This is a genomic window from Flavitalea plasmicola (genome assembly GCF_030546645.1).
In the GTDB taxonomy this organism is placed as follows: Bacteria; Bacteroidota; Bacteroidia; order Chitinophagales; family Chitinophagaceae; genus Puia.
Window position 1 is genome coordinate 346,029 of sequence record NZ_JAUOTO010000002.1, and the last position, 230,686, is coordinate 576,714.

The following is a 230,686-nucleotide window of genomic DNA, read 5'->3' on the forward strand; positions in this document are numbered from 1 at the left end:
AGTTCCTGGTTGTTGAAAAGTACTTTTTGGGTAATGCCTTTCTTGTTATTCAAAAGATAAGGGCCAAAGTTTATCCGGCCAAGATTTTCAACCAGAATGTCAAGCGTTACGCTTCCCTGGGGCATTTCCACATTTATACTGCTGTCACCCAACCGCCTGTCTAAAATACCTGCACGACGGCCATTGATGAACACCAGCGCATAATCGCGCAGGCCCATTACTGCAAGCTTCCCCTTTGCGCCTCCATTGAGTTTTGTTCTGTACAACACGAAACCATATGCCTGGTGAAGGTCTTCAAAAGTTAAAAGCCGTTGGTTTATTTTCGGAGATGAAAGGATGTTAAATATGCCGGTAGTTTCCCTGAACTGAATATCATCGATGGATATGGCGGGTTTGGCGGCGGGCACATCGGGCAACGTCTGCCCCGGGGGCAGATGCTTTTGAATGACAGACCGGAAAGCCATAAATTTTGGCGTTGCGTTGCCCGCTTCGTCCAAAGGCGCATCGTAATCATAACTACTTATCTGCGGCTCATAAGGGCTTTTATCATTGTAATTGGCCCCATTCATAAACCCCCTGGTTGTCCCGCCATGAAACATATACATATTCACAGAAATACCGGCAGACAACATGCTATCCAATTGAGCGGTATATTTTTCCGGGGGAACAACATGATGCGGCGAGCCCCACCAGTCAAACCAGGCAGGATACCATTCAGCGACATAATAAGGGCCTTTGCCATTATTGTATCTTCTAACCAGCTGCCTTATTCTTTGCGGGTTGTCAATGCCGTTTAACGCGGGAAGCGACCCTGGCAAAAAGCCTCTTGCGACGTCATTTGCCTGGTCGGCGGTGAAGAGCAGGCCATCAAAGCCAGCCTTCTGAAATATTTTCCGATTTATTTCAAGATATTCCCTGTTGTCGCCGTAAGAGCCATATTCGTTCTCCACCTGGATCATCAAAATATTACCTCCATGGTTTACCTGGAGAGGCGCGAGCTGTTTACCCAATGCCATCAGGTACTGCTTATATTCGTTCAGGTATTTCTGTTCCTTACTGCGAACGACAAGGCCATTTTCGTTTTGGAGCCAGTAAGGATAGCCGCCAAATTCCCATTCGGCGCAAACATATGGTGAGGGTCTCAGCACCACCCATAAACTTTCCTCCTGCGCGGTTCTCACAAATGCGGCGATGTCGTTGTTCCCCGAAAAGTCAAATTTGCCTTTTTCCGGCTCCTGTATATTCCAGAATACATAAGTGCCGATGGTATTTAAGCCCATCGCCTTTGCCATTTTCATGCGTTGACGCCATGCCTCGCGTGGAATACGAGCGTAATGCATCTCGCCGCAAATCATCTGGAAAGGTCTGTTATCAAGTAAAAAAACAGAATCCCCCAAAGCAAAGCTATGTCGCGGCTGTGCGTAGCCAGGGATGCTGCATGCCATGAAAAAAACAACTATGATGGCACAAATATTTCTCATAATCAGTTCATTTACATAACGCCGCCCGATGGGAAAAAATTAAGGCTCCCTGTAAAAATCAGCGAGCCTTAATTGTATTTGTTTGCCTGATCAGTAAGATGGATTTTGAATAAGTTTCAGGTTCTTATTCATTTCATCATAGGCAATTGGCAGGAAATAATATTTGGGGTTCCATGCTCTGCCACCGGAATAATCCAAATTGGCATAGTTCCCTGCTCCGCTGACGTCAGCCACCGGCGTGTAGACGGGCGTACCTGAACCATAGTTCGGAGAACCATTGTATGGGTAAAATATATGAATGCTCCACACATTACTGAAGCCGGCTTTCTGTCCGTATACAGCGGGGTCGCATATCATCCAGCGGCGAATATCAAAATAGCGTAATTCTTCAAACGCCAATTCAATTTTCCGCTCATGCTGCAGGCTGGCCATAGTAGCGGAGGCGATATTGGGCATGCCAGCTCTCGTCCTTATCTGGTTGATATAGGTTGTCGCAGTTGCTGCGTCGCCCAAGCCAAGGCAGGCTTCGGCATAGTTGAGCAAAACTTCCGTATAACGCATATAGCGCCAGGGCGTCGACTGCAATACCTTTAGCGGGTCGATGGTAGGGTCGCTCCATTTTCTCAGATAATAGCCAGTGGGAGACCAATTCCAGATATTCGCACCGGTGGGGGGATTATGCGTATCAAAGCCGCCTACTTCATACTGAATATCATCGGTAGTTGGATGGGCAGCCGAGGTGTTTTGATAACCGGTCTGAAGTTTACCCGTTGCTTCATGTGGCAAAATGTCAGATGTCCTTTGCCTCCAACTAGCACCATCATACAACACCGTTCCATAAAAACGGGGGTCCCTGTTTTTATAGGGAGCTGCAGCATGGGTCGGATTGCTCCAGCTGAATGTACTGCCGTCATTCATCTCATACTCATCGACGAACTGCTGCGTGGGAGCATCTACACCCCATCCCCAAAAACCATTGGGATTATGAAACAGTCCCGGGCCATACGTTTTTCCGTAGTCATTCCAGTTGGCAACCGTATTCGTAGAAAAATATTTTACAAATATATCTTCCGGGGTGGTCATTTGAATAAACAGATTGCCGTAATTGGCGGCTGCGTCACTTTGCGACGCCGGGTTTGGCATGTACAATGAATACTGACCTAAGTTTATTACAGCCAACGCCGCATCTTTTGCTTTTTGCCAACGGCTTTGCCTGTCTCCTCCCGAAAAAGAGGTATATCTTACCAGTTCAGGGTGTGCGAAACTTGCAAATGGATCCGGCACGGTACCGTTGCCACCGTTGTACAAATCGCTGGCTGCAAACAACAACACCCTTGATTTCAAGGCAAGCGCCGCACCTTTGGTGGCCCTGCCTACCTGCGTTTGCTCTAAAGGAAGATACTGGGCAGCGCTGTCGCATTGGTCTGAAATAAATTGAATACACTCGGCGTACGTGTTCCTGGGAACACTAAAGCTATCCGTCAATGCGTATGCTTTTGTAATAATGGGCACGCCACCATAAAAAGACACCAGATTATGGTACAGATATGCCCGCAGGAAAAATACCTCTCCCATCAGCCCATGCTTGGCTGCCGTATCGATGGGCGAAGCATCTATCCTTGAAAAGAACAAATTGGCGGCCCGGACATATGCATATTCATTTGCCCAGGTGAAATGCTGCAATTCGGGGCAGTTGGTATTTGTAAAAGGTCCTAAATTGTCGGGCGTTAGCTGGCTTAACATGGCCGTTTGCTGACCCGCCCAAGTGCATGCCTGCGTAAGCGCTTCATCGGTGAGGGAAGCCAGCATCGTCCAGTCAAAGCCATGGGGCAACCCCTGGTAAATGTTATTAACATACGCCGTAAGTAACCCGGGGTCCTTCGAATTGAAAACAGCATCATCGGAAACTGCGCCCACGGGCGTTTGATCCAATGTTTTCTTACTGCATGAGATCCCGGCACCTGTTAAGATAGTCGCCAGTAAGATTATGCAAACAATATTTTTTTTCATGTTCATTGTTTTAATTAAAATGTCACAGTTAATCCCATTGAAACTACGCGTGACAATGGATAATTACCACCGGAGATACCTGGTATAGCATTTTTCAGATCGCCGGGAGCGGTGTTTGCTCCTAATTCCGGATCAAAGTCTTTCAGACCTGGGCACCAGGTGAGCAGATTCTGTCCGCTCACAAACACGCGTATGAACTTAATACCTGTCTTTTCAAGGCTTTTGGAATCGAGGGTATAGCCGAACTGAAGTGTTTTCAGGCGGATATAATCTGTCTTATGAAGGAAGAAGGTATTGCCTGTGTTATCCCAGTAATAGTTGCCGCGATTGGGTGTTCTCGGAATATTTCCAGTCGGATTGGTAGGGGACCAGCGGCCATCCAACAGGCTCTTGCGGAAATTGGTGAACGTCCCTCCATCTGAATTGACATACACAACGGCCCCTGCCGCCCCCTGGAATAAAAGCGTCAGATCGAAATGCTTATAGCTCAGATCGATATAGCTGCCAAAAGTAAATGTGGGAATGCTGCTTTTGTAGATCCTTGTCTGCTGGCGGGAATTCATTGAATCATTGTTAGCGATATCCACATACCTGATGTCGCCGGGCGCCGGCGTCGTGCTAAGGCCCCAGGATTTGAACCTGCTCACATAATCAAGGGAATCTTTTGAGTTATGAATCAATCCATCGGCTACATAATATAACCCTGAACCCATGGGATGCCCGGTCGTTTGCTGCCATGTGGGAACGCCGGGCGCCTCGCCCCATTGCAATACTTTGTTCTGTGCGTAGCCTCCATTCACCGATACGGTGTAGTTGAATTTTCTCCTGGTCGTATTGCTATAGGAAATGGAAAAATCGAAACCGTGGTTCTGCACTCTGCCATAGTTTACGCTGGGCAGGGACAAACCCGCCGAAGAAGGCACCGTGGCATTCTGGGGCCACAGGATATTACTTCTCTTATAATAGAAATAATCGCCTTCGACCGTCAGTTTGTTATCCAGGAAATTAGCATTAAACCCGATGTTGCTCTGGTTCGCAACTTCCCATGTGATATTTGGGTTTGCAATTACGCTTTCATACACCGTCTGCAGTTCGCTGAGGGCACTTGCGGCATCCACCACAAAAGGATAATACTGTCCAGACGAATTATAATAACGGCTGCCAAACAGGTAGGAGGTCAGGTATTGAAAGTCGGCTACCCTGTCATTCCCTGTTCGTCCCCAGGACCCCCTCAGTTTAAAATAGTTGATGAATTTAATGTTGTCCTTCCAGAAATTCTCTTCCGAAACAACCCAGCCCGCCGAAACGCCGGGGAAGAAGCCAAACCTGTGATTGGGGGCGAAGATGTACGAACCGTCATACCTGCCGACAAACTCGACCAGGTATTTATTGGCATAGCTATAATTGACCCTTCCGAAATAGCTCAATCTCGAGTTTACGGAGCCAGACCCGCCAGTGGCCTGATTGGCCGTTGCGCCGGCGAACATTTCCTGGACGGCGGTGGAAGCGAACAGATCCCTGTATGCATTAAAGCTTTCGGTATTACCTTTCGAAACCTGAGAGCCAACCATTAATTTCAGGCTATGGTTCTCGCCAATGGTCGTTTGATAATTCAACAACCCAAAAGCCAGCTTGGAATAATCGCTTTTGAAAGATTCGTATAAGGTAGGCGAGTTGTTGGTACCGGCACCAAAGACATTGGAAGTAAGCACGGGCTTTCCATTGGGATCGACGGTCGCTCCATCCCAGGAATATAAACGCCATGGCTTCGTGAAATTCTTATTGAAATCAAAGCCCTGATCGAAAGATAGATTTCCTGTGAAGGACAAACCCTTTATCCAGGGTACGTTGATATCCAGTCTTAAATTCGAGTTTAAAGCATAATATTTGTCGTTGTTCGTACCGGTGGCGCCTGTGGAAATGACAACAGGGTTTTCGCCGTGCTCCCGTGCAGGCCCAGGTAGTCCGCCGGGCCACCAGGCAACAGAGGTTGGATAGGCCGATACCAGGTCGTTAAAAATGGTCCCTGCCGACTTTTGAGGATAATGTTTATCCTCCAGGCGTCCGCTGACATCTACCGCCACACGAATGTCTTTGGTTAATTTACCATCGACATTGGAAGTAAACCCATATTGGTTGTAGTACGTGGCGCTGTTCCTATATTGGCCGTCCTGGTGTTTCATGTCCAGCGAAACAAAATATCTCATCGTCTCGGTCCCGGCGGAAACGGAAATGTTTGCATTGTTTTGCATCGACCTGGGCTTCAAAACTGTTTTAAACCAGTCGGTATTGGGGTAACGCAAGGGGTCCGAGCCATCTTTGAACTTCTGGATCTGTGCATCCGTATACGTCTGGTTCAATCCGCCGGTGGGATTGTTGTAATACGCTATTTCATTCAATGCGGTAGCGTACAGCGGGGCGTCCGCCATTTTAGGCACTTTCGTAGGTTGGTTGTAGCCATAATTACCATTGAAAGTAATTTCGGGTTTCCCTGTTTTTCCACGTTTGGTTGTAACTAAAATAACGCCATTGGCAGCCCTTGAGCCATAAATAGCTGCAGAAGCATCTTTCAATACCGTTATGCTTTCGACGCTATAGGGGTTAATCCTGTCCAGGCTTCTGTCCGGCACGCCGTCAATGACCACCAGCACGCTGTTGTCGTTGAAGGTGTTGCTGCCGCGAATGCGTAAGGTAGTGCCATCGGCGCCTGGCTCACTGCTGCTGGTGACGGCAACCAGGCCGGGCAACCTTCCGGCCAATCCATTGGACACATTGGTCACCGGCGCCTCTGTAACCTCTTTGGCCTTGATCGAACTGACGGACCCTGTTAAGGTTGCTTTTTTGGCAGTCCCATAACCCACTACCACCACATCGTTCAATTGTTTGTCTCCCGCTTTGAGCCGGGCCACGACATTGTCTTCCAGTGGGGTAATTTCAATGGTCGCGAAACCAACGCTGGAAATGGATAAAACGACTTTTGACAGGTTGGCCGGGATCTGGATCCTGAAAGCCCCTTTTTCGTCGGTGGAAGATCCGACCTTTGAATTGAGGAGTTTAATGGTGGCTCCCGGAATGGGTTCGCCGGTCCTGGCATCCAGGACCGACCCTGTGATAGTCCTGGTTTGGGCTGATACGGCAATGTTTAATAGTACCAGTAAGCATACTACAAACAGTAACTTGATTTTTTTCATACAGCGTTTAATAAGATGTTAAAAAGACAATTAGTTTGGCGTTTCGAACGGTGGGAACAATGGAGCTAGGTTCTGTACATACGGCATTCATTTAATGTTAAATAAATGCAAATATGTTGTCTAACAGGCTGTTAGATAGGGGGACAAAATGATAAAATAGGGGGGTAAATCTGAAATAGTACGTTTTTTTTTAATTTTTGGAAGGAATCAGCGCATCGACCGCCACCGGCCCGGATCCACGATGTACGATCCTGATCACATGATTGCCCCGGGTCAGCCCCTTTGCCTTGTACACCAGCTGCTGAGGCTTCCGGGTTCCCTTGACAGACAAGTCAACGGTCGCATGGGTTTGCCCGTCAATCAAAATTTCGATCTTTCCGGCACCTGCTTCCTTTGGTGCAATAACTGCAACACTATTGCCTGTGAATGAAGTGCTCCAGACGTCACCCGGGGTATCGCTGATGGTAAGATCATTGTTGTAGTCGCCATTACCGGGGCTACAGCGGCGCGACCATCCGGCGGCAACAGTACCGGGATCATCGTCATTTACCCAGCCTTTGTCGTGGGTGATGCGTAAAACGCGGAAGCCGGACGCTAATCCCTGGTGGGAAATGCCGGGCAAAGGCAGAACCTCCTGGCCTGGTGTAACTGTAAGTCCCTTTTCGTCCTGTACAAAGCTCATCGTGATATCTGAGCCAAGCAGCGCCACTTCAGACACTTTTCCCAGCGTACTTCCGCCGGCATGCAGGGCTTTCAATGTAATCGCACTATCCTTCCAATCCGAAATGACGGCATAGACATAGCCATTATTCCGTGTGTAGTACGCACTGTCTCCTCCGTAGATCTCAAACGGACGTGATCCGTATACAGCCTCTCCATTGATCTTTAGCCAGGCACCCATGTCTTTGCAGGTGCTGACCACCTCCGGGTCAAGGTTCCCGCGTCCATGCTGCGTAAGATTGAGTAACATCGTGCCGTTGCGGGAAACGTTCTCCATGAGGAGCCGGACCACTTTTTGAGCGTCCATATACTCCATTCCCTTTTTATAATGCCATTCGGCGATGCTGGTCTCGGTCTGGAACGGGTAAGCCATGATCTCAGGCTCGATGTACATTTCGGTGCTTTTGACCAGGGCACGGTCAACGAAGGGAAGCAATCCGGGATCATTTTGAAAGCTATTCCAACGCCCCCCTACCCCTTTGAGGTTAACCACCACTTCCATTTTATTATTATTCCACTTCAGTGACTGGTTGTAGTAATTCGCGATCAGCTGCGGGGCAAGGAATCCCAAGCCCATATGAACACCCAGGTCCATTTGCGAATTACCGGCATGTTCATCAAAATAGATGACATCCGGATGATATTTGCCGATGGCGTCGTCGACACGCCACATGAACTGGTTGGCAAAAGGGGCCTTTAACGGGTCATCCTCGCGCGTGTGAACGGGTCCATACAGGTCGACCGGGTCTTTTCCTTCCCACCATTTCCCTTTACCGTCTGCAATTGTTTGAAGCGCGTCATAGGGTATGCCTTGCTTCGGGCCACGCTTGTCGCTGGTGTACCTCACCGGCATAAACTGGCCCCAGGTGCGGGGCGGCGTATTGTGAAAGCCTATCCCAAAGCGGAGCCCATGCTTTCTGGCGACCTTTTCCCAGGCGCCTACGATGTCCACGCGGGGGCCAACATTTACCGAATTCCACGGCTGGTATTTTGAGTCCCAGCAATCAAAATTATCATGATGGACACCCATCGCCATGAAGTACCGGGCACCCATTTCCACATACAGATCCATTAACGCTTCGGGATCCCACCGGTCAATTACCCAGTTGTGGGCAATATCCTTATAACCGTATGCTGAAGGATGACCAAAAGTGCCGGCGTGAAAGGTGTAAACAGGATTGCGCTCCATGTACATATTCCGTGCGTACCAATCGCCCTGCTCGGGCATGGATTGCGGATCCCAATGCGCCCAGGCCCCCAACTTCGCATCGCGCCACCATTCAGGCGCCGTGTACCTTTCACCCAAAACTTTCCAGTCGGCGGGAAAAGGACCGAGGGCCACAGGCAGCGCAGGGAGGTTCCAGATGTCTGGCGGCATACCCAAATCCCCTTCACCGATGATTATCTGATCTATGTTCAGGGTGATGTCCCTGGAGACGAGACTGAGAGATAACCGGGCATCGGCAGGGATCTTGATGCCAATGATGGAATGCAAAAAGGAACCTGTGAGGTTCCCAGATGAATGGACATTGACCTGTCGTACCGGAGCATCGTTGACTTGTACATTTACCAAACCAACCCCCAAAGATGAATAGCGGATCGCCAGTTTCCCGGCGGCCGGGAGGTGATTGAAAACGATGCCATCGCCCGGTCTGGTTAAGCTCATCAGATATCCGCCAGATGCCGAGTCAGCGGCCACTTTGGATGTCCCTTTTACGGGCTTGGCAGCTTCCGCCTCGAATATGCGCCTTTCATCGATGTTCGAAGCGCCAAAAGATGCGGCCATGATAAAAGCGGGCGCTAATATACTAATGAACCCTATTTTTTTCATCATTGCATTGGTGCTGTGATCACGTCTATCTCGGCGTACCCTGCATCATCATTGCCCTCTGTGTTATGGATGGCGCGCAGGTTGATATACCGGGCATTCACCGGCGGGAATTTCTTCACCTGCCACAAGGGGTTGTTGTTGATATTCGAAAATTCTCCTTCATCCGCCTTCTTCCATTCCTGTCCGTCCTGTGACACCAGCAGCTGATAATGGGTGATGATGCCGGCATGCCGGCCCTGGTCGGGCAGGTAGCGGAACCCGGTGAGGTTCACTTTTTCTCCCATGTCGATGATGAGATCCGCAGGCATATTTTTCCCCTTGGGCTGATGCCAGGCCGAATGCGGATCGCCGTCGATGACAGCAGCAGCTTTTATGTCATCTGTCCCCACTATTTTCCAGGACGTGTGGGGCATATCGAATTGTTCCTGGCTCACGGGGCTGCTCCTCCCCGTCGAGGGGTCGACCGCAACGGCCTGGACTTCCACTTTTCCGTCCGTCGTGACAGGCCCGGTGTATTTGGTGGATTGGCTGGTTGGGACGTTCCCGTTCAGCGTGTAATATACCACCGACTGGCTGTCGGCCGAGGCAATGGTTATTTTCCCTTCTTTATTGCGGATGATGGCAGGGGCCGTTAGAACAGGGGGGACATTGAAGACCCCGATGTTGGCAATCACGGGACAGGCTTTGGCGTCCGTGATGGTAAATTTGAGCTGCGCTGCACTTACCGCGGGAAACCGCAGGATGCGCCTGTACCCGATGGTCGTCGCCCTGGCCAGCTCTTTCCAGCTGCCGTCCACCATCGCCGACACGGTGAAAGCACGCACCCGCTGGCCCAGGCGGATGTATTCCTGCGCCATAAAGCAATTGAAAGTTACCGGCTTGCCGAAATCCAGGGTCATCGATGCGGCAGTCACCCCATCATCCGTAGCCCAGTAGGTGTCCTTTTTTCCGTCAGTCGCTCTGTCACCCACGAACGCTTTTGCTTTACCACGGATATTGCTGGCGCTGACTTTGGCTTTTTCCGCAAGATTCACGGCAAACGCCTCTTTTACTGCATCCGCCAGCTGCACCGCCGCCTTTTCATCATTGGCATGTATGAGCCCGTGCCTGTCTATGGGGAAATTGAGCAGCAGGGTACCATTACGACCGAACGAGCTGTAATAAATATCCAGCAGGTGCGGTAAGGTCTTTACTTTGGTATCTTCATACTGGTGATAGAACCATCCCGGACGAATGGACGTATTGACTTCGCCGGGCACCCAGGCATTGCCGTTCTCGAGACCATAGTGCAGCATATTCCAGGGGACATCACCTGTGTCGTTCAACAGGCTCCAGTTCGTTTCGCCAACGTTACCGGCTTCCGTCCCCACCCAGCGAAGGTCGCCTCTCTCTCCCCCGTCGTTCCAGATCACGATCTTAGGTTGCAGACTGCGTATGAGTTGGTATGTATTCTTCCAGTCGTAATAGGTCGTCCGATCGATGGTGCGGGTCTCGTTCGCACCGCCGTAATAACCCGAACCGCCATTGGCCCCGTCGAACCATATTTCGAAGATGTCCCCATATTGGGTCAGCAGCTCCCGGAGCTGGTTCCTGAAATAGGTGATGTACCGGGGATTTCCGTAGTCTGCGTAATTCCTATCCCAGGGTGAAAGATAGATACCCAGTTTCAGGCCATACTCTTTGCAGGCGTTGGATAATTCCCGCACGATGTCGCCTTTACCATTTTTCCAGGGGGCATTTTTGACGGAATACTCCGTATATTTCGACGGCCAGAGGCAGAACCCGGAATGGTGCTTGGCCGTCAGGATGATCCCTTTCATTCCGGCCTCCTTGCAGACACGCGCCCACTGCCGGCAGTCCAGGCTGTCGGGATTGAAAAGCTTCGCGTCATCTCCCCCGGAGCCCCACTCCTGATCGGTGAAAGTATTGATGGAAAAATGGAGGAAGGCGTAGTACTCCATTTCCTGCCACCGTACCTGGTTCTCTGTTGGAATGGGGCCAAAAGGTTTTGGCGCATTCGGTTGGGCGCTGCAAATACCTGTAAGAAAAAAGTAAAATGCGGCTGCCCCGAAGAAAGACTTTCTGATCATAGAAGTGACAATTAGCGTATTTTCAATTCAATCTTTTGTTTCAATGGTTTCTGATCGCGAAGAACAATGATCTCCGTCGCCGGGCCGGAGACCGACTGCCGCGCCTCCAGCAGGTCCTTCAGGTTATCGATCTGCCTGCTGTTGAATGACAGGATCACGTCGTTGGGCCGCAGCACACCGGTGGCAGCAGCGCCGGGGGCCACATTCACCACCAGCACACCCCTCGTATCGTCCATCCCCGTGGCCGACCTTTCACCAAGGGTCTTTAGATCCTTTACCCGCGCGCCCATAAAATCGATGACCTTGACCTCTCCGGACTCGGTGATCACGCCGACCTCCGGGAATGCCGGCCGACGTGCTATCGCTTTCAGCTTTGGCGAAACGACGCCAAAACTGTCCATGCTAAAATTCCTGAAACCAACGGAGAAGGCGGACGAACCGTCCTTCAGCCGGAAGTCACCCTTCGCGGGGTCTGCAAATTCCAGGGGTCCGCAAACGGAATGCCTGTCCGTCCCCCTGGCCCATGCTTCTTTCAGCGAGGCGCTATCGGGAAATAGGTTGTAATCTACTTCTTTCCCCCATACCGGGATGCCGATGGGCTTATAGCCGGCGGAAACGACGTTGTGCCGGAATATGTCCCCGCTGTTCTTAAACCAAACGTGCGGATGAAAAGTGTTATTGACCATGATATTATTCTCCACGACCCGGTGAACGCCTTCCCGCAGCTTGATACCGCCATTGAGGCAAAGGTTATTGTAAATTTCGTAATTGCCGGAGCCGTCGTCCAGGTCGATATCCCATCCATGGTCGCAACGCATGCGGTTGTTGCGCAGGACGATGGGCTTCACCACGTCGAGCAGGGCAAGGTCGAAATGATCCGCCACGATGGAATCGAGCTTCTGCTTGTCGGGATGCCAGTAGCGGTCACGTCCCCAGGAATTGAAGGAGCCATGATCGCCGCTTTCCTTCACCGTATTGAATACGTCGTTGTATTCGATGAGGTGGCCTCCCCAGGTACCTTCGCTGACGTTGATCCCCGCCCGGGGAACGTCATAAATGGAATTGTGGCTTACCGTGATATTCCGGCACATGGACAGCTCTACTCCGGCCGATTGTTTTTCCACCTGTCCCAGGACGAACAAAAGGCAATCGTACACCCTGCAGTCTGCGGGGTAATTGTTCGACTTTGGTCCGGGCGTACGATCGATCCTGTCCAGCGGTGTGAATTCGTTGTATTCGAAGCTGGGGCTGCGGACTGCGCCGGGGTCTCCGACAAAGCAAATGGCGCTGGCGCCGATGGCTGAGATCTGGCAGTGGGCAACGGAGCAATCCCGGTTGAACTTGTCGAAGAAGACGCCATTGCCGCCCAGGTCGTGGAGGCGGCAACCGGTGAGGTGACAATTGACGGCACCGCTGAAGACAACGGCTCCTCCCCGGTATATCGTCCAGTCGCTGCGGAGCAATGGCTCCCTGTTTTGCATGAACGAGCGCACGGCGCCTGTCAGCGTTACGCCGGAGATCGTAATGTTCTTTACCGGGTCTTCTTCCGTACCGCTGAGCTCGAACAGGTGAGCCGGCTGCGGCGTTCCGAATTTCGCGGTCGTAGGATCGAGGCCGGAAGGGGGGTAATAATATAGTGTCTTACTGGTCTTATCATAGAACCATTCATTGGCGGTGTCCAGCTCTTCGAAGATATTCTCTACGTACCGGTATCGCTCGTGCATGCCCATGCGGCGGTTGTTTTGCCAGCCGCCCTGCAGGATGAGGCCGCCTGTATCGTTGATCCCGGTAATGACATAATGAAAGTCCCCCCATTCACTGCGGTGGAGGGCATGTACGTAGCCGCCTTCCGGCGAATGCCACCTGGCCGCCCGCTGAGCGCTGATGGCATCGGCGGCGGTGCCGCCCAGGAACCGGGCGGAGGGATCGAAGTTGGGATACCGGGCCATTCGCTGGAGCTGACCGTTGACGATGAGCTCATCGAAAACAAGATCCTGGCTGACGTGGGCTTGCCAGATGCCATTCTTGTATTTTGACCAATGGAGGTTGCCGAGGGGTGCTGCTCCACTGATGATCACTTCGCCGTCCCCGGCGCCTGTCAGTGTCAATGGTTCGCCGGCTTTCCTGGAATCGGCGGAAGTAAACACGACAGGGTGGCTTACATAATAAGTGCCCGCAAAAAGTTTGATAGTCACCGGTCCGGAGATCTTACGCGCTGCCGACAGGGCCGTGCCGATGGACGCAAATGGGCTCGTACTGGTACCCGGGTTCGCATCGCTGCCTTTCGGGGAAACATACAGGTTTGTTTGAGAAGAGACCGTGAGCATGATCTCCGCACCTTTCAGCCCTGCGGAAGCGGCTGACAGCCGGATCTCGCCATCTGCTTTGTCCGACTGCACCAGCACCTGGCAGTATCCATTGAAGGCCGTCCTTTGCATTGCTTTATCCGGCTCGTGACTGCTGGGGTTGCCGTTGCCCGTCCCGATGATCCTTCCTGGACCTTCTATGGAGAAGGTAACGAGATTTCCGGCAGTGGGCGCCACTCTCCCCATGGCGTCTTTGATGGCGACGTTTACAACGGCCACGTCGCTGCCATCGGCCTTCAGCTTTGTACAATCACCGGACAGCGACACCCGCGCAGGGGCGGTAGTCGTCTCCACCAGCTGTCTGGCGACCACTTTACCGCTTTTGTAGCCCCGGGCCTCCAGTTTCCCCGGCTGGTAAATCACTTCCCATTCCAGGTATTCAAAGGGTGCTGCCCTTTTTTTTCCTATACGCTTGCCATTGACCAGGAGCTCGACTTCTTCGCAATTGGTATATCCCCGCATTTTGATCTTTTGCCCTTCTCTGCCGGGCCAGCTCCAGTGCGGGAAAACGTGCACCACCGGGGTATTGGTCCAGGCTGCCTTGTAAGCATAATACCCGTCCTTGGGAAAACCGCACAGGTCCATGATACCGAAATGCGAGGAGACGCAGGGCCATTGATAGGGCGTGGGCTCCCCCCTGTAATCGAAACCTGTCCAAACGAAGGTGCCGCCCAGGAAAGGGTACTGAACGATATGTTTCCAGTCCTGCCCCGGCTGTAAGCCCCAGCCGACGCCCAGGCCGAAGTTGGAAACATAGCCTTTCTCCTTATTGTCCTCATACTCACCCCGGGTGGAGACATAGCTGGTGGATTCGGTTACGAACATCCTGCGGCGCGGGTATTTTTCATGGTCTTTTACGTACTGCATTCCTCTTTGCCCGTAATTATAGCCGACGACGTCCAGGACGTCGCTGTATCCGCCATCGTTCCATCCATGGTTCATCGCAGCGGTTGCGGGGCGGGTAGGATCCAGCCGATGGGTCGCCTTCACCAGGGTTTCAAGGATCCTGGCGCCCATGGGTGCGCCTTCCAACGACTCCTCGTTCTCCATGCTCCACATAAACACAGAAGGGTGGTTGCGGTCCCGGCGGATCAGGGTGGCCAGGTCCTTCATCCCGTCCTCACCGGAAGATAACAGCCTGTTCTCGTCCAGCACCAGCATGCCCATGCGGTCGCAGGCATCCAGCAGCTCGGGAGTCGGAGGGTTGTGCGCGCAACGATACCCGTTGCATCCCATCTCTTTTAGCAGCTGAATCTTATATTCATTCAATTTATCCGGCAGGGCCACGCCTACGCCGGCAAAATCCTGGTGGTTCGCCGTGCCTTTTACGGGGTATAATTTACCGTTGAGAAAAAAACCTTCGTTGGTGATGGCCACCGTCCGCACGCCGAAAGAGGTTGAATAATCGTCGATCGTGCTTCCATCAGCCGTCACCCATGTGACCATTTTGTACAGGTCCGGCGTTTCCGGCGACCAGAGCAGGGGCTCCCGGACGACGCCTTCCTGCACCACTTCCGGCTGATCGCCGGGGGGGATGGTCAGCTCCGAGCTCCTGGAATCCACCACCCTTCCCTTCTTGTCGACGATCTTCGACACGAGCGTGATATGCCTGGCCACGGTGTCCTCATTTTGCAGGATGGTCCTGATGCTGACGACGGCGCTGTCTTTCGAAACCAGGGGTGTAGTAATGAATGTGCCATACCGGGCCACGTGCAGCCTGGCCGTCGTGTTCAGCCACACATGCCTGTAGATACCGCACCCTTCATACCACCATCCTTCCGCATCGGAGGCGTCGACCTTCACCAGGATGACATTCCTGCCTTCCCCGCCGTAACGAAGGACATCCGAAAGATCGTAATCGGAGGGCGTATATCCGCTCGCATGGTTACCCATGAGATGGCCATTCACCCAGACGGTGCTGTTCCGGAAGATCCCGTCGAACGTCATCGTGATGATCTTTCCCTTGTCCGACTCCGGCACGTCGAACTCTTTCCTGTAAAACCCTATGCCGGTGGGCAGGTAGCCGTTGCCGGCGGGCTGGCTTCCGAGGGTGTTGTCATGCACGAACGTGCCTTCCACGCACCAGTCGTGCGGCAGGCTGACATCCCGCCAGTCGGCGGGCTTGTATCCTGCGACCTTGTTCTTATCGGTGTAGGCGATGACGGCTTCCTCGCCAGTGATCACTTTTACGTTTGCGTCAGACAGGCCACCTTGCTGGCCGGCCTTCACGGCCCGTTTGATGGCAATGTCCCCTTTATGGAACTGCCAGCCATCGTCAAAACACGCCCTGTCCCTTCCCGCTGCAGCCGTGCTTTGGGCTGCAACGGAAAGAGAAAAAATGGATACGAAGAAAAAAATAATGGGAAGTTTCATGTCTGTAAATTACTTACCAGCCCGGGTTTTGCTTGAGGTTGCCCATAGGGGCAAATAAATGAACAGGCTTCAGCATAAAAGACGGCAAAAAAGGTCTATGTCTTATTCCCTTCCAGGGAATAGATCCTGTCCATCACGATCCACTTCTCTCCTTCGCCCGCCCAGGGCAACGGCTGCTGGAACTTCCACATCAGCTGCTCCCATTCCATTACTTTCGGATCGACGGCGTCCAGCGCGGCTTTTTGTTCAAAGCTGAACGAGTCATCCGTCTCGATGATCATGAAAAGCCTGTTTCCCGTGCGATAGATCTCCATGCTTGCAATACCTGACCTGGTAATGCTTTCTTTGATCTCGGGCCACCCTTTGCCGGCGGCATGCCATTGCTGGTATTCGGCGATCAATGCCGGGTCGTCTACCAGATCGAGTGCTAAACAATATCGTTTCATTCTTATAATTGACCTTGGATCGGGTGTGGACCCTACTGCCGGGGCAACGAGGCTGTATTATACATTTTTCGGCGTGGCGAGAAATGCAAGCAAATCATTTTCCCTTTCTGTTAACGGAACAACCGGTAACTCCCTATCTTTATCAAGGATTTATCGGTGTTTCATGACGTTGTCGGGAACAAAGCTAGTCGAGCTGACTGCGTTTTCCGCTATATGAAGCAGAGTTTCTATTATACAAATCCGAGGTCTAGGATCCTCGGTCAATTAATATCTATGAGTAAGAGACTACTGGGGCATACTTTTTCGCTGCTGCATGTGGACCGGGTCGAGCTGAACGAGAAGTGGAACTACTCTAATGTACTCAGTCCTTATTTCAGGGTATATTATATCGATGAAGGAGAGGGTTTCGTGCGTACTGCAAAGGAAGAAGTACGTCTTGAAAAAGGATTTTTATACCTTATTCCCAGCTTTACGCTCTGCCACCTGCGCTGCGATAATTTTCAAAGACAATACTTTCTTCATTTCTTCGAAGAGTCAGCGGCAGGCATTTCGATCTTCGAATACAACCGCAGGACCATAAAAATTCCCGCCGGGCCTACGGACATTGCCAATTTCGACCGGCTGCTAGAGATCAACCCGAACAGGGGCATCAACCGGAGCGACAATCCGAAAGTTTACGAAAAGAACGTGTTTTACCGGCACTACCAGGAGCTTAACGAAATGGTGAGCGACGCCAGTTACCTGGAGACCCAGGGTATTATTATGCAATTCGTAGCCCGGTTTCTCAGCTCATGTGAATTCGTGTCCCAGAACCCCGAACCTATTCCTCTCAAGATCCTGGACGCCATTCACTATATCCAGATCAACCTCAAGGTCGACCTGACCGTCAGCGCGCTTGCGAAAAGGGCCAACCTGCACCAGGACTATTTCTCCAGCCTGTTCCTGCAGGCCACGGGAGAACGGCCGCTGGCCTATGTACAGATCAAAAGGATCGAGCGGGCGCAGTATCTTCTGGCGACTACCCCGCTCACCTACGAGGCGGTGGCCGAAGAAACGGGTTTTGAGAACCTGCCGTATTTTTTCCGGATCTTCAAGAAGATCACCTGTCTCACGCCGGGCGAGTACAAAAAAAGGAACGGCCTGGTCATTTCCGCAAGGTGAAGATGCTCCTACCGAATGTCCAATGTCTTCACGTGTAAAGTATTTTCCGTCAATCCTGGTGAACTGACCGTCAATTTAATTTCGCCGGCAGTGTGGGTACTTCTGATGACGACCATTGCCCGGCCGTGCCATGCCTTACGGTTGTCCGCTGCATACTTGTCTGTGTCTTTCATGTCGCCGTTATCTACGCCGGCGATCGTACCGGGCCCATCAATTTTAAACTGCAGCCGGTTGTTGCCATTGGGCTGGAATATTCCATCCTTATCTGTTAGCTCGACTGTCACATAGATCAAGTCCTGGCCATTCGCTGCCATCTCCTTCCTATCAGCAGTTAGCTTTATAGTTGCGGCATCGCCGGATGTCCGCAGGATAGCCGATCCAACTTCCTTTTCGTTGTCCAGGCCTATGGCTTTTAAAACGCCTTTCGAATAAGGAACGGTGAATGTCGCCTTATATCCCTGCTCTTCGGTGGTTGGCTTTTCACCAATGAGGCTTTCATTCAGGAGAAGCCTGACCTTAGGATATTTTGAATACACTTCCACCTGGACATTTCTGCCTTCAAGGCCGGGCCATGTCCAACTTTCCCAGGTCGGCCATACCGACCACCAAGTCTCCTTGATCTCAAGGGGTTCCGGTTCCGGCTCACGAACGGCCATATAGAGTTTCTCCGTATTGTTATAAAGGAGGCTTCTGTAATGGGAAATGGGTTTTCGCCAACCGATCAGGTCGATGTCGCCGCAATAGGCACCATGCCAGGGGAAAAACTCGTGCTCCCAATGTTCACCAGGTACGTCACCTGAATAGTACCACCGTCCTATCCCTGATTCGCCTAAATAATCCATTGCCGTCCAAACGCAGTCCCCGATGATATAATTATTTTCCTGCACCAGTTTCCAATTGGCAAAAGCATCTTTGGGATAGGACTCCGTCTGAAGGATCATACGTCCCGGCACCCGCTGATGGTCGGATGGCGCGCTGTTCAAATGATAATTATAGCCGGCAACATCGTGTGCAGCCAACAGCGAGTCCATAACAGACCAATCTTTACCATTTTCCACGACAGCCGACGTGACAGGGCGGGTACTATCTATTTTCTTTATCGCGCCTGCCAGCATCTTTGCCGTCTTTACCGACCCGGGGGTCCCCCTTTCCACTATTTCATTGCCTATGCTCCACATTATAATGGAGGGGTGGTTCCTGTCCCGAAGGATCATCGTTTCCAGGTCACGTTGCCACCATTGATCAAAGTATACAGCGTAATCCTCTTTGTTCTTCCCTGCCCTCCAGCAGTCGAATGCTTCATCGATCACCAGCAGCCCTAAACTGTCGCAGGCAGCCAGGAATGCTTCGGAAGGCGGGTTGTGGGAGGTGCGGACTGCGTTGAACCCGGCTGATTTAAGTAATTCGATCCTCCGCTGTTCTGCCCGATCGAATGCTGAAGCCCCTAAACACCCGTTGTCGTGGTGTACGCAGCCGCCGTTGAGCTTTACCATTTTACCATTCAACAGGAAACCATTTCCGGCGGAGAATTGTATGGAGCGGATACCAAAACGGGTGTATGTTTCGTCGATGATCTTATTGCCTTTTAGCAGCTGTACCTGTGCAATGTACAGAGCAGGCGTTTCCGGGGTCCAAAGCAAGGGATCTGGCACTGTCAAGGACTGCACCATTTCTTTTTCACTATGGGGAGGCACATTGACGCTGACCTGGTGGTCTGTGACGTTCCCGGCGTTTGCAGCGCGTATTTTGGTTCTAAGGACAATATTCCGGGAAGCGCCTGTTTCGTTCTTTACCCATGTCTTTATCCGGACGGTCGCTTTCTTCGAAGACACATCAGGGGTAGTGATCTCTACTCCCCCATCCGCCACATGCACCGGGTCCGTCACCATCATCCAAACGTGGCGATAGATACCCGAACCGCTGTACCACCGGCTATTGAGGTGTTTTGAATTATCCACCCGTACTGCTATGACGTTCTCACGGCCAGCGTCCAGATAAGGGGAAAGGTCATAACTAAATGAAGAATAGCCATAGGGACGGATGCCGAGGGATCTTCCATTGATAAAGACCTCGGCGTTCATGTAGACGCCTTCAAAATAAATAGAAATTTTGTTGTTCTTCCATTCACCGGGGACCTTGAAGGTTTTCCGATACCAGCCTATCCCTGCAGGAAAGTATCCTCCCGCACCTTTAGTCGGGTTTTTAGGACTTACCTTTCCTTCAATGCTCCAATCGTGCGGGAGATCGAGGTTACGCCAGGTCCCGTCATCGAAATCTTTTGATCCGGCAGCAGCAGTGTCGCCCAAAAAAAACTTCCAATTATCGTCGAATAATTGCTTTCGTGCAATATTCCCGCGGTGTTCCTGCGCAAGGATTGCCTGTGCATGGAATAAAAACAGCAACTGGATGGTGAAGAATTTCCGCATAATTATTTAACTACGATTTTCAATGTCCGGGAAATATTGCCTGAGGAGTTGCCCAATTGCAGGATAAAATCCCCCATCTCAACATTCCAATCTTTCTTCGATTCATCATAGAAAGCGAGATCGGCGACTTTCACATGCAACGTTACCGTCTTTGTCTCTCCGGGTTGGAGAAATACTTTTTCAAAGGCTTTGAGTTCCTTTGCAGGGCGCAATACGGTGGCAACCGGATCGCTAACGTACAACTGGGCCACTTCTGCGCCATATCGTGGACCTGTGTTCTTTACGGTAATCTTCACGTGAACCACTTCATCCTTTCCATAAACAGCCTTGTCTGTCGAAAGTGCACCAAACTCAAAACTGGTGTAGGAAAGCCCATATCCGAAGGGGAACTGCGGAGTGATCTTCTTCGTGTCGAACCAGCGGTACCCTACGAGAATATCTTCCTCATAGTTTACTTTCAAGTTTCTACCGGGGAAGTTACCTAAAGCATGTGCGGGTGACTGTTCCAACGAAACGGGTAGCGTGAACGGCATTTTCCCGGAAGGGTCAACTTTTCCGCTGAGCACATCGGCTACAGCATTTCCGGCTTCCATTCCACCGAACCATGACCACAATATAGCAGGCACCCGATGAACAATACCTGACAACTTTACCGGTGAACCGGCTATGATGACTACGACCGTATTGGGATTTGCTTTGGCGACCTCGCTGATCAAAACATCCTGACCATAAGGCAGATCCATATTTTTCTTGTCGGAAGATTCTGTATCAAAATCATGATTTAATCCTCCGAAAATGATGACCACTTCCGATTCTTTTGCAACTTCAACGGCCTCATCGATCAATTTCCAGTCCACTTTATCGGAGCTTGCCTGACCAGCGTTGCTCCCCTCTTTGAAGGTGGATTGCTTGTCATAGCCCTGTGCAAAATTTATTTTTACAGTAGCGCCAAATTTTTTCCGAATAGCCTCCAACGGCGTTATTTCATATAAGGTTTTTATTTCTGAGCTAAGCCCGCCGCCGCAATGCTTTCGGGTCGCATTATCGCCAATAATTGCAATTGATCTTATCTTATTGAAATTCAGCGGAAGCAGGTCTCCCTTGTTTTGCAATAAAACCGCTGCTTCGGCGGCATCGTTGTAAGCAGCGCGCTGATGCTCCGGCGTATTCATCTTTCCTTTTTCCCGGCTGCGCTCATCCAACATTTTTGTTCTCATCATGACCCGTAGCACATTCGCCACTTTTTCATCCACCACAGACACCGGGACTTTCCCTGCTTCTACAGCATCGATCAGTGGATTGGCAAAATACCATTCCTGGTAATCCTTCTTATCAGTCCCCATTTCCAGATCAAGTCCTGCCAAAGCAGCTTTTTCAGTTGAATGGGCAGCAGACCAGTCGGTCATTAATACACCCTTAAAACCAAGTTCTTTGCGAAGAATCTTCCTATCGAGGTATTCATTTTCAGAACACCAATCGCCTCTGAACTTATTGTATGCTGCCATTACCGTGTAGGCGCCGCCTTCAGTTACGGAGGCTTTAAATCCGGGCAAATAAATTTCACGCAATGCCCTTTCGCTCATATACACATCGATGGAATCCCGATGCTCTTCCTGGTTATTAGCCAGCCAGTGTTTTACGCTTGCAGCCACATCTTTCGATTGCAATGCCCTGATATAAGCAACCGACATTTTCGAAATAAGGAGCGGATCTTCGCTCATGTACTCGAAATTCCTTCCGCAAAGCGGCGAGCGGATAATATTGATGCCGGGCCCAAGCAAAATGTCTTTTTTTCGAAAGCGGGCCTCTTCCCCCAATACAATTCCGCGCTCGTAAGCAAGCTTAGGGTTCCAGGTGGCGGCAAGCGCCGTACCCGGCGGAAAGCAAGTCGCAGAATCATTCGTCCATCCCGCATAGGCCCAGTTATCACGGTTTATTTCCGCCCGTACTCCGTGAGGGCCGTCGCTTAATGCCCATTCCGGAATGCCCAATCTTTTTATTCCCGATACGTAAAATTTTGAGTTTGCATGTAGCAGACTGACTTTTTCCTGCAGGGTCATCTGGCTGATCAATGAGCGGATGGTTTCCTCCTGCTTATCGTCGTTAGGCGCATGCTGGGCATTCGCCACGCATGTCATCATTATGCATACAAAACCGATTGCGGATCGTCTTACTGTTATTTTCATCTATTTTTATTTCAATTCAAAAGCATCCATTATTCCCTCCAGACCAACACGCCCGCAGGCTTTACATTTTTTTCACCGATTATAATTTTCGCATCCGCCGGCACATTCATCACATACGTTGCAGAAGAATAATTCACGGCAATATAGAAGCCATCGCGCCAGTAGACATATACTCCGGGGGGATAATCTTCGGCGCCGGCCCCGGCATCTGCATAGGCATCCCGCAATAAACTTTTTTCAAGGTCCGATCCGTCGGTGTCTGCTCCGATGTAGGTTACCGTCCCTTTGCCGACCTTCCGTCGTACAACCGCGGCAGTTCCTTTATAAAACTGGTTGTCATAGGTTGCCAGTACTTCCGTGTTCTTATCCGGAACGAGCAGGTCGGCCCAGTTATTCCAGGCGTAATGGGACGATCGCATGAGTATATCTCCTTTGCCAGATGCCGGGAGCATGTCGGTCGCCTGCACGTGCGCTCCGATGAGGCCCGATATAGGCGCGGCCCATCCCGCCTCCCAAAAGTGGCCCCGGCGGTCTTTGGTGGCTGTCCGGCAGGTGATGATGAGGTGACCACCGTTGGCGGCGTAATCGGTCCATTTTTTTACCAATGGGGAATCTACCATTTCATACGCGGGAATGATCAGGAATCTATATTTTGAAAGATCGGCAGTTGGCGGGATAACATCAACCGGTGCGCCTAATTGCTTTGCAAGCTCCATGAATTTCACCGGATAATTCCAGGCATCCCATTGGTATGTCTGCTTTTGCCTGTCTATGCTCCAATAGTTTTCCAGGTCCCAGAGGACGGCAGTGGAACGGGCCGCCAACTTTTCGGGCATCTTCGAACCGGGCTTATACAGCTGCCTCAATGCTGCGACCTCTTTCATAAATTGCGTATACTCTTCTCCGCCCTGTGAAGGCGTGACACCATCTGTTTTAATCACGCCCGCATGATATTGTTCAGCGCTGTAGTTGATCTGGCGGAACCGGTAGGAGCATGCCAGTCTTCCTCCCGCTGCAAAAGTGTGGTACAGCCACATGCGCACCGTGCCAGGAAGGAGCAGCGGGTTGTAGCTGCCCCAGTTCACCGGACCGGGCTGGATCTCCATGACGCCGGACACGCCGCCCACCGACTTGAAATATTCAGAAGCAAAGAGAATGACCTTGCTATTCCCCAGCCGGAAGCCCAGATCGCCGAGATTGTCGGCGCCGCCATTGGGATAGGCCGTATAGGTAGCAAAATCCAGCTTTTCCGTGCGCCTGGGGTCGGACCCGGTGGAGACTGCGGTGTAGTTGGTGGTTACAAACTGGTCCGGGGAAATGAGCTTCCGCAAAATGCCAGCTTCAAAATCCAGGAATTCAGCCTGAGCGTCTGCGGAATACCGTTTGAAATCCATCAGCGCATGAGGGTTATTGCCCCACCAGCCGACCAGGGCGGTATTGGGGATGATGACCTGGTCGAAATCATTATACCACTGGCTCCAGAAGGCGGCGCCCCAGGCCGTATTCAAGGCGTCGATGGTTTTGTATTTGTTCTTTAACCATTGCCTGAACGCATCCTGGGAGGAAGGGCTGTAATCCGGCTTGGCATCGGGCTCGTTATCCAGCTGCCACCCCATGATGTTTTTATCCCGGCCATAGCGTTTCGCCATTTCGGCAACGATCTTTTCAACAAGCTGTCGATATAAGGGGTTGACGATGGACCCTAATCCCCGGGTACCATGCTCGCCCCGGATGTAATGTCCATCCATCAAGAACGTCTCGGGATGATCCGACCGCATCCATGCCGGCGTGGTAGCGGAGGGCGTACACATCAGCACCTTTAGGTGGTATTTCGTACAGAGGGTCATCACTTTGTCCAGCCAGGCGAAGTCGAACTTTCCTTCTACCGGTTCCATTTTAAACCAGGCGAACTCAGCCAGGTGGACAAACGAGAAACCCATATCCGCGATCCTGGCAATATCGCGTTCCCATTGGTTTTCGTTCCAATGTTCGGGATAGTAATAGATGCCTGTCGTCACCAGGTCCTTTTCGGGAAAGAAACGATCGATCTGCTGTGCGCGGGCCGTTGTTGCCAACATCACGGATGCCAATATGAGGTACAGTGCGTATTTTTTCATCTGCGACAGTGTTTTCCGGGTTTGATCAATGCGTTCCGGCCATAATAGCGTTGACGGTGCGGGCATCTTTTACGGTGTCGGCGGCCCTGTCCACCATTCCGCCTGTTTCCCAAAAAAATGGCTTCATGCCATGGGCAATCGCCTGTCTGGTGTTCCAGGTGATCCAGTAGTCCACTGCATCATTGTGGGTTACCAGGTCCTTGGGGGTGGTGCGGCGGTAAGCTCCATATTCACCCATGAGGAAAGGTATTCCTTTATCTACGAATTTCGCCTTCATATTGTCGAAATAAGTCGTTAGATAATCCTCTTCTCCCCAGGTGGGATTACGATCGGGTTCGATGGTGGAATGGTGACCGGCGCCCCAATAGTAAACCATTTTTCCCCAGGAGGCATCCGCATCCAAAATTGTAAACTGGGAAGGCGTGTAATCATGTTCTTCAAAAGCAATCCGGGCCGGCGTAGGGTCGATGGGAAAATCGGTGATCAGGTCGGACGGCGCCTGCACTATCAGCACCCTGTAAGTATTATGTCCACCTGTGGAACGCACTGCATTTACAAAAGACTGGTGGTATGACAGCAATACTTTCATCTGAGCGGCATTGGAAGGATCCGGTTCGTTGGCGCTGGCGAACATCAGGTGTTCGTCGAAATCGCGCATTTTGGTAGCTATCTGCTCCCAGAATGCTTTTTGTTTGGCGTTGACACTGTCCGCCCGGGCGCCCGTAGCCTTACAATCCAGCCAGCCGCCATCCCAGTGGATATTCAGCATTACATACATATCGTTGCTTATGCAATACTGCACCACCTCATGCACCCTGTTCAGCCAAACGGGGTCGATGTGGGCAGTGGCCTTATTGTCCACATGGAAGTCCCAGGCGCAGGGGATCCGGACGGCGTTGAAGCCCAGGCTTTTCATATACGTTACGTAGGACGCGGTGATCAGGGGAGCGCCCCACCCCGTCTCCCCTCCCGGGGCTTCCATTGTATTACCGATGTTCCATCCCACGGTGATATTGTTGGCCAGCTGTGTGGCCGTGCTGGTCATCCCGGCGGAGTCCGGCGCCAATGGCGAGACATTGTAGGATGGATAGATCGTGCTGACCTGAGAAACAGTGATGCGCCTGGCCTGGCCGTTGTCCGCGGTGATGACCACCACCCCGCTGCGCGTAGCGCCGGAGGTATTCGGATTGGACGTTAGCTTCACCGTGGCCGTGCCGCTGGCGCCTGACGACTGACTTACCTTTAACCAGGTGGAAACACGGTTGTCGATCGTCCAGGGGGAATTGCACGTGATGGTGACCGTGGAGTCGGCGCCCTGGTCAGGGAAATCAATCCTGGATGCTGAAACGTTCAATTGGGGTGTGGTGTCCGAATTCTTTTTGCATCCGAAAGAAAAGGCGACTGCCATCAGCATCGCCAGTAAGGTGTGGTGAAATCTAGTCTTCATAAGTCCTAATTTTTAAAGTTTGATGAGGTTCAGCAAAAAAACATCGTTCTCCCTGATCTCCCAGTCTTTCGAAAATGGGACACCATCCTTAATTTCCACGATCTCCTTCAGGACGGGCGCCCCATCGTTGAGGTTCTTAATCGCTTCCACCTCCTGGCTGCTGAGCTGTGCCGGCTTGCCCAGTGACAGATAGGTAGTATAGGCGTCATTGCACTTATAGCCCACCTTATACAATTCCAGCGCATACCTTCCGGCTGGCACGTTATCAACCCGGACCTTCAGCCTGCCTTTGGGTTTGGCCGGCAAGTCCTTTATATAGTAATCCTGGTTGTGAACCGAATCTCCGGGGTGCGTATTGGTGAAATCCCAGACCAGCGCCTGGATATTGCCCATGGAATCCCTGCATAGCCAGGAAGAGGAATCGCTATTCTTCAATTCCAGGTTGCCCAATTGATTCATGAACTTGTAGGCGTAGAATACGGGTTTATTGATCCCCTGGGTAGTCAACATCCCAAACCCGCCGTGAAAAGGCGTGAAACGAGGGCCCGGCTCTTCAAAAATATCCGTGAAGACCCAGTACGACATGGAATTGGCGGCTTTACCCACCTGCTTGAGCTTTTGCAACACATAGGAAGCCTCATGATAGCTGTCATGAAGGGGATCGGCAGGCGTATACGAAGAGCTCCATTCGGTGTAATGCAGTTCCAGTCCCGGCATCGGCGAATGTGCGATCTCCTTGCGGGATTGAAGCACATCTCCGCTGACGCTCATGGGATTTTTATCGAGTACCGTACCGGAATTGCCGAATTCGTCCAGGTATCCCTGCTTTACGCCGTAGGCGTGCGTGCTTATGAAGTCCAGGGGCACCTTGTTCTTATAGCAGTATTCGATCATCTCGGGCTCCCACGCGGCGCCGGCGGTACCGGGTCCCCCCACCCGATAGGCAGGGTTCACGCTCTTGATGGCTTTGGCACTGTAGGTATACAGCTTAAAGTAATCCTGTTGGGAGCCGGCCCAGAAGCCGTCCAGGTTGGGCTCATTCCAAACTTCAAAATACCAGGTCTTTACTTCGTCGGCGCCGTAACGTTCTGTAAAATGGCGGGCGAGGGCTTGCATCAACCCAGCCCATTTTTCGTAATCCCTCGGGGGCGTCACGTTGCCCCGCCACCAGAAGATGGTCTTGCTGCCGCTGGCAAGCCCTGACGGCATGAAGCCCAGCTCCACAAATGGCTTCATGCCGATGCTGTGTAAAAAATCGAATAAAACATCGATGTACATGAAATTATAAATCGGTTTTCCATTCTTATCTTCCGAATAGACTGCCATATCATCCGACAGCAGCCCGTGCATGCGGATGTATTTGAACCCGCATTCTTTTCTTACGTAGGCAAGCTGCTGCTGCCAGTCGGCCCGGAGCCCTTCATTAGCCCGGCCTGCGCCGACGCATTCATTGAACATGGTATCGAGCCGTCCCTCCATCTTTGTGAAGTCAACGTTTATCGAACGTTGCTTTTGGGCGATTGTGTTGACTGAAAAGTAAAAAACCAGGACCGCTAAGCAAATAACAATTCTTTTCATCTTATTTTATCTTTCTTATTTGATCTTTACCACCCTGAAATTATCGATGGCGACATTCAATCCCGTGGCAGCAGGGCCCGGTCCATCGTTGATGACATATGCGTTGATGCTGCCGTTGCCCGAGCTACCGACTAAAGTAGTCAGATCCGGCGCCATGATCCCCGTACCGTCCTTTCCATTAGTTGGCTTGGTAAGAAATTGCGTGAGGGGCAGCGTCACCGTCCGCCATCCGTTGGTCTTAAAGGGAGCTGTCGCGTTGTCGGAAACTTTCCATGGTTCGTACCGTGCAATGTATTTCCAATTGCCATCTTTTGCTAAAAAGATGGAAGTCCCGTTCCAGGCGCTGGGGACACTGACCTCGAATTTCAGGGCCCAGTTAGCCAGCGGGTCATTTAGATTCGCCACCGGCACCCATTGCGCACCATTGCAGTTGATGCTCCGTCCCCCGTTCCACCAGCCGCCGTCCGTATTGCTTAAAGGGCCGTTGGTGTTCAGGATCGCATAAGTGCCGTTGTTGCCGGGAAATTTGGCGCTGCTGTTATCAAGTCCCGCGCTCCACCATTGGTAAGTGAATACATTATCAAAATTGCACAGCACGCCATTGGTAAAATCCTCCACATTAAATGGCGTAGCAGTCGTTCCGGATTTGGTTGTGATAGACAGCGGTCCGCCCGTGCTGAACTGTGGCACGACAAATGCGAGAGAGGTACCATCGCTGGATACATTATAGGACCCAACGCTTGCACCGGCGAAGGTAATATCGCTGATGAGAAAGAAGTTCGCGCCGCTGATCCATACAGAATCGCCTGGGTTGGCCATTTCGTCCGAAATGTTGGTGATCGTGGCCGGCGGGACCACAATGCTGAAGCTAAGCGTGGCAGAACCGCCGGTGGTGACATATTTTATTGTATTAAGATCGCCGGCTGCCACCGAGTTGAAAGGGATCACGGTGGGGATCTGAACCACCGCGCTGGTGTCAGAAAAAAGCGTCCTATTGAAAGTCGCCGGAACGCCGTCGAACAATATCTGTACGGCATCCTTCAAATTATGCCCTTCCAGTACCACCCATTGGCCAGAAGGCGTAAGACTGGCCATGGCAGTATCATTGGGCGAGGGCGCATAATAGCGTACGCCTGTCAGCACAGGACCCGATGACCCTGTTTTTTTACAGGACGCAAACAGTAACAGGGCTGCTACGCAGGCGAGCAACAACCTTTGGCAACGGCTATATGATATATTGTACATACTAGTTGTATTTAATTTATGCATTAATAATAAGGGACCGGCGGTTGGGCCAGCTTCGGATCGACCGTTAGCTCGGATGAGGGAATTTGTATGGTAAACGAGCTGATGGTTGCAGGGACGACAGGTGAACCGCCCGTATCCGGCTTGGCAATACGGGTGGAAGGCTCATAGGTAAATGTAACCCGCTGTTGACTATTCAACATACTCACCGCTTTTTGCGGATTATAGTAAGACAGCCGTACCAGGTCCATCCAATATTGCCCTTCAAAAGCAAACTCGATCCTTCTTTCCCGAAGGAGGGTGTCAATGTCCAGCAGAGGAGCGGGGTCCACGCCGGCCCTTGTCCGCACTTTGTTGAAATACAGCAGGGCGTCGGCATCGGAGGTGGTGGCATTATTGCCTAAGATAGATTCGGCATATACCAGGTATACATCGGCCAGCCTGAGGATGGCATTGTGCTCGACAGAAGACCATATATCCATTGTCGGCGCATTGTTGTCTTTTTCGTTGCCGATGATGTGCTTTTTCATTACCGTCCCCGTCGCTGTATAGCCGCCGCCGGCAGCATTCAACTCGGGATAAAAATCCCCATTTAGCATAAAAGTGGCCAGGCGCCTTACTGAATCCTGGGATGTATAGTTCAGGTATAAGTCGTAGGTGGGCGCTAAAGGCGTCCATGCACCTGTCTTCAGCGGATTGATATCGTTGCTGGGCGAGTAGGTCAGCCAATCGTTGCCATTGCCATAACCCACCCCTGCCGTCCATTGAAGCGAAAACAGTGATTCGGGGTTATCGTTGTATTGGGCCCTGAAAAGGTTATAATAGTTGGGAAGCAACGATAATCCGCTGTTCTTACACACATTGCCGGCATATTTTTTGGCACTGTCCAGCAAGGCCTGGTCGCGCATGCCGCCGCTCTGACCCAGGCCGGCCTGCGTCAAATACACTTTACCCAGCATCCCCTGCGCCGACCAGGTAGTCGCCCGGCCCGGCACATCCGTATTGGGAAGGTTTTGAGCTGCGAATGTGAGGTCATTGGCAACGAATTTATAGACATCCGAAACGATGTTCCTGTTAACCAAGGGCTGTTTCACCAGCTTGGTATTATCTTCAATGATGGGCACATCGCCCCACAAAACAGCCAAATGATAGTAGGCTACCGCGCGAATGAACCTGGCTTCGGCTATGGCGGCATTCTTATCGGTGGCGGGAATGGACGAAGCAGCTTGCTGCTCTATGCCCAAAATAGCCGTATTACATTGCGCGATGACATTGTACAGTCCTGTCCAGCCATTGGCGACGATGCCATTCTGTCCTGTGATCGTCCTTGTATACAGCTGCACCAGGTCGCCCCAGTATCCGAAATAGGCATTGCCGCTCAATACGTCACCGAGGGGCAGCAAACCGCCGTTATGCCATTGCCACCACGGGGAACCGCCATACAGGCTTGCGGTAGCAAGCCGCAGATCGGCGGTGGTCTTGTAAAAATTATTGGAACTTATCTGTGAGCTGGAAGGACGTTCCAGAAAGCTCTTTTTGCATCCTGCCATTGCTACAGCAAATAGCAGAACGATTATTATTTTATTGATCGATCTCATAATGATGCGTTTGATGGGTGATTGCTTTATTTAGCGAAGGCGATGTTTGCGCCAATCGTATATATCCTTGGTTGCGGGTAATATCCGTTGTCCCAGCCGGCCTGAAGGGGATTCCATGAGCCGATCTCGGGATCCATGCCTGAATATTTGCTAATTATAAAAGCATTGGACACGGTGGCGAAAACGCGGAAAGACTGCAGGTGCACCCTTGACAGGACCTTTTCTGGCAATCTATACCCTACGGTGATATTCTTGCAACGCAGGAACGAACCATCTTCAATAAACAGGTTGGAGGGGCGGTTGTTGCCATTGGTATTATCGTTCCTCAATCCTGCAACGTGCGTATTGGGGTTGGAAACATATACGTTGTTGATATCGGAGGCGGAGCCGCTGGGATCCACCAGCGCTAATTTGGCATAATTCAATACCGATGCAAAATAGTTGGTATTATTCTGCGAGTTGGTTTGCGCCACGGCCAGCTCGTTGAATACCTTGTTGCCGACGCTGCCACTGAGGAAAATATTCAGGTCGAAATTCTTGTAGACAAAGGTGTTGTTGATCCCAAACTGGAATTTGGGGATCGGAGACCCCAGAAAAGTCTGGTCTTTTGTGTCGATGATACCGTCGCCATTCAGGTCTTTGAACATCCTGTCGCCGTACCAGATGCCCCCGCCTGCTGCGGAGATGGGATAAGGGTTCCCGCTTTGGTCAGCAGGCAAGGCATGCTTTTGGAAATCTGTCGGATGTGCAAATATCCCATCGAACAGGTAGCCATAGAATTCCCCAATGGGCTGGCCCACCACCGTCTTTTCGATGATATCGTTGATCACATAGGACTTCTGGCTTAAGTTGGCCTGGTTGCCGGAGCCTAAATTGAGTACTTTATTCACGTTGCGGGAAACGGTAACATCTGTTTTCCAGGTGAAATCCCTGAAATTGATGTTGGTAGAGCTGACCCTGAAGTCAAATCCTTTATTGCTGACAGCGCCGACATTGACATAGGGCGCCTGCATGCTACCCGGTGAATACCCGGTGGTCGTACCGGAGTAGATCGGGAGCGGGATCTTCAATAAAAGTCCGTCTGTTTTACGGTAGTAAGCATCCAGGTTAAAGCTTATCCGACCATTCAGGAACGTTGCATCAAGACCTGCGTTATAATAATCTGTTTTTTCCCATGATACGTTGGGGTTTGCCAGGTTGCTCTGGAACTGGGCTATGCCCGACAGGCCATTGGCTACCGTCGAAAGCTGGGTGGCGAAGGTATTACCCGGTATGCCCTGGTTGTTGGTGAGGCCATAACCAAGCCTCAGCTTCAATTCATTTATAGCTGGCAGGCTTTTCATGAAGATTTCATTGCTGATCTTCCAGGCAATTGCTCCCGACCAGGTGGTAACCCAACGGTTGTTGGCGGGAAAGTTGGAGGAGCCATCGTTCCTTACATTCCCTGTGACGAGGTATTTATCCTTCCAGGAAAAATTGATACGGCCAAAATAGGATTCCTGTGAGGAGCCCAGCCCATTATCGCCTGAATTTTTGGCCGTGGTAGCATCGCCGGCATTCAGGGCCTGTACATTGTTGGAAGGAAAATTCGAGCGACTGCCGCCGGAATTCTCGTAAGAGGACGACTGCGCTTCATGCCCTACTAATGCATTGAGGTTAAAAGTACTGAAATAATGATTGTACGTGAGGTAATTGCGTAATACCGTATAAAAGTTTTGGTTCATGGACGTGGAGCCACTGTTGGTGCCATTGACCGTTTTGCCAAAAGTATAGGTCGGCGTAAAGACATCCTGGGTACTGAAATCGAAATTACCGGACACTTCATTTCGCAGAGAGAGATCTTTGGTAATCTGTATTTCGGCATATGCGTTGCCAAAAAGCTGGTTTCTCTTTCTTTGGTTTTTGACCAGCTGTGCTATCGCGACCGGGTTGACAACGCCGGGCACCCAGCCGCTGGTGTTGGTAACGCCGCCCCAGGAACCATCGAGGTTCTGCACGGGAATGTCGGGTGTAAGATTGAGCGCGGAGCCAATGATGCTGGAGGTGGTTGTATTCACATTTTCAAAGACATGGGCCATTTGCAGGCTGGTGCCTACTTTCAGCCAGGAGGTGGTCTTATTATCCAGGTTGAGCCTTACAGAATATCTTTGAAAATCCGAGCCGAGCGCCATTCCTTTCTGCTTAAAGTAAGAGCCCGACAGGAGGTATTGGGTCCTGTTATCGCCGCCGCTGACGGTAAGGGTATGGCTCATCTCCGGGGCTTTCCGGAATAATTCTTTTTGCCAGTCGGTGCCGGGACCCAGGTATTTGGGGTTTGCAAATTCGGGCCTGACGTCGAAGCCCCAGACCTGTCCCCGGGCATTTATATAGGTGGCCAGCTGCTGGAGGTTCATGGTAGGGAGACGCTTGGGTATCTCCTGGTACCCGGCATAGCCGTCATAGGATACCTGGGGAGCGGCTACCCGGCCTCTTTTTGTTGTGATCACAACGACGCCATTGGTAGCCTGCGAGCCGTAAATGGCCGTGGCGGAAGCATCTTTCAGGACATCTATCGATTCTATTTCAGCGGGATTGATGGTGTTCAACGGATTGGAGCCGCTGCCGGGGTCGCCGACGGGGGGAATGATAATACCGTCTATTACATATAATGGCGAGTTGGTGCCACTGATCGAAGACACCCCCCTTATCTGAATGGATACACCGCCGCCGGGTTGTCCCGACACCTGCTGTACCACGACGCCGGCGACTTTTCCCTGAAGGGCCTGGTCGAAAGTCGTCGGCTGGGTTTTCATGAGCTCTGCGCCGGAGATAGAAGAAATGGAACCGGTGACGTCCGGGCGGCGCACTTTTCCATACCCGATGACAACGACGTCATTCAGCCTGCTTTTATCCTCCACTTCCATGCGGATGTTGAGCGCCTGGCGGGCACCCACTTTAACTTCGCGGGGAGAGAAGCCTATAAAGCTGATGATCAATACATCACCTTCTCCGGCGTTCAGGCTGAACAGGCCGTCTTTGTCCGTCTGGGTGCCCGTGGTGCGTCCCTTTATCATGACACTGGCGCCCTGGAGGGGTTTATCGCCCGGGCTGATCACTACTTTTCCGGTGATTTTTTTAGTGCCGGGCGGGTTTTGTGCATGGCCGCCGGCTGAGAAGAGAAGGAGATTGAGCGCTACCCAGAACAGGCAGACCGCCGCTCTTTTTAGTCTTTGCTTTTTCATATGCAATCGTCTTGGTTTTAATTTTAACGTGGCAGCTAAGGACAAAATCGTTGTGGAATTGCTATTAACCGCCCACATCGATACAAAAATAATTTTATACGTGGATGGATGGGATCATCAGCTTGCAAATGAAGGGGTTGAATTGTTCGCAGCAGGGGTATAATTCCGTTATTTTTAGGGTAAGAACGGTTTACCTTTAAAAAACATTCCGGAAGCGTTATACCCGATGGGGCATTTTCTTCCGGGAATGTTCCTATGTACCTTCCAAGGCTTATCGCGTTACTTCAATTTAACCACTTTGAACGTCTTTGTACCGGTTGTTGTGCGTACTTTAACTATATACATTCCGGGTTTCAGGGAAGCGCCCGCGGTTGTCCGGGTTGCCGCCAGCGGCTGCCCGATGACCTCTACCAGGTGGCCTGCCAGGTCGGATATCCTGATGGATCCCACTTTTGCGGGGTCGTCCACTACAATGGTAAAGGTGGATTGGAAGGGATTGGGAGATATCCTGATCGCGCCGTCCGGCGTCCCGGACGAACTATCCGTGAACGTAGCGCTCTGGCCGGTTCTCACCGTGCTCTGGGTCATTGCGGTCGTCAAACCAGTGGTGTTCAATGTCCATTGTTGGGCATCGCTATTACTGTAGCTCCATTGTCCCAGGTCCGAGCCGTTGGAATACCGATATATGCCGTCCAGGTATTGGCCCGTGGCCTTATTCCTGAGCCTGATATAGTTTCCGGCAGGCTCGATCGACCATTGCTGGTTATCGCTGCTGCTGTTGCTCCACTGGCCGACGGCATTGCCATTTGTATGGTCGCCCAGGCCGTCGAGGTATAATCCGGTGGCTTTGTTCTTTAGCTTGACATAGCTACCCACCGTCTCCATCAGCCATTTCTGGGCATCGCTGCCGCTGTTGCTCCATTGTCCGGCAGCAGCTCCATTGGTGGACCTGTACATCCCATCGATGAGCAGGCCGCTGGCATGGTTGACCAACGACACGTAGGCTGAGTTCCATCCTTGGTTCATTGCATTGACGAGATCCCGGTCCAGAACGGCGCCCGTACTACGATCGAACATTTGCCCAGGGATATCCCAGACGATGGGGATCAGTCCCTTGCTCTTCGCCGAACTTACCAGGTATCTGTAAAAATACCGGCGGGAGGCAAGGTGCAGCTGCTGGTCCGAAGGCGCCGTGAGGTTGTGCTTGATCGACGCAAATTCCCCGATGATCACCGGGATACCCTTGTCGACAAACTTGGATTTCATCAGCATAAAGTTGGAATCCAGATAAGACTCTTCTCCCCAGGTGGCATTCCGGCTGACATCGGTGGTGGAATGGTATCCTTTACCCCAGTAATAGAACATTTTCCCCCAGTTGGCGTCCTGGTCCATGAGGCAGAACTGGTAAGGCTCGTAAAAATGCACCTCGACCATCATCCTGCCTGCAATTTGATCCGTCGGCAGCGTATTCATCAGCGAATTGGTCAATCCCATATTCGTCTGCGGTCCCTGCACGATGAGCGTTCGCGAACTGTTGTTCCCGCCCGTGGCCCGGACGGCATTGACAAAGGTCTGATGATAAGATAATAACACCGACATGCCCGTCGCATCGCTGGCATTGGGCTCGTTGGCGCTGGCAAAAAGGAGGTGTTCGTTGTAGCTTTTAAAATAATTCGCGATCTGTGTCCAATAGTTATTTTGTTTGGCGTTGACGGATGACTGTGCGCTCTGTGTAACATTGTTCTCCAGCCAGCCGCCATCCCAGTGGATATTCAGGACCACATACAAGTTATCATTTATGCAATAATCCACTATCTGTTTCACACGGGCGATCCACGCAGCGTCAATAACGCCATTGCTGGTGTGGCAATCCCAGGCGCAAGGGAGCCGGATGGTGTTGAAGCCGGCAGCCTTGACGGAATCGATCAACCGCTGGGTGGTAACGGCGGCTCCCCAGGCCGTCTCGCTGCAAATGGCTTCCAGCGTATTGCCAAGGTTCCACGCAAGCTTCATCGAGCCGGCTATGGTTTGAGCCGTAGGCAGTTGGGCCCAGGCGTTGGTAGAAATAGAAAAAACCAGCACGCCGGCAAACAGGCGGACCAGGACCTTTCGGATAAGTTTGTTTTTCATATGCAATCGTTTTTTGTTAGATCCAAAAATAGCCGACGATATAAAAAAGCGGGGTAGTCCAACCTGCAAATAAAGGGGGTTAAATGTTGATCACGGGGATAAATTCCGGTATTTCAGGGGCAACAACGGTTTAGCAAGCGCATCATCCTTTTTTTCGCTTCTCGGCCTGGTAGGCGCTGGGAAGCTTGCCGTAAACTTCCTTAAAATACCTGGCGAAATACTTCGGGTTGTTGAACCCAACCATATATGCGACTTCCGCCACATTATGGCGGGTCTTTTCGAGTAATTGCGCTGCGCGCTTCATCCGGAAGCTGCGGATGAACCCGATGGGGGTGCTGCCGGTGGCGGAGAGTAACCTTTTATATAAAGTAGTCCTGCTAAGGCCCAGCTCGCGGGACCATTCATCCACTGAGAAATCCGGGTTGGCAATATTTTTCTCCAGGACCTCCGCAGCCTGGCGAATAAAGTCCTCTTCCGTCTCTTCCGGCCCTACTACTACCTCCCCTGGCTGTATATGAACCCTTTTTTTAGCCGTCTCCTCGACAGTGCCTCTGTATTCCAGCAGATTCCGGATACGCGAGACAAGGATCTCCACATTGAAAGGTTTGGAAATATAGTCATTGACACCCATTCCCAATGCGCGCAGCTGGTCCTGTTCGCTTGAAAGAGCCGTCAGCAGGATCACGGGGATATGATGTACCCTTTCGTCGCCCTTGATTTTCCTGGAAAGCTCCAAGCCATCCATCAACGGCATGTTGACATCGCTGACCACCAGGTCCGGCTGTGCGGCAAGCGTCTTCTGCCAACCATCCTTGCCATTCGCGGCTTCCAGTATGATGAATAAGGCAGAAAGATTATCCTTCAGGTAGAACCTGAAGTCGTCGTCGTCCTCCACCAGCAGGACCTTGAAACGTCTCTCTCCGTTGGCGGAAAGGGGCATTGGATTTTCCATCGGCTCCCCTGTTTTGGCAACATTCTCCCCATCTTCCCGGCCATCCGATGGCAGGAGCTCCAAAGACGATCCGGCAAGAACAGTCACCTGCAAGAGCACCGTAAAGCAGCTGCCCTTGTCGGGAGCGCTCTCTACCCGGATGGTGCCACCATGCATTTCCACAAATTCCCGGGTGATGGCGAGTCCAATACCCGTACCCTGGTTTCGTATATGACCGGGAGCATCTCCCTGGAAAAAGGATTCAAAGATCTTACTCCTGAGCTCGGGCTGGATCCCGATACCGGTATCTCTTACGTTGAGCTCCAGCAGTGCCGTTCTTTCATCCCTCTCCACTGTGGCCAGCTCTACTACTACGGAGCCGCCTGTCGAAGTGAACTTGAAGGCGTTGGACAAAAGGTTGAAGAGAATCCGCTCCACCTTATCCTTGTCGAACAGTGCCGGCAGATGATCCAGTTTTGTCTCATAGCGAAGACCGATCCCTTTTCCTTCCGCCAGGTCGGTGAAGGATTCCACGGAAGTCTTTATAAAGGCTGCCAGATCGCCCTTGCGCATGTTCAGCTTCAGCTCGTTTACTTCCATCTTTCTAAGGTCCAGCAGTTGGTTCACCAGGTGCAACAACCTTTTTGCATTCCGCTCGATCGTCATTGCCAGCTGTCTTCGCACCGGATCCTCTATACTCCGGATCAGTTTGTCCACGGGCGACAGGATCAGCGTAAGGGGCGTACGGAATTCATGGCTGAGATTGGTAAAAAATTTGATCTTCATCCTGTCCAGCTCATGGATCCGCAATGCCTCGCGGCGCTCTTCGGCCAGCGCAAACCTGGCCCTGGCCCGCCGGATGATACGGACACGCCCTGTATACAGTATGGCCGCGATGATCAGGACATACAAAACATAAGCGAAGCCTGTCTTCCAGAAAGGAGGCTTTACGATTACCTTGATGGTGAATCCTTTCTCATTCCAGATTCCGTCGCTATTGGAAGCCTTTACCTGGAATACATACTCGCCCGGATCGATATTCGTATAGGTCACTCTTCTGTTCCTGCCGTCGGTGAGCATCCAGTCCTTATCGAAACCCTTCAGCCTGTACCTGTATTGGTTCTTGCGCACGTTGATATAGCTGAGTGCGGCAAACTGCAGCGTAAAATTATTCTCGTCGTAGGAAAGAACGAGCGCACTATCCTTCAGGAGCGATGCCGGCAATGGAACGTCTTTATTATATAATTGTAAACCCGTCAGCACGACAGGCGGAACATGTTCATCCCTGCCGATGGATCCCGGCCTGAAAAGATTGAACCCATTGGGACCTCCGAAGAGCAGCGCGCCATCTCTTGTGCGTAGCGCCGCATTCGTATTGAAGTCCCGGCCCTGGAGTCCGTCGTATTCGTCAAAATTCAGGCATTTGATCCTGAAACGCCCTCCCTCTTTTGTGACGGCGATCTTCGAAAGACCTCCGGATGTGCTCACCCATAAAAAATGATCCGGGTCCTCCAGGACATTCAGGACTATATTAGATGGAAGCCCGTCCTTCACGTGGAATACCTGGAAAGAATCCTTACCCGGCGCGATGACGCTTAGCCCCTGCCTTGTCGCAGCCCACATATTCCCCTCGTGATCGCACCACAGGCCAAACACAATATTGTCGCTGAGCCGGCTGTTGTCGTTGGTAAAATACATGTACTTGCCGGTACTCCGGCTCAATACGTTGATGCCGTAGGCAGTACCGATCCACAGATTGGATGCCGAGTCCTCTGCCAGTGAAGAGATATAGTTCGAATGGATGGAATAGGGCATTGTCACATTGTTGTGATAAAATTTTCCGGCGGCCCTATCGAACCTGTCCAATCCACCCATCATGGTGCCGATCCAAAGTACGCCATCCCTGTCTTCCCTGAGGGAATAGATCCTGTCATCGGACAGGCTTGCCGGATCGGTATCCAGGTGCTTGTGATGAATGAATTTTTTACCGTCATAACAATCCAGACCTCCCTGGTAGGTGCCGATCCAAAGCTTTCCATCATGTCCGGCTGCAAGCGCGACCACGACATCGCTGGAAAGGCTGTTAGGATCTTTTTTATTATGGCTGAACCGGGTAAATGTTTTCCTGGTCCTGTCGAAATAAATAAGACCTCCCCCATCCGTGCCGATCCAGATATTTCCTTTCCCATCTTCGGCAAAGCAGTTGGCGTCATCGTACGGCAGGCTCCCCTGCTGCCCGGGCTGGCGCCTGTATAACGGGAATCGCAACATGTTTTGCTGGTAATGGCCGATGCCTTTTTTAAGCATTCCCGCCCAGATGGCACCCATATTGTCCTTGTACAGGATCACTATCGCATTCTCGGGTATGCTTCTCTCCTCGTCGGAATATTGCAGATTCCTGACGGTGAGCTTCTCCCTATCCAACAGGTCTAGTCCGCCCTGGTCGGGAGCAATCCATAACAATCCCTTGTCGTCCTCGGTAATACTGTTTATGATGTTGGCGCTTAGCCGGACATTGCCTGAGTCCTTATCAAAATGCGTGAGTTTGCTCGTGTTATGATCCAATTCCCATAGACCCCGCAGCGTGCCCGGCGCGAAAAGCCAAAGCTTATCCCTGCTGTCGATGAATAACTTATATCCGTATGGAACAGGCGCTTTTTTATCGAGGACGTCTGAATAAAAGGTTACCCTATTGCTTCCCGGGTCGATCCGCTGCAGTCTTCCCTTCCCATAAGACAGCCAGAGACCGCCGGACGAATCGAAGGCCGCATCGGCGATACCGGACGGTATTTCATAAGGATCCCGGGCCTTCGGCTGCACCGGTATGGCACCTTTGCCTGCATCGAAGCGGTAGACCCCGGAATCGCCGTAAATAAAGTAAAATTGACCTTTCCTCTCCTGAACAATGCAGGTCAGCCCAAATCGCAACAGATGACGTGCCTTCAGATAGGCGTCCGCATCCGGAACGAAATGCTCCGTGGACGGATCATAGATATTCAGGCCGCCCGTAGCCGTCGATACATACAATTTATCTTCAGGGCCCTGAAAAATACGACCCACATGATCGTCCGTCAGAGAGGAAGGATCAGCTTCATCGTGCCTGAATATCCTGAAAGAATAGCCGTCATACCTGTTCAATCCGGAATTCGTCCCAAACCAAAGATAGCCCCGGCTGTCTTTAAAGATATCGTTCACATGGTTGTTCGACAAGCCATCCCTGATGTCCAACCTTGAAAAGGGATAGTCGTTGACCTGGCAGTAGCCTATGCATTCAACCAGTAGAAAACCAATAAGAATTAAGCAGCTTTTGATCATGTCAAACAGCAATGGAATTCACCCCAAATATACACATATTACATTTATTCCATCTATCACGCGGCGCAGGCCGGAGGGCAAAAACAAAGGCCGGGTGAAAGCATTCACCCGGCCCCGTCTTTTATTTCGCATTAGTTCCATCCATTGGTCACATCTTTGGCCACATTCGGGTTGTAGTTCTTCTCGACGTCTGGAATGGGGAACAGCACATTTTTATCCTGGAAGGGCTGATTGCCTTGTCCGGGTTCGATAGCTCTTTCAGCGTTGATCGTTTGTTTGGCGATGCCCCACCGGATGAGATCAAAATACCTGCTTTGCTCGCCGCAAAGCTCCAGCCGCCGTTCCCGCATGAGGATGGCCATGGCGGCCGTCTGATCGGCGCCCAGGCTGAGATAGGACACTGCCCCAGCTCTTTGCCTGACACGATTGATCAAACCCAGGGGAACGCTTCCGATGTCACCCTGCTGGATATGCGCTTCGACCAGCATCAGCAGCACGTCGGCGAAACGGATCAACTGCATGTTGATGGGGCTTTGGGGACCTCCATAAGAAGGAACGAGATCATAATATTCGTATTTACGCCAGCTGTAGTCACCCTGGGGGTCCGACGCATTGAATGGGTAGGATATCTTCCCGGTGGAACAGTGTTCGCAGTATACGGTATCGCCCCCGCTGGGCTTGTCCCCATAAAACGTGGAGTAGGCACGTGGATCTATATAAGGCGCTCCTCCCACGGGGTTGGGATAATGGAACGCATTGACGGCTCCGGTCGTAACATAACAGTTGAACCAGTCTTTGAACCCATACTCCTGGGCCCTGTCGGAATGGGTGGCCTTGCCGCCCCAGGTCTCCTGACCGCCGAAGACATAGTATTGGTTGCCTATTGACCAATCCGTCCACGTTCCATTCATCACCTGGAAGATGTTCTCCACGCTGAGCTGGTTGGTCGTGCTAAAAACATGATCGAAAGACGGGTCCAGATCGTATGTATAGGGAGCTTGCAGCAGTTGCTCGAAAGTGGCCTGCGCCTGGGCCCATTTCTTTTCATACAGGTAGGTCTTGCCCAGCAGCGCGACTGCGGCGCCCCGCGTGGCCCGCCCCAGGTTGGTGGCAGTGTCATAGGAAAGGGGCAGGTCAGGTATCGCCGCCGACAGATCGCTCTCGATGAAGCTCCAGATGGCCGAGGTGGGGCTACGGGGGAAGTATTTGTTTTTCAGAACGCTGTCATAGGAAGTGATCAGCGGTGCGGCGCCCCAGCAATTGACGATCCTGAAATATGCATAGCTGCGAAGGAACCGGGCCTCTGCTATGTATTGTTTGGCATGCTGCTTGTCGGCAGTAGCAGACGGGTTCCATGCAGTGGCGCGGTCGATCACGACATTGGCGCGGAATGCCATGCGGTAGAGCGAATTCCAAAGCGTCGCGATCGATGAAACATTGGATCCGAAGGTATAGTCCCCCAGCTGTTGGTTATCACCTTGCATATTGGTCGTCCTTTTTGCCTCGTCACCGAGCAGATCGAAGGTGAAATAGTCCTGGCATAGCCCGTTGTGGAGGAGTACGGCATAAGTGGCGATCACGGCCTGATTCATGGCGGCATCGGAAGCGAAATAAGTGCTGTAATCATAGCCGCTCTGACTCTTCAGGTCCAGCAGCGATTTTTTGCAGGCGGTGGAGCCGGCCAATATGGAGATGACCAGCGTATAAATAACTATCTTCTTCATAAAATCATTTTAAAGTGATGAATCGTTCTATCAAAAACCCAGCTGCACACCGGCCAGCAGGGTCCTTGGCTGAGGCAACGAACCCTGGTCGATGCCACGTGCGAATAAGAACTGAGAATTACCAATTTCCGGGTCATATCCGCTGTATTTTGTCACGGTCAACAGGTTCTGCGCAGCGAGATACACCCGGATTCGCGTGAATGTATGGCCGCCGGCAATGCGGCTGACTATATCCTTGGGCAGGGAATACCCTACCGTAATATTTCTCAGCCGGAGATACGAGCCGTCTTGTGTCCACCAGTCGGATGGCCGGGAGTTGTTGGAATAATTTTGTCCTGCCCTGGGCAATGCAGCCACATCGCCGGGTTTGCGCCAGCGGTTCAAAATGTCGGTAGTAGCATTGTGGCCATAGGATTCCATGGAAGTGAGGTTCTTGATGCCGTTGACCGTTGTCACGCCGGCAATCCCGGATAACACCAGGTTCAGGTCGAAATCACCATAGGTCACCCCCGCATTGAACCCATAAATGAATTTGGGTATCGGGCTGCCCAATATGACCTGATCGCTATCGGTGACGACGCCGTTGCCATTGAGATCTTTGTAGATGAAATCGCCGGGCAGAAGGCCATTCTGGTAAGTTCCACCGGGCGCTTTTGCATTCAGCGCATCGATCTCAGCCTGGTCTTTCGCCACATGATCTACCTTGTAACCATAGAATGCGCCGACAGGGCTGCCCGCGGCAGTGTAGGTGATGGCCGTTCCCGCAACAGGTCCATCCTTGATAGGCGCCGTGAACTGGCTACCCAGCGAAAGTACCTTGTTCTTATTGTAGGAGAAATTGGCGCTGACATTATAAGACAGATCTTTTCCGACGCCGCCCCTGTAGCCTACCATCACCTCGATACCTCTGTTGTAAGCGCTGGCAGCATTGGCGTATTCCACCGGCTGTCCGTTGCTCAGCGAAGCGCCCGTGCTGCCGGGGACCGGCACCTGGACCAGCAGGCCAGTGCTTTTGCGGTTGTACCAGTCGAGGGTCATGTACAATTTATTGTTCAGGAATGACAGGTCCATACCGACGTCGGTCTGACTGGTGGCTTCCCATTTGATGTCGGGGTTTGCCAGCGTATTGATGGTTGTTCCTACATTAAAGGCTTCGTTGGAACCCAATGAATAAACCAGGTTACCGGCGGGGCTGCCGCTAAAGGTCAGCACGGATGTGATGCCGGTAGTGGGGATACTGTTATTACCCGTTTTGCCCCACCCTACGCGTAATTTGCCCTCCGAGAGGAATGTGAGGCTTTTCATGAAATCCTCATCACTGAAGCGCCAGGCGGCCCCGGCGCCAGGAAAGTTACCAAACCGGTTGTTCGGCCCGAAATTCGATGCCCCATCCCTGCGGAAGGATCCGGTGAGGATGTATTTCCCGTCAAAAGTATAGCTGAGACGGCCGTAGTAAGATATGACTGACGCACGTGCATAACCGTAGTAAGAGGAAGTTACGGTCTGCGATGGCGCTACGCTGAAATTTTGAATATTGTCATTGGGAATATTCGAGCCCGTCCCGGTGATCCCGGAGTTATTACCCGGGTCGATATAGCTATTACCCGCAACGGCGGAAATAGCATGTTTGCCATAGGTCCTGTCGAAAGAGAGATAGTTCTCCAGGATATAATAGGAATAGCTGCCATATCCCAACTGAGCCTGACGGGGAGACGTAAGGTAATTGGAGAGGGTGTATGGATACTGATAGTTGGTGAAACGGTTGCCCCCTATCTCGCCGGAGATCTGGCTTCGGAAACGAAGACCTTTCAGCAAACTGACTTCTCCAAATGCCTGGGGAAAGAAAATATAATCGGTGGTCAGGGGATGCTGCAGGTTCAGGGCCTGCAGGGGATTTATGGCGTTACTGAAATCTTCGATATTGGATTCTATAGAATATCCCCCGGGTATATTCGGATCCAGAATGGGTTTATAGGGTGCATAGGCAATGGCATCGGTGACATTGGCCATTATCCCTTTTGTCCTGGTGTACCGGATGGCGAGGCTTTGCCCGAAATGGAAACGGCCCAGGTTCTCATCCAGCGCAAAGCGAGTGTTCAGCCTGTTGTTCGTCAGGTTCTGTACGGTGGACTGCTGGGTGATGTATCCAAGGGAAAGCGTGTACGTTGTTTTTTCGCTGCCGCCGCTGATGTTGATATCGTTCTCGGAGACCAGGGCCTGCCGGAAGATGTTCTTTTGCCAGTCATTGCTGTCGACCAGCACGGCAGGCGTATTGAATTTTGCAGGGAGGGCCGTGCCGCCGGTGGCCGCGAAATCTTTCAGCAGATCGACATACTGGGCAGCTTTCAATAACTTCAGCTGCTTCCATGCTTTTGCCATCCCCCATTGGGATGTAACAGTGATCCTGGGCGCACCTGCCTTACCTTTTTTCGTCGTAATGATCACTACTCCATTTGCGGCGGCCGATCCGTAGATAGCGGTGGACGAAGCGTCTTTCAGGACGGTGATATTGTCGATGTCCTGTGTGCTCAGGGCATTAAAGAGCGTTTTGTCGCCCTGTATGCCGTCGATGACATAAAGAGGATCTACGCCAGTGAAGGAGCCTGTGCCCCGGACGATGATCTGGGCATCCGCGCCGGGAGCGCCGCTGGACTGGACTACCTGCACCCCTGCGGACTTGCCGATCAGGAGCTGCGAAGGATTGGTAGAGGCAGTAGCTCCAGCATCTTTGGCTGCCACTATGTCCAGCGCACCCACGACATTCCTTTTCCTGGCAGTACCATAGCCTATGACCACCACCTCATCCATTTTTGAATAGTCCTTCTCCAGGACAGCATTAAAAGCCGAGCCTTTATCTATGCGGATCTCCTGAGAGGCATAACCAACAAGGGAGATCAATAAGGTCGCACCGGAACGTATTTGAATCGAAAAATTGCCTGAGCTGTCAGTGATCGCCGAAGCCCCACCCTTTCGGGAGGTAATGGTCGCGCCCTGCAGCGGCTCGCCAGTGGCCTTGTCGGTGACTTTGCCGGAGATCCTGCGATCGCCTTCCTGTGCGTAGGTGACGCTGCCATGCATGAGCAGGCAGCAGAAAGCAAAGGAGGCCCCTATCAGGAAACTCCATTTCTGTAGCATGTTGATCAATCTCATATGAAGCTGATTTTGGTAACTGATTTACTGAACCATCTTTATGGTTATATTTTTTCCATCGTACACAACCTCTTTGTCACCCCTTGCGTCGAGGTCGCACCCCATTGCTTTACCGGTTGTGATGAAGTTGACGCGAAACGTTCTTTTTTGCAGCATTCCGTTGAATGACCCTTTACGATCGCCAATGGTAACCGTTCTTGTTGCTTCGGTGTATTTTATTGGTATGAGGGCGAATGCGCCTTTTTCATAATTGTAGTTGGTCCCTTCATCTTCATACAGGCCGAAATAAGCATCCGCACCGGCATAAACGTTCAGTGTGATGGTATCGGCAGGCTTTTCCGAGGTATATTGCAACGCCGGTCCGAAAGGAATGATGGAGCCTGCTTTCACAAACACAGGCATGCGTTCATATCCGGCTGCTGCATTAATCCTTTGACCGCCTGCATACCACTTTCCCGAATAGAGATCATACCATCCTGCGCATTTGGGTAAATACAGCTCACGGTCGCGCTGCTTATAGGTATAAACAGGGTTCACTAGCAAAGATGGGCCGAACATGTACTGGTCACCAATATTTAAAACCGCGGTGTCCTGGGCAAAATCCATTACCAGCCCCCGCATGATAGTGGAGTTCTCATGATAGGCCGCACCTGCCAACGAATAGGTATACGGCAGCAGGCGATAGCGCAGCTTATCATAGTAAAGGATACTTTTGTAGGCTGCATGATCGTCGGGAGCAATATTGAATATCTCGCGGTAAGGGAACTGGCCATGCGCGCGGAACAAAGGAACAAATGCGCCAAACTGGTACCAGCGCGTATTCAGCTCTCTCCATTCTTCCAGGTTTTCCGCATCGGGTTTTTCAAATTTTTCCGGCACTACAAAACCACCGATGTCCATCGTCCAGTAAGGGACTCCCGACATGGAGAAATTGACACCCGCAGCAATCTGGTTTTTCATATCCCGCCAGGTGGAGCCGATGTCGCCGCTCCATATGGCTGCGGCATAACGTTGAGAGCCGGCAAACCCGGATCGTGTAAGAAGGAATACCCTTTTGCCAGGATCGTAAGCACGCTGCCCTTCATAAATACCTTTAGCATTTTGCAACGGATAGGCGTTGAGATATTCGGCGGCACTCCCCAAAGCAGTGGGCGTCATCTGCAGCTTTCTTTTTTCAGGGCTTACATTGGAAAGTATATCGGGTTCGCTTGCATCCATCCACCAGGCGTCGATCCCCTTGCTGTAAATTTTATTACAGATCAAATTCCAGAACCCTTTCCTGGCGTCTGCGTTGAATGCATCGTAAAAAGTAGAAACATATCCTTTCCCGATCCAATCCCTTTGCCTGTCTGCTATATTCCTTTTGTAAAGCCATCCTTTTTTATCAAATTCATTGTAGGCAGCTATGCCCTCATAAAATTTGGGCCACACCGAGATCATAAGGTGAGTGTTGTACTTTTTGTGCAATACATCGATCATGCTGTCGGGAGAAGGAAAACGGGCTTCGTCAAACTCCTGACTGCCCCATCCGGCTTCTTTCCAATAGCTCCAGTCCAGCACAATGTTGTCGATGGGAATTTCTCTTTTACGGAACTCATCGATCGTGGTAAGCATTTCGGCTTGTGTTTTGTATCTCTCCCTGCTTTGCCAAAAACCTAATGCCCATTTGGGGACAATTGGCGCCTTGCCGGTGAGATCCCGATAGCCGGCGATCACGTCATCCATGTTGTTGCCGTAGATGAAATAATAGTCTATCTGCCGCCCGGCTTCCGAGGAAAAACCAAAGCTGTTCTGCTCCGCCGGAGTCAGCGGTTCCTGCCATTTGAATGAAAGATAGGATTCGCCACCTTCAGGGACCCATTCAATTTTGACATGAATTTTTTCGCCCTTTTTAAAATGGATGGGGATGGTGGCAGGCGCCGGGTTCCATGCTTTTCGCCAGTGATCCAGCACAAGCTTTTCATTCAGCCAGACTTTTATTGAGCCGCCAAAGGTTAACCGGAACTGATGAAGGCCGGAGAGATAGCTGGCAATGCTGCCTTCCCAGGTGACGGAGCCTGTTGAAGGCGAAAAGCTTGGGGGAAGCTGGAGCTTTGAATCGCCCAGGAACGGCATATCGATGCTCCCTTCGGCTCTTTCGATAGTTACTTCCTGTGGTTTTAGCTTATTGTTCGCATAGGAAGCCGTAAGCCAACCTGCTTCTCCCTGCTTTGAAAAAAGCTGTAACGCGGAAAGCTCGTGCAGCGGCCTGGTGTCGCCCGCGGTCGTAAGCGAATAATTGTCCCAAAGGATGCCGTAATTCCTGCAGGAGACTAAAAAAGGAATGGCCACCTCCGTGTTGTTTTGAAAAAGGCTGACTTGCTGACCTCTATAATTATATATCCCGTCCTGGTGCTGGCCCAGTCCATACCATGCATCCCCGGGGGAAGTTTGAAATGTCTGGACCAATTTATAATAGCGTTCCCCTTCAAATACCGAAGGCTGGAAACTTCTTCCCAAGGGCTGTTTTTCACTAAGGATCTTTTCGCCCTTCCCATCCCGGAAAGTAACAGCGCCTGTTCTCAGGTCCACGACCGCTGTGATCTTTTTTGTTTTTAGCATCACGGTACCTTTCGAAGGGATGACCTCCCAGAAAATGTCAGGCCTTTTCTTATAAACGGTAATCAGACTTTGAGCAGGCATGATCTCTTTTGAGGGGGCCGCAATCACTCTTATAATATTGTCTGCAATGACTTCCAGCCTGACAGCATTGGTAGTACCTGTAACCAGGGAATCGGTGAAAATTATCAGGCCGTCGGGGGTTGTTTTGTAGCTGGGAGGAGCCGCCAGGATGGCATTAAGGACTGTGATCTGGATTAAGCTAAATAGCAGGATGCGTAATTTCATATAAAGCCGTGCAATAATTAGAGGGTGTAAAACTACGGCTGAACCGCCTAAGGCAGGGGGGACAATTGTTGCAATCTATAGTGAAGAATGTTGCAATAAAATGATCCTCAGGGGATTTTAAAATATCACCTCTGAATAATTACTGGGGAGCGTAGGATCACTGAGGGCGGATGTCATGAAATGACAGATTGACAGACCTATAAAGAGTTACCCTTTTTGTTGGCGACATATTGCGAGGGTGTAACTTTAAATTCTTCCTTAAAAAATTTAGTAAAGAGCCTGGGATCGTTGAACCCCACTTCATAGGCGATCTCAGCCACTGATTTTCCACTTTTTTCCAGCAATTGAACAGCCCTTTTCAAACGGATGGAACGGATAAATTCAATAGGCGTTTTGCCCGTGAGAGAAAGGATCTTCCGGTAAAGGGTAACACGGTTCATATGCATTTCCTGGCTAAGGTCCTCTACTGAAAATCCAGGACTATCGATATGATCCTCAACGATTTTCAATGCCTGTTGCAGGAACTTTTCGTCGACGGACGTTATGGTTACCTCGGCCGGGTTGACCTCTATCTGTTTCTGAAATCTTTTCTGCAATAACTTTTGCTGGGTCAGCAGGTTCCTGATCCTGGAAGCGAGTATTTCAAATGTGAAAGGTTTCGTAATGTAATCATTTACGCCCACCTTCAATCCCTCCAACTGCTGATCCTCACTTCCCATAGCTGTAAGCAGGATGATGGGGATGTGGGCAGTGAGGGTTTCGGTTTTAATTTTCCTGGCTAATTCAACTCCATCCATTAGCGGCATCATGATATCGCTGACAACAAGATCCGGATTCAGGAGCTTTACTTTTTCCCAACCTTCTTTCCCGTTGACGGCCTCTTCAATATGATACTGGCTTTTCAGGTTGTCTTTCAAATAGAACCGCAGGTCTTCATTATCTTCTACTATTATTATTGTTTTCCTCTTTCCACTGTTCCGGCCTTTTTCCAATATTATCTGTTCATCATCATCTGGTTGCACCGGGAGGACGGCGGCCCGGGCAGAGGGTTCATAGATCCTTTTTGCGGGCAAATGAACGGTGAAGCAAGTGCCCTTCTCCGGGGCGCTTTGTACGGTGATGACCCCATTGTGCAATTTTACAAACTCTTTGGTAATCGCCAGACCAATTCCAGTGCCCTGGTTCACCATGCTGTCCGGTACATCCGTTTGAAAAAACCTTTCGAAGATCTTTTCATGCATATCCGGAGGGATCCCAATACCCGTATCTTTTACTTCGATGGCAAGCGTTCCATCGCCTTCATCATTTAAAGGAGGTTTATATATAAGGTTCACGCTCACGATGCCCTTGTCGTGTGTATATTTATAGGCATTGGAGATCAGGTTGAATAAAATTTTTTCGACCTTATCCCTGTCAAAATAAATTTCGAGACTGTCAATATTGGACGAGAAGGAAAATTGAATACTCTTCTTTTCTGCGATATCAATAAAAGAGTGGCTGATATCTTTGCTGAACGTGACAATGTCGCCTATTGAAGGATGCAATTTTATTTCCTGCACCTCCATCTTCCTGAAATCAAGCAGTTGATTTACCAGGTTCAATAGTCGTTTTGCATTTCTTTGAACGAGATTCAACTGCTTTTTCTGCTCCTCATTGGCCGCCTGTTCGATGATCTTGTTCAACGGAGCCATGATCAGGCTCAGCGGCGTACGGAACTCATGGCTTACATTGGTAAAGAACTTTGTCTTCATCTGTTCCAGGGCGTGCGCTCTTTCAGCTTCCCTGCGTTGTTGCTGTAGTTCAAAGCGCATGCGTATCCTGTCCAGTGTAATGCGCCGTACCAGCAGCAATATTCCTGCGGCTATCAAAACATAGATAATAAAGGCTGCCGGTGTTCGCCAGAATGGCGGCTCGATATTGATGTTTAGCGTTTTTACGTCACTCCATAAACCGTCCCTGTTTAAAACTTTTACTTTAAAAACATAATTGCCAGGGCCTAGATTTGTATAAGTGGCCCTTCTCTGGCTGCCATCGGCATACAGCCAATCCGGATTGAATCCCTCCATCATGTATGCATATTTATCCCGGGCGCCGCGGCCATAATCGGGCGATGCAAACTCGATAGAGAAAACATTCTCTTTATACTTGAGGTCGATGCTTTGAACCTTTGATATGGACTGTTGCAGCAGGATACGGTTGTTCACCATCTCCCCTGGCTGGACATTCTTATTCAACAGCTGCAATCCTGTAAAGAGGATCTTAGGACGATTGACAGGCGGCGGAATTACTGAAGGGTCAATAATATTAAAACCGGAAGGCCCGCCGAAGATAAGTTCCCCGGCTCGTGTTTTGAGCGCCGCGTTGTCGTTAAATTCACGGTTTTGAAGGTTGTTGATCTCGTCATAATTAATAACAGATGCAAAACCGCTGTCATTTTGCCGGGGAATAGCATTACACAACCCATTAGGCGTAGATATCCAAAGCGTCTGATGATTATCCTCCAGGATGTTGAGTATCATATTATCCGGAAGGCCATCCGACGTGGTGAATACCTGAAAAGTCTTTGTTTGCCTGTCGAACAGATCCAGACCATCCCTGGTCCCCACCCAAATTCTCCCCTTGCTGTCTTCCAGGAAGCAGATGATATTATTGTCGCCTAAACTGTGCCTATCAGTGGTGTTCCTGTAAAAAACAGGTATATTCTTATTTTTTTCAAGAACGACGATCCCCGATAGCGTACCTATCCAGATATTCCCTTTATTATCCTGCAAAAAGGTGGAAATAACATTGGAAAGTGGCTGGCTTTGCCGGTTGTCTTTATACTGATAATGATCAAACCGGCCTGTTTTCCTGTCGAGGAGATCGACACCGCTGCCCAGGGTGCCAATCCATAATCGTTGTTCCCTGTCTTCGAATATTTCCCATACATTGTCATTTGCCAAACTTAAAGGATCATCATCATTATGCCTGTAGTGTGTGAATTTCTTTCCATCAAAACTACTGAGCCCGCCCAAAAAGGTTCCGATCCAGAGTATGTCCTTATGATCGATCCATAAGGCTACGATTACGTTGCTGCTGGGACTGTTGGTGTTGTTCGGATCATGCACGTATTGCCTGAATGTATTCCTTTTCCTGTCGAAACAGATCAATCCTCCGCCATTGGTCCCGATCCAGATATTCCCCAGTTTGTCTTCCACAAAACGGTTTACATCATCGTATTGAAGGCTTTTGCTGTTCGATCCCTGATGATGATAATATGGGAATTGTACGATACTGCCATTGAAATAATTAACACCCTTTTTGTAAGTCCCAGCCCATATTATGCCCTCGTCATCCTTATACAGCGCAGGAATGCTGTTATCGCTGATACTCTGAGGATCGTTGGGATCGTTCGACAAGTAACTTGTCCTTAAGTTCTTCTTTTTATCAATCAGCGTAATCCCGCCATGGTCCGTTGCGACCCAGATCAAACCTTTATTGTCCTGGACGACCTGGTAAGCCTGGTTCGAGCTCAACCTGGATGGAAATGAGCTTTCATTAAACCGCCTGACCGAGTTGTTTGGCGGATGAAAAAGCAAAACTCCGTAGCTGTATTGCCATAGCCAAACATCTCCGTCGCTGTCTATAAAAATATAATAGGCGGTATTTTTTTTATTTAGCTCCTGTACGGCGGTGCTGGAGAAAATACTACTGTCTTCCTTTATATCATACTCCTGCAAAACTCCATTTTGATACACCAGCCAAAGCTTTCCGTCCTTCGTTTCTGCAAGCGAACTGATCTTTTCAGAAGGCTTGAAATGCCGCCTGAATGGTTTTGCGGTCTTTTCAGTACCTGAATAGAGATATAGATCGAGGCTGTCATAAAGGAACCAGTATCTTCCGTTGTTCCCTTTTACAACACTATTAACTGTGCCGGAAGGCAAACCAAGCGTATGCAAGTAGCGGTTGGCACCGGAATCGAATTTTTCAGTCAGCGAATTATAAATACAAGGACCTTCCCTGGTCTTTACCCACATCTTTCCGTCGGGCAATTCATACAGGGACAGAATGAAATTATCGTACAATGACGAGCTGTCATTATATTTTTTATTAAATATCTTAAAGGAATGGCCATCATAACGATCGAGTCCCGACTGGGTGCCAAACCACAAAAAACCATCGGTATCTTTTAGTATGGTATTGACCTGGTTCTGCGAAAGGCCGGAAAAGATATCAAGCCTGGAAAAACTATGACGCCCGTCCTGAGCAAAAACAGTGAGCGATGATGACAACAAAACAACACAGGCAAAAAAACGCATCACAATAGGTTTAACTTAAGGGCACTCTGTTAAACTCAAATATAGATATAGTTTTTCAAATACCTGTCTGCCCTAGTCTTTGAACAACAAAGGAGCCAATTCATGCAGGCTGCGTCGCCAGGTCTGGAATTCGTGCCGTGTATTTTCAGAAACATAGGACACTGCATTGAAACCGGCCGCTTTCAGGGCGGCGGCAGCATTTTTCACGCCATCGGGGCGTTCGAAGCTACCGCAGCTCAGGAAGATCAGTTTGACCTTCGACTTATCTTTAATATCGTCTGGGGCGTATAAGCCGCCGCTGAGGAGGGCATAATGCGAGAACACGTCCGGCCGGGCAAGCGTGATGGTTTTGGTTTCCATGCCGCCCATGGAGAGACCTCCCATTGCACGGTGGGGCTGATCGGCGATGGTACGGAAATTTGCATCTATGTAGGGGATCAGCTCATCGATCAGGACCGTTTGAAACGGTGTAATGCTGAAATTTCTCAGGCCTCCGAACTTAATTTCGTTGGTCATGCCGTAGGTCATCACGATGATGAAAGGCTTGCACTTGCCTTCGGCGATCAGGTTGTCCATGATCAGATTTGCGTGGCCCTGGTTGCTCCAGGCCGTCTCATCCTCGCCCCAGCCATGCTGCAGGTAGAATACCGGATAGCGTTTAGCCAGATCCTTGTCGTATCCCGGAGGTGTATAGACAAAGGCCCGGCGGGAAGTGTTGGTGCTCTTCGAGGGGAAAAGGACCTGCTGAACATTGCCATGCTGAACGTTCTTCAGGGCATAGAATTCCTGGTCGTGGGCGGGGATCTCAATGCCGCTCTCCCAACGGGTGGAGCCATAGAAGTTCGAGGTACCCGGATCGTTGAATACCCCTCCATCAATGGTCACATGATAATAATGGAAGCCTTCTTCCATCGGTCCGGCTGTTGTACCCATCCACAGGCTGTCTGTAACTTTTGCCAGCGGCGTTCCGCCCCTGGTGCCCCCCAGTCCGAGGCTTACCACTACTTTTTGAGCATCGGGGGCCAGGATCCGGAAGCGTGCATACCCTTGTGAATTGACCTGGGGGTATTCCTGGCCCGGCTGATTCAGGGTGGAAGGTTTAAAGTCTTCCAGCGGGGCCGTTTGAGCGTGCGCGGAGATCCCGCCTAACAAAGCGGCGGCCAGGACAATCGTTGAGCATTTCAGATTCATTTGATCATAATTTTAGATTAGAAGGATATGGGTGATAAGGTCCTATTTAAGTTCCAGTACGACAACGGAGAATGGGGGCATTTTAACAGAAAGGCTGTTCCCATTCAAACTGGCGCCGGAAAATGCAGATGGCTTTACTTTCTGCGGGTCGTCAAATGTATTGTGGTCCTGCAATTTATCGGATCGAAGGATGCGACCGGTGACCGTGCTTTCCGACAAGCCCTGCAAATCTATCTTTACCTCCTGTTCATTGCGGGCATCGATGTTCACCAATGAAATATGTACTGCCCCACTTTTGTCTTTCGATGCGGAAACCGATACCGCATCCAGCATGTCTTTATCAAGGATATATTTATTGCTTGCCACCGTCACCGGAAGCATTAAAGCATCCTGGTGAACGTTGTACATTTCCATTACGTGATAGGTAGGGGTAACGATCATTTTTTCTCCATCGGTCAGTATCACCGCCTGCAGGACGTTGATGATCTGGGCAAGGTTGGCCATCTTTACCCGGTCGCAATGGTTATTGAAGATATTGAGGGTGCAACCGGCGATCATTGCGTCCCGCATCGTATTTTGCTGAAACAGGAAGGCGCCGTTGGTTCCCTGTACTACGTCATACCAGCCGCCCCACTCATCCACCGCCAAAGATTTTCTTTTTTTCGGATCATACTTATCCATAATGGCGCTGTGCTTCGATATCAATTCTTCCATAAACAGCGCTCTTTGCATGGTGGTGAAGTACTCTCTTTCTGAAAAATCGGTGGAGGAGCTTTTTTTATTCCAGTCGATCACCGAATAGTGATGCAGCCCCAAAGCGTTAAACAAGTTGGCCGGAAGGTTTTTCATCAGTACCTCCGTCCAGTTGTAATCGTCATCCGATGCGCCGGACGCGATGCGGTAGATCCCATCACCATTGGTCATAAATGTGGCGTATTGACGATATACATCAGCGTAATGGCTCGCTGTCATGTTGCCCCCACAACCCCATGCTTCATTTCCCAGTCCCCAATATTTCACTTTCCATGGGTCAGGCCTGCCGTATCTGGCTCTCAGCTCCGGCATCGGGCTGCTGCCGTTGGGATGGGTCGTATATTTCACCCAATCGGACAATTCCTGGGGTGTGCCGCTTCCCACATTGCCGCTCAAATAAGGTTCTGCGCCCAGCACTTCACACATATTCAGGAATTCATTGGTCCCAAAGCTATTGTCCTCTTTCACATTCCCCCACCATACGTTGAGCATGGATGGGCGTTCACTCCGGGGACCAATTCCGTCCTTCCAATGGTACGTATCGGCAAAACATCCGCCCGGCCAGCGAAGGACCGGTATTTTTAATTTTTTCAGCGCTTCGATCACATCCAGCCTGATCCCATTTTTATTGGGTATTTTCTTGTTATTATCCCCCACATAGAACCCACCATAAATACAATGCCCCAGGTGTTCGGCAAAATGGCCATAGATATTCTTATTAATAGTGTCTTTTGCCTGGGAAGCATCCAGCATAACGCGATTTTGAGCCGGCAGCGTTCCGCAAAATAAAATAGCGATAATAAAGAGGAAGGAATTTATTCTCATTTTCATGTTTATTGGAGTGCGCCCACGGCAGTGGACAAAAGAATATAATTTGCACAAATACCCACTGTCACCTCATTCTCGCCCCAGAAGAACGGCCAGTCTTCCTTATTCTCGGGGAAGTCGGGCTTCAGGATCAGGATCCCCGGGACAACGCCGCCTGCGATATAGCTGAAGTCAGCCCGGTTGTTGCCATACGTGATCTTCTTCGAGCGGGTTCCCACGGAGGAGACAAAGGATATATTGGAGTAAGGGTGGCAGCCGAAGAGATAGTTGAGACCGCGATAGACATATGCTGAACCCATGATATCCGGAAAGAGTTGATGAGCGTAATAGCAGGTGATCGCCCAGTTGACGATGCCCCCATTGCCGCCCCAGCCGCCGGCGGCCATCGGCACGCCATAGGGGTTTTGCCGGGTGTAGCCGTCACTCATCTCTTTGAACCGGGTCACATAGGTGCGTAGCTTGTTCCGGTAATCTTCATCCATGACGCTGCAGGCCTGCAGGGCGGTGAGCATGCCGAACTGCACGCTCCGGTCCAGCGCCTGCCAGATGCCATCCCTGAACTCCTTTGCGAAAGCTTCTTCTTTTGTCGTCATGTACAGCTGCAGCGCCGCCGACGACTTCAGGTTTCGTCTGAACATGACGGAAAAACGGGACGTATCCCGCCGGCTGAGGCTGTCATCTTCGTTCCAGAGTTTCCGTGCATAGTACAGGCTCTGGGCTGCCAGGGTATCATCGAAGCCCTTCAGCGCGCGGCTGGCGGCGGCCAATGCGGCGGCGGTGTAATAATCCAGGAACACCGTCCTTTCCGTGAAGGCCCACCTGTCATCCATGGTGCCGCTGGACTTACCATCCGACTGAAATGGTTTGAGGCGAGGATTATAGGGCAGATTGTCCGTCTCGGTGGATGCATCGCCCAAATGATGATATTGATGCAGGTTGGGAACGACGATCCCTCTCACCGGGTGGCCGATGTTCTTCACCTGGGCGACCATGTTCAGCACGCCGTGCCTGATCTGCTGCAATATATCGGGCTTCCCGTCCGGCCGATGAATATCGACGTACCGGGTGGGGTAATCGACGAACGTTTCGTCACGGCCAGGCTTGAACTTTTCCCAGGCGTCTACCAGCGCCAGGACGGCATCGCAGTGAGATCCCGTCTGGATGTCGAAATCGCCGGCGTCGAACCAGCCGCCGACGGCCATGCCGGGTATGCGCTGCAGGGGCTTGTACTTCGTCTGCGTGGAAGGGCCCATGCTGTAGCCGTCGAAATGCTGATGATCCACCGGCGCCTGCAGGGCGTCATCCAGGAAGGGCGCGCCGTGCCAGACCCGGTAAGCTTCGTTGACCTGCATGTGATCCATCTGCACCGGGAACCAAATGTCCAGTGTGGGATGCCAGATATCGGCATATACGTCGGGGTTGATACGAAAGGCGTTCGTCTTTTCGCTGCCGTATTGTAAAAAATAGACACCCGGGTCTTTAACAGCGCTGAAATCGAAGATCTGGTAGTTGTATCGCAGATACCTGCCCCAGGACTGGAGGGGCCCTCTTAATTTCTCTATTTGACTGCCGTCTTCCATGACCTGGTACAGCACTGCTTCTTTCAGCGGAGCATCATCCTTATCCAGCTCGATCACTGCCGACTTGTCCTGCTCCGGCCTGTAGCCGACCTGGGAGAAGGCGATCACCGGCTTACGTTTCCAGCCAGGAATGGCATTGGGCTCCAGGTACCAGGACAATACTTTTCCCGTCCTGCCTGCCGGCAGGAGGCTGCGAACAATGAACCAGCCGTTCTGGCCCAGGTTGCGTCCATCCAGGAGCATCAGGTCGGCATCGGCGCTACGGATCAGCACCTTTCGTTCAGGATCTTCCGGCGCCAGGATGATGTCGCGGCCGGTGGCCAGGGGCGAAGGGATGATAAATTCATGGCGCCCCCTGTCGTCGAAGGTATTGTGTCCGGCAAACTGCGGGATCTTTTTATCGTCAGATTCAATCCGGGTATTGCTGGAGGGATACAATGGGAAATTACCTGGTTTTCCGTCCGTGAGATAAGTTTTCTCAAAATAGGCGGACGGCAGGAATTCGAGGTTGAACCCGGCATTGCCCACCAATTTTTCCGGCAAGGGCTGATCGAGATAGACGTTGATCTCAACGCCTTTATCCTTTGCCAACACTTCGAGCCTCGAAGTGAAATTGTATTCCTTATACTTCAGGACAGCCTGGATGGCGTTGTGTTCCTTGTCCACCTTGCGGCTTTCCAGGACGGGGATGAGGTCCCACTGTTCCGGCGTTTGCTGCAATCTCACGGCCCCGCCTGTCGAGGTGCGCACGCCATGGTGGACGATCTCGATGCCGGCTGTTTTCTCATCGTAGAACATCCCGTTGTACTGACTGCTGAAGACCATTACATTCACGCCGGCCTTTTCAAAATACCCCGAGTCGCAGATCTGCAGCTGGGGCTCCGGCGGCGCTTCCGCGAGCTGATATCCCAGCAGCGAGAGCATCTCCCGGCCGTACCGACGACCCAGCATCCTGTATCCTGCCGCGTTGAAATGGAGGTTGTCGGGACCATCCGGGCAGCCGGCCGATGAAATGACATGTGCCGTAGGGATGGTCGCAGGCAGCTGCGCAATGATCTTATTCATGCTGGCGCAGACGCCGCCCTGGTCTGCATTCACCAGTTCGCCGGCCAGCAACGGCACCTCTTTCGCGTCCAGGCGGAGGTCTTTCAGCAAGTTGTCGTACACCACCCTGACCTTTGCCGGCCAGAGGGTGTCGTTGGTATTCGACTCTCCCTGGTGCAGCAGGATACCTTTGATCACGCCGGCTTTTTGCGCGCGCTGTGCCATTTCCAGCAGCCGGGCGTAAGGGTTGCCGCCATACTCTGCGATCATATTCTTCATCCAGTCCGGCGCTGAGGCGGCGAATGGTTTATAATGATCCTTGTCGAACAATTCAATCTTACATCCGGGCACGGACACATTGATGACCCCCACCCTGACACCCGGAGGCAGATGATCGACCAATGTCCTACCGAAGTAATCTGCGGGAGACAGGCCGGAGCGGCAACGGCATAGGGGCGGCCTGGCCGCGTACCATTCCCCTTTTTTTCTTCCCAGGTCGGGGCAGTCGACTGCCTGGAGTACCTGAAAGCGGGCGCCAACGGTGGTGTCCTGCGGCCCGGGCCGTGCGGCGCCGTCCATATTGGACTGGCCAAAACAAAGGAAGATATAAAAATTCTTATCCTGGGCGTTGGCGCTCATTCCGGATATCAACCATGATGCGAGCAGAAACAGTGTTGTACGAATGGACATTAAAGTTGCTTTTGAATAGAATGCTTAGCTGGCCTGGCTTCTTAAGGAGGAATTCCGGATGATCAAGGACGAGGGCACAATGGCGGTTGTCCGCTCTGTAACGGTCTTCCTCCCGGACAGATGCGCCAGCAAGGTAGAAGCCGCCGTCTTCCCGATCTCGAAGCCGGGATAGTCTATGGTAGTAAGTGCGGGTGTGATCAGTCTTCCGACGGGGTCATTATTGAACCCAACGATGGCTATGTCTTCCGGCACACGGATGCCGGCCTCGTTCAGCGTATGCATGCATATGGCGGCTGTCAGATCGTTGGTAATGAACAGCCCGTCGGGCAGGGGCTTCATGTGCAGTACTTTTTGGGCCGCGTCCGTCCCGGTGTCGGAGTCGCCTTCGGGCAGGAGGAGGAGCTCTTGTGAAAAAGCTATACCATAGCTATCCAGGGCTTCCCGGAAACCCTTGTACCGCTGTTTGTACACATCTCTTTTCAGGTCCGAGGTGATGATGGCGATGCGCCTGCAACCCTGCCTGATGAGATGTTCTGTCGCCAGGTATCCGCACCTGGCGTTGTCTATGACTACGGTGCCGCTGCTGCACGCGTCCTCGACACGATCGAAAAAGACCACTGGAGTCCCTTTGTCCGTGAGGGGGGAAAAATGGGCTGTTCCTTTTGTCTCTACAGAGAGCGAGGCGAGCACCCCGTCTACGCTGCGGTCGGACAGCAGTCGTACATTCGCTGCTTCTTTTTCCATATTTTCCTGAGAATGCGTAATAATGATATCGTAGCCACTTTCCGTGGTTATTTCCTGGATGCCTTTCAGCGCTGTGGTGATGAAATGGCTATCGAGCTTGGGAACGATGACCCCCACGGTTTTTGATTTCCTGCTGGCAAGGTCGTAGACGGCAACTCTTTTCTTTTCTGGCATGCATTCGGGTTTTGCTGGCTGAGCCAATTTAGCCCTTTAACCTCAAAATATATTTCGGCTGCGGCTATTTTGGGCAAGAATGAGACGATTTGAGCAGAAGGTGATAAAAAAGTGTCATTGCCGGCTGTTTCTTTTCAGGGAGGCTGATTTAAGGGGTAGTTCGGCCAGATGGGGGGGCAGGGCCGAAAATAATTAGCAAATGTCATTCTGACACGTAATAAAACAGGGGCGCCCTCCGGCAAAATCCCTCCTTTTTCTACATCCGTTGCATTTTTTTGCAAGTTTTAGCTCGTTATAAGTGAAAAACAAAAATGCTATTATATTTGATTATTAATAGATAACAGATTCTTTTTCTTACATATAACATATTTTCCACACTCAAAAATTAGGAAATTGAAATTTTTTATGCAATCGGTTGAAACTTTTTTCCTTAATTTCACCATACGATTTAGTTTACCAAAAACTTACTTTAATCATTAATTGTTTGCTCATGAGAAATTCCCAAACCGCTAATTCGCGTATCGCGAAAGGTCCCTTATTGCTGTTGGCATTGTTGTTCTTTTCATCCGGCCTGTTCGCGCAGGCGCCTGTCAAAGGGCGGCTTTCGGATGTCAGCGGCGCCCCATTGAGCGGAGCATCCGTTCTTATAAAAGGTACTACGCGGGGCACTTCCACGAATGCATCAGGAGAGTTCACCATCACTGCCAGCGTTGGTGACGTATTGGAATTCTCGATGGTGGGATTCCAGCCGGCCACCGTGAAGGTGGGGCCCAACACCGGCGAGATCGCTTTACAGCTGCAACCAAAGAGTGCCGCCGTTGAAGAGGTCATCGTCATTGGATACGGTACCCAAAAGCGGGCCTCGGTGACCGGGGCCATTTCGAGCGTGAACAGCAAGACGGTGCGGGAGCTGCCCGTCGCCAGCGTAGCGCAGGCCTTGCAGGGGAGGGTGGCCGGCGTCCAGGTGACCAACAACGGTAGTCCCGGCACTGACCCCCTCGTCCGCATCAGGGGTATCAGCTCCATATCGTATGCCTCGACCCCTTTGTATGTAATAGATGGGCTTCCCACAGGAGATCTGTCCACCATCGATACCAGGGACATCGAGACAGTGGATGTTCTCAAAGACGCTTCTGCGGCCGCCATTTATGGCTCCCGGGCCACCAACGGCGTCATCATGATCACTACCAAGAAAGGCAACCGGAGCGGCAAGCTGCGTGTCAGTCTGGATTCTTATGTCGGCACGCAGAATGTAACAAAAAGGCTGGACCTGCTGAACACGACGCAATTCCAGGAGTATGCGAAAAATTACAGGGGCAGCAATATCCAGCGGCTGATGGACCCCTGGGTCAACACGCCTATCTACCAGGGCGCGACGAAGACCTATGGCCAGACCAATACCGACTGGCAGGACGAATATTTCAAGAGCGGCGTGATGACGCAGCATAACATCGGTCTCAGCGGCGGCAACGAAGTATCCCGTTTTTACGCTTCCGCAGGTTACTTCGACCAGACGGGGATCGCTCCTACCGTGGCCTACAAACGCTATAACTTCCGGCTTAATTCGGAGCATACCATCAGTAAGGTATTCAGCTTTGGAGAGAACCTGTACCTCGCCTCCGGCGAACAGGCATATGATAATAATGAGGCAGGATCCAGGACCAACCTGATCAATGTCATCCGGATGATGCCCCACATGCCTGTCTACGACCCTACTACCACGGATGGGTTCAGAGGCGTAAACTCCGTGCTGGATGGCGGGGACCCCACTAATCCCGTCGAAGACGCGAAGGTAAAGAACCCCGGCAGCCGGAACACCTTAAAGGTGCTGGGTACAGCCTACGGGGAAGTAAACTTTACCAAATGGCTGAAATACCGCAGTACTTTCGGCATCGACTATGCGAATGGACTGGACTACCGCTTCTCCCCCATCTTCAATGACAGCGGCTCCATCAACGGCTCCAGCGCCATACTGGCTACCATCACGAATAACCGCAGCGTTTCTACCGTAAAGGTGTACACCCAGCAGCTGACATTCGACAAGTCCTTTGGCGACCATCACATCAACGCCGTTGCCGTATACGAATATCTGTGGAAAAGACTCAGGAATGAAAATGCCAGCGGCTACCAGGCGTCGAACAACCTCAAGACCCTGAACAACGCGCAGAATGTCTCCGTTCAAACGTTGAAATACGACGGCAGCCTGATATCGTATGTAGGCCGTCTGAACTACGACTATAAAGGCAAGTATCTGTTGAACGGCGCCATTCGCCGGGACGGTCTTTCTGTCTGGGCGCCCGGAAAGAAATGGAAGGTGTTTCCCTCCGTCAGCGCCGGCTGGCGCATAGACCAGGAAACGTTTATGCAGGCTCAATCGACCGTATCCGAGCTGAAAGTGAGAGGCGGTTACGGTGTCACTGGCCTGGATGGATTCCTGATAGGGTGGACACCCTGGCAGGCCACGGTGAGTTCCAACAGCGCCTACTATCCTTTCGGCAATTCATTCAACAACGGTCCTGCGTCTTCGATCCCGGCGCTGGCTAACCCGGACCTGGAATGGGAGACCACCAAGTCTCTGAACTTCGGCGTGGACCTGGGATTATTGAACAATGCGATCACGCTGTCCGCCGAGTATTTCCGGCGTAAAACGGACAACCTGATCCTGGCCGTTCCTCTTCCTCCCTCGATGGGCTATGTGACAAGCACCGTACCCGTCAACGTAGCAAGTATGACTAATAATGGCTTCGAGCTGCAGGTGGGCTACAATAAGAGAAATGGCGAGTTCAAATGGAACGCCAGCGGCAACATTACCATTATCAAGAACAACGTGACGAGACTGGCTCCAGGGGTCACCAATATCGAAGCGGGCTCCGATGCGGATCTTAGTGAGGGCTACAATGTCACCAATACGGCAGTCGGTCATCCCATTCAGTCGTTCTACGGCTGGCAAGTAGAAGGGATCTTCCAGGATACGGCAGAAATAAGCAAACATGCGACGCAGGTGCCCCTTGTCAACGGCGTTGGCACCAGCCCCGGAGATCTTAAATTCAAAGATGTGAAAGCAGATGGTATCATCAACAATGATGACCGCACGTACCTTGGCAGCTTCATTCCCAAATTCACTTATTCTTTCAACCTGGGAGCGAACTATCATAATTTCGATGCGTCGGTATTCTTCCAGGGCGTACAGGGCAATAAGATCTATAATGCCACCCGTACGATCTCCGAAGGCATGGTGCGCTTCTTCAATTCCAGCACGAAAGTGCTGGATGCGTGGAGGCCGGGTCATACTAATACCAATGTTCCCCGCGCCGCAAACGCCGACCCCAACCAGAATGCGAGGCCCTCTACCAGGTTCCTGGAGGATGGCTCCTATCTGCGCCTGAAAAATGTGATGGTGGGCTATACTATTCCGGAAAAGTCCTTGCAGGCCCTTACAAAAGGAATTGTTAGGGGATTCAGGATCTATGTGTCGGCACAAAATGTATTCACCGTCACCAAATATACAGGCTATGACCCTGAGGTGGGCAACAGGACCGTGAATACATCACAACTGACCAATGGCATCGACGCTGCCGTCTATCCTCAGCCAAAGGCCTACCAGGTAGGCATCCAGGCGAATTTTTAAAAAAATCCCAGCAAATTTGTAAAGCAAAATAATATGAGGCGTAATATCATAATAATAATATCGGGAGTTATCATCGGCACAGCCGCTGTAATTGCCTGTAACAAGCGATTGAATGTCTTTGATCAGAATAATCCCACGATCGACAGCTATTTCAAGACAGCAGGGGAACTGCGTAACGGCGTGAATGCCGCCTACTCTACACTGCGCAGCGCGAACCTCGTCGGACGCGAATGGTTCTTCACCCATGACATGCGGGGCGGCGAAACCTGGGCGGGAGGATCGCAGCTGGAGGCGCCGAGGGCCGAGCTGTTGAAGCAGGCTGCTCCGGCCCCATCCAATTCCGTCATGACCAGTGTCTGGACCGGCTCCTACCAGATCATCAACAGGACCAACGTGGTCATTACAAAAGGCACCGACGTAAAGGATGATCCCGCGGCAAGGGATGTCATCATCGGTGAAGCCAAATTCCTCCGGGCATGGGCCTATTTCGAGCTGGTGACCATGTGGGGGGATGTTCCCATTTATACAGAGCCCGTGACTACGGCCACTGGCTACAAGGGCAAATCACCGGCTGCGGACGTATATACTTTGATCATCAGTGATCTCACCGATGCTGTCGCCAAGCTGCCCGACATCCATTCCAAGGATGGTCGCGCCACAAAGGATGCCGCTAATTTCCTGCTGGGAAAGGTACTGATGCAGAAAGGCGACTATGCGGGCGCAAAAACAGCGCTCATGCAATTATATAACAAGTATCAACTTACCGACAATTACCTGGATAACTTCGACGGCGATGTCAAGGCGGGGGATGCTTTAAAAAGCTCCGGCCATGAATTCAACCCGGAATCCATCCTGGAAGTGGTCTTCGTCGACAAGGGCGACAACAATTTCAACTGGGGCTATAATGGAGAGGGCGCTACGGCCGATGGCAGCATCATGCGGAGCCAGGAGTACGGCAAGGTATGGGGTAACGTGATCCCGTCCGATGCGATACTCGACGAATTCGAAGCGGGTGATCCCAGGTACAAGTTTACTTTTTACGAGTCCGGGGATAAGATCCTGACGTTTAACGGTACGGATCCCGGTCTGGCGCTGACGGATGACAAACTGAATGTGGCCACCAGCAAGCATAACGGCGTGGCGATGAAAAGGATATACCGCAAATATTCCATACTGGACTGGAACAACGACGACTTTCACCCCGACGGCCTCAACCAGCGCATTATGCGCTACGCAGAGGCGCTGCTCATGCTGGCGGAATGCGAGGCTGAAGTTGGAACGCCTGCCGCGGCAGCGGGCTTTATCAATGAGGTGCGTGACCGCGCCAGCGTACACATGCCGCACGTGACACTGGCCAACCACGATGACGCCATCAAGGCAGTCATGCACGAAAAAGCGGTGGAAATGGCCGGAGAGGAAGTCAATAACATCGATATGCTCAGATGGAGGGGCAAAGGATACTATCCTTCCATGCGGCCTGATCCCAAGCCGGGACAGGTGGCCCTGTTCCCCATCCCCGCCAGTGAAACATCGGCTAACCCAATGATCAAATAATCATCTCAATCATGTTTAAAAAGAGGCTACCTGTTAGCCTCTTTTTTTTCTGTAACTTGTCCTTATGTCATTTCCGGCTTGTCCATATCCCCGTCTGTGGCTGCTGTGCATAGCGGTCACTTTTTTCTCTGCGTGCCGTCAGCAACCAAAGAACAGCCTGTTCACGCAACTGCAGCCGGATGCATCCGGCATCCATTTCCGCAATGATCTGAATGACGGCGACTCCTCCTCTTCCTTCATCAACGAATTCGGGTATATGGGCGGAGGCGTCGGTATCGGCGATTTCAATAATGACGGGCTTAAAGACATCTTCTTCACCGCCAACCAGGGCAGCTGCCGCCTGTATGTCAACAAAGGCAGCAACAAATGGGAGGATATCTCCGAAAGGGCAGGCGTAACAACAAAAGTATGGGCCACGGGGGTCAGCGTCGTCGACATCAACAATGACGGCTACGACGACATCTATATCTGTGTGCTGGGAAAAGACCTGGCGCATCCTGCCAAGAACCTGTTATTTATCAACCAACACGATCTCACCTTTAAAGAAGAGGCGGAGGAATATGGGCTGGCCTTTTCCGGCTATTCCACCCAGGCTGTCTTCCTGGACTATGACAGGGATGGGGACCTCGACATGTACCTTGTCAACTATTTGATAGGAAACTATACCAATACCATCATTCCCCGCAACCGGAGCGGAAGCTCCGCGGCAAATGACAGGCTTTACCGAAATGAAGGCCCTTCAAAGCTAAAAGGCCATCCTGTATTTACGGACGTCACGCTGCAGGCGGGCATCAAAGAAGACGGCTATGGGTTGGGCGTTACGGTGAGCGACTTCAACAACGATGGCTGGCCCGACATTTATGTGGCCAATGACTTTCTCTCGAATGATGACTTATGGCTGAACTGCCGCAACGGTACTTTTACCAATTGCATCAGCAGATCGCTTCAGCACCAGTCTTATTCCAGCATGGGTACTGACGCGGCGGACATCAACAACGACGGACTGCCGGACATCGTTACCCTGGACATGCTGCCTGAATACAACCGGCGGAAAAAGGAGTCCTTCTTTTTTATGAACTATGACAGGTACCAGGCTGAACGGGATATGGGGTACGAGCCGGAGTTCATGCGCAATATGCTTCAGCTAAACAACGGGTGTATTCACGGGGGCGACACCAGCATTCCCTATTTTAGTGAGATCGGACAACTGGCCGGCATCGAGTCAACGGACTGGAGCTGGAGTGTCCTGATGGCGGACTTTAACAACGATGGATGGAAAGATATCCATGTCACCAATGGCATCGGGAGGGATTTTATCAATGCCGACTTCCTGGAGTTCAGCAGTAAGATCTTCGGCAGCAACAAGACCAGGCAGGAGCAGGAGGCCCTGATCCGGAAAAGACTGGCGGAGCTGGATCACGTCAATCTTCCCAATTACCTTTATCTCAACCAGGGTAATTATTCTTTTGCGGATGCCTCGGCCGGGGCCGGTATCGACGAACCCTCCATGTCCAATGGCGCCGCCTATGCGGACCTGGACAATGACGGGGACCTGGACCTTGTCGTAAACAACATCGATAAAGAGGCTTTTGTATTCCTCAATAATACGGTACAGCAGGGGAAAGTGCCGGAAGCGCATTTCCTAAGCCTGCGACTGGCGGGCGACAGCCTTAACACGCATGGTTTCGGCGCGAAAGTCTGCGTGTACAGCGACGGCCGTATGCAAATGCAGGAAGAGAACCCGGTCCGCGGCTACTTTTCATCCGTGGACCAGCAGCTGCTGTTCGGGTTGGGCCGGAGCCGTCGTGTGGACTCCATTAAAGTTATCTGGCCTGACAGCAACCTGCAGGAGATAAGGAATATTCCCGCGGACACCTTTATGACCTTGTCATGGAAAAATGCCGTCAAGGTCCCACCGGCTTCCCCTGTCGATGCGCCGGCCCTTTTTTCCGACGTAACTTCTTCTTCGGGCATCGTGTACAGGCATCATGAGAACCCCTTCAATGATTTTGCTCTTCAGCGGCTGCTGCCGCACAAATATTCCCAGTTGGGACCTTTTATCACCACAGGAGATATCAATGGTGACGGCGCCATGGACTTCTTTATCGGCGGGGCGTTCAATTTTTCCGGTAAGCTTTTTACGCAGGGGAAAGATCAATCCTTTATGTCGAAAAGCCTCGTCGACAGCATCAAGATGGAGGAAGACATGGGCTGCACCTTATTCGATGCCGATGGCGACGGCGACCTGGACCTGCTGGTCACCGGCGGAGATATTCAATATGAGGAGGGCTCTGTGTTTTACAAGCCCCGGCTCTATATCAATGACGGAAAAGGGAATTTCAGTCTCAGCAAAAACGCCCTGCCGGATAATGTCAGGACTATTGCCGGCTGCGTTACCGCGGCAGATCTTGACGGAGACGGCGACCTGGACCTGTTCATAGGAGGCCGGGTGGCTAAAGAATATCCCCTGTCCCCCCGTAGTTTTATCCTGAGGAACGATAAAGGCGTGTTTACCGACGTCACGGCGAAAGTCTGTCCCGGGCTCGAAAAGGGCGGCATGATCACAGCCGCCGTGTGGATGGACTTCAATCATGACAAACAGATGGACCTGGTGGTAGCCGGGGAATGGATGCCGGTGCAGTTCTTTGTGAATGACCGGGGCGTCCTCCATGAAACGACGGAGGCCACCGGCCTGACCAATATGCACGGTATGTGGAAGAGCCTTATTGCGGCGGATGTCGACAATGACGGCGACCTGGATCTCGTGGCGGGCAATCTTGGCCTTAATTGCGACTATCATGTCAGCGCGACCACGCCGATGGAACTTTTTGCAGCCGACATTGACGGCAACGGCAGGATAGATCCCGTCCTGTTTTACTACATCAGGGACGTGGACAGCGTGAAACGCTCCTACCCTGCCTTTAGCAGGAGCCAGCTGGCCATGCAGGTGCCTGCGGTAAAAAAGAGGTTCCTCCTTTACGAAGATTATGCGAAAGCGGGCTTTGAGGACATCTTCCCGGGAAAGAAGAAAGCCGATGTATTAAGCTTCTATTGCGACGAGACCCGGAGCTGCTGGCTGGAGAACAGGGGCAATGGAAAATTCATCAAACACATCCTGCCTGTCGAAGCGCAGTTCGCACCCGTCAATGCAATCATCTGCGAGGATATCGACGAGGATGGATACCGTGATCTCCTGCTGGCAGGAAATGATTACCAGTCGGACGTTATCACCGGGAGGTATGACGCCTCCTATGGTTGCTTCCTCCGCGGCAGCCGTGAAAAGCAATTCACTTTCGTACCGCCGGCCAGGAGCGGATTCGTCCTGAAAGGCGATGTAAAGGATATGGCGCTGATCCGTCTGGGGAAAAAAGAAAAAATAATTGTCGCCGCAGTCAATGACGACAGTCTGCGGACGTTCCGCATCAATGTTCCGAAATTAAAAAAATAATGGTATGTCCTATCGTCCGCTGTTATTTTTAGCGCTGATCAGCCTTGCCGCCTGCAAGGATAAACACCTGCCCAACCAGGAGATGATCGACCTTTTGAAGGTTTCGGCCAGGTACGACCACAACCACGAGAATGTTTTTTCGCCGGAAGCCATGATCGAGTACTGCGACTCCCTATTGAGCAACACTTCCGATGACGATGCGCGGAGAAAGGCGCTGAGCAAAAAAGCCAATGCGCTAATGCAATTGGGGGAAGAGCAAAAGGCCATCGACATCTTCCAGGACCTGCTGGCAAAGATATCTTTGGGGAATATCGAGCAACGGCAGCCCGTGATGAAGGATCTTGCCATTGCCTATCTACGAATGGGCGACAGGACCAATTGCATCAACAACCATACGGCGGAATCCTGCATCTTCCCTATTGCGGGAGGAGGCGTGCACCGGGATAAGGCAGGGGCAGAAAAAGCCATTGAACTGTATAAAGCGATACTGGCGGACAATCCCGGCGATCTTGAATCCAGGTGGCTGTTGAACGTCGCCTACATGAGCACGGGCGGCTACCCGTCGGAAGTGCCACCGCAATTCCTGCTGAAGGTCAGGGATGAAGATACCATGCACCTGGTGAAACCCTTCAGAAATGTAGCTATGAATCCGGGTCTGAACTACAAATGTATTGCCGGCGGGAGCATCGTGGATGATTTCAATAACGACGGATATCCGGATATTGTACTCAGCAGCTGGAGCCTGACGGAGCCGATGCGCTACTACCGGAACAATGCCAACGGGACTTTTACGGATGTATCGGACTCCTCCGGTCTGGGCTATCTCACGGGAGGGCTGAACATCGTGCAGACCGATTATAATAATGATGGCTATAAGGACATCTTCGTATTAAGGGGGGGCTGGAAAGGGAAGTTCGGGAAGAATCCCAATTCCCTGTTGCGGAATAATGGGGATGGCACTTTTACGGACGTGACGAAGGAAAGCGGACTCCTCTCCTTCCACCCTTCCCAGACGGCCGTCTGGGCGGATCTCAACAACGATGGCTGGCTGGATGTCTTCATAGGAAATGAAACGACCCCTCATGAAGAGGCGCACCCTTGTCAATTGTTTATCAATAACAGGAACGGGACATTTACCGAGATGGCGGCAAAGGCGGGTTGCGCCATTACGCTGTTTGTAAAGGGCGTCACCGCGGGCGACTACGACAACGACGGTCTCACGGATATCTTTCTTTCCACCCTGAATGGCAATAAAATCCTGCTGAGGAACGAATCGGATAAGAACGGCGTCATAAAATTCAGGGACGTAAGCGAGCAGGCTGGACTGACCCATAACATGACCCGTACATTTCCCACCTGGTTTTGGGATTATGACAATGATGGCTGGCTGGACATACTCGTATGCGGGTATGAGTTTACGCAATCCCTTTCTTATTATGCGGCGGCCGAGGCTATACAGTTGCCCATAGGCAATGCCGGAAAGGTCTTTTTGTTCAGGAACAAGCATGACGGGACCTTCGAGGAGGTGTCCGCCAAGGCAGGGCTCAATAGCACCGCCTTTGCGATGGGGGCCAATTTTGGCGATATCGACAATGATGGCTACCTGGATTTTTACCTGGGCACCGGCAATCCGCAGCTGAAGTCGGCTGTTCCGAACAAATTATTCAAGAATATCGGCGGCGAACGCTTTTTGGACGTCACCACATCCGCCCGGGTAGGCAATCTGCAGAAGGGGCATGGCGTCTCTTTTGCGGACCTGGACAATGACGGCGACGAAGACATTTATATCAAAATGGGCGGCGCCTATACGGGTGACGCTTTTGAAAACGCTTTGTATCTGAACCCCGGCCAGCCTGATAATCACTGGGTCAATCTCCTGCTCCAGGGTACCTTGTCCAACAAGGCCGCCATCGGAGCCAGAATAAAACTAACGTTCAGGGAGCATGGCAAGGAGCGGGCTGTTTTCAGGGATGTGAACTCCGGCGGCAGCTTTGGCTCCAACCCTTTGCGTCAGCACATCGGCATCGGGGCAGCTACGACCATCGAGCAGGTGGAAATAAGCTGGCCTGTCACCGGGAAAACGCAGGTATTCCGGAACCTCCCTATCGACAGGAACGTAAAGATCGTCGAGGGGGACAGCGTATTCAGTACCTACGAACTTTCCCGGTGCGACTTTCAGTCCGGCGTAAGGGGGCTGATCAGCTGCGCGCCGAAGTAGCCTCTCCGGCTATTTTACCACCGGCGTAAAGGTCTCGAATTTTTCTCCGCGGTCACGCATGACCAGGGTGTCCGTAAAACTGTGTGTAGACGTTCCGAAATCGACGGTATATTTAAGGTGCAAAACGTCCCGCTGCTGGTTGCCCCAGGAATCTCCATGCTTTACAAACTCCCCGTTGCCCGTGATGCTGTAAGCGGCGGATGCCGGGTTGGCAATACTGCACTTTCCGTTGTTGTCGAACGTGAGGAGCAGTTGGAAGGGGATGTTCACGTTGGTCCTTGATTTTGCATTCAGCGGCAGGGAATTCATCGACATGGACAGGGTGCTTGTGCTGCAAAGCTGATCTGTCTCTACGAATGCCGTGTGATAGGTGATCGTCGTGTCGGCGCCCCCGTCTTTCAGCACCTCCGCCCCTCTCCTCAGATAATTTCCGTGCCAGGGATTGATATATTTCACCGCATAAAGGATATAATTCTTAGGCCGGGTGGCCCAATTGCCCGCTATCCGGGGGTCGGGGGAGGTGAGGTCGCTTTTCCCGCTGAGAATGGAATCCGCATTCACAACCGAGGTCATGCGCAGGGGAATGACGAACGTATTGGCTACCGACCGGGGATCCGCGAAAAATGCGTCGGTGAGCTGTACTTCCAAACCACCCATGAGGCTGCCCGAAGGGATGGTGATCTTCATGTCCTTGGGAAGCGTGTAGTAGCCGGGCGGCATCGTGACGACATCGTTACCGGCGCCGTCGAATTTCAGGCCCTGGGAAAGGGTGGTATCGACAGACACGCCGATGGAAACGTTCCTGCTATTCTGATATACCCCGCCCATGGTGGCCATGATGGTGCACTTATGCTGATTGTCGAGTGAATTGTCAAAATTATCGTCCCCCAGCACCAGCGTTCTCACCGGTGACTGGTAAGCAAAGTATACGGTAGTATATTTATAATCGGGAAAGGTCAGGTGTTTGTTCGAGCAGGAGGAAAAGATAGCCAGGATGATACCCGACGCGAATATTATGTTTTTCATTACGTATTTTTTTTAGTTATCAACAACATTACCATCCTTTGTTCTGTGTTAAATTCTCTTTCAGCACCTCATTGTAAGGCAGGGGGCCGTAATACATATAGTCAGCATACTGCCGGCTCTCTACCGCGTCTACCGTATACTGGTTATTGGCTATGGTGACCCCTTTCGCGGGGACGGTGAGGCTTTCTTTCCATCGCCTGAGATCCCAGAAGCGGAAGCCCTCGAAACAAAGCTCCAGGCGCCGTTCGTTATGGATCAGCGCGCGCAAGTCCTCTGTGGAATTGATAGAAGCCAGGTAATTGTCCGGCTGTGCGATGCCTGCCCTCTTCCGGATGGCAGCGATGACATCACGGGCCGAGTAGCTGTGACTACCCTTGCCATCAGGGCCCCAGGCTTCGTTGGCGGCCTCTGCATAGGCCAGGAACAATTCCGTATACCGGATGTAGGGTACGTAATGCCTTTGCGTATTGGTCGCTGCGGGATTGAGGTTTACGTCCTCGCGCAGCAGCTTGCGCATATAATATCCGGTGCGCGTGGAGGTGGAGATCGTGTTCAAACCATCGTTGGTGGCGCCCGGCTGGGTGAGGATGGTCGACCCGGACGGTCCTGCTTTACTGCCATTGACGACGATGTAGAGCGCGAGGCGGGGATCGCGGCCCGTATAAGGGCTGCTGCCGTCATATCCGCCGGCCGGGTCCGTGATGGGGTATCCATTGGCCATCGGGAATGCATCGACCAGGTTTTGGGTGGGATTGACGCGTCCATTGCCGTAGAGCGTCGGGGGATAATTGTCCCTTTCCAGGTTGTTGCCGTCACCTACATTCCCGCGCCAGAGAATTTCGCCGGGGTTTACCCCGGATGCCACTGCGTTTATCTCGCCGGCATTTTTGCTGGCATACCAGTAATCGCCGTTGGCTGCGATCCCCGCCAGGCCGCCTTTCAGGTCGAGGACCGTGGCCGCATCGTCGGCCGCCTTTGTCCATGCGACAGTTGTTCCCTGGCTGTAAGCCGGGCTGGCGGCCAGCAGCGATACCCTGGCACGAATACCTTTGGCGATGCGGGTTGTCATGCGTTGCCGGTTGTACGCCCCAAATACGCGATTGTAGTCCGCCACCGTCGTCTTGCCGGCGTATTTTGCCGGGATGTCGGAGACCAGGCTGATATTCTCGAAATCCAGCGGCAAATAGCTTTCCGCGGAATCCAGGTCCTTATAGATCTGCTGCACACATTCGTCGAAAGTATTGCGCGGCACTTTAAAATCCGAATGGCCGTCCTGCGGCTTTGTCAGGATAGGAACTCCCAGCAATTTCCCGTCCGTCGTCCATCCGCCATGCGCCTGTAACAGGTAGTACATGAATAAAGCCCGCAGGCCAAAAGCTTCCCCCTTGATGCGGTGATTGAACATCTGGTCCGTGAATTGACCCGTCGTAGCCCAATTTACCTTATCCGCCTCGGTCAGCATCACATTGAGGTATTGTATGGCGGCAAACGCGCCGGTCCATTGCTCCACCGGGTTGCTGATGGACGACCATTTGCCTGTGGCCATCAACCGGTAGTTATTGTTTGGATCGTTCGACACGGCATCATCCGTGGCGACGTCGTTGAACGAATAGCTTCCCGTCGGGAGCCGGGCATATCCATTGAGCAGGATCCCCTCTGCAAATGCGGCATTATCGTATATATTGCTTAGTCCACGGTTGTTCTCATCGGCCGGAGATAATATTTTTTTGCACCCGCCGAGCGTCAATGCTGTGGCTAATAGAAAGATCAATTCCTTTTTCATCTGTTTGTATTGATGTTGACGTTAAAATTCTCCTTTAACACCGAAATTATAGAAACGAGTCTGCGGCATGGAGCCAATATTCAATTCCATTACGGCCCTGTTACGGGCTATGGTCAGCAGGTCTGTACCACTGATATACACGTTGGCTCCCTTAATGAAAGAATGTTTCAGCAGACTATTGGGCAGCTGATAGGTCAGCTGCACTTTGGAAATATTAAAGCGGTTGGTGCTGTACGTCCAGTAGTCGGAGTTCCGGAAATTATTGCCTCCGCCGGAAGTAGTCAACCGGGGATAGGTGGCCGTGTTCTTTGTAGCTTCCGTCCAGGCGCCGAGCACCACTTCGGAATATTTCGCAGCAGTGCCGGAGATCCAATAATAACTGCCGCTGCGGATACCGGCGCCTCCAAACGAGCCTGTACCCAGCACAAAGAGGGAGAACCCTTTCCACTGTGCGGTGATGTTCAGGCCGCCTGTGAAGGGACTGCTCCAGCGGCCAATCATGACCTCATCACGCTCGTCAATCACCCCATCTTTGTTCTGGTCTTTGTATTTGATATCGCCGGGCCGCACCGTTCCAAACTTTTGCCCGGGATGCTGATCTATGTCATTCTGGTCGGCAAATAATCCTTCGCTCTGCAAGCCGAAGATGGCATCAGTGGGCTTTCCGGCCCGGCGGCGATATGCGTCTGCATACAGCTCGTCCCTTTTGAGCGCTTTGGTTCTCACATAAGTACCGGCCACGCCGAATGTCAGCCTCACATTGCCGGCATCCTGGTGAAAGTTCAGCTGGAAGTCGAATCCCTGGTAGCGGTTGGCTTCAAAATTAGTAAAGGGGACAAAGGAGGTGGGGGGATAGCCGGTGAAAAAGTAGCTTGGGTATTGGGAATAGGCCTGTACCGGGATCCCATCTTTCTTAATAAAAAACATCGTAGCCAGCAGGTCCAGCTTTTTATTAAAGAAAGAAGCGTCGATGGTGAGGTTGATCTCCTTGCGTTTGGTGAAAGACAGATCCGGGTTCGCCCCACGCGAGATAGTGGTAGCCTGGCTGGTATACGTGCCGTCGGCCCATGAAAAATAGGCGGTTGGCGCATATACGGCGTTGTATAAATAATAGTTGTTGCTATCGGGCTCGGTGTTGACGATGCCGGCGGATGCGGTCAGCTTCAGGCGGTCGAGCCATCCGGCGCCCTTCAGAAAACTTTCGTCGCTTATCAGCCAGCCCAGGCTCGCCGTAGGAGAGAAACCTACACGCCTGCCGGGGGCGAGCTTGGTGGAATTGACCACTGCTCCGCTGAAATCCGCGTAATATTTATGATCATAATTGTAACCCAGCTGCAGTCCCAGGTTGGCATTGGTGCGATACTGGAAGTCGCCGGTGTGGCGGCGCCGAAGCGCATCCGCCATTAAAATAGCGGACACGTTATGCTTTTCGCGGAAGGTATTGACATAATCAAAATGCATGCTGAAGTCTATCAGCTGATCGCTCCAGGTATTAGCCAGGTTCTGGATGCCGGGTTTGCTGTCTTTGTTATACTTGGTCAATTGCGTGATGCTGTCGCCGCCGGCGCCCGTGCTCCAGGAGGGAGCGTACACCGCATAGGTGTTGTTGACGGTCTCATCATACATATTGGAATAGTCGACAGACAGCTGGCTATGAAAAGAGAATCCTTTCAATACGTTCCTGAGGTCTACGTCGACCCCATTGGTGTACTGGAATTGCCGGCTCGTGAAATTATCATACCCTCCCGCATATACGTCCGCGATGGGATTGGTCAAATATTGCTGGGTTCCCCCCAGGAGATACCTGCCGTCGATGATGTTACGACCGCCTTTCACCAGCGCCTGGGCATTCTGCGCGCTTCCTGCGACCAGTCCCACGGGGATCAGCGGCGCAAACCATTGCGGCTGCAGGCTGTCCGCCCTTTGCCAGTAATTGCCCAGGGCTCTCCGGTTGGTCGAAAACACCGTGGACACATTGACATAGGTGCTGATGAAATCATTCAATTTCAGGTCTATGTTCCCCCGCAAATTCAAACGTGTATTCCGTTCGTTCCTGCCTTCCCCGAAATTCAGCAAGGAATTCTGGCTTTGGAAGCCTGCCAGGGCATAAAACCGTGCACGTTCGGTGCCACTGGTAAATTCCGCGTTGGCGGACCAGGTATTGTACAGCTTGCGTAAATACTTCGAGGAGAAATAATCAACGTCCGGGTAGCGATAGGGGTTGGAATGAGCGGCATATTTCTGAATGGTGGAGTCGGCGTACAAGGCGGGCAGCCCGTCATTCAGGGAAGCCTGGTTATAATGGGACATGTACCCGGCAGCCCCAAGGTACCTGGGATAAGATTTGGGTACGTTGACGCCTGTGTTCACCCGTACGCTGCTGCCATGGATGCCCGCCCTTCCACGCTTGGTTGTTATGAGGATCACGCCGTTGGCCGCGCGGCTGCCATATAGTACGGCGGCATTGGCGCCCTTGAGAAAGGAGACCTGTTCGATCTCGTTGGCCGTGATGTCATTCAGGGACCGGGGCTCGCCGTCTACCAGTACCAATGCAGCGCCGATGTTCCAAAGGTTCCCGCCCCCTATGAATGCGTCCGACCCTTCCAATGGATAGGTGCCGTAATGTTTGTCCAGGTAGGACGGAGGGTTCAATACAGATATGCCGCCGCCCAGGTCTTTACGTCCTACAGACCTGTAAGCCACGTGTACTGAAGAATCGTTGCCCAGGTTGGTAGCCCCCTTCTCCGGAAGCGCCTGTCCTGCGGCACCCAGCCCGAGGCCTGCGCATGCCGCGCCTAAAAATATTTTCAATAATATATTGCTTTTCATTGTTACCTTTTTTGGCTTTAAATAGTGTTGCGCTCAATAGCCGGGATTCTGGCCGAATGAAGGATAGAGGTTTACATCACTTATTTTCAGGGGCAGCCAGTAATTCTTATCATCGAACTTGCGGGTAATGAGCAGTCTTTCCTTTATATTGATCGGCTTGCCGTCGGCGGCGCGGTCGAAGTCGATGGCGGTCTTTTCCCGGTATTTGACCGTGCCGGCCAGCAGCCAGCGGCGCAGGTCGTTATAGCGGATCTCTTCTTCAAAGCCCAGTTCCATCGCACGTTCGCGAATGATCTCACCCATGAACCTGTCCTTATCGGCCACGTATTGCGGCCCTACCTGGCCGGCGCCGCAGCGATCTCTTAACTTGTTGACTGCGGCCTCGGGAGTCAAATAATTTGGTCCGGTGCTGGTAGCGCTTCCATAGCCCTGCAATACTGCCTCGGCGTACATCAGGTAGACGTCCGCCAGGCGCATATAGGACAAATGCAGGTAATTGTTGGGAAAGCCATCGATATTATTGGCCGTCATAGGCGTCAGCTTGCGCAACAGGTATCCCGTGCGGCCTATGGACGTGTTGTCGCGGCTGTACCCGCCAATGGATAAATTCGCATAACGGTATTTCTCTTTATCTGCCGGGGCGGACCCTTTGATGATCTGGTTGCCATCGGTGACTATGTCGTGATAAAAACGCGGATCGCGGTTGGCCCAGGGATCATTGGGATCAAAGCCTGAGGCGGAGTCGTCGATGGGCAGACCGTTGGCCATGCCATAATTTTCCACGAACCTGGCGTTCGGGGACACATATCCTCCGCCGATGTTCCCTTCTCCGAAGATGGAGCTGGGCCCCCAGGGACAGCCGGCGAACCAGGAGCTGTACACGGGATTCTGGAAGACGGCCTCGGGATAGCCTGGTATGAAATTACCGCCGTTGGTGTAGAAGAGATCGCTGTAATGTGCGAAGTCAATCAGCTTTATCCAGGTGGCGTGGCTGTCCACCAGCTTCAGGAGCTCGGCAAACGCATCGGCCGCCTTTTTGCAATACCCGGCGTCGAAGCTTGCATTGCCCGTGGAGGAACGGTTCATCAGCGGACTGCCGGCGTATAAATAATTCTTACCCAGGTATCCCAGCGCCGTCACTTTTGTGATCCGGAGCTGATTTTTCCCCAGGGTCGCCTTGCCGGCATCCGTGTTGTCCCAGTCCACCGGCAGAAGGTCTGCTGCCGCCCGCAGGTCGTCGGCGACATGATTCGCCATCTCCTGGTAGCTCAGGCGAGGCAGCTGCAGCTTTCCTCCCGAAGACAGGACCGTATCGATATAGGGCAGTCCGCCCCAATAGGTCATCAGCTCGAAATGGAACCATGCGCGGAAGAACAACAATTGTCCTTTGACCAGGTCCTTCTCTTCCTGTGTAGCATTGAGCTTATCCAGGTTAGCGAGGCCCAGGTTGGCTTTATGAATCCCGTACCAGCTGTTGGGCCACAGCCCCTTGCTAAAGCCAGTGCCGGGATCTGAATTGTAGGTGGGGGCATCCAGCCAGGAGATCCATTCGCCTGTGGTCCAAGACCAGCTGTCGCCGTTGTCGAACTGTTCGTTCAACCAGGTCACGCCCGTCTTATGAATGATCTCGTCACCCAGTAACCAGTCGCAGGCCCAGGTCTTGCTGGTAAATTCCGGGACGCAGGAATACAGCTCTTCGGTGAAGCCCTGAAAATTGGTAAAATTTACAAAGGCGTCCGTTGATGAGACATCCGCCCCCGGGGCTCTATCCAAATAGCGTTTGCAGCCCGTCATCGCCGTTGCAGCAATAAATACAAAACAAGTGGTAATAATATATGAATGCTTTTGCATATGGCTTTTTTTAAAAAGTTATGTTACATCCCATGTTGATACGCCTGATGGTAGGATAGGCGGTGGCCGCGCCCATGCTTACTTCGCGGTCGTCGGGCATTTTCGTCCATAGGAGCAGGTTGTCCCCATTCAGATAGATCCTAAGGGAGTTGATACCGGCCCGTTTCAACCCGGGCATTTTGAAAGTATAGGCGAGCTCCGCGTTCTTCAGCCGGATGTAGGAACCATCATACAGATAGGAGGTCCCGTAATAAGGCATCACGCTGGCATACCGTGGGATGGGCATGCTGGCATTTGTATTGGTGGGCGACCAATAAGCGCCCTGCTTATATACATTGTCGTAATGATACTGTCCTCCGAAGCTGAGCAATTGCAGGTAACGATTGGCGTTGCTTACGGCATAGAACTGGACGAAGGCGCTGAACCCTTTCCATTCTACCCCTACCGTGGCGTTGTAGGTGTTCTGGGGGCGTTCAGGATATCCCGCAGGCACGACATCCTTATTGTCCACGACGCCGTCGCCATTGTAGTCGATCATATTCAGATTGCCGGGGAGCTTTTGGTTGTCATAGGTATTCAGCGGGGTGCTGCCGTACACCTGGTCCCAGGTGTTATAGTATCCGCCGCCGACATATGAGTAGGCCTGCCCGATCTGCTTGCCGGCTCTTTTCAGGTAATCGTCCAGCAATTGAGGGTCATCGGCCTCAATGATCTTGTCCCTGGCATGGGTCATGCTGAAATTGGCCCAGACGCGGAGGTTCCTGGACAAGGGTTTGCTGATCCGCAGCTCCAGCTCATAGCCTTTGTTGCGGACCTTTCCCACATTGGCAGTGGCAGGCAGCACGCCAAAATAGGAAGGCACTGCCCGGCTGGGGCCATCCAGCAGGATATTCGTGCGATAGTCACTGAATACGTCCACGCTGCCGGACAACAGGCCATTCCACAAAGTATAATCCAACCCGACATCGGCCTTTGTCACCGTCTCCCAATGGATGTCAGGGTTACCCACGCTGCTATGCGCCTCGGACCACCACGTGTAGGGGCTGCTCTGCCCGGCCGATGCGCCGAGGGGAGCATTGCCGCCGTAGGTCCATGCGGTCATATAGAGCCAGCGGCTGGCGATGTTGTCATTGCCCACCTTTCCATAGGATCCCCGCAGCTTCAGCGCGTTGATGAACGCCAGGTTCCTCATAAAACTTTCGTTGCTGATGGTCCAGCCGGCTGCCGCCGAAGGAAAGAAGGCAAAACGATAGTTCGGGCCGAATTTTTCGGAGCCATTGTAGGCGCCATTGAATTCGGCAAAATATTTTTGGGCGTAGTTGTAGGTGACCCTGCTTACCCAGTCTTCCCGGTAATGTTCAAATTCACTTCCCGTGGCATACCTGTCGCGGCTGAATAATCCCATCATGGACACATCGTGCCTGCCGAATTTTTTCGCATAATCCACCTGTACCTGGTAGAACAGCTTCCTGTAGGTGGAGTTGTTCTGCACTGCATCGGGCCTTGTCGTCCAGGGTGCGGCTGTCCAATTGAACTGGTTGGTTCCCAGGTATTGGCTATAGGTCGTGTTGCCCGTGACGGGATCGATGTATTCCTGCTGAATATTGCCATTATCGTATACACCTCCCTGGCTGAGGAATGAGTTGTCGAAAGAGATCGTTCCCTTTGCGGACAGCCCTTTCACGATGGCGCTGAGATCCTGCTTTAAGGTAAAGTCGGTGGTGATCCGGGTGGTGGTGTTCTTCCGGATACCGTTGTTGCCCATGGTCGCGAGAGAATTGATGGTAGATACCTGTTCCGCCGGATAGTATCCCCAGCCGCCGTCCGAATACTGCGGATAGTATATGTTCGGGGCATTGTTATAAATACTTTGCCAGATGCGATATTCCCAGCTATCCTGTCCCCAGGCATCCTGTCTGACGCCATATGAACCGGCTAAATTTGCCGTCAGCACGGTGGATCTGCTCAGATTAAAATCCAGGTTGGTACGGGCATTGATCCTGTCGAACCCGTAACCGGGACGGTAAGATTTCCCGTTGTTTAATTTCTTAATGATGTCTCCCTCATGGAGGAAGTCGATGGACGAAAAGTATTTGACGAACGAGTTGCCGCCGGCAATGTTCATGCTGGCGTTGTAGGACATGGCGTATTTCTTTACCAGCTGATCCTGCCAGTCAACATTCGGGTAACGCTCTGCTTCCGCCTGGTTGGCCGGGTTCCTGTATTTGTTAAGCTCGGAAAAGGGCACATAGCTGTTCCAGGAGGCGGGGGAAACGCCCAGCTCATTTTCGATGGCCAGATCGCGGATCCTGATGGCGTCGTATGAATCGAACTTGCTGGCCAGCTTGGATGGGACCTTCATGGTAGTGTTGGCTGTGAAGCGGATGTCGGCTTTGCCTTCCCTGCCACGCTTGGTGGTGATCAGTATTACGCCGTTGGCGCCCTTGACGCCGAACACGGCGGTTGCAGAGGCGTCTTTCAATACGGATACGCTCTCCACCGACCCAACATCCACGCTGTTCATCGGACGTTCTATGCCGTCTACCAGGATGAGGGGGTCGCTGTTATTCCAGGTGCTCAGACCCCGGATGTATATTTTGGGATCTTCGGCGCCAGGCGTTCCCTGGGTTGCGACGGTGATGACGCCCGGCAGGTTCCCTGTCAGCGTGGCGCCGAGGCTTGACACGCCGCCCGTTCTTTCAAGCACCTCGCCCCTGACCTGGGATATGGCGCCTACCACGCTTTGTTTTTTTTGCTTGCCATATCCCACCACCACTATGTCGTCGAGGGTGGCCGTGCTGTCCTTCAGCACAATGGAAAGAAACTGCCGGCTGATGGCGTTGATCTCCTGGCTCGTCTTGCCGACGCAGGTCACCTTTATTATATGTTTGCCTTCGGGAAGGGATAGGGAGAATCGCCCATCGCCATCTGTCTTGGTAGCATTCGTGGTTTCTTTAACCTGGATAGACGCGCCCGTTATAGGGTTACTTTGTGCGTCAAGGACCTGGCCCCTGACCGTACGGGGGCCTTGTGCCGTGGAGTGGAGGCCGGTGAGCATGGCGGATAAGGACATAATGAGGCACCAAACCGGGAAGAGGTTTCCTGATCTCATAAGCATCGTATTATTTTTTGATTGAATTGGCTAGATTACCTGAGGGGTAATCCCATACTCCGGATGAAGTATTATTTTTTTTAATGTTTTGTTGGGAGTCCTGAAATGTTGCTGCAGAAATAAAATGTCAGGTTGACATGTTTTAAAAAGCGCAAGCAGGTAGTAAAAATTGTAGATTTTTTCATTCATGGCAAACAGTTTTTTTCAATAGATAGGCTACGAAGCTAATATAAGGAGGAGCAAGAGGATGGTAATAATGTTGAAAGATGTGTAACGAATGTTGAAAATGGCTTTTTCCTGGCCCTGAATACTGTTTTATGGAGCCTTTACCAAACGGATATAATAAACGGCTCCTGCAATACTTCCGGCAAGCGCTTTAAACTTAATCCGAATATGATCTTTGCCTTTTACCATCGAATCCGGAATGGCATACCCGATATCCCGAAAATCCGACAGATTCCATCGACCCGTGTTGTCTTCTGTCAGCAGCTTTTCATTGTCGATATAAATATCAAATTTCCTGCTTCCCCATTCGGCGCCCCAGTATCGAACAATTAACTGCAGCCCGACTTCAGCATTTGTCGCCATGTTGTAGCTAAAATATCCATCTTTGGCGGCGTCACGCCAAAATTCGTTTTGTGCATTACCTGTATTGGAATTTTCCTTTTGGATAGCATGATCTGCTTCCGGCTGCTGTTCGCCCGGGGCGACAAAGTCTATCGTTCGTGCCTGCAGCTCCAAACTTTGCTTTTCGGCCCTTGCAATGGAATCGAGATACGAACTGTACTGGGTACTTGTCAATGCCATCCAGTAAATCATATATCTCGCATCATGGATCTTATAAAACGGCTCCAGCTCGATATCAACCGGATTAATCATCTTTAATCCTGAAAGTTTGAAACTGAGGGGTTTACCTTTTACAGGCACCATCTTTTCCGTGATCCCGGAAATATTATCTTCAATGAAGACCGGCGCTTTATCGACAGGTAATTTTTTGCCCCCCGCTTTGTGACCCCACCGGCTGTCGTCGGCAATTAAACCGGCCAGATCCTCCGTTCCTGTTCTTGCGGCAAGCAAGATCGGACCATGCAGCAACGCTATGTAGTTCGAGACATTGGGTAATTTTTCAATAGCATTGTGCATGGGTAACATGATCTTCACCACATCTCCTTTTTTCCAGATCCTGTCAATGGCTATGTAAGATGACGGGTGAGCATTGTTGTATTTTACAATTTTCCCATTGACAATAATTTTCAAGGCGCCGTCCCGTACCCATGCCGGATATCGAATCATCAACCTAAACCGGGAAGAACCGTCGGTTATTTTCAGCTGGGTTTGCTCTTCATAAGGAAATTGCGTTTCCTGCCTGATAGTAATGCCTTCATCCTTCCAGTTCAACTCTGAGGCAATGAAGAGATTTAAGAATAAAGCGTCCTGCTGATGGGTATAAATAAACTGGCTGTATTTACCGTGGTTTTCCATGCCTGTGCCCACACAACACCACATTGCCTGATTGGGAGCAGAATATACGCGGTAATGCCTGGGACGGGCCGGTGTAAAATATACATATCCCCCATGTTCGGGATGCTGGGTTGACAGAATGTGGTTGAATAACGCTCTTTCGTAAAAGTCGGTATATTTTGCCCATGGATGAACACGAAACAAATCTTCGGTCAATTTCAGCATGTTGTATGTATTGCATGATTCGGGCCCTTCTATTTCATTGATAAAGTCTGTGCAGGATGCCGGAGCCGGAAAATGTTCCCTGCGGCTGTTGCCACCAAAAGCCAGGGTGCGGTGAGCAGTAACTGTTTCCCAGAAAAAACTGCCGGCTCCTGCATATTTTTTATCATGGGAAAGCTCCCCTATCCGCACAAAGCCTATCGCTTTAGGGATCTGGGTGTTCGCATGTTTGTTATCGAGATTATCGGTCCCGGCCGCCAGGGGATCGAGCAGCATTTTATGCGAGAAGCGTTTAGCCGCCGTCAGATATTTTGCATCGCCGGTGATCTGGAATGCATCGGCAAGCACCTCGTTCATCCCTCCGTGCTCATTTCCCAGCATTTCTTCCATCCTGGCGTTTGACAAACCCGATGTTATATTTATGGCCCAGTCGCAGTATTTGATAAACATGTTCTTTGCATCCTCGTTACCGCCATACAACCAGGCGTCTCTCAACCCGGCAAACATTTTATGCAGATTGTACCAGGGCGCCCAATATCTTTGTACCGGACCTACTTCTCCGGCTTTCACCTTCGTCCACAGCTCTTCGCTGCGGGGAATCCCCCCAATATACCCGGCACCCCAACCAGGATGCTTTGCTGCATTGGCTTCCTGGCAAGCTTTGAGTTCCGAGATCATATACTCCATGCGCTTTTTACACTCCCCGTTACCAGTGGCAGCATAGTGGATCGCCATGGCCGACAGGTAATGGCCTCCCATATGACCATCCAAACCGTCGCTTTCCCAGTTCGAATAGTTATTTGCTTTAGGAGATAAACCCGCCACTTTCAGATAAGGAGCCAGAAGCCTATCTATATCATATTGCAAAAGGGTCTTAATATTTAGATCCATGGCCTTTTTGAAAGGGCCGTCGAGCAGCTTAACGTCACTCAAATTAAAAGTGTTGGGATATAAATTACCCTGGGCCTGCACTGAAGGGGCAGCTAAGCAACAGCAAAGAAAGAAAGCTCCAATAAATATATTTTTTATCAATGGGCCCATGCCGCTCCTTCCGGCGTACGTCTCCACCTAAAATATCCATCCAATACTTTCAGCGATCCTTCATCCGGAACCGGCCCTTTATGAGGTGTTGGACCAAAATACATGACGGCCGGGTTATCATTCCCGAAAGCCGGCCAGTCAGGAACTCCTTTACCGTTGGGATCACCAAATTTCGCAAAGTTCGTCCAATAGGTACCCATCGCCTGGGAAATCTCCAGGTCCGCGTGGGTAGTCCGGGGATCCATCGGATCGATATGTTGAAAAACATAGGAAACATCCTGAGCGTGGGGCGAACCATAGTCATGCCGTGGAGAATCTGCAGGATAATCGGGATGCTGATCGAAATAATAATAGTACACTTTCGATCCGCCTGTTTTGGATTGAAGCCGGGCCCAGGTCCAGGTATGCCATCCAAATGCAGCGTCACGGGCAAGGTTGCGTGCTGTTCTTGGCACGGTATTCTTTCCAACCGGATAAGCATTGATCAAAGCATCGGCAAATTTGCCATAGCGTGATCTTACGCCTGCCACATACTCTTCAGGGGTCTTGCCTGGTGAAAAGCTTGCTCCTTCATCTGAATTGTAGCCGATCATCACAGGAACATCGTTGTATTTGCCGGCCTGGTACAGATCGAACTGATCGCCAGGGATCACATATCCATCGACAATGGGCCATGCGCTCCCTAATCCCCATCCCGAAGGAAGCTTGTCTGCGGGTATTTTCCTTAATTCCGCAATGGAAGAAACGCCGGCTTTTTGCAGATAAGACTGACCTTCGGCTTCCGCCTGCCTGAGGGATTTCATATTTTCCCCGGGGAAGGTCGTTGGCCGGGTTGGGCCAAATGATCCGCCGCTTTGCGAGATGGCGCCACGAAACAGGCCTTTAGCCAACGGTGAGGCGCATAGCATACTTACGGAGATCGCTCCGGCTGATTCGCCGAAAATGGTTACCTTATTGGGGTCGCCACCAAACGCAGCAATATTCTTTTGTATCCATTGGAGACCAGCGATCTGATCGAGCAAGCCATAGTTGCCCGAGACGTGAGCAGGGTTTTCAGCGCTCAATTCCGGGTGGGCTAAAAATCCGAGCTGCGCCACGCGGTAGGCGATGCTAACGAATACAACACCCTTTTTTGCCAGCTTTTCGCCGTTGTACGATGGTTCGGCTGTTGAGCCGTAGCTAAAACCGCCTCCATATATCCAAACAAGGACCGGCAGGCTTTCTTTAGGCGATCCTGCCGGGGTCCAGACATTCAGGTAAAGACAATCTTCGCTTTTACCTGAAGGAGGATTGCCTCCCTGGACAGGGGCGGGAGCAAAGCTGACAGCTTGTTTTACATCGTTCCATTTTTTAACAGGTTGCGGCGCCCGCCACCGTAAGTCGCCGACAGGCGGCGCTGCAAAAGGAATCCCTTTGAACACAGTCAGATCACCTTGCACCGAGCCTTGTACCCAACCGCCGTCAATCCTGACAAGGCCGGGCTGCCGGGTGGTCGGGGACCTTTCCATATTGATCGTGACGCCCTTACCCTTGTATGAAAGGGTTTTCGACGGGGCCTGGCCTTCAGCTCCCTGGGCAGGCGCCACCGTTATAACGAACCGCCGCTCCGGCAGCATTCCTTCAAATGCCCCCTTCCTGTCTGCAATGGTCAGGGCGCGTTTTTTGTCATCCCAATGAAATGCTATCTCACTGTAGCTGCCCTTCTCGTAATTGTAATTGTCATTTTCGTCTTCGTAAAGTGTAAAATCCCCATCTGCGCCCGGATATATCCTGATCCCGAGGCTATCCCACTTCTTTTCTGTGGCATACTGCACCTGCGGGCCCAGGGGCAAGATAGAACCCGCTTTGACATACACGGGGATAATATCCAGCGGTGTTGCTTTGCTTATTTTATTCCCACCCGCGAACTTTTCGCCTGTCCAGAAATCATACCAGCTGGCACCTTCCGGCAAATAAGTCTCCACATTCCTGATGGCATTGAAATCCTCCATCATGACGGAATCGGCGCCGTCGAAGCCGGCTTTTACATACATGGGGCTTGTCACCGGACGGACCAGGATGGAACTGCCGAACATATACTCGTCGCTGATGTCCCACACTTTTTTGTCCTTTGGAAAATCCATGACCAGGGCACGCATCAGGCTGGAATGACGCGCCGTAACGTCGTGAGCGGCAGCATAGATATACGGCAAAAAGCTATAACGAAGCCTGATAAATTTTTCGATGGCATCAAATACCCTGTCGCCCTTATGTCCGAACTGGTAAATTTCCCTTGGGGCGTCTGCTCCGTGCGAGCGCATCATCGGGCAAAAGGCCCCAAACTCCAGCCACCGGGCATAGAGCTCGCGATATTCGGGGTCGGACAGCCTGCGCCGGAACTTTGTCAGAAAAAAACCGCCGATATCGCTGTTCCAATAAGGGATACCGCTCAGAGAAAAATTAAGCCCTGTTGGTATCTGCCTTTTCAGGGTTTCCCAGGATGCCGTAACATCACCCGACCATGTGTTGGCGCCATACCGCTGCTGTCCGGCAAATGCTGAGCGCGTGAGTATAAATACACGCTTGTCCGAAGACAGGGAACGCTGATGCTGCGAAACACCGCCCACCGTCATCAGGGGATAGGCATTGCGCACTTTCCTGAATGATCCCAGATGCGTCTTGTTATCCAGGTCGGAAGGATGGAAGTCCAGGTGGTCCGGCTCGGAAGAATCCATCCACCAGCCGTCGATACCTATCGAGAACAAACCTTTACTCGCATACTTCCAATAAATATCACGTGCGGCCGGGTTGTAAGCGTCATACACTCTGACCCCGGATGGATAGTCGAGGTTTGGAGGCCATTTTTCGGAGCCTGATTCGGGCCAGGTCTTAAAATTCATGAGCGCCCCCATTTTATCCATCTCCTGGTAAGGCTTCGTGTGCGGACCGAAGGACGACCAGATTGAAATGATCATGTGCGCATTCATGCCGTGTACGTCGTTCACCATTTTCCGGGGATTGGGAAATTCAGGGTTCAGGAACTCCATGGCGTTCCAGAGATAATTGTTACCCCAATATTGCCAGTCCTGAATGATGCCATCGAGCGGGACGGTCAACTCCCGGTATCTTTTAACGACATCCACCAGCTCATCCTGGCTTTTATACCGCTCTTTGCTCTGCCAATAACCAAAGGTCCATAAAGGGAACATCGGCGCCCGGCCTGTAAGTTCCCGGTAGCCTGCAATGACCCCGTCGGCATTGCCTCCATACAGGAAATAATAATCGATGCCTTCTCCGACATCCGATCTGAAAAGGGTCTCGCCGGACTTATCATTAAATTCGGTGGGAGAATAATTGTCCCAAAAAATACCATATCCCTTTACTGACTGGAGGAAAGGGACCACATCCTCGGTGTTACCCTGTATCAGATGGTACTGCTGACCGCGCTGGTCAAGATTGCCGCGCTGGTGCTGCCCCAGACCATACAGGGGCTCGCCCGGATCCAGCTGAAAGGCCTGGGAGACGTTGAACGTGCTGCTGCCCGCATCGTCAAAGGGAGTAAAAGCTGCACTTTCCGGCTTTTCCCGGAGAAGGGGCGTCCCGCCTGCAGTTTGATAGACGATGCTTCCTGACCGGAGATCGAGGCCGACGCTTAATTTTTCGCTGCTGAGCCAGACCGTTTCCTCCTTTTTCTTAACGGTTATCTTCGTGCTTTCGGGTTCTTTGATGACCGAAAGGCTTTCTTTATTGAAGGTATGGCCTGAGGGAGTTTTGATCACCCGTACAATGGCAGGGCTGTAAAACCGGATCTCGAGAGAAAGATCATGGACATTTGCCGTGATGCCGTGGGCGGTGGGCTGGTAACGCTGTGCCTTCGAGACGAGCGGCGTCATCCAAAGCGCGAATGCCGTGATCGCTAAGAACTTTTTAAGCATATAAAGTTATTGGGATTATTTAACCATGATCTTTGCCATCTTCAAATCCTTTGTGCCGGAACTGTTGCCATACCATAGCTCGTATTCTCCGGGAGTGACCATCATTTCAAATTTTTCGTTGCTGTAAAATTCAAATGCATGGTAAGGAAGCGTGAGCGTTGCCGTTGCCGTCTTCCCGGCCGGCACATCCAATCTCTTAAAGCCGCGCAGGGTCCTTACGGGTCCGTTCACATCATCTGTTCTCCGGATGTACACCTGGACTATTTCCGTCCCGTTGCGCCGTCCCGTATTGGATACAGGGATGGTAAGCGTGACCGCGTCCTCTTTTGCAAGGGTGTTGGCGCTGAGGGTTGCGTTGCCTATCGAAAAGGTTGTGTAGCTCAATCCATAGCCAAAGGGGAATAGCGGGTCGGACATGAAGCGGTAAGTCCTTCCTTTCATGGAATAATCTTCGAAATCGCCCAGCTGTTCTGAATTCTTATAGAAGGTCACCGGCAATTTGCCCGAGGGGTTGTAATCCCCGAACAGGACATCGGCCACGGCCTGACCTCCCGACTCACCTCCATACCAGGCCTGGAGGATGGCATCGCAGTTCTCTTTCTCCGGCGACATTGCGATGGCCGAGCCGGAGCAGTTGACAAAGATTATACTTTTACCGGCGCTCTTCAATGCCTTGATGCAATTGCGCTGGACTTCGGGCAATTCAATACTGGTCCTGTCACCTCCTTTAAAGCCGGGATAATTCACCGGCATCTCCTCTCCTTCCAGCAATGTAGAAAGGCCTCCCACGAATACTACTGTTTCTATTCCTTTGAGCTTATTGATCAGGCCGGAGAAATCGATGTCCACTTCTTTCCCAAAATCAAATTCGAGATCGGCCTGCCAGTTGTTCAGTTGGGCGTATTTAATTTCAATACGGTATTTTTTGCCTTTTTCGACCTTGTAAGGAACCCTGGAGGGGAGTGTTCTCCAGTTGTCATGCTTCGCTATTGAAGTTCCATTCACCAGCAATTCAAAATGGCCTGTAGCGCCTGCTTTGAAAACGATCTCTTCTGTCGCGTCAGCTTCAAATTCAGTGGTATAGAGGGCGGAAAAGCCAACGAGCTTCACGCCGGATGCGAATTCGTGATCACCCGCCGTGGTCAGCTTTATTGGATTGGTTATCCGGTCTGAGGCGACGGCGTCCCCTTGCAGATCGCGATTGTTCCAGTAAGTGGCTTTAAAGCCATTTTTGCCTTCGTATATGATCTTTGTAAAATAGCTTTGCGTTACTTTGTTCTCTACGAGATCGCAAGCCTTATCATATACAATGCGGTCCCCGGAGATCTTCGATCTGATGCCATTGAGGATCGTGATCGTTCGTACCGGCTTGCCATTATAATTTCCCCAAAGCATTGGTTCGTTGTCGGCATTCGGCCCGATGACCGCAATTTTTTTGACCGACTTATTCAAGGGCAGCCTGTTGTCCTTATTCTGCAGCAAGGTCATGGATTCACGGGAGATGGTCAATGCAAGATCCCGATGTTCCGGGTTATTGATGATGGATGCGGGTATTTTCGTCCAGGGAACGATGGCATCATCGTCCATTTCGCCCAGATCAAACCGCCCGACCAATATCCGGGTCAGATGGGCATTTATATCTTCTTCTCTGATCAGGCCTTTGGCGACCGCCGCCGGTAAATTTTTGAAAGCATATCCATCCCATACACATTCTACGTCCGTACCTGCCGATGTGGCTTTTGCGGCAGCGTGTACTGCATCGGACGATACTTTATGGCTCGTGTAAAAGTCGGTGACGGCGCCGCAATCGGACACCACCACGTATTTAAAACCCCATGCGTCGCGAAGGATCGTTTGAAGCAAACGGTTATTGCCGCAGCAAGGTTCATCATCCAGGCGCTGGTAGGCGCACATTACCTCTCGGACATCCGCCTCTTTCACCAATGCCTTGAATGCCGGGAGATAAGTTTCCCACAAGTCGCGGGGATCGATATTATTCAGGTTGAGCCGGTGGCGGCTCCATTCAGGGCCAGAATGCACGGCAAAATGTTTGGCGCATGCCAGGAGCTTCCGGTATTTCGCATCTGCCGGGCCTTGCAGACCCTTTACCACAGCAATACCCATGCGGGACGTGAGATAAGGGTCTTCCCCGTATGTCTCCTGTCCACGTCCCCAACGGGGGTCCCTGAAAATATTAATATTGGGCGTCCATACCGAGAGGCTTAGAAAACGCCTGTTCTCCTTCCCCTCTTTCATTGCCTGGTTGTATTTAGCCCTTGTCTCATCGGAGACGGCATCAAAGACCCTGTAAACAAGGGAGTCGTCAAAAGAAGCGGCCATCCCTACCGGTTCGGGGAACACTGTTACATCCCCGTTGTTAGCAAGACCATGAAGGGCTTCACTCCACCAATTAAATTTTTTAATCCCCAGGCGGGGAATTGCAGGAGACTGGTCCTGCATCAACGATGCTTTTTCCTCTAATGTTAACCGTGCAATTAAATCCCTGGCCCTCTCCGCGGCGCTTAGGTCAGGGTTTTGATACGGCAACTGCTGAGCGATGCAGGTTGCGGAGAAAAATAAGGCCGCGATCCATAATATTTTCATGTTCATTTGAATAAGGTATTAATTTTCAGTGGAAGAAAAGGCCTCGCCGATGTGGAAGTAGTCGAAATCCACGTAGCCTCCCGGCGTTTTCGTTGCATAGTTGAACAGCCCGAAGCGATAGCCCATGAAATGAGGGAGCGTATATTCCATCTTCAGGGCAGTACCTACCGGCTTCCAGTTCTTTCCGTCGAGGCTATAATAAAAACAGCCCTTGTCTGCGCGGCGCCTGAAATCGCAGTCGGCTCTGAGATACACCGTTCTTTGTGTCAGCGCCACGCTGTCTGTCGTCGTTCCTTCCCGCACCGACACTACATACTTTTTGTTGCCCGTGACGCGCACTCCTACCCAGCCATATTTTTTCTGCAGCAGCAGCAGGCCTGCCTGGTCTCCCTCTTTCATATGGGAGACATCGATGGCTGTCACGCCCGAGCATCCCGGGCCGAATGTCCGCTGTGTCAGGGTATTGCGGGCCAGCAGCAGCGAAGTATCCACACGACCTGTGGTTAACCGAAGATATCCGGGACGCTGGTCCAGCGACCACCGGCTGTTGTCGGGGTTGTGGTTCCACTGCCATACCAGCGGGAAGGCCGGCGCGCCTTTTTGACGGCTAAAGTCATCCGAAGCCACGATGCCCGGGTCCAGGCCTTTGCTTATGGGCAGCGCCACCGTATCCGGCGCCCGATGATCCACCCCCAGCACCGGCCAGCCATCCTGCCACTGCACGGGCACCATGTATGGGACCCGTCCCACCGCACCAAAATCGCGGAACAGGTACGCATACCATTCGCCATTGGGCGTATTGATCAGCCCGCCCTGCGCAACGCCTTTATCCTGCAGCGCCACGCGACCCACATACGGCCCTGTAAGCCGATCGGCCCGGTGGATCGTCACAGTCCTCATGCCACCCCTGGGCCAGGTGATATTGAAGAGATAGTATTTTCCATCGATCCTGAATAATTGCGAACCTTCCGCCCGCAATCCTATCGGACCGGCCACACTGCTGGCGTCTTCGATGATCATTTGCGGCGTGGTGCCCTCCCTGATCCCCGAAAGATCGTCATTAAGCTCCGCCAGCATGATCTTACCGCTGCCATACAGCATATATGCCTTCCCGTCCTCATCGAAGAACAAAGAATTGTCATGCAGGGACGGTTTGAAAGAGACGGCTTTCCAGGGGCCTTTTTCAATATCCTGTGTCGTATAGATATATGTCTTTCCCGTCGTGCCTGAAAAAGTGCTGACATAGAAGCGCCCGTCGTGATAACGCAGGCTGCTGGCCCATGACCCTCTGCCGTATGCGCTCTTCCCGTTGTTGAGATCCAGCTCATCCACGTCATCGAGTCTATCGTAAGCGTAGCCGACGATGTCCCAGTTGACCAGGTCCTTCGAGCGCATGATGGGCACGCCGGGGCTCATATGCATGGTGGTGCTGCTCATATAATACGTATCGCCCACCCTGATGATGGACATGTCCGGGACGTCCGCATAGATGATGGGGTTACGGGCCTGCTGGTCAGTATGTGTAAGACCATTTCGTGGAAACCGTATCCAGTCAACCTCCACCTTACCCTTCAAACTCTTTATAAAAAGATCATGTACGCCAGGCTTCAACGGGCTTACGGATGCTGCTATGTTGCTCCAGGCACCACCTGCCGGTACGGCCGCTGTCGCTATTACCGGCCCATCCATGGCGTCAGCCCTTATCCCGATGGCGCCGCCATCCGGGGAAGCGGCGCGTATTTCGGCAATCCCCCTACTCATTTCTCCGAAGACTACGCCGTTGTATCGCACCCAGCCGTCTGTCGCCTCCAACGTCAGTTTCCATCCCCTGAACCTGTCCGAGCTATCTAAAAAGCTGATACGCGCGCCGGCAGCGCTGATGGCGCTATATCTGTCCACCTGAATCATCTCTTCCGCACCCGTAAGACCAACACCCCTCAAGGTAGGAGCTACCTTCCGGATGGTGCCATCGGCGTTAAAGAACAAACTATCCACCCGGACAGACCTGTTCTTGTCAAAGCTCGGAGAGAGATCATCGTGATGATAAAATAAATACCACTGGTCTTTGAACTGGATGATGGATTGATGATTGGTCCAGCAGCCGTCGGGCCACTCGTCCATGATCACGCCCGACACTTTAAATGGGCCCAGCGGCTGGCTGCCCATGGCATATTCCAACCGCTCCGTTTTGTTTTCCACATGCGGGTAAGTCAGGTAATAGATCCCGTTCCGCTGGATCATATAAGGCCCTTCTTTCAATCCTTTTTCCGGTAGTTCTCCCAGGACCACAGGCTCCGATGCCAGCTCCACCATATTGTCCTTCAGCCTTGCACCATAGATCTTTCCCTGTGCCCAATAGAGGTAGGCCTGACCATCCTTGTCAATAAATACATTCGGGTCGATGCCATGCACATCCTTTATCGGCTGATCCTGCGGGATAAACGGGCCATACGGCTTATCGGCCACAGCAACTCCCACCGCGAAACCGCCGGCGTTCCGGGCCCGGGAAGGAAAGTAAAAATAATATTTGCCGTTGTGGAAGATGCAATCCGGCGCCCACATGCTGTACGAAGCGGTATCCACCCAGTGCACCTTATCCTGGCTGACGATCATACCGTGATCATACCAATGCCGAAGGTCCGCCGAAGAAAACGCATGATAATCCTCCATGCAGAACCAGTCTGCGCGGCCCTTACCGTTGCCGCCCCTGATATCGTGCGAAGGATATACATAGACACTATCCCCGAAGACCCTCGCCGAAGGGTCTGCGGAATACTGGTCCATGATAAAGGGATTTTGCGCCCGGGCGCCGCGCGCTGCTAAAAGGAGGCAAAGGCCCAGCAGGAGATCTTTTTTCATGATCATTGAAATAATAAGGGTGCGAACTTATACAGGTTGTTCCTCCATACCGGCCAGGCATGACCGCCCGGATATTCATTATAAGTATACCTGATCTTCATCTCATCCAGCCGGCCCAGCATCAGCTGACAGTTCTTATAGGCGATGTCTTCCTTACCGCCCATACCGATCCACAACTGCCGGAGGTTGGTGTTGATCGTATCGGTCCTTTTTTTCATCCGTTCGTATTGCGCCTCGGCAAGGTCCTTTTGCATGGGAAGGATCCAGCCAGAGCTGAACACCCCGAGGTAAGCGAACATATCCGTATTGTTCATACCCGTGTACAGGGTATGGATGCCGCCCATCGACAGACCGGCCAGCGCACGGCTGGCGGCGTCCGACTTTGCCCGATAGTTCTTTTCGACAAAGGGAATGATCACGCCCTTCAGCTCCGACTGGAACAGCCGCAGCCCGTTCTCACCGAATGGCGAGCCAGGCATGCTCACATTGGCATCGGGCATGATTACCAGCATCGGCGTGGCCTTCTTTTCTGCGATCAGATTATCCAGTATCATATCCGTCCGCCCCTGCATGGCCCAGCCCCGCTCGTCTTCGCCGCCGCCATGCAGTATATACAGCACGGGATATGACGCTGCCGAATGCTCATCATAGCCAGGGGGTGTATAGACATACATACGCCGCCAGGCCTGGAGGACGGGGGAGTAATAATTCCTGATCCGTATATCGCCATGCGGGACGTCCTTTTGCTGATAGTAGGCGCCTCCGCTGAAGGGGATCTCGATGCCACTGGCCATGCGGCCCATGCCATAGAAAGACTCGCTGGCCGGATCGGCCAATGCGACGCCGTCGATCAGCAGGGAATAATAATGGAAGCCTTCGCTGATGCTGTCCGTCGTCACTGCCCAATAGCCACCGGTGTCTTTGGCCAGGTCGTACTTTTTCACCAGGTCCACCTGGACCTGATGCGCCTCCGGCGCTTTTACGCGGAAGATCACGCGGCTGTCCGGCAGCACCTGGGGATACTTTGCGGACCGCACATTGGTGGATGCCGGCGTGCCCAGCATGCTGTATTTGGAAAAGAGCGATTCGTCCACGGGCTTGAAGATCAGCTGCGAGAACATGTACAGCCCGTTCTTCCACACCTTGAAGTCATGCACCCCCGGCTCTATGTAATAGATGTGGGGGACGCCATGCGCGTTGAGATACTCATGCGTTCTCCGGCTGAAGCTGATGAGTCCGTCGGCGTCCCCACAGGAGATCCATAACAGCTTTATCATTTTTTTCGCCTTTTCCGCATCGGGTACCAGCACTTCGGGCAGCCGGGTATTGGGCGCAGAAGAAAAACCGCCAATCCAGGCGAACCTGTCCAGGTTGCCCAGCCCGAAATTCAGCGACTGGCCGCCGCCCATCGACAGTCCGGCTATTGCGCGGTGCTCCCTGTCGGTGTATACGGGGAACTTCTTTTCAATGTAAGGGATAAGATCATCCAGCAGATCTCTTTCGAAAGTCGCAAATGCCTGAACCTTGTCCGGCGCCATGATATTGCCTGTGGCCCTGTCATCCTTCATGGCCCTTCCATTCGGCATGACGACGATCATCGGCTCTACCTTGCCGTCAGCGTACAGATTGTCCAGGATCACCTGTGGTTTTCCGCCATTGAGCCATTCCTTTTCATCGCCGCCGATGCCATGCAGCAGATAGAGCACCGGGTACTTTTTCTTTTTGGAAAAGCCGGGGGGCGTGTAGATCAGGGCCCGCCGCAGGGCCCCTACGGTCTTTGACGGCCAGGTGATGGTGTCGATCCTGCCATGGGCAATATCGGCACGTTCAGTGTCGAAGCCCGCCGGAGCATGTTTTTCGATGGATTGGGCCGAGCCCCATAAGAAACCCAATAGTGCGGCTGCAAAAAAGATCAGCTTTCTCATCATGACGTTTATTTTTTTCGAGTGAAAAGCAATTGACTGATGTAGATATCATGATCGTTCCCTGAAGGGAACTTTACGAACAGGTCGTGACTGCCTGCAATGTCCTTTACCGTCGCACTGCATGTCGTCCATTTCCCATTCGTCGGTGCCACCGGCACCCGTGCGATCATCCTGCCTGTTTTCAGATCATCCAACCATATTTCGACTGTTCCGCCTTTACGGGCAGCCACGAGTGCCTGAACCTGCGCCACTCCATCCTTCTTTTCACCCAGCGACACTCCCGAAAGCATGAACCATCCACCATAAGAAGAGGTATTGGTCACGGCCCTGCCGCCGCTGGTGTCTGCCGACTCTACGCCAAAATAATTACTATATCCCGCAGCCTTCAGCGGCGAAAACCCATCTTTGCAGACGAACAGGTCGAAGTCTGCCGCCCGGCCTTCAGCAAATATACCCACGCTTGTACCCACCCATGAATTGAAGTTCGGTTGTCCCCTGTCCAATGGGGCAGCGTTGATGGCAGCGCCCAGCGACGTCCAGGAGCGACCATCCGCGCTGTAATATCCTGTCAACGCATGTCTTTGCCGTTCCAGCTTCAGCCAGACAGGGCCATTCACCGGGTTGGGCAGGGAGCGAACGGCCGTATCCAGCCGGAAAAAGATACGCTTTGCACCGTCGAATCCCGTATATAATTGCGCCATCACCTTTTGGTTTCCATTGGACAGATAGAGTCCCGCTTTATCGGCGGTGTCCGTTGCGTTGAGATCCACCCGTGTGACAGCTGAATAATAATGATCCGTCTCCTTCTGCATCAAATGCGCCCTGCCGCCTGATGGAGATAGCCGCACCCATCCTTTCCTTGCGTCCAGCGAATACGCATTCGCAGCGCCCCTGTTCAGGAAATGCCACCATGCACCCAGCACGGGCTCATCGAAATAATCCGTATGGACGCTTCTCCAGGGGATGCCTGCCGACGGCAACCCGGGCTTTATGATCGGCGTGCTCACCGGCGCCATCCCCCAGGGCCTGTCGCCGTCCCAGGACACCGGGTATAATGCTGTCTGCCGGCCCATGCCGGACCAGTCGTCGCCCTGCGGCTTTTCATAGCTCTGCCCGATGGTCCACCAGCTGCCGTCCGCCAATTGCAACGGCGCGGAAATATGATTAGGCCGGCGGAAGCCCGTTGCAGGGTCTGTCACCGTCCTGAAGAAGTCGCCCAGCCTCTCCCACTTCGTGGAGTCGCTGGTCAGCGCCGTCGTCCTCATAACATACTGACCGCCGGATACGTCGCCGGCGGGGAAATAATAGTAGTATCCATTGCGCTTGCACATCACGGGACCTTCGGCCCAGCTGTATTGCAGCTGCGCATTTATCCAGTCCAGTTTGATCACCGTGTCTGCCAGCTGGCCATCGCGCCCCAGCGCCTGTATCCGATTGACCTTCTGCCCGTTCTTGATCACCATATACGGCTTACCGTCATCGTCTATGAAGATGGAATTGTCGTAACCCAGGTCTCCCGTCGCAGGATTGGTCCTCACTTTTTCCGGCGCTGACCAGGGGCCGTAAGGGGACTCCGCTTTGCAAAACCATTGTCCGCCGGCGGAAAAATAGATCCAGTATGAATTGTAAAAATAGGTGATGGCTCCCTGCCAGATACCGGCCGAGGGACGGTCGTTCACAAATTGTCCTCTTGCCGGCGGCACTACCCTGCTGATGACCTCCCAGTGGACCATGTCTTTTGAATGATAGACCGGCAGATACGGTGTGAAATGAAAGCTCGATCCGCAGTGATAAAAGTCTTCTCCCACCCTGATCATCGTCGGGTCGGGATGGTCGCCCGGCAATACCGGGTTTACATAGGTTCTCACTTCGTTGTAATATCCCGATGAATCGTTGCCCTCTCCCTGGCCACTTGCGGTGGCACTGATCCATAATAAGCCTGCCAGGCCTATGATCCTGAAAGAATAATGTCCCATGTTATTGAGTTATGATACCGATTACAATTAATTGGTATTTTATAGGCTAGCAACGGCCGATAGATCGCCGCGTAAATCCTCCTGGAATATGGGAAAGAAAGGAAGGAGAAAGTATATCTTTTTTTCTCATACAGCAAGTGTCACGGCGATTTTTCATTTATCTGCAATTGAAATAAATGTCAAACCTACATTTCAAATATAGGAAGTTTTATTAAAATTTCAACCGATTGAAAAAAATATTAGTTTTGTTTTTTCACGCGTCTTATAAAGCCAAAAAAATAATATATGCGTATTGCCTTGCCCGCGCTCATCGTCCTGGTCTCCCTGCATGGGTCGGCACAGACCCCCGCCCTGAAAGAAGCATTCCGGGGGGACTTCCTCATTGGCGCAGCGATCAACACCCGTCAGACAGAGGAAAAAGATACTGCCGCCGCCCGGCTGATCCCCCGACAATTTGACGCCCTCACGCCTGAAAATATCATGAAGGCGGAGATCATGCATCCTGCCTGGGATCGATATAATTTCGATCCTGCCGACAAGCTGGTGGCCTATGCCCAAAGGAATCACATCAAGGTGAACGCCCACAACCTGATATGGCATAGCCAGTTGCCGACCTTCCTACGCAGGATGCAGGATGCGGACTCGGTGCGCGCCTATTTTGTCAACCACATCACTACTATCGCCTCCCGCTATGACGGCCAGGTGTATTCCTGGGACGTCGTCAACGAAGCCCTGAATGAAGACGGCACCCTCCGCAATTCGATCTTCCTTAAAAAACTGGGGCCAGACTATATCGTAGAAGCCTTTCGTCTCGCGCAAAAAGCGGCGCCGCACACCCGGCTTTATTACAACGACTACAATATCGAGCAGCCGAAGAAGAGGGCTGGCGCCATCGCCCTTATTAAAAAGATACAGGCGGCGGGTGTCCGTATCGATGGCGTGGGTATCCAGGGACATTGGAAGTCCGGCAATGTTCCCCTGGCAGCCATCGAAGCCAGCATCCTGGAATTTTCCGCCCTTGGCGTTGAAGTGATGTTCACCGAGCTGGATCTTAGTGTATTACCGAATCCCTGGGATCACAACACGGCCGATGTAGGGCAGGTGGCCGCGAACAGGGCCGGCATGAATCCGTATACCAATGGACTGCCTGATTCGGCGCAGGACCTGCTGGCCAGCTCTTATGCGGACCTGTTCCGTCTCTTTCTCCGGCATAAAGGCAAGATCAGCCGTATCACGTTCTGGGGAATAGATGACGGTATGTCCTGGCTCAATGACTTTCCCATCCGTGGCCGCACCAATTATCCCCTGCCGTTTGACAGGAACTACCAGCCCAAGAAAGCATACTTTGCTATCATCGCGACAAAAAATCCCTGACGGACGCGAATTTTCTTCCTACCTAATTTAATAGTTCGTTGCGACAAACCAGCCGGCTCCTATGTATTCCGGGGGAGAATGAGACGTTATGACCAAGTTTTGATAAGAAAGTGTTATTATCCAGTCTTCAGGGAAGACTGGCGCACGATGAGGTCGGCGCGTATCGTCAAGGTGCTGATGCTGCCTATATTACCCAAACCCTTCAGATGATTCACCAGATTCCTTGCAGCCGCCTCGCCCATTTCCTTCCCGGGGTAGTTGATCGTAGTTAAGGTTGGCTTAATCAGCCTGCCTATTACTTCATTATTGAACCCTACTACTGCCATGTCCTCCGGAACGCGAACACCGTTGTCCTGGAATGTGCGTATGCAGACGGCGGCGGCAAAGTCGCCGGTGACAAAAACTCCGTCAGGCATGGGTTGCAGCCTCATGATCTTTTTAGCAGCCGCCTCGCCGGCTTCCTCGGCCTCCTCCATGATCACCAGCAACGATTCATCAAATGGTATCTTATTTTCCTCCAATGCATCCCGATAGCCTTTATACCGCTGTGCATAAATATTGTGCTGCAGCGCAGACGTGACATGCGCTATCCGCCGGCATCCCTGTTCGATCAGATGTTTAGTGGCGACATAGCCGCACATAACGTTGTTGATCACCACCGACGTGCTTTCCGCCATGTGCTCTACCCTGTCCAAAAAAATAACGGGGATGCCCTTGGTGACAAAAGGCTTAAAATGAGCCAGGTCCTTCGTATCGGGCGCCAATGACGCGATTATCCCATCCACCCGCCGCTGGAAAAGGTTCTGCGCGTTGGCAGCCTCTTTCTTCGCACTTTGTGAGGAGTCTGTTATAATAATGCCATATCCGGCCTCGCCTGCAATTTTTTCGATGCCCGACAGCACGGAGGTGATAAAGGGATTGTTCAGTTCACTGACGATCACGCCGATGGTGAGGGACTGCTGCTGGCGCAGGTTCCTGGCAAACTGGTTTGACCGGTAGCCCATCCGGGCGGCCGTCTCGAAGACCTTTTTCTTTGTATTTTTACTGACAGTCGGGTCGTCCTTCAAAGCCCGGCTTACGGTGGACGGGGAGACGTCCAGCTTCTTTGCAATATCATAAATGGTGACCTCTTTGGGGCTGTCCATACTAATCAGTATTTGGGTTCTATTTCTTCGTACTTGCGTATTCAGAAGGCAATATATTGTACTTAGCCTTAAATGCTCTCGCAAAATAGTTGGGGGTGGAAAATCCTACCTCGTAAGCGATCTCGGCAATGGTGAGACTGCTTTTTTCCAGCAGTACCTTCGCCTTTCCCAATTTAAAGGAACGGATGTACTCCACCGGGGTCTCTCCGGTGATCTCCAGGATCTTGCTGTACAGCGAGCTCCTGCTCATGCCCACCTCTTTGCTCAGCGACTCCACCGACAATTGGTCGCTGTTAAGGTTCTTTTCAAGATAGGTCACCACTTTATTCAACAGCTTCTCGTCTTCCGACTCGATGACCACTTCAGGCGTAAGCACATTGATCTGCCTGGTAAACGTGGTCTGCAACGTATTCCTCAGCGCCAGCAGGTTCCTGACCCTGGCATGCAGCACTTCAACATTGAAAGGTTTGGTGACGTAGTCGTTGGCTCCCGTCCCAAGTCCTTTCAGCTGCTGCTCTTCTTCCCTCAGGGCCGTCAGCAGTATGACGGGAATATGGCTCGTCCGCTTGTCGCCCTTCAGCTTGCGCGTGAGCTCTATCCCATCCATATAAGGCATGCTGATATCGCTGACGATCAGCTGCGGATGAGCCGAGAGGGCTTTCTGCCATCCGTCTTTGCCATTGGCAGCTTCTATTACCTTGTATTTATTCCTCAGATTGTCTTTCAGATAGAACCTGAAATCCTCATTATCCTCTACCAGCAGGATGGCAGGCATTCCAACGGCATTGTCCGTCACAGGCGCTGTTGCCGATGTTTCCGTCCCGTGTTCCGCCGCATCGATCTCCGGGGGCGGCGCCTCCTCTGTTACGCCCGCGGCGGCCTTTGTCAATGGCAGACGTATCATGAAGACACTTCCCTGTCCCGGCTGGCTTTCCACCTCTATTACCCCGCCATGCATCCTGACGAACTCCTTTGTAATGGAAAGACCGATGCCCGTGCCCTGGTTCAGTATGGCGGCGGCAGACGCGTGCTGGAAAAACCGCTGGAATATCTTTTCCTTTTTATCCTGTGGTATTCCAATGCCTGTATCCATCACCTTTATGGATATCCACCTGGTGTCTGCATGGTCGTCCCCTTCCAGCTCCTCCAATGCGAAGGTGATCGTTCCGCCCTCCAGCGTGAACTTAAATGCATTGGACAGCAGGTTGAACAGGATCCGCTCGATCTTATCCCTGTCAAACAGCACATAAAGGCTGTCCACCCTGGTCTCAAAAGCAAATGTGATATGTTTCCTTTCCGAAAGGTCTGTAAAAGAATGGCAGACGTCTTTCACGAAAGAGACGAACTCTCCTTTCTCCAGGTGGAGCCTGAGTTCGTGCTCCTCCATTTTCCTGAAATCCAGCAACTGGTTTACCAGGTGCAGCAACCGCCGCGCATTCCGCCGGACCATCTGCAGCTTGTCATGCGATGGCTGGCCATGTCCCTCTGACAGCATTTGATCCACCGGCCCCATAATCAGTGCAATGGGCGTTCGGAACTCATGGCTCAGATTGGTAAGAAACTTCAATTTCATCCTGTCCAGCTCCTGTATGCGCCGGGCTTCCTCCCTTTCCTGCTCCAGGGCAAGCTTCTTTCTTAACCTCGAAAGCCCCCGATGCCGGCTGTACAATAAGAGGCCGCCTGCGGCCAGCACATATATCACGTACGCGTATGGCGTCCGCCAGAAAGGAGGTTTGACATAGATCCTGACGGACGTGTCCCTGGAGCTCCATACGCCGTCATTATTGCTGGCCTTCACATGAAAGACGTACTCCCCGGGATCGAGATTGGTATAATAGGCCGTATTCATCGCGTCCACATAGTTCCAGTCCTTGTCGAACCCTTCCAGCTTGTATGCGTAGTGATTCTGCCTGGGCAATGTATAGTTCAAGGCAACGAAGCTCAGGGCAAAATTTTGTCTATATGCCAGCCGGACCTCCCGGGCGACTGAAATATGTTCTTTGATCGGCGACTCATTGCCAGGAGCGACGGGTTTGTTTGCCACCTGCAGGTTCGTCAGCATCACGGTGGGGACATTACGGTTAGTCGTAAGCGCCGCCGGATTAAAGTAGTTGAACCCCTGCAGTCCCCCGAAGAACAGCTCGCCATCTGACGAGCGCAGCCCTGATCCATGGACAAAATTGTTATTTTGGATGCCATTGTAACTCGTAAAATTTCGGAAAATCTTCGTTTGCACGTCCAGGCTGCTGATCCCCGTATTGGTGCTTACCCATATCTGTCCGCGCGCATCTTCCACTACCTGGTAGACAGTAGCATTCTGCAATCCATCCTTCTCAGTGTAGTTGGTAAACTGTCCGGTCCTGCTGTCGAATACGCTTAATCCGCCGCCATATGTACCCAACCACATCCAACCCCTGCTGTCCAATAAAAGGGAAAAGATCTTGTCACTGGGCAGATTGCTATTGCCCTGGTCGTATACGGTGAATTTTCCTGTCGAAGGGTGATAGACAGCGACACCGCCTCCATGGGTCCCTATCCACATATTTCCTTCCCTGTCCTCCTCGATGGCCCTGATATAACCATTTGCCGGCAGGAGCATGTCTCCCGGCGCTTTAGGTGTGGGCGTATAGCGGACGATGACCTTATTGTTCTTCAGAACATTGATCCCGGCGCCATTCGTACCCAGCCATACCAGCCCTTGTCTATCTTCCCTGATACAATAAATATCGTTTGCATTCAGGTCACCCGGGCCCGGGCCCATTGTCAGGCGCCTTGCCTTCCCGCTGACGGGGTCCAGTATGATCAGCCCTTTTGCAAAAGTACCTATATATAAGGCGCCCGTCTTTATCTTCTTTAACGCCAGGACTGAAAATGCGCCAGGCTGCCTGTCACCCACCCGGATGTGCTCAGGCCGGAGCTTTTCCGTCTTCCGGTCGAATGTATAGAGTCCCCCTCCGTCTGTTCCCAACCATATATTTCCGTCGTCCTGCTGTTCAAAAGAAGTTACGACAGAGGTCTGGGAGCCATTATCATGAAAGGCATCGCCCAGCTTGACGTTGAAAAGATTCAGGTTCCTGTCATATTTATTGATGCCGCCCCGGTAGGTGCCAAACCAGTAAATACCCTCCTTATCGATGTAAAGACTCCGGATCGACCCGCTGGTGAGGCTGTGGGAATTTCCTTCTTCCGGCAAGTAGGTCACCGAATGGCCCGTATGCGGATCCAGCACGTGCACCCCGTTCATCGTCGCCACCCATAACATACCATCGTTGTCTACCGTAATCGCATTGATTTGACCTTCATTCAGCACGCTGTTCCTGCCATCTATTTTACGGGCGCTGATAAATGCTTTTTCATCCGGCCGCATTGTGCATAGCCCGCCTCCTGTCCCAATCCATAAATGTCCTTCCTTGTCTTCGGCCAATGCCTGAACATAGTCGTTCACCAGGCTGGAGCTGTCCAGGTTATCATGCCTGTATTGCTTAAAAGTGCGCGTTGACCTTATATAAAGGAAAAGCCCTTTGTCCGTGCCCACCCACATCCTCTTCCGGCTGTCCTCGAAAACACAAAGAAGGGACAATTTATTCGGACCGCCGTGGTCATACGGCGTCAGATCCATCTTCGATATATGCCCTGTTGCCGGGTCGAGCACATAGGGCGCCGAGAACTGCGCTATCCAGATCTTACCTTCATAGTCGCTGCAGATGCTCCGGACCACCGCATTGGATAAGAACCCATCGCCCCCCCCTCCGGGCGGATAATGGATGAATTTGTCATGCATTCTGTCATACAGGCTTACGGCCCCTCCGCTGGTCCCCACCCACAGGCGGCCTGCCTTATCCTCATGTAACGCAAGGATCTCGTTGGCCCAGAGATTAGCCGTATCCCCTGCCTGCTTGCGATATGCCGTAAAGTTGGTGCCGTCAAACTTATTCAGGCCATCATCCGTGGCGATCCACATCAATCCGTACCGGTCTTTTAGGATCGCATTCACGGAGTTGGACAACAATCCGTCCCTGGAGGTCAGCGAAGTGAAATTGATATGGGCAGGTTGCGCCGATGCCACCGTCGCCATCTGGGCAAGGCAAAGAAATAATATATAATTCCTGATCGGCATGCAAGTAGTGGGGTCAACGGAACAAGTTAGCCCTTTTATCATAAAACTAAACAATTGTGCTATAAATTTCAACAAATCATGCATGGCTAACTATCTGACGCAGATACCTTTGTAATTAATGATTGCAAACATGCCCATTTCCCGCGCCGGCGCTGTCCTGCCTGATCTCCGGCAAGCGCTGGCACCTGTCCCGTCTTTCCAAAAAGACCGCGCTGCCTGCCGGATACTTTTAGCCGACCAGGATAGAGATGAATTGAATGACCTTTACGAGTACCTGGGCGATATTTACCATCTTTTTACGGCAACCAGTGAGCGGAAGGCATTGAGGATAATAGAATCGCAAGAAATTCATTTACTTATCAGCGGTCTGGAACTAACAGACGCTTATGGCACTCAATTGTGCGCCCATCTCAAATCCTCCGTCCATTTTTCCCATATTCCCGTCATTCTCCTGATCGACGGCAGGTCTTCCAGGATCAAAAGCCTCCAATCGGGGGCAGACGCGTGTATAGAGCGGCCGCTGACGGAGGAATATTTGAAGGCGCAGGCCGGTAACCTTCTGGCCAACAGGGCGAGATTGAAGGACTATTTCGTCCGTTCTTTTTCTGACCATGTGCAGGGCGACGCGGGTCCGGACGAAAATGAAACATTCCTGCACAAGCTCAATGAGATCATATTTGCGCATCTCCACAACAAGGAGCTGAACGTAGACAGGCTGGCCAGGCTCATGAACATGAGCCGTCCGACCTTTTACCGAAAAGTGAAATGCGTCTCCGACCTGACGCCCAACGAGTTGGTGAATGTGGCGAGGTTAAACAGGGCGGCCGAACTGATCTCGACCACCAGCTATAAAGTATTCGAGGTGGTAAAAATGGTGGGGTTCAATTCACAAAGCAATTTTGGCAAGGCATTTTTCAGACAGTTCCATGCGACTCCGACGGAGTACCAGCGCAGGGTGAAGGGTGAAGGGTGAGCGGCTTTTATTCCAGCCGGCCGGTGAGCGCGATAAGACCGGCCCTGTAGTTGTTCCCAACCGGTAGCTCTTTGCTCCCGATGAAAACACTGTTCCTGCGGATGGCAGTAATGTGCCGGATAGATACAATATAGGACTTATGGATGCGTATGAAGTCAGATGACGGAAGGTCTTCTTCAAAGGTTTTCAAATTCATTCTCGTTACCACCGGCTTTTGCAATTGATGGAGATGTATCCGGATATAGTCCTTCAGGCCCTCGATCCAGACAATCTCGGGCAAGTTTATTTTTAAGAGATTGTAATCGGAGCTGACAAAAATATAGCCCGGATGCTTGTATATGGGAGCTTCGGCAGGCCTGCTGCGGGCCTGAAACAGTTCATAAGCCTTATTGCAGGCTTTGACAAAGCGGTCTAATGCCACCGGCTTGAGGAGATAATCTACGACATCCAGCTCGAAACCATCGAGGGCATACCGATCATAGGCGGTGATGAGGATAACTATCGGCTTCTCCGCCAGGCTTCTGAGAAACTGGAGGCCCGTCATCCCGGGCATCATGATGTCGAGGAACAGCAGGTCTACGCGCTCCTGCTGGAGGAACGGAATAGCCTGCAATGTATTGGAATATTTTCCCACCAACTGGAGATAGGGCACCTGGCTGATATTATCGGCAAGCAGCTCCAGGGCGAGGAGCTCGTCGTCAATGGCTACACATCGCATCATGGCTCAAACTGTATTTTTAAGGAGGTAAGAAAGTAGTCTTTGTCTACCGAAGTTAGAAGACAATGTTTCTGATCATATAGTAAATTCAATCTTCTCTGGACATTGGGCAGACCGATGCCTTTGGTATTATCCCTGACCTCGGTGGAAGCGGGGTCAAATTTATTTCGCACGAGGAAGCATAACTGACCGTTGCCAGCCTTGAGCTGGATATCGATCTCTGCGTCTGTGACCATCCCCGTCCCGTGCTTGAATGCATTTTCCACAAAGGGGATGAGCAGCATGGGTCCAATAACATACTCGCCTTTTGCAATCTCAATGTCCACCTTGACCTTTACCTGGTGGCCGAACCGTTGCGACTGGAGGTCGATATAGGCTTGCAGGTATTCGATCTCTTTTTCCAGGGAGACCTTCTCTTCATCCGTCTCATATAGCATATACCGCATGAGACGGGATAGTTTGATAAGGGATGGTTCCAGCTCTTCGGATCTTTTCCGCGCCAATGCCACCATGTTGTTGAGGACATTGAACATGAAATGCGGGCTTACCTGGGATCGAAGGAATGAAAGCTCGGTTCTCAGGTTTACATTTTCTTTTTCTTTTTGCAGTCTTTGCGCTTTCAGCCTGTCCCGGGTAAGTTGGAAGGCGGTGCTGCATGCAAGGACAAATAAGTAAGAGAACAGGCTAAAAAAGAGGATGGGGCGCCAAGATTGCGCGGTATGTGTGGCTGCTGTCCGGATAAAGAGCCAGTTACCGCCGGCCAGCAATAAAAAGAGCACCAGGTGAGCTCCTATGAATATACCGTACCTGCGGTGATGAAAGAACCGGGGCATCCATATCAGTGCATTGAGGTAGAAAGACAATATCAGCCACGCATCGGTGATGCGCTGCAGCAGATCGATCGCCCTTTCGTCGGGTACCGGTTCACCCGCTGCGCCCGCTGTGAAGGGAGGCCTGAGAAGATAAGGAAGAGAAAAGAAGACCGCCCACGCGAGCGCGTGCAAAAGGATAACCGTTCCTTTGCCGGAATACCAGGGGCCACTGTCGGAAGCGAGACTTCTCTTTGACATTCGGGTCAAAGGTAAAGCCAAGGACAGAAGTCCGGAGAGAATTGCGATCAATGCCCGTTTTTTGTCTACGTAGCCGGGAAAAGAAGCTGACATTGCCGGACAGCCCGTCAGGACGGGAGACTACGGTCACCTGTCGGGAGAAGACGGCGGCAGGCGGTTCCTGCCGAACTGGAAAAAAATATCGATCTGCAGCCCGCTGTTACGGAGGCGGCCGTTCTGTACAGGCAGGGAGGCGGCCGAGGCGGCGGAAGCATTGTTAATGTCTTTGAACCCAAGGTAATAACGGACGTCGATGCCAATGTTCACCGGGCTCATATATCCTATGGCCCACACCCAGCCAAAATCGTTCGGCTTATACTGGCTTTTTACAGAATAGGTGTGTTCCTTGTCCAGTAAAGCCTGGTCGATCTTTGCATCCAGCAAGAGACCGAACTGCGGGCCCGTTGCGAAATAGGTATAATAAGGAAGCTGCCACTTTAAAAGAATAGGAAAATTAAGATACTTCAGCTTGTACATTTCCGTGGCACTGACCACATAGTTGTGGCGGGGCAACGAGTAAGAACCCTGGTTATTATACAGGACTTCGGGTTGCAGATGTAATTTCCGGAAAACAGGAATGTCGAGATACGCTCCTGCGTTGACGTTCGTGCGGGGAAAATTGATCATGTTCATGGAAATGGAGCTGATCGTGGCGGTCTGCTCTTTGGAAGCCAGCATTTCGGCGAATGTCAGCCCGCCTTTAATACCGAATTTTACCTGTGGCCGGGCGTTGTATCCCAACAGGGTGGTGAAAAGAATTACGAACAGGCATCTCTTGCAGGAAATTATTGTCATAGAGGGAAATTTATTTAGTCAGGGGTTGTGATCGGTAGTTTTCTCTTCTGATCCGCCAAAAAAGATCTGCTGGATTCCAGGATGTAGCTGTACAGCTCCCAGTCTGTCTGGAAGGATCTTATAAACTCGTACCCTGGCCGGTAGATGCGCATGAACAGCTGGAGATCTGCCGAGTCCAGCCCGGTGATCCTTTTGATGATGGTTCTATTGAACCGGTGGTCAATATATTTGTCCTGTTCTTCTTCGATCAGCCATTTTTGAATCAGCGTTTTGCTTCTTCTAACGTCGCGGTGAAAAAAAATATCCATGTCCAGCGCCGCCCCGGCCATGAGACCCTGGCCGCCAGGCATCAAGCGTATATTGCGCACGAACGACCCATGTTTATATTCAAATCCTTCCCGGTTCTCGCGCCTGTTTAATACAGAATCCGCATAATAGCTATTATGATTGACGTAAACAGGCATGAGCGCTGGCCCCGTCACTTCGATGCTCACGCTAAAGGTGGCTGGATCCGGAATATCTTTTACAGGAAATGCGGCTGTCCGCTGGTTGAGATAGGAAAAGTAGATCGTATCTTCTTTTGCCACCCTGATCGAATAATGTCCTGATGAGTCGGAGACGGCTATTGCTCCCCGGGTGTTGCTGATGGTGACTTGCGGCAATCCATTGATCATTGTTTTATCATAGACCGTGCCCTGTATACACACCTGCGCATGTGCAGGAGAGGCCCACAAAATGGGCAGCACAAAGGGTATGACGGGGATAAAACCATTTTTTATCATCGTTGGTAAAATTGCGATGGATGGCGCATCCCATAAAACCGTATCGACAAAAGGAGGCCATCATCCGATGAAAGGCTTCATATGTCCGATGTCGGCCGCGTCGCCGACAATAAAAAATTTCACAGATGAAATTCCCCGTTTGATCGCCAGTGAGTCTTATTATGTTGCTTCTTTTATCACCGCAGGTGTCATTGGGCTAACTTTACCTTATTTCGATGGTCTGGAACTGAACTTATGATGGTCAACTGTATCGCTATTGACGACGAGCCGCTGGCTTTGAGCCTTGTCAGCACATTTATCGAACAGACGCCTTTCCTGCGGCTGAAAGGTTGTTACGGCAATGTTGCAACGGCGTTCCAGGCTCTCTGTGAAACAGACGTGCAGTTGATCTTCCTGGATATTCAAATGCCGGATATCAGCGGGATGCAGCTGGCCCGTATCCTGAGCGCGGGCAATATGCCCGTGCGGCCACGTATAATTTTTACCACGGCCTATAACCACTATGCCATCGAAGGCTACAAGGTGGATGCAGTCGATTACCTGTTGAAGCCATTCAATTATGACGAGTTCTTACGCGCTGCCAACAGGGCCAGGCTTGGCATGGATATTTCCGGAGGTGTCAGGCCCGCCATTCCCCAGGCAAATCCGCCCGGACAGGGGTATCTATTTGTCAAGGCGGATCATCAGCTGGTGAAGGTTGATTTCGGGGACGTCAGGTATGTGGAAGCATTCAGGGATTATATCAAAGTGTATACCGTGGGGAACGACAAGCCTGTGATGTCGCTGGCCACGCTGAAAAGTGTGGAAGAAAAGCTGCCTGCCGGTCAGTTCCTGAGGGTGCATAAATCTTTCATTGTATCCCTGGCAAAGATCGATACGATCACGAAATCCTCTGTTCACGTCGGCAATGTGGCTATTACGATTGGGAACCAGTACAGGGAAGGGCTCAGGCGGTTCATCGACAGGTGGACAATCTGATGACCTCCTCACTTAAAATTTCTTCCTTTATCAAACACGTCCATTTGCGCCGGGATCTCCTTTTTCGTGGAATTATCACCGGCGTCCATCAAACCTGCGAACAAGCGGTTGAGATTATAACACTTCTTTACCACTACATGGATGACCTCTCCTTCCTTTTGTAATTTGCCTTCCACCATTAGCAGCCGGGATTGCAGGATCGCCTTGCGGTATTGATCAAAAAGCGCCCGGAACACCACCAGGTTGGCAGTGCCTGTCTCATCTTCAATGGTAATAAAAACGACGCCGCTGGCTGTCCCGGGCCGTTGGCGGACCAGCACCAGACCGGCAACCTGGACGTAGTCCCCATCTTTTCTCTCCGACAGCTGCGCTGTCGATATGATATGCAGCTGCTGCAGCTTCTCCCGGACGAAGCTGACGGGGTGAGCTTCCAGGGACAAGGACGTGGCGGCATAATCCTGCAGGACATGCTCGCCGGCGGTCATATGAGGCAAGGTTACTTTTTCTTCTGCCGGGGTGGCTGCCGGCTTACCCACGAACAGACCGACGGGCGGATCGGTGCGGGACAGCTCCCACAATGCCTGGCGGCGAAGCAGGCCCAGTGATCGCAGGCCGTTGGCCCGGGCCAGCTTTTCCAGGGCAGCCGGCGGGATTCCGGCGGCATGCAGCTCGTCCATGCTGGCATATCCCTCCTTCCGGCTTTTTACCAGCAGCTGCATATCTTCCTCGCGGAGTCCTTTCACCTGACGGAATCCCAGGCGCAGCGCCCGGGGTTTACCTTCGGACATTTCCAGTGTATTATCCCATTGCGAAGCATTGACGTCCACGGGCCTGACCTCGACGCCATGTTTGCGTGCATCGATGACGATCTGGGCCGGGCGGTAGAAGCCCATCGGCATGCTGTTCAGGAGCGCGCAGGCGAATACGTCGGGGTAGTAACATTTTATCCAGGAAGACACGTACACCAGCAGCGCGAAGCTGGCGGCATGGCTTTCGGGGAATCCATAGGAACCGAATCCTTCCAGCTGCCGGAAGATGCGTTCGGCAAAATCCAGCGTGTACCCATTTTTCAGCATGCCGTTGATCAGCTTTTCCTTAAAGCCGGCGACCATCCCCTTGGCTTTGAAGGTCGCCATGCTGCGGCGCAGCTCGTCCGCCTCTGCCGGAGAGAACCCTGCGGCCACAATGGAGATCTTCATGGCCTGTTCCTGGAACAGCGGCACGCCCTTGGTCTTACCCAGGATCTCTTCCAGCTCTTTAGAAGGATATTCTATGGGCTCCAGTCCATCGCGTCTGCGGAGATAGGGATGGACCATATCTCCCTGGATGGGGCCGGGCCGGACAATGGCTACTTCAATGACGAGGTCATAGAAACAGCGGGGTTTGAGGCGAGGCAGCATCGCCATCTGGGCGCGGCTTTCGATCTGGAAGACCCCAATGGTATCAGCCCGGCAGATCATGTCGTACACGGCAGGATCATCTTCGGGAATATTGGCCAATGTGAGGTCCAGGCCATATTGCGCTTTTGCCAGGTCGAAGGCCTTGCGGATACAGGTCAGCATGCCGAGGGCCAGCACATCGATCTTCAAAAAGCCCAGGGCATCAATATCGTCCTTGTTCCATTCGATGCAGGTGCGGTCTTCCATGCGGGCGTTGAGGATGGGGCATAAGTCCGACAATTTTCCCTGCGTGATGACAAAGCCACCCGTATGCTGACCCAGCTGCCGGGGAAACCCCATGAGCTGCTGTGTCAGGTGCAGCACCTGGCGGAGACGGCGATCCTCCGGGTTGAACCCGTGTTCGATGAGGCGTTGCCGTTCGATGCCATCCATCGTGAACTCGCCCAGGAAACTTGAAAGCTTGCTGACCGTGTCGATGGATAGCCCCATCGCCTTGCCGACATCCCGGATAGCGCCTTTCTGCCGTTCCTGGGTCACGGTGGCTACGATGGCGGCGCGGTCGAGGCCGTATTTCCGGTAAACGTACTGGATCACTTCTTCCCGTCTTTCGTGTTCGAAGTCCACATCGATGTCCGGCGGTTCATTGCGTGCGGCTGACAGGAAGCGTTCGAAGAGCAGGTCGATCTTAGTGGGATTGACGGAAGTGATGCCCAGGCAGTAGCAAACCGTGGAGTTGGCCGCCGAACCCCGTCCCTGGCAGAGGATATTCTGCTGCCGGGCGAAACGGACGAGGTCATGTACTGTAAGAAAATAGGATGCGTAATTCATCTGCCCGATAAAGTTTAGCTCGTGGTGAATGGCCGCCACGGTCTTTTCGGGTATCTTCTCCCCAAAATGCCTGTGGGCTCCTTCCCATGTGAGTAAGGTCAATTCTTCTTGCGGGGTGCGTCCTTCACTGGTAAACTCCTCGGGATAGACATATTGCAGCGTGTCCAGCGAGAACCGGCATGCATCGGCAATGACCTGTGTCTGCCGAAGGGCGTCGGGATAATTCCGGAAAAGGCGCTGCATTTCTGCAATGGGCTTCAGGAAGCGTTCCGCATTTTGATGGAGCCTGAATCCGGCCGTATCGATGGTGCATTTTTCCCGGATGCAGGTGAGCACATCCTGCATGTAGCGGCGTTCCGGCTCATGATAATGCACATCGTTCGTTGCTGCCAGGGGCATCCCCAGCCGGCTCGCCAGCTGTGAAAGGCGGTGCAGCTGCCTGGCATCATCGCCCAGGTAGCGACGGGTGGCGGCCAGGTAAAGATCCCGGGAGATTGCCTCCCGGTACTCCTGAAGCGCATGGACGAACGCCGGCGCTATTTCAAAGGAGGGTGTTAAGGATACGGGTGGGATGACCATGAACTGAATGCCTTCTTTCTGCGCATATACATCCGCTTTATACAGATGACATTCGCCTTTTTCCGCCCGGAGGTTGCCTGTTGTCAGCAAGGCCGACAGACGGCCATATGCGGCTTTGTCCCTGGGATAGGCCAACAGGGACGGGCCATCCAGGAGGTCCAGCCGGCAGGCCGGGATGATGCGCATGCCTTTGGCTTTGGCAGCGACGTGCCCCCGTACGATGCCGGCGAGGCTGTTGCGGTCGGTGATGGCGATGGCAGTATATCCATAGGCGGCGGCCTGGTCCACGAGCTCTTCCGGGTGCGATGCGCCCCGTAAAAAGCTGAAGTTGGTCGTCACCTCCAATTCCGTATAGTCGATATTCGCTTTCATGACTTATGCAAAAAAACCGTGGAGGAACCATTGGTTCGACTGATCCGCCTTATATGGACCGGACCGGAAGATCCAATAGCGCTGCCCCTCTTCATCTTCCACCTGATAATAATCCCGTCGCGGTCCTTTCTCCAGCCACCACTCCTGTTCGATGCGCTCCGGTCCATCTGCTTTTTTGATCCGGTGCACCTTGCCGAGATAACGGAAGAGCATGGGCGGATAATCCGGGATGGGCGCCGTCACCCCGATCTGTACCGGTGCTTTCAGGAGCCGTATGGGTCTTGGCCGGTCGGCGGGCCAGGGAATGGATGGGAGCTCCTGTAAAGAGGATGCAAGTTTGATGGAACGTTCCGGCCAGTAGTGTTCGTCCGGCAGGTAGCGATGGATGCCCGACTCCCCCATCTTACCGGCCAGCCTGTCCAGCAATTCCGCCACCCGAGGATCGGCAACGCCGCCACTTTCTTTCCACAGCATGATCTGCCCGGGCGGACAATCTTCCACCACCGGCGCTTCCAGCGTGAAGAGCTCGATACCCGGATCGGGCGCAAGGCTGGCGATCTTCTCTTCAAATAATTTATAGAGGTGTGCGGCCCGGTGTGACGGATAATGTGTACCAATGGCGATGGATGCTGCCTTACCGTCTAATTTGTGACAGGTGAAGGCGGCAGTGCGCAACCCTTTTTCTTCCGACTGCAGGCGATGGCACAGCGTATCCAGGAGGCGGGACAGGGCGATCTCGATCCCTGTCCGCGTAGCGATCGGCTCCAGGCAGGGTAGCCGTTCGCGATATTGTACGGGCGGCTCGACGGGCTGGATCATCTCTTCCACCCTGCCCAGCGCCCTGTCCAGCTGCAGCAGGAGCTCCGGACCAAAACGCCGGCGGAGCGCAGCCCGCGGCATGGCGATCAGGTAATGCAGGCGGTTCAATCCCAATGGATGCAAACGGTCCAGGATCTCCGGGCTCAGCCGAAGCGCTGCCGGCGGCAAGTTCAGCAAGGCGGTGGACTCACTACCGCCGTGGGCGATCAGCTCTCCCTGACCGAAGCGGGACATGGCCCAGGCGGCGCCAATGGTGCCTGCCATCGCAGCCCGCACGTCGTAGCCCAGTGTTGCCAGGCGGGTGGTGATCTCCTGCAAATAAGCCGCTTCCCCACCCCACAAGTGAGCGCAGCCTGTCACCTCAAGGATCAGTCCGTCGGGGGGATCGATGGCAGTGACGGGCGTATAGCGCACTGTCCACCGGGCGAGGGCCATCAATAATTTTTCCGCGCGGTCCGGCACGTCGTCCAGCACTTCCAGGGAAGGGAAGATCGCCCGGGCATCGGCGACCACCATGCCACAGTCGATGCCTTGTCGCTGCGCCAGGATATTGGCAGCCGTGATCACCTTGCGTCCATGCACATTTTCCGCCAGGACAAAAGGTATTTGCCGCAAAGCAGGCTGCCGGATGGCGAGCCAATCCGTCGTCAGGTGACGGAACCAGATGGTCATAAAACGCCGGTGCATGCTATCCTGTTTTGCGTTGTGGTTCGTGCAGGCTGGCCGGCATGACGGGCGCCAATATATGGAACTGGCCGGCCGACCATTCCACCTGCCATTTGCCGGGTCTTCCGTTGCGTACTTTTAACAGCTGCACCTCCCAACGGGGAAAACCTACGCCGGGGAGGCCATCTTCTATTACGGAGGGCAAAGGAGACACCTTCCAGCGTGCCACGGAGGCAACTGCATTCTTATGACGAGGTTGATGCCGCAGCAGAAGGCCCGTCACCCGGCTGTGCTCGACGGCCAGCTGCAGCCTGCGGGAGGCGGTGAGATCGATGTCGCGGCATTCGCCTACGACAGCCGCCAGTCCTTCGCACTGCAAGGCTTCTTCCATGGCCCAGAGGATATCTTTTTCCCGGCGGAGGTCGATGAAGATGAGACGCTCCGCTGCTACTCCGAAAGCTGCCAGCGCGGACGGAAAAAGAGTCCGGGCAGTGCCGATCCATATGCAGGCGCCACCCTGTAAAAGCAGTTTGCCCAGCAGAGCGGAGAGGAAGCCCTGCGTAGCGGCCGACTGTTCGGCGGTGTCGCTCATCCACTCATGCACGGCCCCGGTGGGGAAATGTCCAGTGGGAAAGGCGGCTTCCACCGGACCCAAGCCCATGCTGGCCGCCCTGTCTGAAGCCGGAGGGCGAAACCCTTGCAAGGGGAGGATATCCATTTGCAACCGGGCCATGATGTCCTTATTGCTCGCGTGCATGGACGGGTGGTTTGGTGGTGAAAGTGTTTTCACTGCGAAAATACTAAATATTTTAGTATCCTGGTCAAAAATGTTATACCTTTCGTCTTTTCGTACCAGCACCCAGGAAAGGTCACAAAAGCAAATAGCAAAAAACAAAGGGAGCGGAAACTGCCTTAAATTCTCCTGCACCAAAGATCACACAAAAAAGGCGGGCACTAGCAGGCCGCCTCAATCGACGTTGATAGTTTTGCGGTCTTTTAAAAGCGCTATTCTAGCAGCGTCTTACTTACCCGGCAATTTTCCTGGTCAGCGTAACAGTTTTTATACTGTGTTGCGGTCGGTTAGTTTACTGTCCTTTGAACAGCTATATCTATCTTCCTGACTGACCGATCTCCTCCGGGGAACGTTGAAACAAAGATAGCTCCTCTTTTATACTGAAAAGAATGACGGTTCTCACGGGGGAAATTGATTGTCGTCACCGTTGCTCAGGCACCCGGTGATTACCTTTATAAGAAATTTTCCATGGTAAAAATAATTTCTTCCGCATCCAGTCGCGATCTGAACGAAGAGGGATTGGTGAGGTCATTGCAGAAAGAAAAAGGGAAAATATGCATTTCCATCATCGTCCCCACGCATAAACTTTCTCCGGAAAGAAGGATCGATCATTTAGTGCTTGACAAGGCGATCCGGGAGGCCAAAAAATATCTGGCGCAAAATTACAGGGAGGAAGAGATCAGGCTCCTGCAAGCATCCATCGATGATTTGTACGCGAGGATCGACTTCGTCCATAATGCAGCTGGGATTGGGCTGTTTGTTTCCGCGAACATACAGGAGTTGGTCCCATTCTTTTTCCCTGTGAAGGAGAAAGTGATCATCGGCCGTTCGTTCGAGATCAGGGATCTGCTGTACCAGGCGTATTACTCCCACCCCTATTACACCTTACTATTAAGCGAGAAAGAAGCGAGGCTTTTCGAGGGCAGGCTAAACACGCTCCTTGAAATAAAAGACAACAACTTCCCCAAAAAATATGTGGACGATTATGTCTATACCCGCCCTTCCCGCGGCTCGTCCTTTGTCGGCAATGCCTTTGTGAAAGAATATGAAAAAGATAAATCCCAACTGGAAGAGATACGCTATCAACGTTTCTGCGGGCTGGTGGAAGACGGATTGAAAGCCTATCTTACCAACAATCATATCCTCCTGATCATAGCCGGAGCGAAAAAAGACCTGTCCTATTTTGGAAAGGTTACTCATCACAATAAGCATATCATAGGGGAAGTGGCCGGCAATTACTCCTACACTACGTTAACGGAACTGGGAGTGCTGGCCTGGGACGTCCTCAGGTCACACCTGGACAAGGAGAAACAACAGCTGATCGGGGAGTTTGGTGAAAAGATCGGCGAGGGGCGCGGCATCACCGGCATTCACGAGATATGGAAGGCGGCCAAAGAAGGAAGAGGGCTAAAGCTCCTCATAGAAAAGGACCATTCGCTGCCTGGCTTTCTACCCAGAGGGAATGAGTATGATCTGCGGCTGCAACCGCCCAAAAAGCCTCACCAGGTGCTTGCTGACGCCGTCGACGACCTTATGGAAGTACTGTTGGAAAAGAATGGCAGCGTGATACTGCTGGAAAATGATTCGTTGAAGGAACGTCAGGGCATGGCCCTGATCACCAGGTATTAGTTCATTGCAAGTAAAACTTTCAGCTATGAATTTCCGATTTAATAATGAAGTGTCGATCGCGGTGGAAGAAGTCGCCTTGCAAGGAGATTTGATCATCCCCCGGGAGGCAAAGGCAATCATCATCTTTTCCCATGGCAGCGGCAGCAGCCGCCTGAGTCCCCGGAATAGGATGGTAGCGCAGCAATTACAGGAAAAGGGGTTTGGAACGCTTTTGCTTGACCTGCTCACCCCGGTGGAAGACGAACAATACGCCAACCGGTTTGACATCCATCTCCTCACCAGGCGTTTAACCGGGGCTACCCGCTGGATGAGCGCTTTCGCGGAGGCACGCAACTGTTCCATCGGGTATTTTGGCGCCAGCACAGGGGCGGCCTCAGCACTTAGCGCTGCAGCCGGGCTCCGGGAAGTAAATGCCATCGTATCCCGCGGCGGAAGACCGGATCTGGCCATGGACGCACTGGAAAAAGTGACGGCGCCCACTTTACTGATCGTCGGCGGCCTTGATCACGAAGTGCTGGAGCTGAATACGCAGGCATATAACCGGCTTACCTGTGAGAAGAAACTAGAAATCATACCAGGGGCGTCCCATTTATTCGAAGAGTATGGCACGCTGGATACAGTCGCTGAAATGGCCGGCAGGTGGTTCAGCAGGCATTTGTTGGCCGAAGCATACCCCTAGCTATCCTGCCTTTTTTATATCCCTCTTCCATTTATCCAAGTAATACATTACTTCTTCATCACTCACCTGTTCGAAATTCTCGTAAAATGCGCCCACTCCGTAAAACTCTTCCGGTATAAGCACGGTTATCAATTCATCTACCGCCCTGGACAATTTCCGAACAGCGCTTTGGGACGCCACCGGAACTGCTATGACAATTTTTGCCGGATTATCTTTGCGCAGCATGCTGATGGTGCCCATCAATGTGTTCCCGGTGGCGATGCCATCGTCGATAACAATCACTGTTTTGTCCGTGAGCACTTCCGGCTCTTTATTCCCCATGAATTTCCGGTACATTTCCTTCAGCCTTTCCCTTATTGTTTTAATCTCCCGGTCAATATAGAACTGCGATACGCCGGGATAGGGAATGACAAAGGAGTCGGTGAGGCTGACTGCGCCGATGGCGAATTCCCTGTTGGTAGGGTGACCGATCTTTTTTGTGAGCACCAGGTCCAGAGGCATACCCAGCTCTTTGGCAACGGCATAGGCAATCGGTACGCCGCCTCTGGGAACGGCGAGTATTACCCCCTCCTTATCCTGGTACTTTCTCAGTTTTTCAGCCAGCAGCTTCCCGGCTTGTATCCTATCTGTAAACATGGCGATATATTTATTTTCATTAGAAATACATGTGACATTATCAGGGAGCGATGACCCTCTTATCGATCATATCATCAATAATATTCTTTGCATAGCGCCTTGCCATTTCGGGGGTAGGATTCCTGCTAAAAGCTTTCGATTGTCCGGACCATAAGAGCTCTCCCGTAGCCAGCAAATAAAGATTGCTTTCCAACAGCACTTCAACATCCGTAGTGTAATAACCGGGTTCGCTATAGTAGCCCCAAACCCTGCGATAATACCCATAAAACCCGCGATAGAATCCCACAGGAGCATAATAGAAGCTGCCAGGCACCCACCGGTCGTGTTCATTAATATTCAGGACGCGGACGGTGAGCGCCCCATCAAACGCCTTGTCCAGCAACATCCCGCGCATGGCTGCGGAATCGTTCATTTTCGCAAAATCGGGACCGAATTCGTCCAGGCTTGTTGCGGCAGCAAAGCCGCGGTCCTGCAATTCGCCCTTTATGTTATCCTCTGCCAGCTTTCGCTTTTCCAGATCCTTGCCAATGGCTGTTACCAGTATTTTCGAGAATCGTACGGGCTGAACGTTCCTATCGCTCCAGGATGCCGTCAATTTGACGGAGGGGCTGCAGGAAATGAACAGCTGCAGCGAAAAGATCAATACCAGCGACTGGACCGCGAGCATCATTTTAATATTCTTTTTCATGACTTATTGATTTATGTTATCCAGGATGTCCCGTCAACGGCTTATGTCAGGATGCGATCCATCCTCCGTCCACCGGCAGGGCATGCCCGGTGACAAAAGACGCCGCATCGGAGCAGAGCCAAACCACTGCTTCTGCCACTTCACCGGGTTCGCCGAAGCGACCTACGGGCTCCATGTTGGCGAATTGTTGTTCCACTGCTTTGTCTTTTCCCGTGATCCTGTCAATCATCGCGGTCCTGATGACACCCGGGCACACGGCATTGATACGTACCCCCGACTTTGCATTTTCCAATGCTGCTGTCCTGGTAAGGCCTACTACTGCATGCTTGCTGGCCACATAAGCCGGAAGTCCCGGAAAACCTATGAGGCCGGCAACAGACGCGCAATTCACAATGGCACCTTTTCCCTGCCGGAGCATATGGGGCAATTCGTGTTTCATGCACAACCAGATGCCCGTGAGGTTGACGGCAAGCGTTCTTTCCCAGTTGTCCTGCGTGCATTCGTGCGTAGGAGCCGATACGCCTTCGATGCCTGCGTTGTTAAACGCAAAATCCAGCCGGCCATATGCAGAAAAGGTCTTATCGATCATGGCCGTTATGTCGCCGGCTGCTGAAACATCACATTTCACAAACAGCGCTTCCCCTCCTGCAGCCTCGATCTGCTTAAGCGTCGCCTGCTCTTTATCTTCTACCAGGTCGGCGATGACCACCTTTGCGCCACTGACGGCGAAGGCCAGGGCAGCCGCCTGACCGATGCCGAAACTGCCGCCTGTTACTATGGCAACCTTGTTCTCAAAGATCTTTTCCATATACCCTTATTTAATCGATGAATAATACATTATCCCTGGCCCTTTCGTGCGCCTTTGGCGATTCGTCCCCGTAGCCCAGGATGATAGCCAGGTGTACCTCTTCGGAATCCGGAACATGCAGCCTGGAATAAATCTTTGTCTTTACTACAAATTTCCCGAAACCCACCGGGCAGCTGTCCAGTCCAACCGACCTCGCCGCCAGCATGATATTCTGGGCGCACATTCCTATGTCCAGGGGGGCCCATTCATTATCCCGGGAGGCCGTGAGAAAAATGACCACCGGAGCTTCGTAAAAAACCGGGTCTTTCAAAGCGTGAAGATTGATCCCATGGACAAAATGCAACAGCCCTGCCGCAGCCTTTATCACCTGCTTTATGCCGGATATGCCTGAACTCAGCGCTCCCTTCATCGCAATGGCGGCTATTTCCCTGGAAAAAGCCTGTATTGTGTCTTTGCCCGTGAGGACATAAAAGTGCCAGGGTTGTTTATTCATTGCTGATGGAGCCATCCGTCCCGCATCCAGGACCTGCTCTATCAATTTCCTGTCTACAGGTGTATTCTTGTATTTTCTGACGGCACGACGTTCATAAATGGCCTTTCCCGTTTCTGTCGTTCTCACGGTCCTGGCGGCAATGCTGGTTTCCATGATCAAATGATTTTAAATAGATGAATATGTGGAAGATAGGCTGCGAAATGGACGGGATTTTCGTCCAGGTTCTGGCTGTCAGTGGCCAAGAGTATCTTTTCCATAAGAATTTTTCATGAAGCTATTCCCTATTTCCTCTGCCGGCAATGATAGCCGTCAACCACCGTGCTGATTAGAATCAAGCAGGAAGCAATCTTTATCATTCTTTTCGGAACCAAGGATGGGTAACTTGAAGAAAACAATTTGTATGGGACCTCCCAAAACACCCTGGTCGAATGCACTTTTTGGAATCTTCCTGCAGGATATCTGTGCTATAAGACATAAACATCCCCGAACCTTCGGGGGTAAGTACTATAGATTTGATTATGCCGTGATGGAGGGCGGCGGGTACTGCCTGTCCATCGAGCCGGATGACCTATCCAAAACAGTGAAAAGGGAAATTACACAAGCTTTTGACAAGCGGCTGAATCAAGGTACTTCATCTGTTGCAGGCGCAGGGATGAATGGAGGTCTTGGGGCCCGTGTTTAAAAACACTTTTCATATGAAGACATTTCTGATAGCAACCGATTTTTCACCCGCCTCCAGGAATGCCATGCAATACGGCATAGAACTCGCGAGGGCATTCAATGGCAGAGTGGTCCTGACGAGTGCGTACGAGCAGGTGCCTGTTACCGTTGCAGAGCCTCTGGTCCTGGTTGCGCCAGACATGGGTGCGATCGTAACGCAGAAGCTGGAAGCGGAGGCGGACCATCTGAATATCGAAAAGGCCACACCTGTTGAAATACTTGCAAAGGAAGGGCAGGCCTCCCATGCGATCCTTAAAGCGGCGGCAGAAGTGCATGCGGACCTTATTATTGCAGGAATGAAGGGAAGCGGGAAAGCGACCCGGAAGCTACTTGGCAGTACTGTCACTTCGCTGGCAAGAAAGAGCAGCGTACCATTAGCGGTCATACCGGAGGAAGCCTCTTACAAAAGTCCGGGAACCATAGCGCTGGCCAATGATATTTCCATGCAAGCGGACACGCATTTATTAGACACCCTTCGTAGCCTGGTGGAAAAGTTCCAGTCGAAACTATACATCATAAGGGTAATTACCAAGCAATCCGACGAAGTGGTGGAAGTGCTGAACCGGCCTTCCAATCTGAGCAAGATGGTGGGGAAACTGGAGCCTCTGTATGAATATCCGCTGGACAAGAATATCACCAGGGCCCTGAATGATTTTATCTCAACGCATCATGTCGATATGCTGGCCATGATCCCACATAAGGAGGTCCTGCCAGAAAGGTGGTTCCTCCGGAGCAATACCAGGGAAATGCTTTTTAAAACGACTATTCCACTGCTGATCCTGCCGGAAGCGCCTCATAAGCAACATACACATTCCATTATTTTCTAAAAATCAACGGGTATGAAAGCAGCTGTATCAAATCAAACGGAAGTATCCTATTACACGATGAAAATAAGCAGCGAGGCGGTGGACGAAAAAGGATTTATTCTGCCGCAGTATACTTGTTCCGGGGCGAATATAAGCCCTCCCCTGGATATAGCCGGCATCCCGGAAGGAACCAGGAGCCTGGCGATCATTGTCGATGATCCGGATGCTCCGGGCGGCGATTGGGTCCATTGGGTGGCCTGGAATATTCCCGTTACCAGGCATATTAAAGAGGCCAGGCAGATGGAGGAGCAGGGTGTCAATGATTTCCGGCAAAACAGGTATGACGGTCCTTGTCCTCCCCATGGGATACATCACTATCACTTTAAGGTATATTCATTGGATTGCCGGCTCAGCCTGACAGAAAAAACCACTAAGAAGGTCCTGGATCAGGCGATGCAGGGACATATCCTGGGGTTCGGCGAGCTGATCGCTTTGTACAGGAGATGAGGATGGATGAACCTGCTCAAACGCCAAATGGAAAGGTTTCCGGCATTTGGTGACCATCAGGCTGGATGTGCAATGGATGCAAGGCTGTCGTCTCGTCAAAATAGATAAAAGCATCGTACCGTAGCGGAAGAACGCTGGGAACATAGTTCCCGTATTTTTCATATTGAGGATTGTATACTACTCCAATGGCGCGATGCCCTATATGATTTTCCATGAACACGTCGTGATGAAAATCATTCATTATTAATAATTTATTCTTTCTGCTGGCGGCGTGCAACAAATATTCCCACGTTTCCTTGGGGGCAGGGGGAACGTCCATTTTCTGCATTTCGGCCCCCCAGCCATGTCCGGCAATTACCGATCCCTTGTAGCAGCCGAACCCTACGAGCACTACCCTATCATCATGATATTTCATCCTGGCCAGCTCGCCTATGTTATACATGCCCTCGGCGCTCATATCGGTTGCCCGGGCATCGCCCACATGCGTATTATGGGCCCAGACGATGGCCTTTGCGTCATCGCCGTGAAATTCCAGCAGGCGGTCCAGCGTCTGGGCCATATGTTCATCGCGGACGTTCCAGGAATGGGGGCCGCCATGGATCATTGCACGGTAATATTTTTCCGCATTTACCGTCACCAGCGCATTTTGTTCGACATTGAACACATTCTCATGGTCAGTATTATACGAGGGAAGCCTCCTCTGGATCTCCTTCAGTAAACGTACCGCTTCATTTTCGCATAATTCCGGGACGAATTGGGTTGCTCTTGCATAGGACTGCCCGTCCTCGCGCCTGTAAGGTTCGAAGCATTTGAATGCCTCTTCCGCCACCTTCAGCGCCCGGGGATCTGTCCGTCCCAGGTATTGCATGATGCTCTCCATGCTTTCCCACAGGCTGTAGACGTCCAACCCGTAAAATCCTACTTTTTTGTTGAAAGCCAGGGTGCGGTTGTATTGCTGCAGCCAGTCTGCGAATGCGACGATCTCCCAATTGGCCCACATCCAGGTGGGCCACCGATTGAAAGAATGAAGGACATTGTATGCTCCTTTACCCTCTTCAGTATGATTTTTAATGTATCTGTTCAGGTGGTAGCAATCGGGCCAATCCCCTTCGACTGCAATGAAGCTGAAGCCTTTTTCTTCGATCAGCCGCCTGGAAATATAGCTGCGCCAGTTGTAGTAGTCGTGGGTACCATGCGAAGCTTCCCCCAGCATTACAATCCTGGCTCCGCCTATCCGCTGAAACAAAGGGTCCAGGCTATTACGATCTGTCAGGGGATAAGCCCATTGTTTAATGGCGGCGGTCGCTTCCTCTTCATCTATTACAGATGGTTTGGTAAAGTAGCGGGACATGATAAAACGTTTCTTAAAGTAAGTCTATATTACCAGTTAATTGGATGAGGGCTGTCAGGTGGCAGAATGATTGATATCATCATAAAGGTGAAGCGAGCTAATTATTCTTATTCCTTCGTCGGATAACCGGGATTAATCCAATCTACCTTAATGTTGTGCGGCAGATCCAATAATTTATGCCTGGTAAATTGCAGGGTGTTCAATAAAGTAAAGGCTGGCCGGACATTCGGGCAATTCTTAAATGGGCAACAGCCGCAGTAAATAACAATTTCTCTGTCCTTGTTTTCTTTTGATAAAAGCTTTTTGAGTTTATTCAGGTTTTCCTCCCTGGCGGCGGGGCCTGTTTCTATAGATCCTTTTATAGGTCCTGCCGGGCCTACACAGATGATCAGCGGTGTGTCGGCAGATGGATGATTGATGGCTTCGGCAAGTTCAGCAGGGGGCATGAGCTGGTCCTGGCGCCAGGGTTCGGCTTGCCTATGCATAAAAGATACGGCTAACGCCCAAAAGGAAAGCGCCAATACGGTGGCAAAAAAAATACGTTTATTCATTTGGACCTTGTTTAAAAATTATTCAATTGACCATGGGAAATGACTATACATCCAGGTGCAGGATCTCGATATAATTGCGGTCCAGCCGGATAAGCTGTCTGTCGGCCAGCTTTTTCATAAGCCGGGAAACCACCTCCCGGGAAGAATTGAGGTCCGAGGCTATCTCTGTATTGGAGAGGTAGAGCCGATTGGATTTGAGCGTCTCCTGTTGCTTCTTCAGGTAGAACAAAAGCCGCTCGTCCATATTCCGGAAGGCGATGTGATCGACCGTCAGCAGCAATTCCTCAAAACGGGCCCGATAGGATTCCAGGACAAAATGATACCAGCTTTTGTACTGCGTCATCCATTTGTCCATGTATTCGAGGGGGACCATAATGCTTTCCGTATCGGTGACGGCCCGGGCCATGATCTGGCTGGTCTCCTGCTTAGTGGCGCATATCATGGACAGGGCGCAAGCCTGTCCGGGCTGCAGATAGTACATGAAAAATTCGTTTCCTTCGTCATCTTCCCGGAAGATCTTGACCAGTCCCTTTGTGATCAGCATGGTGGACCTTATATTCTGACCGGTCTTCATCAATGGCTCTCCCGCCTTGAATTCACGCAGATCGGCATGTTCGCTCATGCTGCGGACGAGATCCCGATCGAAGGAAGGGAACAGGGCTTTTATCTTTTCTATCTCCACCATGCTTATGTGAATTTATGGGGCAAAGGTACATAGAAAAATTTCTTGCGTGATTTAAGTCACGGACAATGGGTTTCAGGCAGTTTAATTTTGTCATGATAAAAATGCAGATCATGAAGATAGAGCAGATATACACGGGATGCCTGGCACAAGGCGCTTATTATATCGAGAGTAAAGGGGAGGCGGCTATTGTGGACCCGCTGCGGGAAGTGGAGCCTTATATTCAAAAGGCGGAAAAAGATAATGCACGGATCAAATATGTGCTGGAGACCCATTTCCATGCTGACTTCGTGTCGGGTCACCTGGATCTTGCCCGCCGGACAGGGGCTACCATTGTGTACGGACCGAATGCAAATCCTTCTTTTGAAGCACAGATCGCCGGCGACAATGAGGAGTTGAAACTGGGTGATATTACCATAAAGGCGTTGCACACTCCGGGGCATACGATGGAAAGCACCTGTTACCTGGTGATCGACGAATACGGACAGGCGAAGGCTTTATTCAGTGGCGATACTTTGTTCATCGGTGATGTCGGCAGGCCCGACCTGGCTCAAAAAGTAACCGGCCTGACGAAGGAAGAACTGGCGGGCCTGCTTTACGATTCGCTGAACACCCGGATCATTCCTTTACCGGACGATGTAGTTGTATATCCTGCTCATGGCGCCGGCAGCGCCTGCGGTAAGAAGATGAGCAGTGAAACGACCGATACGCTCGGTCATCAGAAAGCTACCAACTATGCGCTGCGACCTGGCATGTCAAAAGAGGAGTTCATACGGGAGATTACCACGGGCCTCGTGCCGCCGCCGTCTTATTTTCCTTTCAATGTCCTACTTAATAAGATGGGTTATGAGCGCATTGACCAGGTGATCAGGAGGGGGGAGCGGGCGCTGACACCGGAGGCGTTTGAGCGGCAGGCGGATGAGACGGGCGCTCTTATACTGGATACCCGGGATCCGGAGGTCTTTGCTGCGGGGTTTATTCCCAATTCGATCAATATAGGAATCGACGGCAATTTCGCGCCGTGGGCGGGAGCGCTCATCCCGGACATTAATCAAAGGATATTGCTCATCACTGAGGAAGGCCGCGAAGAGGAAGTGATCATCCGGCTGGCCCGCGTCGGTCTCGACCATACGATCGGTTACCTGTCAGGAGGTTTTGCCGCGTGGAAAGCTGCGGGGAAGGAGATGGACTCCATCGATTCGGTGACTGCAACTGAGCTGGCAGTCCGCCTGAAAAGGGATTTCCTGCCCATCCTGGATGTACGTAAGAACAGCGAATATCATAGCGAACATGTGGTTGGAGCCGTCAATATTCCATTGGATCTTATTAACGACCATCTACCGGATGTCCAAAAAGATACATCCGCTTATGTGCATTGCGCCGGGGGGTACCGTTCTATGATCTTTATCTCCATACTAAGGGCGAGAGGATACAGCCATCTCGTGAATGTCCGCGGAGGTTTCAAGGCCATTAAAGCGTGCGGGGAGATACCCGTTACTGACTATGCGAGCCCTACTTCTTTATTATAGATCAAAAATTCATCACAATAAAAATTTACTACCATGTCAAATTTATTTAAAAGTCTGTTTGGAAAGTCTGTGGATCTTGGATCGATCTATCGGAAAGGGGCGATCATCCTGGATGTCCGTACGCGGGAAGAATTCAGGACCGGCCATATCCTAAATGCTATCAACATCCCGGTGGATCAGGTGGGGGGAGCGATCTCCGAGCTGAAAAAGAAGAACAAGGCGGTCATCACCTGCTGTCGAAGCGGCGCCAGGAGCGGAATTGCAAAATCAATACTGGAAGCTGCCGGTCTGGAAGTGTATAATGGAGGCGCCTGGGACGCGCTGGAGAAAAAGATACGGTAATCATATTGCCGTGACCAATGGAACAGAAAATGAACTATTCAAAAAAGAATTTTGCTAAAAATTCATGTCATGATGTTTAGAGCCCGGAGATTAATAGGGGGGAAAAGATGGCTGGCGCCCATACTGTTACTGATGTTTTCAAGGGCATCATCCCAGGAGGCGGTGGTAAGACTGACAGTGGAACAGGCGATCACCGCCGCGTTAGCCAACAACAAGGAATTGAAGCTGGCCACACTAGACGAAAAGATCGCCGGCGCCCGGTATAAAGAAACGGAGGCCGTATTCCTGCCCCAGGCCGGTGTTTCCTATTCCGCGATGACCACCAACAACCCGCTGAATGCTTTTGGATTCAAATTGCAGCAGCAGACAATTACATCAGGAGATTTTAATCCTGACCAGCTAAATCACCCAGGCGGAACCCCTGACTTTATGGCCAGGGTTGATGTGCAGCAGCCGTTAGTGAATATGGATCAATTCTATCTGCGTAAAAGCGCTGCAAAGGGGGTGGAAGTTTACCGGATGAGATCGCAACGCACCAAAGAAGGACTGGTATTCGAGGTGAGCAAAGCATATATGCAACTGCAATTGGCGAATGAATCCGTAAAAGTACTGGAAGAAGCCCTGGCGACGGCTGGTGCACTCTATCGTTATACCAGTGACCGGGTAGATCAGGGTATGCTCAACAAGGCGGATGCCTTGAACGCAAAAGTGCAGGTAGCGACGATGGAAAGCAGGTTGGCGGAGGCGAAGAGCCAGGTGAAGAATGCATCCGACTACCTGAGTTTGCTGATGGGCAGACCTTATGGGGCTTCTTATGCGGTCGACAGCAATAGCGTGCAGGAAATCGGAATAGTCGTTACGGATTCGATCGTACCCGCGGGCCGGGCTGATCTCAGTGCTTTGCAAAAGGCCATTGAAGCTTCGGATCTCGGCATCCGGAGCCGTAAAATGAGCGCTCTTCCCCGGCTGAACGCATTTGGCTCGTACCAACTGAATGACAGCAGGATGTTCGGCTTTGGCGCCAATGCGTACCTGGCCGGCATACAGTTGTCCTGGGATATTTTTAAAGGCAATAGCATTCGGAATAAGATAGCAACACAAACCCTGGAACGAAACAAACTGGCGGAAGAGCTATCCCTCCGAAAAGATCAAAGTAACCTGGAATTAAATAAAGCCCAAAGGCAGCTGGCCGATGCCCGTTACAGGATCCGGCAGCAGCAGGCGGCAGTCGCGAGTGCAGCCGAGTCGTTTCGCATTCTGAAAGACCGCTTTGAACAGGCACTGGCGGGCAGCACGGATGTATTGCTTGCCCAGAACCAGGTGTCACAGCAGCGACTGGCGTTGGCACAGGCCATTTTCGATCAACAGGTCGCCATTGCATATATACAATTTATAACCACTCCATCTGCAAAATAAAATTATGCAAATGAAATATACAGAAGCCTTGTTCTCATCCGTCATCTTTCCTGGCCTTTTTCTGCTGGCGGGATGCTCCGGCGGCCGGCAACCCGAAGCCGGGGAGAACAAAGACAAGCCAGTTGCCGTGACCATTGGCACACCTTCCGGGAAAACTACAGACGGCGTGCGTGCCAGCGGGCAGGTGGAAGCCGTACAGACGGCAGCGGTCAGCACCCGGGTCATGGGCACTATTACCCGCATCTATGTGAAAGTGGGTGACAAGGTGAACAAGGGTCAGCTGTTGGTATCCATCAGCGGCGAGGACCTTGCAGCCAAAAGGGCTCAGGCGGATGCGCAGATCGCCGGCGCGAGGGCGGACGCGGAGAATGCTAGGAAGGACCTTGACAGGTTCACAACACTCTTCAGCAGGCAGAGCGCCACCGCCAGCGAGCTGGACAATGCCACGCTGCGCTATACTGCAGCAAAGTCCAGGCTGGATGCTGCGGTGCAAATGCGCAATGAGGTGGATGCTTCGATGGCCTATACACGCCTCACTGCCCCCTTTGCGGGTATGATCACGCAAAAGCTGGCAGATGAAGGCAGCCTGGCCAGCCCCGGCATGCCCCTGCTGATACTGGAGCAAAGCAAAGTCCTGCAGGTGAGCGCATCGGTGGCCGAATCGGACATCAGCAGGATCAGAACAGGGGATAAGGCGGAGGTGGAGATCAAATCGACCGGGGGAAAGGCAACCGGCCTTATTACCCAGGTGAGCACTTCCTCTGCTGCCACGGGCGGGCAATTCCTGGTTAAGATCAGCCTGCCGGCTGAAGCACAAAAGGGTTTGTATGCAGGAATGTATGTGAATATATTCATCCCGGTGACAGGTATGGCACCGGTGATGACTGGAGCAAACCGTCGTACGGGTGACGATGCTATTCTCGTGCCTCTGTCGGCGTTGGTGCAGAATGACCAGCTGACCGGTGTTTACACTGTCAGTAGTGCGCATACGGCCCTATTGCGATGGGTGAGGACGGGCAAGACGGTGGGTGACAAGATCGAAATCCTTTCCGGGCTAGGACCGGATGAACCTTTCATCGTCAGCGCAGCAGGCAAATTATACAATGGCGCCCCGGTGCTGGAAAAGTAAAAAATAATTCAACCCATTTCAAAATACTACCATGCAAGAAGGGATATCGGGTAAAATAGCCAGGGCATTCATCCAATCCAAGCTGACCATCCTGCTCATGGTCGCGTTCTTACTCATCGGCGGGTACAGCACGATGCTGATACCCCGGGAGGAGGAGCCCCAGATACAGGTGCCGATGGCCGATATATTCGTTGGATATCCAGGCGCTGCCCCCTCAGAAGTGGAATCGCGGGTGAGCCAGCCCCTGGAAAAAATGATCTCCAATATCAAGGGGGTGGAATATGTGTATTCCACCTCCATGAAGGGGCAGGCGATGGTGATCGTACAGTTCTATGTAGGAGAGGACGTAGAGCGGTCGATGGTAAAGCTGTACAACGAGCTCATGAAAAATATGGACCGGATGCCGAAAGGTGTCACCATGCCCCTGGTGAAGACCCGGGCCATCGATGATGTCCCGGCATTAGGGCTGACCTTGTGGAGCGAAAAAGAAAGCGACTATTCGCTCCGGCAGCTGGGAGAGGTGGTCACCAATGAAATAAAGAAGATCAATGATGTGGCTGATGTGACCATCACGGGAGGCCGCAGCAGACAGGTGAAAGTGATCCTGGATAAGGATAAGATGGCGGAGAATCACCTCGACCTGCTCAGCATTAGCAGCCTGATGCCCGGAAGCAACGTCCAGGCTGAAGCCGGCACGCTCCTTAGCAGGGATACCGCTTTTTCCGTTGAAGCCGGCAACTTCCTGAAGGATGCGGGTGATGTCGGGAACCTGGTCGTGGGCGAGAACAGGCAATTGCCCGTCTACCTGCGGCAAATAGCCAAAGTGGAGGATGGACCGGCCACACCTTCCCAATATGTTTTTTTCGGGTATGGCAGGGCTGATACACTTAAGAATAATTTCGGTTCCGTATACCCGGCAGTGACCTTGTCCATTGCCAAGAGAAAGGGGGCGGATGCCATGCGATTGTCAGAAGAGATATTAAAGAAAACGGAATTCCTGAAAAAGAACCTGATCCCATCCGATGTGCAGCTGACCGTTGCCCGCAATTATGGGGAGACGGCATCCGACAAGGTGTCGGAGCTACTTTTTCACTTGTTCATCGCCATTGTGGTCGTCACGCTTTTTGTCATGCTGGCGATGGGATGGAGAGGCGGGCTGGTGGTATTCCTTTCGGTGCCGGTAACTTTTGCGCTGACCCTGTTCAGCTATTACCTGTTGCATTACACCCTCAACAGGATCACCCTCTTCGCGCTTGTGTTCATCACGGGTATCGTCGTGGATGACTCCATCATCATTGCGGAGAACATGCACCGGCACTTCAAGTTGAAACGTTTGCCTCCCTTGCAGGCCGCGATCTACGCCATCAACGAGGTGGGCAACCCCACCATACTGGCTACGTTCACCGTCATCGCCGCGGTATTGCCGATGGCTTTCGTGTCGGGGCTGATGGGACCGTATATGAGCCCTATGCCCATCGGCGCCTCTATTGCCATGCTGCTGTCGCTGATCGTGGCGCTGACCCTGACGCCCTATCTCGGGTATATCTTTTTACGGGAAAAGGAAAAAAAAGCGGGTAACCACAGTGAAAAGAAGGCCCTGGTTCCGGAAGAAGCCCGCATCTATAAAATATACCGTTCCTTCATGCAGCCCCTGCTGGACAGTCGGTGGAAACGCTATACTTTCATTTTTGGTACGGCAGCGCTGCTGCTGGCTTCCCTGAGCCTATTCTACACGAAGGCGGTAGCCGTGAAGATGTTGCCCTTCGACAATAAGAACGAATTCCAGGTAGTGATCGACATGCCCGAAGGAACCACCCTGGAAAAGACGGCCGCCGTCACGCGGGATATTGGGGCCTATATCGCCAGTCAACGCCTGGTCAGGAATTACGAAGGATATGTCGGCACTGCGGGTCCTATCAGCTTTAACGGACTCGTAAGGCACTACGATCTGAGAAGGGGGGATAATGTGGCGGATATCCAGGTGAACCTGGTGAACAAAGAGGAGAGGAGCAAGCAGAGTCACCAGATCGCTAAAGAGATGCGCCCGGGCATACAGGTTATTGCCGCCAGGTACAATGCCAATGTGAAAGTAGTGGAAGTGCCTCCTGGTCCGCCAGTGTTATCAACGTTGGTGGCAGAGATCTACGGGCCGGATTACGAAAAGCAGATTGCCGTCGCCCGGCAGGTGAAAGCGCTGGTCAAAAAAACCGCCGACGTTGTGGATGTGGATTGGATGGTGGAAGACGATCAGCCGGAATACAATTTTGAAGTCGACAAGGAAAAGGCCATGCGACATGGGGTAGCCCCTGCCCAGGTGGTCGCCACCATCCGGGCTGCCTTATCCGGAAGTTCTGCAGGAACCCTGCACGTGCCGGCCTCCGTTAGTCCCGTCAGCATAGTGCTGCAGCTTAGTGACGCAGACAAGTCTTCTGTCAGCGACCTGAAAAACCTGGCAATCATTAATCAACAGGGCAACCCTGTGTCGGTGGGAGATCTGGTGACAGTCAAAGAGTCGATTGCGCAGAAAAGTATCTATAGGAAGAACCAGAAGCGGGTGGTCTATGTACTGGCCGACATGGCCGGGCAGCTGGAAAGCCCTTCTTATGCGATGATGAAGATCTCGGACAGCTTAAAGTCCATTCAACTGCCTGCCGGCTTCAGCCTAAAGGAAGAATACACCCATCAGCCGGAGCTGGAGGATAATTTCTCGCTGAAATGGGATGGCGAATGGCAGATCACCTATGAGGTGTTCCGCGACCTGGGCATCGCCTTTCTCGTCGTGATCATCATTATCTACATGTTGATCGTCGGCTGGTTCCAGCATTTCACGGTGCCGCTGGTGATGCTGGCGGCCATTCCGCTGTCCCTGATCGGTATCATCGGCGGGCACTGGCTGATGGGCGCTTTCTTTACCGCGACGTCGATGATCGGCTTCATCGCCCTGGCAGGGGTCATGGTTCGTAATTCCGTGCTGTTGATCGACTTCATCGAAATCCGGCTGAAGGAAGGGATCCCACTTCGCCAGGCGATCATCGAGGCCGGCGCTGTGAGGACTACGCCCATCCTATTGACAGCAGGAGCCGTGGCGCTGGGCGCAGTGATCATCCTGTTCGATCCGATCTTCCAGGGGCTGGCCATTTCCCTGATGGGTGGGACGATCACGTCCACGTTCCTGACTTTGCTGGTCGTGCCATTGTTGTATCATAAAATGCTAAAGAAAAAAATAAAATGAAAGAACGTATTGTAAGGGCTGTAGCCGGCAGTCTCGTGCTGGTCAGCCTCATCCTCGCCACCTTTGTCAGCCGGCACTGGTTGTGGCTGGCGGTCTTCGTCGGCGTAAATTTGCTGCAATCCTCCATTACCCGTTTTTGCCCGCTGGAAAAGATCCTGGACAGGCTGGGGGTGGACCGGGATAAGGAGAAAATTCAGCCCTGATAAGGTAAACGAAATGTATGCGGCTGGCATATTCTTTGCGCCGGCTTGTTATGAAAACGATTATTCACCTGCTGATTTCCGGGGCCATTATCGCATCCGGGAGTGGTTGTCATTCGAACAATATGGAGCATAAAGACACAGTGATGGGCGCGGCTCAGGCCCCGAAACATACGGGGGGGACTGCATCGGATGATGAAGCGGCGATCCGGGCGCTGGAGGACAGATTCACGGCGGCCTTCAATGCCGGGGACATTGACGCGATGATGAAGAACTATATTCCGGACAAAAGTCTCGTCGTTTTTGACGTCGTTCCGCGAAAGCAATACCTTGGCGCTGATGCCTATCGCGAGGATTGGGTGGACTTCTTCTCGCACTTCAGGGAGACGCCGAAGATCACTATTACGGATCTCGGTATTACCGTGGACGGCAACATCGGATTCAGTCACAGCTTCCAACACGTCATGGGCATCGATAAGCAGGGTAATTCAATCAACCGGACAGTGCGCGTTACCGATGGCTATCGTAAGATTGGCGGCAACTGGCTGATCGTGCTTGAGCATGTCTCGGTGCCGGTGAATATGAAGACCGGCAAGGCTGATCTTACCAATGAGTAGTTTATTAGAAGCCAGGCCTGCTCATTTCCTGATATTGCTCGGGCGAAAGCAAACCGCTTTGTTCATAAAGCGTATGAGGGAAAATGAATGCTACCCATCCATTGCGTTCCGGCTGTTGCAACAGCATGTTCCGCCAGTCACCGGAGAGCTCTTGATTGTAGGTAAGAACTTCTCCATCGACTGGCATATGAACAGGTATCTTATTGTTTCCTGAATGAACTATCGCCAGCAGGTCTCCTGCTCTTTTCATATCTGCGCTACGGTCGAATTCAACCCGCTCTATCTGTTTGATCCCCGTAAGTTTAAGTGCAGATACACCCACATAAGCAGCCGCCCCCTGGAAATTGATCCATTCATGATCATGGGTATAATAAAGGGCGTTTTTAAACCCCGGAGAGCCTTTCATGGAACAAAGGTATTGGGGACTATGCCCGCCCGCGTTGAATCTTATCACATAAAAATGTGACTTTTGTCACTGAGCGGGCTTTCATATTAATGATAGTTCTTCAGATATAGTATGGCACACCGGATATTGCACCAATGAACAGGGTCAAAATCACCTTCTGACAGCGCCTCCAATCCATTTCTTAATTTGGTTAAATAGTCTTGGATCACGGCTGCAGGCAATCCTTTTTCCCGCATCCTTTCGATAGAAAGAGTGATGGTCCGCTCCACCTCTTCGCAATCGCGCGCTTTCTCCAGGTGAAGAAGGATTTTTTCCTTATATTCTTCTAATGTCATGAATGACCCCTTTGTTACAAGGTTTAGGCACTCTTAATTTATGACATTTATTAATGATTAAAAAATCTTAATAATTGGTGTAGAGCGGTGATGATGGCCTGGACATAATATAGCTGAACCTTCAGGGGGTCACCCTTGCCGCCTTCGAGCCGATTGGTTTCCAGGATGCGGCCGTCAGCGTAGATGGCATACCATGCATAGGGCAGGTCGATCTTCTTCTCCGGGACCGGTGCAGCATATCCCACTACCCCGATACCGTAATGACTGCAAAGTCTCCAGGCGACCCCTTCGGCCATCTGATTGGCCACCTTTGGTGAGACTGCATTGTGCTCCTGGGCATGAATGGGGTCTACGTCGAGCAAACGGCATTTCTGGCCTACATTGAAGGCCGTGATCCCGCCCTGGAAGAACAGCCGTGCATCCGTCGCCTGCGAGAAGGCGCCCTGCAGCAATCCTGCCGTTACGCTCTCCGCCACTGCGATCGTTTTCTGTTCTTCGATGATGATGCGGCGGATGGATTCTATTTCTTCCTTTGGGTAAGTGATGGTCATAGTGGGTTGGTTGTTGACATTGCTGTGTTCCTGTTGATTATATAGCAAGCATGAGGCCATTCAACTATCCCGGAAATGCCCCCATTCGTGAGGAAGTTTATCTACATGTCTGACGGCGTCGGTGCCCAAACCGGCGCAGGGAACGGGTTTTGCAAAATATACTTTAAATCAAATCATATGTCTGACAATAAACAACTGAAAGGGCAGCAGGACCGGAACAAGGTAAATGCCCGGGAGCCTTACGAAGTGGAAGACCTGCATCAAAAATACCCGCATCTCTCACACCAGACGGTTGTTGATGCGGTGAAAAGCCATGGTCCGGAAAGGAAAAAGGTGGAAGCTTACCTGGATGGGCTTGGCCATAAAAAATAGCTGTAACTGGTATATTATTGTTAACCATTTAAATACAAACATATGTTACGCTGGACAATCATCTTTCTGATAATAGCTATCATAGCTGGAATTTTTGGCTTTTTCGGAATCGCAGCAGGCGCTGCCTCCATCGCCAAAATTTTATTCTTCATTTTCATCGTGCTGTTCCTGCTGTCATTTATTGGCGGACGGCGAAGCAGCAGCTCGGATCTATGACATTAATGTAGAGGGAAAACAGAGCCATTACGTAAAGTGATGGCTTTTTTTATGCTTCGTCCCAGCAGGAATTCCTAAAGGCTATTCGTAGTAGTCGGCGATGTAGTCGCCAATAGCCTGCACCAGTCCGGGAGGATGGCCTTCCTTATCCCGCTCCTTCCAGCCGTGGTCACCGCAGCACAAGTAGGCATAGAAGGCGTCTCCCAGCATGACGCGGAAATAAACGGGCATTTTATTCTCGCCCAGCTCTTCGGAAGGTGTGATGGTGCCGGTGTAATGCCGGCCTTCGAAGTCGAGGGAGAGAGGAAAGGCTTTTGCTGTATCCATAATGGCAGTTTAAGTCGTTGACACGCGCCGATGCGCATGTTTATCTTTCATCCCTAAAAACTTCATGCCAGGCCGAAGGGAGGCTGCGACCGCTGGTCACAGCGGGTCATAACTTCGAATTGGTCTTATCCAGTGCGGCTTTGAGACCGATGGCCAGCTTCTCCGGATCGCTGACTGCCCAAAAATGCATCATGAACAGTCGTGGATCGTCGTACAGCATATGGTTATGGATGGCAGTAACAGTAATTCCATTTTCCGTCAACGCTTTCACTACCGGGTTCACTTCGTCCGCCAGCAACACAAAATCGCCCGTAATGCCGGCATTGGCGCCGTCCATTTGAAAATTAATTCCTGTCGCCATGCCGATGGCAGGCGGCATCTCCATACCACTCTCCATTAATTTCTCCTTGCGTGGGAAGCTGTATTGCAAGATCTGGCCGTTGCGTTTGCCGGATCTTCCCAGGATCGCTTCTACTTTCGACCAATCCGGGACCACGCCCGTTCCGCCGGCCGGCGGTGGGGTCAATGGCGTACCCGTGGTGGCCAATACGGATTTGATGGCTGCTGCCAGCTGCAAAGCGTCCCCGCTGCCGGAAACATGAATGTATTTTATTGCAGGCTTCTCGTTTACCAGGTGGTTGTGCATAGCTGTCAGCGACAGATGCGCTGCCACCAGTTTGGCGACCACCGGGGCCACTTCGGTGTCCAGCAAGACCATGTCGCCCATGACCATCGTCTCATTGCCCATGGCAATAAATCCAAACCAGGACGTCAGCGCCAAACCCGGCGCCACCGCAAAATCGCCCACTTTCACCTTCAGGTCGCTGCGTGGATACGTGATGCGGTAGACCTGTCCCGACACTGTTCCCTTTTTGCCAAAGACATTGTTCAGGGCGCTGGAGTCGACCTGTCCAAAACTGTAGCTGGCATACATCATGGCCAGTAAGCAAAAAAATGTTCTTTTACGCGTGTTCATGTTGTTTCTTTAAGTTGGTGGTAACTTATGATCCATCAAGCTATTTTAACGAGCAGCCCGATGAGAGCGGCTATCGCGATAATGAAAGGTTCCCGTATTTTCGAAAAATAGATCAGGGCACATAAGGTAGCAATGGCTATACCTGCCGTAGGCAGATCCTTAATGCTCCGCGCACCAATAACGACGACCGCGCCCACCAGTGTGCCTACCACGGCGGCGGTGATGCCGTCGACAAAGGCTTTAATAGAAGTATTTTTAGCAATTTTCTTAAAATAGGGTGCGGGCAGGATGACGAACAGGTAACAAGGCAAAAAAGTGGCCAGGCTGGCGACAGCGGCTCCGGGTAAACCGCCGACAAGGTAACCAATAAACCCGACAGTGATCACCACGGGACCGGGTGTTATCATGGCGACGGCTACGGCGTCCACGAACTGTGCTTCCGTCAGCCAGTGGTATTCCGTCACCACGCCGCCGTGCAGAAAGGGAACGATGGCCAGCCCGCTGCCAAAGACAAAGGCGCCGGCCTTTAGAAAAAAGATCCCGATCTTAGATAGCATTCCCGGCTGATAATCCCAAAATCCTATCCCTCCCAATAGAAACGCGGACATGGGCGATCTGGCCGGCCGCATCCTCCGGGGAGGCGCTTTGACAACCATATAGATCAGCCCTGCCAAGATAAAGAGCAGCACTTCTTCTGTTTGTGTAATCACCGTCACCATCAGGCCTGCCAGGTAGAAGACCCATAAAAGCCAATTGGAACGGATGGCCTTTCTATTCAACTTACTCACCGACTTTACGGTCAGCTTATAAGCGCTTATGGCGATGATACCAATGACAGCCGCGCCCACCCCATAGAAGACCGCTTGCATCCAGGGCAGTCCGCCGAATAGCCTGTAGATAATACCCAATCCTACTACCATTAGAAAAGAAGGTAATATAAAAGCGATGCCCGCCAGGGTGGCGCCCAGGTACCGGTGATGAACGAATCCCAGGTAAATGCCCAGCTGCGCCGCCAGGGGACCAGGGGCCAGCTGCGCCAGGGCTAATCCTTCTTTATATTCTTCCTCTGCGATCCACTTTCTTTTTTCAACCAGGTCCCTGTGCATGTAACCCACGAGGGCTACGGGCCCGCCAAATCCGCTGTATCCCAGCCTGAAGAAGTAGCCGGTCAATTCCCGAAGGGTGTATGCTGGTTTGCGCTGTGATGAAACTTCTTCCATTCGGCAAACCTATCGAATCCGCCAACCCTCAAATTGTATAAAAATGAACCATTTGTACAGGAATTACCTTTTGGAAGGTTTTTTTTTGAAGGCGGAGGGATTCTTCCCCGTGTGCTGCTTAAAAATGCGGTTAAAATGGCTTTGATCCGAGAAGCCTGTGAGGTAAGCAATTTCTGTCAGGGAATAGCTGGAAGACTGCATCAGCTCCAGGGCTCTTTCTATCCGAAGCTTCCGGATATATTCTCCAAAAGACAGGTCCCCGAAATATTTCGAAAATTCCCGGGACAGGTAGGAGGGACTGATCTCCAATCCTTTAGACAGTTCTTTTAAGCTCAGGCTCGTGTCGATGTGGTCCTGGATCAGTTCCTTCAGCTCCTGTGCCCAGGCTGGGATCTTCTTTTTCGATCCGGTCTTGCTTTGCAAAAAGTTATTGAACACATTCAACAGCAGGTGTTCCACCGGCTGCTGGGTATGTTTCTCCTTTTGCAGGTGTTTCGCCCAGCTGTACAAGGCGTCATAGATGATCATTCCTTTTTCCAACTGCTGCTGGTCGTCTTTATAATTATACCCCAGCCCCGCGGAAATGGCCCACAATCCGGAAGACTGTTCGGCCAGTTCATGCCGGTCTGTGTCTGCCCCGCGCACGATCACGGCGATGGTATGCAAGGCAGGGTCTTTGAGCTTGTGTTTCTTAATGAAATAGTCAAAGGTGCATTCATCCTTATAATGGGTATATTCAACGTCCGGTATGTCGAAAGGAACAGCTCCCAGCTGTCTGGCTTTTTTTGCGACTTCCCCGAATGGAACGTAGATGATCTCCGCGTCCTTATCAATGAATCGTTTGATCAGCCAGGGGCAGGCGATCCTGTCGATCTTGGGTCGTTCTCTGGTTATCCATTTCATACTGAGGCAATGATAGTGATTATTCTTCACCCGTCCGTTCTCAGGCTCTTCACCGGATTGGCCATCGCCGTTTTCAAACATTGCACCGTGATGAGCCCGAACGCCGTGACAAAAATAATCGCGCCTACCGATATGTATGGGAAAATATCCTGGGTGATCCTATAGGCATAATTTTCCAACCATTTGTCCGTAATAGCATACGCCAGCGGCCAGGAGATCAGGTTTGCCAGCAGGATCAGGCCGGCATAATCCTGGAGGAAGAGCCGGATGATGTCCACCAGGCCGGCGCCCAGCACCTTACGTACCGCCATTTCTTTGTTGCGCCTGGTCAGCGTAAAAGCAACAATGCCGAAAATACCCAGGAATACGATCAGGAGGTTGAGCCCGGTAGCTACCCCGGCTGCTTTTTTCAGCTGCAGATCCGCCCGGTAGAGGGCTTCAAACCGGTCATCCATGAAAGAAAATCCGAAGGGCGCATGGGGCGACAGCTCTTTCCATTTAGCTTTTACCTGGCTCACCACCTGGGAGATATCCGGCGAATGCAGCTTCACCGTCAGATACCTGTAATTCTTTGTGTCCTTCACGTGCAAAAATACCAGGGGCGCAATGGCCTGTTGCATACCCGCGTAATGAAAGTCTTTGACGACGCCGGTCACCGTCACCTGTCCCCGACCGTCCGGCAGCCGCAGGATGGCTCCAGCCGCCTTTCCCAATGTCAGTCCCAAGGCTTTGGCCGCGCTTTCATTGACGACGACTTGTCCGGGCATGTAGGAGGAAGAAGCGGAGAAAAAAGAGCCCTCTGTCACCTTTAGACCAAATGTAATCGCAAAGTCCTGGTCCGCCATGATCATTTCCACGGGCAACCGCCGGTTGCCGGCGCCGGCCAGGGACATCAGGTCAAACGTCGCAGGCGGCGTCCGGTCAGGTACTTCAAACGACAAGCTGGCCGCCTTCACTGCCGGCAACTGCAGCAATCCACTCTTGATACTTTCCATCCGCGCAACCCCTGCCGAATCCCACTGTTTTGGAAAGGCATCGATCACCAGCAGCTGTTCTTTATCATATCCGAGATCTTTACTGAATACGTAAGCGACCTGCTTGCTCACATTCAGGGTGCTGATGAATACACAGATCGCCAGGGAGAGCTGGACGACCAGCAATGTTTTCCGGAGCCCCCCTGCCCCATTCACCGCGCCTACTTTTCCTTTTACGGAATTGACCACGGCATACCTGCTCAATATGAAGGCAGGGTAAATACCAGCGAGGAAGCCTACTACCACAACGCCTGATAACAGCAGCCCTATGTCGGCAAAAGAAAAATCGGCGACGGACGTCAGCCGGGTATTCAGCACCTGATCGAAGACGGGTATCAGCAATTGGTACAATCCCACCGAGATCACCGCCGCCAGCAGGGTGAGCAGCCAGGCTTCGATGATAAATTGAAGGACGAGCTGCTGCCGGGCGCTCCCGAACACTTTCCGTAGCCCGATCTCCCTGAGGCGATAGGCGGAAGTACCGATGGTGATATTGACGAAGTTGATGATCGCCATCAATAAAATGAAGGCCGCAATCAAAGCCAGGGTCATGACCATTCGTTGGACGGCCCCGTTATTTTCCTTCAGATGGTAATCCTGCAGCGGCGCCAGCTCTACTTCCAGGTTTTTCGTGATGGGGTCTTTGGTGTATTTGGCCAGCACCCGGCGGAAAGGCGCCTGGAGGTCTCCCGGCTTCACCCCGGGTTTTAGTTCCAGGAGGCCCACCTCATAGGCGCCGCCCCAATTTGTCGAGGGGTCTCCCCCTGCGTAGAACCGGCTGCCTATGGTGGGAACGAATATATCATACCGGTTGCCCATCAGGGAAGTGACAGAGTTATCCGGCAGATCCTTCAATACCGCGGAAATTGTATACTGCTGGGTTTCCCCGGCCCCGGTGGTCTGCATCTCAAAGGTCCTGCCGACGACATCCTTCGCGCCAAACCACTTCATTGCAATCCTTTCCGTGATCACCGCAGAACTAATAGTCGGGAAAGCATTCCCTTTATCACCGTATAATAACGGAAAGCCATATACGGCCACCAGGGTAGTATCGCAGATGGCGACGTTCTCCTTAAAAAACCTGTCGTGGCTGTCGCCTGCGGAGATCACTGTTCCCACCGGATTATAGCGGTAATAACCGGCAACAAGGTCAGGATACTCCTCCTTCATTGTCTTCGCCAGGGGAGCGACCGTAGTGATATCCAGGCCTAACCCTTTCACCTTCCAATTGCTCCTGATCATATACTGGTTGCCGACGTCGTGGACGGTACTATTCACCTTTTCCTGATTCCGGACATACAGACCAATGATCATGGAAAACGTGATCCCGACGGCAAGGCAGGTCACCATAATGGCGGAAAAAAGCCGGTGCCGGGCCAGGTGCCGGACAGCGATGGTGAAATAACTCTTAAGCATATACCGGGCAGCCGCCAATTGAATGCCAATTTCTTAATAAATTGAAATACAATTATCCAGATGCTGGCCAAGGGGTCCGGGTGTCCGGATTTGAATACATAGTGTCCGGTGTCCAGCGCACCTACCCTATTTTATTTCAGGCCATACGTAAGCGTTGCGTAATACATTCCCCCAATCGAGGGGCCGCCAAGGAAAGAGTAGTAGTACTTATTGAGCAAGTTGGTACCGCCCAGCCTGACCTTGCACCCGGCCTTTTCAAAAGTATAATTCACCTGTGCGTCGAGCGTAGCGTAGGCGGACACATCGCCATTCACCAGGAAGGATTGCCAGTAATATCCGCTCTGCCATCTCCACGTGATCCCCGCGCCCGTGTGTTTACATATCTTTTCTTTTGATAACGACAGATTTACCATCCATTCAGGCGTATTAAAGCCATCCTCCAGCCCATCTTCATTGGCTGATCGCTGAAGTTTGGCAAAGGATGTATTCGCATTCGCCAGATAGCCGCCGGCATTATAGGTAACGCCTGCGCTGGCCCCGTAGTTATAGACCCTGGTCTGTGAGTTCGTCCACATACGGTATTGGCTCTGCTGTGCCTTATTGTATAAGGCGAATGGGATGGAATCCGCATTTTGTGTACCAGGCACGTTCATATTCGCCTGGGCTATGAAGGACTGGTAGTTATTAAAGTAGAAATCGGCATCCACGTACAGCTTACCGTTTGCAAACACGCCTTTGTATCCTCCCTCGACTGAATTGACGTGTTCCGGTCTTATGTATGTATAGGGGTTCCTTTTGAGCAAAGACTGATCTTTCTTTATAGCGTCGTCCTGTGTCATTCCGTTGGCATTGATATCCTTGAGCACGGCCTGTTGAAAAGCCGTTATCGAAGATTGCAGCCAGGCGTTCTCAAAAATCCCATGAGACATTGCCGGCAACCCTCCTACTCTTTTCACTCCTCCGCTGTTCACGTTGGAATAGGCTTCAAATATGCTGGGGAACCGGTAGCCGCCCTGGAACGAGAGGCGGAAATGCTGCGTGTGCTTCGGAGAATAGACTGCGGTAAACCTGGGATTCCAGGTCTGCGTAAAATAATCGTTCTTATCGCACCGGATGATAGCGCCGAGCTTTAAATGATCCTTCAGCAAGGATCTTGTCACAGAGATGAAGCCTCCGGTCTTGCCATAGTGAATATCGGAGTATGGCTTCCCCGGGGCCGGGTTGATAAAGTAGTTGCCGTCAGGCACGATGATATAAGTCCGATGATCGGCTCCGGCCAGGATCTCTATTCCTGCTTTCTCCTTCAGCCCCCGTAACCATTGTTCGGTGAGGTTTACCTGAGCTTCCGCGTGGACAAAGCTCGCCATTACCTTCAAGGCGGCGCCGTTGTCCCAGTTGTTTATCTGTTGCAGCTTATGCAACACATTTGTAAAATCGGGCGTTCCAGGCAGATATCTGCCTGCATCTGCGGCTGCCCTTGCCAGGTGGTGCGCCTGTGCTACGGCGCTGCCTGACTGATAAGCAGTATTGAAAGCGGCTGCATAGTCGGCATACCACAAATTATCCGGCTTGTAGTTGCGGTCGATATTCTCGGCCATGGAACGGAGATTGTAGGAGTTGCCGGTGTTCTCGGAGTTCAGGTACACTTTCGCCTGGATCGAATTGGATTGAAATTGTATCCCGTGCTGCTGGACCAGGTAATCCTGCAGGCGGAAGCGGTTGGCGCGCTGGTAAACATTGTCGAGTACGGCAAAATGATACAAATAACTGATCGTTGCCGTGCGGGAAAGCTTAAAATAGACGCCCGCGTCCCCTTTGATATTTTGCAGGTCATAGTTCACTACATCACCTTCGTCGTATCCCGTACGTGCCACCACATAACTCTTACCTTTTAAGCTCACCGTCCTGCGATCCGACGATTCGTTGCCGTAGCCGTTGACAGGATCCTGTGCCGGATTGTCGGCCCCGGTGAGACCCGTGCTGATATTGGCATTGGGATTCAGGTCCCAGTGATTGGCCGCGATCCAATCATATCCTTTGCTGAAAGTGCCGTTGAATTTAAAAGCCCACCTGGAAGAAAGGACCTTTGCCCATCGCAGGCTGGTCTCAGAAAATAATTTTGCGCCGGTGGCTGCATCGCCGATGTGTGTCACGGCCGTTTTTTGCTGTATGCTGAGGCCTTCCGAAGTGAAAGGGTTCTTAGTGGATATATTAGCGAGCCCGTTGATGGTATTCATCCCATATAAGGCGGAAGCCACGCCAGGCACAATTTCCACATTGTCCACATCGAGGTCCGAAGGACCCAGGGCATTGGCGATCGCCCCGCCAATATGGGGAGAGGCCACATCCATTCCATCCACCAATTGGGCAAAACGGACATTGGTGGTATTCGCAAAGCCCCTTGCATTCAGGACCTTAAATCCCAGGCTCGGCGTTATCACCTGCACGCCCTGTACATTTTCCAATGCGTCAAAAAATGAGGGTGCAGGAGAAGACCGGAAATACCTTTCTCCTACTTTTTGAATGCTTACGGGAGAGCGCAGCATGCTCTCCTTAAGGCGGGAAGCGGAAACAGTGACCTCCGTCAGGATCCTGACCATCGAGTCTGTCCTTGCGTTGTCCTGCCCGTACACGATATGGATCGTGAAACATAAAAAGATCACTAAAATTTTCCTCATGAACAGGTTTATCGTTATATCTTTACGAATATAACGCGAATATAAGCAAAGTGCTGATAATAATAATCCGGGAGGCCTCTATTGCTCTTCTATGATCCGTACGGCCCAAGGTTCAAGCACCATCCTGTCGTTTTTGTCTATTTTTTCATCCCTCAGCAATTCCCGGCCGCCGGAGAATGGATAATTCACTGTAGTGGTTCCGCCGGAATAATTGAAAAAATAATGTATTGTTTTACCCCGTTCATTGACACCCTGCTTAGTGATGGCCGGAAAATGCAAGGATTGAGCCTGCGTCCATATACCGGCTTTCTTTACGGCGTCGGCCAATATTCTTTCGGTCACTTCGCTGCTGGTGGCACACCCTATGTAGACCGCCCGGCCTTTACCATAATTATTTTCGGTGATGGCGGCATATTTTCCCCACACCGGATGATCATAATAAGCCAGCACTTTGGCAGTGACGGGCGTGATCAATTCCATCCATGTCGTCACCTTATTGTTCTCACGTCCGGCCTGAAAAGGATCGTCCTTCAGGAATACATTTTCGGGGGCAGTAAATTCATTATAATAGATACCGCACGACTCATTGATGATCCCAGGCTGCCGGCTGCTGCGGACCTTAACGTTCTGATCGGAGAAGCCGCTCTTGAATGTGTATACAATATGCCCGCCATTCTTTACAAAACGGTTTAATCTATGCAATAAGGTATCGGGGGCGGCATACAGGGATGGTACGACTAATAGTTTGTAGTCTTCTATATTGGCGCTTGAAGGATCCACAAAGTCGACGCCGACATTCATGCGGAATAAAGCATCGTACAATGAACGAAGGATATCATTATACCCTTCCCGTCCGGGCCGGAACTGATTGAGCGCAGTCAGGGCTTCATTGCTGAACAGGATTGCTACCTTGTTTTGTACTTTAAGGTTGATCAAGTCCCGGCTCAGCCGCTGAAAGTCCCGGCCTATCGTCTTTGCCTCATCATACGTCGGATTGGGTTCGAAATCGTGGCTTAACAGTCCCTTCCAATACGTTTCTATGGAATTGTGAATGGAATGCCAGTGCCAGTATTCCACCATATTGGCACCGCAGGCCAAGTGGCTGAATGCCTGCAGACGCAACTGCCCCGGGTAGGGTACCCATTGAGGGAAGCCCTGCGCTTCCGTTTCAAGAAGGAGGTAATTCCTGCCTCTTTTCATAGAACGGGCGACATCCCCGCCGAATGAAATTTCGACACCCGTCAGCGCGTCCTGTGAGGGATGATAGATATCCACGCCTGCAATATCCAGCGCCCGCGCTGCTGCAAAATGGTCAACCTCCGGTTGTATACCGAACGAATATCCTTTCCAGTCAAAATCAAAATTCTGGGTGATGAACTGCCCGGGGCGTTTGTATTCATTTACAATAGCCGCCTGCCATGCCAGGTAATCCGTGACCAGCTGCCGTTGGAATCTGGCAAATTCAGCGATCTGGCTAGCATTGATAGAGCCCACCATAGAGGGAAAGTCCTCCCACGCGTTGATACGGTTGCTCCAGTAGTCCAGGCCAAAGGCCTTATTCACGCTGTCCAGCGATAGAAACTTCTTTTTCATATACTCCACGAACATCTTCTGTACCTCCGGTCCTGCGGTGCCGTAGGCTTTGGTCTCGTTGTCTACCTGGTAGCCAATAATGGCAGGATGATCTTTTACATGATCCAACAACTTCCGGATGACCTTTTCCGCATGGTCTAAAAAATGCTTATTGGTGATGTCCATATTCTGGCGTGGTCCATATTGGTTTTGTCCTCTCGATGTGACGGCAAGCACATCAGGATATTTTTTTGCGAGCCAGGTGGGAACTGCGTACGTAGGCGTGCCAATGATCACATGGATCCCGGCCGCGTTCATGGCATTCAAAACACGATCTATATGAGAAAAGTCGTAAACTCCCTCCTGTGGCTCCAGGGTGCCCCAGGTAGACTCGGCTATGCGCACTACATTGATACCGGCGTCCTTCATCATCCTGACATCCTTGTCCAGCCGGTCATAGGGCATATATTCATCGTAATAAGCCACTCCATATAAAAGGTGGTCCGGCTGACGCTGCGCGCATACATATTGGGGCAATGCGAGGATGATGGTAAGATAGAAGGGGAATAACGTTCTTATCATATGAAGCAGTTGATAAATGTAAATTACACAATTATTAAAAATATTTACAATTTATTCCTCTTCCTCCCCTTTTGCCTTTTCCTTGGACAGTAAATAGAAGGCCCCCTTCGTTATGATCCTGGCATCCGACGGAAGTTCCTCCAACGGAGAGATCTGCACGTAGCCCAATTCCGATACGCCGGTGACCACTTCCATTTTTTTAAACGCAATGGTTTTGTCCGCCTTTTCCTCCTTCATCACAAAAATATAGTCTTTCCCTTCTGACCGAACAAGGGCGTCCACCGGCACCGCCTGCGTTAGTTGATTCCCGACGTCGATGAGGGCAGTCACATACATGCCCGGGATCAACCTGTATGTATTCGTACCCCGGATGATGGCATGTACAATGATGCCCTTACTCTCATCCTCGAAAGATTTATTGACGCCGTAGATCTCCCCCTGTATTTGCTGATTGTTCTGGTTCGTCAGGATGAAATTCACCTTTTGACCCACTTTCACCTTAAAGAGGTCCTTTTCATACACTACCAGATCGCAGTGGATCTTTGAATTATCGATGATCTCCATCAGGGGTTTTCCCGCCTGAACATACGTGCCTGTATTGATCGTAATGTGCCCGATCGTCCCTGCGATGGGGGCAGTCACCCTGACGCGGCTAACAACTGATCCTCCCGAAACCCGTACAGGGTCGATGCCTAACTGCAGCAACTGCTGCTCCAATGCCATTATCCTGGCCTTCTCTGCATTGTAATTGGCCTGCACCTGCTGCAGGCTCTTGCCCGTGCCGGCGCCTGCGCTGCTGAGCTCGTTCTGCCTGGAGAGCTCCTGTCCCGTGTAAGCGAATTGGCTTTTTACCGTCAGATATTCCTGTTGCAGCCTGATGAATTCCGTGTTCTCCAGGACAGCCAGCTCCTGTCCCTTCTTCACGGGCTGACCTTCCAGTACATTGATCGTACGGATGATCCCTCCCATGAGCACATTCACATCCGCCTTGTTCTGAGGAGGGACCGCCAGCTGCCCGCTTGACTTTACCACTGCATGCAGGTTTTTCTCCCCGATGGGACCTATCTCAATACCCACTGCTTTCATTTGTTGCTGTGTTAAATCGATGAGGCCCTCTCTCCTACCCTCCACCGTACTATCTTTCTTTTCAGCAACGACCGTCCCGCCGCTTGGTTTATCCTTGCAGCTATAGAGCCCCACCGTTAGAAAGGAAAGGAGGCATAAGCTCATCCTGATAAGATTATATGACATAAGTTCTTTTTTTGCTGATTATTTATTCCCTCTCAGGTATTCGAGATTGATGACGGCCGTATTGTATTCATTCACTGCAGCCAGGTAATTCAATTTGCCATCCACCGCCATGGTGATGTTCTGGACGTATTCTATATAGCCGATCTCTCCCTTGCTGAAAGCAAATTGGGCCACCCGCATCTGTTCTTCTCCCAGGGCCAGCCCCGAAGATCTGTAATACTCCACTGTCTGCCTGAACTTGCCGTATTCCTGGAAAGCCTTGTTCCAGGCCGTGTTCAGCTGCTGCCGGGCCGTCGCCAGCTGGGCCGCCGCAATGGATACGCCTATCTTCTCCCCGTTGATCCGTGCTTTGTAGGCTCCGGCAAACAGGGGCAGGGAAAGCCCCACCTCAAAGCCTGCTATCCGGGTGCCCGGGAAATAACCGCGGTTGATCTTCGCCGGATCGAAACCGCCGATGACCAGCTGGTGATTGTATCCCAGCGTGATCTCCGGCCACATTTTCGCTTTTTCCAGCTGCGCTCTGGCACCCGCCATTTGTACGGCCTGCCGATGATAGTCCACCACCGGTCCGCCTTGCAGCGCAGCGGTGTCCGCCTGTTCCCTGAAAGTAAGCGGAGCCAATTCCCCCCGGATCGTCAATGGTTCTGTGCTGTTGATCAGCTGTTGCATGGCTATCTCATAGACTTTCATGTCGGCCATGGCTTCCTTTTTCTTCAGCAGGATCTCCTGGTATTTATTCTGCGCCGTCAGCCTCTCCAGGTTAGAGGTCTCACCGGTGCTTTGCCGGACGGTTGCCTTTTTAGAAAAGTCACTGTACAAACTATCCAGGAAGTCCAACACCTGCAGCTTCTGTAACCCGTACAGGTAATTGTACCAGGCGATCCTTACTTCTTTTATGATCTCTGCCTCCGTGATTGTTTTGGCCTTTTCCCGCAGGGAGGTTTGCTGCCGGAGGACATTTTTCTGGTCCCTATAAAAGCCAGGCATCGCAAAGCTTTGTGTCACCCCGATGGAATTATCGATATTGCCTCCGCTGGTGGGGTCCTGGGTCAGGCGAATGTTTGTCTTTCCGGGATCAAAGGATGATCTTTGCAACGCCCTGCTCTGGCCGATCTCCAGTTCGGCTGACCTCAGCTGCAAATTGTTCTTCAAAGCCAGATCGATGTATTTTTGCAATCCTTCCGGCCGGGCCTGGGCTTTTACCGGTGTGCCGCCCCCAAAGGACAATCCGGCAACCAGCAATACAACTACCGCTATAGGATTTATTTTCATTGCAGACTGTTTTTCCTTTCCGGAGAATAGTATATACAGGCAGGGCAAGACAAACAGGGTCAATAGGGTAGCCGTTATGAGGCCACCTATCACCACTGTCGCCAATGGCCTTTGGACCTCAGCCCCCGCGCTGGCTGACAGGGCCATCGGCAGAAAACCCAACGACGCTACGGCAGCTGTCATGATCACCGGGCGCAACCGGACCTCTGTCCCTTTCAGTACCCGGCGATAGATGTCTGTGAGCCCTTCCTGCTTCAGCTGGTTGAAATACCCGATCAACACGAGCCCATTCAGTACCGCCACTCCGAACAGCGCGATGAAACCCACGCCGGCAGAAATGCTGAAGGGCATTCCCCGGATCAATAAGGCAAATACTCCCCCGATGGCGGACAAAGGAACGGCCGTAAAAATGAGCAGTGTTTGCTTGAACGACCGGAAAGTGACATATAATAAGATCAGGATCAGCAACAGCGCTGACGGCAGGGCGATGGCCAGCCGTTGTTTCGCCTCCTTCAAGTTCTCGAACTGGCCTCCATAGGTCGTATAGTATCCAGCCGGCAACTTCAATTCTTTATCCAGTAATTGTTGGATCTCCAGCACCGTGCTCTCGACATCGCGGCCCCGGACGTTGAAGCCGACATAGATCCTGCGCCTGCCATCTTCCCGGGAGATCTGAGCGGGGGCATCTTTGAATTCGATGTCCGCGACCTGGTTCAACGGCACGCGATTGCCCGAATGCAGGGGTATATAGAGGTTCCCGATATTGACGATATTCTCCCGCAGGTCCCGCTGCAGGCGGACCACCAAGTCGAAACGTTTTTCTCCTTCGAACACGACCCCTGCCACATTGCCGGCAAAGGCCGTCCGGAGGATGGTATTGACGTCGCTGATGTTCAGGCCGTATTGCGCCATTTTATCCCGATTGTACGAGACCGTGATCTGGGGCAATCCCGATACTTTTTCTATAAAGGGTTCGCTCACCCCCTTTACTTTCGTCATCAGCCTGGCTACTTTGTTTGCCTGTTGGGCCAATATGTCCAGGTCCTCGCCATAGATCTTGATCGCCACGTCCTGGCGGATGCCAGTCATCAGCTCATTGAACCGCATCTGCATCGGCTGGGTGATCTCCCTATTGATACCGGGAATGGCCGACAGGGCCTTTTCCATCTTTTCGATCATTTCCTCCCTGGAATGGGCGCTGGTCCATTTCTCCCTGGGCAGCATGGCGACCATCATATCCCCTCTTTCCAAAGGCATGGGGTCCGTCGGGATCTCCGCGCTGCCGATGCGTGTCACTACCTGTTTCACTTCCGGGAATCGCTCTTTAAGGATCTTTTCGGCCTTGCCGAACGTCGCCACCACCTGGCTCAAGGATGTTCCCTGCATCATGGCAATTTCCACTGTCAGGTCTCCTTCGTCCAGGGTCGGAATAAATTCGCCTCCCAGCCTTTGGAACACGATAAGGCTGACAAGGAACAACGCTAAGGCCATCGAGACGACGACAACCTTGTATCGTAGCGCTGTCGTCAGGGCAGGCTCATAGATCCTCTGCAGAAAGGCTGTTATCCCATCGGAAATGGTCCTTCGATGCGCTGTCTTCCTGCTTAAGACCAGGGCGCTCATCATGGGTACATAAGTGAGCGACAGGATGAAAGCGCCCAGTATGGCAAAAGCTACCGTTTCGGCCATGGGCCGGAACATCTTTCCCTCTATTCCCACCAGGGCGAACAAAGGCAGGTAAACGATCAGGATGATGATCTCCCCAAAAGCGGCGCTGTTCCTTATCCTGGAAGCCGCGCCATACACTTCGGCATCCATCTGCGGCTGCGTCAGCCGGGGTACTTTCGGGAATAAATGACTTTCAGTCAGCCGGAAAATGATCGCCTCTACAATGATCACTGCTCCGTCCACAATCAATCCAAAATCTATGGCGCCCAGGCTCATCAGGTTGCCGGAGACGCCAAAGGACCGCATCATGCCAAACGCGAACAGCATGGACAGAGGGATGACGGATGCGACGAGCAAGCCGGCCCGGAGATTGCCCAATAAAAGGACCAGGACAAGAATGACGATGGCCGCGCCTTCCAGGAGGTTTCTTTTCACGGTGCTGATGGCCCGGCCCACCAGTTCCGTACGATCAATGAATGGCTCGATCACCACTCCCTCGGGAAGGGACTTTTGGATCTGTATCATACGCTGTTTCACGTTGGCGATCACCTTGCTGAAATTCTCTCCTTTCAGCATCAGCGCCACGCCTGCCACCACTTCTCCTTCGCCGTTGCGCGTGACGGCCCCGTACCGGTTAGCGCTGCCAAAGCGAACGCTTGCAATGTCACGGATCAGGGTGGGAATGCCATTCACATTTTTGACGACTATCTTTTCGATGTCCCCTAAGGTCTTCACCTGCCCCAGTCCGCGGATGAAGTAAGTGTTGTTGCGTTGTTCGATGTAGGACCCGCCGGTGTTCCCGTTGTTTTTCTCCAGGGCTGCGTATATTTCGGGAATGGTGATGTTTTGAGCGTTCAACTTTTCGTTGTCGACGGCGATCTCATATTGTTTGACATACCCGCCCCAACCGCTGACTTCCGCCAGGCCTTCCGTGCCTGCCAGCTGTGTGCGCACTACCCAATCCTGGATGGTCCGCAGGTCCATGGCGGTGTATTTATCCTCATACCCTTTTTTAGTATGGATAACATATTGGTAGATCTCTCCCAATCCCGTTGTAACAGGAGCCAATGAGATCTGTCCAAGCTCTTTGGGGATATTCGTCTCCGCCTCCTGCAGCCGCTCGTTCACCTGCTGGCGCGCCCAGTATATATTGGCATTATCCCTGAAAACGATGGTGATCACAGAGATGCCCGAGCGTGATATCGACCGTTTTTCCGTCACTTCGGGGATATTGGCCAGGGCCAGCTCAATGGGCGCTGTAATATACTGCTCTACCTCCTGCGCCCCCAGGGTAGGCGCCTGTGTAATGACTTGCACCTGGTTGTTGGTAATGTCCGGAACGGCGTCAATGGGCAGCCTGGCCAGGGAGAAGACGCCCCAAATGACCAGCAGCAACGTACCTACCCCAATAGCCAGCTTGTTCCTGATGGAGAACTGAATGATCTTATCGAACATAAGATAATAATGTTTTGCAGCAAACGGTTCGTTCGCCGGAATGAAATGAAGTGTCAGAAAGAATTCAGGCGGCTAATTGGGGCGGCTGCCAGACGGGAAGGGAAATTTCCCGGATATCGGAGAGATAAAAATCCGTGTATCCGGTGCAGATCTGCGGCGCCGGAGCGATGGGAGGAATGGAGTGGAAAATAATGGTAAACCCTGCGCAGCAGGCACATTGGCAGAAGGGGGAACAGGCGTCATTTTGCGGCGTTCCCGGGCAGTTGTGCGCCCTGGAGACGGCTGCTTTCGCATTGTCGTGCATGGCAAATGCGTCATCGCAGGGCATGAAGCTCTGTATGAGAACGATGAATGCCATGGCAAAAACGAATGCCTTCATTGGTCAAAGATATAAAAAAATGCATCGCTACCTTCTTTTCGCATTGGGTTCAGCGGGTTCCTTCAGGCGCACCAGCACTGCAATACCGTCAGACTCCTTTCCTTTTCTCTCCTGGATCTCAAACTCGGGCATACTTCTGATCAAGGGGGTCAACTTCTTATACCCGTAATTTCTCGGGTCAAAATCAGGTTGTTTTTTTATGATCAATACGCCAAGATTTCCAAGGAATACCCATCCGTCGTCCCCTGCCAAATCATTAATGCTGTCCTTGATCAATCTTATTAGTTCGGGGGTAACTTTCGACATTGGCTTAGCAACAGCCACAGGAACTGCTTTTTTCTTTGCCATGGAAGCACCATCAGCCTCTGGCTTTTCTTCGGGCGCCGGCGCTTCCAGTATTTCTATATATATGAATTTATCGCAGGCTGAAATAAAGGGCAAGGGCGTCTTTTTCTCCCCCATTCCCAAAACCATCATGCCCGCCTCTCTGAGCCGTGTTGCCAGCCTGGTAAAATCGCTGTCACTGGATACGATGCAAAAGCCGCTGACTTTACCGGAATACAGGATATCCATCGCATCTATGATCAAGGCTGCATCGGTGGAGTTTTTCCCGGAGGTGTAGCTATATTGCTGAATAGGCGTAATGGCGTAAGGTAGTAAAACGGACTTCCAGCCGGACTTGGTCGAAGAAGTCCAGTCACCATAGATGCGCTTAAAGGTAGGCGTGCCATACTTGGCGATCTCTTCCAGCATCGCCTTGATCCTGCCGGGAGGCACGTTGTCCGCATCGATTAATACGGCAAGTTTCTGATCTGCACTGTTTTCCATAATGATAAGTTAAGTAAATATCCGGAAAGTAAAGTAAATTTGAGCATAATCAATGCCCCCATGTCCGGCAGTTCCACCGACACTGAGCACAAAAGGAGAATAGCTCATGTTATCGACTATATCTTCGGCCATCCTGACAGCCAAATTTCTTTGGAAACCCTTGCCGGCATCGCCCACTATTCCCCCTTTCATTTACAAAAGCTTTTCAAACAAATCATTGGCGACTCGCCGAAACAATATACTATAAAACTGCGATTGGAAACCGCCTTCCACCTGCTGATCATCCATCCCCAAAGATCCATTCAGGAAATATCTATCGAAAGTGGCTTTTCCTCTCCGGCCGTGTTTTCAAGAGCCATGAAGCGCTTTTTTGGTTATTCACCCGAACAAATACGCGATCTGCCCCATAGAAAGAAGATGATGCTTCTGCATGCCGTTGCGCCAAAATCCGCTGTAGCGCAGGCCGGGGCATCCGGAGCCTCGCTGCACACCGGAAAAGTTCCCATCCATACCGTCAAAAAAGAGTCCGTGAAAGGCATCTATCTTACTGCTCCTTTCGACAACCCTGCAGAAATCCAGCGTTCATTCGCCGAACTATCCATGACCGCCCGGTCAAACGACTGGCTCACACCAGGAGGTATGTATGGCATACTGAGCCCTCACCTGAGGAATATGTACAGAGCCTTTCTTCCTGTCGATCCGGAAATGGCCGGAACAGGCAAATTCACTTTCGCCGAGATCAAGGGAGGGAACTTTGCCACCTTCAAAGTGAGGGGGGATCTGAAACAAACGAATAAGGTTGCGCATTATTTTTATCAGCGCTGGCTGCCCGACAGTGGGTATAAAATTGCCGGGGTCACCGGCTTTGAGCGCTTTTCCGGCGATCCCGCCGTCATCTCCTACTATCAACTGGAGCGGGAGGTCCATATCCCCATCGAGCCCGTACGGTGAGAATCGCAAGATTTGCAAAGTCTTTCCCTGGTTTTGTCATGACGAAACGCCTCCAGGGCTGCAATTTTGCAGTTGCAACTATTTTTTTACTATGACGTTGAATAATAAGCAGAAAACGCCGCGGTGGGTAAAGATCTCCGGTGTCGTCACGATCGTTCTTGTCCTGGGCCTTATCATCCTCCACCTCACCGGTCACGGCTTTCACCATCGCTGACCATGACTCCTCTATTGCGCAAACTGGTGCTCCTCACGCATATCATCACCGCAGTCGGCTGGCCTGGCGCCGTTGCCGGCTTTCTGGCCCTTGCTGTCACCGGCGTTACCAGCGCCAATGCCCGGATCGTATCAGCCGTTTACGTGGCGATGACGCCGGTCACCTGGTACGTCATCGTCCCCCTGGCTTTTGCATCCCTGCTGACCGGTGTATTCCTCTCCCTGGGGACCAAATGGGGATTGTTCCGGCATTATTGGGTGCTGGCCAAGTTTCTGATAAATGCGCTTTCCATCGTGCTGCTGCTGCTGCATACCCGGGTCATCGGGCGTGTGGCGACGGTGGCTTCAAAGACCGCATTATCCGGTGCTGATCTCCGTGAAGAGCGGGTCCAGCTTGTGGTGAGCGCTGTCGCTGCCCTGCTGGCATTGCTGGCAGCCACCATCCTGTCTGTCTATAAGCCGAGGGGGAGGACATCTTTGGGGGAGTAAAGAGAGCGTAATTATACAGGTTTGTTTCTACCGGCCGTGGGTCCCATGCTTTTACCAGATCTCCTTAAAATCAATTGTGGCAGAACAGTCTCCCAAAGAAAACTGATAAGAGAAGGACCTTCCTTTTTGGTCAAGCGAATAGGCGTTGCCATTTAATTTGTACACCTCCACTTCCTCCGTATCGGGCGCAATGATGAGGTAATAAGGAATCCCCTGCATTTCATAAATGGAATATTTGCTATGCCGGTCTTTTAATGCAGTGGCTGGCGATAATATTTCAACTACCAGAGCGGGTGCAAAATCAAGGTACTTTTTTGTTATTTCCCCGCAGACCACCAACATATCCGGCTGCAAAATGGTGTCATCCGAAATACGATAATCTATGGGCTGGTATGCTGTACATTGTTTACAGCTTTTAAGCATTATGGTAAATTCAGCCCCTAATGCCATGGCAATCTTCTGATGCTTAGGCACGGGTAACGGACTCATGGCGTAGGGAATACCTTCAATTAACTCCCACTGCCCCTTCCACTGCTCGTAATCGCTGTATGTGTAATGAGGTAATATTTTAATTGCGCCTGACATGAGTCCTAATTTAAGCAAAGATATTCGAAATTAGGCGAAATGTTACTGCCGCTGTAACCAATTGAATATCAAACAAAATAATGAGACTCGTCTATTTTGGGTCTAAATCAGAATATTTTAGGAAATTAGCGTAGTAGCCCTTCAACCAGACCTGTCGCAACGCTTAGCATCTGATCCCTCAAAGTGCCGAAAGGCAAAGGAAAAACAGAGCCATTTTTTCTAACGATTACTAATTTATTGGAATGGGCAAACTCTCCAAGCGACCAAACCGTCGGAACAGGCACCACCCGGATACTCTGTTGAATGTACGGCCGCGACCGAAAATAAGCGGCTTTACACTAATTATAGTAACGCTATTGTCTGCCTTCATGCTGTATGGCGTGATCAAATTCTTCCGGTATCCTAAACCTGCTCTTGAAAAAGAAAAGGCGGCCGCCAGGGAAAATCATTCGCCTAACCTTCAGCCGGGAAAGTTAGATCCGAGTTCTTATGTAATAATGGAAAAGGACCCTGTTTTTTATAGAGAGCCTTTCGCAGGCAATGCCCCTGTAATCAATGGGATCCGGTTGAAAAGATATGACTCCAGCGGATTTACCATATTTGGCATCGGCAACACAGCTATCCCTCTTCCTAACCCGGACCTGCAGCGGGGGATAACGTTTTCCATCGGACACCCGTTTGGTTGTAAGGATCATAAGATCTCCCTCTTTCTTAAAAACATGAAGCTCTATGTTGCTGCAGATTTCAAGGATCTGGGAAAGGAGGAGACCATGGGCGCCATGGAATTTAACCACTGGAAGCTATATAAAGCCAATCTGATAGATTTCAGCAGCGACGATTTTGGGTTTGAGATAAAAGACAAGCAAGGGAAGATCGCTTTTTCCATCTGCTGCGGATATGGCAATGTCGTTTATCTGGCGGGTTATTTCATCAATCAGCGGTCTGTCATGGTTCTTCAAAACAATTATCTGAACAACAAGGCCCAGCTGGGATGTTTCGGAAAAAGTGACAGCGGTTGGAGACAACGGGCTGAAGGTGAGGTTGGGCTAATAAAGTCGCTGTTTGGGCCTGACAGACCGTATTAACCTTCCCCAACCGCCAGCCCGTGTATCGAATCCCCTCAGCGCAGAGACCTGAAGGCCGTCCGTAATTCTTCCGTAAAGAGCTGAGGTTGTTCCCAGGCTGCAAAGTGACCACCTTTGGCAAGTTTGTTGTAATGAATGAGCTTGGGATACGCCCGCTCTGTCCAGCTCTGCGGAGCTGCATAGATCTCGTCCGGGAAGACGCTTACTGCAGTGGGGATCTCCACGTGTTTCGGCGCGAAAAAGGGAAGCTTGCTTTCCCAATACAGGCGAGCGGAGGAGACTGCCGTGTTCGTAAACCAATAAAGTGTGATGTTGTCGAGGATGTCGTCACGCGTGAGGCCTTCGGACTGACCGTCGAAGACCCGTGCGATCAGCGCGAGGCTGGCCGCGTCGTGGTCCAGCATCCAGGCAGCCAGACCGACCGGAGAATCCTCGATACCATATAGTGTCTGGGGGCGGTTAGCCATCTCCAGGGCATAACCCAGGCCGTGCTTGTAGAAAAAGTCCAGCTGATCCCACGCATGCTGCTCTTCGCCTGAGAGGCCGGATGGAGGGGGTGTGCTGAACTGGAGCGCCTTCGAAATGTCGTCGGGAAGAGTGGCCGGCATATTGGTGTGGATGCCAATCAATTCGGGGGCCCCCAGCAGCGCCATCTGTTCCGTAACAGCATTCCCCCAATCGCCGCCCTGTGCTACAAATCGCGTATAGCCAAGACGCTTCATCAGCACGATCCATGCGCGGGCGATACGAATAGGATCCCATCCCGTGACAGTCGGCTTGCCTGAAAACCCATGGCCAGGCAGTGAGGGTATCACTACGTCAAAGGCATCTTCGGCCTTTCCTCCATAGGCGGTAGGATCTGTAAGTGGACCGATGATCTTCAGCTGCTCGATGACCGAACCCGGCCAGCCGTGGGTAATGATGACCGGCAACGCGTTCTTATGTTTCGAACGAACGTGAATAAAATGAATATCGACCCCATCTATCGTCGTCATGAACTGGGGATAGGTGTTGAGTTTTGCCTCAATTTTTCGCCAGTCGTAATTGGTCGTCCAATAGCTGGCGAGCTTCTGGATCGTAGCGAGTGGTACGCCCTGCGAAAAATCAGAAACCGTTTCGCGTTCGGGCCACTTTGTCGCCTTCACCCGTTGTTTCAGATCGACGAGCGCTTTTTCCGGAATGCTGACATGGAAGGGGCGAATTGCGTCGGAATTCTGAGCACCGGCGCTTAACCCTGATGCTGCGATGACTGCACCGGAAAGGATAGTTCCGGCGATCAGGCTTTTTTTCTTTTGCATGGTCCTGTTTTTGAAATGTTTTGAATTGTTTATGCGAAAGTAATTCTGGCTTCATGCAACGGGCAACAACCATCCGGGGCAACCGGGCAAGATCGGGGTTGAGGCAGGCATTTTTTGACATTAAACATTGGGGGTGATATTCAAGAATCTAACCATGTGTTATTTCAAAAGCCCGGGCGACCTTTCATCACAAAAGTCTTCCATCTACGAAGTAATTCGTTAATCTTAGCGCCGAATTTGCCTAACCTACCGGTCAAACCATAACCAATGCGAAAGTTTTTGTCAGCCGTTCTCTTACCGGCAGTCCTGTTCATTCTGCCCGGACACGTATTCTCCCAGGCTACAATGAAGTTGTCGGGAACCGTTTCTGACAGCAGCAGGCCTCTTGCATTGGTAACGGTCCGCCTATTTAAAAAAAACAATAAAGCTCCATTGCAGACAACCTTATCAAAGGAGAATGGCAGCTTTCAATTCAATAAGCCAGATACGGGCAATTACATGCTTTCCTTTACTTATACCGGCTTTACTGAATACAAGATCAATATTAATGTCGCTTCCCGGGCCGGGGATATGCAGATAGACCCTGTGCAATTGACAAGAGCACCCGGCACGCTTACAGCCGTAGTGGTAAATGGACAACGACCGCTGGTGGAGCAGTCTGATGATAAAATTGTTTTCAATGTGGAAGACGACCCGGCGAGCAAAACAGAAACGGCCATTGACATTTTGCGAAAAACTCCTTTCATAACGGTGGACGGCGAGGACAATATAAAAGTGAACGGGAAATCGAATTTCAAAGTGTTGCTCAACGGCAGGGAAACTTCCATGTTCGCCAGGAACGTGAAAGAGGCATTGAGAGGATTCCCGGGGGTCGTGATCTCAAAAATAGAAGTCATCACAACGCCTTCCGCCAAATATGATGGCGAAGGAATAGGAGGCCTGATCAATATCATCACGAAGAAAAAAGTCGTGGGCTATAATGGGACGCTCTCTTCTTTTTCCAGGACCAGCGATAAGATGAATAATTTTTCCGTCAATGGGAACGCGAAAGTCGGCAATGTCGGTCTCAGCGTTTTCCTGAATTCGGGGATCACGGATCCCGTGCAGCAGCATAATACCAGTACTACCATCCCATCAACACAAAACATCTATGCCAAAAGAACGCTGGACGGCGACCAGCAAACCAGCTCAGGGTGGAGTTTCGGCAACGCAGAGTTGAGCTGGGAACTCGACAGCCTGAACACGATCAGTCTGTATACCAATATTGACAGCTGGCGGAACAAAACCATAACGGATCAAACGATCACCACTGATTATGCTTCAGCTCCTTCGACGGTGAGCTATTATAGTCTCAATAACAAGACCAATAACCCTGGTGTGAATGTAGGCAGCGATTTCATAAAACACTTTAGAAAGAATAAGGAAAGAGAATTCAGCCTGCGATTTTTGGGTGAGTTCGGTAAAAATGACGCTAAGCTGAACAGTTTCCAGGATAATCCCGGTACAGACCGGTATTTAATCAATAACAGCTATGCAACCAACAATCAATTTACCATCCAGGCAGACAACAGTATCCCGGTGTCGAAGAACGGCAAGTTCGAAGGAGGATTAAAGGCAATCCTGCGCCGCGCAAGCTCCGACTTTCAAAGTCTTGTCAAATATGATGCAGCAGATAATTATTCCGAAAATGCCACCAACACGGATCATTTTAAATACAACCAGAATGTGATCAGTCTTTACAGCATGTATAGTCTGAGATGGAAGAAATCGAGCTTCCGTGCCGGCGTCCGTGCAGAGTACACCAGTGTCAACGGAGACTTCATTTCATCCAAAACGCGGGTAGACCATAGATATGTCACTTTCCTTCCCAACGTTCAATTCACCAACCGTATGTCCCAGATAACGACGCTGGTGTTTACCTATTCCAAAAGATTGCAACGGCCTTATATCTGGGACCTCAACCCTTTTGTCTACAACAATGACTCGTTGAATATTTCATTCGGCAACCCTAATCTTGGCCCACAAACCGTCCATGCGCTGTCCGGGCAGCTGCGATATGCCAGGGGGAATACATTTGCCGGAATAAATATCGAAGGAAGCTACAGCGGCAATAAGATCCTGCAGTATTCATCCTTTGATCCGCAGACAGGCATTACAAAAACTACCAGTCTCAATATCGGCAAGGAAATCCAGTCCAGCCTGAACCTGAATTTCAGTACAAAGATCACTCCCAAATGGAGCCTGTTTGTGAATGGTTCACTCCGTTACAGTACGGTGAAAAACAATTCCGACGTATCTCAATCCAACAGCGGATGGGGGTGTAATTTCAATTTAAATACGAATTACAGGTTCTCGGATAAATTCTCCGTGAGCAGCTATCTTGGTTTGTGGCAGGAGCCCCGGACCATTCAGACCACTTACCCGTTCAACACCTGGCACAATGTTGCCTTCAATTATAAAATATTCAAGAATAAGATCAATATTTCATTGCGGGCTGTGAACTATACTGAAAAAACGCATGATTTCAACACGATCACAAAGGACCGGAATTTCTACAATACGAATATTACCCGGCAGATCAGGCGTGGCGGGGTGCTTGCGGTGACATGGAATTTTGGGAAGCTGTCGGAGAATGTGTCTAAAAAGAAAGGGGTGAATAATGATGATATTCTTAGTAAGCCGGCGGCGCCTGGGAGTAATTAGGATTACAGAATGTCGAATTTCCTGGCCTTATGGATGATGCAAAACGGAGCTTTAGCCGCCAGTTTGTTCAGTCTTTCTGCTTCCGCCTCCGGATCTTTCTTATCCGTCTTGCGTAAATCACCTGTTCTCAGCTGATTAACTACCTTGAGGGTGGTCTTTTGGGGGTATCGTGGGCTGTACAGGGTATTTTTGGTGGAAATGGCGGATTTTATCATTGGCAAGGATTTAAATATGACAGCAAAGGTGGGAAGAATTAGTTTATCTGCCTGAGTATGCATCCTGCCATTTTGGGGTTTTATCAGTAAACTTATCCGGGATTAAGGTCAAATACTTATTTTTTCTAATATAAATATGACTTATCTTATCATCACTCCGGAAACGTCGCGGCTTTCTTCGGCATGCGCAGCACTGTATTACCCCGCTTGTCATTCCTCCGCAGGGCGTCCAGCACCTCTTCATTGGCTTTTCTCCAGCGACTGGTCCTGCGACCATGCACCCGGCCCAGGATCCAATTCATCAGCAGGGAAAAGGCGATCACGCCGAATATACGCGACTCCATCGGCAGCTCCTGGAATGCGAGTACAAACCAGCCGATGATGGTATTCACCAGCAACAGCACCCCCACGGCCTGCAGATGAGATAAGCCCAGATCGATCAGTCGATGATGAAGATGGCTGCGGTCTGCGGAAAAAGGGAGTTTTCCCTGGAACAGCCGGAGAAGAAAGACCCGTAATGTATCGTAGATAGGAATGATCAGCAGGCCCAGCACGATGACAGGTGCGCCTTTCACCGGAACAGCATTGAGCGTCCCCGGTTTGCCGGATTCGATGAAAACGATGGAGAACACCGAAAGCATGAATCCCAGCAGGAGCGCACCGGTATCCCCCATAAAAATACGGGCGGGCGTCCGGTTGTAAACCAGGAACCCGGAAAGACAGCCGCACAATGCAATGGCCAGGAAATAATAGCCGGTCAAATGCAACTGCCAGAATAAACAGGCAAAGCATATGCAGACCAGCAGACCAATGCTGCCTGCCAGGCAATTGATCCCATCGATCAGATTGAAAGCGTTTGTTACCAATAAGATGAACAGCACGCTGGTGATTATGCCTACCCAGTAAGGCATCTCTCCCCATCCCAGAAACCCTTGCCAGCTGGTGAAATGCAGTCCGCCCGGGAGGACAAGGATAAGGGCGGCCACCAACTGCCCCAGGATCTTCTTATTAGGGTTCATCCCTACGAGATCGTCCGTCAGGCCGAGGAAAAATATCACGATCGATCCGGCCAGTATATAATTCTGGCGATCAATGCCGGTGTGAGGCATAAAAAAACAAACCGATATCAGCATGGATGAAAAAATCGCTACACCTCCCAGGTTGGGGGTACGCGTGATATGCACCTTCCTTAATTCGCTCGGCTCATCGAACAGATGTTTCTTATGCGATACGTAAATGATCTTACGGATAGCATAGCATACTAATGCAAAAGCCAGCAAAGCAGTCAAAATAGAATAAGTTAGCATCTTTTAAGCTTTTTGTTCTTAAATATCTTACGTCACACTTTTATCTCATAATCATCTACCAGCGATCTTCTTACCAGCGCAAGACCTTCTTTCGGCAGCCGCCTGAGATAGTCTGCAAGATTACTCCACCCGCCGGCAAAAGGAAAGATCATCAGGCTATACAGCGCGTCCAGGTATTGTCTTTTCCGGAAACTCCGGAATATTCTCGCCTTATAGTACCTTGCCCGGTAAATTTTTTTGTGCGCCGCATTTTTCATCCGCCGCAGGCAAGCCGCCATGATGACCGAATAATGCGCGCAGGCGGCCTCCCTTTCCTTTCCTGCATTCGATATAGAGCCCGCATGGATGCGGTAGTAATACAGCGGCTCATCTATGAAGAGGATCTTACCCACTTCCTCCAGCTTATAGTAAAGGTCCTGGTCCACCGCCTTACGGTTCAACGGAGACAGTCCCTCCGTCAGGTGATAGCAAGCTTTCTTGAAAGTGGCAAAATGATGCACCCTGCCGTCACTCAGCAAGAGATAAGGGGTGTCCGGAGGCAGCGCCCTGGGATAGTCCGCTATCCGCCGCACCTGCAGCTCCGGGTCGCAGATGTAATGCGTGGAATGGATCAGGCTGCATGCAGGATGATGTTTATGCGCCGCCGCCATGACTGCCAGTGCCCCGGGCGCCAGCGCATCATCAGGGTCCAAAAAAGCCAGCAGGGTACCGGAGGCCAATTCCGCGCATCTCCGTTTCGTATACCCGCAGCCTTCATTCCGGGCATTGCGAAATACCCTGATCCGCGGATCCCGCCGCCAGGAGGCAATGACCTTTTCAAAGCCATCCGTAGAAGCGTCGTCCACGAGAATGACCTCCCAGTCCTTACAGGTCTGCACATGCAGGCTTGCCAGCGCAGTATCCAGGAACCTCGAATTATTGTAGTTGGCGATCAGGATTGAAAAGAGCATAAGGCTCGGTTTTTAAAGATTGAGCGACCTTTTCCGGCGAATGATGCTCCAGGAGATAGTGATATATCTCCTTCCGCATGGTGTCCTGTAATGATCTTTTCCCAATCAGGTCTCCAATGAGCGCGACATCTTTCTTCAAATTACCAGACAGGAAAAATCCATTCTTCCCTTCCTCTATGACCTCTTCCACGGCATTGACCCGGTTGGTCAGCACGATCTTTCCCATTTTCATGCTTTGCAGGAGGCTGCCGCTGAATGGATGAAAGAAGCGGTAATCTGAAAAAAGAAGCAACGCGAACCCCGCCTGCCGGAAAATATCCTGCAGGTCCTCGTCCGCCACATACCCGAGGTAGTGTACCTGGCGCTGGTAACGCCGGCGCAGCGCTTCAAAATAACGCTGCTCTTTTCCCATTGCCTTGCCGACAACATAGAAATGACTATCGGGAAAACGTTCCATCAGATGCGTGTGCAGCTTCAAAGAATAGCCGATGCCCTTATTCCGGCCTACAAAACCGAAGAAGATGAAATTATTGTCGGCAGTCCTGCCTCTCACCATCTGCGCAGGATCGATGACATGCGGCAGATAATGGACATTGCCGAGGCCATACTTCTTCTTCAGCACCTCGCTCCCCCTCCTGCTCAGCACATAGATGGCCCTGATCTTTTGCAGGAAGGGCTTCTCCCACCGGAAACGGTTGACATACACGTCATAGAACTTCGAGACATTATGCAGGAAAGGGTGCCGGAATGGTCTTTGCGGGTATTTCAGCAAAGGAGGATCATGCAGGGTGACGGACACGTTCCTGTAATTTGCCCTCAGCATAGTGAAAAGGATCTCCTGTTCTTTCTGCTGAAAGATGCCCAGCTCGATGTGCACATGGTCCCTGGAAGAGATCGTAGAGAGGATGTGGATGATGTCCTGCGCACTGTCCATAAATATATATCCCCTATCCTTCATTATCAACTGGTAAAAATCCCGGGAATATTTACAGATCCCGGAATTTCCCTGAAGGTGACTGATATAATAATAATTCGGTTTCATCTGGATATGTTTATTCTCTCTATATTTTCCCTCAGGGCCGGCCATTGGGGCCGCAATAGGAGCAGCTGGCGCATGTAAGCCATATTCCAATGGAGATAGATCCACCTACCCTGCTTCTTCGGAGGCCGCAGCATATATTTCACCACCCTGAACAGGCAGAGCGCCATGTGGATATACCAGTTGCGTATGGGCTGATGGCTTCGGCGGCTGCTGAGATACGAGTAGTAAAGATTGCGGACAGGCCCGTCCTTACCAAAGGCGATGAATAATTTCTTTACATAATCGAAGGTCAGGCGCTGGCGCGGCAGGTAATGAAAAAATGTCAGCTCCTTTGCAAAATGAAGGCGATAGCCCAACAGCACCAGCGCGTAGGTCAGCTCCGTGTCCTCCGAGGAGCTAAGCCCGCCCCCCGTCCGTCCCTGCATCGTGGAAACAAAGCCGGAATGCTGCAGCTGCCGGAGCGCCTGCTGCCTGACAGCCAATCCAGCCCCGTACAGATGCAGGATACGCCCCCCTTCCTCGTTGATGGCCTGTGATCCCACCGCAAAGGCTTCCTGGTACTCGTCAAACCAACCTGGCTTTGCCGTATCAAAAGCCGGGATGCCCATCCCGCCGCAAGCCGCCAGGCCCGCGTCGGACTCCAGTATATCAAAGACGCCTTCCACGTATTCCGGGCACAGCCGGTTGTCATCGTCACAAAAAAGCGCAATGGAATACAGGGCGGACCTTATACCCTTGTTACGGGCATTCATCAGGCCCGGCGCAGCCTCCAGGGTTATCTGCAATGGTGTAGATCCTCCTATCTCCTCCCATATAGCCTCGGCCAGGGCTGCCGTATTATCGGTGGAAGCATTGTCCACGAGGACAATTTCCCATGCCAATGGCTGCCGAAACCTTTGCCCCGCCAATGCCTGCAAAGTGTTGCGTATCCGGGTTGCGCTGTTGTAGCAGCAGATGATCACCGAAACACCCTTTTGCCAGTTGTTCATGATTCGGCGGGGATCAGCTGTTTGGATTTGGATGTAAAGCTGGATACCGTAGCCTGACCCATCCGGAAGACGGACGGCGTATTCAATGCCCGGTTGATCAACGACCTTTTCCTGTCAAAGAACCAACCCCATTTATTGAAATACTTGATGGACGACTTCAAATGATACCCCAGCAAGCGGAAATTCTTATACGAAGCTTTTGCATACGCGTGGACAATGGTCTCGGCCGGATAATACACGGTCCGGTAATGCTCGTTGATCCTCCGGCACAGGTCTGTGTCCTCCAGGTACATGAAATACTGTTCGTCGAAGAGGCCTACCTTTGAAAAGATCTCCGTTCTCAGGAACATGAAGCAACCCGATAAGTTAGGCACTTCCATGACGGAGTCATAGTCCAGGTGCTTCAGCTCATAGGTCTCCAAAGGCTTTTTGAAAAATCGTTTAATGGGACCCGGTATAAATCTCCGGAGGATGAGGTCGGCCGGAGAAGGCAATTTCTTACAGAGGTGCTGCAGCTCACCGCTCTTATACAGCACTTTTGGCATGACCAGGCCAATATCCCTGTTTTGCTGCATGAAAGAGAACAATCCATTCAATATACCCGGGTTGAACTCCACGTCCGGGTTTAATACAATATGATAAAGAGAATGATCTTTCGCCCTGTTGATGGCGATGTTGTGCGCTGCTCCATAGCCAAGGTTCCTTCCCGTAAAAATATATTCTATCTGGGGAGAAATGAACTGGTACCGCAATGTGTCTTCCGCAGAATTATCGACCAGGTATAGTTTCGCATCCCGGGAATAGCTTAGAAAGCTCTCGATAGGCTTCCTGAGTTCCTCCACCGTATTATGGAATAGCACAATGGAGCAGCTGATCGCGATCATTGACTTGAGTTTTAATTTATTGAAAAATGATTGTCTAATAAGGTCTTTACCTCACGGGCCGTCTTTTCCCATGAGAACTTTCGTACCTGGATCAGGCCTTTCTCTCTCAGCAGGCGGCATGTCCCTTCGTCGGAGATCAACTGCTCTATGACCGCCCTGATACTACCTTTATCCGAAGGGTCGAAGTACAATGCGGCATCCCCGCAAACCTCGGGCATGGAAGAAGTGCCGGACACTGCCACAGGGCATCCGCAAGCCATTGCTTCCAGCAGCGGAATACCAAAGCCCTCATACAGGCTGGGAAAGATCAGCGCATGGGCTTCACGATACAGTGAAGGCATCAGGGTCATTGGTACATACCCCGTAAAATAAACATCCGTACCCAGGTGCAGCTGTTCAACCCGGCGCTTCAAATAATTAGTATATTCCTTTTTTCCGCCGGCAATTACCAAGGGATGCCGGCTGCGAACGGCGGGGCGAAGCTCATGGTAAGCCAGCAAAAGCATTTCCAGGTTCTTGTGCGGATAGGTAGGTCCCACCGCCAGCAAATAATCCTTGAACCCATACTCCCTGTATATTATATTATCTTTTCCCGCCTGGGGAAAATAACGGGATTCATCATACCCATTGTAAACCACCTTTACCTTTTCTTCCGGGCACTTCAACAAACGGATGATATCCTGGCGGGTAGTCTCCGACACCGTCAGGATCAGCGCCGCACGCGACACGAGCAATGGAAGGAGATATTTGAAGTACAGCCGCTGGTGGGTGCTGATATGCCTGTACCGGAGTGAAAGCAGGTCATGGATGGTGATGACCTGGTTCTTCAGTAAAAAGCTGCCGTGGGTCGTTGGACTGATCAACAGATCGTAATTCCGCGCCTGTAATGGATAAGAGAAAGTATTCCAGAGGAAGCGGCAGAACGCCGCTATCCTGCCATATTTTGAAGATTGCAGCAATTCAGATAGTTTCACCACTTTAAGACCTTTATCCAGCAAGGTCTGCGTTGGTGAAAATACCGTCAGTTTCCTACCTCCCTCCTTTCCATAAAGACAGAAGAGATGATTGATCAGATTGAATGAATAAACTCCCACTCCCGTAGGCTGCTCATCCAGCATAGAACCGTTCATACCGATCGACAGGTCGTGTTTGGTCATTGGGTCTCACCATTTAGAAACAGGTTCGGCAAAGGGCTTAAGCAACCGGGGTCTGGCTTAATAGAAATTGGATAGAAAGCGTTTTAAAGGGGTGAGATCTGTAGAAAAGATTTTTTCCGTTGACACAAGAAAGGTCATTCATTCCCTTTAACTAATTGTTAACGCACTGTTACTATTCTATTTTCATTTAAAAATCTTATACACATCAACGGGGAATATCTTTATTTGCACGCCAATGGTTCATCTTATTAAGTTCTGGTATGCGATGATCCTGCTGCTGATGAGCGGGGGCTGTTTCGCGCAATGGAAAATCTCTCCCGGCTTTCAATTGGTGAGATCCTCTATCATAGATAAGAACTTCAGCGCGGCCCCTTTTTCAGGCGTTGTTCCGGGAGCGTCCATTTCCCTAACGCACGAGGGGGATCGCTGCATCCATGCGTTATCCATCAATTATATAGGAGGAAGCTTACCAATGTCGAACCACCCGGAATATGAGGTAAGCGTGAAATACTTCGATGGGGCGTATAGCTGGCTGTATAAGTTGAAGAAGGCAGGTGGGGCGTGGAGCGGAGGGGTTGGCGGCGGGCTAATGGTGTTGTATGACAGCAGGAGCTACGCGGGCATCGTCAATAACAATACATCATTTGATTTTGCCGCCTCCCTGGCGTTGTCGGGCGCCGTCGCCTATTCCCTTAATAATATATGGTCACTTTCAGACCAGATGAATATTCCTGTCGTCTCCTGGATGATCCATCCTCCTTATGGGCAGGAATCGGGGCTGTCTTCTTTTGGAGGTTCGGGCAACCGGCACCAAATAGCCAGTTTCTCTTCGTATATGCGGTTGAAAAATGCGTTGTCGCTGAACAGGCAAGTGGGCGCCCGGGGAATGTTCAGCCTGGCTTACTGCTGGGATTATTACAGGATCGACGACCTCAGAGCGGTGCGACAGGCCGTTCACAGTGGGGGAATTATATACAGGTTAACACTTTAGCTATGCATGACCGTCATTGGGTGATAAGAATTACCGGCGTCTTGTTTACCGCAGCGCTGCTGCTGACGACCACGGGGTGTGAAAAAGCATTGAACCTCAAAGACCCAGCCGTCAACGCCACTGCCGTCTTCGACGAGCTCTGGACAGTCATGGATAAACATTACTCCTTATTTCCTTATAAAGGAGTGAACTGGGACAGCGCTTATGGGCCGTTCCGTGCAAAGGTCCGCGACGGTATGCCGGAGACGGAGCTTTTCGGCGTCTTATCGGACATGCTGGCAGCGCTGAAGGACGGTCATGTTACTCTCACCTCCTCCATAGATACTTTCACTTACCTGGGCTTCTACAAACCCTACCCTTACAACTTCAATTACGAGAATATTGTCAATACCTATCTGCAGCATGCATACAGCACCAGCGGCCCCCTCATCTATAAGATATCGTCCGGCGTAGGATACCTGTATTATAAGCGCTTTGCCAATGACGTCACCGATCAGCAAATAGATAAGGTGTTGACAGACATGGCGCAAACGAAGGGGCTGATCATTGACGTAAGGGATAATACAGGGGGCAGCACAGCAAATGCCGACAGGATGTTCCAGCGTTTCATCACGGCAAGAACATTGGTGAAGTTTGAGCTGTCTAAGAAAGGGCCCGGACATGATGATTATACGGCCCCTCAGCCTTATTATATATCACCTGCGGGCGTCCATTACGGCCAACCTATCGTCGTGCTGACGAATCGTGCCTGCTTCAGCGCCTGCAATGATTTTGTACTCTACCTGTCCGGGCTTCAGAACGTAACCCAGATCGGCGATCAGACGGGAGGAGGGGGCGGCATACCAGGTGACTACCTACTCTCCAATGGATGGAAGCTGCAGTATACTGCAACTGTTACGCTATCTTCCGCCAAAGCGCCGGTGGAAAATGGTATCGTTCCGGACATTCCTATCAACATTTCCCCCAGCGATGAGAGCAATGGGAAGGATCCTATTCTTGAAAAAGCATTTCAATCACTGCAGTGATCCTTTCTGTGTGGCCTTCAAAAATAATAGGATGTTAATGATCCGTTAACACAAACATTCTCATCATAAGCTAGTTTTGGAAAAATTAGCCATTCGACCCAAAACTTATGCCTGTGCTCAATCAAAGACGCAGGGCGGGCTTTCTATTGCCTGCCTGCTCCTCCATACTGCTATTGTTAGCATGTACGCGCGCCGCAGCTCAAACACCTGGTTATGACTCAACGATAGCAAGGCTTGGACCTACAACCATTCAGCCGGGCACCGATAAAGATGGCGCGCAGCTGCTGAAGCGGTTAAACGGTGTGATCGTAGAGAACAAAGCAGGTGCTGCCTATCTCTCCTCGCTGAATATATCCGGAATGGGAGAAAGGTACAACCAGGTGCTATTCAACGGCGCGCCTTTGCCCAGCTTCAGCCCCACGGGCAGGGCCTGGCCCCTGGATCTTATTCCCGTAGAAACGATCGAAGAAGTGCGTGTTTTCAAAATAGCCAGCTCCTCCATTCCTGCCGGAGCTGCCGGAGGGACCATCGCTATCCGGACCAGGGACATGCCGGATCACAATTTCTTCTACATAAAGGCTGGCGGTGGATTTTCCAGCGCCACCACGGGAAAGGATTTTTATTCCGACAAGCGCAGTGGAGGAGAATGGCTGAGCTTTCCAGGATCTGTGAGAAACCTTCCTGGCGCTTTCCCGACCACCCGGTCTCAATTTTCTCTCGACCAGCTGAACCCGCAGGAACAGGTGGCCCAGTCGAAGGCACTTAGCAATAACCTGGCACCTGTAAACCATGGCAGCGCCAAGCCCAACGATAACGTGGCGTTAGCCTTCGGCAGGGTGATATCCTTAAAAAAGGGGGAGACCATCGGCATTCTCGCTCTCATCAACCACCAGGGCGCCGAGCGCATCGATGGATCCACTGTCCAGGCGGTGCCGGACCTGCCAGCCAATCTCTACCCATTTGCCGACGGCAGCAAACCCCTGGTAAAGTCGTTGTCCGAAGATATCCATTATCGTTATACCTCTCAGCTGGGCGCCACGCTGAATGCATCTATCCTGTTTGGCAATAGCAAGATCTCCCTGAAGAATTTTTTCAGCCACCGTTTTACCAATACCTATACCCGGAGATCACAGCTTTTCAAGCCGGATGAAGATAGCCTCGCTCACACAGGGATCAACTATCTCACGGAGCAGACGACCTTCCTGCATACACAATTGTCAGGCGAGCATGCCCTGGGAGGCGACGGCAAATTCAAATTGAGCTGGCAGGCATCCTATGCCTACCTCCGCCAGCAAAACCCGGATGAACGCAATTTCCTGCTGAGGCAGGACACTGTAAATGGCAATACTTATGAAATAGCCCGCCCGCAGGTGATACTGAGCGTCGATCCGCTGAATCCCAATAGTCAGCGTACGATCGACCCCAGCTTTACTAATTCGGCAAGGCAATGGAGGGACGCCACGGAGCATAATTTCACCGGCTCGGTCGGCATCCTCGTTCCTTTTCATGTCTCCGGCCAGGAGCAGGTCCTGTCCGGCGGGGTGAGCATTCAATCCAAATACAGGGTCCTCCACAGCGATCTTTTATTGACACGGGGGACCGGTTATTATTCTTTAAACGATCTCCTTGCGCCGGAACGCTACTTTCCCGGAGGACTTACCGTAGCCAATTACTTCATCAATGGGAGATCGATCTTTGCAGCCAGCAACAGCGCGTATATCGATGGGACCAACAGGGGTAATTATGTCGCTTCCTCCAACCTTGGATCAGCCTATATCATGCTGGAAGATCATTTGATGAGATCCTTATCCCTTAACTGGGGATTGCGCCTGGAATCCAACAGCCAATTGGTCTCCAGCACCCAATATGCCTATAGTGCAGGATTCAAAAATCCCCAGCTTCTCACCATAGACGAAAATACCAGGGTCACCAATACCGACGTGCTGCCTTCCGTGGAGCTCGTCTACCGTCCCCTCTCCAAAGTTCAGCTGCATGCGGCCGGGTTCAGGACGGTGAGCAGGCCGGAATTACAGGAACTATCGGCTTACAGGCATTATGATGCCCTTTCATTCATGGTCACTACGGGCAATCAACTGCTGGCAAACTCGCTGGTCAGCAATTATGACATAGGAGTGGATTGGTTCCCCCACACCGGCAGCCATATCGCTGTCGCAGGGTTCTATAAAAAAATAGATCAACCTATCGAAAACATCCTGTCACCGTATTCAAATTCAGTGGGCAACCTGGCCAGCACTCCTTACAACACTCCATCCGCGGATGTACGTGGATTGACCGCCTCATTCAGAACGAACCTGAGTTTTATTGCCGATGCCGGCTGGCTCACGGATCTCACTTTCTTTGCAGGCGGCAGCTGGCTTACGTCCTCCGCTTCAGGAGGCGCCATCAAAAGTACCGTCACCCCGAATGTTGTCGAGCACAAGCTGAGCGGAAGCCCCGATCGTACGATGAATGCGGGTGTGGTGATACAGGTCCCCCGCTGTCCCATGTTAACCGTCCTGTACAACCGCATAGGGGATTATATTTCCGCGCTGGGCTCGGGCACCAGATACAGGCTGCCCAACGCCGCGGAAGTCTCCGCCATCCCTGACTACAGGGTAAAGGATAGGGATCAGCTGGATATCCAGATCTCTCAAAAATTGTTTAAAGCAAGGATACAGCTGATCGCGGGCGTAAATAACCTTACCAACAGCGCCTACACCGAATACCAGGACCTGAATGGCAATAAGAAGTACGACCAGCCTCTCTCCCTTATCATTAAGAACAACAGCGGAGGTTTTTTCAACGGCGGGGTGGACAACACCGTCCTGAGCATAAAAGCCCAGCGCACCTATTATCTAACTGTTTCATACCTCTTCAGATAGAAAATGAAAAAACATTTGCGTCATACGTTTCCCATCAGCTGCCTGGGGTTAGCGCTTCTCTGCATACCCGGTTGTAAAAAGGCTGAAAACGTCACCATATCCGCGTCAAAGCCGGAAAAAGACATCAAAAGTTTTTTCGGTTCGGATAACAGCGTGAACAGACCCAAGGTCATACACCTGTATAGCGATACCGTTTACAATGTCTCCGAATCTTTTACCAGGGAGGCCGGCGAACAGTTGCTCATCGATGAAGGCACGGTGTTAAAAGCTGCAACTGCGACGATCACGATAAAACCCGGGGGCGCCCTGCTGGCGAATGGCACGCCCGATCGCCCGATCGTATTTACCAGTGCATCGGCTCCCGGCACCCAGAACAAGAACTGGGGAGGGATCATCATCCAGGGAAATGCCGCTGACAATTCCGCTGCCGCAAGCGGTAACCCGGCTGATTTCTCCGGATCGCTTCGCTATATCAGGATCGAGTTTGCCGGGCTGATCCTTGGCGGGGTTGGCAGCGGGACCACCGTGGAGAATATACAGGTAAGCTATGCACAGGGCCAGCCCGCATTTGAAATCGACGGAGGCACATTCAACGCCCGCAATCTGTTGTCTTATGCCTGCGGAGGGTCGGTGGACTTTTATATCACGCGGGGATACACCGGAAAAATGCAAAATGTGCTTGCCTACCGGCACCCTTTTTTCGGCGCCAACAACCCTGCCCCGCCCAATGTCCTCGCCGGCGTATACATCGAGAACAACCCCTATGATACGGCAAAAAGACCTTATACCAATCCCATCATTTCCAATCTCACCGTGATAGGTCCCGATGCACAGAATGGCTCGGCCGCCGCCTACACCGACACCGTATCCTCCCGCTCTGCGGCGCTGGTGACTTCGCGCAATGCGCATTTCCGTATTCGCAACTCCCTGTTGCTGGGCTTCCCCGAAGGGGCGTGGTACCTGGACGATTCTCTTGTTGCGGCTGCCCTGGTCAGTAAGCAATCCGAATTCACCTATTCCATCGTGCATAGCAATGACAGCGCCCGGGCCTTCTATTTGAAGCCAGGCGCATACATTCCTTTTAATTCCCAGGATTTTAAAGAATATATGCTGGTGCAGTGCTATGACCGGCAGTATAAAAATACCGGGGATCTTATGCTCAGGGATCCTTTTAATTATGATGCCCCCGACCCTATGCCGAAAGAAGGTTCGCCCGTGCTCACCGGCGCCGACTTCAGTGGCGCCGAATACAGCGACACTTATTTTAATAAAGTAACGTATGCCGGCGCCATTGGCAGCGATAACTGGCTCCGGGCATGGACCAACTTCACCCCTTTGAAGACGAACTATAATTTTCCAAAATAAAGAATTGACTGCAATGCATCAACATATCAACAGGACCTGGATACGATTGTGCCTTTTGTCGCTTTGCACCTTCCAGCTCTCTCTCCTGGTATTTGCGCAAAAAGGGTCTGGGAAGCTCACCGGTAAGATCCAGGATGCCGCCACCAATGAAACGCTGGCCGGCGTAACCATCACGGCGAAAGGCCTCAAATACGGAACCACCACGATCACGGATGGAACCTACATTCTTTCCCTTCCCGAGGGCACTTATACCATACGGTATTCCTATACGGGACACAAAACAAAGGAGATCACCGGTGTAGTTATTAAGCCCGGGGAAAGCACTTTCCAGGATATCCTGCTGGAATCAGCCACCAAAGAGCTGCAAGGGGTGGTGGTCACGGCCAGTGCCAAAAAAGAATCGCAGTCCTCCGTCTACTCGGCCCAGAAACGCAGTGCGGCCATGTCGGACGGCATATCCCTGGAAGCTATTCGTAAAACACCCGACAACAACGCCGGTCAGATCCTCAAAAGAGTATCCGGGGTAAACGTACAAGACAATCGCTTTGTCGTGGTGAGGGGTCTTGGAGATCAGTATAACCAGACTACGCTGAACGGGGCTGTAATGACCAGCACGGAAACGAACCGGAATGCCTTTGCTTTCGATCTGATCCCCGCCGCCGTCCTGGATAATATCACCATTAATAAGACCGCCACACCGGATATGCCCGGCAACTTCGGAGGCGGCATTGTACAGATCAATACCAAGGATTTCCCTTCCACCGATTTTTTCTCCCTCCTTCTGCAGGGAGGATTTGCGGACGGCACCTATGGAAAGGATTTTTATGGCGACCGGCGAGGTAAAATGGAATGGCTTGGATACGGAGGGAGCATCCGCGATCTGCCAAAGGGCCTTCCCACCGGCGCGGGCAGGACTACCATCGCGGATCTGAGCCTGCAGGAAGAATATAGGTATTTAAAGCAGCTGCCCAATAACCTTGCGCCAATGAATCACGGACCTGCCAGGATCAATCCCACCGGACAATTGGGCTATGGCAAGACCATTAAATTCAAGGATGACACCCAGCTGGGCATCGTGGCTGCGCTTAACTACCGCAAGATACAGATCATTGAACAGGAGACCACTGTCAGAGACCCGCTGCTTTCCATCGGAGGCTCACCCCATGATACGATCCGCGGGTTTTCCTATTCCTTCAAAGACACCCGCTACCGTGGCACCGTCGAGTTCGGGGGAATCCTGAATATAGCCTATCGTTTTGGCAATAACAAGGTGTCACTAAAGAACTTCTATACCAATGTGTTCAACAGCACCTTTACCAGCCGCCCGGATATGATCATCAGCACGGAGGCATATACCCCAAACCCTCCTGTAGGAGGCAGACCCGAGAGGATATTGGGTTTGGGATATTATATCGAACAAAAAAGCATCCTGAACAGCATCCTGGGAGGCGAGCACAGGACAGGGAAAAACAATGAAACGAAATTGGAGTGGAATGTGAATACGACTGCCATTACAACCAATACCCCTGATCTCAGGAACTATGTGCTGACATACGACTCCGTAACCGGGAATTATTATACCAGCGCCAATCCCGCCGATCTCACCCAGGCGCTGGTGATCAACAGCAGGGCCTGGAGCCTTACTAAAGATCGCATATACGGGGGGGCATTCAATCTCACCACCCCCTTTGGTTTGCTGAACAATAAGCAGCTGTTGAAAGGCGGCATCCTCTTCCAGAACAGGGAAAGGAAAAACACCGGCACCGTGCTTCCCGTCTCCCATCTTGGCGGTCCGTCGATAGAAAGCCTGATGGCACCTTCCAGCTACGTTCCTTTTTATGGGGCGGGCATAGACGTGGGTACCGCAGCGTTGTTAGGCGGCAGCGGAAATTACAATTCGGGCAGCAGCCTGCTGGCGGCTTATGAAAGTCTTGAGAACACGATCCGAAAGAAGATCCGTATCATCTGGGGACTACGCGTGGAAAGCTACCAGCAGACGGTGAATTTGTATAGCCCGGTGTATTACAGCAATTTCGAGGACCCCGAGCTCCAGCCTCAAAAATTTGCGTCCCGGACAACCTTTAATTTCCTTCCCTCTGTAAATGCCGTCTATAGTCCCATCCCTGATATAAACATCAGAGGCGCCTATTCCAATACTGTCATCCGCCCGGACCTGAAAGACCTGGCCGATTACCAGCGCTATGACCTGGCATCCTTTTCTTTGGCCTCCGGCAACAGCCGCCTGAAAAGTACCTCTCTGCGCAACTATGATCTCAAGTTCGAGTGGTTCCCTTCTTCCGGAGAGATCATTTCATTTTCCGCCTTCTATAAAAATATACAGGACCCTATCGAGTATGCCCGTGCCGATCTGGGCAACGACTATAGCACCAAATACGCCATCAACAGCGGGAAGGCCTATGTAAAGGGCCTGGAAACAGAGTTCAGGAAAAAGCTCGATTTCATACCCTTCGCGCCCTGGCTGGCCCATATTACCATTTTCGGCAACGCATCCATCATCCGGTCGAAAGTGTCGGGCAAGCAGATCAATAGCTTTGTGCTCAGCAGCTTCAGCGAACACACGCTCACCGGCCAGCCGGATTATATCATGAATGGAGGCGTTAGCCTGCTGGCATTCAACAACAGTTTTGAGATCACGGCTTCCTATAATAAAACAGGTGATTATATCAATGAATTGGGAACCTCCGATCTGGCGGTGCATCTTGCCAATGGTGTAAATATTCCCATGGTTCCACACTACCGGGTGAGATCCAGGGATATGGTCGACCTGGTCCTGGGCCAGTCCTTGTTTAAAAATAAATGTAAGCTGAAACTGAATGTGATCAATTTGCTGAAAAAAAGATATATTCTATACCAGGACCTCAATGGCAATAAGAAGTTCGACACCCCTGTGACCGTTAAGCCAGGCGGCAAGACGACCAATTATCTCGCCGGTGTCGATAATACGCCCATCAGCATCGATCCCCAAAGAGCCTATTCATTTTCGGTTTCTTACACATTTTAAGAATTCCAAATGACTACAAACATGTCGCAAAATAAAAATAAGTTCCTGGTTCCCGTCATCCTCCCGTTGCTGATGCTGTACGGGCAAGCCTGTAAAAAATATTCGCCATTCATAAAAAGGGCCAAGCCGGAAATAACGATCGCAGGAAATGACAGCAGACTGGCGGGAAAATCAATCCATCTTTTCCAGGATACGGTGTATATCCTCACCACCTGGCTGGCCAGGGATAGCGGACAGGACCTTATCATCGACGCGGGCACGCTGATTAAAGTCGATGATAATATTTCCATCATTATCGGGCAAGGAGCGACCATTCAGGCAAACGGCACCGCCACGGCCCCCATCGTTTTTACAAGCACCGCCTATGCCGGCACTGCAGGCGTCGGCATATCAGGCAACAACACCAATGCCGGCCATCGCTGGAACGGCCTTTGGATCTATGGCAATTCGGGCGCCCCGTCGTCCGCCACCTCGGGGACATTACATTATGTGAGGATCGAATTTGCCGGGGGGTACCAGGGTGATGTAACAGCAGGGCTCTATTTGCATAATGTTTCGAAGACCACCAGCATCGAGCATGTACAGGTGAGCTACTCCTACCTGAACCCGTCGTTCGAGTTTGCGGGAGGGGATTGTGATGCAAAGTACCTGGCCTCTTATGCATCCGTTGGCTCCGACTTCTATCTGCACCAGGGATATACGGGACGACTGCAATATATTTTAGCCTATCGTCACCCTTATTTTCCGGATAACCAGAGCAGCTATTACCCGGGCGACGCCCTGGCGGGTATGCTGATCCGTGACGACACGACCTTGCCGTCCATCTCCAACCTGACAGTGCTGGGACCCGACCCGGCGCAGACAAGCAGCAAATATTCGGAAACAGGTCATCGTGCAGCCGGCTTCGTTGCTTTGGGCGGCGCAAAGTTCCATATCAGGAATTCCGTGGTCCTCAGCTTCCCCAAAGCAGGATGGTACCTGGACGATGCCGCCGTGGCGACGGCCATTTCCAATGGACAAGCCGATCTCACCTGGTCCATCGTTCACTGTACTGACAGCTCAGGAGCATTCTACCTGAAGCCGGGCACCTTTGGCACAGCCACCTCCGCCGACTTTAAACAATATATGCTCCAAACCCCGTTTGGAAACCAGCTGCTGTTGAACACCAATGATCTGGTGCTGACGGATCCTTTCAATTATGACCGGCACCCGGACCCCATGCCGAAGACAGGATCTCCTTTGCTGACTGGCGCCCATTTCGATGCTCCCTTTGATGATGCCTTCTTTAATAAAGTGGATTACCGGGGGGCATTGGGCACTGACAATTGGTTGAAAGACTGGACTAATTTTCTTCCCCTGCAAACAAATTATAATAACTAGGAGATCGCTTAACACTAACATCTCTTTCTGTTAATATCGTGTTAATGATCCGGTCATGTTGCCTTACTAACTTCATCCAACATTCGAAAATAGTCAGTGTAAGTACAATCAAACCTTTCCATTAATTTAAAACCTTCATTAGATGAAAAAAATCATTTTCGCCTTCTTAGGCGTAGCTACGCTTTTCACTGTCTCCTGCAAAAAAGATGGATTTCACGAGAGCAAAGAACTGGTGTCCGGCGGCGCTTCCGGCGTCGACACACTGGTAGGAACGATCTCCCATGACACAACGGTGGTAAGAACCACTTATCTGAAAGGCATCGTATACGTTGCCCCCGGCGCGACTTTGCGGATCAACGCCGGTGTCACGATCAAGGGCAGCCCCGGTGGCGTTGCTCCCGATACGATCAACCTTGCCAATAATAAAGGTACCCTGGTCGTTGAAAAAGGCGCGAAGCTGATAGCCAATGGTACGCCCACTTCACCTATCGTCTGGACTTCTACGGCTGCAGCCGGCTCCCGCCATTTCGGCGACTGGGGTGGCGTCATCCTGTTGGGGAATGCTACTATTCACACTGCTACCGGTGCAACCACCAATACTTTCGAAGCACTTCCTTCTTCTGATCCCCGTAACAGCTATGGCGGCACCAATGACGCTGACAATTCCGGCTCCATGACTTACAATCGCCTGGAATTCGGCGGTGGCGTGATCGCCAAGCCTAACCAGGAAGTCAACGGTCTGACTTTCTGCGGCGTGGGTAATGGCACCGTGATCAATCACGTTGAGGTCACCAACTCCGGCGATGACGGGTTCGAATGGTTTGGCGGCGCCGTCAATTGTGACCACCTGGTCGACTTCAGCCCCAAAGACGACGAATACGACTTTGATGAAGGCTACCATGGTAAGCTGCAGTTCATCATCGCATACCGGCTTAACATCAATGACAATTCGGGCTCCCATTGCATCGAGACGGACAATGATGCCAGCGCAACGAATGGCAATCCTCATACGCTGCCCTTCATCGCCAACGCTACTTTCATCGGACCTGCCGACACCACCAGCGGCGTCGGACCCGGCAACTACTATGACGGCGAGATCTTCTTCAGAAGGAACAGCCGCCTGAGACTGCTGAACAGCCTCATCGTTGCCCAGGCACAGCCATGGGCCGTAGTGAGCACACCTACTACCAAGCCACTGGTTGCCAGCGCATTTAATCTGACCACCGATTCCGTACTCATCGCTTTCAACATTTTCCAGACCAATGGCTCGCATGCCGTTGTCACTTCCAGCATCGAAGGCAATCCTTCCGTAGTCACCGACGACGCGACTACGCTGGCCAAGCTGGGCGGGCTGAGCAACTCCTCACTGAGCACCTTTGCAGATTTCAAGCTGGACGGGGCCCTGGCTCCTACCACCGGATCTCCTGCTCTCAGCGGCGGTGTTAACTTATCCGCTTCCGGATTTGTAGGCACTACGCAACGCGGTGCTGTTATCACCAGTGACCTGTGGACTTCCACTGGTACCTGGCTTTCTACTGCTACCAACTAGTCTTTCGAAGACATGCTGATTATTTTCGAATGCCCTTTTTGAGGGATGCCTCGTCGTGTCGACGGGGCATCCTTATTTGTTGATAAAATTATTTAGTTAACATTAACGTTCCTTTATGATAATACTGCGTTAATCATTCGATCATGTTGGCACTCTACCTTCACGTCCTTATTCGAAACGTAATTCTCCGCATTCTCCGATCCACCCTAAAAACTGACCTTAATTTCAAACCAATTAATTAAAAATCGACAAATGAAAAAGCTCATTTTCGCATGCATGGGTGTAGCTGTGATCTTCGCCAGCTCCTGTAAAAAAGACGGATTTCACGAGAGCAAAGAACTGGTGTCCGGTGGCGCTTCGGGCGTTGACACACTGGTAGGAACGATCTCCCATGACACAACGGTTGTAAGGACTACTTACCTGAAAGGCATCGTGTATGTTGCCCCCGGCGTAACTTTGCGGATTAACGCTGGTGTAACGATCAAGGGCAGCGCTGGTAGTGTTGCACCTGACACGGTCAACCTCGCCAATAATAAGGGTACCCTGGTAATTCAGAAAGGCGCCAAGATCATTGCCAATGGCACGCCCACTTCACCTATCGTTTGGACTTCTACCAAGCCTGCCGGCTCCCGTCATTTCGGCGACTGGGGCGGTCTTGTCCTCCTGGGCAATGCTACAATCCACACGGCTACCGGCGCGACCACGAATACTTTCGAAGCGCTTCCCTCTTCTGATCCCCGCAACAGCTATGGCGGCACCAACGATGCCGACAATTCAGGCTCCGTCACTTACAACCGTTTTGAGTTCGGTGGCGGCGTGGTTCTCAAGCCCAACCAGGAAGTTAATGGCGTTACTTTCTGCGGCGTAGGCAACGGCACCGTGTTCAACCACGTTGAAGTCTCCAACTCCGGCGACGACGGTTTCGAATGGTTCGGCGGTTCTGTTAACTGCGACCACCTGCTGGACTTCAGCCCTAAGGATGACGAATACGACTTCGACGAAGGCTACCATGGCAACCTGCAGTTCATCATCGCTTACAGACTCAATATCAATGACAACTCCGGTTCTCATGGTATTGAAAGCGACAACGATGCCAGCGGTACAGCTGTTGGTCCTCATACGCTGCCTTTCATCGCCAACGCTACTTTCATCGGCCCTGCTGATACGGCCAGCGCAACGGGTGACGGCAACCACAACTACTATGACGGAGAGATCTTCTTCAGAAGAAATTCCCGCCTCCGCCTGGTAAACAGCCTGATCATTGCACAAGCACAGCCCTGGGCAGTCGTAAGCACGCCTACTACCAAGCCTTTGGTTGCCAAGAATGCTTCTTTGTCTGATTCCGTGCTGATCGCTTACAACATCTTCCAGACAAACTCAGCTCATCCTATCGTTTCTTCCAGCATCGAAGGCAATCCTGCTGTCGTCACTGACGACGCGGCTACCCTGGGCAAGCTGGCTGGCCTGAACAACACCGCTCTTGGAGCTTTCGGCGATTTCAAACTGGACGGCGCCCTGAAGCCGCTGCCCGGCTCTCCCGCCCTCAGCGGTGGTGTTAACCTGGCTGCGCTTGGTCTGACACAGTTTGTCGGAACCACACAGCGTGGTGCAGTTCTCTCCACTGATGCCTGGACTACCACGGGTACCTGGCTCTCTACTTCTACTAATTAATGGCTGCTGATTACTTCGAATAAGTATCCGCTAAACCTCCTGGGGCCGTCGCTGACAAAGTGGCGGCCTCCTTTTTTATTCAAAGAGTTAACAAAAGGGTAAAAGCCGTCCGGCCGGATGGCCAGCGGATAGTCCTAACTTTAAATCGCATGAACCCGAACGCAATGAAAAGGACCTGGAGAGAGACCATTACGCCGCAAAAAAATATTTTCTCCCTGGATCTGAAAGAGATCTGGAATTACAGAGACCTTCTCTTCATCCTGGTCCGCCGGGATATACTCGCCATCTATAAACAAACTATACTGGGACCGCTGTGGTTCTTTCTTCAACCGCTGCTGACCACGTTCACCTTCGTCATTGTCTTTGCCCGGGTGGGCAATCTCTACCATTCCGACTTTCCCCCGCTGCTGTTCTATCTCAGCGGCCTGGTGCTCTGGGCCTATTTTTCGGAATGCGTGCTGCGCACCTCGACTTTTCTGCGCGATAACAACCCCATTCTCAGTAAGGTATACTTTCCCAGGCTCATCGTTCCCTTATCGCTGATCCTGACAAACCTGGTAAAGCTTTTCATTCAGCTGATCGTTTTCCTCCTGGTTTACACTTACTTCCTCATAAAGACGCCTACGGTCAGGCCCAACGCATATGCGCTCCTCTTTCCCTTGCTGATCCTGCTCATCGCCGGTCTCGGGTTGGGAGCGGGTATGATCATCTCCTCCCTTACCACCCGCTATAAAGACCTCAGCCACCTGACCACTTTTGGTGTCCAATTGCTCATGTTCGTATCCCCTGTCATCCTCCCGATGTCATCTTACGGCAACGGCAGCTACCGCCTGTTGATCCTGGCCAATCCTATGACGGGGATCATCGAAGCATTCCGGTACGGGTTCTCAGGGCAGGGTTATTTCAGCTGGGCGCTGCTGGGATACGACACGGCGTGCGTCATCTTGTTCATGAGCCTGGGTATCCTCACTTTCAATGCAGTAGAAAAAAACTTTATCGATAGCATCTAATCCGCGATCATGAAAAGCGACATTATTTCCGTAGAAGGCATATCGAAAATGTACAGGTTGGGAGAGATCAGCACCGGTACGCTCAGTCATGATCTCACCCGGTGGTGGGGTAAGCTCCGGGGAAGAACGGACCCATTCGAGCCGGTGGCCGAGGTGAACGACCGGCAAAAGAAGAGCCAGTCAGGTTTTGTCTGGTCGCTGAAGGACGTCGAATTTTCCGTAAAGGAAGGAGAAGTGTTCGGGATCATAGGCAAAAATGGCGCGGGGAAGTCCACCTTATTGAAGATCCTGTCCAAGATCACCCGGCCGACGAAGGGATTTGTGAAGATGGACGGCCGCGTGGCTTCCCTGCTGGAAGTAGGTACGGGCTTTCATCCCGACCTCAGCGGAAGGGAGAATGTCTTCCTGAACGGGGCCATCCTTGGCATGCGTAAACATGAGATCAAAAGCAGGTTTGACGAGATCGTTGATTTCTCTGGCATCGAGCGGTATATCGACACGCCGGTGAAGCGCTACAGCTCCGGCATGTATGTCCGACTGGCCTTTGCCGTTGCGGCGCATCTCCAACCCGAGATCCTCATCATCGACGAGGTGCTGGCGGTAGGAGACGCCGAGTTCCAGAAGAAATGCCTGGGTAAGATGCAGGATGTCTCGCTGCGGCATGGGAGGACGGTGCTTTTTGTAAGCCACAATGTGGTAGCCATTAAACATTTATGCAGCCGGGGGCTGCTGCTGGACAAAGGCCAGGTACAGCGCATCGGAACGGTGGACCAGATATTGGAAAGCTACCAGGGGCCGGAGACGGATGCCGAGAACGGGGTGAGGGGCGTTTATCCGGACAACGAGCTGGGTTTCTTTACAGAGTGGAGGCTGGAGGGGCAGACGTCCTCCGATGCGCATAGCTGCTATACGCGGGAGGAATGTTGTATCGTCTTTACTTTCCGTGCGTTGACGCGGCTGACCCGATGCGAGCTCAATTTCAGGATACTGCAAAACGATGGCAGCTCGTTGCTGTATGTGAACAGCATGGATTTCTTCGGAAGCCAGTTCGCGCTGGAACCCGGGGATCATCAGCTGCGGATCCATTTTGCCCTGCCTGTGAGCAAGGGACGTTATGTCATCGAAGCGGGTGTGTATGCCGACAAGTGGATCGACATCTGGCATACGACCACGCGCCTCACCGTGCTGGATACCTTCGAAGGGCATGCAAGGGACAGTGCGGCAGGCATACTGAACATTAAAACAACTTTTAGCATCACTGCCGTATGATATCCATCATCATCTGTTCTGTGAACAAGGAGCTGCTGTCAAGGCTGGAGCTGCATATAGCCGGCACCATCGGCGTGCCTTACGAGGTGATCGCTATCGACAATTCGGGAAACAGATATGGCATCTGCGCGGCTTACAACGAGGGCGCAGACCGTGCACAATTTCCCATCCTTTGTTTTATGCACGAGGATATTTCCTTTGAGACCAGGGACTGGGGGCAAAAGATATGCAGACACCTGGATGATCCCGCTATCGGTCTGCTGGGTGTTGCCGGCGGGGATGCGAAGAGCCGGGTACCCTCCTCGTGGAGCCTGCCTGTCGGAAGTAATCATATTAACCTGGTGCAGCATTATAAGCAACAGGGGATGGCTGCCGATCGGATCCGTACGACCAACATTGGAGCTGATGCCAGCAGGGCAAGGGTCATTGCCGTAGACGGGGTGTGGCTTTGCACAAGGAAGGACGTATTTGATCAATTCAGGTTTGACGAACAAATGTTCCCGGGCTTCCATGGCTATGACATCGATTATTCGCTGCAGGTGAATACGAAGTATCATGTGTACGTGGTATTCGATGTGCTGATCCATCACTATTCTGAGGGGAGGCCGGACAGGAAATGGATGGAAAGCGCCTGTCTTGTCAGTAAAAAATGGAAGCATCTGCTTCCTCTTTCAGTGGATGAGGTCCCCGAGAAAGTTTATTTCCTTCATCACTGGCATGCCATGCATGTCTTCCTCAGGAAATTGTGGGAGCTGGACTACACCTATGTCCGGATCGTGTATTACCTGTGCGCTTATTCTTTTTCCAAATATTTCAACCTGCGGCGATTCCTCTCCATGTGGAAGTTTACGATCGAATGTCAGCTGGGGAGGACGGGTTCACAAAAACTTAATGTTCCCGCCATACGGGAGCAACATTAAATAGTTACTTTTCGAATATGACAAATCCTTTAGAGACGCCGGTCCTGCTGCTGGTATTCGCCAGGCCTGCCGCTACGAAGCTCGTCTTTCAGGAGATCCGGAAGGCCAGGCCCCGCAAGCTTTATATTGCCGCGGATGGCCCGGTGCAGGGCAATCCTGGCAGCGCTGAGAAATGCGCCCGGGTGAGAGAAAGCGTGGCACAGGTGGATTGGGACTGCGAGGTGCGGACTTTGTTCAGGGAAACCAACCTGGGCTGCAGAGCTGCTGTCAGCGAGGCGCTCCATTGGTTCTTTTCACAAGAAAATGAAGGCATCATCCTGGAAGACGACTGTCTGCCCGGCCAGTCCTTCTTTTCCTTTTGCGAAAGCATGCTGGAAAAATACCGTAACGACAAAAGGGTCATGCATATATCGGGCACCAATCTGCAATTCGGACAGAAGCGAGGGGATGCTTCCTATTATTTCTCTTCCATCCCTTCGGTGTGGGGATGGGCGGCCTGGAAAAGAAGCTGGGAGCAATACGACGTGCAGATGAGCCTGTACCCGGAGTTCAAAGCCTCGGGGCTGATAAAAACCATCCTGCCGGATGAACGCGTCGCTGCGCATGTCATGCATGTGCTCCAGATGAACTACGAGGGGAAGATCAGCACATGGGATCATCAATATGGTTTTTCCCTTGTCATTAATAACGGGCTGTGTATCGTACCCAATGTCAACCTTATCAGTAACCTGGGCTATTCGAAGACAGACGATCCCCTGGCTGCCGACAACTACCTGCTATCCAGGATCCCCGTGGAGGAGATAACATTTCCTTTGACGCATCCAGTATTTTTCGTTCCTGATAAGGAAGCAGATCTTTTCCAGGCGCAGCTGGATGTATTCGACTTCAAAAAACACACCGCATGAGCACCACCAAATCGCCCGTCCTGCTCCTTTTGTTCAATCGCCCGGACCGCACGGCAAGGGTATTCGATGCGATCAGGAGATATGGTCCTCAGCGATTGTATGTTGCGGGCGATGGTCCCCGTGCCACCGTCCCCGAAGATGCGGCGAACTGCCAGGCGGCAAGGGCCGTCGTCAGCCCTGACTGGGAATGCCAGGTACAAACCCGCTACAGCGATACCAACCTGGGGTGCAAAAAGGCGGTGAGCAGCGCTATCACCTGGTTCTTTCAGCAGGAAGAGGAAGGCATTATCCTGGAGGACGATTGCCTGCCAGGAGAGACATTCTTCTATTACTGCCAGGAATTGCTGGAAAGGTACAGGCACGATGACCGGGTCATGCATATCGGCGGCTCCAACCTGCAGTTTGGCAGGCAGAGCGGCAGCGCCAGCTATTATTTTTCCAGCATTGCTTCCATCTGGGGCTGGGCTGGCTGGAGACGTGTATGGGAAAAATATGATCCCGCCATGTCCCTGTTTGAAAAGTTCGAAAAGACCCGGCTGATGGAATCCGTCTTTCCCGACCGACACACAGCCGAATGGTGCCTTGCCATGACAAGGCAGGTGTACGAAGGCCGGATCGATACCTGGGATTATCCGCTGGCCTTTTCCATCATGATCAACAATGGGCTGTGCATCACCCCCAACGTGAACCTGGTAAGCAATATAGGATTTGGCAGTGGGGGAACCCGCACCACCAATGAAAAAGATATCCATGCCAATATTCCTATCCGGGAATTGGGCGAGATGGTGCATCCCAGGTTCTTTATTCCGGACAGGGCCGCTGACCTTTACCAGCTCTCTCATTCCATACCGAAGGCGCCCGTGGTACCTCAACGCCGGGGAATCCTGGAACGAGCGATGGCAAAGGCGAAAACATCTGTGAAAAAGTTCCTTCATTCCTGAAGACATTACTATGAGTAAAATAATATTTACCCTTTGCAGCAACAATTACCTGGCACAGGCAAAGGTCCTGGCAGCATCCGTCAGGCAACACCAGCCTGGCTGGAAATTCGTTTTGGGTTTGGTGGATACGAAGCTGGAACAAGTGGACTACCTGTCCTTTGGCTTCGAAGTGGTGACTGCCGCAGACATAGAGCCGGCGATGCAGCAGCTGGCTGAAAAATATTCGATCATCGAGCTGAACACCTGCCTCAAACCGGCATTCTTCCTTTATTTCTTCCAGCAACGGCAGGCGCAGCATGTCGTGTACCTTGACCCGGATATCAGCCTGTACAGTCCCCTCCGGGAAATGGAAATATACTTTCTTGCCGGGGATATCATCCTCACCCCCCATGTCGTCACACCCATCCCATTGGATGGGCGAACACCGGGAGAAAAGCTCTTCCTGAACTATGGCCTTTATAACCTGGGGTTCCTGGCCCTGAAAAAAAGTCACAATACCGAGCGGTTCCTGTACTGGTGGAAAGAAAGGACGTATGCGCAGGGGTATGACCGGCCTGCGGAAGGCCTGTTCACCGACCAGCTGTGGATCAACCTCGTTCCTATTTATTTCCCCCGTGTAAAAGTACTGAGGCATACCGGTTATAATATGGCGCCATGGAACCTGCATGAGCGATACCTGGAGGACATCGGAGGGGAATTCCGGGTAGCCCCAAAAAAGAAATTGGTATTCTTTCATTTCAGCGGATTTGACCTGCAGCAGAACAGGCTGCACAAAGATTACTCCCGCTTCCATCCCGACCAGCGTCCCGACCTGCGGAGGTTATACGACGATTATGGCATGAGGCTGCGGGAAGAGGATCATGCATTTTATTCATCCCTGCCTTGTTATTACAGGGAGGTCCGGAATATATTCCTTCGCCGGGAGACTATCGAGCCTGTGAATGGCAGTCCGAACAGGTTGATCCGACGGATCAAGAAGATGATGCCTTCCGGATTGAAGAGGGCGACCCTTAACCTGATCAAAGCATGACGAGGGATTGGCCACGGATATCCGTCATTACGCCCAGCTATAACCAGGGACAATATCTTGAACAGACCATCCTGTCCGTATTGTCGCAGAACTATCCCCACCTGGAATATATTATTATAGACGGAGGCAGCACGGACGATTCGGTACAGATCATCCGTAAATATGCCGATCGGATCAGCCGCTGGGTCAGCGAGCCCGACTCAGGACAAAGTGAAGCGCTGGAAAAAGGCTTTGCCCTTGCTACGGGGGAGATTGCCGCCTGGATCAATTCCGATGACTACTATGAGCAGGATGCCCTTTATAAAGTGGCCCGGGCATACCAGGAACAGCCCTTCTCATTTTATTGCGGCACCTGCCGCATGGTGGATCCTGAAGGGAAGCAGCTGCGCGTACTTCATACCCCGCAGGTCACGCACAGGACATTGACACAGTACTGGAAACCGCACTTTTGCCCGCCGCAGCCTTCCATCTTTTTCCGGAGGGGGGTGCTGCATGAGCTCGGCGGCCTTGACAGGAGCCTTCATTACGCCATGGACTTCGATCTCTGGCTCAGGGCCAGCAGGAAATATTCATTTCGTCATACCACCGAAAATTTATCCTATTACAGGGTCCATACGGATTCCAAAACGGGCTCTCCCGGCGGGCTGGGAAAATTCATCCCGGAATGGAAGCAGCTGATCGAAAGAAGCCTGCGGGAAAGGACACTGCCCGAGAGAGGACGGTATCATGTTGATGAAAATATATTTCTACTGAAAAAGATCATCCGGCAATGGTGGAAGAGATTGACAGCAAGGGCATCCGTATCTCCGTAGTCATTCCATGCTATAACTACGGGCAATATCTGCCGGAGGCATTGGAAAGCCTCCGTCGGCAAAGCTTTACCCAATGGGAATGCTGGGTCGTCGACGATGGGTCCACGGATGAGACGGCTGACATCGTACAAAGCATGATGGGTGGCGATCCCAGGATCCATTACGTCTTCCAGGAGAACAGCGGCCAGCCGGCGGCCAGGAATACAGGATTGCTGCATGCCCGGGGCGACTGTATCCAATTCCTCGATGCCGACGACCTCCTGGAGCCGGAGAAATTCAGCCGGCAGCTGGCCTACCTGGATGAGCATTCCGCCACAGATGTCGTTTATGGAGCCGTTCGTTATTTTAGCGAGGATGCACCGGGGATCCTTTTACTCAACCGGTGGGGCGACCCCATGAAGGATTGGATGCCCCGCATATCCGGGAGGGGGGGGCCATTAATACGGGCAGTCGTGGAAGGGAATATTTTCGAGCTGGGCTGTGGCCTGTTCCGGAAGGCGGCCATCGACCGCATCGGCCCTTTTGATACCCGGCTGCAGGGGGTGGAGGATCATGCGTATCTTTTCCGTGCCGCCATCTCGGGGCTTCATTTCCAATACCTGGAAGGGGACCACACCCGGACATTGATGCGGCACCATCCGGGAAGCTACAGCAAGAGCCGTATCGTCATGTATAAAAAGGACCTGCTCCTTCGCCGGAGCATGGCGGCAACTTTGCGGCAGCGGGGAGACCGGCTGCTGCTGGAGGTGAATGCGCTTCATTACGGCCGGCGGCTCCGGAGGCTGCAGGATCATTTCATCGATCAGGCTATAAAGCAGCACCGCATCAGCCGCGGGGAAATGAAATGGGTCTGGTCTCACTCCAGCCTGCGGCAGAAGCTCTATTTTTTTCCCCGAATGTTAAAGGCCCTCGGCGGGCGGATCAATCCATTTTTTTAATTCAGGCGAATATGTTTTCACCAGCACCGCCGGGTTACCGCTGATGAGGCTATAGTCCGGAAAGGAGCGGGTGACCACTGACTGTGCGCCTACGACACAATACTTACCCAGGGTAACGCCGGCCAATATGCATACATTGATCCCAATTCCTGAATAAGCGCCGATCTTCACATACCCTCTCGATATCAGCCTCCTTTTACGAATAGGCACGCCTTCTTCGGGCGTGATGCTGTGGATATGGTCCGACACATACAGGAAATCGGCTGTCTCCACCCCATCTTCAAAGATGATCTTATTGACGGCTGTGATGGAGGCATACCCGCCGATGAACACATCATTGCCGACGATGATCTGGGGGGTGAATTGCTGGTTGCTGTAAGGATAGTGATCATAAGCAGCGATCCACGCCTCCGGCCCCAGATAGGAGTTGTTGCCAAAGCTGATATATTGCTTGCCATCAATGGGCCTTCGCGGCCTGCCGATGGTGGTGCCCGTGCCTGTTTTGATCCCGAAATTAGGCGGCTCGGGGGCAGGAGGAGGTGGCGTGCCCAGGACCACTCTTTTCGCTAAGCGCAGCATTCTACGAACTAACATATCGTCGAAGTTTTAGTGTTTAGTCAGATCTTTTGTAACTGTATCCATATCTTTTTCCACAGAAAATAACCTATGACCAGCAGGGCGCCCAGGAAAAAACCGATCAGCGCAAATTTTATCCAACTGCTTCGCAGCACTTTCAGGGGAAGCACGGGCTGGTCCAGGTACTGGATCAGCGGCGTATCCCGCATGAGGGCTGTCTTGGCCGATTCCAGGCTCCTGGTCAGCTCTATGTATGAGGCCCGGAGGATCTGGATATCCGTCTGCTGCCGCTCGCGGGTAACCATGGGCAGCTGCCGGTTGGGATTAAAAAAAGCGTCCGCAAATTCCGCCCGGCCGTATAAGGCTATATTGTAAGCATGCCGGATAGAATCGGTCCGCTGCTGGATAAAGTCCACATTCATCTTAGCGCGCTCTGTCTTCTTTTCGATGTAATATTGCGTCACCGTGTGCATCAGCTCTTCCAGGAAGAATTTGGAGAACAGCTCGTGGGTGCTGGTGCAGAGGACGGAGATGATGGTGGTCCCCTTCCCTTTCTTATCGATCTTGAGATTCCGGTCGATCAGGGTCTCGTACATGGACCGCATGATACCATTCCCGAACAACGCCTCCTGTTTATCCGTCTTTTTTGCAAGGAAGTCGAGGTGATAGAAGCGGCTTTTCTTCATCCATTTTTCCCTATAGTCCAGGGAGTCCAGGAAAAAATCCGCCAGCAGGACATTTTTCCCTTCCACGTTGACTGTGCTGCGCAATGTCTTTTCGATAAGCAGCCGCGACATCATCAGCTCCGCGATATTGGTAGGACTGCTGAATACGCTTCCGGCATCGCTGCCAAGGCCCAGCTCCTCGCTCAGCTGCGAAATACCGCTCTTCGGTGACTGTGTAGCTTCCTCATCCAGCACAAATGTCATTTCAGCAACATACTGCGGCTTCTTAGTAAGGGCATAGGCAGCCCCTGCGATACCAAAGACGAGGGCCACGGCCAAAATGATCAGCCATTTGGACAATATATAGCGGCCTAATCCCTGTACCTGGAGAATAAACCTGCGGGGAGAAAATTCCTGGTACTCCCGGGGCTGTTCCTGATCGGAGCGGTTCGAGGTCATGTATATTGATTACTTAAATGCGATTACCAGTAAAGTGGCCAGGGTGACGACAAGCGATACGATCTCCAGGACCCGCAGCCGTTCACGCTCACGTTTCATCGGGACATAGATCTCGGCTCCGGGCCTCACCTTGGGATAATGCCTGAAGAAAAGAAAAGACTTTGTGCCTTTCACCGATCCGTTGGCATAGACGACGTAGGATTTCTTTTTCGCGGACCTTTCGCTGAAACCACCGGCGCCCAGGATATAGTCCTTAAATCCCAGTTCCTTATCATAGCGCACCAATGTAGGATAGAGCACTTCTCCGTTGACGCGTACGGTTTGCAGGAGCTTGGGAATGCGCAGGGTATCCCCGTCATTCAGCAGCAGGTCATATTCGGAGCCCGGATGGGCCATTATCTTTCCAAGGTCGATGCCGACATTGTCCGACTTCTTTTGCGCCATCCTCAGCAGATCGTTTTGCACGACAGCCGTTGATCCTCCCGCTTCATAGCTTTGCTTCAGCAGGTTGTTCAGTCCCTGTTCGATGTTGGACTGTTCCCCGCGGGAAAGATTCCGGGTACGCACCAGCACGGCTCCTTCGGGGTAGGCTTCCGGCGTAAGACCACCCGCTCGTTTGACCAGGTCCGAGATCCTGTCGCTTTTTGCTGCCAGCGTGTACTTCCCCGTGTAGATGGCCTCTCCTTCGATGACGGCGTTCTTTTGCACGGCATAGCCCGGCGCGGGGCGTATGACCACTTCATCGAAAGGGGAAAGAACGAGCTTGCCGAGTGAAGCGCTGTCCCGCAGGTCCGGCGTGATGTTCTGCTCATAGATGATCGCCGTCTTCCGGTTGGGAGCCTTCGGGTCCGCATCTTTCACTCTTCTGGAGATCTCTATCCGCTGTACGGAAGCGGATTCCTTCAACCCTCCCGCCAGGAGAATAAGGTCCTGTACGGTGATGCCCTCCTCATACAGGAAAACACCTGGATTGGCCACCTCTCCTTCCATACTTACATAATATCCTTCCTTGAGGTCAAACCTGGAGTAGAGCGTAATGCGATCCTCTTTTTTCAGCGGGATATCCGGCGTGGCTCCGCTGAACAGCTTTTCGGGTTCGAAGGAAATGATCTGCGGGCTCAGGTCATCTTTCAGGCGATGTATGATGGCGCGGTTGCCAAAGGCGTCTTCGCGGATGCCGTCCGCTTCCGCGATCAGGTCTTTTACCGTCATCCCCTCTTTCAGCTCGTATTCTCCGGGTCTGTAGACAGCTCCTTTGATGCTGACTCTGTTGGTGAACCTGTTCAGGATCTTTCCTATGATGTAATTGTCACCCCGTCTTGGAATGAGATTGTCAATCTTTGACTCGCTGACCGTTGTTACTTCGCGGTCTTTGGAGGTGTTGCGGAAGACCTGGATGCGGGCCGTATAGGCATTGTCCGTGAATCCGCCCGCATATCGTATCAGCGAGCCCAACGTCTCGCCCTTCATCACGTCGTACAGACCCGGCTTTTTCACCTCCCCCTTCAGCTCTACCCGGACGGCGTACGTGCTGATCCGGATGACATCCTGGTCCATGAGCCGGATGTCATGTTGTTTGCTGCCGGAGGTAAGGTATTGGTAGATGTCGATGGTCGACACGACGGCATTGTTGCGGATGACCTGGATATTCCTGTACGATCCGTTGAGATTGGGACCGCCGCAGGCATACAGGGCATTGTAAGCGGAGGCCAGGGAAGGCAGGGTATACGTGCCCGGGACTGTCGCCTCCCCGATGATGGTCACTTTGATACTGCGGATAGAGCCAAGGGTCACCTCCACGTTGGTTTTCCCCCCTCTGATGTCCGAATAGATAGTGGAAGCGAGTTTTTGGACGATGGCTCTTTTTGCCTGTTCGATCGTAAGACCATTCACCATGACGGCGCCGGCTACAGGGATCCTGATCTTTCCCTCGGGAGAGACCTTCAGCCTGTAATTGGCTTCCGAGTAGCCCGATACATCGATCAGCAGCTCGTCGTCAGCCGCCAGCTGATAGTTCTTCGGCGTAGGGATCCTCATATTCGGCTCGAAGCTGATGCGGGGATTGTTAAATACGCCCGCACCGAAATTCCTCATCTTCAGCGATGCGAACACTGCATTGAAATCCATCAGGGGCCGTTGCTCCAGTGCGCTGATGGAGTCGAGCTGCCGCCCTCCGGGAGCGGAGGCGGGAGGAGGGGGAATGTTATTGCCGACCCCCATGGCTTTCCGCATCGCCTGGACCCTATCCTTTAGCTTGACTACTTCCACAGGGCTCATACCCCGCTGAAGCGCAAGGTCCTCAATTTGTTCGTCCTTCATTCCAAGCCTGTCGGCTTCGACAACAAACCGCCGGACCTGGTCGTCCGTCAGCTCCTCCACCTTCACGTTGCCGAGGTCATCGAATGTTTGGCCATAAGCACAAGGCCGGGCTAAAAGGAACAGAAAAAGAAAAGCGGCGGATATAAGCGACTGTAAGGGCGACATGGAAAGTATTAAAGCCGTAAAGATTATCTATGTTAAGTGATTAACGAATTATCATTATATTAAATCTATCGGGCTCTCTTCTGATAAACCCTCACGTAGTCGATGACAAACCGGTCCGGGAGCCCTTTCTCATCCAATGGTCCGGCAGCGAGCTTGTTGACTCCCAGGCTCAGGACGATGAACTCCGGTACATGGGAGATATGGCTATTCCCTTTAAATGTTGGCAAACCATCCACAAAAGTCGTGTAGCCGTAAGGCGTCCACTCCAGGCCAAACGTGTGGAACCCGTCCTTTGTCGCCTGCATCAATCCCCAGACAGGCCCGGCAACCTGGTGAGCGGCTCCATAACCGCCATAATGGAGGGTGTGGGCCACGGCGTCCGTTCTCAGGTTGGGAAAATATTCAAAGATGTCCAACTCGGCTCCATTCGTCGCTGGCGACCCCTTTTCTTCTCCAATCCCAGGGGACTGAAGCCAGAATGCGGGGTAAAGCCCCTTTGTGCTTGTCAAAGAGGCCCTGCATTCGAAATAGCCGTATCGTATTTCGAAAAGACCGTTAGTCCCAATCATGCCTGTGAGGATGGAATCGCCGCTGTGCCGTGCTTCTATGATCAGAAAACCTTTTCCGTCCAGACGAATGGCGGCAGGGCTAAGATAGGCGTCATCCCTTTTTCCGGAACCCCGGTAGCACCATTTAGTTCTGTCGAGCGCCGCACCATTGAATTCATCAGACCATACGCGCTTATATGCCCTCACGGGAAGGTCTTTTTGCAGGGGCCGGGGCCCAGTGAGAAGCAAGGCAAGAAGAAGCGCTCTTGTCATCATTGCCCTGCAATTTAGGAGCCTTGTGTGATCGGGGTATTATCTTAGAGGAATTAACAAAATGATGATATTGGCTTTTTCCGGCAGGCGCAGAAAGTCATACTTTCAGGTCTGATGAAAAGATATTATCTCATAGATCACAGGATATTGTTCTTTTTCGGCTATGTATTTTATCTTTTTACGCCTTGCCTGGTGGGGATGACCAATGCTTTTCCCGGGTATCCGGGCATGGAGCTTTACCAGGGATTTTTCAGGCTGATACCGAAAGGCAAGCTGCTCCAATATATGCTGGTGACATTGTCGTGGCTACCGGCATTCTATCTCGGTCACTTCAGCTTCAGGCTTTTTGTCCACCATAAGAGGAACCTGCAGCTTTTCCCGGCTAACCCTACGACGAGGGCCGTGTCCTATGTCGGTCTGGCGTTGCTGTTGGTGCTGGCGCTCTTTGCTTACCTGGGGCGCGCCTCCCTGCTGGGCGGGTATGGATCTTATGATATTGCCGCCAGGGGTAAGATGTCCACGCTGCTGGTGATCTTCAACTTCTTTCTCTTATACCAGCTGCTCAGCACGCAAAAGCCGTCCGTCTTTCTTGTGACCGGCACCCTGCTGACGGGCTTGCTCCTCCTTTCCATGGGTGGCCGCATGTATGTCATTCAAACGTTCCTGATCTACCTGATCTATAAGACTTCGTTTGCGGCCAGGAGATGGCCGCTGTCCCGAATTGCGATTGTCCTCTTCGCAGGCTTCCTTGCGGGCAGCTTTATGGGGCTATGGAGAATGAATACAACCTTCAAATGGGACAGGGCCGCCTATTCCCTGCTGGCGGAGCCTGTTTTTACCTGGTTCAGCACCAGCACCTATCTTATTTCCAATGATATTCCCGTGGTAAGCATACCCTGGAATTTTCTCACTTCATTTTTGAACCTGATCCCTAACACGATCATCAGCTTTAAACCCTACCTGGTTTCCACGGGCAGCATGGTGAAAAATTACCAGAATCCACTGGGGGCCGACAGCGTATGGAGCACGATTGTCATCAATTTCGGAGCAGCCGGCTCTTTCCTGTTTATTTTTATAACGGGGTTTATGCTCAACCTGCTTCGGCATATTTCGGAAAGGAGCCGGTTCTGGGCGGTCTATTACATTTGTGTATGCGGGATGCTGCCCTTTCAATTCTTCCGGGACGGATTTTACATCATCCACAAGCAGTTGTACTTTAACTTCCTGCTCTTCCCTGCCCTTATTCTGATCGTTTTGAAAACAATACTCCTACTGCAGTCTAATTATAAGGCACCGCTAAATAAGCCCCACCTACACTGAAAGCGTTGGCGACCAGCTTTCCGTCAATGCGGATCTCCCAGTTATAAATGGTATCCGTGAAAGAGGCAGCGTTGACGGTGATCCCGATGCTGGTGCCGGGCTTTCGCCAGAATTCATAATGGAAGGCACCTGTATAGAGCTGGTCTTTCAGGAAGCCACTGGTGGAATCGATAAAATTCAATTTGAGATGGGTACCTGTTACCAGATAGGTTACATGTCTGGGACTAGTGTTCAGCGGCTTGTCCTTTTTGCAGGCAAAGGCAAGGGCAGCCAGGCAGATGAGTGGGAAGTGTTTCATGGTATGAAATAAAACTAGATAAAATTCATACCAGTTGTCCATATTCCATATTATCTCTGTATGAAGAGCTTACCCATCCGCTGTCGTTGTCTCCAGGTCATCCTGCAATGTCTCTTCTATTGCCAGGCCGATCGCATCGCCCAGTAAGGACTGCTTTCCTGAATCAACGTGTACCCAAACACGGGAGCCATTGACATCCAGGCATTTGATATCCAGGTCAGGAAGCACGCTGCCCTGTGGATTTTCCCTTCCTTCAATCTGTATCCCGGAAATCTTATAGTGAGGGGTGGAATGATGTAATGCGACCCGGGCGTTTAAAATAATTCCTCTACTAATTGCGTCAAGCTTAAACGTAAACGCTATTTTAATGTCGCGGTCCATAATTAAGGGTTTTAGGATGCCAGTGCAAAATAGTGCCAGCCTCCGAAAACTACTAACACATTCTATCATATACGCCTGTATACCAATTGTTTACACATAGTATTCTGGTCTAATTGCAGGGTAAAGCCACTGATTACGGGCGTAGAATAACTTCCACAAACCGGAATGTTGCATATGTAGCATTTTTAGTATACTTTTAAAGCGATCCAAGATGTTAACCGTTGAAAAACCAGGAAGCCCCCCATCCTACGCTCCATCCTAAGGCCAGGTTCTGGCAGCTCAATACATTTATTGTAGTAGCTATGTGCTGTAACCTTATCAATTTCTTTTTCTATATCGTTGACGGAATGAAGCAGAGCGCCGCTATAGAGATAGCCGGCATCTTTGTATTGTTCGTTTTCATCCTATTCAACATGAAAGGCATGTCAGCCGTGCCTACCCTGCTCAGTATCTTTTTTGTGAACCTGCATGCTTTCTCCCTTTCTTATGTGCAGGGAACCGATCAGGGATCTTTTTTATACCTGTTCCCTTTTGTCATGGCCATGATCTTCTTTCTCCGTGTACGGAAGAACAACCTGGTAGTGACCACCTTTGTCATCGCCACGGGGTTGAACCTCCTTGTGATCGTCCTGTTCCTTCCGCATCATTCCGGCGCATTCGAACAGATAACCGAGGCTGTCGCCTACAACCACCGGAAACTGAATATCATCATCAACTTTTTACTGGTGATCGTTTTTTTCTATGTGGTATTGCGCCTGCTGGATGCCAAAGAAAAGAAGAACAAGAAACACATCGCTTCGCTGGTGCAGGCGGAATTCGAAATTACCCAGGCGAAAGAACGGGCGGAAAAAGCAGCCGCGGCGAAGACCCGGTTTATGAGCAATATGAGCCACGAGCTGCGCACGCCGTTGAATGCCATCATCGGCACTACGCACCTGATGATGCAGGACCAGGAGCTATTGCAGGAGAACGAGCATGTCAGGATATTGATGGATTCGTCGCAGCATATGCTGCACCTGGTGAATGAGGTGCTGGATTTTAACAAGCTGGATGAAGGTAAGCTGGAATTAGTGCAGGAACCTTTCAACCTGTCGGAGACCCTCCGGCAGGCAGCCGATGCTATTACCACCACCATACAGACCAAAAATATCCGCCTTTCCCTCGAAATCGAGACGCTGCCCAGGGACAAAAAGGTCGTGGGGGATGAGATGCGTTTAAAGCAGGTGATCCTTAATCTCCTGTCGAATGCCGTCAAATTCACAGAGGCCGGTGAGGTGACGGTGAAGGCCCATGTCAGCCATCTCACAGACGGGGGCGCCGAGGTGCTTTTTGCCGTCGCGGATACGGGCATTGGCATCCCGGCCGAAAAGATCGACCTTATCTTTGACAGCTTTACCCAGGCCGATGCGGAAACCACCCGTAAGTACGGGGGTTCGGGACTGGGGCTCAGCATTTGTAAGGAGCTGGTGCGTAAGATGGGTGGTCAGCTGCAGGTGAAGAGCGATCCGGGCAAGGGCAGCATCTTTTATTTTACTTTACAGCTATCATTTAAACAAAGTACGAATATCATTGCGAAGGAAAAGCTCACGGGAGAGAAGAAGCTGGACGGCGTGAGGATCCTGCTTGTCGACGACAATGCGGTCAACATGCGGATCGCCCGGCGCTTCCTCGACAGCTGGGGCGCCAGCATCGAAACGGCAGAAAACGGCTCTGTTGCATGGGAGCTGTTCCAGCGCCATACCTTCGATCTGCTGCTGGTGGACCTGGAAATGCCCCAGATGGATGGCAAGGAATTGCTGGCGCAGGTGCGGAAAGTCAATAAGAACATACCCGCCATTGCGTTTACGGCTGCTGTTTATGAGAACATGTACGACGATCTGCAGCAGCATGGGTTCAACGGATATCTCCATAAGCCGTTTCGGCCTGATGAAATGCACCATCATATTTTGCGGCATTTGGGCTTGAATTAGCTGCAAGCTGCAAGCTACAAGCTGCAAGCGGTGAGCTGCGAGCTGCAAGCTGCAAGCGGTGAGCTAAGAGATGGGGCCTTGAGCGGTGAGCTGCAAGCCAGGTTTTTTTAGGTTGCTAAACAGGAGCAAAAATGTCCGTTTAGTATATTTACGGGTATGAAGCACCAGTTCCTCGTTTTGCTTGCCTTTGGTTTCACGCAATTGCAGGCGCAGCAGCCACCTACCGCGTATGTAAATCCTTTTCTCGGCACCGCCACTTTATGGGACAGCGCCGAGATCGGGTTTAAGCCTACGCATCGAACCTGGGGAGCCGAGGTGTTCCCGGGATCTTCGCTTCCCAATGCCATGGTCCAACTGAGCCCGGTGACACAGTTCCACAGCGGCTCCGGCTACCAGTATGAGGACACTGTCATTTATGGTTTCATCCATACCAGCAAAGGGCATTGGAATTTAGGCTATGTTCCCTTATTGCCTGTTACGGGCGAGGTATCGCCGGATAATTACGCGTCCGGTTACAGTCATAGTAAGGAGTCGGCGCATCCCGGCTATTACCAGGTGTACCTTCAGCGTTATGGTATCAATGCGGAGCTGACCTCGACGCTGCGCTGCGCCTTCCATAAATATACGTACGGGGCGGGTGAGCATCAGCGGTTGCTGGCGGACTTATCTGAATCCAACGAGCGGGTGAGGAGCTGGCAGATCCAACGGGAAGGCGACCATGTCTTCACGGGTTTTCAGCAGGCGGGAGAAAAAATATACTTCTATGCGGTGGCCAACCATACCATCAAAAGCATCGATTCGCTGAAAAGCGAAAAGAAAACGGTGCCAGTGATCGACTTTATGGATGCGCCCGGGCCCCTGGAGCTGCAGATCGGCTTCTCTTTCGTAAGCGTACAGCATGCAAAGGCGAACCTGGAAAAAGAGATGATGGGCAGGAGCTTTGCGGAGGTGAGAAAGCAGGCTACGCAGACGTGGGACACGTTGCTGTCGAAGATCAGGGTGTCGGGCGGCACTGAAAGGCAGCGGGGACTGTTTTATTCCACCTTGTACCGGAGCTTTCTCTGGCCCGCGTTGCGCAGCGATGTGAATGGAGATTTTACCGACATCAGCGGCAAGGTGGTAAACAAAGGTTTCAACTATTATACGGAGCCTTCTTTATGGGATGATTACAGGAACAAACTGATCTTACTGGGCCTGCTTTCTCCTGCCGTTACCAACGACGTGATCAGGTCCCTTATCGATAAGGGGGAAGCGAAGGGCTTTATGCCCACTTTCTTTCACGGCGACCATGCATCCGTCTTTATCACGGGGTCGTACCTGCGAGGGCTGCGCGGGTTCGATGTGCAGGCTGCCTATAAGCTTATGCTGAAGAATGCAACAGTGGAAGGCACCCGCAAATACGTGCAGGAATACAACGATAAAGGATATATAGCAGAGCTGGACGTTGCGCATCCGGTGGTTGAAACCGTGACGAAGGCCGCCGTTACGAAAACGCTGGAATATGCGTATGACGATTATGCGGTGGCCCTGCTGGCGAAAGCGCTGGGCGATACGGGGAATTACCATATGCTGATGAAGCGGACAGGTAATTACAAGAACGTATTCGATCCGTCGACAAGGTTTATGAGAGGGCGACTGGCCAATGGGGATTGGGTGCAACATTTCGATCCGCAATATCCCTATTATGAATATATGTACCGGGAGGCAAACGGATGGCAGTCGTCTTTCTTTGCCCCGCAGGACCCCAGGGGGCTGGTGGCGCTTTATGGCAGCAAGGATGATTTCGATAAAAAGCTGGATTCCCTTTTCACCCTTCCATGGGATGGGGTCGAGGCCTACAACATATCCGGCTTCATCGGCCAATACTGTCAGGGTAATCAGCCTGACCACAGCGTACCCTATATGTACTATTTCATTGACAAGCAGGAAAAGTCGCAGGTGATACTGGACAGCATCATGCAGCACTTTTATGATATGGGGAAGCACAGGCTGGCATATGCCGGAATGGATGATGCCGGCGAGATGTCGTCCTGGTATGTATTCAATGCCATGGGATTCTATCCTTTTTCGCCGGCTGATGCCCAATATATCGTTTCCGTACCTCTCTTCGACAAAGTGGAGATAAAGGCGGGCGATAACAGGATCTTCACGATCGTCAGGCAGGGCAAGGGTAAAAAAATAAGCGGGATCCGTGTCGGGGACAGGAAGATGGAAGGCTATTTTTTAGCCGACAGGGACCTGAAAAGCGGAAAAAAGATGGTCATAACCACCCGATAGCACAATAATCCGCTGCCAAAAATAGTTAATGCCACATATCCTTACAAAAACCTAAGCATATGTCGCCACAAAAAGAAAATACAACGCATGTCGAGGACACTGCGTCCAATCCCAGTATCATACAGATCATCTTTGACGAACAGATATTCAGCCGCAGTGACTTCTCCTAGCTTCTTATAGGCGGGCTCTATGCGGGCTCTATGCGGCCCGATCGTTTAGCGTTGATCGCAGTCCCCCATTTTTCCAGCCTGGTGAGCAGTGCATTGATCTCCACGGGTTTCGAGATATAGTCATCCATTCCTGCCTGGATGCAATCGTCCTGGTCACCTTCCATGGCATTGGCTGTCATGGCGATGATGACAGGCTGTTTTTTCAGACAGAGACGCAACATCCTGGTGGCTTCCAGTCCATCCATCACGGGCATCTGCACGTCCATCAGGATCACATCGTATTGTTCCAGGTCGGCCATCTCCAGCACTTCCTTGCCATTTTCAGCGAGTCCGGCCTTATATCCCAGCTTGCCGAGCACTTTCATGGTCAGTTTCTGATTGATCGCATTGTCTTCGGCCACCAGGATGCGCAACGGAAATTCTTTTGCAAACTCCTCCGACAGCCTGCGTGCGGGGTCAGCCACACCCGTGGCGCCCGTGAGCTTTATCTTTTTGCCGGCGTCTGAAAATCCCGGGTTCAACGGTGAATATTTCGGTTTGAGGGCGGGCGAGAAATAGAGCCTGCAGGTGAATGTGCTGCCCCGGTTCAGCTGACTTTCCACGGTGATCGTCCCCCCCATCAGTCCTGCCAATTTTTTACAAACGACCAGTCCCAGACCTCCGGGGGCGGCGCCGGCATTGAGCGGCTCCTGGGAAGTGATACCTTTGAATAGCTGGCCTATTTTATTTTCCGGGATCCCGCTGCCCGAATCCTTCACCTCAAATGCAAGACCGATGCTTCCGAAGCTGTGCGCGTCGGCGGGTGTGTCCATGATGCTGCGTACGGTGATCAGGATCTCTCCTTTTGTGGTATACCTGACGGCGTTCTCCACGAGGTTCATCAATATCTGGCTCACCCGTTTCCTGTCGCCATTGACCTGCTCCGGCACCTGGGCTTCCATACAATAGGCCAGGTCGGGGCCACCGGGCGCTATCCTGCCCGCAAACATCATCAGCACCTCTTTTATACAATTCCGGATCTCGAAATCCTTTTTCTCGAGCTCCTCGCCTTCCCTTTCCGATTTTGAAAAGTTAAGGATGTCACTCACGAGGATATCGTTGACGGCGACCAGCAGGCTTTCGCCGCAGAAACGTATGGTATCGACATATTCACGCTGATCCGTGCTGAGCGGCGTCTCCACCAGCAGGGAGGTCATTCCCAGCATACCGTTCATAGGCGTCCTTATCTCATGGTTGACGGTGGCCAGCAGCCTTCGCTTCACGTCTTTTGCCCTTTCTGCTTCCTTATATGCCTTTTGCTCCTTGGATATCGAGGAATCCAGCTGCAGGTGCAGCTCCTCCACCTCTTTTTCCAGGTGGATCGTACGGTACTGCATTCCTTTCAGGCGTGTCATATAGAAATGATAGACCGAGAAAAGCATCCCTGCGCCGATCGCTGCCAGCGACCACCAGGCAGAATAATGCAGCAGTACAAAAAATGCCACTGTCAAGACAAGGAACACAACAAAAAACCTCTTCATGATACACGATTGTTCGTTAACAATAATTCGGAACTACCTCTTCCAATCCCTGCATACTCCCAATACAAAATATCTTTGGTTGGATGAGGGATGAAATATATACAAGGGGATCGTCCAGCTCCCCAGGCAAATCCCCATCTGCATACCCGGCTCCCATTTAGGATCCAACTGGTAAGATGACCATTGTTGCATGGTCACGCCCGCATAAAACTGATCTGATAGCTGGCAATTCAGCTCGCTCCAGCTGAAAAGGTTGCTTTTATGCTGTCCGGGGCATAATCCATATTGCATAGAGGATGAAAAGCTGAATGCATTATGCGACAGCGAGCTGTTGAGCCCGAAGGATGCCCCCTGCAGCCGGCCTCCGGACAATCCCGCCACCGGCGTAATTGCATAGGACCAGCGCCCTTCCTTTGAGAAAGTCCTGCCCACCGAACAGGCGATGGTTCCTTCCTCCTCATAGTTATACCTGACCTCTCCGTACCACCTGGAGCTGCCCTGGTAGAAAACCCTGGAAGAGAGGGATGGCCACAAGGCGCCATTACCGGGATAATAATATACGTCGGCTCCTTTTTCCTCCTGGGCCACAGCAGCATCTCCGTATATAAATAATAGTATGATCAACATGCTACGCATTTTCAATAAGTGTTACTTCCGCGGAGGCCAGCCTGTTCATGATCGATATATCTTTCAGATAGGGATTCCAGCAGAACACCAGCTGATCGATGGGCCGCCACAGTATAACCCAGCTAAAGACCTCCAGGGTATTGGTCAGCCCGGAACTGATGCGATCGGTGCCAGGCAATAACAGCGGCAGCACTCCATGACAAAGCATCACGATGGCCAGGGCGAAGAACAGCACCAGGTAGGACCGGCGTTTGAACTTCTCGAACTCCAATTCCTTCAACGATTTCCTTTCGGCGAAATGCCGGCGGATGGCGTAGATCAGCGGTTCCATATATTGCTTATCCTCTTCGGATCTGCAACATACCTTGTAATTAATGACAGAATATCTTTTTACAGCGACGATGGAATTCATGATGTAGACTTCGAAAGCATGGCTTAGCTGCCTCTTGTAAATGGGCGCCGGATCATGGGGATTGAAATAGTCATTCAGACTTTGCTGATCCACCGAAATGAAGATGCTGATCCTGGAAAGTAATGACTTGTTCATATAGGACTGATGATGCAATGGTTACAGACACATTCCTGGGCAATAAATCGCTTATTTCAATGATTTATGAGCGCCCGGGCCTACCTTTTCGCAAGAATAAATAAAAGCGAACCATACGCTAAGTACAAATACTTGTTTTTATAGTAGTGCCCGGAAAAGACAGACTATCAAAGTAATAAGTCCCGTTTATCCTACACAACGCCTGTCTGAAAACCTTGTATTCATGATGGAAAACGCCGTCCGCGCCAATGAACAGAAATTCTCAGCGATCATTATGAATGCTCCCGTAGGCATCCTTGAGATGGATGCCACCGGCGCCATCGTATTTATGAATACCATGAGCCGCAGCCTGCTGGCCCCTATCTCCCTCTTCACTGAGAAAGACAATTTTCATGACCTGCTAGCCCGCCGGGCGCCGGGCATCCTGGAGAAAATAAACGCGTTCACAGGCAATAATGGAGTGATATTCAACGGGATCGTGGAGCATTTTAAGATCATTGTCAACAAATTATGCGCTGATTCCTTCATCGTGTCGATCGAAGACGTTTCCAACCTCCTGGAAAAAGAGCTGGCTTTCCGGGAGGCTACAGTGGATAAGGCCGTAGCCCAGGGAAAATTCGAGATCGCGGCTGATGTCCTGCACGACATCGGCAATGCCATCGTGGGCCTCGGCTCCTATCTCACCCGCATCAAACGTGCCGTGGAAGCGGATAACAGTGAGCATATCCAGCAGCTCGCCGACTTCTTCTCCGCAAAGCAGCCGGAAATAAGCCAGGCCATCGGAGCATCCAAAGCGGCGGCGGTAGTCACCATGCTGTATAGCCTGGTGCAGGCGCGTCATGCCCAACGGGAGGATGTTCAAAAGTCCATCTCGGAACAATTGAGCATCATTACCCATATCCAGGAATTGTTGCATATTCAGCGCCAGTATGTCGTCGCAGGCGATACGGTGGAAAAAAAGGCCGCCAACCTGCGAAGCATTATAAACGACTGCCTTTCAATGCTGTATGCCTCCATGGAGAAAAGAGGGATACAGGTGGAGCTTGAAATTATCGTAGAGAGCCCTATCATCCAGGGCCATCGTACGAAGCTGATGCAGGTGATCATGAACGTATTGAAGAATAGCATCGAGGCCATCGATGTCCACGCGGCCGAAAAGAGGATATCCGTTCGACTGTTCCAGGAAGGCCGGCAGGTGATCCTCCAGGTCCGGGACAGCGGCAATGGCTTCGACGAAGACACGGGCAGACGGATCTTTGAAAGAGGCTATACCACCAAGTCATCCGGCACGGGGCTGGGCCTTCACAATTGCCGGACCATCCTCGAAGGTCATGCCGCCACGATGACCCTCCTCAGTGAAGGACCTGGCAAAGGCGCACTGAGCACCATAATATTTCATATCTAAATATCCGATGTAATGAAAGAGACCGCCAACACAGCAATTTTAGTCATTGACGACGAAGAGATGGTAAGGGATAATATCGAAGAGATCCTGGTGCCGAAAAAGAGCTTTTTGCAAAACGACAGCATTGACCAGGCTGCCAGCATCCTTTTCGATGGTCCCACGACTTCTGTACTTACTCCCCGGACGAGTAATATTCCCAACTTTACGGTGCACAAGGCTTCCAACGGGATGGAAGGCGTGGAGCTGGTGAAGCGGTCGGTCGTCGAGGGGCAGCCTTATGCCGTTATCTTCCTGGACATGCGCATGCCGGGATGGGATGGCATGGAGACGGCCGTCCAGATCAGGAAATATGACAGCAAGGCAGAAATCATCTTTGTCACGGCCTTTAGCGATCGCACCATCGACGACATCATAGCGCGGGCAGGACAGAATGTTGGCTATCACTGTAAGCCCTATGCGGCGGAAGAGATCACGCAGCTGGCCACCAAGGCAGTAACGGACTATAACAAGCTGCGCAACCTGGAAAAGCTGATCGAAGCCATCTCATCGATCAACCTGGATGAATACCAGCTGAACTCGCTGCTGCAGAATGTGCTTGATCAACTCGCCACCTATGTGGAGACGGATATGGCCCTACTGGGGAAGCTGCATGACAATGCGGAGTATGAAAAGATCTTTTCGATCGGCTCCATCGAAGGCAAGATCGACCTGAAGGAGCTGCTGTCCCGCGTCAAGTCCGCCCCTATAGGAGATGGAGAAGTGATACAGCTGGATGAAGTGGTACTGGCGCGCCTGGACAATTACAGCATCTTTGCCGTATTGAAAAAAGATGAGAAATTAAAAACAGAGAAATTATACCTGCTGAAGCTGTTTGTGCTGAATGCCGCCAAGGCCATCCGGAATGCGGAGCTGCGTGAAAAACTTTTACAGAAAGAAAAATTGTCGGCGATCGGGAATGCCATGAGCATGATGATGCATGACCTTCGTTCGCCGATCAAGAACATCAATGTCATCACGGCCCTGATGAGAGAAGAGCATCCCCAAAGCGAATGGCTGGACATGATCGACCAGTGCGGCAACCAGGCTTCGGAGATCTTCGATGACTTCCTGGACTTCATCAAAGAGACCCCTGCCAAACAATTACCCGTTGACATCAACAAGGTGGCTGAAGAAGGGATCAGGCTGGCGAAGGCAAGGAGCAGCACCGGGAGCATAGCCATACATACGAACATTCCTCCGGGACTACGGATATATGGCGACGAAAGTAAGCTGAAGCGTTCTATCATGAACCTGGTCAACAATGCCACGGACGCGCTGCTGGATCATAAGACCTCCGGGGCCCGCATCGATATCACCGCGGCCCGGGACCCGCAGGGGAAAGACATCGTTCTCACGATCAGGGACAATGGACCCGGCGTCCCGGCGGAGATCGGCAAGACGTTGTTCGAGCCTTTTGTCACCCGGAAGAAAGCCAATGGCACGGGACTGGGGCTGGCCATCGTAAAACAGTATATCACCTCTCATGGCGGAAAGATAGCGGTCACCAACGACCGGGGCGCCGTCTTCACCATCCACCTGCCACTGTCCGGGGATCCTGCCAGTCAGTCGTGGCGATGATCGCTTATGGTCGTTCAACTATTTTCGTAATGGTCGATGGCTTTTCCAATTGCGAGGCTCAGGGAAGTTTCCTTATTGGAGTCTTTATGCACCCAGTGGCTATTCCACCGGCGGATCTCCTGTTCGGGAAGCAGCGAGGGACCTTTCTTCCCGGCACTTCTGAAATTCTTTGCCGTGTAATAGGCGGCGAAATGATGCAGTTCGACATCGGCGAGTAGCAGCATGCTAAAACTTTCATTACCAATAGAATAGTGGAACTGGACGGTAAAACTTGTCACTGTCATTTGAATAAAGTTTATATCAAATGACAGATTGTATTTAAGGATGCGGCTTACATGTTATCGAAAATAAATATATGAATAATTATTGACAATGCCTGACCGGAGACCGGTCAGGCATTGATTTTATTTTAATATCCAGGATTCTGGTACATTTTTACGGGATCCAACTTATACTCTGCCAGGGGAATGGGGAAGTAATAGTCTTTCGTAGTGATATTCGACAGGGGTGAGTTGTCGTAGTTCGCCTGGCTTTTCGCCTGGAAGAAAGACACCAGCTCTGCAGGATTGAAGAAGCGGACGAGGTCGTGCCAGCGGTGGTGCTCGAATGCGAGCTCGATCCGCCGTTCGTGCAGGATGGCCAGCTTCAGGGTCGGATACTTTGCCGCATAGGCCGCATCGGTCATCATGGTGGCATAATCCGGCCGGCCGGCCCTGGCGCGGACCATGTTCAGCCAGGAGATGGCTGTTGCGTCGTCATTCAACAGCATATGAACCTCCGCCAGGTTCAGGATGATATCCGCATACCGGAGCAGGATCCAGTCGTTGCCGCCGTAGCCAAGGGTTCCGGCGGTGGTGCTGGCGTCCCTGAATTTGGTGATAAAGTATTTGTTGGTGGCCGTCGCAAATTTGACGGAGAAGTCCGTACGCACGTCACCCGTCTCGAATTCATTCAGCAGGTCTTTCGTGAACAGCCCTCCGTCGCCCTGTGAAATGAACAGGGAGTTGATGGTCTCACCTTTCGCCTGGTTATTTTTTGCCAGGGAAGAAGAATAGTTGATATCCCCCTGCTTGTACTGGATCTGCCAGATGATCTCGGGGTTAGTGGATTTCTTGTTCACATCGAATACGTCGGCGAAGGGGATATCGGACAGGTTGGTGAAGGTCCGTTGGTTGTATGCGGCCAGCAGGTAGGTCTTCGCGTTGTTGAGATTATCCGTTTTGCCGGCGTCCAGGGCGGCGGCCATGGTCAGGTACACCTGTCCCAGCAGGGCGTTGGCGGCCTGCAAAGACACCCGGCCCTTGCCCGCAGCGGGCTGTACAACAGGAAGGCCGCTGTTCAGCGCATCCTTCAGGTCGGCGATGATCCGCGTATAGACGGTGTCTCTCTTCACCCGGAAAGTGAGCGCCTTTGCCTGTTCGGGGTCTGATTGCTTGTCTGTCACCAGGGGTACATCCCCGAACTCTCTCACCAGTTGGAAATACAGGAAGGCCCTGATGAACTTGAGCTCTCCCTTATATTGCGCCTTGACTGCATCGCTGGCGAATGTAATTCCATCGATGAAGGATAATACGATGTTGGCCCGGTTGATGGGCGTGTACAGTGCGGCCCAGTGGCTCATCAGGTAGCTGTTGCTGGGTACCAGCGAAAAGGCGGTGAACTGAAACGGCTCACCGGAATTGGACTGGTTGTCGGTGGTATTCACGTCATCAGCGCGATCGTCCGTCCACAGCTGGGCGCCTTCGCCGACGCAGTTGGAGGATCTCAGTCCCTGGTAGACGCCATATAGACCTGCAGTGATGTCCGCCTCTGTTTTGTAGCCATTGGCGAGGGGTATGCCATTGGGGTTCGTTTGCTCCACAAATGATTTTTTGCAGCTGCCAAGACCTATAAGTAAGGTGAGCGACAATATGATGGAAATATTACTACGCATAGAGATTCTTTTTGAATTAGAACTGAATTTTTATACCTGTGTTGAATGAGCGGGCCAACGGATATTTTCCATAGTCTACACCTGGCGTCAGGTTAGACCCATTGTTAAAGTCCACTTCAGGGTTGTAGCCGAGATATTTGGTAACGGTGAACACGTTGTCAACGGAGACATAGATACGCAGGCCGCTGATGCCGGTGTTCTTCATGCCGACGAGCTGGGTAAGATTGACACCCGTCGAAATATTGGTACATCTGAAAAAGGAACCGTTCTGCAGGTAGTAATCGGACAGGCGCGTGCTGTTGCTTTGGGTCCCACCGCGGGACGACCTGTATTCATGGCCATTGCCGGGATGCTGCTCGTTCCGGTAGCGCTGATCGATGACAGCATACTGGTTACCCGACCCTTCCATGTTGCGGATGTAATAGTCCTGCCCGTCCAGGATCTTATTGCCCTGGGAACCGTTGAACGAGGCGCTGAAGTCGAAGGCCTTATAATTCGCATTGATACTGAAACCATAGGTGAAATCAGGGTATGGCGAGCCAATGACGTCCTTATCCGCATCCGTTATCAGGCCGTCGCCGTTCTTATCCTTAAAGTAGAGGTCGCCGGGGTTCAGGGGCGTAGATGAAAAAGTGGAAATGGGGAAAGCCTGTAATTTGTAGCCTGGCGGGAACTTGCCGCCATTGGCCTTGTACACGGCCTGATCCGCAATGACGCCGGCCATGTCTTTCTCTCTTACCATCCCGGCTACTTTTACACCGTAGAAGGATCCTACGGGTGCACCTTCTCTCGTAACATGGGTGATATAGCTTCTTTCCGCTCCGTTGGTCTGGATCTCGCTGGCGCCGCCCAGGCTGATGACCTTATTCTTATTGGCCGTGATGTTGCCGCTGAAATTCAAATTGAAAACCTTAGTCTGTATGGCCTTCACATCCACCTGCAAGTCTACTCCCGTGTTGTGTATGTTTGAATTACGCAGGTTGGTGGTATAGGTGGTCGAGCCGGATATCGCGGAAATATTCCTGTTGTACAGCAGGTTGTAGGACTTGCTCAGGTAGTAGTTGACAAAAAATGACACCCTGTTGTTCAATACCGTGGCATCCAATCCGAAATTATACTGGGACGTGGACTCCCAGCCCAGGGAAGGGTCTGCTATATCACCCGCCCAGTTGGCATTGTACACGGTGTTCCCGACAACCACTCCGCCGGCGCCTGTAATATACTGCTGATCTTTGTAGTTCGGGATATTGTTATTGCCCGTGAGGCCCCAGCTGGCGCGCAGCTTCAGGCTGGAGTTCCGACCCAGCCAGTCGTGATAGAACGATTCGCTGGATAAGCTCCATCCTGCGGAAACCGATCCGAATTGTCCCCATTTGTTCTTCGGGCCAAACCGGGAGCTGGCGTCAGTCCGGAAGGAGCCACTCAGAAAATAGCGGTTATTGTAACTGTATATCACCCGGCCCAGGTAAGACAGCAGGGTCGTCGTAGACTTGCCGGAATTCGTTTGCAGGGAGAAGTCTCCGGGAACGGAGCCGCCGGCGGTTATCTCCTGGATATTATCGCTGGTGAAATCTTTCGTAGCCACCGCAACGATGTCCTGTTTGGATTCCTGTGCCGTATAGCCGCCCAATGCGTCAAATCTATGCAGGCCAAAGGTCTTCTTATAGTTCAACGTAAATTCCGCCAACCTGTCCTGGGTGGTGAGGTTCTGCGCGGAAGCATTGGCAGCCGTGATGGACTGGGTGCTTCCGGGAGGGTTGATCCCGCTGCTTAGGTTCGTGGGGTAGTAATACTCATATTTCTCCGAATAAGTTTCCCCTCCCAGGTTTACCCTGAAAGCAAGGCCGTTGATGATCTGGTAAGTCGCATTGGCGATGTACGTAGCCCTTGTGCCCTTACGGGTGATCTTTACGCGCTGGGCCAGGGCGAGGGGGTTTTCGATCCCCTGAAAGGCGTAAGCGAATCCATCGGTCTGGGCGCCTGCACCTTTATCGGCCGTTGCCAGGGTGCCGTCAGGATTGAATGCGGGGAAAATGGGCATATACACCAGCGCGCCTAAGATAGGGCCCTGGTTGAAGCGGCCTTCCTGCACTTCGCGGTTATCGGTGTTGGTGACGAAGACACTGGAGGAGACCTTCAATTTTGGGGTAAGGTCCGCGTCGATATTAGCCCGCAGGTTGATCCTTTTCTGATAGGTGCTGTTCAGGATACCCGGCTGGTCCAGGTAACCGCCGCTGATGAGATAGCGGGTATTCTCGCTACCCCCTGTGAAAGACAAATTGTGCCGCTGTACGGAAGCATTACCATATAGCACATCCTGCCAGTCTGTGTTATACTTCGGCTGCCTGATGGTTTGGGTGGGAAAATCATACAGGTCCTTGATGATACAGACGGAGCAGCCCGTTTTCGTCTGGCCGGTCTTCGTCACCCGGGTCGCATTGTCATCGGAATAGAATGCATCGTCCCAGGCGATGCCCTTGGCGATGAGGATATCCTTGTAATTCGCATTCCTGCCGTTGACGAAAAGATCCGTGAATTGGCTGGCATTTAGCAGCTTGACCTTTTTTGCCAGCTGTTGCCGGCTCAGCTGCAGATCATATTTCAGTACGCCTTTTCCGATCTTGCCCCGTTTGGTCGTGATCAGCACCACGCCTCCGGAGGCCCGCGAACCGTAGATAGCGGCTGAAGCGGCGTCTTTGAGAATCTCGATGGATTCTATATCATCCGGATTGATGAAGACATCATTGCCGGAAGTGCCGGGGTTGTACCCGTTGGTTGCATTACCTCCATTGCCCTGTCCCTGGGTGATGTTACCGCCCACCGGGTATCCGTCGATCACGTACAGGGGCTCGGAGCTGGCATTGATGGAACCGACGCCGCGTACCCGTATCTTGGCGCCACCGTAGGGAGCGCCGCTGACCTGCGAGACCTGCACGCCCGCCACTTTTCCTACCAGCGCCTGGCTGATGGTGGGTGTACTCAGGTTCAATTCACTGGCCTTCACGCTGGAGATGGCGCCGGTGACGTCGCTCTTGCGCAGGCGCTGATAGCCTACATAGACCTCTTCCAGCATTTTGCTGTTCTCTTTCAGGCGGATGGTCTGGGGTGTGCCGGATGCCGGCAGCTCCTGTGGAATATAGCCGATGCTGGAGATCACCAGGATACTTCCTTCTTCCGCCTGGATGGTGAATTGTCCTTTCGCATCGGTGGTGGCGCCTCTTCTTTGTCCTTTCACTACCACGTTTGCGCCGGCCAGGGGCTTGCCGTTCTCGTCCGTCACGGTGCCGGATATGGTGATCCATCCTGCGGCATGGACGAGGGATGCATACAATAGCAGCGCGATAACCAATAGTGTAATTTTTTTTCCTTGCATTTTTTTTATTTTAACAGTGATCAGTTGGTTTAGTCATGTGTTACCAGGTGATGCTCATCCAATTCACATTGTCACGGCGCGAGGAGGTCACGGCGATGCCTTTGCTGTAACCGGGGATGAAGGTGAAGCCTTCCAATTCGTCCTGTCGCTCGTCGATGTCCACGATCTTCACCACCTCCTGTTTGCCGGACGCGATGGAAGCGGCCAGATCGACGTAGGTGAAGCGCCATTTCCGGCCTTCCGTTTGATCCTGGATCAGTAACAGTAGCCCCTTGTCCGCCATCCAGTAGAGATTTTGCACCCAGGGTGTGCAGACGAATTTTTTAAAGAGGACGCCTTTGTCCGAGGTCTTTTTAGCTTTGCTGAGGTTTTTAGGATCATAGAGCCTCACCTCGTTGCCCTTGTCACCATAATCCGCAGTAGCCACATACCATTTTTCATGGTATCGGACATATTCCGGACGCGTACCCTGGATGCAGGCATCGTCCTCGATGGTATTCAGCAGGTTGCCGTCCAGGCGCCTTGTCGCTTGCAGTCCTTTCCAGTCCACGCAATAGATGACGGCCCGCCATGATGTTCCTTCCTTGTTCAGGCGGATGCTGATGCCGATGAAGAAGGGTGCATTTTTACGCCAGGCAAACCCTGTGGGGTGATTGATCACGTCGGTGTCATTGCGCGTGAGCTTCATTTCCTTGTTGGTGTAGACGAGGCTGTCGCCTTGTTGCCGGTATTCTCTCACTATGCCTACCTCTCTGTCGCCATAGAGGAAGATCCTTCCGTCCTGGTAGGAAATACCCTGGCAGGCGCCCAGTGAATCGACCGTGTAAGGCTGATCGATCTTCATGGACGGGCCGGCTTTGGATTTGGTAAGGAATGGCAGTACCAGCACGGCGATGCCAGCGATGATGTATTTCATTTTGTTCTTTTAGTCGTGCTCTGGCAAGCAATGCGGGATGAGGTCTTCTAGGGATCGAGTGGTTCCAGCGGATTGATCTGCAGCGCATCCAGCTGCGGGTAGAACTCCATTTCCGTCGCGCTGAGACGATTTCCGATCTTATAAGGCGCTTCGTTCAGCTCTCTTTTACAGCGGTCGATCAGTGTTTTTTCGATCATGGCGCTTTGTCCCCGGGTAGTACAGGTAAGCGCCGCTTTGTCGAAGGGAATGCCATAGCGATAGATGATACGCACTGCATTACGCATATTGGTCGTAGTGTGCCTGGCATGCGGGTCTATCAGTATGGCATTGGCCGGTATGTGCAGCTTATCGACCAGGTACTTCTTCATTTCAGTGGCTTCACAGTATCTGGTCTTATAGGGATGGACTTTGCCCCCGGAGGTGAGAATGAAAGGCGCCCATCCTTTTCTGTATTGTAATGCGGCCAGCCGGCACCTCAGCATGCCTTCCCCGCTCAGTGGCGTTGCCGGGTCATCGGGTCCGGCTCCTGGCACCAGGATGAGGGAGTATTTATACGTGTTCCATTTGATGGTGCTGATCCTGTCAAGGGCCGGCTTGTTCTCACCTTTTTCCATGGGTTCGAAGTCCGCGGCCTGGTCTCTTTCGTTGAGGTCTATGAATGTCAGCGCTGCAGTGAGGGGTATGTCGAAGAAGGAGGTTTGATAAGCGTTTTCGGCGGCTATGAGGGACGCGGTGTTGTATAGAACTCCGGCGTTGATGCTGATGGAATCGATGTTGGGGTAATTAGGTTTCTTACCGTCGGCATAGACACTGATGGCGTAGTTGATACCTGCCGCGTCCTGTGACCAGGCTTTTGCCAGCATTTCTTCTGCGGGGAGGTCCTGGAATAATATGTAGGCGCCCGAGGGGATGAGGTGGTCTTTTACGAGCCTGCCGAGTTCGTTACCGGGACGGTAGAGTGCTTTTAGTCGTTGGGCGATTTGTTCGATCTCAGCTTCGCTGAATTTCAGGTAGGACGTGTAGCAGGCGCCGTTTTTCTCGCAGTTTTTCAAGGCTTGCTGCAGGGAGTCGAGCTTGTTTGCCGCAAAGGTTTTCAGGACCGGGTCTTTTTTAAGGATCGTGCTGACCTCTGGTAGCTGCTGGAAGAGGGTCAGGAGATAATAGTTCTTGGATTGGACGTAGCTGCCGGCGGTAACCAGCTTGTAGTGGGGATCGGGCAGTTGCTTTTGGGCAAATGTAGCCTGTGGCAGGTGGAATAGCACTAAGAGCAGAAGCCTTGTAACCAGATCCGAAATAGAGAACGTCATGTGCAGCCAGATTGTCGGGTGCAAAGTTGGAGGGTTTTAACGAATGGTTAACGGCGGAAGGAAGGAATTAATAATTAGGTATTGTTGGGGTTACGGTTTGTTAATTTTGAAATTAGGTGCGGGTTGCTTATGGGAGAGTATTTCTTTATCTTGCTCATTAAACTGCTGCAAATTGAAACAACGTTTTTATTCCCTGGACGTATTCCGCGGCGCGACAGTGGCCCTGATGATCCTTGTCAACAACCCTGGCAGCTGGAGCTACATCTATGCGCCATTGGAGCACGCCCCCTGGCATGGCTGCACGCCGACGGACCTGGTGTTTCCGTTCTTTCTTTTTGCGGTGGGCAATGCCATGGCTTTTGTGATGCCCAGGCTGCAGGAGGCGGGAAATGCGGCTTTCCTTAAGAAAGTATTCACCAGGACCTTGCTGATCTTTGGCATCGGCCTATTCCTGAACTGGTTCCCTTTTGTCAAATGGTCGGGGGATCAACTGGTATTCAAAAAATGGGTTGAGGCGGCGGCGTCCGGAGGGATGCCCACAGGCGTGCGGATCCTGGGCGTCTTACAGCGAATCGCGCTGGCTTATTGTTTTGCCGCGCTGATCGTTTATTACGGAAAGATAAGGGGGGCCTTTGTGACAGGCGCCGTCATATTATTGGGCTATTGGCTGGTGTGTATGCTGGCGGGTGCGCCGGCCGATCCTTATAGTTTGTCAGGCTATTTTGGCACTGCGGTCGACAAGGCGGTGTTGGGAACGGCGCATATGTATAAGGGAGAAGGCGTGGCATTCGATCCCGAGGGGCTCGCGAGTTTGTTACCGGCCGTAGTACAGGTGATCCTGGGATACCTGGTGGGCAATTATATTTTACAGAAGGGTAAGACCTATGAAATGATCGCGGGCCTTTTCGTTATTGGTTGCATCTTTATATTTGCGGGCTTTTGCTGGGACATGGTCTTCCCTATCAACAAGAAGATCTGGACCAGCTCTTTTGTCATCTATACCACCGGGCTGGCCATACTGGTGCTTTGTGTGCTGATGTACGCGATTGAAATGCGCGGGGTGCGGGGTGTCTGGAGCCGGTTTTTCGACGTATTTGGGAAAAATGCCTTGTTTATTTTTATGATCAGCGGGATCCTGCCCCGGATCTATGGCCTGATCCGTATCACAGACGGAGTGGATGGAAAGGGGCAGATCATTCATAAGGGGCTAAGTCAATGGATGTATGATCATATTTTTGCGCCGGCTTTCGGTTATATGAACGGGTCATTACTGTATGCTGTTTTCAATATCCTTTTGATGTGGCTGCTCTGCTATTGGCTGGACAGGAAAAAGATCTATATCAAAGTTTGAGGGTGACTGGTTTTCCACGGTAGGAAATAGTTTTGTGCAGCTGGTTAAGGACGATATTGAACTTCCTTTCCGTCAGCATGCCCGGGAAGCTACCTTGCCGGGGTCCGATGGTCAGGGTGCGGGTATTTTCATTCCAATGGAAGGCTATCTCGCTATAGCTGCCTTTTTCATAATGATAGCTGTCATTCTCGTCCTCATAGAGGGTGAAGCTGGCATCGGCGCCGGGGTAGATCCGGACCTCCAGGTTATCCCATTTCTTTTCTGCGGCATATTCAACGTTGGGTCCCCAGGGTATGATGGCGCCTGCCTTTATATAGAGGGGCATAACGTCCATGGGTGTCTGTTTTATATGTGTTGTGCCACCTTGCAGGAGCTCGTTCGTCCAGAAGTCATACCAGCGTGCGCCGGCCGGCAAGTAAACAGCTTGTTCCTTTGCTCCCTTCTCCGTCACCGGGCAAACGAGGAAGGACTTACCAAAAAGGTATTCATTGTCGATGTCGAGGGCTGCGGCGTCGTGGGGAAAATCCAGGTATAGTGCCCGCATCATGGAGCCGGCATGGGCTGTAACATCCCAGGCCATGGAATACAGGTAAGGCAGTAAATGATAGCGCAAGCGGATGAATTTTTCCTGCGCGTCGAAAGACCAGTCGCCCTGCCTTCCAAACTGGTATATTTCACGGGGTATATCGGTCCCATGCGAACGCATCATAGGTGTGAAGGCGGCAAATTGCAGCCAACGGGTGTAGAGTTCCTGGAAGTCGGGATTCTTCGCGCCTCCTCCTTTGACAAAGGCGCCGGCAAAAACCCCCCCGATGTCTGTATTCCAGTAGGGAATGCCGCTGAGGGAAAGGTTCAATCCCGCAGGGATCTGTTTGCGGAATACCTGCCAGGTGGAGACGACGTCGCCACTCCAGTTACAGGCGCCAAATCGCTGTTGACCTGCAAAGGCGCTGCGTGTGAGGATCGTCACTCTTTTTTCGTTCGTGGTCTGCCGCTGATGTTCGTACACGCCGCGGATATGTTGCAGCGGAAAGGCATTGCGGACGCTGCGGAACGTTCCCAGATAAGTAGGCAGATCGAAATCCTTTTCTTTCAGGTTGACATGATCGGGTTCGGAAGAGTCCAGCCACCATCCGTCGGTGCCCAGGGAGAAAACGCCTTTGTTCAGAAATTCCCAGTAAATGTCCCTTGCGGCCGGGTTGTATACATCATAGGGGCGGGCGCCGCTGTTGGGAGGCCAGGTCTCGAAATCCAGCAGCATTTGTTTTGGTTTAAAGGCGGCGTACTGCTCTGTCAGGGGGCCGAAGCCAGGCCAGGCGACGATGAACAAGTGGGCCTTCAGCTGGTGTACGCTATCCACCATGCCTTTAGGATCGGGATAGGTGGTGGGATCGAAGCGCATCGCATTCCAGTTGCTGTCCCTACCCCAGTATTGCCAGTCCTGGATGATACCGTCAAGGGGTATGTGGAGGCTACGGTATTTTTTCACCACGTCCATCAGTTCATATTGTGTCTTATAACGCTCGCGTGACTGGTTGAACCCATATACCCAGAGGGGCATGAGGGGCGCCTGGCCGGTGAGGTCACGGAGCCGGGCAATTACCTGGTCGCCGCCGCCACCATAGAGGAAGTAATAGTCGGCGCCATCGCCGACCTGGGATTCAAAAGCTGTCTCCTGGGGATTGTCGGTAAAGTCGGTCGGGGAATAGTTGTCCCAGAAAAGGCCATATCCCTTCAAGGATTGGAAAAAAGGAATACAGATCTTCATGTTGTCCTGGCGGAGGAAGATCCTTTGTCCCCGCTGATTGAGCTTCCCGTTCTGCTGCTGACCCAGACCATAGATGAGTTCGTCCTTATCCAGGAGGAAGGCCTGCCGTACGATGAAAGTTGGCTTGTTTACATCGGTGATGGGAGAGAATTGTGTACCATAATCTTTTTCAGCGAGGAGCGGCCGGCCGGCGGTGTCTTTGAATTGGATCTTTCCGGTCTTCAGGTTGAGCAGTATATGGAGGCTGTCTGTTCTCAGGGTTACTGCATCTTCCTGTTCCTCTATCGTGAAGTTAGTTGTCTGAGGTTGTTTGATGACCGACAGGCTTTCTTTTTTGAATACGCGGCCCTCCGGTGATTTGACGATCCTGGCCATAGAGGGGCTGTAGAACTGGATCTCTATATTTATGTCGTTGACCGTCGCCTTGCCGCCTGTGGCGGTGCGCGTGAACTGTTGGCGGGCCTTCTTCTGGTATACCCGTACATAATCCACCTCAAAGCGATGGGGGAATTTTGTATCGGGCGTTATTTCGCCGCCATTCTGCCCACCCATGGCCAGGTTCAGCAGCATATAGTGCGGCTGTTTGAAAGGATTGAAGCCGGAGCCGTCTTTATTTACGAGTTTGGAAATCCCGACTTTATTGAGGAGTACGTCATCCACATAGAGGGCAATGGCATCCTCGTCCCAGTCCATGCGCCAGATGTGAAATCGGGAGGACCACTTTTCGCCGCCCATAGAATCGACGGGCCTTGTTGTCGAATACCATTCGGCTTTTTTATCGCTGCCGAGACAGGCGATGTTGGCCAGGAGCTTATTGCGATAGTATTCCATTATGTCTATCTCTCCATTGGCCGGCCAGCGGCCAGCATCGCCCAGGGTCCACCATGCGGGCCATAGGCCATGGCTGATGTCGATGCGTCCCCGCATGATAAAGCGGCCATACTGCCAGCTATGGAGACCTTTTGTATTGACGCTCGATGAAGTATAGGGGCGATCGGGGTTGTCTTGTTTGCGGCCTTCGATGACGAGGTTGCCGTTCCGGCAGTAAGCATTTTCTTCCTGGTACCACTGGGCTTCCTGGTTGCGGACGAAGCCATGTTCGAAACGCCAGCTGTCGGGATCCGGCGGGCCGTCGGTGTTGAATTCGTCGGACCAGACGAGGACGTAGTTGGTGTCGCTGGAAGTTTTTGGCTGGGCCAAGGACGGCAGGGTAAACAGGAGGGAAAGGTACAGGAGATGGGGACGAGTGAGGTGATGGAACATATGGTGAAGTTGATATGGGTTAAGCTTACCGGGTTTTAAAACGGAGGAGGGTGAATGAATACGGAGGCAGTTCCGTTGTAAAGTTTGCGGCGGCGGGACAGGTGGATGTTACAGGAACGACCTTTTTATCGTCGGGACGGCCGGAGAGAACAGTCTTAGTGCCAGTTGTTCCGGATAGAGCGATATTGGCCAGGTCGATCGAAGGATTGACTGCCACGGGCAGGAGGTTCACCATCTTTATGATCAGGTCGCCGGAAGCCGTCTCGCGTACAACTGAGATGGATATGCGCTTCCGAACGGGATCCTGGTTGTTGGAAATGACTGTTGACCCGGGCAGGTATTCATTGCCTTCGTTGGATCCGTAGAGTTTCTGGACCTCGTAGTCTACGGTCGTCTTTACTTCGGAATTGTTGAAATAGATGAGATCGGGGTTCCATTGGGTATGCCCTTCTTTTGCCAGCAAGGGGGCGTAGGAGGCCATGGCCACGATGTCGCCGTTCCTTTCAAGCGCGGTGAGATAGAGCGCTTCGGCCAGGGCAGTCTCGAGGTTATTGGGCCTGCCGGGCAGGTGGGCGGCGTATTCTCCCAGGTAGACCTTGCTCCGGCTGCGATCGTACCGGTCGTAATAATCCTGGTTATAGATAAACCAGCCGGGGGATTGATAATAATGTTCGTCGACGGTGGGAACTTTTAGTTTGGTGGCGAGGTCCCAACCCTGTTCGTAGTCTGTTCCTTCGAAGGTCGGTCCCACCGTGCCGATGACCGTGATCTCCGGATGGGCTTTGCGCATGGCGTTATAGATGAGGGTGAACCTTTCCTCGAAGATGTCGGTGATGAGGTCTTCATTACCGATGCCAATATATTTGAGGTGGAAGGGCTGCGGATGACCGGCTTCGGCGCGAACTTTTCCCCATTTGGTATGGGCGTCGCCGTTGGCATATTCCACCAGGTCGAGGATATCCTGTACATATTCATCCATTTCATTCATGGGTATACCGCCCTGTTGGCCTTTTAGACCGGACCTCCCCAGGCCTGAGTTCTGGCAGGGTACGCCGGCCGCGACGACGGGCACCGGTTGGGCGCCAATGTCCTCACAGAATTGAAAGTATTCAAAATAGCCCAGGCCCGCCGTCTGGTGGTAGTTCCAGATATTGCGCTGGGGCTTGCGGGATTCGAGGGGTCCGATGGTGTTCTTCCAGCGGTAGATATTGTCCAATCCGTCGCCATGAGCGAGACATCCGCCGGGGAAGCGGACAAAGCGTGGATGAATGTCGGCGATGGTGCGGGCGAGGTCGGCGCGGAGGCCGTTCTTCCTGTCTTTAAAGGTATGCTGGCTGAAGAGAGAGATCATGTCCAGCTCTACCCTACCGGGCTTCGCAGGCTGCAATTCCAGGTGTGCGTCGCCTGCATCGGCCGTTGCGGTGAGGATGGCTTCGGACTTTTTCCAGTTGGGGCCAGCCCCGGAGATCGAGGTCCGGGCAATGACGCCGGCCGTCGGGCTGACTAAGCTGATCTGTAATTTTCCCTGCAGGTGGCGGGTGAAGAGAGAAAGATCATAACGCTGATCTTTTCTAACGGGAATGTTGTCGAAACCCGTGTTTATCAAAGCAGCGCCCGGAGCCGTCATGTCGAGGACGGCGTAGTGGGGATTATTTGGATGGACCGGGTTGGATGAATCGATGGTGAATCGGGCGTTGGTACCTTTTAAGGACCAGGAATGGGTGCTGTTCCAATCCTTGTCGCTGCCATTTTTGTCTTGCGGCGTGTATTCGAAGTCCCGGTTCTGGATGAGCTCTGCGTATAATCCGCCGTCGGCGGCGTAGTTGAGGTCTTCGAAGAAGACGCCTACCAGCATGTCGCTGATGGGTTTGGATCGTTCGGGCTGGAGGGAGAATTTTACGTCTACCGGATCCAGACCGGCAAAACGCACTTTATCGCCGGCAGTTGATTCGTTGTAAAGGGTTCTTTTGTATTGTTGCGCTTCGTAGGTTTGGAGCAGTTTGTCGACGGTGGTGTAAGGCACATGGAGGATCTGGCCGGGCGTGGGACCTTCGGGCAGTTGGATGGAGACGAGGGCCGGGGCGGAGAGATCGGTCACCATCTGATAGCTTTGCCTTCCCCAGGTGATGAGGTCGGCGGAGGCTGCGCGTGCAAGAATCTTTTCCCGTTGGCTTACCCGCCAGGTGCATTGCCAGCTCCCGGCGTTATCCAAAGTGAGGATCGGTGTCCACATTTGTTTGTCCGAGCCCCAGGGACCGTAGTCGGATCTCAGGTAACTGAAATCCGTGCCGATGGGATACCAGGTGCTTTTGTCGCGGCTCCAGGCGAATTGCAGGCCGCTGCGTCCATTGTCCTTTGCTTTCGCGTAGGAAAAGAGGTAGATCGAATCGGGGTCGTGGTTCGAGGCTTTGGACTGGAAGGCCAGGAAGAGAGGGAATACTACGAGAAGCGTCAATTGGCGGATTGAAGACATGACATGCGCGTTATGCCAATGAAGATAGGAAAATAAATGTAAAAATGATATTTAAAAAAGGTCCGGCCCGCAAGCGGACCGGACCCGGGTATTTTATTGGTATCCCTGGTTTTGTGTAAGATTGGCATTCTTTGCGATCTCCGTCCGGGGGATGGGAAAAAGTGAGCGGTAGTCGCCATTGGGGGAATGCGAGAGCCATGATTTTTTCGTGAATGCCCCAAACCGGATCATGTCGGTCCTCCGGCGGGCCTCCTGGCAAAATTCCCAGCCCAGCTCATCCAGGAAACGGCCGAACTGGATATCGGCGCCGCCTTCATATGTGGATGTCAAATGATTTCGCAGGCCATAATCATAGGTGCTGCCGCCCTGCAATTGGGCTCCGGTGACAATGGCTTTGGCGGGGTTGGACTTAAAATCCCGCTGGCGAACCTGGGTGACCAGGTCGGCTGCGTCATTAGCGAGGCCGTTCCTTAGCAAGGATTCGGCTTTCATCATCAATATGTCGGCATAGCGGAAGAGGGGCCAGTCATTGCTCAGGCGGTTGGTGGCGCCTTTCGCGATCTCGAATTTCCCCAGCCGGAAACCATCTACTTCATCGGAGATATCGACGCCCGCCACATAGTTCCTGTAGGACAGCGGTTTTCCGGCGAAGTCACCCATGGTGGCCTTCAGGCTGTCTCCTGCAGAAGTATACTGCTGACCCTTGATATAATTATCCTGGTAGCGGCTGTCCTCCGTGTCGAAGGTGGTGATGAATTGCGGCACGGCGCATACTCCGCCCCAGGGCGAAAATTGCAGGTTGTAGGTGGCCTGGTTCTCCGGCTCCAGGGTTTGCATGTGAATGTCAAAAGAGTTCCAGTCACTGACATACTTCGAGTCGAAAGGCAGCGCGAAAATGATCTCTTTGGAGCCCTGGTTCTCCGTGATAAAAACGTTTTTCTGATTGGGTTCCAGGATGAATTGGTTCGCATTTATGATGGTGTCGCACACCGCAATGCATTTGTCCCAGGCCGGCGTACCTGTATAGACTTCTGCGTTCAGGTACATTTTTGCCAGCAGGGCAAGTCCCGCCCATTTATTGAATTTGCCGTAGGTGGCCGTACTATTGTCCTGGCTTACCTTGGGAATATTGGTGACGAGATCATTTACAATGAAATCATAGACTTCTTTCCGGGTGTTCTGCTTTGGCAGATATCCAACAGGAACGTCGAATTTGTCTACGATGGGGACGTTGCCATAGCAATCGCACAGCACCCAATAATAGGATGCCCGCAGCAGCTTAATCTCGGCAACGAGCGCTGTGGTGTCTTTCGGATCGACGGGAATAGCGCCGGACTGGACCTGGTAAATGATCCGGTTGCAATTGGTGATGCCCTGGTAGGCCCTTGTCCAGACGTTGATCACGATGTCGTCGTCCGTGGTCCATTTATGTTCATGGATCCTGCGGTAAACGCCTCCATCCACCCATCCGTTGGGCCGGGCCGGGGTGAGCATTTCGTCGCCGGACACTTCCTGCGCCCGATAGAGCGTATTCCACTGGAGGAGCAGGCCGCGCCAGTCCACATAGGCTGCGCCCGACAGGGCGGCCAGGTCTGATTTACCAGGGACGAATTCACTGGCTATGATCTGGTTGTAGGACGTATCCTTTAGTTTGGTGCAGGATGCGCCTGCTATTAAAAAGAGGATGATTATATAATTACGCACGTTCATGATGTTATTTTTTTAGAAGGTGACATTCAGACCCACGCTAAACGTCCGGGTGGTGGGATATTTATATGGGCTGTCCATTCCGGGATCAAGACCTGCCGTAGGCGTCTGGGCGACACCGGACTGTGCATAGGAAGTGCCGTTCCTCAGGCTGACTTCCGGATCGATGCCCTTATAACCCGTGATGATAAATGCGTTCAGCACGGCCGCATACAGCCTGGCGGATTGAATATACCGCAAACCCGTATGGTTCCAGTTATAGCCCAGGGTAATGTTATCGATCTTCCAGTAATCGCCTTTCTCGATGTAATAGCTGTTGAACTCCACGGGAGACTTTAGCTGTGTTTTGCCAAACACTTTATCAAAAGCGTTGGTGAGGACATTGTATTGGATCTGCGTGGGGTTTTCGAACATCATCCGCTGCAGATTGGCCACCTGGAATTTGAAGGCGCCCCGCTGGGTGATGCTGAGGTCCCAGTTCTTATAGCGGAAATTGTTGTTCCAGCCGAGGTAGAATTTGGGAAGACCGTTGCCGATGACCCGTTTGTCACCGAAGGAGTGAGTGAAATCGGAATACTTCACCGGCTTGCCATCACTGCCCTGGTAGACCCATTGACCGTAGTTGGCCACGTCGGATGGATCGTTCCCGATGTCGACCACTTTGAAACCATAGAAATCACCTACCGGGCCGCCTACCTTCAACAGGTGGGAGAAAGTCTGGATGGGCGGGAAGATGGCCCCTACCTGCAGGTAGTTGGTAGAGGTTTTGTATACGTCATTCGACAGGCTTTTCAGCTTATTGGTGTTGGTGGAGTAGCTGACGCTGGAATTCCATTCAAAGTCTTTTGACTTCACGGGAACAAAATTCAGCATGACCTCCACCCCTTTATTTTCCATGGTACCGACATTGGCCAGGGTCTGGCTATAAAGGTTCGGCGGGCTGGGTACGTCGTACAGGAACAACAAGTTATGGATCTGGCGGTTGTAGTAATCCACGCTGCCGCCGACGCGGTTCTGCAGGATGCTGAAATCAAGGCCGATGTTGGTTTCGCGTTTTTCTTCCCATTTCAGGTTGGGGTTGGCGTTCTGGCTGGGCGTCAGGGTTTGGATCCATACGCCATTGGAGAATACGAAACCGCCGTACCCGACAACGCCGACGCCCCGGAACAGGTCGGTGGGCTGGGAGCCCGTGACCCCATATCCCACGCGGAATTTCAGGTCGTCAAAGATCTTTTGTTCGCTCATGAAGCCTTCCCGGGAGATCCTCCAGCCGGCCGACACAGCCGGGAATGTGCCCCAGGGGTTCTTCGTTCCCCATAGCTGGCTGGCTTCCTCTCTTCTCACGCTGGCCATTAAAAGGTATTTTTCGTCGTAGTTATAGGTGAGCCTTCCGAAGAACCCGATGAGATTGGTTTCACTTTTGAAGTTTTTGATCAGGCCCTGGTAGAGGCCGCTGCTGATGGCCTGACCCAGACCGATGTTGTTCCATCCAAACCTGTCCGTTGGAAAATCCCAGTTCTCGGTGGAGTTGCTGGTGTAGATATTTTCCTGGTAGCTATAGCCGCCCAATAAAACCAGGTGGTGCTTATTAAAGGACCGGGTGTATTCGGCGGTGAGCTCGGCTAACCTGTCTATCGATTCGTCGCCTCCGATCTTCGCATATCCGTTCTTGCCGTCGCGCAGGGTGGACACGTGCTGTTTGGTTTCGGCATAGCCGTTCTCGCTGACTCTCTTGCCATAGGAAAATACGCCGGAGAGCTTCAGCCCTGTAACGGGCGTGAAGATGATGGCCGACTTGTATCTTGCGTTGCTTTCGTTTGACTGGCCGTCGCTCTCCATCAGATCGGAAACAGGATTCTCGTAGTCGAATTTTGTCAGCTCCTGGAACCAGGTGCCGTCGGCGTTCTTCAACGGTGACGTGGGATTTTGCATCGTGGCCTGGCGATAGATATTTGAGTTAAAGCCATTCCATTTGCGTGAGGAGCTGAACAGGTTGAGGTTGATCTTCAGCTTGTTGTCGAACATGCTGTGATTAAAGTCAGCCCTGCCGTTGAAGATCTGGTTGTAGGATTTTTTAAAGATGCCTTCCGCGTTATTATAGTTACCGCTGATGAGGTAGTTGGTGGTGGCATTGCCTCCCCGGAAAGTGAGGTTGTGCGACTGGATGACGGGGGTTCGGGTGATGGCCTTCAGCCAATCGGTGCTGGCCCCGTTGTCGGCCATTTCTGTCTTGCGGAAGCCGGCCTTGATCTGCGCCCGGAAGTCAGCTGCGGTGGAGAGATCCAGCTTTCTGGCGATGGTCTGTGTGCTGACGTAGCCACTGTACTCGACGCTGCTCTTGTTATTACCGCTGGCTCTCCGGGTGGTGATGAGGATCACGCCGTTGGTGCCCCGGGTGCCATAAATGGCGGCTGCGGAGCCGTCCTTCAGCACGTCGATGGATTCGATGTCCTGTGTTGCGACTGTCCTCAGGTCGCCGGGGATCCCATCGATCAGCACCAGGGGATTCTGGTTGGCGCCCATCAGGGTCGTTTGTCCCCGTAAGAGTATTTGTGTGCTTCCCGTTGGATCGCCATTGGGAGATATGACGGACAGGCCGGCTACCTTACCCTGGATCAGCTGACCTGCATCCGTGACGGAGCCTTTGATAAAATTTTCCGCCTTCACCGTTGCCACGGCGCTTGTCAATTCTCCTTTGCGCTGGGTGCCATATCCAATGACGACTATTTGCTGGAGCTCTTTATTCACCAGCTGTAAGGATACCGACAGCGTTTTGTTGCCGTTGAGCGGGAGCTCCTGCGAGGCATAGCCGATCAGGCTGAATACGAGGGTCGCGTTGTCATTGGCTACGTTGATCGAAAAGGTACCGTCCTCTTTGGAAGCAGTTCCATTATTCGTGTTCTTTTCCCGGATAGTAACGCCGGAAAGCGCGTTGCCGGAGGCATCGGTGATCTTGCCGGTCACCGGCGTGGCAATTTCGGTGGTTTTACGGACCGCGACGGAATCCATGATGACAAACAGCCTGTCGTTCACCCGACGGTACGTCAACGGGCTGTTGAGCAATATGATCTTCATGACGTCGCCAAGAGATGCATTTTCGACGTTGACTGACAGCCGCTGCTCTTTGGGCAGGACGCTTGTCTTGTATACAAACCGGAAGGATCCCTGGTCCTCGATGGCCTTGAGAACATCCTTTATTGTCACATTATCAAGCCTTAAGGTAATATTTCCCTGACCATAGCTACTGGCAGCGGCCGGAAGGGTAAAGCCAATAATGAATATAATGGCAAGCTTCGTCATCAAGAAATATTTGAAGATTAACCTGGCTGCCGGGCACGGCAGTCCATGTCTTGTTTTTTTCATACTTTTGCAAGAGTTAAATGTTTAAGATTGGATAGCTTCCTACGGCTATTAACTGTCTTTTACTAATACGGAGAATGCTGCAAACATTCTCCGTTTCTGTTTTACGTAGTTATTTTCATATGCAGTATTTTGGTTTACAATAGTTAGCTTATCGGTCAAATCATCAGGGTCTTATGATCACTTCATTTCGCCTGATGACATATTTGAAATTCCCGGATAATTGCAGGGCATACAATACCTCCGTCAGGTTGTCATCGCTGAACACGCCAGTGTATTCGATGTTCTTCAGCTCGTCACCTATAATGATCACTTTTACGCCGTACCACCTTTCCAGCTTTAAGGCCACTTCGCTCAGCGTCTCTCCATCGAATACCAGCTTGTTCTTCGTCCATAGCATTTCCGTGGCAATGCTATCCTTATCCAGGTGATGGACCTGGGTAAGCGTCATGACCGCCGGCTTTTTGGGGACATTGACAGCATGAGCGCTGTCTTTGGAAAGCCAGGAGCTGTCGTTGCTGACGACCAGCTTTTCATTGGGCTTTAACACGATCTTCTTGTCCGTGCTGGCTTTCAGCGTAATTTCCACTGCGCCCCTGATGAGGGCCGTTTCGGTGATCTTTTCCTCCGGATAGGATCGTACATTGAATGCAGTTCCCAGCACTTTTATGTCGATGGTCGCCGTATGAATGACAAAGGGGCGTGACGGGTCTTTTACAACGTCGAAGAAAGCCTCGCCTATGAGCCTGACCTGGCGGGAGGCGCTTCCGAAATCATTTTCATACGATATATTGCTGCCCGAGTTGAGCCAGACCTGCGTGCCGTCGGGTAGCTGCAGCTTGGATTTGGAACCGTTCTTCGTGCTGACGGAGTTGCCGCTGACAGCGGGAGTGGCGGGGTTTGGCAGATTGCCGCTGACGGAGAGGGCGTTGAACAGGACGATGGCTATGACAGCAGCAGCAGCCAGGCTGGCGGCTATAAAGAATATTCTTTGCGTTCCGGACGTTCTGCGGCGGACATCCGGAATGGGCTGGAAAGGAGTGTTGTCTGCCGTACCATCGCTTAAACGTTGCAAATGCCTGTTGAACAGGTGATCCGTATCAGCCGGCGCCGGCGCTCCTTTACTTTTCCATATGGATTCCACGGATGCTGCCTGCTGCGCAAGATCCGGATGTTGTCGCAAAAGAAGTTCAAGCTCAGCCAATTCTTCGCCGGAAGCTTCTCCCGAGAGCTTTAGGATGAGCAGCTGCCACATTTTTTCATTGTCCATTCGCAAAGGCTATATCAATAGGACACAGGAAAGAGGAAGTTATACCAAAGGAGAAAAAAATAAATTGGGGGGCTTGAGAATTAAGCGGTTGGAGGGAGCGTTCTATTACGTACCGGCGGGATGCTGAGCTGGGCGGAAGCTGCAATTTTTTTGACGGCAATCACCAGCTGATTGCGTACGGTAAGCTCTGAAATGTTCAGGATGGCGGCGACTTCCTTATGCTTCAGGCCGGACTCCCTCACCAGCTGAAAGATGATCTTACATTGAGGGGGCAATGTATCGATGGCCTTTTGGATACGCCTGGCAAGCTCTGCGGTAATAAACAATTCCTCCCCGTTGTCAAAATTAGCCACGTTCTCCACCTCAATGGAGTCGAGGCTTACCTTGGGATATTTGTAGTTGCGGGTGATATGGTTGATGGAGAGGTTCTTTGCGATGGTATAGAGAAAGACAGTGAGGTTCCCGATCGCCAGCAATTCATTCCTGATCCGCCACAGCTTAATGAATACATCTGACACGATCTCTTCGGCTACTTCCCTGGATTTGATGATCGAATAGCTGAAAAGGAACAGCTCCTGGTGCAGCAGGTCATAGAGGCCCCGATAGGCCGTCATGTCGTCGCAGAGGGCAACCTTCCTTTGCAATTGTGCTATCAATTCTCTCTTTTCCATGTCGATGTCTCCTATCAGTTCAGCAGTTTCAGCCACACGGTCATCTCTCCCGGGCCTCTGTTGGCCCAGGCGTAGTAAGGTATCAGGGTGACGGGAACGGACCTGGTTACGCCGGAAGTGCTGTCCCGGCGAAGCCCCTGTCCTTTCAGGACAGTGATGCTGCCCAGGTCGTTCTTCTGTTTCTGAGGGGTTAGTATGGCGGTGGAAGGGAACAGCAGATCGCTGACCTTGCCGCCATTGTCCTTCCATTCCAGGCAATACATCAGGGGGCCACGCTGGATGGCCACTTTGCCCTTGTCTTCGCTGAGGTTTGCATTTGCTTTTACTTTCCGTACCGGCATCGGCAGGTCCAGCTCGATCTTATCTCCTTTTTTCCAGGTGCGTCGCAGGACGGCATATCCATCCTCCAGTTTGCAGGGGACTTTTTGGCCGTTGATCTTTATATTGGGCAGGGATGAATTAATGGTAGTATAGGAATACAAAGAGGAGGGCATGGCTTCATTGCGGGCCCAGCCGGGTATACGCAGGCGGAGCGTGAACGGTTGGGCGGCGGCCGGGGACAATAAAAAGGCAAGATGGCCATCCCAGGGATAGTTGTTCACCTGGGTGATCTCCAGAGGTTGGCCGTCTATGGAAAGAGAGGCCTTGCTGCTGATGAAAAGATTGACATAGAGGTCCTGGTCTTTCCGGGCATAAATATATCCTGGCAAGGAAGGCAGCAGGCGCAGGATATTGGTGGGACAGCAGGAGCATTCGAACCAGCCTGAACGTTGGGGTTCCAGGGCATCATGCTTGAATCCATCCGTCACCTGCATGGCATTGGTATAGAAAAATGACTTACCGTCCAGTCCCACGCCGGAGAGCATGCCGTTGTACAGGACCTTCTCCAGGAGGTCCATGTATTTTGCATCACCATGGAGGAGGAACATACGGAGGTTCCAATACACATCGCCGATGGCAGCGCACGTCTCATTATAAGCGGTGGCGTTGGGCAGCTCATAGTTTCCCCCGAACCTTTCGCCGGCGGGGATGGCGCCGATGCCGCCCTGGACATAGAACTTTTTATCCGTCATGTTGGTCCATATGCGGTCGACGGCAGCTATATATTGTTTGTCGCCTGTAAGGGCCGCCACGTCTGCCATACCGGAATACAGGTACATGGCCCTGACCGCGTGCCCTTCGGCTTCATCCTGTTCCGTCACGGGCTTGTCGTCCTGCCAGTATTCGCCATTCTTCCACTCGTCATTGCTGGTCTTGTCGTAGGCGCGTTTGCCACGCGCGTCGATGAAGAATTTCGCCAGGTCCAGGTATTCTTTTTTTCCCGTGATCCTGTACAGCTTCACCAGTCCCATTTCCACGATCTCATGACCGGGGGCGACCTCTCTTTTGCCGGGACCGAAGGTCCGGACCAGGAGGTCTGCATTCTTCAGCGCTATATCCAGCAGGTTGCGCTGGCCGGTGGCCTGGTAGTGGGCGGCGGCGGCTTCGAACAGGTGGCCTGAGTTGTATAGTTCATGGCTCAGTTCGTGCTCTTTTACCCATCTGTCGGGTCCTGACCATGCGTGAGGATGCAGGGAGTCGATGGTGCGTGCCGTGTATAAATAGCCATCCGGTTCCTGGGCGGCGGCAACCGTGTCGATCAATGCGTCCACATACGCCTTTAGTTTCGGGTCGGGGTGGACGGCGAGGGAAAACGAGGCGCCTTCGATGGTTTTATAGATATCGGTGTCGTCAAAGGGGAATTTGGTACCGAATTTTCCTTGTTTTTGGGCGGCCATTACAAAATTATGAACCCGGCCTGTGCTCTCGCAGCGGTCGAAGGAGGCGGGGATGGTGACGGTTCGGTTGCGGCTGATACGGGGAGACCAGAAAGAATCGGTGAGCTGTACTTTTGTAAATGCCACTGGCTGAATGGGATAGTCGCTGGACTGGGAATGAGCGGCGAGGAATGGATAAAATCCAAGAATGAGCAGGAACCTTTTCATTAGCAATATTTTAGAATCACACTATCGTTAGCGATCCCCGGGATCGTAGTACAAGGTACATATTAATTGTCAAATGTACACTTTTTGAAGCGAGGATTTTTAGTTTGGGCGGGTGAGAACATGATCGACCACGACAGATGTCGGTTTTTCATACCGGAAGCTACGGGGTGCCTGCCAGGATTTGCTTGTCCAGGTGGATATGTATGCCCGTCAATGGGTATCCTTTGCCATGGCCTCCGCCAGCTGCTTGTCCAATTCCGCGGCCTCTTCGTCAGTGCCTTTGTCATAGCGTCCGATGATCTTGCCGGCAGGGTCGATCAGGATCCTGGTGGGCAGGGAATGGATGCCGAATTTTTCGCTGATGTCTTTTTCGTTCTTCTCGCCCTTTTGGATCTTCGTCATGTCCAGTCCCCTCAATACGTTGTGCCAATCGCCTGTCCCGTCTTTTGCCATGGCTTTCTTCCATGCGGTGCTATCCCTGTCGTCGTCGGCAACCGCGATGACATCGAACCCTTTATCCTTGTACATGGAATAAAGCTCTTTTACATGCGGCATGCTTTTCCTGCAGGGGACGCACCAGCTGGCCCAGAAGTCGATGAGGACATATTTGCCTTTCAGCGAGGAAAGGACCAGCGAATTGCCATTGATCTCCTTCGCAGTGAAATCCTTTGCCATGCTGCCGGGGGAGCCGGCTTCCAGCTTTCCCATCTCATCGGCCAGGAACTTTCCGTAGCTGCTGTGCTGTACGGCCTGGCCGAGATTCGTGTAGAACTTGCGCAGGGAGTCCACGGTCAGGCTGGCGGTGTAGAAACGCAATTGGTAGGCAGTGACGTAGGACTGTGGATGGGCGGCAAAAAAAGCATAGTCTGCCTGTGCGGTACGAGCGAAATAAGGCTCAAACCTGTCGTGGATGGCGGCGGCGCGATTGCGCAAGGTATCGATGAGAGTGTCATCCTTTTTGGCCTTCATGGCCGCCCTTAAAGCTTCGCCGGCCTTTGTATACTCTTTGGACAGCGGCTCCATTTCTATATATATAGATTCTTTCTCTTTGGCGAGGGCCTCATATTCCTGCTGGGAGGCGGAACCGGTGATAACCGCCTTCTTATAACTGCCGGCCGGGAGGGTGATCGTCATGTCGGCGGGCTCCAGGAAAAGGCTTACGGTATGCGGGTCATCCATGCCGGCCGCACGGGGGGCGCCGGAAAGGAAGGCGATGGTGGGCTCGTTGATGTCGCCGCGAAAGGTGAATTTACCATCACGAACCCGGACGCTGTCCTGTTTTTGCTTGCCGTCGCTGGCGAGGTAGTATAGTTTCAGCAGGGGTGTGGCGCCCTGCAGGGAACCTTTAAGCGTGAAATGCCGGGCAGTGCCGCCCAACAGTTCGCTTAATTTTTTTGCCAGCTCGTCTCCATGCAGGTCTTTTGCGATGATCTTTCCGTCGGGGCCGATCAGCAGGTTGGATGGTATCGAATTAATATCGTATTGTTTGGCCACTGCATTGTTCCAGAATTTGAGATCGGAGACATGGGTCCAGGTGAGGCCATCGTCATGAATGGCTTTCAGCCATTTTTCTTTGCCATTGGGCTGATCCAGCGAGACGCCGAGCACGGTGAAGCCCCTATCCTTGTATTGTGCATAAGCGGCCACCACATTAGGATTCTCGGCGCGGCAGGGGCCGCACCAGGAGGCCCAGAAGTCCACCAGTACATATTTCCCTCTGAAGCTGCTGAGGGAGACGGGTTTGCCCAGCGTATCATTTTGCGTAAAGTCTAATGCAGGCTTGCCAATGCCCGTGAGGTTATTGATGCGGATGCTTTCGGCGATGCGTTTGGAAGGGGCATTGTGGCGGGCAGCAGGCGTAAGGGAAGCCAGGATCTTCTCCTTTTCGTCAAGTGGCAGGCTGCCCAGTTGGCGGGATAACAGGAAGGCGCTGTAGGAGGAAGCAGTGTGTTTAGCAATCCACTGTTTTGTCAGCGCCTTGTCGATGGAATCCATTTTATCCAGCTCGGGCTGCAAGGCCGCCAGGGCGGCGGAGTCTTTTTTTGCGTAGAGATCATTGGCTTTTTTATATAGATCAGAACGCCCTTTCAGCACCGGGTCCGTGTCGATGAAGGTGCGGTAGTCGTCGTTGTCGGCCAGGCATTTTTCCCCTGTGAACTTCGCGTCTTTAAACAGGGGCCCCTCCCCTTTTATTTCGATGTTACCGGGCTCGATGTAGATCAATTCGTAGGAATGCTCGGCATATCTGGCACCGATGCGAAAGATGTAGGCGTCCCCCTGACCTTCCGGGATCTGCAAATGGATGGTGAATCCGCCGGCGCTGGTCTGTACCGAATCTTTCTGCAGGCTGTTCATCATGGCAGTGTAGTATACCCACTGGCCGGGGGCCAGGTCCCTGATCGTGGCGTGAATAGTGGTATTAGACTGGGCCCGGGGAGAAAGGGACCAAAGGCAGGCAATAAATAGCGTGATCGTAAGTTTCATCTGACAGTGTTTAATAATTGGGATTTTGTTTGATCTTATCATTGGAAATGATCTCGGCATCGGGAATGGGGAGCAGCAGGAGGTGCTTGTCTGTGATCGAAGGCAGCAGCCCCTGCAAGGTAGCAAAGGGCAGGCGCCGGACAGCCAGCCAATCCTGTCCATTCTCGGCTGCAAAGCTCTTCATCTCTTCTTCGATGATCAGCAGTTGGAGCTGTTCTGCGGATGCGGCGGCATCGACGCTGGAGAGATCGGTGAAGCCAGCATGGGTCATCACCGTCTTCAGCAATATCCTTGCATCAGTGAGGTCGCCGCCTGCGGCCACGATGGCTTCGGCCTGGAGCAGGTAGGCCTCCGTCAGCCGGAATGCATAACTATATTCCGATACGGGTGCGGCAGCAATATGATCCACCGAACCCGGGTAATATTTGGTAAGTCCTGTGTAAGGCCCATAGGGGGTAATAACCGTCTGTATATACCACTCGTCGCGGGGATCATTTTCGAAAAGACTTTTCATGAAATCGTTGGGGCCAAAGTCGTCATAGTTGATGTAGCTCAGCCATTTTGCAGTCTGATTGGGGTATGGCTGTACACCCAGCATGACCTCCGTACTCGTGAGGCCTTTTGACCAGAAGATGTCGCGGACGTTAGTTTCCAGCTGGAAAGGGCTATGGGCGATGATATCTTTTGTAAGGTTGATGACGGTTGTATAATCGGCAGGCAGGCCCCGGTTGATCAGCACTCTTGCCTTCAGCAATTTTGCCGCCCAGCTATTGGTATAAGCCATGATCGTATTGGTCCCCGGGAGGTCCGGGATGGCGGCGTCCAGGTCA

The 230,686-nt window shown here is 51.9% G+C and carries 147 protein-coding genes (2 of these 147 only partly in view); 49 read left to right on the forward strand and 98 right to left on the reverse strand.

What is annotated here, in order from left to right; genetic code table 11:
* The 7 genes from Q4E93_RS06835 to Q4E93_RS06865 all read right to left on the reverse strand — a co-directional run.
* On the reverse strand, positions 1–1,481 hold the 5' portion of the coding sequence (locus Q4E93_RS06835; RefSeq protein ID WP_303583697.1) for a beta-galactosidase. The gene continues 340 nt to the left of window position 1, outside the view; the window shows 1,481 of its 1,821 coding nt (coding positions 1–1,481); its start codon is at positions 1,479–1,481; the stop codon falls past the left edge of the window.
* Positions 1,482–1,571: 90 nt separating this feature from the next.
* Positions 1,572–3,491 (reverse strand): RagB/SusD family nutrient uptake outer membrane protein, encoded by a 1,920-nt coding sequence (locus tag Q4E93_RS06840; protein WP_303583698.1) that lies wholly within the window; start codon positions 3,489–3,491, stop codon positions 1,572–1,574.
* A gap of 14 nt (positions 3,492–3,505) precedes the next feature.
* A complete protein-coding gene (locus Q4E93_RS06845; RefSeq protein ID WP_303583699.1) occupies positions 3,506–6,682 on the reverse strand; it encodes a SusC/RagA family TonB-linked outer membrane protein in 3,177 nt (1,058 codons plus the stop codon).
* 190 nt (positions 6,683–6,872) lie between these two features.
* Positions 6,873–9,236, reverse strand: coding sequence for an alpha-L-fucosidase (locus Q4E93_RS06850; protein ID WP_303583700.1), 2,364 nt, complete (start codon positions 9,234–9,236; stop codon positions 6,873–6,875).
* Positions 9,233–11,323, reverse strand: a complete 2,091-nt coding sequence (locus tag Q4E93_RS06855; protein WP_303583701.1) for a discoidin domain-containing protein — start codon at positions 11,321–11,323, stop codon at positions 9,233–9,235. The genes Q4E93_RS06850 and Q4E93_RS06855 overlap by 4 nt, the downstream gene beginning before the upstream one ends.
* Positions 11,324–11,334: 11 nt before the next feature.
* Positions 11,335–16,062 (reverse strand): beta-galactosidase GalA, encoded by a 4,728-nt coding sequence (gene galA / locus Q4E93_RS06860; protein WP_303583703.1) that lies wholly within the window; start codon positions 16,060–16,062, stop codon positions 11,335–11,337.
* 95 nt (positions 16,063–16,157) lie between these two features.
* Complete coding sequence (locus tag Q4E93_RS06865) at positions 16,158–16,508, reverse strand: L-rhamnose mutarotase (RefSeq protein ID WP_303583705.1); 351 nt, start codon at positions 16,506–16,508, stop codon at positions 16,158–16,160.
* A 273-nt stretch (positions 16,509–16,781) separates the two neighbouring features.
* Between Q4E93_RS06865 and Q4E93_RS06870 the strand changes: the two genes are divergently transcribed.
* Positions 16,782–17,669 carry a helix-turn-helix domain-containing protein gene (locus Q4E93_RS06870; protein ID WP_303583706.1) on the forward strand — a complete coding sequence of 296 codons (888 nt, stop codon included), beginning with the start codon at positions 16,782–16,784 and terminating at the stop codon, positions 17,667–17,669.
* Positions 17,670–17,677: 8 nt separating this feature from the next.
* On the opposite strand, the gene Q4E93_RS06875 is transcribed toward Q4E93_RS06870, so the two are convergent.
* The 18 genes from Q4E93_RS06875 to Q4E93_RS06960 all read right to left on the reverse strand — a co-directional run bounded on the left by Q4E93_RS06875 (position 17,678) and on the right by Q4E93_RS06960 (position 58,925).
* Positions 17,678–20,095, reverse strand: a complete 2,418-nt coding sequence (locus tag Q4E93_RS06875) for a glycoside hydrolase family 2 TIM barrel-domain containing protein (protein WP_303583708.1) — start codon at positions 20,093–20,095, stop codon at positions 17,678–17,680.
* A gap of 2 nt (positions 20,096–20,097) precedes the next feature.
* Positions 20,098–22,281, reverse strand: a complete 2,184-nt coding sequence (locus Q4E93_RS06880; protein ID WP_303583709.1) for a glycoside hydrolase family 3 C-terminal domain-containing protein — start codon at positions 22,279–22,281, stop codon at positions 20,098–20,100.
* 29 nt (positions 22,282–22,310) lie between these two features.
* On the reverse strand, positions 22,311–24,398 hold the full coding sequence (locus Q4E93_RS06885) for a beta-galactosidase (protein ID WP_303583711.1): 2,088 nt from the start codon (positions 24,396–24,398) through the stop codon (positions 22,311–22,313).
* Between the two features lie 25 nt (positions 24,399–24,423).
* Positions 24,424–25,845, reverse strand: a complete 1,422-nt coding sequence (locus Q4E93_RS06890) for a cellulase family glycosylhydrolase (RefSeq protein WP_303583713.1) — start codon at positions 25,843–25,845, stop codon at positions 24,424–24,426.
* A 12-nt stretch (positions 25,846–25,857) separates the two neighbouring features.
* On the reverse strand, positions 25,858–27,423 hold the full coding sequence (locus Q4E93_RS06895; RefSeq protein ID WP_303583714.1) for a GH39 family glycosyl hydrolase: 1,566 nt from the start codon (positions 27,421–27,423) through the stop codon (positions 25,858–25,860).
* A gap of 15 nt (positions 27,424–27,438) precedes the next feature.
* A complete protein-coding gene (locus Q4E93_RS06900; protein WP_303583715.1) occupies positions 27,439–28,668 on the reverse strand; it encodes a glycan-binding surface protein in 1,230 nt (409 codons plus the stop codon).
* A gap of 23 nt (positions 28,669–28,691) precedes the next feature.
* Positions 28,692–30,266: a RagB/SusD family nutrient uptake outer membrane protein gene (locus tag Q4E93_RS06905; RefSeq protein WP_303583716.1), complete on the reverse strand. Its 1,575-nt coding sequence runs from the start codon at positions 30,264–30,266 to the stop codon at positions 28,692–28,694.
* Positions 30,267–30,292: 26 nt separating this feature from the next.
* Positions 30,293–33,487: a SusC/RagA family TonB-linked outer membrane protein gene (locus tag Q4E93_RS06910; RefSeq protein ID WP_303583718.1), complete on the reverse strand. Its 3,195-nt coding sequence runs from the start codon at positions 33,485–33,487 to the stop codon at positions 30,293–30,295.
* A gap of 279 nt (positions 33,488–33,766) precedes the next feature.
* Positions 33,767–35,617, reverse strand: coding sequence for a cellulase family glycosylhydrolase (locus Q4E93_RS06915; protein WP_303583720.1), 1,851 nt, complete (start codon positions 35,615–35,617; stop codon positions 33,767–33,769).
* Positions 35,618–35,759: 142 nt separating this feature from the next.
* Positions 35,760–39,863 carry a hybrid sensor histidine kinase/response regulator transcription factor gene (locus tag Q4E93_RS06920; protein ID WP_303583721.1) on the reverse strand — a complete coding sequence of 1,368 codons (4,104 nt, stop codon included), beginning with the start codon at positions 39,861–39,863 and terminating at the stop codon, positions 35,760–35,762.
* A 131-nt stretch (positions 39,864–39,994) separates the two neighbouring features.
* Complete coding sequence (locus tag Q4E93_RS06925; RefSeq protein WP_303583722.1) at positions 39,995–41,587, reverse strand: RagB/SusD family nutrient uptake outer membrane protein; 1,593 nt, start codon at positions 41,585–41,587, stop codon at positions 39,995–39,997.
* A gap of 30 nt (positions 41,588–41,617) precedes the next feature.
* On the reverse strand, positions 41,618–44,737 hold the full coding sequence (locus Q4E93_RS06930; protein ID WP_303583724.1) for a SusC/RagA family TonB-linked outer membrane protein: 3,120 nt from the start codon (positions 44,735–44,737) through the stop codon (positions 41,618–41,620).
* Between the two features lie 24 nt (positions 44,738–44,761).
* Positions 44,762–47,623, reverse strand: coding sequence for a glycoside hydrolase family 31 protein (locus Q4E93_RS06935; protein ID WP_303583726.1), 2,862 nt, complete (start codon positions 47,621–47,623; stop codon positions 44,762–44,764).
* 197 nt (positions 47,624–47,820) lie between these two features.
* Positions 47,821–51,921, reverse strand: coding sequence for a hybrid sensor histidine kinase/response regulator transcription factor (locus Q4E93_RS06940; RefSeq protein WP_303583728.1), 4,101 nt, complete (start codon positions 51,919–51,921; stop codon positions 47,821–47,823).
* Positions 51,922–51,993: 72 nt separating this feature from the next.
* Complete coding sequence (locus Q4E93_RS06945; protein WP_303583729.1) at positions 51,994–53,112, reverse strand: alpha/beta hydrolase; 1,119 nt, start codon at positions 53,110–53,112, stop codon at positions 51,994–51,996.
* 42 nt (positions 53,113–53,154) lie between these two features.
* A complete protein-coding gene (locus Q4E93_RS06950; protein WP_303583731.1) occupies positions 53,155–54,690 on the reverse strand; it encodes an alpha-N-arabinofuranosidase in 1,536 nt (511 codons plus the stop codon).
* An 8-nt stretch (positions 54,691–54,698) separates the two neighbouring features.
* A complete protein-coding gene (locus Q4E93_RS06955; protein ID WP_303583732.1) occupies positions 54,699–58,007 on the reverse strand; it encodes a sialate O-acetylesterase in 3,309 nt (1,102 codons plus the stop codon).
* Positions 58,008–58,031: 24 nt separating this feature from the next.
* The gene (locus Q4E93_RS06960; protein WP_303583733.1) at positions 58,032–58,925 is read right to left on the reverse strand and encodes a LacI family DNA-binding transcriptional regulator; all 894 of its coding nucleotides are present in this window, start codon (positions 58,923–58,925) and stop codon (positions 58,032–58,034) included.
* Between the two features lie 490 nt (positions 58,926–59,415).
* On the opposite strand from Q4E93_RS06960, the gene Q4E93_RS06965 reads away from it, so the two are divergent.
* From Q4E93_RS06965 to Q4E93_RS06980, 4 genes are all read left to right on the forward strand, one after another.
* The gene (locus tag Q4E93_RS06965) at positions 59,416–62,553 is read left to right on the forward strand and encodes a SusC/RagA family TonB-linked outer membrane protein (protein ID WP_303583735.1); all 3,138 of its coding nucleotides are present in this window, start codon (positions 59,416–59,418) and stop codon (positions 62,551–62,553) included.
* Between the two features lie 33 nt (positions 62,554–62,586).
* On the forward strand, positions 62,587–64,107 hold the full coding sequence (locus tag Q4E93_RS06970; protein ID WP_303583737.1) for a RagB/SusD family nutrient uptake outer membrane protein: 1,521 nt from the start codon (positions 62,587–62,589) through the stop codon (positions 64,105–64,107).
* Between the two features lie 64 nt (positions 64,108–64,171).
* Positions 64,172–67,555, forward strand: coding sequence for a VCBS repeat-containing protein (locus Q4E93_RS06975; protein WP_303583739.1), 3,384 nt, complete (start codon positions 64,172–64,174; stop codon positions 67,553–67,555).
* A 4-nt stretch (positions 67,556–67,559) separates the two neighbouring features.
* Positions 67,560–69,773, forward strand: a complete 2,214-nt coding sequence (locus Q4E93_RS06980) for a CRTAC1 family protein (protein ID WP_303583741.1) — start codon at positions 67,560–67,562, stop codon at positions 69,771–69,773.
* A 9-nt stretch (positions 69,774–69,782) separates the two neighbouring features.
* On the opposite strand, the gene Q4E93_RS06985 is transcribed toward Q4E93_RS06980, so the two are convergent.
* From Q4E93_RS06985 to Q4E93_RS07035, 11 genes are all read right to left on the reverse strand, one after another.
* Positions 69,783–70,799, reverse strand: coding sequence for a DUF5627 domain-containing protein (locus Q4E93_RS06985; protein ID WP_303583743.1), 1,017 nt, complete (start codon positions 70,797–70,799; stop codon positions 69,783–69,785).
* 28 nt (positions 70,800–70,827) lie between these two features.
* Positions 70,828–72,582, reverse strand: coding sequence for a RagB/SusD family nutrient uptake outer membrane protein (locus Q4E93_RS06990; protein WP_303583745.1), 1,755 nt, complete (start codon positions 72,580–72,582; stop codon positions 70,828–70,830).
* Positions 72,583–72,603: 21 nt separating this feature from the next.
* Entirely contained in the window at positions 72,604–75,411 is a 2,808-nt protein-coding gene (locus tag Q4E93_RS06995; protein ID WP_303583747.1) for a SusC/RagA family TonB-linked outer membrane protein, read from the reverse strand.
* 33 nt (positions 75,412–75,444) lie between these two features.
* Complete coding sequence (locus Q4E93_RS07000; protein ID WP_303583749.1) at positions 75,445–77,262, reverse strand: RagB/SusD family nutrient uptake outer membrane protein; 1,818 nt, start codon at positions 77,260–77,262, stop codon at positions 75,445–75,447.
* A 10-nt stretch (positions 77,263–77,272) separates the two neighbouring features.
* On the reverse strand, positions 77,273–80,374 hold the full coding sequence (locus Q4E93_RS07005) for a SusC/RagA family TonB-linked outer membrane protein (protein ID WP_303583751.1): 3,102 nt from the start codon (positions 80,372–80,374) through the stop codon (positions 77,273–77,275).
* 315 nt (positions 80,375–80,689) lie between these two features.
* On the reverse strand, positions 80,690–83,098 hold the full coding sequence (locus Q4E93_RS07010; protein ID WP_303583753.1) for a glycoside hydrolase family 127 protein: 2,409 nt from the start codon (positions 83,096–83,098) through the stop codon (positions 80,690–80,692).
* Positions 83,086–87,012 carry a carboxylesterase family protein gene (locus Q4E93_RS07015; protein ID WP_303583755.1) on the reverse strand — a complete coding sequence of 1,309 codons (3,927 nt, stop codon included), beginning with the start codon at positions 87,010–87,012 and terminating at the stop codon, positions 83,086–83,088. The genes Q4E93_RS07010 and Q4E93_RS07015 overlap by 13 nt, the downstream gene beginning before the upstream one ends.
* Positions 87,013–87,027: 15 nt before the next feature.
* Positions 87,028–89,622, reverse strand: coding sequence for a xylan 1,4-beta-xylosidase (xyl3A, locus tag Q4E93_RS07020; protein ID WP_303583757.1), 2,595 nt, complete (start codon positions 89,620–89,622; stop codon positions 87,028–87,030).
* Positions 89,623–89,634: 12 nt separating this feature from the next.
* Positions 89,635–92,475 (reverse strand): family 43 glycosylhydrolase, encoded by a 2,841-nt coding sequence (locus Q4E93_RS07025; protein WP_303583759.1) that lies wholly within the window; start codon positions 92,473–92,475, stop codon positions 89,635–89,637.
* 2 nt (positions 92,476–92,477) lie between these two features.
* On the reverse strand, positions 92,478–94,403 hold the full coding sequence (locus tag Q4E93_RS07030) for an alpha/beta hydrolase-fold protein (RefSeq protein ID WP_303583761.1): 1,926 nt from the start codon (positions 94,401–94,403) through the stop codon (positions 92,478–92,480).
* Between the two features lie 5 nt (positions 94,404–94,408).
* A complete protein-coding gene (locus Q4E93_RS07035; RefSeq protein WP_303583763.1) occupies positions 94,409–96,376 on the reverse strand; it encodes a family 43 glycosylhydrolase in 1,968 nt (655 codons plus the stop codon).
* 285 nt (positions 96,377–96,661) lie between these two features.
* Here Q4E93_RS07035 and Q4E93_RS07040 point away from each other — a divergent pair, with 285 nt between their 5' ends.
* Positions 96,662–97,750: an endo-1,4-beta-xylanase gene (locus Q4E93_RS07040; protein WP_303583764.1), complete on the forward strand. Its 1,089-nt coding sequence runs from the start codon at positions 96,662–96,664 to the stop codon at positions 97,748–97,750.
* Positions 97,751–97,866: 116 nt separating this feature from the next.
* Here Q4E93_RS07040 and Q4E93_RS07045 read toward each other — a convergent pair whose 3' ends face one another.
* Entirely contained in the window at positions 97,867–98,895 is a 1,029-nt protein-coding gene (locus tag Q4E93_RS07045; RefSeq protein WP_303583766.1) for a LacI family DNA-binding transcriptional regulator, read from the reverse strand.
* Between the two features lie 19 nt (positions 98,896–98,914).
* Complete coding sequence (locus tag Q4E93_RS07050; protein ID WP_303583768.1) at positions 98,915–103,054, reverse strand: hybrid sensor histidine kinase/response regulator transcription factor; 4,140 nt, start codon at positions 103,052–103,054, stop codon at positions 98,915–98,917.
* 88 nt (positions 103,055–103,142) lie between these two features.
* Here Q4E93_RS07050 and Q4E93_RS07055 point away from each other — a divergent pair, with 88 nt between their 5' ends.
* Positions 103,143–103,985 (forward strand): helix-turn-helix domain-containing protein, encoded by an 843-nt coding sequence (locus Q4E93_RS07055; protein WP_303583770.1) that lies wholly within the window; start codon positions 103,143–103,145, stop codon positions 103,983–103,985.
* 7 nt (positions 103,986–103,992) lie between these two features.
* Here the strand turns inward: Q4E93_RS07055 and Q4E93_RS07060 are convergent, their stop codons facing one another.
* From Q4E93_RS07060 to Q4E93_RS07075, 4 genes are all read right to left on the reverse strand, one after another.
* Positions 103,993–104,706, reverse strand: a complete 714-nt coding sequence (locus tag Q4E93_RS07060) for a LytR/AlgR family response regulator transcription factor (RefSeq protein ID WP_303583772.1) — start codon at positions 104,704–104,706, stop codon at positions 103,993–103,995.
* Positions 104,703–105,773: a sensor histidine kinase gene (locus Q4E93_RS07065; RefSeq protein ID WP_303583774.1), complete on the reverse strand. Its 1,071-nt coding sequence runs from the start codon at positions 105,771–105,773 to the stop codon at positions 104,703–104,705. The genes Q4E93_RS07060 and Q4E93_RS07065 overlap by 4 nt, the downstream gene beginning before the upstream one ends.
* Before the next feature lie 126 nt (positions 105,774–105,899).
* Positions 105,900–106,607 carry a porin family protein gene (locus Q4E93_RS07070; RefSeq protein WP_303583776.1) on the reverse strand — a complete coding sequence of 236 codons (708 nt, stop codon included), beginning with the start codon at positions 106,605–106,607 and terminating at the stop codon, positions 105,900–105,902.
* A gap of 14 nt (positions 106,608–106,621) precedes the next feature.
* On the reverse strand, positions 106,622–107,389 hold the full coding sequence (locus Q4E93_RS07075) for a peptidase associated/transthyretin-like domain-containing protein (RefSeq protein ID WP_303583778.1): 768 nt from the start codon (positions 107,387–107,389) through the stop codon (positions 106,622–106,624).
* A gap of 234 nt (positions 107,390–107,623) precedes the next feature.
* On the opposite strand from Q4E93_RS07075, the gene Q4E93_RS07080 reads away from it, so the two are divergent.
* Complete coding sequence (locus Q4E93_RS07080) at positions 107,624–108,367, forward strand: LytR/AlgR family response regulator transcription factor (RefSeq protein WP_303583779.1); 744 nt, start codon at positions 107,624–107,626, stop codon at positions 108,365–108,367.
* Between the two features lie 8 nt (positions 108,368–108,375).
* Here Q4E93_RS07080 and Q4E93_RS07085 read toward each other — a convergent pair whose 3' ends face one another.
* From Q4E93_RS07085 to Q4E93_RS07095, 3 genes are read right to left on the reverse strand one after another with little or no spacing between them, the layout of a single operon-like run.
* Entirely contained in the window at positions 108,376–111,546 is a 3,171-nt protein-coding gene (locus tag Q4E93_RS07085; protein WP_303583781.1) for an error-prone DNA polymerase, read from the reverse strand.
* Positions 111,547–111,549: 3 nt separating this feature from the next.
* Positions 111,550–113,052 carry a Y-family DNA polymerase gene (locus tag Q4E93_RS07090; protein ID WP_303583783.1) on the reverse strand — a complete coding sequence of 501 codons (1,503 nt, stop codon included), beginning with the start codon at positions 113,050–113,052 and terminating at the stop codon, positions 111,550–111,552.
* Position 113,053: 1 nt separating this feature from the next.
* Positions 113,054–113,788, reverse strand: a complete 735-nt coding sequence (locus Q4E93_RS07095) for an ImuA family protein (protein WP_303583785.1) — start codon at positions 113,786–113,788, stop codon at positions 113,054–113,056.
* Between the two features lie 504 nt (positions 113,789–114,292).
* Between Q4E93_RS07095 and Q4E93_RS07100 the strand changes: the two genes are divergently transcribed.
* Positions 114,293–115,453, forward strand: coding sequence for a baeRF3 domain-containing protein (locus Q4E93_RS07100; protein WP_303583787.1), 1,161 nt, complete (start codon positions 114,293–114,295; stop codon positions 115,451–115,453).
* A 25-nt stretch (positions 115,454–115,478) separates the two neighbouring features.
* Complete coding sequence (locus tag Q4E93_RS07105; protein ID WP_303583789.1) at positions 115,479–116,132, forward strand: dienelactone hydrolase family protein; 654 nt, start codon at positions 115,479–115,481, stop codon at positions 116,130–116,132.
* Here the strand turns inward: Q4E93_RS07105 and Q4E93_RS07110 are convergent, their stop codons facing one another.
* From Q4E93_RS07110 to Q4E93_RS07125, 4 genes are read right to left on the reverse strand one after another with little or no spacing between them, the layout of a single operon-like run.
* Positions 116,133–116,768, reverse strand: coding sequence for a phosphoribosyltransferase (locus Q4E93_RS07110; protein ID WP_303583791.1), 636 nt, complete (start codon positions 116,766–116,768; stop codon positions 116,133–116,135).
* A gap of 40 nt (positions 116,769–116,808) precedes the next feature.
* Positions 116,809–117,456, reverse strand: a complete 648-nt coding sequence (locus Q4E93_RS07115) for a hypothetical protein (protein WP_303583792.1) — start codon at positions 117,454–117,456, stop codon at positions 116,809–116,811.
* Positions 117,457–117,502: 46 nt separating this feature from the next.
* Positions 117,503–118,264: an SDR family oxidoreductase gene (locus Q4E93_RS07120; RefSeq protein WP_303583794.1), complete on the reverse strand. Its 762-nt coding sequence runs from the start codon at positions 118,262–118,264 to the stop codon at positions 117,503–117,505.
* Between the two features lie 10 nt (positions 118,265–118,274).
* The gene (locus Q4E93_RS07125; RefSeq protein WP_303583796.1) at positions 118,275–118,910 is read right to left on the reverse strand and encodes a nitroreductase; all 636 of its coding nucleotides are present in this window, start codon (positions 118,908–118,910) and stop codon (positions 118,275–118,277) included.
* A 247-nt stretch (positions 118,911–119,157) separates the two neighbouring features.
* Between Q4E93_RS07125 and Q4E93_RS07130 the strand changes: the two genes are divergently transcribed.
* From Q4E93_RS07130 to Q4E93_RS07140, 3 genes are read left to right on the forward strand one after another with little or no spacing between them, the layout of a single operon-like run.
* Positions 119,158–119,439, forward strand: coding sequence for a hypothetical protein (locus tag Q4E93_RS07130; RefSeq protein WP_303583797.1), 282 nt, complete (start codon positions 119,158–119,160; stop codon positions 119,437–119,439).
* 13 nt (positions 119,440–119,452) lie between these two features.
* Entirely contained in the window at positions 119,453–120,304 is an 852-nt protein-coding gene (locus Q4E93_RS07135) for a universal stress protein (RefSeq protein WP_303583798.1), read from the forward strand.
* 12 nt (positions 120,305–120,316) lie between these two features.
* Positions 120,317–120,790 carry a YbhB/YbcL family Raf kinase inhibitor-like protein gene (locus Q4E93_RS07140; protein WP_303583799.1) on the forward strand — a complete coding sequence of 158 codons (474 nt, stop codon included), beginning with the start codon at positions 120,317–120,319 and terminating at the stop codon, positions 120,788–120,790.
* 16 nt (positions 120,791–120,806) lie between these two features.
* On the opposite strand, the gene Q4E93_RS07145 is transcribed toward Q4E93_RS07140, so the two are convergent.
* The 3 genes from Q4E93_RS07145 to Q4E93_RS07155 form a co-directional block, all read right to left on the reverse strand.
* A complete protein-coding gene (locus tag Q4E93_RS07145; protein ID WP_303583800.1) occupies positions 120,807–122,141 on the reverse strand; it encodes an erythromycin esterase family protein in 1,335 nt (444 codons plus the stop codon).
* A 107-nt stretch (positions 122,142–122,248) separates the two neighbouring features.
* The gene (locus Q4E93_RS07150) at positions 122,249–122,692 is read right to left on the reverse strand and encodes a rhodanese-like domain-containing protein (RefSeq protein WP_303583801.1); all 444 of its coding nucleotides are present in this window, start codon (positions 122,690–122,692) and stop codon (positions 122,249–122,251) included.
* 43 nt (positions 122,693–122,735) lie between these two features.
* A complete protein-coding gene (locus Q4E93_RS07155) occupies positions 122,736–123,377 on the reverse strand; it encodes a Crp/Fnr family transcriptional regulator (protein ID WP_303583802.1) in 642 nt (213 codons plus the stop codon).
* 110 nt (positions 123,378–123,487) lie between these two features.
* On the opposite strand from Q4E93_RS07155, the gene Q4E93_RS07160 reads away from it, so the two are divergent.
* From Q4E93_RS07160 to Q4E93_RS07190, 7 genes are all read left to right on the forward strand, one after another.
* Positions 123,488–124,903 carry an MBL fold metallo-hydrolase gene (locus Q4E93_RS07160; protein ID WP_303583803.1) on the forward strand — a complete coding sequence of 472 codons (1,416 nt, stop codon included), beginning with the start codon at positions 123,488–123,490 and terminating at the stop codon, positions 124,901–124,903.
* Between the two features lie 33 nt (positions 124,904–124,936).
* Positions 124,937–125,245: a rhodanese-like domain-containing protein gene (locus Q4E93_RS07165; RefSeq protein WP_303583804.1), complete on the forward strand. Its 309-nt coding sequence runs from the start codon at positions 124,937–124,939 to the stop codon at positions 125,243–125,245.
* A 69-nt stretch (positions 125,246–125,314) separates the two neighbouring features.
* Entirely contained in the window at positions 125,315–126,661 is a 1,347-nt protein-coding gene (locus tag Q4E93_RS07170) for a TolC family protein (protein ID WP_303583805.1), read from the forward strand.
* 10 nt (positions 126,662–126,671) lie between these two features.
* The gene (locus Q4E93_RS07175) at positions 126,672–127,790 is read left to right on the forward strand and encodes an efflux RND transporter periplasmic adaptor subunit (protein ID WP_303583806.1); all 1,119 of its coding nucleotides are present in this window, start codon (positions 126,672–126,674) and stop codon (positions 127,788–127,790) included.
* A 31-nt stretch (positions 127,791–127,821) separates the two neighbouring features.
* Entirely contained in the window at positions 127,822–131,022 is a 3,201-nt protein-coding gene (locus Q4E93_RS07180) for an efflux RND transporter permease subunit (RefSeq protein ID WP_303583808.1), read from the forward strand.
* On the forward strand, positions 131,019–131,225 hold the full coding sequence (locus Q4E93_RS07185) for a YgaP family membrane protein (RefSeq protein ID WP_303583810.1): 207 nt from the start codon (positions 131,019–131,021) through the stop codon (positions 131,223–131,225). Before Q4E93_RS07180 ends, Q4E93_RS07185 begins: the two co-directional genes overlap by 4 nt.
* A gap of 50 nt (positions 131,226–131,275) precedes the next feature.
* Positions 131,276–131,839 carry a YybH family protein gene (locus Q4E93_RS07190; RefSeq protein ID WP_303583812.1) on the forward strand — a complete coding sequence of 188 codons (564 nt, stop codon included), beginning with the start codon at positions 131,276–131,278 and terminating at the stop codon, positions 131,837–131,839.
* Positions 131,840–131,843: 4 nt separating this feature from the next.
* Here Q4E93_RS07190 and Q4E93_RS07195 read toward each other — a convergent pair whose 3' ends face one another.
* From Q4E93_RS07195 to Q4E93_RS07205, 3 genes are read right to left on the reverse strand one after another with little or no spacing between them, the layout of a single operon-like run.
* A complete protein-coding gene (locus Q4E93_RS07195) occupies positions 131,844–132,293 on the reverse strand; it encodes a glycine cleavage system protein H (RefSeq protein WP_303583814.1) in 450 nt (149 codons plus the stop codon).
* A 38-nt stretch (positions 132,294–132,331) separates the two neighbouring features.
* Positions 132,332–132,580: a hypothetical protein gene (locus Q4E93_RS07200; protein WP_303583816.1), complete on the reverse strand. Its 249-nt coding sequence runs from the start codon at positions 132,578–132,580 to the stop codon at positions 132,332–132,334.
* Positions 132,581–132,630: 50 nt separating this feature from the next.
* The gene (locus tag Q4E93_RS07205) at positions 132,631–133,131 is read right to left on the reverse strand and encodes a CinA family protein (RefSeq protein WP_303583818.1); all 501 of its coding nucleotides are present in this window, start codon (positions 133,129–133,131) and stop codon (positions 132,631–132,633) included.
* 177 nt (positions 133,132–133,308) lie between these two features.
* On the opposite strand from Q4E93_RS07205, the gene Q4E93_RS07210 reads away from it, so the two are divergent.
* On the forward strand, positions 133,309–133,503 hold the full coding sequence (locus Q4E93_RS07210; RefSeq protein WP_303583820.1) for a DUF3606 domain-containing protein: 195 nt from the start codon (positions 133,309–133,311) through the stop codon (positions 133,501–133,503).
* A gap of 42 nt (positions 133,504–133,545) precedes the next feature.
* On the forward strand, positions 133,546–133,719 hold the full coding sequence (locus tag Q4E93_RS07215) for a DUF1328 family protein (protein WP_303583822.1): 174 nt from the start codon (positions 133,546–133,548) through the stop codon (positions 133,717–133,719).
* A gap of 81 nt (positions 133,720–133,800) precedes the next feature.
* Here Q4E93_RS07215 and Q4E93_RS07220 read toward each other — a convergent pair whose 3' ends face one another.
* From Q4E93_RS07220 to Q4E93_RS07270, 11 genes are all read right to left on the reverse strand, one after another.
* Positions 133,801–134,046, reverse strand: a complete 246-nt coding sequence (locus Q4E93_RS07220; protein ID WP_303583824.1) for a hypothetical protein — start codon at positions 134,044–134,046, stop codon at positions 133,801–133,803.
* Positions 134,047–134,152: 106 nt separating this feature from the next.
* Positions 134,153–135,022, reverse strand: a complete 870-nt coding sequence (locus tag Q4E93_RS07225; RefSeq protein WP_303583826.1) for a DUF1259 domain-containing protein — start codon at positions 135,020–135,022, stop codon at positions 134,153–134,155.
* A gap of 35 nt (positions 135,023–135,057) precedes the next feature.
* On the reverse strand, positions 135,058–136,242 hold the full coding sequence (locus Q4E93_RS07230) for a chromate transporter (RefSeq protein ID WP_303583828.1): 1,185 nt from the start codon (positions 136,240–136,242) through the stop codon (positions 135,058–135,060).
* 63 nt (positions 136,243–136,305) lie between these two features.
* The gene (locus Q4E93_RS07235) at positions 136,306–137,145 is read right to left on the reverse strand and encodes a chromate resistance protein ChrB domain-containing protein (RefSeq protein WP_303583830.1); all 840 of its coding nucleotides are present in this window, start codon (positions 137,143–137,145) and stop codon (positions 136,306–136,308) included.
* Between the two features lie 26 nt (positions 137,146–137,171).
* Positions 137,172–139,595, reverse strand: a complete 2,424-nt coding sequence (locus tag Q4E93_RS07240) for an ABC transporter permease (RefSeq protein WP_303583832.1) — start codon at positions 139,593–139,595, stop codon at positions 137,172–137,174.
* 131 nt (positions 139,596–139,726) lie between these two features.
* Complete coding sequence (locus Q4E93_RS07245; protein WP_303583834.1) at positions 139,727–142,273, reverse strand: TonB-dependent receptor; 2,547 nt, start codon at positions 142,271–142,273, stop codon at positions 139,727–139,729.
* Between the two features lie 78 nt (positions 142,274–142,351).
* A complete protein-coding gene (locus Q4E93_RS07250; RefSeq protein WP_303583836.1) occupies positions 142,352–144,427 on the reverse strand; it encodes a beta-galactosidase in 2,076 nt (691 codons plus the stop codon).
* A gap of 51 nt (positions 144,428–144,478) precedes the next feature.
* Positions 144,479–145,678 (reverse strand): efflux RND transporter periplasmic adaptor subunit, encoded by a 1,200-nt coding sequence (locus Q4E93_RS07255; protein ID WP_303583838.1) that lies wholly within the window; start codon positions 145,676–145,678, stop codon positions 144,479–144,481.
* Positions 145,679–145,696: 18 nt separating this feature from the next.
* Complete coding sequence (locus Q4E93_RS07260) at positions 145,697–150,073, reverse strand: CusA/CzcA family heavy metal efflux RND transporter (protein ID WP_303583840.1); 4,377 nt, start codon at positions 150,071–150,073, stop codon at positions 145,697–145,699.
* A 64-nt stretch (positions 150,074–150,137) separates the two neighbouring features.
* Entirely contained in the window at positions 150,138–150,452 is a 315-nt protein-coding gene (locus Q4E93_RS07265; RefSeq protein ID WP_303583841.1) for a DUF6660 family protein, read from the reverse strand.
* A gap of 27 nt (positions 150,453–150,479) precedes the next feature.
* A complete protein-coding gene (locus tag Q4E93_RS07270) occupies positions 150,480–151,280 on the reverse strand; it encodes an NYN domain-containing protein (protein ID WP_303583843.1) in 801 nt (266 codons plus the stop codon).
* Between the two features lie 39 nt (positions 151,281–151,319).
* Here Q4E93_RS07270 and Q4E93_RS07275 point away from each other — a divergent pair, with 39 nt between their 5' ends.
* The 3 genes from Q4E93_RS07275 (at position 151,320) to Q4E93_RS07285 (ending at position 152,933) form a co-directional block, all read left to right on the forward strand.
* Positions 151,320–152,231, forward strand: coding sequence for an AraC family transcriptional regulator (locus Q4E93_RS07275; RefSeq protein ID WP_303583845.1), 912 nt, complete (start codon positions 151,320–151,322; stop codon positions 152,229–152,231).
* Positions 152,232–152,322: 91 nt separating this feature from the next.
* Positions 152,323–152,445 carry a hypothetical protein gene (locus Q4E93_RS07280; protein WP_303583847.1) on the forward strand — a complete coding sequence of 41 codons (123 nt, stop codon included), beginning with the start codon at positions 152,323–152,325 and terminating at the stop codon, positions 152,443–152,445.
* 2 nt (positions 152,446–152,447) lie between these two features.
* Complete coding sequence (locus Q4E93_RS07285; protein ID WP_303583849.1) at positions 152,448–152,933, forward strand: hypothetical protein; 486 nt, start codon at positions 152,448–152,450, stop codon at positions 152,931–152,933.
* Positions 152,934–152,984: 51 nt separating this feature from the next.
* On the opposite strand, the gene Q4E93_RS07290 is transcribed toward Q4E93_RS07285, so the two are convergent.
* Positions 152,985–153,518: a Uma2 family endonuclease gene (locus Q4E93_RS07290; protein ID WP_303583851.1), complete on the reverse strand. Its 534-nt coding sequence runs from the start codon at positions 153,516–153,518 to the stop codon at positions 152,985–152,987.
* A 356-nt stretch (positions 153,519–153,874) separates the two neighbouring features.
* On the opposite strand from Q4E93_RS07290, the gene Q4E93_RS07295 reads away from it, so the two are divergent.
* On the forward strand, positions 153,875–154,603 hold the full coding sequence (locus Q4E93_RS07295; RefSeq protein WP_303583853.1) for a hypothetical protein: 729 nt from the start codon (positions 153,875–153,877) through the stop codon (positions 154,601–154,603).
* 35 nt (positions 154,604–154,638) lie between these two features.
* Here the strand turns inward: Q4E93_RS07295 and Q4E93_RS07300 are convergent, their stop codons facing one another.
* On the reverse strand, positions 154,639–155,901 hold the full coding sequence (locus tag Q4E93_RS07300; RefSeq protein WP_303583855.1) for an epoxide hydrolase family protein: 1,263 nt from the start codon (positions 155,899–155,901) through the stop codon (positions 154,639–154,641).
* A 267-nt stretch (positions 155,902–156,168) separates the two neighbouring features.
* Between Q4E93_RS07300 and Q4E93_RS07305 the strand changes: the two genes are divergently transcribed.
* Positions 156,169–158,604, forward strand: coding sequence for an outer membrane beta-barrel protein (locus Q4E93_RS07305; RefSeq protein WP_303583857.1), 2,436 nt, complete (start codon positions 156,169–156,171; stop codon positions 158,602–158,604).
* A gap of 2 nt (positions 158,605–158,606) precedes the next feature.
* Here the strand turns inward: Q4E93_RS07305 and Q4E93_RS07310 are convergent, their stop codons facing one another.
* The 7 genes from Q4E93_RS07310 to Q4E93_RS07340 all read right to left on the reverse strand — a co-directional run bounded on the left by Q4E93_RS07310 (position 158,607) and on the right by Q4E93_RS07340 (position 165,148).
* Positions 158,607–158,819, reverse strand: coding sequence for a hypothetical protein (locus tag Q4E93_RS07310; RefSeq protein ID WP_303583858.1), 213 nt, complete (start codon positions 158,817–158,819; stop codon positions 158,607–158,609).
* Positions 158,820–158,971: 152 nt separating this feature from the next.
* On the reverse strand, positions 158,972–160,126 hold the full coding sequence (locus Q4E93_RS07315; protein WP_303583860.1) for an MraY family glycosyltransferase: 1,155 nt from the start codon (positions 160,124–160,126) through the stop codon (positions 158,972–158,974).
* Between the two features lie 32 nt (positions 160,127–160,158).
* The gene (locus Q4E93_RS07320) at positions 160,159–161,076 is read right to left on the reverse strand and encodes a glycosyltransferase family 2 protein (protein WP_303583861.1); all 918 of its coding nucleotides are present in this window, start codon (positions 161,074–161,076) and stop codon (positions 160,159–160,161) included.
* A complete protein-coding gene (locus Q4E93_RS07325; protein WP_303583863.1) occupies positions 161,042–162,118 on the reverse strand; it encodes a glycosyltransferase family 4 protein in 1,077 nt (358 codons plus the stop codon). Before Q4E93_RS07325 ends, Q4E93_RS07320 begins: the two co-directional genes overlap by 35 nt.
* Positions 162,115–163,107: a glycosyltransferase gene (locus Q4E93_RS07330; protein WP_303583865.1), complete on the reverse strand. Its 993-nt coding sequence runs from the start codon at positions 163,105–163,107 to the stop codon at positions 162,115–162,117. The genes Q4E93_RS07325 and Q4E93_RS07330 overlap by 4 nt, the downstream gene beginning before the upstream one ends.
* Positions 163,104–163,991: a glycosyltransferase family 2 protein gene (locus Q4E93_RS07335; protein WP_303583867.1), complete on the reverse strand. Its 888-nt coding sequence runs from the start codon at positions 163,989–163,991 to the stop codon at positions 163,104–163,106. Before Q4E93_RS07335 ends, Q4E93_RS07330 begins: the two co-directional genes overlap by 4 nt.
* 11 nt (positions 163,992–164,002) lie before the next feature.
* Positions 164,003–165,148, reverse strand: a complete 1,146-nt coding sequence (locus Q4E93_RS07340) for a glycosyltransferase family 4 protein (protein ID WP_303583869.1) — start codon at positions 165,146–165,148, stop codon at positions 164,003–164,005.
* A gap of 235 nt (positions 165,149–165,383) precedes the next feature.
* Here Q4E93_RS07340 and Q4E93_RS07345 point away from each other — a divergent pair, with 235 nt between their 5' ends.
* The 16 genes from Q4E93_RS07345 to Q4E93_RS07420 all read left to right on the forward strand — a co-directional run bounded on the left by Q4E93_RS07345 (position 165,384) and on the right by Q4E93_RS07420 (position 186,858).
* A complete protein-coding gene (locus Q4E93_RS07345) occupies positions 165,384–166,139 on the forward strand; it encodes a hypothetical protein (protein WP_303583870.1) in 756 nt (251 codons plus the stop codon).
* 2 nt (positions 166,140–166,141) lie between these two features.
* A complete protein-coding gene (locus Q4E93_RS07350) occupies positions 166,142–167,164 on the forward strand; it encodes a S41 family peptidase (RefSeq protein ID WP_303583871.1) in 1,023 nt (340 codons plus the stop codon).
* 113 nt (positions 167,165–167,277) lie between these two features.
* Positions 167,278–170,046 (forward strand): TonB-dependent receptor plug domain-containing protein, encoded by a 2,769-nt coding sequence (locus Q4E93_RS07355; RefSeq protein ID WP_303583873.1) that lies wholly within the window; start codon positions 167,278–167,280, stop codon positions 170,044–170,046.
* Between the two features lie 3 nt (positions 170,047–170,049).
* On the forward strand, positions 170,050–171,411 hold the full coding sequence (locus tag Q4E93_RS07360; protein WP_303583875.1) for a hypothetical protein: 1,362 nt from the start codon (positions 170,050–170,052) through the stop codon (positions 171,409–171,411).
* A gap of 13 nt (positions 171,412–171,424) precedes the next feature.
* Positions 171,425–174,433: a TonB-dependent receptor gene (locus Q4E93_RS07365; protein WP_303583877.1), complete on the forward strand. Its 3,009-nt coding sequence runs from the start codon at positions 171,425–171,427 to the stop codon at positions 174,431–174,433.
* Between the two features lie 21 nt (positions 174,434–174,454).
* Positions 174,455–175,813 (forward strand): hypothetical protein, encoded by a 1,359-nt coding sequence (locus Q4E93_RS07370; RefSeq protein ID WP_303583879.1) that lies wholly within the window; start codon positions 174,455–174,457, stop codon positions 175,811–175,813.
* Positions 175,814–175,955: 142 nt separating this feature from the next.
* Complete coding sequence (locus tag Q4E93_RS07375; protein WP_303583881.1) at positions 175,956–177,362, forward strand: hypothetical protein; 1,407 nt, start codon at positions 175,956–175,958, stop codon at positions 177,360–177,362.
* 252 nt (positions 177,363–177,614) lie between these two features.
* The gene (locus Q4E93_RS07380; RefSeq protein ID WP_303583883.1) at positions 177,615–179,033 is read left to right on the forward strand and encodes a hypothetical protein; all 1,419 of its coding nucleotides are present in this window, start codon (positions 177,615–177,617) and stop codon (positions 179,031–179,033) included.
* A 149-nt stretch (positions 179,034–179,182) separates the two neighbouring features.
* The gene (locus Q4E93_RS07385; RefSeq protein ID WP_303583885.1) at positions 179,183–180,043 is read left to right on the forward strand and encodes an ABC transporter permease; all 861 of its coding nucleotides are present in this window, start codon (positions 179,183–179,185) and stop codon (positions 180,041–180,043) included.
* Positions 180,044–180,052: 9 nt separating this feature from the next.
* Positions 180,053–181,312 carry an ABC transporter ATP-binding protein gene (locus tag Q4E93_RS07390; protein ID WP_303583887.1) on the forward strand — a complete coding sequence of 420 codons (1,260 nt, stop codon included), beginning with the start codon at positions 180,053–180,055 and terminating at the stop codon, positions 181,310–181,312.
* Positions 181,309–182,232 (forward strand): glycosyltransferase, encoded by a 924-nt coding sequence (locus tag Q4E93_RS07395; protein WP_303583889.1) that lies wholly within the window; start codon positions 181,309–181,311, stop codon positions 182,230–182,232. Before Q4E93_RS07390 ends, Q4E93_RS07395 begins: the two co-directional genes overlap by 4 nt.
* A 17-nt stretch (positions 182,233–182,249) precedes the next feature.
* The gene (locus Q4E93_RS07400; RefSeq protein ID WP_303583891.1) at positions 182,250–183,137 is read left to right on the forward strand and encodes a hypothetical protein; all 888 of its coding nucleotides are present in this window, start codon (positions 182,250–182,252) and stop codon (positions 183,135–183,137) included.
* Positions 183,134–184,078 carry a hypothetical protein gene (locus tag Q4E93_RS07405; protein ID WP_303583893.1) on the forward strand — a complete coding sequence of 315 codons (945 nt, stop codon included), beginning with the start codon at positions 183,134–183,136 and terminating at the stop codon, positions 184,076–184,078. The genes Q4E93_RS07400 and Q4E93_RS07405 overlap by 4 nt, the downstream gene beginning before the upstream one ends.
* A gap of 10 nt (positions 184,079–184,088) precedes the next feature.
* On the forward strand, positions 184,089–185,108 hold the full coding sequence (locus tag Q4E93_RS07410; RefSeq protein ID WP_303583895.1) for a glycosyltransferase family protein: 1,020 nt from the start codon (positions 184,089–184,091) through the stop codon (positions 185,106–185,108).
* Entirely contained in the window at positions 185,105–185,920 is an 816-nt protein-coding gene (locus tag Q4E93_RS07415; RefSeq protein WP_303583897.1) for a glycosyltransferase family 2 protein, read from the forward strand. Before Q4E93_RS07410 ends, Q4E93_RS07415 begins: the two co-directional genes overlap by 4 nt.
* Positions 185,878–186,858 carry a glycosyltransferase family 2 protein gene (locus Q4E93_RS07420; protein ID WP_303583899.1) on the forward strand — a complete coding sequence of 327 codons (981 nt, stop codon included), beginning with the start codon at positions 185,878–185,880 and terminating at the stop codon, positions 186,856–186,858. The genes Q4E93_RS07415 and Q4E93_RS07420 overlap by 43 nt, the downstream gene beginning before the upstream one ends.
* On the opposite strand, the gene Q4E93_RS07425 is transcribed toward Q4E93_RS07420, so the two are convergent.
* From Q4E93_RS07425 to Q4E93_RS07440, 4 genes are all read right to left on the reverse strand, one after another.
* Positions 186,820–187,452 (reverse strand): acyltransferase, encoded by a 633-nt coding sequence (locus tag Q4E93_RS07425; RefSeq protein WP_303583901.1) that lies wholly within the window; start codon positions 187,450–187,452, stop codon positions 186,820–186,822. The two genes, Q4E93_RS07420 and Q4E93_RS07425, sit on opposite strands and share 39 nt — an antisense overlap.
* 23 nt (positions 187,453–187,475) lie before the next feature.
* On the reverse strand, positions 187,476–188,558 hold the full coding sequence (locus Q4E93_RS07430) for a Wzz/FepE/Etk N-terminal domain-containing protein (protein ID WP_303583903.1): 1,083 nt from the start codon (positions 188,556–188,558) through the stop codon (positions 187,476–187,478).
* Between the two features lie 9 nt (positions 188,559–188,567).
* Entirely contained in the window at positions 188,568–191,042 is a 2,475-nt protein-coding gene (locus Q4E93_RS07435) for an SLBB domain-containing protein (RefSeq protein ID WP_303583905.1), read from the reverse strand.
* A gap of 65 nt (positions 191,043–191,107) precedes the next feature.
* Positions 191,108–191,866, reverse strand: a complete 759-nt coding sequence (locus tag Q4E93_RS07440; RefSeq protein WP_303583907.1) for a glycoside hydrolase family 16 protein — start codon at positions 191,864–191,866, stop codon at positions 191,108–191,110.
* 111 nt (positions 191,867–191,977) lie between these two features.
* On the opposite strand from Q4E93_RS07440, the gene Q4E93_RS07445 reads away from it, so the two are divergent.
* Complete coding sequence (locus Q4E93_RS07445; protein ID WP_303583909.1) at positions 191,978–193,183, forward strand: hypothetical protein; 1,206 nt, start codon at positions 191,978–191,980, stop codon at positions 193,181–193,183.
* Here Q4E93_RS07445 and Q4E93_RS07450 read toward each other — a convergent pair.
* Both Q4E93_RS07450 and Q4E93_RS07455 read right to left on the reverse strand, forming a co-directional pair.
* Positions 193,143–193,481 carry a hypothetical protein gene (locus Q4E93_RS07450; RefSeq protein ID WP_303583911.1) on the reverse strand — a complete coding sequence of 113 codons (339 nt, stop codon included), beginning with the start codon at positions 193,479–193,481 and terminating at the stop codon, positions 193,143–193,145. The genes Q4E93_RS07445 and Q4E93_RS07450 overlap by 41 nt on opposite strands.
* Positions 193,482–193,550: 69 nt before the next feature.
* Positions 193,551–193,862, reverse strand: a complete 312-nt coding sequence (locus Q4E93_RS07455; RefSeq protein ID WP_303583913.1) for a hypothetical protein — start codon at positions 193,860–193,862, stop codon at positions 193,551–193,553.
* Between the two features lie 221 nt (positions 193,863–194,083).
* On the opposite strand from Q4E93_RS07455, the gene Q4E93_RS07460 reads away from it, so the two are divergent.
* Positions 194,084–195,832, forward strand: a complete 1,749-nt coding sequence (locus tag Q4E93_RS07460) for an ATP-binding protein (protein WP_303583915.1) — start codon at positions 194,084–194,086, stop codon at positions 195,830–195,832.
* 156 nt (positions 195,833–195,988) lie between these two features.
* Complete coding sequence (locus Q4E93_RS07465; RefSeq protein ID WP_303583917.1) at positions 195,989–198,109, forward strand: GH92 family glycosyl hydrolase; 2,121 nt, start codon at positions 195,989–195,991, stop codon at positions 198,107–198,109.
* A 187-nt stretch (positions 198,110–198,296) separates the two neighbouring features.
* Here the strand turns inward: Q4E93_RS07465 and Q4E93_RS07470 are convergent, their stop codons facing one another.
* The 3 genes from Q4E93_RS07470 to Q4E93_RS07480 are packed head-to-tail and all read right to left on the reverse strand — an operon-like array spanning position 198,297 to position 200,973.
* A complete protein-coding gene (locus Q4E93_RS07470; RefSeq protein ID WP_303583919.1) occupies positions 198,297–199,799 on the reverse strand; it encodes a response regulator in 1,503 nt (500 codons plus the stop codon).
* Positions 199,800–199,832: 33 nt separating this feature from the next.
* On the reverse strand, positions 199,833–200,426 hold the full coding sequence (locus tag Q4E93_RS07475; RefSeq protein ID WP_303583921.1) for a hypothetical protein: 594 nt from the start codon (positions 200,424–200,426) through the stop codon (positions 199,833–199,835).
* 1 nt (position 200,427) lies between these two features.
* Positions 200,428–200,973, reverse strand: coding sequence for a hypothetical protein (locus Q4E93_RS07480; protein WP_303583923.1), 546 nt, complete (start codon positions 200,971–200,973; stop codon positions 200,428–200,430).
* Positions 200,974–201,196: 223 nt separating this feature from the next.
* Here Q4E93_RS07480 and Q4E93_RS07485 point away from each other — a divergent pair, with 223 nt between their 5' ends.
* Positions 201,197–202,378: a sensor histidine kinase gene (locus Q4E93_RS07485; protein WP_303583925.1), complete on the forward strand. Its 1,182-nt coding sequence runs from the start codon at positions 201,197–201,199 to the stop codon at positions 202,376–202,378.
* A gap of 12 nt (positions 202,379–202,390) precedes the next feature.
* Entirely contained in the window at positions 202,391–203,995 is a 1,605-nt protein-coding gene (locus tag Q4E93_RS07490; protein WP_303583926.1) for a hybrid sensor histidine kinase/response regulator, read from the forward strand.
* Between the two features lie 14 nt (positions 203,996–204,009).
* Here Q4E93_RS07490 and Q4E93_RS07495 read toward each other — a convergent pair whose 3' ends face one another.
* The 5 genes from Q4E93_RS07495 to Q4E93_RS07515 form a co-directional block, all read right to left on the reverse strand.
* Positions 204,010–204,279 carry a hypothetical protein gene (locus Q4E93_RS07495; protein ID WP_303583928.1) on the reverse strand — a complete coding sequence of 90 codons (270 nt, stop codon included), beginning with the start codon at positions 204,277–204,279 and terminating at the stop codon, positions 204,010–204,012.
* Positions 204,280–204,404: 125 nt separating this feature from the next.
* Positions 204,405–205,928 (reverse strand): RagB/SusD family nutrient uptake outer membrane protein, encoded by a 1,524-nt coding sequence (locus Q4E93_RS07500; protein ID WP_303583930.1) that lies wholly within the window; start codon positions 205,926–205,928, stop codon positions 204,405–204,407.
* A gap of 16 nt (positions 205,929–205,944) precedes the next feature.
* Positions 205,945–209,301, reverse strand: a complete 3,357-nt coding sequence (locus tag Q4E93_RS07505; RefSeq protein WP_303583932.1) for a SusC/RagA family TonB-linked outer membrane protein — start codon at positions 209,299–209,301, stop codon at positions 205,945–205,947.
* A 40-nt stretch (positions 209,302–209,341) separates the two neighbouring features.
* Entirely contained in the window at positions 209,342–210,217 is an 876-nt protein-coding gene (locus tag Q4E93_RS07510) for a hypothetical protein (RefSeq protein WP_303583934.1), read from the reverse strand.
* 47 nt (positions 210,218–210,264) lie between these two features.
* Entirely contained in the window at positions 210,265–211,548 is a 1,284-nt protein-coding gene (locus Q4E93_RS07515; RefSeq protein ID WP_303583936.1) for a YdcF family protein, read from the reverse strand.
* Positions 211,549–211,696: 148 nt separating this feature from the next.
* Here Q4E93_RS07515 and Q4E93_RS07520 point away from each other — a divergent pair, with 148 nt between their 5' ends.
* Positions 211,697–212,875, forward strand: coding sequence for an acyltransferase family protein (locus Q4E93_RS07520; protein WP_303583938.1), 1,179 nt, complete (start codon positions 211,697–211,699; stop codon positions 212,873–212,875).
* Here the strand turns inward: Q4E93_RS07520 and Q4E93_RS07525 are convergent.
* From Q4E93_RS07525 to Q4E93_RS07565, 9 genes are all read right to left on the reverse strand, one after another.
* Positions 212,865–215,906 carry a TIM-barrel domain-containing protein gene (locus Q4E93_RS07525; protein WP_303583940.1) on the reverse strand — a complete coding sequence of 1,014 codons (3,042 nt, stop codon included), beginning with the start codon at positions 215,904–215,906 and terminating at the stop codon, positions 212,865–212,867. The two genes, Q4E93_RS07520 and Q4E93_RS07525, sit on opposite strands and share 11 nt — an antisense overlap.
* Before the next feature lie 25 nt (positions 215,907–215,931).
* Positions 215,932–218,379, reverse strand: coding sequence for an alpha-L-arabinofuranosidase C-terminal domain-containing protein (locus Q4E93_RS07530; RefSeq protein ID WP_303583942.1), 2,448 nt, complete (start codon positions 218,377–218,379; stop codon positions 215,932–215,934).
* 93 nt (positions 218,380–218,472) lie between these two features.
* On the reverse strand, positions 218,473–220,089 hold the full coding sequence (locus tag Q4E93_RS07535) for a RagB/SusD family nutrient uptake outer membrane protein (RefSeq protein ID WP_303583944.1): 1,617 nt from the start codon (positions 220,087–220,089) through the stop codon (positions 218,473–218,475).
* Positions 220,090–220,101: 12 nt separating this feature from the next.
* Positions 220,102–223,386 (reverse strand): SusC/RagA family TonB-linked outer membrane protein, encoded by a 3,285-nt coding sequence (locus Q4E93_RS07540; protein WP_303583946.1) that lies wholly within the window; start codon positions 223,384–223,386, stop codon positions 220,102–220,104.
* A 226-nt stretch (positions 223,387–223,612) separates the two neighbouring features.
* Positions 223,613–224,716, reverse strand: coding sequence for a FecR family protein (locus tag Q4E93_RS07545; protein WP_303583948.1), 1,104 nt, complete (start codon positions 224,714–224,716; stop codon positions 223,613–223,615).
* An 80-nt stretch (positions 224,717–224,796) separates the two neighbouring features.
* On the reverse strand, positions 224,797–225,423 hold the full coding sequence (locus tag Q4E93_RS07550; RefSeq protein ID WP_303583952.1) for an RNA polymerase sigma-70 factor: 627 nt from the start codon (positions 225,421–225,423) through the stop codon (positions 224,797–224,799).
* Complete coding sequence (locus Q4E93_RS07555) at positions 225,402–227,372, reverse strand: glycoside hydrolase family 127 protein (RefSeq protein WP_303583953.1); 1,971 nt, start codon at positions 227,370–227,372, stop codon at positions 225,402–225,404. The genes Q4E93_RS07550 and Q4E93_RS07555 overlap by 22 nt, the downstream gene beginning before the upstream one ends.
* A gap of 210 nt (positions 227,373–227,582) precedes the next feature.
* The gene (locus tag Q4E93_RS07560; RefSeq protein ID WP_303583954.1) at positions 227,583–229,856 is read right to left on the reverse strand and encodes a redoxin domain-containing protein; all 2,274 of its coding nucleotides are present in this window, start codon (positions 229,854–229,856) and stop codon (positions 227,583–227,585) included.
* A gap of 10 nt (positions 229,857–229,866) precedes the next feature.
* A protein-coding gene (locus Q4E93_RS07565; protein ID WP_303583956.1) for a RagB/SusD family nutrient uptake outer membrane protein crosses the window boundary here: on the reverse strand, positions 229,867–230,686 show its 3' portion. 602 nt of this gene lie beyond the right edge of the window; only the last 820 of its 1,422 coding nucleotides appear in the window; its start codon lies off the right edge, out of view — the gene reads right to left on this strand; the stop codon is at positions 229,867–229,869.

What these genes read in the sequence shown, in the direction of transcription:
- Q4E93_RS06840 (WP_303583698.1), bottom strand. Translation starts at nt 3,491, where the DNA reads ATGAAAAAAAATATTGTTTGCATAATCTTACTGGCGACTATCTTAACA.
- Q4E93_RS06845 (WP_303583699.1), bottom strand. Translation starts at nt 6,682, where the DNA reads ATGAAAAAAATCAAGTTACTGTTTGTAGTATGCTTACTGGTACTATTA.
- Q4E93_RS06850 (WP_303583700.1), bottom strand. Translation starts at nt 9,236, where the DNA reads ATGATGAAAAAAATAGGGTTCATTAGTATATTAGCGCCCGCTTTTATC.
- Q4E93_RS06855 (WP_303583701.1), bottom strand. Translation starts at nt 11,323, where the DNA reads ATGATCAGAAAGTCTTTCTTCGGGGCAGCCGCATTTTACTTTTTTCTT.
- galA (WP_303583703.1), bottom strand. Translation starts at nt 16,062, where the DNA reads ATGAAACTTCCCATTATTTTTTTCTTCGTATCCATTTTTTCTCTTTCC.
- Q4E93_RS06865 (WP_303583705.1), bottom strand. Translation starts at nt 16,508, where the DNA reads ATGAAACGATATTGTTTAGCACTCGATCTGGTAGACGACCCGGCATTG.
- Q4E93_RS06870 (WP_303583706.1), top strand. Translation starts at nt 16,782, where the DNA reads ATGAGTAAGAGACTACTGGGGCATACTTTTTCGCTGCTGCATGTGGAC.
- Q4E93_RS06875 (WP_303583708.1), bottom strand. Translation starts at nt 20,095, where the DNA reads ATGCGGAAATTCTTCACCATCCAGTTGCTGTTTTTATTCCATGCACAG.
- Q4E93_RS06880 (WP_303583709.1), bottom strand. Translation starts at nt 22,281, where the DNA reads ATGAAAATAACAGTAAGACGATCCGCAATCGGTTTTGTATGCATAATG.
- Q4E93_RS06885 (WP_303583711.1), bottom strand. Translation starts at nt 24,398, where the DNA reads ATGAAAAAATACGCACTGTACCTCATATTGGCATCCGTGATGTTGGCA.
- Q4E93_RS06890 (WP_303583713.1), bottom strand. Translation starts at nt 25,845, where the DNA reads ATGAAGACTAGATTTCACCACACCTTACTGGCGATGCTGATGGCAGTC.
- Q4E93_RS06895 (WP_303583714.1), bottom strand. Translation starts at nt 27,423, where the DNA reads ATGAAAAGAATTGTTATTTGCTTAGCGGTCCTGGTTTTTTACTTTTCA.
- Q4E93_RS06900 (WP_303583715.1), bottom strand. Translation starts at nt 28,668, where the DNA reads ATGTACAATATATCATATAGCCGTTGCCAAAGGTTGTTGCTCGCCTGC.
- Q4E93_RS06905 (WP_303583716.1), bottom strand. Translation starts at nt 30,266, where the DNA reads ATGAGATCGATCAATAAAATAATAATCGTTCTGCTATTTGCTGTAGCA.
- Q4E93_RS06910 (WP_303583718.1), bottom strand. Translation starts at nt 33,487, where the DNA reads ATGAAAAAGCAAAGACTAAAAAGAGCGGCGGTCTGCCTGTTCTGGGTA.
- Q4E93_RS06915 (WP_303583720.1), bottom strand. Translation starts at nt 35,617, where the DNA reads ATGAAAAACAAACTTATCCGAAAGGTCCTGGTCCGCCTGTTTGCCGGC.
- Q4E93_RS06920 (WP_303583721.1), bottom strand. Translation starts at nt 39,863, where the DNA reads ATGATCAAAAGCTGCTTAATTCTTATTGGTTTTCTACTGGTTGAATGC.
- Q4E93_RS06925 (WP_303583722.1), bottom strand. Translation starts at nt 41,587, where the DNA reads ATGAAGAAGATAGTTATTTATACGCTGGTCATCTCCATATTGGCCGGC.
- Q4E93_RS06930 (WP_303583724.1), bottom strand. Translation starts at nt 44,737, where the DNA reads ATGAGATTGATCAACATGCTACAGAAATGGAGTTTCCTGATAGGGGCC.
- Q4E93_RS06935 (WP_303583726.1), bottom strand. Translation starts at nt 47,623, where the DNA reads ATGAAATTACGCATCCTGCTATTTAGCTTAATCCAGATCACAGTCCTT.
- Q4E93_RS06940 (WP_303583728.1), bottom strand. Translation starts at nt 51,921, where the DNA reads ATGCGTTTTTTTGCCTGTGTTGTTTTGTTGTCATCATCGCTCACTGTT.
- Q4E93_RS06945 (WP_303583729.1), bottom strand. Translation starts at nt 53,112, where the DNA reads ATGAATCTGAAATGCTCAACGATTGTCCTGGCCGCCGCTTTGTTAGGC.
- Q4E93_RS06950 (WP_303583731.1), bottom strand. Translation starts at nt 54,690, where the DNA reads ATGAGAATAAATTCCTTCCTCTTTATTATCGCTATTTTATTTTGCGGA.
- Q4E93_RS06955 (WP_303583732.1), bottom strand. Translation starts at nt 58,007, where the DNA reads ATGTCCATTCGTACAACACTGTTTCTGCTCGCATCATGGTTGATATCC.
- Q4E93_RS06960 (WP_303583733.1), bottom strand. Translation starts at nt 58,925, where the DNA reads ATGCCAGAAAAGAAAAGAGTTGCCGTCTACGACCTTGCCAGCAGGAAA.
- Q4E93_RS06965 (WP_303583735.1), top strand. Translation starts at nt 59,416, where the DNA reads ATGAGAAATTCCCAAACCGCTAATTCGCGTATCGCGAAAGGTCCCTTA.
- Q4E93_RS06970 (WP_303583737.1), top strand. Translation starts at nt 62,587, where the DNA reads ATGAGGCGTAATATCATAATAATAATATCGGGAGTTATCATCGGCACA.
- Q4E93_RS06975 (WP_303583739.1), top strand. Translation starts at nt 64,172, where the DNA reads ATGTCATTTCCGGCTTGTCCATATCCCCGTCTGTGGCTGCTGTGCATA.
- Q4E93_RS06980 (WP_303583741.1), top strand. Translation starts at nt 67,560, where the DNA reads ATGTCCTATCGTCCGCTGTTATTTTTAGCGCTGATCAGCCTTGCCGCC.
- Q4E93_RS06985 (WP_303583743.1), bottom strand. Translation starts at nt 70,799, where the DNA reads ATGAAAAACATAATATTCGCGTCGGGTATCATCCTGGCTATCTTTTCC.
- Q4E93_RS06990 (WP_303583745.1), bottom strand. Translation starts at nt 72,582, where the DNA reads ATGAAAAAGGAATTGATCTTTCTATTAGCCACAGCATTGACGCTCGGC.
- Q4E93_RS06995 (WP_303583747.1), bottom strand. Translation starts at nt 75,411, where the DNA reads ATGAAAAGCAATATATTATTGAAAATATTTTTAGGCGCGGCATGCGCA.
- Q4E93_RS07000 (WP_303583749.1), bottom strand. Translation starts at nt 77,262, where the DNA reads ATGCAAAAGCATTCATATATTATTACCACTTGTTTTGTATTTATTGCT.
- Q4E93_RS07005 (WP_303583751.1), bottom strand. Translation starts at nt 80,374, where the DNA reads ATGAGATCAGGAAACCTCTTCCCGGTTTGGTGCCTCATTATGTCCTTA.
- Q4E93_RS07010 (WP_303583753.1), bottom strand. Translation starts at nt 83,098, where the DNA reads ATGGGCCCATTGATAAAAAATATATTTATTGGAGCTTTCTTTCTTTGC.
- Q4E93_RS07015 (WP_303583755.1), bottom strand. Translation starts at nt 87,012, where the DNA reads ATGCTTAAAAAGTTCTTAGCGATCACGGCATTCGCGCTTTGGATGACG.
- xyl3A (WP_303583757.1), bottom strand. Translation starts at nt 89,622, where the DNA reads ATGAACATGAAAATATTATGGATCGCGGCCTTATTTTTCTCCGCAACC.
- Q4E93_RS07025 (WP_303583759.1), bottom strand. Translation starts at nt 92,475, where the DNA reads ATGAAAAAAGATCTCCTGCTGGGCCTTTGCCTCCTTTTAGCAGCGCGC.
- Q4E93_RS07030 (WP_303583761.1), bottom strand. Translation starts at nt 94,403, where the DNA reads ATGATGAGAAAGCTGATCTTTTTTGCAGCCGCACTATTGGGTTTCTTA.
- Q4E93_RS07035 (WP_303583763.1), bottom strand. Translation starts at nt 96,376, where the DNA reads ATGGGACATTATTCTTTCAGGATCATAGGCCTGGCAGGCTTATTATGG.
- Q4E93_RS07040 (WP_303583764.1), top strand. Translation starts at nt 96,662, where the DNA reads ATGCGTATTGCCTTGCCCGCGCTCATCGTCCTGGTCTCCCTGCATGGG.
- Q4E93_RS07045 (WP_303583766.1), bottom strand. Translation starts at nt 98,895, where the DNA reads ATGGACAGCCCCAAAGAGGTCACCATTTATGATATTGCAAAGAAGCTG.
- Q4E93_RS07050 (WP_303583768.1), bottom strand. Translation starts at nt 103,054, where the DNA reads ATGATAAAAGGGCTAACTTGTTCCGTTGACCCCACTACTTGCATGCCG.
- Q4E93_RS07055 (WP_303583770.1), top strand. Translation starts at nt 103,143, where the DNA reads ATGCCCATTTCCCGCGCCGGCGCTGTCCTGCCTGATCTCCGGCAAGCG.
- Q4E93_RS07060 (WP_303583772.1), bottom strand. Translation starts at nt 104,706, where the DNA reads ATGATGCGATGTGTAGCCATTGACGACGAGCTCCTCGCCCTGGAGCTG.
- Q4E93_RS07065 (WP_303583774.1), bottom strand. Translation starts at nt 105,773, where the DNA reads ATGTCAAAGAGAAGTCTCGCTTCCGACAGTGGCCCCTGGTATTCCGGC.
- Q4E93_RS07070 (WP_303583776.1), bottom strand. Translation starts at nt 106,607, where the DNA reads ATGACAATAATTTCCTGCAAGAGATGCCTGTTCGTAATTCTTTTCACC.
- Q4E93_RS07075 (WP_303583778.1), bottom strand. Translation starts at nt 107,389, where the DNA reads ATGATAAAAAATGGTTTTATCCCCGTCATACCCTTTGTGCTGCCCATT.
- Q4E93_RS07080 (WP_303583779.1), top strand. Translation starts at nt 107,624, where the DNA reads ATGATGGTCAACTGTATCGCTATTGACGACGAGCCGCTGGCTTTGAGC.
- Q4E93_RS07085 (WP_303583781.1), bottom strand. Translation starts at nt 111,546, where the DNA reads ATGAAAGCGAATATCGACTATACGGAATTGGAGGTGACGACCAACTTC.
- Q4E93_RS07090 (WP_303583783.1), bottom strand. Translation starts at nt 113,052, where the DNA reads ATGCACCGGCGTTTTATGACCATCTGGTTCCGTCACCTGACGACGGAT.
- Q4E93_RS07095 (WP_303583785.1), bottom strand. Translation starts at nt 113,788, where the DNA reads ATGCACGCGAGCAATAAGGACATCATGGCCCGGTTGCAAATGGATATC.
- Q4E93_RS07100 (WP_303583787.1), top strand. Translation starts at nt 114,293, where the DNA reads ATGGTAAAAATAATTTCTTCCGCATCCAGTCGCGATCTGAACGAAGAG.
- Q4E93_RS07105 (WP_303583789.1), top strand. Translation starts at nt 115,479, where the DNA reads ATGAATTTCCGATTTAATAATGAAGTGTCGATCGCGGTGGAAGAAGTC.
- Q4E93_RS07110 (WP_303583791.1), bottom strand. Translation starts at nt 116,768, where the DNA reads ATGTTTACAGATAGGATACAAGCCGGGAAGCTGCTGGCTGAAAAACTG.
- Q4E93_RS07115 (WP_303583792.1), bottom strand. Translation starts at nt 117,456, where the DNA reads ATGAAAAAGAATATTAAAATGATGCTCGCGGTCCAGTCGCTGGTATTG.
- Q4E93_RS07120 (WP_303583794.1), bottom strand. Translation starts at nt 118,264, where the DNA reads ATGGAAAAGATCTTTGAGAACAAGGTTGCCATAGTAACAGGCGGCAGT.
- Q4E93_RS07125 (WP_303583796.1), bottom strand. Translation starts at nt 118,910, where the DNA reads ATGGAAACCAGCATTGCCGCCAGGACCGTGAGAACGACAGAAACGGGA.
- Q4E93_RS07130 (WP_303583797.1), top strand. Translation starts at nt 119,158, where the DNA reads ATGGGACCTCCCAAAACACCCTGGTCGAATGCACTTTTTGGAATCTTC.
- Q4E93_RS07135 (WP_303583798.1), top strand. Translation starts at nt 119,453, where the DNA reads ATGAAGACATTTCTGATAGCAACCGATTTTTCACCCGCCTCCAGGAAT.
- Q4E93_RS07140 (WP_303583799.1), top strand. Translation starts at nt 120,317, where the DNA reads ATGAAAGCAGCTGTATCAAATCAAACGGAAGTATCCTATTACACGATG.
- Q4E93_RS07145 (WP_303583800.1), bottom strand. Translation starts at nt 122,141, where the DNA reads ATGTCCCGCTACTTTACCAAACCATCTGTAATAGATGAAGAGGAAGCG.
- Q4E93_RS07150 (WP_303583801.1), bottom strand. Translation starts at nt 122,692, where the DNA reads ATGAATAAACGTATTTTTTTTGCCACCGTATTGGCGCTTTCCTTTTGG.
- Q4E93_RS07155 (WP_303583802.1), bottom strand. Translation starts at nt 123,377, where the DNA reads ATGGTGGAGATAGAAAAGATAAAAGCCCTGTTCCCTTCCTTCGATCGG.
- Q4E93_RS07160 (WP_303583803.1), top strand. Translation starts at nt 123,488, where the DNA reads ATGAAGATAGAGCAGATATACACGGGATGCCTGGCACAAGGCGCTTAT.
- Q4E93_RS07165 (WP_303583804.1), top strand. Translation starts at nt 124,937, where the DNA reads ATGTCAAATTTATTTAAAAGTCTGTTTGGAAAGTCTGTGGATCTTGGA.
- Q4E93_RS07170 (WP_303583805.1), top strand. Translation starts at nt 125,315, where the DNA reads ATGATGTTTAGAGCCCGGAGATTAATAGGGGGGAAAAGATGGCTGGCG.
- Q4E93_RS07175 (WP_303583806.1), top strand. Translation starts at nt 126,672, where the DNA reads ATGAAATATACAGAAGCCTTGTTCTCATCCGTCATCTTTCCTGGCCTT.
- Q4E93_RS07180 (WP_303583808.1), top strand. Translation starts at nt 127,822, where the DNA reads ATGCAAGAAGGGATATCGGGTAAAATAGCCAGGGCATTCATCCAATCC.
- Q4E93_RS07185 (WP_303583810.1), top strand. Translation starts at nt 131,019, where the DNA reads ATGAAAGAACGTATTGTAAGGGCTGTAGCCGGCAGTCTCGTGCTGGTC.
- Q4E93_RS07190 (WP_303583812.1), top strand. Translation starts at nt 131,276, where the DNA reads ATGAAAACGATTATTCACCTGCTGATTTCCGGGGCCATTATCGCATCC.
- Q4E93_RS07200 (WP_303583816.1), bottom strand. Translation starts at nt 132,580, where the DNA reads ATGACATTAGAAGAATATAAGGAAAAAATCCTTCTTCACCTGGAGAAA.
- Q4E93_RS07205 (WP_303583818.1), bottom strand. Translation starts at nt 133,131, where the DNA reads ATGACCATCACTTACCCAAAGGAAGAAATAGAATCCATCCGCCGCATC.
- Q4E93_RS07210 (WP_303583820.1), top strand. Translation starts at nt 133,309, where the DNA reads ATGTCTGACAATAAACAACTGAAAGGGCAGCAGGACCGGAACAAGGTA.
- Q4E93_RS07215 (WP_303583822.1), top strand. Translation starts at nt 133,546, where the DNA reads ATGTTACGCTGGACAATCATCTTTCTGATAATAGCTATCATAGCTGGA.
- Q4E93_RS07220 (WP_303583824.1), bottom strand. Translation starts at nt 134,046, where the DNA reads ATGGATACAGCAAAAGCCTTTCCTCTCTCCCTCGACTTCGAAGGCCGG.
- Q4E93_RS07225 (WP_303583826.1), bottom strand. Translation starts at nt 135,022, where the DNA reads ATGAACACGCGTAAAAGAACATTTTTTTGCTTACTGGCCATGATGTAT.
- Q4E93_RS07230 (WP_303583828.1), bottom strand. Translation starts at nt 136,242, where the DNA reads ATGGAAGAAGTTTCATCACAGCGCAAACCAGCATACACCCTTCGGGAA.
- Q4E93_RS07235 (WP_303583830.1), bottom strand. Translation starts at nt 137,145, where the DNA reads ATGAAATGGATAACCAGAGAACGACCCAAGATCGACAGGATCGCCTGC.
- Q4E93_RS07240 (WP_303583832.1), bottom strand. Translation starts at nt 139,595, where the DNA reads ATGCTTAAGAGTTATTTCACCATCGCTGTCCGGCACCTGGCCCGGCAC.
- Q4E93_RS07245 (WP_303583834.1), bottom strand. Translation starts at nt 142,273, where the DNA reads ATGAGGAAAATTTTAGTGATCTTTTTATGTTTCACGATCCATATCGTG.
- Q4E93_RS07250 (WP_303583836.1), bottom strand. Translation starts at nt 144,427, where the DNA reads ATGATAAGAACGTTATTCCCCTTCTATCTTACCATCATCCTCGCATTG.
- Q4E93_RS07255 (WP_303583838.1), bottom strand. Translation starts at nt 145,678, where the DNA reads ATGTCATATAATCTTATCAGGATGAGCTTATGCCTCCTTTCCTTTCTA.
- Q4E93_RS07260 (WP_303583840.1), bottom strand. Translation starts at nt 150,073, where the DNA reads ATGTTCGATAAGATCATTCAGTTCTCCATCAGGAACAAGCTGGCTATT.
- Q4E93_RS07265 (WP_303583841.1), bottom strand. Translation starts at nt 150,452, where the DNA reads ATGAAGGCATTCGTTTTTGCCATGGCATTCATCGTTCTCATACAGAGC.
- Q4E93_RS07270 (WP_303583843.1), bottom strand. Translation starts at nt 151,280, where the DNA reads ATGGAAAACAGTGCAGATCAGAAACTTGCCGTATTAATCGATGCGGAC.
- Q4E93_RS07280 (WP_303583847.1), top strand. Translation starts at nt 152,323, where the DNA reads ATGACGTTGAATAATAAGCAGAAAACGCCGCGGTGGGTAAAGATCTCC.
- Q4E93_RS07285 (WP_303583849.1), top strand. Translation starts at nt 152,448, where the DNA reads ATGACTCCTCTATTGCGCAAACTGGTGCTCCTCACGCATATCATCACC.
- Q4E93_RS07290 (WP_303583851.1), bottom strand. Translation starts at nt 153,518, where the DNA reads ATGTCAGGCGCAATTAAAATATTACCTCATTACACATACAGCGATTAC.
- Q4E93_RS07300 (WP_303583855.1), bottom strand. Translation starts at nt 155,901, where the DNA reads ATGCAAAAGAAAAAAAGCCTGATCGCCGGAACTATCCTTTCCGGTGCA.
- Q4E93_RS07305 (WP_303583857.1), top strand. Translation starts at nt 156,169, where the DNA reads ATGCGAAAGTTTTTGTCAGCCGTTCTCTTACCGGCAGTCCTGTTCATT.
- Q4E93_RS07310 (WP_303583858.1), bottom strand. Translation starts at nt 158,819, where the DNA reads ATGATAAAATCCGCCATTTCCACCAAAAATACCCTGTACAGCCCACGA.
- Q4E93_RS07315 (WP_303583860.1), bottom strand. Translation starts at nt 160,126, where the DNA reads ATGCTAACTTATTCTATTTTGACTGCTTTGCTGGCTTTTGCATTAGTA.
- Q4E93_RS07320 (WP_303583861.1), bottom strand. Translation starts at nt 161,076, where the DNA reads ATGCTCTTTTCAATCCTGATCGCCAACTACAATAATTCGAGGTTCCTG.
- Q4E93_RS07325 (WP_303583863.1), bottom strand. Translation starts at nt 162,118, where the DNA reads ATGAAACCGAATTATTATTATATCAGTCACCTTCAGGGAAATTCCGGG.
- Q4E93_RS07330 (WP_303583865.1), bottom strand. Translation starts at nt 163,107, where the DNA reads ATGAACAACTGGCAAAAGGGTGTTTCGGTGATCATCTGCTGCTACAAC.
- Q4E93_RS07335 (WP_303583867.1), bottom strand. Translation starts at nt 163,991, where the DNA reads ATGATCGCGATCAGCTGCTCCATTGTGCTATTCCATAATACGGTGGAG.
- Q4E93_RS07340 (WP_303583869.1), bottom strand. Translation starts at nt 165,148, where the DNA reads ATGACCAAACACGACCTGTCGATCGGTATGAACGGTTCTATGCTGGAT.
- Q4E93_RS07345 (WP_303583870.1), top strand. Translation starts at nt 165,384, where the DNA reads ATGGTTCATCTTATTAAGTTCTGGTATGCGATGATCCTGCTGCTGATG.
- Q4E93_RS07350 (WP_303583871.1), top strand. Translation starts at nt 166,142, where the DNA reads ATGCATGACCGTCATTGGGTGATAAGAATTACCGGCGTCTTGTTTACC.
- Q4E93_RS07360 (WP_303583875.1), top strand. Translation starts at nt 170,050, where the DNA reads ATGAAAAAACATTTGCGTCATACGTTTCCCATCAGCTGCCTGGGGTTA.
- Q4E93_RS07365 (WP_303583877.1), top strand. Translation starts at nt 171,425, where the DNA reads ATGCATCAACATATCAACAGGACCTGGATACGATTGTGCCTTTTGTCG.
- Q4E93_RS07370 (WP_303583879.1), top strand. Translation starts at nt 174,455, where the DNA reads ATGTCGCAAAATAAAAATAAGTTCCTGGTTCCCGTCATCCTCCCGTTG.
- Q4E93_RS07375 (WP_303583881.1), top strand. Translation starts at nt 175,956, where the DNA reads ATGAAAAAAATCATTTTCGCCTTCTTAGGCGTAGCTACGCTTTTCACT.
- Q4E93_RS07380 (WP_303583883.1), top strand. Translation starts at nt 177,615, where the DNA reads ATGAAAAAGCTCATTTTCGCATGCATGGGTGTAGCTGTGATCTTCGCC.
- Q4E93_RS07385 (WP_303583885.1), top strand. Translation starts at nt 179,183, where the DNA reads ATGAACCCGAACGCAATGAAAAGGACCTGGAGAGAGACCATTACGCCG.
- Q4E93_RS07390 (WP_303583887.1), top strand. Translation starts at nt 180,053, where the DNA reads ATGAAAAGCGACATTATTTCCGTAGAAGGCATATCGAAAATGTACAGG.
- Q4E93_RS07395 (WP_303583889.1), top strand. Translation starts at nt 181,309, where the DNA reads ATGATATCCATCATCATCTGTTCTGTGAACAAGGAGCTGCTGTCAAGG.
- Q4E93_RS07400 (WP_303583891.1), top strand. Translation starts at nt 182,250, where the DNA reads ATGACAAATCCTTTAGAGACGCCGGTCCTGCTGCTGGTATTCGCCAGG.
- Q4E93_RS07405 (WP_303583893.1), top strand. Translation starts at nt 183,134, where the DNA reads ATGAGCACCACCAAATCGCCCGTCCTGCTCCTTTTGTTCAATCGCCCG.
- Q4E93_RS07410 (WP_303583895.1), top strand. Translation starts at nt 184,089, where the DNA reads ATGAGTAAAATAATATTTACCCTTTGCAGCAACAATTACCTGGCACAG.
- Q4E93_RS07415 (WP_303583897.1), top strand. Translation starts at nt 185,105, where the DNA reads ATGACGAGGGATTGGCCACGGATATCCGTCATTACGCCCAGCTATAAC.
- Q4E93_RS07420 (WP_303583899.1), top strand. Translation starts at nt 185,878, where the DNA reads ATGGTGGAAGAGATTGACAGCAAGGGCATCCGTATCTCCGTAGTCATT.
- Q4E93_RS07425 (WP_303583901.1), bottom strand. Translation starts at nt 187,452, where the DNA reads ATGTTAGTTCGTAGAATGCTGCGCTTAGCGAAAAGAGTGGTCCTGGGC.
- Q4E93_RS07430 (WP_303583903.1), bottom strand. Translation starts at nt 188,558, where the DNA reads ATGACCTCGAACCGCTCCGATCAGGAACAGCCCCGGGAGTACCAGGAA.
- Q4E93_RS07435 (WP_303583905.1), bottom strand. Translation starts at nt 191,042, where the DNA reads ATGTCGCCCTTACAGTCGCTTATATCCGCCGCTTTTCTTTTTCTGTTC.
- Q4E93_RS07440 (WP_303583907.1), bottom strand. Translation starts at nt 191,866, where the DNA reads ATGATGACAAGAGCGCTTCTTCTTGCCTTGCTTCTCACTGGGCCCCGG.
- Q4E93_RS07445 (WP_303583909.1), top strand. Translation starts at nt 191,978, where the DNA reads ATGAAAAGATATTATCTCATAGATCACAGGATATTGTTCTTTTTCGGC.
- Q4E93_RS07450 (WP_303583911.1), bottom strand. Translation starts at nt 193,481, where the DNA reads ATGAAACACTTCCCACTCATCTGCCTGGCTGCCCTTGCCTTTGCCTGC.
- Q4E93_RS07455 (WP_303583913.1), bottom strand. Translation starts at nt 193,862, where the DNA reads ATGGACCGCGACATTAAAATAGCGTTTACGTTTAAGCTTGACGCAATT.
- Q4E93_RS07465 (WP_303583917.1), top strand. Translation starts at nt 195,989, where the DNA reads ATGAAGCACCAGTTCCTCGTTTTGCTTGCCTTTGGTTTCACGCAATTG.
- Q4E93_RS07470 (WP_303583919.1), bottom strand. Translation starts at nt 199,799, where the DNA reads ATGAAGAGGTTTTTTGTTGTGTTCCTTGTCTTGACAGTGGCATTTTTT.
- Q4E93_RS07475 (WP_303583921.1), bottom strand. Translation starts at nt 200,426, where the DNA reads ATGTTGATCATACTATTATTTATATACGGAGATGCTGCTGTGGCCCAG.
- Q4E93_RS07480 (WP_303583923.1), bottom strand. Translation starts at nt 200,973, where the DNA reads ATGAACAAGTCATTACTTTCCAGGATCAGCATCTTCATTTCGGTGGAT.
- Q4E93_RS07485 (WP_303583925.1), top strand. Translation starts at nt 201,197, where the DNA reads ATGATGGAAAACGCCGTCCGCGCCAATGAACAGAAATTCTCAGCGATC.
- Q4E93_RS07490 (WP_303583926.1), top strand. Translation starts at nt 202,391, where the DNA reads ATGAAAGAGACCGCCAACACAGCAATTTTAGTCATTGACGACGAAGAG.
- Q4E93_RS07495 (WP_303583928.1), bottom strand. Translation starts at nt 204,279, where the DNA reads ATGACAGTGACAAGTTTTACCGTCCAGTTCCACTATTCTATTGGTAAT.
- Q4E93_RS07500 (WP_303583930.1), bottom strand. Translation starts at nt 205,928, where the DNA reads ATGCGTAGTAATATTTCCATCATATTGTCGCTCACCTTACTTATAGGT.
- Q4E93_RS07505 (WP_303583932.1), bottom strand. Translation starts at nt 209,301, where the DNA reads ATGCAAGGAAAAAAAATTACACTATTGGTTATCGCGCTGCTATTGTAT.
- Q4E93_RS07510 (WP_303583934.1), bottom strand. Translation starts at nt 210,217, where the DNA reads ATGAAATACATCATCGCTGGCATCGCCGTGCTGGTACTGCCATTCCTT.
- Q4E93_RS07525 (WP_303583940.1), bottom strand. Translation starts at nt 215,906, where the DNA reads ATGTTCCATCACCTCACTCGTCCCCATCTCCTGTACCTTTCCCTCCTG.
- Q4E93_RS07530 (WP_303583942.1), bottom strand. Translation starts at nt 218,379, where the DNA reads ATGTCTTCAATCCGCCAATTGACGCTTCTCGTAGTATTCCCTCTCTTC.
- Q4E93_RS07535 (WP_303583944.1), bottom strand. Translation starts at nt 220,089, where the DNA reads ATGAACGTGCGTAATTATATAATCATCCTCTTTTTAATAGCAGGCGCA.
- Q4E93_RS07540 (WP_303583946.1), bottom strand. Translation starts at nt 223,386, where the DNA reads ATGACGAAGCTTGCCATTATATTCATTATTGGCTTTACCCTTCCGGCC.
- Q4E93_RS07545 (WP_303583948.1), bottom strand. Translation starts at nt 224,716, where the DNA reads ATGGACAATGAAAAAATGTGGCAGCTGCTCATCCTAAAGCTCTCGGGA.
- Q4E93_RS07555 (WP_303583953.1), bottom strand. Translation starts at nt 227,372, where the DNA reads ATGAAAAGGTTCCTGCTCATTCTTGGATTTTATCCATTCCTCGCCGCT.
- Q4E93_RS07560 (WP_303583954.1), bottom strand. Translation starts at nt 229,856, where the DNA reads ATGAAACTTACGATCACGCTATTTATTGCCTGCCTTTGGTCCCTTTCT.